The following is a 222979-nucleotide window of genomic DNA, read 5'->3' on the forward strand; positions in this document are numbered from 1 at the left end:
AAATCGGTCCCAACCGCCTCGCGCGTGCGGCGCACCACTTCCAGAGGCAGGCGCATCCGGTTCTCATAGGACCCGCCCCAGCGGTCGGTGCGCTTGTTGGTGTGGGTCACCAGGAACTGGTTCAGGAAATACCCCTCGGACCCCATGATCTCGACCCCGTCATAGCCGGCCTTCTGCGCCAGCACGGCGGCGTTCACGATGTCACTGATCTGCTTCTCGATGCCTTCCTCGCCCAGCTCGTTGGGCGGGAAGGGCGAGATCGGAGACTTGATCGGGCTGGGCGCCACGCATTTCGGGCCATAGGCATACCGTCCCGCATGCAGGATCTGCATTGCGATCTTGCCGCCCGCCTGATGCACCCGGTCGGTGACGACCGAGTGGTTCGCCACGTCCTTGTCGCTGGCCATCATCGCAGCGCCGGGCAGGACCGAGCCTTCGAGGTTCGGCCCGATGCCGCCTGTGACCATCAGCGCCACGCCACCGCGGGCGCGGGCGGCATAGAACTCGGCCACTCGGTTCCAGTCGCCGGTTTCTTCCAGCCCGGTATGCATCGAGCCCATCAGGACCCGGTTCTTCAAGGTGGTAAAGCCCAGATCCAGCGGGGCCAGCAGGTTCGGGTACGCAGTCATCTTGAAACTCTCCCTCAATTCGGGGCTGACAATCGCGCCGCACCGCGCCGGTGTCACGCGAAACCTGACGTCACCCCCTTTGCCGCCGCTTTGCCAGTTGCTACAGCTTGGCCAACCACATTACGAGGCCCGCCCATGACACCTGAACAGATCGCCAAACTGCCCTATCGCCCCTGCGTGGGCCTGATGCTGATGAACGATCAGGGTCAGATTTTCGTCGGCCAGCGCAATGATCGGTTCGAGGACGCCTGGCAGATGCCCCAAGGTGGCGTGGACGAAGGCGAGACCCCGCGCGCGGCGGCGCTACGCGAGTTGCAGGAGGAAATCGGCGTCACCCCCGATCTCGTGGAAATCGTGGCCGAGACCGACGACTGGCTGCCCTACGACCTGCCGCATGACATCGTACCCAAGATCTGGAAGGGCCGCTTCCGTGGGCAAGAGCAGAAATGGTTCCTGTTGCGGTTCCTGGGGGAAGACGACCAGATCAATATTCAGACAGACCACCCTGAATTCACCCGCTGGAAATGGCAGGACCCCGACCGTCTGATCGCCGAGATCGTGCCCTTCAAGCGCGAGGTCTATGAGCGGGTGATGGAGGCGTTTCGGGGGTATTTGGGGTGAACTAGAACTCGGTCAAGCGGGTTCCGGGTTGCGGACAAGGTGCCTAGTCCATGGAACTCTGTTATGGATTTCGCGAACCTGTGCTAGCCCTTGTTCATGGCAAAGACCTCAACACAAACCGGACCGGCTATTCCCTATGCGCTTGCGGTTGCAGGCGTTCTTTTCGCGTCGATCTGCTTTGGGCTGGTGCCCTATTTCAGCAGAGGGCTGACGCAGCAGGGCGTCGCACCCTATGCCGTCGCATTCTACCGCTACATCGTCGCGGCAATTCTGCTGCTGCCCGTTCTCGTCATGCACCGCAAAGCTTGGCGCGAGATTTGTTGGGGCCTTTCGGCAGGAGCCGTGATGGGACTTGGGTGGATTGGATACGTAACGGCTTTGGAGGCCTTGTCCGCGTCAACCGTGGGCGTGCTCTACATGACCTATCCGGTTTTTACATTGGTCATTGCCTGGGCGCTTTTCTCTGATCCAGCCACGCGGCGCGCCTTGCTCGCTTCTGGCCTTATCGTTCTGGCGGCAATCATTGCTGGTTCGCCCGCATCCGTGTCCCCACAACACATACCTACTCTTTTTGTGGCACTGGCGGCCCCGTTCGGCTTTGGTTTCGGTATTTGTGTTTTGGTCCACAGGCTGTCCCGCATCGCGCCGCTTGCGCGCATAGCCTCGGTTTCCTTGGGATCGGTTCTTGGGCTCCTGCCGCTGATGCTGAGTGCCGATGTGCAACAGTTGCTCCCGGAGGGGCAATCCGACTGGATCTTGATCGTCGGGATCGGCCTGGTCACGGCGCTTGTGCCGCAGCTCATCTACACGATCTGCTCGCCGTTGATCGGCGCCTCTAAAACCGCGGTCGTCGGAAGCATAGAATTGCCAACGATGTTCGTGGTCGGATTTGTTGCTTTTGGCGAAGCAATCACGGCGCCCCAAGCCATAGCCTGCGCTTTGGTTCTTGGAGCGATCGCAATCACCCGAAGCCGAACGACACGCACCTTGACCACCGTGATCGCGAACGAACCTAAAAAGTAGGTTTGACCTCAGACCAACCCTTCTTTCTGCAACATCTCCAGCACGTTGGTATCCGGCCGCGACGATCAGGCCGACATCGAAACGGCCGCGAGTTCAACCGCTGGACATGGCAGGACCCCAACCGCCTGATCGCCGAGATCGTGCCCTTCAAGCGCGCGGTCTACGAGCGGGTGAGGGAGGCGTTTTGGCGGTACTGGGGGTGAAAAGTCTTGTTTTGCTCAGTGCCGGGAAACCATTGACGTAGGATTTTAGCCTGCGTTCTTTTCCGAAATTAAGTCACCATAGAGAAAAGACACTGGCCAGCATTTGGTGCCTCTTCCCGGCTCATATTCAAATAGAAGGAAAGCGTTGGCAATATTCCGGTGCGGTCGAATAGAAATCGTATCGAGCCATTCTTTCGCCGTATCGAAACGCAGCCAAGTTTCTGCGGTGTGAATCAACAAAACGTCAATTTGAATTCCACGTTGTTGGTATTTTTCCCCCTTGTTGCGGATGAGTTCGTTAAGTTCGGAGATAAGTCGACACTTCGTCCACTGCATGTCCTCAAACAATGGCCGCATGTATGGTGACTCACCGTTTGAGGCGCGCCGCTTATGATTGGGGTTAATAAGCTGGACCAGTTCAACACTCAGGCGACGGCCCGAAAATTGAACGAAGCAATCGGGCGGGTCATGTGGATTTTGCTCTGGCTCGCCAACAGCTAATCCAAATTCGGAGGCGACCGCTCGTCGCCATTCGTTTGCAGTACTCACTTCCACTATGGCTTTGTCTTCAGGCGTTTCATGATTAAAAACTCCGCCATAGCCATGTGATTTGTTCATGATCCGCGCCCAGCGGCAGAGCTCCTCAGAGTCGTCTGGGTTGGTCAACTTAGATTCTCACTTCTTTAGCTAAGACTTGTGAATGGCTCGTGGCAACTTATTGCTTACATAGCAATCACACCAACCCTTCTTCCCGCAACAACTCCAGCACGTTGGTATCCGGCCGCGGGCCGATATGGCTGATCACTTCTCGGGCGCAGACGTTGCCTATTCTGGCGCAGGTTCCATAGTCGCGGCCCGTCGCCATGCCGAAAAGGAACCCTGCGGCGAACTGGTCGCCCGCGCCGGTGGCGTCCACCGGCACCACTTTCTCGACCGGTACATCGATGCGCGTGCCGTCGTGCAGAACCGTCACCCCGTCGCCCGAGCGGGTGCAGACCACCAGCGGGCAGATCGCGGCGGTCTTGGCCAGCGCCTCTTCCAGGTCGTCGGTCTCGAACAGCGATTTGATCTCGGCTTCGTTGCCGATCACGAAATCCAGTTCGTGTTCGATCAGCAGCAGGAAATCGGTGCGGTGACGCTCGACGCAGAACGGGTCGGAGATGGCGATGCCGGTCTTGCCGCCGCCGTTGCGACAGTCGCGCGCGGCCTCGAGAAAGGCGGTCTTGCCCTTCTCCTTGTCGAACAGATACCCCTCGAGGAACATGATCTGGCTGTTGCCCGCCACCTCGGCCGGCACGTCCGTCGAGGACAGTTCGGACGAGATGCCCAGATAGGTGTTCATCGACCGTTCGCCATCGGGTGAGACGAAGATCATTGAACGCGAGGTCGGCAGTTCGCCCCCCGGCACCGGCGGGTTCACGAAATCCACGCCGTCCTCGTTCATCGCATCGGCGTAGAACCGGCCCAGCGCATCATCGTGCACTCGCCCGATGAAGGCCGCGTCCAGTCCCAGAGCACCCGCGCCCGCGATGGTGTTGGCCACCGAACCGCCCGGGGTCTGCACCCGGTTTTCCATGGCCGCATACAGCACCTCGCCGCGTTCCCGCTCGATCAGCTGCATGATGCCCTTCTCGATCCCCATCATCTCGAGAAAGCTGTCGTCGGCCTGAGAGATGACGTCCACAACGGCGTTGCCGATGCCGGTCAGGTGATAGGTTTTCATAGGGTCTTGTCCTCGAATTGGCACAGGTCGCGGATCAGGCAGGTGCCGCATTGCGGTTTGCGCGCCTTGCAGTGGTAGCGGCCGTGCAGGATCAGCCAGTGATGGGCGTGAAGCTGAAAGTCCACGGGGATATTGTCTTCGATGGCGCGTTCCACGGCGTCCACGTCCTTGCCGGGGCAGATGCCGGTGCGGTTGCCGACGCGAAAGATATGCGTGTCGACCGCCTGCGCCGGGTATCGCCACCACATGTTCAGCACCACGTTCGCGGTCTTGCGCCCGACGCCCGGCAGCGACTGCAGCGCGGCGCGCGAGTTGGGGACCTCGCCGCCGTATTCCTCGACCAGAATGCGGGACATTTTTATGACGTTCTTGGCCTTCTGGCGGAACAGGCCGATGGTCTTGATGTGCTCGATCAGCCCCTCTTCGCCGAGGTCGAGCATCTTTTGCGGGGTATCGGCGATCTTGAAGAGCGCGCGGGTAGCCTTGTTGACGCCTGCATCGGTTGCCTGCGCCGACAGCGCCACGGCGACGACCAACGTATACACGTTCACATGCTCAAGCTCGCCCTTGGGTTCGGGGTCGGCCTGCTGGAACCGGGTAAAGATCTCGCGGATCGTGTGATAATCAAGCTGCTTTGCCATCCGGGCCTTAATGCCGCCCGCGGTGCCGGGTGACAAGCCCAAAGCCCGCCGCACCGGCAATGCGCAAGTTTCGGGTCGCACCGTCGGGCCCGGCCCGGCTAGGATGGGGCAAGCCACAACAAGGTGAATGCCATGAACGTCCAGACATCCGAATCCGGTTACCACTACAACGTGATGCGGCGCGCGATCGAGCTGATCGACCAAGGCGGCGAGTCGCTGTCGTTGGAAGAATTGGCCCGCCAGATGGACATGAGCCCCACTCATTTCCAGCGCCTGTTCTCGCGCTGGACAGGCGTGTCGCCGAAACGCTACCAGCAATATCTGACGCTGGGCCATGCCAAGGCGCTGCTGCGCGAGCGCTTCACCATGCTGGAGACCGCGCACAGCGTCGGTCTGTCCGGCAGCGGCCGCCTGTACGACCTGTTTCTGAAATGGGAGGCGATGAGCCCCGGCGAATACGCCCGCAAGGGCGCGGGGCTGACCATCTATTGGGGCTGGTTCGAAAGCCCTTTTGGCCCGGCGCTGGTGATGGGCACGGCCAAGGGCATCTGCGGCATGGCCTTTTCCGCCGAGACCGGCGAAGAGGCCGCGATGCAGGACATGCTGTCGCGCTGGCCCCTGGCCGACTATGTCGAGGATCCGATGCGCCTGCGCCCGTGGGTCCTGTCGGCCTTTGGCGCGGCCAGCGACCGCCTGGAGCCGACGCCGCTGTACCTGATCGGCTCACCCTTGCAGATCAAGGTGTGGGAGGCGCTGATGCAGATCCCTTCGGGCCAGGTGACGACCTATTCCCAGATCGCGCAGGCCGTGGGCACGCCGCAGGCGGTGCGGGCGGTGGGCACGGCGGTGGGCCGCAACCCGGTCAGCTGGCTGATCCCCTGCCACCGTGCGCTGCGCAAATCGGGGGGGCTGGGCGGCTATCACTGGGGGTTGCCCGTCAAACGCGCCATGCTGGCCTATGAGGCGGCGCAGGCCGATGCCTGATTGACTTGGGGTTCCGCGCCTGCCACAAGGCACGCAGGTTCGGGTCTCCTGCCGCTCGCGGCCTTATGGCTTTGGTGAAACCCGGTTCAAACCACATCTGTTGCCCTTTCCCGGCGCGCGGATGGCAAGGCGAGCCCCGTCCAATACTCGCGCCCGTTCATGGAAACGAGGCAAGACATGACACAGACCCAAAACATCGCCCCAGTAGGCGAGCTGAAAGTGCAGGCCAAACGCCTGCGCGAGAAACTGCGTGGCGCGGGCGTGGCCCTGAGCCATGCGCAATCGCTTGAGATGATCGCCCATCAGCACGGCGCGCGCGACTGGAACACGTTGCACGCGATGGCCGGAAACCGGCTGCACCTGAAGGTCGGAGACCGCGTGCGGGGCACCTATCTGGGCCAGCCCTTCACCGGGGAAATCCGGGGCCTGACGATGCTGGGCGACGGTGCGCAGCGGCGGATCACGCTGCAGTTCGACACCCCGGTCGACGTGGTGACCTTTGACAGCTTCTCGGCCTTTCGCCAGCGCGTCAGCGGCCAGATCGGCTGGGACGGACGGTCGGCCCGTCACACGTCGAACGGCGAACCACAACTGGTGGTGCGCCCGGCCTGACGCAAACGGGGCAAGGTGCCTGTCCGCGCCTTGCCCCGCATTTTGAACGTTTCCGTGCCGGGGTTATTCCGGCGTCCAGCCGCTGACGGCCTTGACCTCCAAAAAGTCCTCCAGCCCCCAGACACCGCCTTCACGCCCGTTGCCGGACTGTTTCATGCCGCCAAAGGGCGAACCGGCAGCGCGCGATTGGCCGTTCATCTCGACCATGCCCGAGCGCAGGTGCTGCGCCATGCGGTTGGCGCGGGCGCCGTCCTGCGTCTGGACATAGTTGGTCAGGCCATAGGGTGTGTCATTGGCGATCTCGATGGCCTCTTCCTCGGTGTCAAAGGGGATCATCGTCAGGACCGGGCCAAAGATTTCCTCGCGCGCGATGGTCATCTGGTTGTTTGCGTCCGCAAATACGGTGGGGCGCACGAAATAGCCTTTGTTGAACCCTTCGGGTCGACCGGGACCGCCGGCGACCAGGCGCGCACCCTCGTCGATGCCTTTCTGGATCAGGGCTTGAATCTTGGTCCATTGCAGCTCGTTCACGACGGGGCCGATATGGCGGCCTTCCTGCATGGCCGGGCCCACGGTGACCTTGTTGGCTACCTCGGCCGCGGTTTCCACCGCTTGGTCATAGATCGGACGCTGCACCAGCATCCGGCTGGGCGCGTTGCAGCTCTGACCGGTGTTGTTCATCATGTGCAGCACGCCGCGCTTGACCGCCTTGTCATCGGCATCGGCAAAGATCACGTTGGCGCCTTTGCCGCCCAGTTCCAGATGCACCTTCTTCAGCGTGTCGGCGGCGTTCTTGGAGATCGCCGTGCCCGCACGGGTCGAGCCGGTGAAGCTGACCATGTCCACGTCCGGGTGGCCCGAAAGCTGAGTGCCCACGCCGGCCCCGTCCCCGTTCACAAGGTTGAAGACACCGGCGGGGAAGCCCGCCTCGTGCATCATCTCGGCAAAGATCATCGCGTTCAGAGGGCTTTGCTCGGACGGTTTCAGAACCATGGTGCAGCCCGCGATGGCCGCCGCGCCCACCTTGAGCGTGATCTGGTTCATCGGCCAGTTCCAAGGGGTGATCAGCGCGGCGACGCCGACCGCCTCATAGATGATCCGGTCATTGGGGGCATGGTCGCCCAAGGGGCGTTCGAACTGGAAATCCTTGGCCGCTCGCACGAAATTCTTCAGATGCCATATCCCGGCGCCCACCTGCTGGGTGCGCGACATGTCGATCGGCGCGCCCATCTCCATCGACATCGCCTGCGCGAGGTCTTCGGCACGGGTGGGATAGATCTCGATCAGCTTTTCCACCAGCGCGATGCGCTCTTCGACCGGCGTGGCCATCCAGCCCGGCAGCGCCGCCTTGGCGGCCGCCACGGCCGCGTCGGTATCGGCCTGACCGCCCAGCGAGATCACCGTGCAGGGCTCCTCGGTCGAGGGGTCGATCACTTGGAAATCATTGGGCTGGCTGGGGGCGACCCACTGGCCGTTGATGTAAAAATCGCGTTTCTCGATCATGGCGTGTCCTCTTGATCCGCATTCATTCGACCGCGCGGTCGGTTTTCCCGGGCACTCTGTCACTGCGGCCCCCTTGGGGCAAGGCAATTCTGGAAATTTGATCAAATTATTGATCGCACGTTTTTTGCCCCTGTGCCACATCAATGGTTTAACCTGAGGGCAAAGTGATTAGGTTTGCACCAACCGACTCGGGTTTTCACAGGAAAGGAGATGCATCATGGGTTTGCGCATCAACGATACCGTCCCCAATTTCACCGCTGAAACGGACCAGGGCACCATCCAGTTCCACGACTGGATCGGCGACAGCTGGGCGATCCTGTTCTCGCACCCCAAGGACTTCACTCCGGTCTGCACCACCGAGTTTTCGGCCGTGGCGCAGTTGAACGACGAATGGGCCAAGCGCAACACCAAAGTGATCGGTGTTTCGGTCGATGGGGTCGAGGACCACAAGAAGTGGAAGAAAGACATCGAGGCCTATGGCAAGGCCAACCCCGGCTTTCCGATCATCGCCGATGACGGACTGGCAGTGTCCAAAGCCTTCGACATGCTGCCCGCCGAGGCATATCTGCCCGACGGCCGCACGCCGGCAGACAGCGCAACGGTGCGCTCGGTCTTCATCATCGGGCCGGACAAGCAGCTGAAACTGTCGATGACCTATCCGATGACCGTGGGCCGAAACTTTGCCGAGATCCTGCGCGCGCTGGACGGCCTGCAGATGAGCGCCAAGGGCGTGGCTACCCCGGCCAACTGGGTGCCGGGCGAAGATGTAATCATCCCGCCGTCGGTTTCGAATGACGAAGCCAAGGAGAAGTTCGGCGAGTTCGAGACGATCTTCCCCTATCTGCGCAAGACCAAAGCGCCGAGCTGACGCAAGGAAGGGGCGGGGCGCATCACGCCCCGCCCTGTTCCGCATTGAACGTCCTCAGGCCTCAAACGCCTCAAGCACTTTCCTCGCAACCGCAGCGGACGAAGCCGGGTTCTGCCCGGTGATCAGTTTGCCGTCCTGCACCGCGTGAGGTTGGAACGGCTCCACCTTGCTGAACTGTGCGCCCCGGTCCTTCATCGTATCCTCGACCAGCAAAGGCACGATATTCGTCAGGCCGACGGCGTCTTCTTCTTCATTCGTGAAGCCGGTGACGGTACGACCCTTGACCAGCGGCGACCCGTCCGCGGCCTTGGTGTGCGCAAGAACGATCGGGGCGTGACACACGGCGCTGACCGGTTTCCCGGCCGACCAGAACGCCTCGATCAGATCAATCGATTTCTCATCCGACACCAGGTCCCACAGCGGCCCATGCCCACCGGGATAGAAGATCGCGTCATAGTCCTGGGCGTTCACCTCGGACAGTTTGACCGTGTTGGCCAATGCTGCCGTCGCTTCGGGGTCGGCCTCGAACCGGCGGGTATCGTCGGTCTGGCTGTCGGGTGCGCTGCTTTTGGGGTCCAGCGGCGGCTGCCCGCCTTTGGGCGAGGCCAGCGTCAGTTCGGCACCGGCATCCTTGAACACGTAATACGGAGCGGCCAGCTCCTCGAGCCAGAACCCGGTCTTTTCTCCGGTGTCGCCCAGCTGGTCATGCGATGTCAGGACGATCAGAATTTTCTTTGCAGTCGAAGCCATGTGTTTTCTCCTAGTTCGGCCGGTTCACCCGGCCCGTGTCTTGTGTGATCGGGATATATGTCTGTTGCCGCTTGTTGATTAGTGCCGGATTTGGCAAAGCATTATTGCTGACATGCAATAATGAGGCTGCGAGATGGCGCTGTGGGATGGGCTGGAAGAATTCCTGATGGTGGTCGAGACGGGGGGCTTCACCGCTGCGGCCCGGCGGCTTGGGGTTTCGGTCAGTCATGTTTCGCGTCAGGTCGCCCGGCTTGAGGATCGTTTGGGCGTCAAGCTTTTGGCGCGCTCGACCCGCGTGGTGCGCCTGACCGACGCCGGACGCGACTATCACGCGCGGGTGGCCGGGCTTGTGGCGGGTCTGGAAGAGGCGAACCAGTCAGCGGCAGGGGATCGGGCCCAGATCGCGGGGCGCATTCGCGTGTCGGCCGCCGGTCCGTTTGCGGAACAGTTCGTGGCACCGGCATTGGCTCGGTTTGCAAGCCTGCACCCCAAGCTCTCGGTTACGATCGACTTCAATTCGCGCCTTCTGAACCTGACCGAAGAAGGCTTCGACTTTGCCATCCGCTATGGCCAATTGACGGAGAGCGGGCTGATCGCGCGGCGGCTGGCGACCCGACGGATGGTCTGCGTTGCCGCGCGCGGCTATCTCGACCGGCACGGAAGGCCAACCCATCCGGCCGACCTGCGGCATCATCAGTGCCTGATCACCAACAATGACCGGTGGGTATTCCGCGACCCCGGCTCGGGCGACCCGATCGAGGTTCGGGTGCATGGCCGGTGGCAGGCCAACAACCCGCACGCCGTTCTTTCTGCCGCGCGGCAAGGTCTGGGGGTCATGTACGCGCCCGAGATTTTTTTGGGCGCGAAACGCCCCCCTGAGCTAGAGCCGATACTGCAGGGGTACGAAGACCCAAGCCGTGCGAGTTGGATCGTCTATCCTGAGCGTCGTCATCTGCCGCTGCGGGTGCGCCGAGCGATGGATTTCCTGGTCGAGGAACTGGGCGACGCGGTGCCCGACTAGCCAGGGCGCTGCGGATGCAGGCGCAGTTGCGCGCGATAGGCGGCGCGCTTGAATTCGCGGGTCAGCTTGTCGGTCAAAGGCGGTTTCGTCTGGATCGTCGAGCCGCCGATTTCACGGGCCACTTCCTGGTTGCCGCTGCCCAACAGCGCGTGGACGGGCTGGCCCGTGATCCAGTGCATCTGCAGGAACGTGTCCACCGGGCGGTCAATGTGGTCGGTGGCCGCCAGCAGTCGTTCCGCCGCCTTCCGGCCCACCACCTGACAGACGCATTGCAACCCTATGACCTTGGGCAGGATCAGATGAAGGCCGTCGCGCTCAGCTAGGGTCTGGGCTGCGGTTTCGCGCTGCTTGACCGGGATGCGGATGTAGTGATCAGGGGTCGCGATCGGGCGCAATAGATCCAGTGCAGCGTTCATCCGGTCGGGATCGATGCGCAGATCATCTTCGGCGGTGATGGCCAGATCGATCCCCTCGTCGACCATCTTGCGCCAGATCCGACGGTGGCTTTCGAAGACGCCGATCTCGGCCGGGCGCAGCGCGAAGGGGTAGTGCGGGCGGTGCAGGTTGCCCGGATGCAGCGTGACCCCGGCAATCTGCGCCGGATCGCGCCCATTGACCGCTTCGATCAGCTCGGCACTGGGCAGGTCGGCGCAGAGCTGCTCGGCATTGGGGCGGCGCGCGGTACTGGAGGACATATGGATGATGAAGGATCGCATGGTGTCGTGCATAGAACAGGGCTGCGGCCCGGGAAAGGCCCAGGGAAAACAAAAAGACCCCGGCCGGAACCGGGGTCTTGGATTTCGCAAAGGGTAGGGCGGGTTATTCCGCGCCTTCCTCTTTCTTTTCTTTCTTCTCGGGCACGATCTCTTCGCCGGTTTCCTGATCGACGCATTTCATCGACAGGCGGACCTTGCCGCGATCGTCGAAGCCCAAGAGCTTGACCTTCACTTCCTGGCCTTCCTTCAAAACGTCCGAAGGGTGGTTCAGGCGACGGTTTTCGATCTGGGACACGTGGACCAGACCGTCACGTTTGCCGAAGAAGTTCACGAAGGCGCCGAAATCGACGATCTTCACGACTTTGCCGGTGTAGACCTGACCTTCTTCCGGCTCGGCCACGATCGAGTGGATCATCTCGTAGGCTTTCTTGATCGACTCACCATCGGGCGATGCGATCTTGATGATGCCGTCATCGTTGATGTCGACCTTGGCGCCGCTGGTTTCCACGATCTCGCGGATCACCTTGCCGCCCGAGCCGATCACTTCGCGGATCTTGTCGGTCGGGATCTGCATGGTCTCGATGCGCGGGGCGTGGACCGAGAACTCGGCGGTCTCGCTCAGCGCCTTGCTCATCTCGTTCAGGATGTGCAGACGGCCGTCCTTGGCCTGAGCCAGGGCTTTCTCCATGATCTCGGGCGTGATGCCGGCGACCTTGATGTCCATCTGCAGCGAGGTGATACCGTTTTCGGTACCCGCAACCTTGAAGTCCATGTCGCCCAGGTGGTCTTCGTCACCCAGGATGTCGGTCAGAACGGCATAGTCCCCGTCGTCTTCCAGGATCAGACCCATGGCCACACCGGCCACCGGAGCCTTGAGCGGAACGCCCGCATCCATCATCGACAGCGAACCGCCGCAGACCGATGCCATCGAGGACGAGCCGTTCGACTCGGTGATCTCGGACACCACACGAATGGTGTAGGGGAAGTCGGTCGGAGCCGGCAGAACCGCTTGCAGGGCGCGCCATGCCAGTTTGCCGTGGCCGATTTCGCGGCGACCGGGCGAACCGACGCGGCCCACTTCGCCGACCGAGTAGGGCGGGAAGTTGTAGTGCAGCAGGAAGTTCGATTTGAAGTTTCCGTGCAGCGCGTCGATGAACTGCTCATCGTCACCGGTGCCCAGCGTGGTCACGGCCAGCGCCTGGGTTTCACCACGGGTGAACAGGGCCGAACCATGGGTCCGCGGCAGCAGGCCGGTTTCGGCCACGATCGGGCGCACGTCGGTGGTCGAACGACCGTCGATCCGCTTGCCGCCCTTCACCACGTCGCCGCGCAGGATGCCGGCTTCGAGCTTTTTCATCGCCGAACCCAGGTTCGAGTCCTCAAGCTGTTCTTCGGTCAGAGCGGCCTTGATGGCCTCGCGCGCAGCGGCGACCGCTGCGGTGCGCTCTTGCTTGTCGGTGATTGCGAATGCGGCACGCATCTGCTCTTCACCGGCAGCTTTCACGGCAGCGTACAGCTCCGAGTAGTCGGGGGCTTCAAACGCAAAGGGCTCTTTCGCGGCGTCTTCGGCCAGCGAGATGATCAGGTCGATCACCGGCTGGATCTGTTCGTGCGCGAAGGTCACGGCACCCAGCATCTCGGCTTCGGTCAACTCGTAGGCTTCCGACTCCACCATCATCACGGCGTCTTTGGTACCGGCCACAACCAGATCCAGACGCTGTTCAGGGTTCAGGCGCAGGTCCTGCATGTCGTCGACGGTCGGGTTCAGGACGTACTCGCCATCCACGAAACCAACGCGGGCACCGGCGATCGGTCCGCGGAAGGGCGCGCCCGAGATGGTCAGGGCCGCCGATGCGGCGATCATCGCCACGATGTCGGGGTCGTTGACCAGATCGTGGCTCAGCACGGTGCACATCACCAGAACTTCGTTCTTGAACCCGTCAACGAACAGCGGACGGATCGGGCGGTCGATCAGGCGCGCGGTCAGCGTCTCTTTCTCGGTCGGACGGGCCTCGCGCTTGAAGAAGCCACCCGGCACCTTGCCGGCGGCATAGTATTTTTCCTGATAGTGCACGGTCAGCGGGAAAAAGTCCTGACCGGGCTTCTGCTCCCGGGCAAAGGTCACGTTGGCCATTACGCTGGTTTCGCCCAGCGTGGCAATCACGCTGCCGTCGGCCTGACGGGCAACCTTGCCGGTTTCCAGTGTCAGCGTCTCTTCGCCCCACTGAATTGATTTTTTCGTTACATCAAACATAAGCGTATCCTAGATGGGAGCACTCCCGCCCCTGCGGGTCTCCCGTTTTGCGTGGCGGCCCCATTGCCGCCGACCCCAATTTATCTTCCATTCGAGTGCCGGGGTCAGGGCACAACGTCTCAGATACCGCGCGCATACATGAGATTGCGCCGGATTGAAAGGGATAAGCCCGCAGAAGGCACACGGTCCTGCATCTGTCGTGGTTCGCCTTTGCGTCAGCCGACACCGCGAACGTTCCGCTGCGTAAGCCCGCATAACATCTGGCGTGCACCCGCTCGCAAACACGACGATCGCTCACCATCGTGGTTAGGCAGATCGGAAATCGATGCAGCCGAGGCTGGTGAGAGATTTCGGGCCGCAACGGCGGTAGAAAGCCGCGGAACATGTGCGAACCCGTCCGCTCGACCTCGGTCAGGATATGGCTGGCGATGCGCAGACATATTCCCGTAGGCGAATGCATTTTGTGAAAAAGTGATTGCAGTGTAGCCTCTTACCACGGAACCCGCGGTCCAGACGACGAAAAGGCGCCAAGGGGGTAACACTACTCACTGTCGTCCGAAGGCCGAATACCTTGGCGTTTGCAATTCGCGCGAACGAAAGGGACGGCCACATGTCTCAGACCAAGAAAATGCTGGATCCGGATCCGCGGATCTATGATTTCGAAACGGAATACGAGCTGGGGCAGGACAATGTTCGCCCATTCGGGCTGGATATTCACAACCCGGTTTTTCTCATCTCAAGCATCCTGATCTTTGCCTTCGTGCTGATCGCCCTCGCCAATCAAGAGGCCGCAGCGACGTTCTTCGGTTGGCTGCGGCCGTGGCTGACCAGCACCTTCGACTGGTTCCTCGTCCTTTCGGTGGATGCAATCACGCTGTTCTGCCTGGCCCTGATCGTTCTCCCGGTGGGCAAAGTGCGCATCGGCGGCAAAGACGCCAAGCCCGATTACTCCTACGCCGGTTGGATTGCGATGATGTTCGCGGCCGGGATCGGCATCGGATTGCTGTTCTTCGGCGTGTTAGAGCCGGTTTACTACAATTTCGCCGAGGATGGCGGTGCCCGTCCTTTGGGCATCGACATCGCGGTGCCGGGCAATGAATACATTGGTGTTGTAGGTACCATCCACCACTGGGGGCTGGAGGGCTGGGCGGTCTACGCCGCTGTGGGCCTGAGCCTCGCGATCTTCAGCTACAATCTCGGTCTGCCGCTGACCCTGCGTTCGGCCTTCTATCCGCTGCTGGGCGAGCGTGTCTGGGGTTGGTGGGGCCATGCGATCGACACGCTGGCGGTGTTTGCCACCCTGTTCGGCCTGACCACATCGCTGGGGCTGGGCGCGCAACAGGTTGCCGCCGGTCTCTACGAGGTGTTCGGCATTGAACCCAGCTCCACCGTCGTCGTCTTGCTGATCATCGGTATCACGATGATCGCGCTGGGTTCGGTGCTGATGGGCATGGACGCGGGCGTGAAGCGGCTCAGCGAGATCAACATGGTCATGGCCGTGGGCCTGTTCCTGTTCGTGATCGCTGTGACCGGGATCGGCACGGCGATCTCGCGCTATTTCAGCGTGATGACCGATTACGTCAGGTTGCTGCCGGCTTTGTCGAACCCGTTCGGGCGCGAAGACACTAGTTTTTTCCACGGTTGGACAACCTTCTACTGGGCCTGGTGGATCGCGTGGTCGCCTTTCGTGGGCATGTTCATTGCCCGCATCTCCAAGGGGCGCACGGTGCGTGAATTCGTGATTTGTGCGCTGCTGGCGCCGACGGCGGTCTGTGCGCTGTGGATGTCCACCTTTGGTGGCGCGGCCATAGACATGCTGAACGTAGGCGGCGCCGAGGGCGTCAAAGCCACGGTGATCGACAGCTATGCCCCCGAAGGCGCGCTGTTCGGCTTCCTGAAAGAGCTTCCGCTCTACGGCATCGTGGCCCCGATCGCGCTGATTTTGATCGTGGTCTTCTTTGTCACCTCGTCCGACTCGGGGTCTCTGGTGATCGATACGATCACCGCAGGCGGCAAGATGGACGCCCCGGTGGTGCAGCGTGTGTTCTGGTGCACGCTGGAAGGTCTGGTCGCGATCGCGCTGCTGCTGGGTGGCGGACTTGCCGCGCTGCAAGGGGCGGCGGTGTCAACCGGCATCCCGTTCACGCTTGTGGTGCTGATCATGTGCTACTGCCTGTGGCTGGCGCTGAAGTCTGAACGCGCCAAGATCTGAACTGACTTCATCGACCAATGAACGCCCGCCAAATGGCGGGCGTTCTTTCGGTTAAACCGGGCCCGGTTATAGTTCCAAGGGTTTGATCTGGTTCGGAATTGTTTATTCAGGATCTCGCAACAAAGCCTTCGCAAATTGAATGAACATTGCGATGAACACGCCGACCCCAACGAAAATGTAGATCACGGTGAAGACCTTGCCGATCTTGGTCGCCGGGGACAGATCGCCGAACCCGACCGTCGACAATGTGGTCGCGCTAAAATACAGCGCGTCCACCCAATGCCAGCCCTCGACGCTGCTGTAGAACAACGTGCCGGACAGAAGAATAAGCACACACAGCAGCAAACCACCCCGAAAATGGGGGTCATCCCAGGATCGGACGATCGCCTTGAGCAGACGGTAGGCATTTAGGATCAGAGCTATCATTCTGTACGCCTTTGGGCAGTTTCGAGGATACGTTCAGGATGCATGTTCTCGAGTGAAATTCCGCATATACAAATCGGATTATTCGCTAAGTTGGCGGTGTTTGACAGGAGATACTTCATGCGTATTCATCTTTTGGCCGCGCTGCTTGCCGCCACCTCGGTTTCCGCGCAGCAAGACCCGGCTCAGACCATGATTACCAATGTGGATGTATTTGATGGCGTCAACGACGGGGGCATCGAAAACGCGAATGTTCTGATCGAGAGCAACCTGATTGCGGCTGTTTCGACAGACCCGATCTCGGCGGAAGGTGCAACGGTGATCGACGGTGGTGGGCGCACCCTGATCCCAGGCCTGATCGATGTGCACTGGCACACCCTTTATTGTTGCAGCCCGCAAAGCTCGGTTGTAACCGATGATACTTTGGGTGTGGCGATCCGTGGCGCTTTGGGGTCCGAAGGCACTCTGATGCGGGGTTTTACCAGCGTCCGTGATGTTGGCGGCAATTCCTTTGCCATCAAGAAGATGATCGACGCAGGCGAAATCCCCGGTCCGCGAATCCTGCCGTCCGGCCCGCCAATCACGCAGACGGGCGGGCATTTTGATTACCGCCCTTATCAGGCGGTGCCGACAAACGAAGGCGATGCTTTGTGGTATTGGTACAGCGTTGGTCTGATGATGCAGGCAGATGGCGTCCCAGAAGTGACCAAGCGGGCCCGAGAAGTCATGCGTATGGGGGCCACGCAGCTAAAGATTGCGGGCGGGGGCGGTGTGTCGTCCACATACGACCCGCTGGACGTTCGCCAATACACAAAGGATGAAATCGCAGCCTTTGTCGAAGTGGCCGACACCTACAACACCTATGTTGCCTCTCATCTTTTCACCGACGATGCTGCGCGCATCGCGATTGAGGCCGGTGTGAAATCCATCGAACATGGCTTCCTCATGAGCCGTGAGACGATGGAAATGATGCGTGACAATGACGTGTGGCTGTCCGTGCAACCGCTGCTGGATGACGAAGACGGGTTTTCCTTTGATGACCCCGTCAGCCAACAGAAGTGGATCGACGTGACCAACGGCACCGATTTCACCTACAAGACCGCAAAGGAAGTGGGGGTCAAAACCGCCTTCGGGACCGACATTCTTTTCGACCCGAAATTGGCCGAGCGGCAGGGTGCGTTTCTTGCCAAGCTGCAGCGGTGGTATTCTCCTTACGAGGTTTTGCAGATGGCCACTTCGACCAATGCCGAACTGCTGGAATTGTCCGGCCCCCGTCATCCCTATCAGCTAGGACCGCTGGGCCAGATTACAGAAGGCGCTTATGCCGATTTGATCCTTGTGGATGGCAACCCGCTGGAAGACATCGATCTGGTTGCAAACCCACACGAAAACTTCGACCTGATCATGAAAGACGGTGTGGTCTACAAGAACACGCTGGACTGAACATCACGCTCCTCTGACAAAAAACGCCCGCCATACGGCGGGCGTCTCGAACTTGAAAGCGGTGTATTCCACGCTTAGCGGCGGATGCCCAGCTTTTTGATCAGGTCCTGGTAGCGCGCTTCTTCCTTGCCCTTCAGGTAGTCCAGCAGCTTGCGGCGCTGGGCAACCATCTTCAACAGACCACGGCGGCCGTGGTTGTCTTTCTTGTGGGTCTTGAAGTGCTCGGTCAGGGTGTTGATGCGCGAGGTCAGGATGGCAACCTGGACTTCCGGCGAACCGGTGTCGCCGTCCTTGGTCGCGAATTCTTTCATGACGCGTGCTTTTTCTTCAGCAGTGATCGACATCGGGGTCTCCTTCGAAGGTTAGAGTTGATGGCGCAGGCCGGGATGTCGTCCAGCGCAGGCCCATGGAGAAAACCGCACCGATTCCGATGCGGATGGGCGCGTATAGGCGCAATCGGAATAAATGGCAAAGGGATTCTGGTCCGTCAGCCGGTGGGGCTGGTCAGGGTCGGGTCCAGACCCGGGGTCAGTTGGATATCCTCGGGCCCAAGACCTTGGGCGCCAAACAGATGGGCCACCTCACGCCCGTTGACCAGAACGCCCGTCAGATCGGCGTTGTCCGCATCCTGTTCGATCCCGATTTCGGGCGCGTCAGGGCCGTTCCATTCGATCAGCAGCTTGTCTTCTCCGGGGGTGAAATCCACGACGCTGACTTCCTTCCCTGTGGCCGTTCCGTCGATGGCGATCTGGTCCGCTCCCTGACCGCCGGTGACGACATCTCCGGCGCCTGCCAGGATCGTGTCGTCCCCTGCGCCGCCGTTCAGAAAATCGCTGGCGGGCGTGTCGCCATCGTCCTGTCCGGACAGAGTGTCGTCGCCATCACCGCCGAACAGCGTGTCTTCCCCTGCGCCGCCGGCGAGCATGTCTTCGCCGTCGCCGCCTTGCAGCGCGTCTTCGCCCTCACCACCGGCAAGGTTATCGTTGCCCTGACCGCCGTACAGATCGTCATCGCCTTCGCCACCAACCAACTGGTCGTCGCCAGCATGGCCGTACAATATGTCGTCACCGGCATTCCCCGAGAGGTCATCGTGACCGTTGCCACCGTGCAGAATATCATCGCCAGTGTTTCCGTTTAGCGTGTCATCCCAGTCCGCGCCGAACAACGTATCATCTCCGGCGCCACCGTCGATAATGTCACCGCCGTCATAGCCGTTGATCTGATCGTTGCCTTCGGCCCCGCTCAGATTGTCCACACCCGGTCCGCCAGCGATGACCAGGTTTCCGTCCACGTCCGAGAGTATGGTTTCGTGGGACGCATCCTCGGCCTCGGCCGGGTCTTCGAAAGAATCGTCAATCTCAAGCAGATTTCCTTCGGGAATGTCTTCGACGGCATCTTCCTCGATGACATCGTCGTTGTCCTCGTCTTCATCCCCCGATAATACGTCGCTGATCGCGTATGCTGCGCCGCCCATTGCGGCCAGACCGAACAATCCGAGCAGAAACATGGGAACCCTCCGAAAGCGTGCCGCCCCGAGTGTGAAATATCCCATGCCGCCAAAGGGTTGGTCAAAGTCAACCTGAGTCTGTGGTTAACCCTTTGTCACCGGTTCCACGGTTCGGGTTGCTGGGTATACGCGATGTAGAGCGGATGCTTGGGGTGGCCTGCCTTGCTGAGCCCCAGGTGGAACAGCGGCTGGCCGGTGCCGCGCAGCAGACGCTCGACCGCCGGGCCGCGATCCAGATGCGCGCCATGGGTGCCCCAGGCGGCGATCACCTGATCGGCCCAGTCCACGCCGGCAAGGATGGCGGCATCGTTCTCCGGCCCCACCGGATCGGCCGCCGCGCGCATCTTGCGCGGGTCGGTGTCGCGCCAGGCAAAGATGTTGGTCACCTGGAACGCCCCGAATCCCAAAGCCCGCGCGCGCCGCTCGCAGCGCTCGACGGTCGGGTCATTCTGAACCTCGGTCGCGGTCGAGGGGTTCAGCATCACGAACAGCGCCCGGCGCCCGGCCGGATCCCAGATGCGGGTCAGGCTGTAGCGATAGCGTTCGCAGTCGGAATAGACGGCTGTCGAGGGCGCGTCGCCCTTGGTGTGGGACCGGGTGATCATGCGCCTTCGCATAGCATGGGGCCTAGCCGGCGAACACCCGGCTGGGGTGCAACTCACCGGATTTGTAGACCCCCACCGCCACGGCCTTGCCGTCGAACGAAGCCCAGGCCTCGTCGCCGTATTCCACATCGCTGGCCAGAACCATGCCGGGGTTGCCGTTGCGCAAGCGGGTCGCGCCTTCGGGGGTGCATTTCAGCTCGTGCAGGTCGGCCAGCCCTTCTTCCAGCGGGCGCAGGTAGTCATCCAGCGCCGGGGTTTTCGCCATCGCGTCGATCTGCTCGATGCTCAGCCCGTCCTCGGCCTCGAACGGGCCGGACCAGATCCGGCGCAGCTCCTTGACGTGGCCATGGCAGCCCAACGCCTCACCCAGGTCGCGGGCGATCGAGCGGACATAGCCACCCTTGCCGCAGGTCATTTCCAGCACGGCATGGTCGGGGTCGGGCCGGTCGACCAGCACCAGTTCCTCGACCCACAGGGGGCGGGCGGCCAGTTCGACATCCTCGCCGTCGCGGGCCAGCTTGTAGGCGCGCTGGCCGTCGATCTTGACCGCCGAGAACTTGGGCGGCACCTGCATGATCTCGCCCACGAAGGGCAGCAGGGCCTGCTTGATCTCGTCATCGGTGGGGCGCAGGTCGCTTTCCGCGATCACTTCGCCCTCGGCATCGTCGGTATTGGTGGCCTGGCCCAGACGCACGGTAAAGGTATAGGCCTTGAGCGCATCGGTGATGTAGGGAACGGTCTTGGTGGCCTCGCCCAAAGCGACGGCCAGAACGCCGGTGGCCTCGGGGTCGAGCGTGCCGGCATGGCCCGCCTTCCTGGCATCCAGTGCCCAGCGGACCTTGTTGACCACGGCGGTCGAGGTCATGCCCGCGGGCTTGTCGACCACCAGCCAACCGGAAATGTCACGACCCTTGCGTTTGCGTCCCATGATGCACCTTGCCGTCTGTTAAGGCGCGCGACCTAGCGGATCGGTCCGGCGCTGTCAATTTGCCGGAATGTCCTCGACCACGCCGACGATCGGCCCCAGCGAGAATCCCACGTCGGACCGGTTCGCCGGCCGGTCATACATGCGCGAGATGTTGCCGTCGAAAAACAGCGCGTTGGGCGTTTTCAGCACGTCGCGGAACAGGCGGCCGAATTCATGGAAGGTGACGTAATCTTCGGAGATCACGAACACCGCGCGGCTGCCATCGGCGCTGGTGCCCACCCCGTTGCGCACATAGCGCGAGGTCGAATCCTCGATAAACCGTGGATGCAATTCGCCGTCGATCACCAGCATCGGGCCGGATTGGGTGGCAAAGCGGCAATCGGGTTTGCGATCAAGATAGTCCAGCGTCTCGAACACGTCGGCGCGGCCTTCGCGGATGCAGAACACCCCGTTGGGCAGCAGGCCGAAATTGCCGGGGCCGGCGTTGGGAATCACGCGCATGAGTTCCTGCCCGTCTTGGACATAGTGGCCCACGGGCGAGCGGTCCTCGTGATACATGCCCGCATTCATCGCAAAACTCAGGCGCTGGCCCGAACCGGCCAGTTCCTCGTTCACCGACGAGAAATGGCCCAGCACCTGACCTGCGTCGTCATACAGGAACAGGCGCAGGTCCTCGGCGGTGGCGTCCACCTCGCACACGGTATAGCGCCGGTCTTCGTGGGCCACACGCTCGCACGTCACCGCGCCGGCCTGTCCGGCCCAGAGCAGCGCGAGCAGAGCGGCCGCCCTGCGGATCACTCGTCCAGATCCCGGCGCACGGCGTCCTGTTCGAACATCCGGCGCGTGTCGTCCATGCGGTCGAACGTTTCGTCCAGCCGGAAGCGCAGGTCGGGGGCGAACTTCAGGCCGACCTTCTTGCCGACCATGCGGCGCAGCTCGCCCTTGTTGCGGGCCAGCAGCTCGATCACGGTGTCCTGCCCCTTGCCGCCCAGCGGCAGCACATAGGCCGTGGCGATCTTGAGGTCGGGCGAGGTACGCACTTCGCCCACGGTGATCGACAGGCGGTTCAGGTCGGGGTCGTGCACGTCGCCGCGCGCCAGCACCTCGGACAGGGTGCGGCGGATCAGTTCGCCGACGCGAAGCTGCCGTTGCGAGGGGCCGGGGCCGTCGTGGAATTTGTTCTTAGCCATGTCCCCGATCTAAGCGCAAAGCGGGGCTTTGCCAAGCGGCCCCGAACCGGGTAGGAGGCTTTGAGCCGAATTTCAGAAGAAGGACCAGCGCAATGACGCATATTCCGGGAATCGTCGTGACGGGGGCTTCGGGCCGGATGGGGCAGATGCTAATCAAGACCATCACCGACAGCGATAAGGCGCGGCTGGTCGGCGCGGTCGAGCGCACAGGTCATGACTGGATCGGTCAGGACGTGGGCACCGCGATGGGCAGCCAGTCGCTGGGCGTGACCGTCACCGACGATCCGCTCGAGGCCTTTGCCCAGGCCCAGGCGGTGATCGACTTCACCGCGCCCGAGGCGACGCTGGAGTTCGCCGCGCTGGCGGCGCAGGCGCGCTGCGTGCATGTGATCGGCACCACCGGCATGAGCGACGAACAGATCGCCGCGCTGGAACCCGCCGCGCGTCATGCGGTGATCGTGCGGGCGGGAAACATGAGCCTGGGCGTGAACCTGCTGGTGCAACTTACCAAAAAGGTCGCCGCCGCGCTGGACGAGGATTTCGACATCGAGGTGATCGAGGCCCATCACCATCACAAGGTCGATGCGCCCTCGGGGACGGCACTGATGCTGGGCGAGGCCGCGGCCGAGGGGCGGGGCGTGAACCTTGCCGAGGTCTCCGACCGGGGCCGCGACGGGATCACCGGCGCGCGCGAACGCGGCCATATCGGCTTCCACGCCATCCGCGGTGGCGACATCGTCGGCGAACATGACGTGCTGTTCGCCGCGCCGGGCGAGCGGATCGTGCTGCGCCACGTGGCGACCGACCGGGCGATCTTTGCCCGAGGCGCGCTGAAGGCGGCGCTGTGGGGGCAGGGCAAGGCCCCCGGTCAATATGACATGGTGGATGTGCTGGGGCTCTAACCCTCGCCCAGATGCCGGTCGACCATGCGCTGAACTATCGGCGCGAAATGGTCGAAGCCGGGGGTGTCCATGTCGGGCCGTTTACCGGCCTCGTCCAGATACCGGACCTGGATAATTTCCTTCAGGTTCGGGTTGGCCTCGAATGCGGCGACTTCCTCGGCGCTCATCGGGCCGCCCTGCAATTCCAGCGTATGGACCGAGGCCGCCGACAGGCGGTTGAAATATTCGGGCCTGGTTGCACACAGATATCGCTTGGCCGCGACGTGATAGCGGCAGCAATCGGTGATGACCGACGGAAAGAACCGCTCCAGCACCTCGGCGCCGGCATCCTCGTGGTGGCGGTCCTCGGTGTCGTCGGGGTGGTAGGTGCCGAATTCCGAGGTGAAATGCCCGATATCGTGCAGCAGAGCGCCCACGATGATCTCTTCGGGCATGCCGTTCTGCTCGGCGATGGTGGCGCCCTGCAGCATGTGCTGGGCCATGGTGACCGGCTCGCCCAGATATTCCTCGCCCCCGCGCCGGTCGAAGATATCGGCGATGAAGGCCACGATGTTGTCGCGGGTCAGGGTCTGGAAATCGGATTTCATTCCGCCGCCTCCGGTTGCGCCACCCGCATCGCGGCGAGGGTCGACAGCAGCCCGTCCTTGTCGGCATAGCATCCCTGCAGCCAGCGCGACCCGGCACCTGAATATCCCAGACGCGCGTGTAGCACGCGGGTGTTGTCGACGATGAAGCTCTCGCCCGGTTCCAGCTTGAACGCGACGCCCATTGCCGGGTCGTCGATGATCTCGCCCAAACGGCGGTAGGCGGTGTAATAGGCCTCCATCCGGTCGAAGGGCACATCCACGAACGGGGCCGAGGACCGGTTGTTGAAGCGGATGCCGATCAATTCGCCATCGGGCGACAGCTCGATCATCGGGCGGCGCGCGCGCAGGCAGACCCCGTCTGAACCTCGGTATTCGAACCGCGCGGGATAGCCGGCCAGCAGGGCAAAGCCTTCGGGGTTTTCATTGCGCAGGCGCTGGGCCGCGCGAAAGCCGTCGACCACGATCGACTCCCCGCCCTCGGCGCTGTTTTCCAGGCAATAGAGGATCTGCAGCGTGGGCACCGGGTCGCGATAGGGATTGTCGGTATGCGCCTGCAGGCCAAGGCCGGTATAGGCCAGGTTGGTCGGGTTCACCTCGGTCCGCACCTCGAAATAGGGGCCATAGTTGGTCTCGCGCACATAGCCGAACAGATCGGCGACCTTCAGCAGCGAACCGGGCTCGGTCGGGCCGTCGGTCAGCTTGGCAAAGCCGTATTCGGCGACCGCCGCCAGCCAGTCGCGCTTGGCGGCAGGGCTTTCATGCACCTGCGTCCAATCGCCGGCCGGAGCCGCGAACCCGCCGTCCCAGGTGGTGGTTCCGGGCGACAGCCAGCCCATCGGGCGGGTCTGGACCCGGTCATAGACATGCGCGGCCAGCCAGCTTGCGGGGAAGGTGACCGTCTTGTCTTCGGGGGCGAAGGTTACCTGCAGGTCACCGCCCGCCACCTCGGCCGCTTGAATCGCGATCTCTGCCGGAATGTCGCCGATCGTGATCAGGCGCTGGCCGTTGCCGGGGTCGCGCGTCTGGGGGTCCAGCGCATTGTCGCGCAGCCAGATGGCGTGGAAACGGGCGCGGGTGCCGTCTTCGAACTCAACCGAAACGACCGCCGGGTCATGGGTGGCGTGGCGCAGCATGGGGCTCTCCTGTTCAGCGCGGGCTTTGATTGAGGAGATACGCGGGATATGGCATTACGACAATTAAGGCTTGTTTCCTCTGAGGGTTGGAAAATCTAATGAGCAAGAAAAAGGTCGGCCTGCCCCCGCTGGACTGGCTGCGCGTGTTCGAGGCGGCCGGGAGGCTGGGCGGATTCTCGGCCGCGGCGCGCGAGTTCGGCCTGACCCAGGCGGCGGTCAGCCAGCGCATCGCCAATCTGGAATCCTGGCTGGGTCGGTCCCTGTTCGTGCGCGAGGCGCGCGGCGTGTCGCTGACGGTCGAGGGCGAAAGCTATCTGCCGCTGGTGCAGGACAGTCTGCGGGCGTTGGAACGCAACACCGAGGATCTGTTCGGCACCGCCCCGCGCGCGTTGCGGGTGGCCGGGCTGTCCTCGCATATCCAGGCGCTGGTGCTGCCCAGCCTAGGGGGCTTTCGCGCCCTGCGGCCCGAGGTGCAGGTCACCACGGATTCGGTGGCCCGGCGGTCCTCGCTGGAGGACGAGCGGACTTGGCTTCAGATCCGCTATGGGCGCGGCAACTGGCCGGGGCGCGCCGCCGACCTGATCGCGCCCGAGGTCCTGACCCCGATGGCGGCACCGGGCGTCGACTGGGGCGCGCCGGTGATCGAGCTGCGCGGCGAACGGCCCGGCTGGCAGGACTGGATGCAGAAGACGGGCGACACGGATCTGCCTCGCGCCGGTCTGAGCTTTGATTCGATGGAACATGCCCTGGGCGCGGCGCGGCAGGGGCTGGGGGTTGCTTTGGGGTCGGTCGCCCTGGCCTCGGCGGATCTAGCCTCCGGCCGCCTGATCCGGCTGGGGCGTCCCGATTTGAAAACCCGCGACGGTTACTGGCTGACCTGGCCGCGGGACCGGGCGCAGTCGAAAAAGCAGCAGGGGTTGATCGGCGATTTCCTGCAGGCCCTGCGCGCGGCGGTCTGAGCGGTCAGAAGTCGATCGCGATGCCCTTCTTCTCCCAATCGCCATAGCGCGCGGGATCGGGGCCGTCGCGTCCCCCCAGTTCCTTGGGCAGGGGTTTGGCCTCGGCTTCGGCCTTGCGCCGGCGCTCTTCGGCCTCGGCCAGGGCGCGCTGGGCGGCGGGCGGCAGGTCTGTGCGGTCGTCGCTCATGACATCGGGTTCCTTTCCGTGCATGGCCTTGATATACGCCCTCGTCCGCTGATGGCAATGCGGGCGAAAACCTTGCAAAGGCGGTTTCATGACCAACACCCCGACGGCGGCGCGGCGCAGCGCCATCTATCTGCTGGATCAGATCTTGGGCGAGGGGCGCCTGCTGTCCGAATGCCTGGCGGCCGGGGCGCTGGATCGCCTAGCCCCCGAAGACCGCGCGCGGGCGCAGCGCTTGACGCTGGAGACCTTGCGCGGGCTTGAACGCGCCGACCGCCTGCTGGAGGGACATCTGCGGCGCACACCGGCGCTGACCGTTCAGAACGCGCTGCGTCTGGGAACGGTCGAACTGTGCCAGGGCGAGGCTGCGCATGGCGTCGTGAACGCGATGGTCGAGATCATCGGCCGCTCGCGCAAGCACGGGCGGCTCAAGGGGCTGGTCAACGCGGTTCTGCGTAAGATCGCCGCCGAAGGCCCCGAGGCCTGGCCGAAGATGCGGGTGCCGCGCCTGCCGGACTGGCTGCGCGAGCCGCTGATCGCGGCCTGGGGCACGGATGCGGTCAAGGGCATGGAGCAGGCCCATTTCGCCGGCGCGCCGCTGGACCTGACGCCAAAGCCCGGCGCAACGATCCCCATGGGGACCGAACTGCCGACCGGCTCGGTGCGGGTTACTGACGCGGGTCAGGTCTCGGCCCTGCCGGGCTATGCCAGCGGAGACTGGTGGGTGCAGGATGCCGCCGCCGCCCTGCCGGCGCGGATTCTGGCGCCCCGGCCCGGCGAGCGGGTTCTGGACATGTGCGCCGCGCCCGGCGGCAAGACGCTGCAACTGGCGGCGGCGGGGGCCGAGGTCACCGCGCTGGATATTTCTGAAGGCCGGCTGGCGCGGGTGCGGGAAAACCTCGAACGGACCGGGCTGTCGGCCCACGTGGTCGCCGGCGATGCGCTGGACCATCAGGGCCAGTACGATGCGATCCTGCTGGACGCGCCCTGTTCGGCGACCGGCACCATCCGGCGTCACCCGGACCTGCCCTTTGCCAAGGATGGCTCCGAATTCGGCGGCCTGATCGCGTTGCAGGGCCGGATGCTGGCCCATGCCTGGACCTTGCTGAAACCCGGCGGGCGGCTGGTCTATTGCACCTGTTCGCTGTTGCCCGACGAGGGCGAGGTGCAGATCGAAGAGGCTTTGCCGCACCATCCCGACATGCAGGTGGACCGCGCCGCGCTGCAGGTGCCCGGCGTTCAGCCCGACTGGCTGACCGAGGAAGGCGGGCTGCGCCTGCGTCCCGATTGTTGGCCCGATCTGGGCGGCATGGATGGGTTCTACATCGCCTGCCTGAACAAATCGGCCTGACCGGTCGCTTTTCGATGACTTGACGAACCGGCCCGGCTATCGTTGGTTCAAACGCCAGCAGAGCGGCAGGGGCAGAGCAACACACGTCATGTCGAATTCGGACACCATGGCCAACCGATGGGTGCGGTTTCAGAACCGTCTCTACGCGCGCCTCAGCCAGCGCCGCAAGCCCGTCAGCGGCTTTGTCGGTCAGCCCGAGCCGCGCACCGTTGGTTCATTTGCGCGCGGGCGGCAACTGGTGGCGGGAAATCTTTTGTTTGCGGGTTATCTGGTCGAAGCTCCGGACACGGGCTTATGGGAGGTCGTGGCCCCCAACGCGGCATTCGACGATGAACGGCATGGATTTGCCTGGCTGGACGATCTGGCCGCGGTGGGTGATGCCGCGGCACGGGAAAAGGCGCAACGCTGGGTCTGGGGCTGGATCGAGACCCACGGCAAGGGGCAGGGTCCGGGCTGGGCCCCAGACCTGACCGGACGCCGCCTGATCCGCTGGATCAATCACGCGCTGTTCCTGCTGCGCGGTATGGACGAGGTCCATAGCCGCCTGTTTTTCCGGTCTCTGTCGCAGCAGACCTGGTTCCTGTCCAAACGCTGGCACGCCGCGACACCGGGGCTGCCCCGTTTCGAGGCGTTGGCCGGCTTGGTTCAGGCTGGTTTGGCGCTGGAAGGGATGGAAGACATCTCGGACCCGGCCGTTCGGGCCCTGGCGCGGGAATGCGAGGCCCAGATCGACGCCCAAGGTGGCATTCCAACGCGGAATCCGGAAGAATTGCTCGAGGTCTTTACCCTGCTGGCCTGGACATCCGCCGCGCTCAGCGAAGTGGGGCGCGGCACGCCCGCCGCCCAGACGGCAGCTATCAAACGGATTGCCCCGACCCTGCGCAGCCTGCGTCATGCAGACGGTGGGCTGGCCCGGTTTCACGGCGGTGGCCGCGGCGTAGAAGGCCGGTTGGAGCAGGCGCTGGCTCAAAGCGGGGTCAAACCCAAACCCGTCAAAGGCCTGACCATGGGCTATGCCCGTCTGGCTGCCGCCCGCACCACGGTGATCATCGACGCAGCACCCCCGGCCAAAGGGGCGGCCTCGTACATGGCGCACGCTTCGACATTGGCTTTCGAGCTGACCTCGGGGCGGCGGCCATTGATCGTCAATTGCGGTTCAGGCGAAAGCTTCGGGTTGGAGTGGCGCCGGGCAGGGCGGGCCACGCCTTCGCATTCGACCCTTTGCCTGGATGGATACTCCAGCGCCCGGTTGGCTGCTCCGGCCAAGGGAACCGCGAACGAAGCAATGGTGGACGCCCCGAGCGAGGTGCCGGTGGAGTTCGAGGATTCGTTCGAAGGCGCGCGCGTGATGGCGGGCCATGATGGGTACGCCAAGGTGTTCGGACTTACCCATGCCCGTACGATCGAGCTGCGTTTTGACGGGCGCGAGGTAACTGGTGAAGACATCCTTTTGACGGCCACCGACAAGGCAAAACGCCAATTTGACCGGGCGGTTGACGCATCCAAGCTGTCAGGGATCGGTTTTGACATCCGGTTTCACCTGCATCCGGACGTGGACGCCGCGCTGGATCTGGGGGGGTCTGCGGTTTCGATGGCGCTTAAAAGCGGCGAGATCTGGGTTTTTCGCCATGACGGCGCCGGAAAATTGTCTCTTGAGCCAAGCGTTTACTTGGAAAAAGGCCGTCTGAAGCCCCGCGCGACAAAACAGATCGTTCTATCCGGCCGCGCAATCGAGTATGCGACGCGCATCCGGTGGACGCTGAGCAAGGCGCAGGATACAGCCTATGCCGTGCGCGACGTGCACCGAGACGAGCCCGATTTCGACTGAGCCAAAAGGACCTTTGGACCCATGACCGACCTTCACCCCGTGCGCCGCGCGTTGCTTTCCGTTTCCGACAAGACCGGATTGATCGATCTGGGCAAGGCCCTGGCCGACCGTGGGGTCGAGCTGCTGTCGACCGGCGGCACCGCCAAGGCGCTGCGTGATGCGGGGCTTGCGGTCAAGGATGTCAGCGAGGTCACGGGATTCCCCGAGATGATGGATGGCCGGGTCAAGACGCTGCACCCGATGGTGCATGGTGGCCTACTGGCGCTGCGCGACAATGACGCCCATGTGGCAGCGATGCAGGAGCATGGCATCGGCCCGATCGACCTGCTGGTGGTCAATCTCTACCCGTTCGAGGAAACGGTGGCCAAGGGCGCGGGCTATGACGAATGCATCGAAAACATCGACATCGGCGGCCCCGCGATGATCCGCGCCGCGGCCAAGAACCAGGCCTTTGTCAACGTGGTGGTCGATGTTGAGGATTACTCGGCCCTGCTGGATCAGCTCGAGGAAAACTACGGCAAGACGTCGCTGGGCTTCCGCCAGTGGCTGGCGCAGAAGGCCTATGCCCGCACCGGAGCCTATGACGCGGCCGTGTCCAGCTGGCTGGCAGATGCACTGCAAATCGACACCCCCAAGCGCCGCGTGTTCGCCGGCGAGTTGAAACAGCCCCTGCGGTATGGCGAGAACAGCCACCAGCAGGCGGCGTTCTATGTCGATGGCTCGGGCCGCCCCGGTGTCGCTACCGCCGTGCAGCATCAGGGCAAAGAACTGAGCTACAACAACATCAACGACACCGACGCCGCCTTTGAACTGGTGGCCGAGTTCGACCCGCGCGACAGCGCCGCATGTGCCATCATCAAACATGCCAATCCTTGCGGCGTTGCAACGGGCGCCACGTTGCTCGAGGCATACAAAGCCGCGTTCGACTGCGACCGGACCTCGGCCTTCGGCGGGATCGTGGCGCTGAACCGGCCGCTGGACGCGGAAACCGCGCGCGAAATCACCGGCATCTTCACCGAGGTCGTGATCGCCCCCGGCGCCACTGACGAGGCCAAGGCGATCTTTGCCGCCAAGAAGAACCTGCGCCTGCTGACCACCGAGGCTCTGCCCGACGTGCGCGCCGGCGGCAAGACCGTGCGCCAGGTGGCCGGCGGGCTGCTGGTGCAGGACAAGGACAACGGGCATATCGAGATGGATGACCTGAAGGTCGTGACCAAGCTGGCCCCCACGCCCGAGCAGATGCGCGATCTGCTGTTTGCCTGGAAAGTGGCCAAGCACGTCAAGTCGAACGCCATCGTCTACGTCAAGAACGAGGCCACGGTGGGCGTCGGCGCCGGTCAGATGAGCCGGGTGGATTCGGCCCTGATCGCCGCGAAGAAGGCCGAGCGCATGGCCGAAACCCTGGGCCTGCCCGAACCGCTGACAATCGGCTCGGCCGTAGCCTCGGACGCATTCTTTCCCTTCCCCGACGGGCTGATGGAGGCCGCCGCCGCAGGCGCGACCTGCGTGATCCAGCCGGGCGGATCGATGCGCGATGACGAGGTGATCGCTGCCGCCGACGAGGCCGGTCTGGCCATGGTGTTCACCGGCATGCGACACTTCCGTCACTGATGCGGGTCCGGGTTCTGCTCTGGGCCGGGCTGGCCGCATTTGTGATCGACCAGCTCAGCAAGTACCTGGTGGTCCACGTGTTGCGCGTGGCCGACCGGCCCGGCGGCATCGACGTACTGCCGCCGCTGCTGACCTTTCGCTACGGCGAGAACCGCGGCATCAATTTTGGCCTGTTCCAGGGCAATTCCGAAGCTGCGCGCTGGTTTCTCATCGCTATTTCGCTGGCCATCAGCATCGGCGTTTTCGTCTGGCTCTGGCGCACGGCCGCATCGCGGCGGATGCTGGTTTTCGGCGGATTGCTGATTGGCGGAGCGTTGGGGAACGTGGTTGACCGGGTGCTGTATGGATACGTTCTGGATTTCCTGAACATGTCCTGCTGCGGCATCAACAACCCGTTCGTCTTCAACCTTGCCGACGTGTTCATTTTCGCGGGTGCCCTCGGGTTGGTACTGTTCGAAGGCAAAAAGCCCTCGTGACGCGCCGGATGTTATGCGATAAAAGCGCCTGAAACAGGCTGGAGACCAAGATGCGGATGCCGCGCGCCATTATTGCTCTGACACTTGCTGCTGCGGTCGCAGGATGTTCCGATATCGGCCTGCGCCATCTCGAAGCGCCAGGACCCGGGCCGGACGAGTTTTCGGTCATGCCGGTCAAGCCGCTGACCCAGCCCAAAGATTATGCGTTCCTGCCCGCGCCGACGCCGGGTGGCGCGAACCTGACCGACCCGAACCCGAATGCTGACGCCGTGGCTGCCTTGGGTGGCAATCCCGGCGCGCTGAACCCCGGCACCGGTATTCCGTCGTCGGACGGGGCGCTGGTGACGGCTTCCAGCCGCTATGGCGTTTCCCCCAACACCCGCCAGGTTCTGGCACAGGAAGATGCGGATTTCCGCAAGCGTCAAAGCCGCTGGACGCGGTTGCGCCTGTTCAAGGTGGACCGCTATTCGCAGGTCTACAAGCGCAATGCCATCGATCCACAGGTGCAAACCGAAGCTTTGCGCAGACAGGGCTTGGAAACACCCTCTTCGCCGCCGGATGAATAATTCTTAACTTTCCGTCATCGCTCTTGAACCCGTTCGGCGTCACCGTAGTTTGAACACCGTAACGAAACGGAGGATGCCCCATGGCTCGGGCCTTGGCGTTTTGCGCCGCTTTGATGATCGCAACCCCGGTTTTGGCTGAAACCGGGCACGAGGCCGTCACCACCTTTACTCTGGATAACGGCATGGATGTCGTCGTGGTCGAAGATCACCGCGCGCCCGTGGTTCAGCATATGGTTTGGTATCGGGCCGGATCAGCGGACGAACCGATCGGATCGTCAGGTGTGGCGCATTTCCTCGAACATCTTCTGTTCAAGGCCACCGATACGATGGAAGCGGGCGAGCTTTCGGCCACCGTTGCGGCCAATGGGGGCAACGACAACGCCTTCACCTCGTATGACTACACGGCCTATTTCCAGCGCGTGGCCGCCGACCGGCTGGAGTTGATGATGAAGATGGAGGCCGACCGGATGCGCAACATCCGGCTGACCGACAGCGACATCGCAACCGAGCGCGACGTGATCCTGGAGGAACGCAACCAGCGTACCGAGAACAACCCCCGCGCCCTGTTCGGCGAACAGATGAGCGCGGCGCAGTATCTCAACCACCGCTACGGCGTTCCGGTGATCGGCTGGAAGCACGAGATGGAGACATTGGACATGGAGGACGCCCTGTCCTTCTACCAGACCTATTACGCGCCCAACAATGCAATCCTCGTGGTGACCGGCGATGTGGACCCGGACGAGGTCAAAGCCTTGGCCGACACCTATTATGGCGTGATCCCCGCCAATCAGGACCTGCCTGAACGGGTCCGATCGCAGGAACCGCCTCAGACCGCCGAGCGGCGCCTGACCTTCAAGGATGCGCGGGTGTCGCAACCATATGTTCAGCGCAGCTACCTCGCGCCCGAGCGTGATGCCGGTGCGCAGGAAAAGGCTGCGGCGTTGTTCCTGCTGGCCGAACTGCTGGGCGGCAGCACCACGTCCTACCTGAACGAGAAACTCCAGCTTGAGCAGCAGCTGGCTGTTTATGCCGGGGCGTTTTACCGTGGGGTGTCGCTGGATGACACGACCTTTGATCTGATCGTTGTTCCGGCTGAAGGCGTGTCGCTGCAAGAGGCCGAGGATGCGATGGATCAGGCGGTGGCCGATTTCATCGCCGAAGGCGTCAACCCGGAGGATCTGGACCGGATCAAGATGCAGCTGCGCGCCGCACAGGTCTATGCCCGAGACAATGTCGATGGAATCGGCAACCGCTATGGCCGGGCGCTGACCAGCGGACTGACGGTCGAGGACGTGCAGGCCTGGCCCGACATCCTCCAGGCCGTCACCGGCGACGAAATCATTGCCGCCGCGCGCGAGGTGCTTCAGCCCGAAGCGTCGGTCACCGGTTGGCTGATGCGTGATGACGAGGTGACCCAATGATCCGTTTCCTTGCCCCTTTGATCGCCCTGCTGATCGCGCTGCCTGCCTGGGCCGAGATCAAGATTCAGGAGGTCACCTCGCCCGGCGGCATCCGGGCCTGGCTGGTCGAGGACCACTCGATCCCCTTCACTGCGCTGGAGCTGCGGTTCCGCGGGGGCACGTCACTGGACGATCCCGACAAACGCGGCGCGGTCTATCTGATGAGCGGCCTCCTCGAAGAAGGCGCGGGCGACATGGATTCCCGCACCTATGCGCGAGCGCTGGAATCTCTGGCCGCGTCGATCGGATACAGGGCCACCGATGACAGTGTTGCGATCTCGGCCCAGTTCCTGACTGAAAACCGGGACGACGCCGTTGACCTGCTGCGCACCACCATCCAGCAGCCGCGCTTTGATCAGGACGCGATCGACAGGGTTCGGGCGCAGGTCCTGTCCGGGCTGCGCTCGGAACAGACTGACCCCAATGACATCGCGGGTGAGACATTCGCCAAAATGGCCTATGGCGATCATGCGTATGGATCCAACGGCAAAGGCTCGATCGACAGCGTATCGGCCCTGACCCGTGACGACATCATCGACGCATACAAAGGCGTCTTCGCCAAGGACCGTCTGTATGTGGGCGCGGTGGGCGACATCACACCCGAAGAGTTGGGCGCGTTGCTGGACAATCTGTTGTCGGACCTGCCCGAAACGGGCAAACCGATTCCCGGGAATGCCGAGGTAACGATCCCCGGCGGCGTCACCGTGGTCGAGTTCGACACGCCGCAATCGGTGGCACTGTTCGGCCAGAAGGGCATCGACCGCGACGATCCGGATTTCTTTGCAGCCTACATCCTGAACCACATCATCGGCGGCGGCGGCTTTGAAAGCCGCCTGATGCAGGAAGTGCGCGAAAAACGCGGCCTGACCTATGGCGTCGGGACCTATCTGGTGCCCAAGGATCTGGCCTCGGTCTATCTGGGGTCGGTATCCTCGGCCAATGACCGGATCGGGCAGGCTATCGAGGTAATTGGCGACGAATGGCGGCGCGCCGCGACCGAAGGTGTAACCCAGAAAGAGCTGGACGATGCCAAGACCTATCTGACCGGTGCCTATCCGTTGCGCTTTGACGGCAATGCCCAGGTCGCGGGCATCATGGTGGGCATGCAGATGGAAGATCTGCCGATCGACTACATCGCGACCCGAAACGACAAGGTGAACGCGGTGACGCTGGACGAGGTGAACCGCGTCGCGGCCGAGCTGCTGGACCCGGACGGGCTGCATTTCGTGGTTGTAGGCAAACCCGAGGGGCTTGAGACCACGAACTGACGCGAAGGGCCGGCAGTCGGCAGGCCTTTTGCAAAACTCCCGACGAGCGGTCATTCAGCGCCGCTCGCCCCGGGACCCCGTGATCCGGAAGCGTGTGCAACCTCTGGATCGTCCGCGTATCCGGCACCCGTTCCGTAAAACCGGTACGGTGTTCACGATCATGCGGATCCACCGACGGGCTTGTTTCACTTGATGGACAGATGTCATCATGAAGCGGAACTATTTTCGCGGGTAAGGAAGAAGGGATCCTTGATGCCCTATAAGTTCTGGCATTCGAAGTTGACCGACCCTCCCATCCACGTCCCAGCGATCGGACTGCAGTTGTTTGTCCGGATACCGCACGACACCACCGACGAGAGTATATCGGTCATAGAGACCATAAATGAACCGGGGTTTGGCCCGCCCCTGCACCGTCACCCACAAACTGAAATCTTTCGCGTTTTGGACGGGCAGTATCTCTATGAGTGCGATGGAAAGCGCTTTGTTGCAGAGACAGGGGACGTCGTAACGATCCCCGGGGGCGCCGCGCATGCGTTTCGGAACCTTTCCGACGGGCCGGCGCGGCAACTGGTCATGATACTGCCATCCTTAGACACGGTCGCCTTTTTCAACGGGCTGGGAGACATTATGGCAGACGGAGTTCCCGACCGGGACGTGCTGAACGCATTCTCCGAGAAATGGCAGATCGAGTTTCTGGGGCCGCCCCTGCAGCTTTGACGTCAGTCCAATTTGCCGCGGCCGCCAAAGTTGGCGGTTGCGTCAAGCATTCACCGGGTTTTCGCGTTTCTTTTCCGGCCAGAACTCATCCACGACCACGTAGGCTATGATGACGAACAGGGCCGCGCTGGCGACTTGCAGAACGCGAGTGATGCTTTTGACATCGGCCTCGTCCGAAAACGGTGAAATCGACCCGCCGTAGACAATCAGGACTGTCGTCAGGGCCGATCCGGCGGCGGCGGCCAGCGGGATCTGGGATTTGCCGAGCGCGCCCAGCGTCACGCAGGCGAAAAAGCACAGAAGGATCGGCGTGAGAATGACCGGCGCGATGACGTTGACTTCGTAGCAGATGATGGACGCAGCTGCTCCGAGCAGGTTTGCCGTCAGCATCGCCTTGGCCACGGCTTTACCGGCAGCAGGCATCGCAGCGAGTTGCTGGCTGAGAAGGGCCACAAAGAACAGAACCAACAGGGCAGACGCACCAGACACAAAAAATGCCAGGGCGAAAGGAACCGTGACAAGCGACATTCTGACGATACGCCGATGCTTGTCAAAGTCAGCGGCGGATGCGGCTTTGGCCTGCGTGGCGTTCTGGGGGGCGGCCGGAATCAGCGTGAACATCAGCGTCGATACGAAACCGGCAAACAACAGATTCAGCGGGATCCAGAATACAAGCACCAGCGCCAGATCCTGAGATTGCAGAACAAGGTTGGGGATCATCAGCGCCCCCATCAGGGCGATGACGCCCGGCAGGACACCGGCACCAGACACGGACCATATGAAGGACAGGATTATCCCGATCGCCACCAATATCAGAAACACGACCGGATAGGGCGCGAAAACCGATGAAAGCAGGAAAGAAACGAACATCAACGCAATCGAGAAGATGAACAGTTTCGCAAACGCGGCCAGCGGTAACGCGGTAGGTGCCTGAAGGAAGAGCGCGGTGAACACCGCGCCAACAACCGCCAATGGCCACCCAAGGAAAAGCCCCAGAGAAAAGACGGCGGTCACACCCAGTGCAAGTCTGTAAACGGCGTTTCTGTCCTCAGTACGCATAAGAAAAGATCGAAACCAAACGAATGTATGTCCGACCGACCGCGTTCAGTATCCCGTTGTCGCTGAGGTACATGATGACATCCGCCTGACCGTTCAACTGAAACCTGAGATCGTCCTCTGCGCTTCCGGCCTCGTAGCCCGGCAGTATGATGCGCACGGGAAACCGTTCAGGTTCACGCAGAAAGCCTTTGGTGCTCGGCGGGCTTGCCAATTGTCCGGGTGTGTCGCCGCCACTCAGCGAGACGGCAGCGCTGAAGCTTTCGATTTTGCCCGGGATGATCTGACCGGGGTGCATATCCAGCACGACATCCACCGGAGACCCGACGGTGGCGCGCCCCAGATTGTTCTCGGTGAAATACGCCTCGATCCACACGTCCGTCGCATCAAGAAAGGTCAGCAGATCCTGGCCGGACCGGGCGTATGTGCCGGGCGCAATCAACAAGTTGGATATGACGCCCGTAGCCGGCGCGCGCAGTTCGGTCCATTCCAGATTGAGCTCTGCATCGGCCAAAGCCGCCAAGGCACGTTGGATTTTGGGATTCTCATTCCCTTCGTCCCCAAGCCTTTGCTTGGCCTTCTCCAGATCCGCTTTGGCGTTTTCATAGTTCGCCTCGGACTCGGCCAGCTGGCCTCGGGCATCGTCGGCTTTCGAGATGGAAATCAGCCCTTTCTTCTCGAGCGCGAAGACTCGTTCTGTCTGAATGCGCATCGTATCCAGATCGCTCTGCGCGCGGGCCAACTTGGCTTGCGCCGCACTTACCTCGGCCGAGGATGCGCCGACCTCCTGAGTGGCCGCCTCAAGGTCGGCCTGGGCTCTGTCGCGATCAATCTCGTAGGGTCTCGGGTCGATCCGAACCAGCAGATCGCCGGCCGAAACGATCTGTCCGTTTTCCACCAATACTTCGATCACGGTTCCCGTGACCTGCGGAACGATTTGGGTCGCCACGGCCTTTACCCGCGCATTCCCGGTGAACGGTGTCTTTCGATCAGCAACCAGATACCAGGTGAGGAAGATGAGAATGACGGCCAGTGTCGTCCAGATCGTCTTCCTCATTTTGCGGCTCCCTCGGCGGTGTCATCCGTCGCTGGTGAGGCGTCGATCCAGACCTTGAACAACTCGTAGAAGACGGCGAACAAGACCGGCCCCATGAAGATGCCGATCAGGCCATAGGCCATCATCCCGCCCAGAACCCCGATGAGGATCACGAGCATCGGTGTCTCCAGGCCTTTTGAGATGAAAACCGGCCGCAGGAAGCTGTCCATTATGCTGACGGGAATGGCCAGAACGGTGAAGATCAGCGCCGCTCCGCCGGACATGGAGCTCCATGCATAGATGACCAGCGGCAGAAGAACGAGGCCGGGGCCGATCTGGATGATCGAGAGGATCAGGCAGATGAACGCCAGCGTCGCGGCCGAGGATATCCCGAACAGCGCCAACAAGACCCAGACAACAACGGCCTGAATAGCAGCAACGCCGATTACACCCTTGGTCACGTTCCGGATCGTGGCCCCTGCGAGAGTGACGAATTCGCCGCCGCGTGGCGCAAATACGCGGTTGGCAAAGCGCTGAAGGCCCTGCACCAGATCCGGTCCGGGGCTGAACAGGGCGCCCATGATCACCACCGACAGCGCAAGGCCGAGAAGCCCGATTCCGATCCCCAGAACTTTGCCAAAGAGCGATTTGGTGATCTCGAGGATTTGCGCGCCGTATTTTGCAAGCGCACCATCCAGGTTCCGTTCGAACATGCCCCAGGCATCGGCAAGCTTGGCGCCGACCAGAGGCAGATCCTTCAGGCCTTCCGGCGCCGGCGGTATTTTCAACTCGCCCTTGTCAGCTTGCTCGGCAAACTCGGACCCCAGTTCCGCGGCCCCAGATACCGCCGTTGCGACCGGCCCCAGTGTGAGAAGCAGACCCAGCAAAACCAGGATCGTCGTTGCCAGCTTCTTCCGTCCCCCCAGCTTGGACTGAAGCCAATCGAAGGCCGGATAAAGCGCAACGCAAAGAATTGTGGCCCAGATGACCACGCTTGCAAGCGGGGCGACCATGACCAAGGCGCTGTAGAGAAACAGCCCGAGAAACAGCAACCTTATCGCAAGGTCGACAATCTTTGCGTCCTGAGTCTTTTCCATTCCATCCCCCTGGTATGTTTTTCCGTATGTTACACTCAAAAAAGTAAATATGTATATTTTTGAGCTTTTAGGGGATGCCCGGCAGTGCGGTGGTTTACTCAGCCCCCAATTTGCAAGCGGATCGTGGGGCGCAAAACACGCCGTGGCACACTTTGGTCAGACCCTATTTTTGCGGGGTCTCGTCGTCTTGGGACAGGATCGTGTCGGCCACGGTCGTGGCGGCGGTGACGAAGATACCCAGACCCACGATTATGTACGCCATCGTAAAGATCTTGCCTGCAGCGGTTTCGGGAGAAAAGTCGCCAAAACCCACTGTCGAGATCGTCACTACGGAAAAATAGACGGAGTCCAACCAGCTCCACCCCTCGACAAAATGGTAGAACACTGACGCCCAAAGGATCATTCCGACGGTGAAGGCGAGTATGCCTTTCACTCTGCCGTCCTTGAAAGCGACGCCTATCCCACGCGTTATTCTGGTCAGTGAATTCATCATGCCCTCATTCGCAAAAGAATTCACGTATAGCAGTAATTGGATGATTGTGTGAATCCAAAGGGTGAGTTGGCCAGGGCAATGGCGATTTCGTGGCCTGAGAAGGCGTGCGAAACATGTATTCCATTAACATGATGGATAAATGCTCTAGGGTAATCACATGCTGAATCGGGACGCTGAGGGATAACGTGCGAATAATTGTCAAAGGTGTCTTGATCTGTTGCGCGGTCGCGCTTGTGGTTTTTGCCGCGGCTTGGCTGTTTCTGTCGTCCGCTTTGTTTTCGTCGGTGCGGACCAGTTTCGTTGAGAACCTGATCTCAAAGAAGCTGGGCCAGCAGGTCTTGATTGAGGATGAGGTGCGTTTGGGCCTTGGCCGTCAGTTGCAGGTATCAGCAGCTGGACTGGTTCTGCCCGCAACGCAGAAGGCCGAGGCGGATCTGGCAGCGATTGATCAGATCGAGTTCGAAGTATCTGCACGGGACCTGTGGAACAGCCAGCTGTCGGTGAGCAATCTTTCAGTGTCGGGAGTTCATCTGAACCTGATCACAGACGAAGAAGGCGTGACCAACTGGCAGTCCTTTTCGCGCGCCGGGGCCGAAACCGACAAGACTTCGGAACGCCCGCCCCAGCCTTTGGCCGGAATTCTGACGGATCGCACGATCGACCTGAAGGATGTCACTGTACTTTATCAAAACGACCTGAACGGCATAGGACTGGATTTGCAGCTTCCAGAACTGGTTTTGCAGCGCGATGCCGAAACCGATGTTGCCTCGGCGGTCGGAGCGGGGTCGCTCAACGGTCAGAGTTTTGACCTGAAGGGCATGTTCCCGCCCCAGGACCCGTTCCAAGTGGCATTGAACTTTGATCAGATTTCGGTCGAAGCCCAACAGATTCCTGTGGAGACCGGCCTTCAGGTCAAGACGACCCTCGAGGTCGATCAGTTGGGTCAACTGCTCGATGTCCTGCAACTCAACCGCGTGTTGGAGGGTTCGGGCAGTGTTGGTGCAACATTCAAGCTGGCAGATGGCGTCGCACGGATTGATGACCTGTCTGTTCTGGCCGAGCTGGATGGTGGCCAAAGCCTTTCCGTCACCGGACAAATTGGGGAATTAGGCAATCCGGAAGATGTTTCTCTGACGACCCGCATTCGCCTGTATGCAGAGGATGCCGAGCCGGCTCCGGCTGCCTCGCGGTATGACCTCAAGCTTATCGCTGTGGATATGGTCATCGACAGTGTCCCGGGACAGGTCCCGCAACGGCAGATGGTCATCAAGACGAACGGTTTCACCTTGGACACCTCTGGTGAGGGCCCGCCGCCGATCAAATTCTCCGAGCTTGCCAGAACGCCCGAAGGCGCCCTGAGCGTGGGCAACATCAATTTGAGGATCGGAAACCCCGCCGATCCGTTTATCATTCTGACCGGTTCGGTCGAGGATGCGTTGCAGTTGCAGGGCGTATCCGCCGAAGGTTTGATTGATATTCCGGCAAGCAGTCTGATCTCGCCCGAACTGCTGGGCCCCGATGACCAGCTTGGCAGGTTTTCGGGAAACTTTCATTTGGACGGAAACATCGAACAGCTTGCTTTGACCAATCTGGATGGTCAGACAAGCGAAACCGAGGTCTGGAACCTGGAGGTGCACGGGTCCGTAGAAAATGTCCTCAAGTTCGAGAATCTGGATCTGGCGATCGATGTGGATGTTCCGTCGGGCGCGGACCTTCTGAAGGCCTTGTCGCTGGAGCCGGTGGACACCGGGCGGGCCCATCTTGAAATCGACCTAGTAAGTGAAGGCACCGATTGGAATGCCAATGCCAATGTCGAGGTTTCCGAGTCGGTCTTGAAAATCGCGGCGGATCTTGATGATGCAACAAGCGATCCCGTGCTGCAGGGGACGATCGAGAGCGATCTGATAAAAATCGATCAAATCAGGACCATCGTTCAGGCGGCCGCCCAACTGCGCAAGATAGGTGGTTCACCGCCGGAGCAGGAAGATGCCGAGAAAGGCGACGGTGACACAGGTCCGTTGAGGGATGTGACCCTCAAACCCATCGGGCGGGCCATTTTGCTGTCGGGTGTGAATGTAGATGTCGACATAGACCTGCGTCACATTGAGGGCGCCAAGGGCATCAGCAGCCTGCAGAGCGAACTGACCCTGGACGAAAACGAGCTACGGGCCGGACCTCTGAAGTTTGAATACGGAGGTGGTCATTTTGACGTAAGCGGGCAAATGGATCTTTCGAATGAGGCGCATTTGCTGACCCTGACCGGAAAGGCGGGCGGATGGCAGTTGGATGACCTTCTGCAAAACCTGAACTTCAAGAAAGGCGCCAGCGGTACGGTGTATGCAGATTTCTCGGTTACGGGGGGCACGGACACCGTCAAGCAATTCGTCGGCACCATGAGTGGCAATGCCACGGTTTCAATGCGCGACGGTTCGATCGAAACCCAGCTTCTGGATCTGGCCGGGCTGGGTATTCTTCCCTGGGTATTTACCAAGGAAAAACAGAAAGTGGCGCCAATCGTGTGCCTGCGCGCGCCGATCAGTATTTCGAATGGAAAAATCGAGACGAAACAGACGACGTTGGAAACAGATCATGTTCAGGTCGTCGTCTTTGGCGCTGTCGACCTGACGGACAAAGTGTTGGATCTGAACATCCAGCCAAGAAAAATCGGCGACCCACTTGCGCGCAGCCCGTGGCCGGTGACCCTGAGGGGCGCGCTCGCTGAGCCCAAGGTCAAAGTCAAGGATGGTCCGAAAAGGCTGAAGCGGTCGGATGGTGCAGACCAGATGCCGGCACAAAGAAAACTCTGCATCCCGGATATCTTGCAGTTGCAGTAGGGGCGGTTTGCCAAGCGGCCACGGCCCTGCCTGTGTTCGGCAAGGCCGGCCGAGCCTGTCGGACGCGGATCACCCCTTTTTCATGCTGCGCAGCATCTGCCCCATCATCTGGCCGAACTGACCCGAACCGCGCTGATACAGCGCCCCGTCCACGGCGAGAACCGTACCGCTGATATAGCTGGCCATGTCCGAGGCCAGAAACAGACAGGCGTTGGCCACGTCTTGCGGGGTGCCCCAGCGGCCCAGCGGCACGTCTCGGCGCAGCTGCTCGCCCGCGTCGGGGGTGGGGGCCAGACGCTTGGCGCCTTCGGTGCCTTCGATGAAACCCGGCACGACCGAGTTCACCCGTATGCCTTCCACGCCCCATTCCATCGACAGGGTGCGGGTGATCTGATCGACCCCCGCCTTGGCCGCGCAGACATGGGCCTGGCCCTCGTAGGGCAGATAGGATTGCGGGGCCGAGATGTTGATGATGTTGCCGCCGGGCCGTTTCAGATAGGGATAGGCGCCTTTCAGAACATGCACGGTGCCCATCAGGTCAATCTCGACCACGGTGCGGAAGGCGTTGACCGACATTTCCGCCATCAGCGCGGGAAAGTTGCCCGCCGCCCCCGAAACCAGCACGTCGAAATCACCGAGCGCAGCGTGGAATTGTTGCAGCCCTGCCGCGACCGCCTCGGCATCACGCACGTCGAAGGCCGCGCCGATGACCTCGGCCGCGCCGGCTGCCTTCAGCGCGGCGATGGTGTCGTCCACCTTCTCCTGCGAGCGGCTGGCCACGGCCAGTTTCGCGTCCGAGGCCGCAAAGGCCTCGGCGATGCCCCGATTGATACCGCTGGTCCCGCCGATGACGACGACCGTCTTTCCTGCAAAGTCCATGTAGAGCCTCCCACTTTGGAAGGGGCCCTACTCGCCGTAGGGCACCCAGATGTTCTTGATCTCGGTCGCAGCCTGCAGGAAGCGGCGGGTGTGGTCCATGCCCCAATCGAATGCCGTCGCGTTATTGACCCAGGTCCGTTTCAGGTTCCCGGCCGAGACGACCTCGATCTGCGCTGACAGGTCCGATGACGAGAAGGACCAGACCGCATCCACGTTCAGATGCGAGGCCAGCGGTTTGGCCAACTCCTCATGGCTGCCCGTCAGGATATTGACCACGCCTGCGGGCACGTCCGAGGTGTCCAGCACCTGGTAGAAATCGGTCGCCGCCAGCGGATAGGGCTCGGACGCCACCAGAACCACCCGGTTGCCCATCGCGATCGCCGGGGCCATGGCCGAGACCAGACCCAGCAGCGGCGCCTCGTCAGCGCAAAGCGCGCCGATCACGCCCACCGGTTCCTTCATCGCAATCGCCACGCCCCGGATCGGAACGCCATGCACCTGGCCGTCATACTTGTCGGCCCAGGCGGCGGCGGTGAACAGGCGCTGGATCGCGGCGTCGACCTCTTTCGTGCCGTCCTTGCGGCCGGTCATCGCGTCGATGCGATGCGCGAACTCGTCGGCGCGGGCCGAGAGGTTCTCGCCGATGTAATACAGAATCTGCGCCCGCAGATGGCCGGTGGTCTTGGACCAGCCCGCCGCGCCTGCCGCGGCCTCGACCGCGTTGCGCACGTCCTTGCGGTTGGCCAGACCCACATGGCCCAGCAACCCCGCCTTGCCCCAGACCGCACGGGAATAGCCGCCATCGGGCCGCGCCTGCTTGCCGCCGATATACAGCTTGGCCGTGCGGTCGACCGGATCGACCGGGCCGCCTTCGCCCGCGACGGGTTCGATCTTGGCCAGCGGCTTGGCTTTGCCCTTGGGCTTGGTATAGGCGCTCAGCCCTTCCCAGCCACCTTCGCGGCCAAAGCCGCTTTCGCGCACGCCGCCAAAGCCCGCGGCCGCGTCGAACAGGTTGGTGGCATTGACCCAGACCACGCCCGCGACCAGCTTGGGCGCGATGTCCAGCGCAAGGTTGACGTTCTCGGTCCAGACCGTTGCGGCCAGCCCGTAGCGGGTGTTGTTGGCCAGCTCGACCGCCTCGGCCGGGGTGCGGAAGGTCGACGAGACCAGAACCGGGCCAAATATCTCTTCCTGCATCAGCGGGTCCGAGGTCTCGAGACCGGTGATCAGCGTCGGCGGATAGTAGCAGCCGTTGGCGGGCAACTCACAGGCTGGCTGGTAAACCTGGCCCACCGCGTTGCCCTCGACCATCGACTTGATCGTCTGCAGCTGTGCCGGGTCCACCACGGCACCCACGTCGATACATTTGTCCAGCGGGTTGCCGATGCGCAGCGTGTCCATGCGGGCGCGCAGCTTGGCATAGAAGCGCTCGGCGATGCCCTCCTGCACCAGCAGGCGCGAACCGGCGCAGCAGACCTGGCCCTGGTTGAACCAGATCGCATCGACCAGACCTTCGATGGCACTGTCAATATCGGCATCGTCAAAGACGATATAGGGCGACTTGCCCCCCAGCTCGAGCGTCAGGGACTTGCCAGACCCGGCGGTGGCCTCGCGGATGCGGCGCCCCACGATCGTCGAGCCGGTAAAGGCGATCTTGTCCACGTCCGCGGCCACGATCATCTCGCCCACCGCGCCGTCGCCGGTGACGATGTTGACCACGCCCTTGGGCAGACCGGCCTGCATGCAGATATCGGCAAACAGCAGCGCGGTCAGCGAGGTGTATTCGGCCGGCTTCAGAACCACCGTGTTGCCCATGGCCAGCGCCGGGGCCACCTTCCACGCCAGCATCAGCAGCGGGAAGTTCCACGGGATGATCTGGCCGCAGACCCCCAGCGCCTGCGCGTCGGGCAGCTCGGCTTCCATCAGCTGGGCCATGCCTGCGTGATAGTAGAAATGCCGCTGCACCAGAGGAACGTCGATGTCGCGCGATTCCCGGATCGGCTTGCCGTTGTCCAGCGTTTCCAGCACTGCGAACAGGCGGGCATGCTTCTGGATCAGCCGCGCGATGGCATAGAGGTAACGGGCGCGGGCCGGGCCGCCCAGCTTTTCCCATTTGGGTTGCGCCTTGCGGGCGGCGGCCACGGCGGCGTCCACATCGGCTTGGGTGGCCTGAGTCAGCTTGGCCAGAACCTCGCCCGTGGCCGGGTTGCGGCTTTCAAACCCTTGGCCGGGCTTGGTGAAGGCGCCGTCGATGAAATGGCCGAACTTGTCGCCCTGATCGACCAGCCATGCCAGGGCCTCGGCGGCACTTTCCGGGGCGGGTCCGTATTCCATGGTCTCGAAAATCTCTTTGACTGTCATTGTTCCTGTCCTCAGCCCATCGGGTGCCGGTATCCGGCCGAGTATGCCCCGGTGACGAAATGTTCCAACTGCCGCTCGATATCGCCCAGCAACGACGACGCGCCGAACCGGAACAGGTCGGGTTGCAGCCAGCGGTCGCCCAGCTCGTCCTTGATCAGCGACAGGTAGACCAGCGCATCCTTGGCCTTGGAAATCCCGCCCGCGGGCTTGTAGCCCACGCGATAGCCGGTGCGGTCGAAATAGTCACGGATCGCCCGGATCATCACCAGCGACACGGGCAGGGTGGCGTTGACGCTTTCCTTGCCGGTCGAGGTCTTGATGAAATCCGCCCCCGCCATCATGCAGACCAGCGAGGCGCGCGCCACATTGCGCAGGCTGCCCAGCTCGCCGGTGGCGAGGATGGCCTTTACATGCGCATCGCCGCAGGCGGCGCGAAACGCCTTCATCTCGTCATAGAGCGCCTGCCAGTCGCCCTTCAGCACATGGCGGCGCGAGATCACGATGTCGATCTCCTCGGCCCCGGCCTTTACGCTTTCCTCGATCTCGGCCACGCGCAGGTGAAAGGGTGACAGACCCGCCGGAAAGCCGGTGGACACGGCCGCGACCGGAATGCCGGTGCCTGTCAGCGCATCCACCGCCGTTTCGATCATGTCGTGATAGACACAGACCGCGCCGGTGGTGATCGGCGGCATGTCCAGCGCCTTGAGCAGCGCAGGTGACACGGGCTGGCGGGCCTTGGCGCACAGGCGGCGCACGCGGCCCTCGGTATCATCGCCCGAAAGGGTGGTCAGGTCGATCATGGTGATCGCCTTCAGCAGCCACGCGGCCTGATGCTCTTTCTTGACCGACCGGCGCCCGGGCAGGGTCGCGGCGCGGCGTTCAATGGCCGAGGTGTTGGCCTGCACGGCGCGCACCCAGTCCAGGTCCAGATCCATGCCGGGATTTCGGGGCTCGGTCACTTGCGGCAGATGCGCGGTGCGCACGGGGCTTTCTGAGCTCTGCGTATCCATTGTCACGTCCTTTGGGAGGTTTGCGCCAAAATCGCACGGGAAACAGCCAAAGGAAAGGCAAACCGGACGCCTTTGGCCACTTTTTTGACCAATTGGACAAATCCGGCTTTTTCTTGCGAGTAATTCGCAGCATGGTTGACTTAGTTGCGAATGGTTCGCATATTCATTCTCAACTGGTACTCGGAACGAGGTCACATATGATTCGCCGCAGTTTTCTTCTTGCCCTTGCTCTCGGTGCCTCGCTGCCCTTGGCGGCGTGGGCCGAGGCGCCGTTGAAGGTCGTGGCGACGACCGGAATGATTGCGGACGCCGTGCAGCAGGTTGGCGGTGATCAGGTCGAAGTCAAAGGGCTGATGGGGCCCGGAGTCGACCCGCACGGCTATCGCCAGACCCGCAGCGATATCGTTGCCGCGACAAGGGCCGACCTGGTCTTGTGGCACGGCTTGTATCTTGAGGCGCAGATGGAAGACTTCTTCCACGACCTTGGGCGCAAACGCAAAGTCGTTGCCGTGGCGGATGCCATCGACAAGTCGAAACTGCGTGCGCATGCCGACTATGCCGACAAATACGATCCGCATGTGTGGATGAGCCCGGTTTTGTGGAAAGACGTCGTGGTCGAGGTGCAGAAAGCGCTGACCGACGTGCGGCCAGACTCCGCCGCTTATTTCGCCGCCAACGCCCAGCGTTTTCTGGCTGAAATCGATCAGTTGAACGCTTATGGGAAAAAGGTGCTGGCCCAGGTGCCCAAAGACAACCGGGTGCTGGTCACCGCCCATGACGCCTTTGCCTATTTCGGCGAGGAATTCGGGTTCGAAGTGTTGGGGATCCAGGGTATCTCGACCCAGTCCGAGGCGGGGCTGAACCGGATCGGAGAATTGGTCAACACTTTGGTCGCGCGCAACCTGACCGCCGTCTTTGTGGAAAGTTCGGTTTCGGATCGGTCGATGCGGGCGTTGATCGAGGGTGCGGCGGCGAAGGGTCATACCGTCTCGGTCGGGGGTGAGTTGTATTCGGACGCCATGGGCGAGCCGGGTACCTATGAGGGCACCTATATCGGGATGCTGGATCACAACATCACGGTCATTGCACGGGGCCTGGGTGCGGATGTGCCCGAACGCGGCATGTCCGGCAAACTGTCGGCGGGGCTCTGACCATGTTGGAGCTTGCGGCTGGAAAATCGGCATCAAACGGGGACCTGACGGTGCAGGACAGCCCGCTTGTGATCCGGGGGATGACGGTATCCTACGGCCAGAAACCGGCCATTTTCTCGGTAGATATGACGGTGCAGCCCGGGGCCATGACGGCCATCATCGGACCGAACGGCGCTGGCAAATCGACGCTGCTCAAGGCGGCGCTGGGTATCGTCAAGCCGCTGTCAGGCCAGGTGCTGGTGTTCGGCAAGGCGTTGGACCGGCAGCGGGCCCGTATCGCCTATGTGCCGCAGCGCGCCAGCGTCGATTGGGATTTCCCGACGCGGGTCATCGATGTGGTCCTGATGGGCCTGTCGCGGGAACTGGGCTTGCTGGGCCGGGTCCGGATGCGACACATGGCCCACGCGATGGAGTGTCTGCATCGGGTCGGGATGCATGAGTTTGCGGACCGCCAGATCGGCCAGCTTTCGGGTGGTCAGCAGCAACGGGTGTTCCTGGCGCGCGCACTGGCTCAGGATGCCGATCTGTACCTGCTGGATGAACCGTTTGCCGGGGTCGATGCCGCCACCGAAAAAGCCATCATCTCGGTCCTCAAGTCCCTTAGGGAAGCCGGCAAGACGGTGGTCGTGGTCCACCATGACCTTGCCACGGTCACGGATTATTTCGACCACGTGTTCCTGATCAATACCCGCAAGGTCGCCGAGGGCCCGGTGGAGCAGGCCTTTACCGCCGAGACTCTTCAAGCCGCGTATGGAGGCCGGCTGGCCACCGCCCAGATCGACCAGATCTCGGGCGCTGCGGGCTGACACATGCTGTGGGACGCACTGACCCTGCAATTGGGGTACAACGCCACCTTGGTTGCCATCGGGGCCACGCTGCTTGGTTTTTCGGCTGGCGTGACAGGCACCTTCCTGTTTCTGCGCAAGCGGGCGCTGGTCAGTGACGCCATCAGCCACGCGACCCTTCCGGGCGTCTGCATCGCCTTTATGGTTTTGGTGGCGCTGGGCGGAACCGGGCGAAACCTGATCGGACTGCTGAGCGGCTCGGCGATTTCGGCCGCCGTGGGTCTGTTGTGCATGAACTGGCTGATCCGCCGCACCCGTCTGGCCGAGGACGCGGCGATCGGGGCGGTCCTGTCGGTCTTCTTCGGCTTCGGTATCGTTCTGCTGACAATCATCCAGACCATGGGGGTGGGCCGACAGGCCGGGCTTGAGGGGTTCTTGCTGGGCTCGACGGCCGGGATGCTGTGGTCTGACGCTCTGATCATCGCGATCGGCGGCGCTGCAACGCTGCTGCTCGTCATGATCATCCGCCGCCCCATGATGATGGTGGCGTTCGATTCCGAATATGCGGCCGCCTTGGGGCTGCCCGTGCATCGCATCGACCTTGCGATGATGGGGCTTGTCATGGCGGTCACGGTTGTCGGGCTGAAGATCGTCGGATTGATCCTGATCGTGGCTTTGCTGATCATACCCGCGGTCACGGCGCGGTTCTGGTCGGACCGGTCCGACCATGTGGTGCTGTTGTCTGGGGTCATCGGCGGGTTGTCGGGCTATCTGGGTGCGGCGGTGTCCGCCTCGGCGCCCAACTTGCCGACCGGACCGATCATCGTCCTGTTCAGCTTTGGCTTTTTTGTCGTATCTCTGTTTCTTGCTCCGGTGCGCGGCGTGTTGGCCGCGATCGTGCGGCATCTGCGGTTCCAGCGGCGGGTTCACATCCGTCAGGGGTTGCTGGCGCTTGCGCAAGGCCAGAACATCTATGAGCCCTACACTTTGCGCCTGCTGCGTCAGGCTGGACTGGCCCGGCCCGACGGGGTGGCTACGGATGCGGGCAGAGCGCAGGCGGCCAAGGCGCTGCGCGACGAGAAACGCTGGGAAATCGTACGCGCCGACAATGCGCACGAGGCAGCCGCTGCCCTGTATGACGGGTTACGCGACATCGAAACCGTTCTGACCCGGGACCAGATCGGCGACATTGACCGCCGCATCGGCGGACCACGGGAGGTTCGCCCATGAGCGGTGAAGAGTTCGTTCCCCTGTCCTTGACGCCTCTGCTGATCGGGACTTTCGCGGCCATCGCCTGCGCATTGCCCGGGAACTTCCTTGTACTCCGCAAACAGGCACTGATCGGCGACGCCATCAGCCATGTGGTTCTGCCCGGAATCGTCGTGGCCTTTCTCGTCACCGGCGCGATCTCGACTTGGCCGATGATGCTGGGCGCCGCCGGTGCGGCGGTTGTCGCCGTTGTGCTGATCGAGACCATCCGGAGGTTGGGCCAGATAGAACCGGGCGCCGCAATGGGCGTCGTATTCACCACCATGTTCGCCGGAGGGGTGCTGCTGTTGGAGCAGACCGATACCTCGAGCGTTCATTTGGATGTCGAGCACGCACTCTATGGCAGCCTGGAAAGCCTGATCTGGCTCGACGCGACCGGCTGGTCCTCGCTGCTGGATCCGGTTGCGCTGGCCGGCCTGCCACCCGAGCTTGCTCGGATCGCCCTAACATTGGTGGGTGTCAGCCTGTTCGTCTGGCTATTCTGGCGGCCGCTCAAGATCTCGACATTCGACGAAGGCTTTGCCCGGACGATCGGAATTCGAACCGGGGCGCTGGGAATGGCGCTGGTGATTGCGGCGGCGATTGCAGCCGTGGCCGCGTTTGATGCCGTCGGCTCGATCATCGTGATCGCAATGTTCATCTGCCCGCCGGCCGCCGCCCGGATGATGACCGACCGGCTTGAGACCCAGATTGCCTGGAGTGTTGTCTTCGCCATCCTGTCCGCCGTGTCCGGGTATATCCTGGCTGGATATGGCCCGTTGTGGTTGGGCGGATCGGACGCCGTCAGTGCGGCCGGGATGATTGCCACCATGTCCGGCCTGATTCTGGCTATCGCGGCCGTGTTTGGCCCCTGCCGGATGCGCGCAGCGGCGCCGGGTCCGGGCTGATCCGGCCTGTTCCCGCCACCCGCTCCGGTCGGTGATCGGCCAAACTTTGCCCACGATACGGGGCAAGCGAACCTTAAGCAGATTTGTCCAACGCACCGTGTTAGACACCGCGCCATTACACAGTTAATGACCACCACTCACCACGGATCGCCCGGGCAATCGTGAAACTTTTGGCAACCAATTCGGGTTGCGCATCTCGATTGGCCGGGCGATCCGACCCCCTATACCAAAGCAGCGTAAACCGGTGGCAGAATCGTGTGCGATTGTGCTAGGTCTAGCGGTATGGCGCAGGCAAACCCCAATATCAGCGAAAATCGCCCGGTAATCCGGCAACTCGACGAGGCCGCGATCAACCGCATCGCCGCCGGCGAAGTGGTCGAACGCCCGGCCTCGGCCGTCAAGGAACTGGTGGAGAACGCCATCGACGCCGGAGCGACCCGGATCGCCATAGACATCGCCGATGGCGGCAAGACCTTGATTCGCGTCACCGACGACGGGTGCGGCATCGCGCCCGAGGATCTGCCGCTGGCCTTGTCGCGCCACGCGACCTCCAAGATCGACGGGTCTGACCTGCTCAACATCCACACCTTCGGGTTCCGCGGCGAGGCGCTGCCCTCGTTGGGCGCGGTTGGGCGTCTGACCATCACCAGCCGCGCGCCGGGGGCCGAGGCAGCCCAGATCCGCGTGGCCGGCGGCAAGATGGAGGGCGTCAAGCCCGCCGCCCTGCGGGCGGGCACCGTGGTCGAGCTGCGCGACCTGTTCTATGCCACGCCCGCGCGGCTGAAATTCATGCGCACCGACCGGGCCGAGGCGCAGGCGATCTCGGACACGGTCAAGCGGCTGGCCATGGCGGAACCGTCCATCACCTTCACCCTGCTCGATGTCTCGGGCGGGGGCGAGGGGCGCGTGGTGTTCCGCGCCGACCGCGAAAACGGAGACCTGTTCGACGCGCTGCACGCCCGGCTGGCCCGCGTTATGGGGCGCGAGTTTGCCGAGAATGCCTTACAAATCGACGCCACCCGCGAGGGGATCCGGCTCTATGGTTACGCGGCCCTGCCCACCTATTCGCGCGGGGCAGCAGTGGCGCAGTTCCTGTTCGTCAACGGCCGCCCGGTGCGCGACAAGATGCTGACCGGGGCCTTGCGCGCCGCCTATTTCGATTTCCTCAGCCGCGACCGCCACCCGGCGGCGGCGCTGTTCATCGACTGCGAGCCAACGCTGGTGGACGTGAACGTGCACCCCGCGAAATCCGAGGTGCGGTTCCGCGATCCCGGCGTGGCGCGGGGGCTGATCGTCTCGAGCCTGCGGCACGCGCTGGCCGAAGCGGGGCACCGCGCCTCGACCACCGTGGCCAACGCGACGCTGGGTGCGATGCGGCCCGAACCGGCCCCGGTGGCACCCGCGCGGGTCTATCAGATGGACCGGCCCTCGCCCGCGACACGGGCCATGGCCTATCAGGCGCAGGCACCTGGCTTTGCCGATCTTGCCAAGGCCTACAGCGGCAGCGTGGTCGAGCCCGTGGCCGAGCCCGCGCAGCCCGACCAGACGCCGCCCGAGCATCTGCCCCTGGGGGCGGCGCGCGGTCAGGTGCATGAAAACTACATCATCGCCCAGACCGCCGACGGCATGGTGATCGTGGACCAGCACGCCGCGCATGAACGGCTGGTCTATGAGAAACTCAAGACACAGATGGCCGAGAACGGTGTGGCCGCGCAGGCGCTGCTGATCCCCGAGATCGTCGAACTGTCCGAGGGCGACTGCGCCCGCCTGATCGCGGTGGCCGATGACCTGTCGCGCCTGGGCCTGACCATCGAGCCCTTCGGCGGCGGCGCGGTGGCGGTGCGGGAAACCCCGGCCATTCTGGGCGAGGTCAACGCGCGGGCGATGATCCTGGATATCCTGGACGAGCTGGCCGATCACGGCGAAAGCCAGACGGTGCAGGCGCGGATCGAGGCGATCCTCAGCCGCGTGGCCTGCCATGGCTCGGTCCGCTCGGGCCGCCGGATGCGCGCCGAAGAGATGAACGCCCTGCTGCGCGAGATGGAGGCCACGCCCCATTCGGGCCAGTGCAACCACGGGCGGCCGACTTACGTGGAACTGAAGCTGAGCGATATCGAGCGCTTGTTCGGCCGCAGTTGATCCGGCCGCCGGTCGGCGGTAGAAAAGAAGAAACAAAACAAGAACGCGCAGGTTGAGATGATAGAAATCGCAGGCACCCAATATTCACTGAACGATCCCATGGTGATGGCCGCCCTGATCGGGGCGGGGGTGGTTCTGCTGATCCTCGTTCTGCTGTTCCTGGCCCTGCGCGCGGCCAACCGCTCGGCCCGGATGGCCGAGCCGCTGACGCAGCAGCTGGCCTATCTGGGCCAGCATGTGCAGCAGTTGGGGCAGGGGCAGGAGCAATTGCGCGGCGGGTTGCAGCATGTCTCGGACACGCAGGCCAATGCGCAGGTGCAGGTGATCCAGACGGTCGAGGCGCGGCTGTCGGCGGTGCAGCAGCAGATGAACGACCGGCTGGCCGACAACGCCATGAAATCCGCCCGCGCGCTGGCCGAGATGCAGGAGCGGATGAAGGAAACCCTGCATGGGTCGTCGAAGCAGACAGCGACCTCGCTGACCCAGCTGCAAGAGCGTCTGGCCGCCATCGACAAGGCGCAGGACAACATCACCAAGCTGTCGGGCGACGTGCTGTCGCTGCAGGACATCCTGTCGAACAAGCAGACCCGCGGTGCCTTCGGCGAGATCCAGTTGAACGACATCGTGTCCAAGGCGCTGCCCTCGGACAGCTATGTGCTGCAGGCGACCCTGTCGAACGGCAAACGCGCCGACTGCCTGATCCGCCTGCCCAACCCGCCGGGCCCCATCGTGATCGACAGCAAGTTCCCGCTGGAGGCCTACGAGGCGCTGGTGGGCGCGGGCAATGACATGGAGTTGAAGGCGGCGGTGCAGATGTTCCGCAGCACGGTGCGCAAGCACATCACAGACATCTCGACCAAGTACATCCTGGATGGTGAAACCGCCGACGGGGCGCTGATGTTCCTGCCCTCCGAGGCTGTCTATGCCGAGTTGCACGCCAAGTTCCCCGAACTGGTGCAGGAGAGTTTCTCGAAACGGGTCTGGATCGTCTCGCCGACCACCTGCATGGCCACGCTGAACACGATGCGGGCCATCCTCAAGGACGCGCGGATGCGCGAACAGGCGGGCGCGATCCGCAAGGAGCTTGGCCTGCTGCACAAGGATGTGGAACGCCTCGGAGAACGGGTCGGCAACTTGGATCGTCACTTTGGACAGGCGGCCAAGGATATCTCGGAAATCAAGATCAGCGCCGAAAAGGCCGGTCGCCGCGCGCAGCGGCTGGACAATTTCGATTTCGAGGAATTGGCCCCCGAGGACCACGCCAACGTGGTGCCGCTGGGCAAGTCCGAGGGCTGAGGCCTACTGGATCGACAGGTCCAGATTGTAGCCGACGGTCTTGCCGGTATCCCGGTCGTTGCCCATCAGGTAGACGCGGATAGTATAATTCCCATCCTCGGGCAGGTTGATGCGGGCGGTGGTGCCCTCGATCGAGCCGTTGTAGATCGCTACCCCGTCGCTGCCCGGCGGCAAGATGTTGAAATAGACTACGCCGCTGCCGTTGGTATCACTGACCTGAAGTTCGGCAAACAATTCCTGCCCGCCTTTCGCACCCAGCACGTAGTCGAAATATTCATCACCCGTAATGGTGCCGTTGACCATTGTGCCGAAGTTTCCGGGCTGGAATTTCACCTCGGCCGTCCTTTGGGCCGAGGCCGGCAGGGCCACAACGGCAATGAACAGGGCTGCCAGAGCTTGTTTCAACATTCTGCATATCCTCCCGGTGATTCCCGGCTCCAAGCCTAGCACAACTGAGGGGCCGTTCAGATTCGCAGGAAGGGCTGCACCAATCGTGGGATCAGGCTGTTGAACTTCAGCGGAGCGTCGGTCACGGCCAGGCAGATGCAGTCCTCGGACATGTCGGCCACGGGTGTGTGTTCCAGATCCTCGTCTGCAATCTCGACATCGCCGCGGGCGAAATGATCCACCTCGTCGGAAAACGCGCCTTGCAGAACCATGGTCAGTTCCATGCCCTTGTGGCCGTGGTCCGGTACCGCCGCACCGGCCGGGATGAACAACAGGCGCGCCGTAGCGTCGCGCGATGTTGGCAGAATGGCCTGCTTGACGCCCATGCCAATCGGCTTCCAGCGAATGCTGTGCACATCGCCGCCGACGTAATCCTGCAACGGTGCCGGCAGCACGTCGCATTTCGCGCGCGCGGGCTTGGGGGTCGGAGCACCCTGCGCGATCAGAGCCATTGTCGATGACAGGGCATCCGCGGACAAAGGTGCGGCTTCGACCTGGTCCTCAAGCATGTGTCCGCCCACCGCGTCATAACTCTCAGCGCGGGCGCGACAATGGTCGCACAGGGACAGGTGGGTCGCGACCATCAGGTCGAACGCTTCGGGCAGTGTGCCCGAGGCGTAGGCCATCAGCAGGTCGTCCGTCAGGTGATGTTTGATCTCTTTGCTCATCTCTATCATCTCAGTTCATCGCGTGGCGCAAGCGGTCCAGCGCCAGCCTAATTCTCGATTTGATGGTGCCCAACGGAAGCCCGGTCTGCGAAGCGATCTCGCGATGGCTCAGGTCACCAAAATACGCCTTCTCGATCAGTTCCCGCTGTGCCTCGGGCAATTGCAGCAGGGCCGTTTTCAGTTGCGCCGTTTCCTGTTGCAGCGCGATTACGTCTTCCTGTTCGGGTTCCGCTTCGGGACCCCATGTCAGTTCTTCCGGTTCAGGACGCCGCTGTTTGCGAATGGCGTCGATGCGTTTGTTCCGCGCGATAGTAAAGACCCATGTAGCCACGGTAGCCCGTGACGGATCAAACAGATGCGCCTTGTGCCACAAGGTGGCCATGACTTCCTGCGCGCACTCCTCGGCCAACGTCGCGTCCGAACCCGACCGGATCAGGAACGCTTTGACCCGAGGGGCAAAGTGTTGGAACAGCTCGGCAAACGCCGCCTGATCCTGCGACTGCCGGATGCGTTGGACGTGGGACACCCACTCGCATCTTGCCGCGCCATTATTCTTCGTGCCGTTCACCGACGATCCCTTGGTTCGTTTCGTGCCGCGCCCAGCCGGCCGCGCCGCCGGGGCGGTCGCGACATCGTCCGGAACAACGGTGTCCATCTCGGTAAACATAACTGTATTACGGTGCCGCACCCAAGTCGGATCACGCCTGCCCGAGATTTTTGATCCGGTCGCGCGTTTTTTTCGTATCATGATCATGGATGTTCGCTGAAAAACGCAGCCGATCCAGAATGTTGACCGCTAGAAAAGATCAGTCCGACCATGCCAGAAATCGACTTCGTTCCGGCCCATACCTTTCACGGAAGGAAAGGTGCCATCGAGAACGCCTTTCGCTACTCGGTCGACTACATCCTGCTGGATCCCGAACAGGCGGCGGAAACGCCCGCATTGTTTTCGGTAGATAGACCCAACCTCACCGGCTGGCGGACCCGCGATCATGGAGGTGTGCCTGGCGATGGTCGGGGTGCCCCGTGGCTCCGCGACAGTCTGCGGGCGATGCAAATCCCCCAACCCGCGCAGGTTCTGTTGCTGACCCAACCCCGGGTGCTGGGCCACGTATTCAACCCGGTCAGTTTCTGGTTTTGCCTGAATGACGCAGGCGCACTGTTTGCCGTGGTGGCCGAGGTCACCAACACTCACGGAACGCGGCACAGCTATGTCTGCCACAAGCCGGGGTTTGACGTGATCGCTCCTTCTGACCGGATTTGCGCGACCAAGGTCATGCATGTCTCGCCCTTTCAAAAGATCGAGGGCACCTACACTTTCCGGTTCGACCTGCGCCCGGATCGGGTCGGGGTTTGGATCGACTACGGCCGCGACGGGGGCGGTTTGATTGCCACGCTCACGGGCATCCGGCAACCTCTCACCAATGGCGCGATCCTTCGTTCGCTGCTGCGACGCCCGTTTGGCGCGCGGCGGGCGGTTGCATTGATCCACTGGCAGGCACTGAAACTGTGGGTCAAGAAGGCCACCTTCCGACCGTTCCGCACCGCACCGGTGCCATCTCACCCCGTCTCGCGCCCGCACGAGTGACGATCTGCAGTTTGCGCAAGATCAAGGACGCAGGCGCTGTGCAATGGTTGAGATGGACTCCAATTGCGGACAGAGGAGTTGAAACCAATGCTGGAAATCTCGCCAACCAAAGTCGCCCAGGTCGCCATGATGGGCCGCGAACTGGATCGCGCCGAGGGCGAGCTGCGGGCTTTTATCGATCGCATGGACGAGGACGAGCAAGCCGAGTTGGTCGCGATCATGTGGATTGGACGTGAAAGCTTTTTCCCGGACGACCTCAGCGAGGCGATCGCTACGGCCAAGGCCGAGGCATCGACGCCATGTGCGGATTACCTGATCGGCACGCCGCATCTGTCGGACCACCTTGAGAACGGGTTGGACGCGTTGGGCATCTCGGCCGAAGATGTCGAGAACGACCTGATGTAGACTTGGTCGCCCGCACGGTGTTTCTGCGCTATGCTCCGGGGCAGAGGGCGCCGTGTATGGCACAGCGCCCGGTCCACAGCAGGGGCGCCAGATGCCGCGGATGTTGAAGACGATATTGGTGTTGGCCCTTATGGCCGTTCCGGCGTGGCCGCAGCGTCCGGCGCTGGCCTGCACTGTTTGTCTGGCACTTCCCGAAAACTCTCTGGCCGACCGGTTGTTGTCTGCTTCGGTCATCGTTCTGGCCGCGCCAGCGCCCGACGACCCGTTCCGCTATGCACCCGTCGGGTTGCTGAAAGGCAGTTGGGACGAGGTTTCGGACCTCCCCCAGATACCGTTTCTGGTGGACAGCAGCACTCGAAATGCTCTGCGGGCTGATCCTGACCGGGTGGTCCTGATGATCTATGGCCCCGGCAGCCGGGACAAGGCCGGGCGCGCCTTTGATCAATCCTGGACCAAAGGGTTTCTGATGACGCCGCAGCGGTCCGGTTTTGTTGTCGAGGTACAGGCGCAAGGCCAAGGCTGGCGGTTGGACGGATCCCGATCCGCCGAGCGCGCCGCGTTTTTCGCCGCCTATCTGAGTTCCGGTGACCGGTTGTTGCGGAACACCGCTCTCATCGAACTCCACCGGGCACCCTATGCGGCTGTGCGCGACCTGCGCGATGCTGCTGCAACCCCGGATCTTCTGCGCGATTTGCGGAGCCTGAATCGCGTAGCCTATGCCCCGGCAACGATCCGGCTGCTGGGCCTGCAATCTGATCCGGCCGCGGCAAAGGCGGTGCGCGCGGTCTATCCAAAGGCGGTCGCCACCGGAGGGTTCAACCTGCGCGAATGGGCGCTTGCCGGTATCGAAATCGACGGCGACCAAGCCCTGAGTACGATCGAGGAGGCTCTGACCGCCAGCCCGCTTTCCCCAAAGGATCGCCGGGCGATCATCGCGGCGCTGATCGACGGCGGCGAAGCGATGCCGGAACACCGCGGGAAAATCCTGGATATCTTTGTCGACGAGATGGCGCACGACAAAAGCACGGCCGGGCAGATCGCCCTGGCCACGCGCGATTGGGGGGATGATACGCTTGCCCCTGCGCTGCGGGCGCTTCTTGCTGACCCGCAGATCGACCCCGCCACCGCCTTCGCCATCCGGGTGGCCCTGCCATCCGGTCAGTGACTCTGCCCATCCTGACGTCAGGTTAACAAAGCTTAATCCGTTGGTACGGAACCGTTAACGCGGCGTCCTTTTATCTGATGACAGTACTGCAATGCAGTTCGGTTTTCAGGAGGACAAACCAATGGCAACCGCACAAACCACACAGTCGAACCACAGCCTGTTTCATGACCTTTTTGCAAAATACGCCGAGGCCAAGACCGAACGGTTTCGGAAGCAGATCTTTGCGAAGACGGTCCGTGACCTCGAACGCCTGAGCGACCAGCAGCTCCACGATATCGGCATCACCCGCTCAGACATCCCCCAAACGGCCTATCAGAGCGTCTATCAGCGCGCCGCGTTTACGCAGTAACCAGGGCCGCGCCCCAAAAGGACACCGGCCAAACCGGGAGGAAACAGCCGATGCTCGACACAATGCAACCGACTCAACAACCCTGCCCATCCGCCAGCGCGCTGCTACTGTTCGATCGCGCCATGCGCATCCGGGCGGTCAAGGATGACATCGTACGCGCGGCGCAACATCTGAGTGGTCTGGATGACCGGCAGCTGTCCGAGCTTGGCATCAACCGCAGCGATCTTGAGGAAACGATCGAGCGCTACATCTGAACCACAGGCGCCGATCGAACGGTCGGTCACAATACCAGAAAAAAGCCATTCCGGTGCGTCCGGAATGGCTTTTTTGGTTGGTTCAGGCCAGGTGGTCGACCACCTGCAGGTGCTGTGCCAGCTTGTCGATCTCGGCCATCCAGGCCTGAACCAGTTTCGGATCGCTGGGCGCGGCATGGACACCGGCGGGAATGGCGCGGTCCTGCACCGCCTCGACCGCCAGCGAAACCGGGATCGACACCAGACGCGCCATCGCGCTGCCGCGCGCGTCGCCCCAGGCGTCCATCACGTAGGTCTTGTGCCAGACGGCCTTGCCATCCTTCTCGGCCTTCAGCCCGACACAGAGCACGACGCGGTCCGGCTCACCCTCTTCATAGGCGTTCTCGGTCCAGAACTGGTCGGACATTTCCTTGAGCCTGGCATCGCCGTCTGGGCCTTCCAGCGTTTCGATCTCGCGGAATACGTCCAACCAGGCATCCGACCAGCCGTTCAGCCGCAGGGTGCCGCGGACGAATTCCTTGACCGGCCAGTGCTCCTCGAAATGGTACTGCTGCATGAAGGGGATTGAATCGCGGTTCGGATAGACCTCGAAGCTTTCGGGCGCGGGCAGCGGCGCGACATAGGTGCTGATCGCGTCCCAGGGCCGGGCCACGTCCAGTGGGGCATAGTCGCGGATCGACCGCGAGGGTGAACGCAGCGCCTTGAGCACACCCAAGGGCGACCAGCTGAACTTGTAGCGGAACGAGTTGGGGTTCTTGGGGATGCCGCCGCAATAGGAAATGAAGCTGAGGTGGTTTTCCGGGTCGAAGGCGTCGGAGGCGCGGTAGTCATCGACCAGCGCATGGGCCATCAGGTGGTCGATGCCCGGGTCCAGCCCGACTTCGTTGACCAGCGCGACGCCGGCTTCGCGAGCCTTGTCGTTCAGCGCACGCATCTCGGGCGCGATGTAGGAGGACGAGACGAAATGCGCGCCCTTCTCGATCGCCAGTTCCGCCAGCGGCACGTGCCAGTCGCCCGGCAGCATCGAGACGATCACGTCGCCTTTTTCCAGCACCGCGCCCAGCGCATCAATGTCGAAGGTCCGGATGTCGTCGGTCAGGTCACCGACCTCGGCGCGGGCCTTGTCGACGGTCCGGTTCCAGACAGTGACCTTGTGGCCGGCCTCGATCAGGCGGCGCAGGCCGGGGATGGCCGACAGGCCGGTGCCACACCAGTGAATCGTCATGGCTCAGATCCTTTCGATATGGGATTTGAAGGTGTCCTCGGCCCGCGCCCAAACGCCCGAGGTCAGGTCGGTCAGGGTCAGCAACGAGGGCAGAAGCTGCGCGGCGTAGTCTTCCGAGCTTTCGACCGGCAGCATCGAGGGCAGGTTGTCGATGGCCATGACGTCGAGAACCGGGTCGGTGGCCACGCGTAGGGCGGGTTCTTCCCATGTGGTGGCGCGGTCATAGACTGGCACCGGGTTGTAGTCGCTGTCGGGGTCGCAGGCCACGTCGCCGATGGCGGTCAGCTTGCGCGGGGCATTCAACGCCTCGCGCGGGACAAAGACCGGTGTTCCCGGCCGCGCGAAGATGCAGTTGAGGAAGATGTCGTTTTCGAGGATCTCCGGGAACGGCCCGCCATCGGCGGTTTCGGCCATGTCCCATTTGGTCACCTCGACCCCCATCGCCTCGCACAGATCGGACGCGCCGGTGCCGACCCTTCCAAGCGCGCCGATGACGATGGCGCGGGGGCGGGGAGCGCCGGTGGCGTCCAACTCGGCCAGAAGTTCGGCGTTCAACGCGTCCTTGCCGGGATAGACGCCGACGGGGCCGCAGATCTCGCCGCGCTGCTGCGCCGCCCAGGTCTTGAGCGTGACCGCCGCGCCGGCATACCCGGCCCAATAGCCGAAGGCCGCGACCCGCCGCCCGGTCTCGTCCACCAGGTATTCCAGGTCATACAGCGTGCCACCACCGGCCTTGAACCGCTCCAGCAGCTTGCGGCCCGAATGCTGGCCCTTGAAGGCATGGCCGAACATGATGTGGCGGTGCGGCAAGGGCGTGCCCTCCTCGGGCAGTTCCTTCAGGCCGAAGATGATCGCATCCAGCGGCGCCTCCGGCCAGGAGTTTTCCGGCGCAATCTCGCAGCCCGCCGCGCGGTAGCCGTCGATCGGGATGGCGCGGACATGGCTTTCCTCGACCGTCACGCGGATGCCGGCGGCGATCAGTTGCCCCGCGCCCTCGGGCGTCAGCCCCACCCGTTCCTCGTTCGGGCGTTGTTCAGCCCGGACCCAAAGATGTGTCATGCGATGTCCTTTTGTCAGAGCATTCCGGCGGCCCGTACCGCCTGAACCGAGGGTCGGGCCTCCATCGCCGCGCGGAAGGCCTGGATCTTGTGAAAGGCTGTGACATCGACTCCGTCACCTTCCAACCAGCTGCAAACCACGTAGAGATAGGCGTCGGCCAGCGAGAATGCCTCGCCCAAAACAAGCGGGCCGCGCAGCCCGTTTGACGAGATGTAAGCGCAGGACTCGGTCATTGTTTGGGCCACCTTGTCCTTCATGTCCTGCCAGCTGGACTCCTGATCCGCCCAGCGGTGACCGCGCATCTTGTGCGCATGGTTCACATGCATGGTCGAGGCCAGGTAATACATCACCTCGCGCATCCGCGCGGCCAGGACCGGATCGTCCGGAACAAGCCCGGCCTTCCGGGCCTTGGCTGCGATGTATTCAAGCAGAGCGCCGGTTTCCGTCAGAATGCCACCATCGACCACCAGAGCGGGAACGCGGCCCTTGGGGTTGATCTGCTTGTAGGCCGCCGCCGTCTGCTCGCCCGCTGCGAAGTCGAGCTTGATCGCCTCATAGTCCAGACCGGCTTCCTCAAGCGCGATGACGACGGCGATCGAGATAGTGCGGGGTGCGTAGTAGATCTGCATCTGGGACCTCCGATCCGGTTACAGGTGGGTCTGGGCGAAATGCCGGTCCGGCGCTTCCAGATGCGGAACCGCGTTGAACAGAACCGGGCTCAGGTCCGCTCCGATCGGGTGCAGACGATGCAATGAGGTGTTCATGATGGCAAGGGCCACGCGCGCCATCGCCGGAATGTCCAGCCCCATCGCCTGCCGCACCACCATCGAGATCAACCCGCCGGAGGTCACCACGATGGCCGGCCCGTCGCCGTCATGGATTTCACGCAGAGCGTCCGAGACGCGGGTTTCAAACTGCTCGAAGGTTTCGGGCGCGTTCCGGATGTCGCCGTTGGCCCAGGCCTTGAAGGTCAGCGGCAGATGCTGAACGAAACCTTCGCGGTCCGTTGGGATCGTCACGCCGTGCTGTTCCTCGAACAATTGCGCAAGAGTGAAATACTCGATTTCATTCAGACGTGCATCGCGGATGGGTTCCGGCAGCCCCATGCTTGCGGCCGTTTCCACATGCCGGGTCAGGGTGCCGCAAAACACCCGTGGATAATGGGCTTTGGTCTCGCGCAGATGGGCCCCAAGCCAGCGCGCCTGCTGATGTCCAAGCTCGCTGAGCTTGTCATAGCTGTCTTCGTCCCGTGCGGTGGTGTTGGCCTGCCCGTGGCGTACCAATGTGATGTATGACATGTCGGTCCCTCTTGGCCCGGAGTCTTAGGGCAGCTTGCCCGCAGGGGCCAGAGGTGTTCGGCCGGTTGCCGTCAAAAAACCGGGACAGCCTGCAACCGGGCTTGCGGGCGGACCGCCGGGCGATAGAGTTGCGGCAAGCGACAAGAAAGGACAGCGCAATGGCCGTGAATGCGCAGAGGTTTCTGGATGATCTGCACAAGCTGCGGGAATTCGGAGCTGCGGGGGTGGGTAAGGGCGTCGTGCGCCCGGCATTTTCAGACGCGGACATTGCGGCGCGGCGATGGTTGGCCGACCGGTTTCAGGAGGCCGGGCTGCAACCGCATTTTGATCCGGTCGGAAACCTGTTCGGTCTGGCGTCCGCGCCGTCGCTTTTGATGGGATCGCATTCAGACAGCCAGCCCGAGGGCGGTTGGCTGGATGGCGCGCTGGGCGTGATCGCCGCGTTGGAGCTGGCTCGCTCCAGCCCGCGCCCGATCTCGGTGGTCAGCTTTCAGGATGAGGAGGGCCGGTTCGGCGTCACGACCGGATCAGCCATCTGGTCCGGCAAGTTGCCCTTTGCGCAGGCCGACGACCTGACCGACCACGCGGGCATACGGTTCGGTGACGCGCGCGCTCGGATGCAAAGTCTGACGCAGGATCTTGTGAACCCCGCCCAATTCACCGGGTTCATCGAAATGCATATCGAGCAGGGTCCGATTCTGGATGCCAACGCCGAGGCCATCGGTGTGGTCTCGGACATCGTGGGTATTCGCGACATGGTCATCGAGTTTTCCGGCCAGCAGAACCACGCCGGCACGACACCGATGCACCTGCGCCGAGACGCGTTCCAGGCTCTGACGATCTTCAATGGCCTGATCAACGAGCGGTTCCGCAACGTGGTGACCCCGCAGACGGTCTGGACGATCGGACACGTCGAATTGTCTCCGAATGCCTCTTCGATCGTTCCTGGCCGGGTCCGTTTCTCGATGCAGTGGCGCGATCAGGACACGGATCGTCTGGCCCGAATGGAAAGCATCGTTCGTACGACCGCCCAAGAGGTCAGTGAATCCATCGGGGGCGATGCGCAGTTCGGGCCAATGCTGGGCATCGAGCCGGTTGAAATGGATCCGACCCTCCGGCGGTCGCTGGAACACGGAGCCCAGACCGTCGCGCCCGCCAACTGGCGGGTCATGCCATCCGGGGCCTTGCACGATGCTTCGAACGTGGCAGCGTTGATGCCGGTCGGAATGCTGTTCGTGCCATCCATCAACGGTATCAGTCATGACTTCGCGGAGGATACCGCCGAGGCCGATCTGGTGACGGGGTTGAAGGCCTTGGAGGCGGCACTTGCCGATCGCTGAGGTACGGGGCCGCCGACCGTGAATATTGCAATTTCAGCTGTTGCGTAACGGAAAAAAGTTTCCTATACGACACAAAGCTGCAGCATGCAGATGTATACTCCTTGTCCATGAGCGATTTAGGCCGTGATGAATACCTGCGATCTGAAGTCGGACGGAACACCGCCAGCCGCGAAGTTGCCGGTACCGGAAAATGCATGTCGCCCAGCCAGAATTCCACTGACTCGATCCGGAAAGGCTGCCGTGGCATGCTATTCCCAGCCATGCGCTTTTGGATCCGGTCCATCGCGCCACTTTTGCCAAAAGAAAGAACACTGACATGCCTGGAATGAAGCGCACGCCGTTGTATGACCTTCATGTTGAGTTGGGAGGCAAGCTGGTTGATTTTGCGGGCTGGGAGATGCCCGTACAGTATCCTTTGGGAATCATGGGCGAGCACAAGCAGTGCCGCGAGAAGGCGGCGCTGTTTGATGTGAGCCACATGGGTCAGGTGATCCTGCGGGGTGAGAATGTGGGCGAGAAGCTCGAGGCGCTGTGCCCGCAGGCTTTTGCGACATTGCCCAAGGGCAAGGCGCGCTACGGGTTCTTCACCAACGAGGACGGCGGGATCATGGATGATCTGATCGTGTCGAACGCGGGCGATCATTTCTTCGTGGTGGTGAACGCGGCGCTGCGCGATCAGGACATTCCGCACATGCGCGCGCATCTGGACGGGGTCGAGGTGACCGAGATCTTCGACCGCACGCTGGTGGCGGTTCAGGGCCCGAAAGCCGAGGACGTGGTGGGCGCACTGTGCCCCGCGGCGCGCGATCTGAAGTTCATGGAAACCACCGTGGCCCCGATCAACGGAGTTGAGTGCCGGATCTCGCGTCTGGGCTACACCGGAGAGGACGGCTACGAGATCTCGATCCCCGAGGACAAGGCGATCGAGGTCACCCGCGCCCTGCTGGCGCACGAGGATTGCGAGCCGGCGGGTTTGGGCGCGCGCGACAGCCTGCGGCTGGAGGCGGGTCTGTGCCTGTACGGCAATGACATCGACCAAAGCACTTCGCCGATCGAGGCCAACCTGGCCTGGGCGATCCAGAAGCGGCGCAAGGAAGAGGGTGGCTTTCCCGGCGCGACCCGCATCCAGCGCGAACTGGCCGAGGGCCCGGCGCGCAAGCTGGTGGGGATCAAGCCCGATGGCCGCGCCCCGGCGCGACAGGGTGTGGAAATCCAGTGCGCCGAGGGCAACACGATCGGTCAGATCACCTCGGGCGGGTTCGGCCCGACGGTCGGCGGCCCGGTTGCGATGGGCTATGTCGCTGCCGGCCACACCGAGCCGGGCGAACAGGTGAATCTGATCATCCGGGGCAAGGCGCAGCCGGCGCGGATCGTGGCGCTGCCCTTCGTCAAACAGAATTACAAGCGTTGAAGTCAGGAGAGAGACAGCATGGCAACCTATTATTCCGAAGAACATGAATGGCTGACGGTCGAGGGCGACACGGCCACGCTGGGCATCACCAAGCACGCGGCCGAGCAGCTGGGCGAGGTGGTGTTCGTCGAGCAGCAGGACGTAGGTGAGGAGTTCGCGAAGGACGGCGAGATCGGGGTGATCGAATCCGTCAAGGCAGCTTCCGAGATCTATGCCCCGGTAGATGGCGAAATTCTCGAGGTGAACGAGACGCTGGCCGACAACCCGGGCGCGTTGAACGAGGATCCCGAGGGCGAGGCGTGGATCTACAAGATCAAGATCACCGATGCCGCGCAGTTGGAAGATCTGATGGACGAGGCCGCCTACAAGGCGTTCATCGGGTAAACCTGAACGGAGTCCCGGCCTGGGGCTCCATCGTTTTGACAAATGCCGCCGAATTTGGGCTCCGCCCGTTCGGGCCTGAAACTGTCCACCGGACAGTTTCCGGGACGGCCCTTACTCCCCGCCGGAGGCTTCCGCAGTCTCCGTCGGGCCTGACCTATTCATGGGAGCGCTGCAATGGCCTTCAAACTGACCGACTACGAAGCCTATGACTTTGCCAACCGCCGCCATATCGGTCCCAGCCCGACCGAGATGCGCGACATGCTCAAGGTGATCGGCTTCAAGACGCTGGACGATCTGATCGACGCTACCGTCCCCCCGGCGATCCGGCAGAAAGAGCCGCTGGACTGGGGCCCGGCGATGACGGAACGCGACGCGCTCTATCACATGAAGAAGGTGGCGGGTAAGAACAAGGTTCTGACCTCGCTGATCGGTCAGGGCTATTACGGCACCACCACCCCGGCGCCGATCCTGCGCAACATCCTGGAAAACCCGGCTTGGTACACCGCCTACACGCCCTATCAGCCCGAGATCAGCCAGGGCCGCCTCGAGGCGCTGTTGAACTTCCAGACCATGGTCAGCGACCTGACCGGGCTGGACGTGGCCAACGCCTCACTGTTGGACGAGGCGACCGCAGCGGCCGAAGCGATGGCGATGGCCAAGCGCGGCGGCCGGTCCAAGGCCAACAACGCCGCCTTCTTCGTGGACAAGAACTGTCACCCGCAGACCATCGCGGTGATCAAGACCCGGGCCGAACCCCTTGGCATCGACGTCAAGGTCGCCGACCCTGGCGAGCTGGACGCGGGCGCGGTCTTTGGCGCGATCTTCCAGTATCCGGGCACCTATGGCCATGTGCGCGACTTCACCAAGGAAATCGCGGCGCTGCATGAACACAACGCCATCGCCATCGTCGCCGCCGACATCCTGTCGCTGGCGCTGCTGAAATCTCCGGGCGAGATGGGCGCCGACATCGCCGTGGGCTCGACCCAGCGCTTCGGCGTGCCGATGGGCTATGGCGGCCCGCACGCCGCCTACATGGCCACCACCGACAAGCTGAAACGGGCGATGCCGGGCCGGATCATCGGCGTCAGCATCGACAGCCGCGGCAACAAGGCCTACCGCCTGGCGCTGCAGACCCGCGAACAGCACATCCGCCGCGAGAAGGCCAACTCGAACGTCTGCACCGCGCAGGCGCTGCTGGCGGTGATCGCCTCGATGTATGCCGTGTACCATGGCCCTGACGGTATCAAGGCGATCGCGCAGTCGGTGCACCGCAAGACCTCGCGCCTGGCGGCCGGGCTGGAAGAGCACGGCTTCAAGGTCGAACCCGAGGTGTTCTTCGACACCATCACGGTTGAGGTCGGCCCGCTGCAGAAGACCGTCATGGAGGCGGCGGTGGCGCGTGGCGTCAACCTGCGCAAGGTCGGCGAGACCCGCGTCGGCATCAGCCTTGATGAACAGACCCGCGCCGAGACGATCGAGGCAGTCTGGGGTGCCTTTGGCATCGACAAGAAGGACGACAGCTCGAATAAACAGTACCGCCTGCCGGACTATGCGCTGCGCGAGACGCCCTATCTGACCCACCCGATCTTCCACAAGAACCGGGCCGAGGCCGAGATGACCCGCTACATGCGCCGCCTGGCCGACCGCGACCTGGCGCTGGACCGGGCGATGATCCCGCTGGGCAGCTGCACCATGAAGCTGAACGCGACGATCGAGATGATCCCGGTCACCTGGCCCGAGTTCGCCAACATGCACCCGTTCGTGCCGGAAGATCAGGCGCAGGGCTATCACGAGATGATCGCCGATCTGAACGACAAGCTGTGCCAGATCACCGGCTATGACGCGATCAGCCAGCAGCCCAACTCGGGCGCGCAGGGCGAATATGCGGGCCTGCTGACGATCCGCAACTATCACATCGCCAACGGGCAGGGGCATCGCAATGTCTGCCTGATCCCGACCTCGGCGCATGGCACCAACCCGGCTTCGGCGCAGATGGTCGGCTGGCAGGTGGTGCCGGTGAAGGCGGACGCGAAGGGCAACATCGATCTGACCGACTTCCGCGAGAAGGCCGAGAAGCACTCGGACAACCTGGCCGGCTGCATGATCACTTACCCCTCGACCCACGGCGTGTTCGAGGAAACGGTGCAGGAGGTCTGCCAGATCACCCATGACCATGGCGGTCAGGTCTATATCGACGGGGCCAACATGAACGCCATGGTGGGCCTGTCGCGCCCCGGCGACATCGGCGGCGACGTCAGCCACCTGAACCTGCACAAGACCTTCTGCATTCCGCATGGCGGCGGCGGCCCCGGCATGGGCCCGATCGGGGTCAAGGCGCACCTGGCCGAGCACCTGCCGGGCCATCCGGAATACGGCACCGCCGTGGGTCCGGTCTCGGCGGCGCCCTTCGGCTCGCCCTCGATCCTTCCGGTCAGCTGGGCCTATGTGCTGCTGATGGGCGGCGCGGGCCTGACCCAGGCGACCAAGGTGGCGATCCTGAACGCCAACTACATCGCCGCGCGCCTGCAGGAGGCCTATCCGATCCTCTACACCTCCGAGACCGGCCGGGTGGCGCATGAATGCATCCTCGACACCCGCCCACTGGCCGAGGCCGGCAACATCACCGTCGACGACGTGGCCAAGCGGCTGATCGACAGCGGCTTCCACGCGCCGACCATGTCATGGCCGGTGGCCGGCACGCTGATGGTCGAGCCGACGGAATCCGAGCCCAAGGACGAGCTGGACCGGTTCTGCGACGCCATGCTGTCGATCCGCGCCGAGGCGCAGGATGTAATCGACGGCAAGATCGACCCCGAGAACAACCCGCTGAAGAACGCCCCCCACACGGTGCGCGACCTGGTGGGCGAGTGGGACCGACCCTACACCCGTGAACAGGCCTGCTTCCCGCCGGGTTCCATGGGCGTCGACAAATACTGGTCGCCCGTCAACCGCGTCGACAACGCGTACGGAGACCGGAACCTCGTCTGCACATGCCCGCCCATGGACGCATACGAGGAAGCCGCCGAATAAAAACACCGAAACCCCCGCCCGATCCGGCGGGGGTTTTCTCAGGGCTTGAAGTCCGCGGGCACGCCAAAGGGCGGCGTCTCCACGCTCGTCCCGGTCAGGGCGTGCAGGAACGCCACCAGCTGCGCGATTTCACCGTCGCTCAGGTCAACTGGCATGATGTCGACCTTGGCGCGTTGGCGCGCCATCTCGAACCGGTCCTGCCAGACGATGAAATCGGCCTGTTCCAGCCACGGCACCTTGGGCAGCGCGGCAAGATTGGGCGTCCAGCGTGACAGGCTGGTTGCCGGGTCCAGGTGGTGGCGGATGATCCCTTCGAGGTCGGGAAAGGCGCCGTTGTGGCCGTAGGGCGCGGTCAGCGCCACGTTGCGCAGCATGGGCGTGCGGAACCGGTAGGCGTCCTCCAGCCGGTCGCTTTCGCCCATGCGGCCCACGTCGCGGGCATAGGCGTCCCATTGCCGGGTGCGGCCCGGGCCGAATGGCGGCAGGGCCAGTGCGTGGAATTTCTGATCCGACAGCAGCGGCCCCGAATGGCAGGTGGCGCACCGCGCCTTGCCGTAGAACAGCTGCATCCCGGCCTTCTGATCGGGGGTCAGGGCGGTCTCGTGCCCGGCGAGGTATTGGTCGAACGGGCTGTCGGTGCTGCGCCATTCGATGGCCATGAAAGCGGCCAGAGCGTTGGCGACATGGGTGATGGTGATGTCCTCGGTGCTGTCCACGTCGTCAAAGGCGGCCACCATCGCCGGGCCGTATTTCGGGTCGGTCCGCACCCGTTTGGCGATGATCGGCCAGCCCTTGTCGATCCGGTCATGCACGGCGCCGGTGACCTCGTTCTCGGCCACGTTCCCGGCCATTTCGAACTGAGCGGTCAGCGGAAACAGCGCCTGCGCGGCCAGCAGCGAGTTCAGCCCTTCGGGCAGCCATTCCTGCGCGGGCGAGTTGAACCCGTTGCCATAGACGTCCGACAGGCTGAGCCGCCCGTCATGGAACATCGTGTGGATGTCGCGCGCGCCCAGGTTCCACAGGCCCGGCGCGTTGCGCGGGATGCGCTTGCGGATGCGGTCCGCCCCGGTGCCGGGCGTGCGGTCGGGGCCAAGGCCCTGGCCGCCCTCGCCGATGCCCAGCGACAGGCCGTCGGAGGTGCCGAAATCGGGGTGGTGGCAATGGGCGCAGCTGATGTTGCGGTTGCCCGACAGGATCGGGTCATAAAATAGCTGGTGACCGATCGCGGCCTGTTCCCTATCAAAGAACTGAAAGTCGTCATCGGTCAGCGGCGCGGGCAGGTCCTGCGCCCATGCCGCCCCGCAGAACAGGAGACCCGCCGCCCCATGCGCCAGCTTGTGCTTGCCCTTTGTCTTGCCGCCACGCCCGTATGGGCCGAACTGGAACAGGCCCGCGACCTGATGGAGGCGGGCGAGTTTGCCGCCGCGCGCGAACAGCTTCTGCCCGCGGCCCGGTCGGGCAACGCCGAGGCCGAGGAGCTGATCGGCGTGATGTACGGCCTTGGCCTTGGGGTCGAGCAGGATTACGAACGGGCGTTCGAATGGTATCTGCGTGCCTCGATGAAGGGGCACCCGGGCGCGCAATCGGGTGTGGGATGGTATTACGAGCTGGGCCTGGGCCTGCCTGCGCCCGATCTGGTGCGGGCCTACATGTGGTACACACTCAGCGCCATCGGCGGCGACCCCGATGCGGCGATCAGCCTGGAAGAGGTGGTCAAGAAGATGACGCCCGAACAGATCGAAAAAGCCCATGTGCTGGTCTATGACTACAAGGGGTGGATGTACCCCTTTCGGTAAGGGCGGGCCGGGATGACGCGACACCCCGGCCCGAACCGCATCAGTTCAGGTCGGCGGCGCGTTCCGCGTTGATCTCGGCCTCGGCCTCGGCCACGGCCGCGGTCAGAGCGCCATAGATCTCGTCCCCGCGTGCGACGTTCTGCTGGAACCAGTCATAGACCGGGGTCGCGGCCTGCTTGAACGCCTCTTTTTCTTCGGGGGTCGGCACGTACAGGTCGCCGCCACCGGCCACGAAATCCTCGTATGCCTGGATCGACTTGCGCTTGGGCGAGGCAAAGGTGGCCTGCTGCAGCGCATAGAACCCATCGACGACGACACGGCGCAGATCTTCGGGCATTTCCTGGAACTTGGCGTTGTTCATCCACCAAAGCGCGCCCATATAGGCGTGCCCGTCCAGCGTGACATATTGCAGGCCGGCATCGGGGAATTTCATGCCCATGATGTCGGTGATGCCGTTCTTCGAGCCGTCAACCACGCCGGTCTGGAAGCTGGTGAACAGTTCCGGCCACGGGATCGGAGTGGGCGAGGCGCCCAGGGCCTTGACCAGTTCCTGGGGCAGGTCTGCGACCACGGTGCGGATCTTCAGCCCGTCCATGTCGGACGGCTGGGTCACGCGGCGCTTGGTGTTGGCGAAGTTGCGCCAGCCGCCGGTGTTGCCGATGGTCATCAGGCGGATCGCGCCGCCCGAATCCTCCAGCGCCATTTCGCGCATCTTGCGGGTGAAATCACCCGACAGAACCCGCTCGGCGATGCGGTCGTCGGCCATCAGATAGGGCAGGTCCAGTACCTGCACGTAAGGGAAGATGCCCGAGGCCCCGCCCGAGGTCGAGATGTAGATGTCGATGGTGCCGTCGGCCACGCCCTGCAGGCATTCGGCCCCGTTCGAGCACAGCTGCGTGCCGATGAACAGCTCGACCTCGATCGCGCCGTTCGAGGCGTTCTCGACGAAGTTCTTGAACACGACCAGGCCGTCATAGTCCTCGTCGTTTTCGTTCGAGTTGGCGGTGGCGCGCAGCGTATAGTCGGCCGCCGAGGCCGCCAGCGCCGAGGCCGCCACCAGCGACGTGGCCAGTGCTGCGGTTTTGAAGAATGTTCTGAGCATGCGTTTCCTCCCTGTGGTACTCAGTCTAGTTTGCAAATCCCGTCAAACGCGGGATCGTCATGGATATTGCGGGGACATAGGTGATCAGGAAGATCACTGCGATTTCGACGGCCAGGAACGGCAGGATCGCCTTGGCGATGGTTTCCACCCGTTCGCGTGACACGGCGGCGGCCACGAACAGCACCAGCCCCATGGGCGGCGTGGCCAGCCCAACGGTCAGGTTGACGCTCATAATGATGGCGAAATGGATCGGGTCGACGCCCAGGCTGGTGAAGATCGGGCCCAGGATCGGCCCCAGGATGATGATCGCCGGGCCTGCATCCAGGAACATGCCCACGACGAACAGCAGCAGGTTGATCAGGAACAACAGGATCAGCGGGTTTTCCGACAGTCCGAGGATCAGCGCGGCCAGTTGCTCGGGCGCATGGCTGAGGCTGACCACGGTCTTGAACGCCATCGCTGCCCCCACCAGCAGCAGCACCACCGCCGAGGTCATGCCCGCATTGCTGAGGACTTCGGGCACCTCTTTCAAGGTCAGCGTGCGCAGCACGAAAAACCCGATGATGAAGGCATAACCCACGGCGACGGCGGCGGCCTCGGTCGGGGTGAAGATGCCGCCCAGAATGCCGCCCAGAATGATCACCGGCGTCATCAGCGGGAAAAAGGCCTTGAGGCTGGCCTGACCGCGCTCGGGCCAGGTGTATTTGCGGCTGGCCACCGGGAAATCATACCGGTCGGCCATGACCTTGATCATCAGCATCAGACCGATGCCCACCATGACGCCCGGCACGATACCGGCCAGGAACAGGGCCGCGACGCTTTCTCCCATGACATAGGCATAGATGATCATGATCCCCGAGGGCGGGATGATCGGTCCGATGACCGAGCTGGCGGCGGTGATCGCAGCCGCGAACTTGCGGGTATAGCCCTGCTTCTCCATCGCCGGGATCAGCATCGAGCCCAGCGCCGAGGTATCGGCCACCGCCGAGCCCGACAGCCCCGCGAACAGGATCGAGCTGAGCACATTCACATGCGCCAACCCGCCGCGCAGATGCCCCATCAGCGCCTGGCTGAACTCGACCAGACGGATGGTGATGCCGCCTCGGTTCATCAGCTCTCCGGCCAGCATGAAGAAGGGGATTGCCATCAGCGGAAAGCTGTCCATCCCGTTGTAGACATTGCGGTACAGCAGCGTGATGTCGTTGGTCTGGCCATTCAGCCACAGCAGCAGGCCGGGCGCGGCCAGCAGTGCAAAAAAGACCGGCAGGCCGATCAGCAGAAACACCAGAAAGACGGGCAGGAACCAGACCAGCATCTATTCGGCCCCCACGGCGGCTTCGGGGATCTCGGGCAGCAGGTCACCGCCGCCCAGCATGGTGATGATCGAGCGCAGGATCAGTTCGATGTTGACCGACAGCAGCAGGATCACACCCACCAGCAGGGAAGCCATCATCCAGCTGCGCGGGATCCGGTACCATTCATCAAAGTCCAGCGAGGTAGGCAGGTACAGCGCGGCGGTGGCGAAACGCCCGCCAAAGCCCGTGACCTCGGACCAGCCGATGCGCACGGCGACCACCAGAACCGTCAGGCTGAGCAGCAGCAGAAACAGGTACAGCAACTGGCCGGGTACGCGCGGCAGAAAGCGGACCAGCATGTCGATGGCCACGAACCCGCCGCGCCGGAAGGCGGTGGGTGCCATCAGGCCGGTCATCCACAACATGCAGAACCGCGCGGCCTCGTCGGGCCAGGGCAGGGCGTTGCCCAGTACGTATCGGAAGAACACCTGAATCAGGATCGCGATCACCATGAGGGCGATCGCAACGACACCAACCGCGCGGCCCAGACGCAGCGCGGTTTCATTCACGAATGCAATCGGCGCAAGCACCGATGTCAATCCGCCCATGCGGATCCTCCCTGTTCAGGCCGCGGGTTTTGCCCGCGACCGTGTCCCGCGCTTATTGGTGCGCGAATTGGCCGAGCTTGCCGGCGTAAAAGGTCAGCGCGTCTCCGTCCGCCATGCTGGCCCGCAAGACCTTGCCCACCACGATAACGTGATCGCCCGCATCGTGATACGCATGTTGTTCACATTCGAACCGCGCCAGGCATCCGCGCAGCAGCGGCGTGCCGTTTTCGCAGCGGTCGTGGTCGATGTCGCGCAGGGCAAAGGCGTCTTTCGAGCAGCCAAAGCACAGCTCGGCCTGGTCGGCCGACAGAACATGAACACTGAAATGCCGCGCCGCGCGGAAATAGGGGAACCGGCGCGAATTCCGGTCGCCGGCCCACATCACCAAGGGCGGGTCCAGCGACAGCGAGGAAAAGCTGTTGGCCGTGATGCAGACCGGCCCGACGGGGCTGTCGCAGGTCACGACCGTGACGCCGGTGGCGAACCGGCCGAAAGCGTCCCGCAGGGTGCGGGTGTCGTCCTTGTGCGGAATGAAGGTGCGCGCCATGTCGTTCGAGAATGCGTTCATCATGGTACCTCATGCCCCAGCGCCGCCTCGTAGAGGCGGAACCAGGCTTCACGATCCAGATTGACTTTCAGGGCGTCCGAAATGCGCTTGATGCGGTTCAGGCTGTTGGTGCCCAGAACCGGCAGGATGCCGGCCGGATGGGCCAGCAGGAAGGCCACGGCCACCGCGGCACGGTCGACGCCGAACTGCGCGCCGATCTCGTCCGCGACCACGCCCACCGGAGGATTGCCCGCCATCAGCGCCCCGCCGCCCAGCGGCGACCACGCCATCACCGGGTGGCCGTGCCGCTGGTGAAAGGACAGATCGCCATTGGTGAACGGGGCGATCGCGCCCAGAGAAATCTCGATCTGGTTGGTCACCAGCGGGGTCTTCATGGCCGATTGCAGCAGCTGCCAGTCCCAAGGGCGGAAATTCGACACGCCCACCGCGCGGACCTTGCCGCTGGCCACGACATCGTCCAGCGCGGCGCCGGTTTCATGGTGATCCATGAACGGGTCGGGGCGGTGGATCAGCAGCAGGTCGATATGGTCGATCGCCATTTCCTGCAGCGAGGTTTCGACCGATTTCAGGATATGCGCGCGCGAGGTGTCATAGTATTTCACCTTGGCATCAGCATAGCGCCCGCAGGGGGCGACGATGTCGCATTTGGTAACGATCTCCATCCGGTCGCGCAGGCCGGGATTGGCGCGCAGGGCGTTGCCCAGAATCGCCTCGGCGCCATAGTCGCCATAGATGTCGGCCTGATCGAAGCTGGTGATGCCCTGATCCAGACAGGCGTGGATCTTGGCTGCCACATGCGCGGCCGAGGTATCGCTGTCATCGCCCAGCCGCCACATGCCATAGACAAGGCGGCTCAGTTCCAGGGTGTCAGAAAGCTTGATACGTTGCATCAACGACGAACTCCGTTGCCCAGCGGCGTCGCCGGGGTGTCAGCTGGGACCCTTCCATAGGCTTCGGGAAGGGAGCAGGTTTTCAGATGTGGCATCACACGGGTGCCGAAATGGCGGGCCTCGTCCATGTGGGGGTAGCCCGAGAAGATGAAGGCGCGGATGCCCATCTTCTGATACTCTTCGATCTTCGACAGCACCTGGTCGGTCGACCCCACCAGCGCCGCGCCGCAGCCTGACCGCGCCCGGCCGACGCCTGTCCACAGGCCCGGTTCGACATAGCCGTATTTGTCGGCCAACTCGCGGTTCCTGGCCTGATGCGAAACCCCGAGCGAGGTGGCGTCCAGCGCCCGTTCGCGGATCGCGCGGCCATATTCGTCATCCAGTTTCGATACGATGTAGTCGGCGTATTCCTTGGCCTCGGCCTCGGTGTCGCGCACGATCATGTGCACCCGCAGGCCATAATCCAGCGTGCGGCCGTATTCGTCGGCCACCGCGTGCACGGCCTTCATCCGCTCGGCCAGCTGGTCCCTGGTTTCGGGCCACATCAGGTAGACATCGCAATGCTGGCCGCACAGTTTCAGCGCATCCGGCGAATAGCCCCCGAAATACAGCAGCGGCCCGCCGGTCTGATAGGGTTTGGCCGGATCGGTCGTCAGACCCGAGAAATTGTAGACCTGACCCTGGTAATTGATCTCATCCTGCGTCCAGGCCTGTTTCAAAATCTCGACCACCTCGCGCGAACGCTGGTAGCGATAGCTGCTCTCGGCTTTTTCCCCGGGAAAATCCGACGAGATGATGTTGACCGTCAGCCGCCCCTTCAGCATGTGATCCAGCGTCGCGATCGTGCGCGCCAGCATGATCGGCTGCATCTCGCCACAGCGCACGGCGGCCAGCAGGTTGATCTTTTCTGTGATCGGGGCGCAGCCGGCCACGAAACTCAGCGTGTCCTGCCCCACCTGATACGAGGACGGGCACAGGATGTTGCGGAAGCCCTGCGCCTCGGCCTCTTTCACGATGCCCGAACAATGTTCCCAACTGGAGCGCAGATCGCCGTCGGGCACGCCGAGAAACTGATAATCGTCCGAGCACAGCGCCGCGAACCACGAAACCTCGGCCGCATCCAGATCGGGGGATGTGATGGGGACGATCGTCATCTGATTCTCTCTCCTGCCGGGCTCAACTTTTCTCTTGCGTAGCAACCACATTGATGTAGATCAATAGTGTATCAATTTTTTCTGCGACCAAGTGAAGCGCCCGCGTGCCCCCATCCACCAGAAACCCCAACGCCCTGCCGATGTATGTGCAGATCGCCGAGCTGCTGATCCGCGACATCGCCGCCGGCCGGCTGATCGACGGCGAGCGTCTGCCGCCCGAGCGGGACATGGCGGCGCAGCTGAACGTCTCGGTCGGAACGCTGCGAAAATCGCTCGCCGAGCTGGAAAAAAAAGGGATGCTCGAGCGGATCCAGGGCTCGGGCAACTATGTGCGCGAAACCGGGACCCAGAACAGCGTCTATGCCATGTTCCGGCTGGAACTGCCCGAGGGCGGCGGCCTGCCGCGCGCCGACATCCTGTCGGTCGATCACCTGGACAAGCCCGCCGACCTGCCCGATTTCGGCACCTCGCGGCGCGGGTCGCGCGTGCGGCGGATGCGCTATCTGAATGACACAATCATCGCGGTCGAAGAGATCTGGCTGGACGAATCAGCCGGTCTGATCGACCGGCGGCTACTGTCGGACTCGCTCTATCGCTATTACCAGCAGCAGCTTGGGTTCTGGATCACCCGCGCCGAGGATCGGGTTTCGGTCGGGCGGCTGCCCGACTGGACCCCCGCGAACTTCACCCGGCCGGCGGGCGAGACCGTCGGTTACATCGAGCGGTTCAGCTGGTCGGAACGGCCTGAACCCGTCGAGTTTTCGAAAACCTGGTTCGACCCGGACCGGGCAACTTACGTCCAACGACTGAAATGACGAGGAAACGCGCATGATCCGGACCATCAATTACGGGCTGATCGGATGTGGCATGATGGGGCAGGAACACCTGCACAACATCGCCCTGCTGGAGGGCACTCAAGTGGCCGCCATTTTCGAGCCCGACCCCGAGATGGCGCGCGCAGCGCAGGCGATTGCGCCGGGGGCCAGGATGGAGCCGTCGCTGCAGGATCTGCTGGCGGTCGAGGGCCTGGACTGCCTGGTCATCGCCAGCCCCAACCATCTGCATGTGGATCAGATCGCCCAGATCGCCGAAACGCGTCCCTTGCCGCTGTTGGTGGAGAAGCCGCTGTTCACCAACCCCGACGATGCGGCCCGTCTGGCCGAGATCGAGCGCAGCTATCCCTGTCCGATCTGGGTGGCGATGGAGTACCGCTATATGCCGCCCATCGCCGCCCTGATCGCCGAGGCGAAGGACACCAGCGGCGGGGTCAAGATGCTGAGCATCCGCGAACACCGCTTTCCGTTCCTCGAAAAGGTCGGCAACTGGAACCGGTTCAACCGCAACACGGGCGGCACGTTCGTCGAGAAATGCTGTCATTTCTTCGACCTGATGCGCCTGATCCTGCAATCCGACCCGGTGCGCATCAGCGCCAGCGGCGGGCAGGCCGTGAACCATCTGGACGAAACCTATGACGGCGAGACGCCTGACATCCTCGACCACGGCTATGTCATCATCGATTTCGCCTCGGGCGCGCGGGCGATGCTGGAACTGTGCATGTTCGCCGAGGGCGCGCGGTATCAGGAGGAAATCTCGGTCGTCGGCCCCAAGGCCAAGATCGAGGCGCTGGTCCCCGGGCCGGGCCGGTTCTGGCCCGAATATCTGGGCGAGCCGCCGGTGCCGCAGCTGATCGTCAGCCCGCGCGACCCCAAGGGCCCTATCGCCCGCGACATTCCCGTCGATCCGCGCCTGCTGGCGGCGGGTGACCACAACGGCTCGACCTTCTATCAGCATCAGGGCTTTCTGGCGCTGGTGCGCGGCGGGCGCGACGCCCCGGAGGTCAGCCTGACCGACGGCATGTGGGCGGTGCGCATGGGGCTGGCGGCGCAGCAATCGCTGGCCACGGGTGAAACCGTCCGGCTGGATCGCTGAGGTCTTTCTGCGGGTGCAAAATGCGCCGATCGGAAACCTGTGTTCCGATTTGGCGTCACCGCCCGTGTCGTTTTTGATATTCAAAGCGTCTTTTCCGCTTGCCCGTCCAACCGCGGCCCCCTAGGTCTGGCCGCGGGACACCCCTCCCCAACGAGGGGCGTATATCTGGAAGGGTAACACCAATGACCATCGAACGACCGGCAGCGCGGCCGGCCAATCCGCGTTTCTCCTCGGGCCCCTGCGCCAAACCCCCCACATTCGAGCTGAACAAGCTGGCCGGTGCCGCGCTGGGTCGGTCGCACCGCGCCGCCGTCGGCAAGGACAAGCTGAAGGCCGCCATCGAAGGCACGCGCGAGCTGCTGGGCATTCCGGCCGACTATCGCATCGGCATCGTTCCGGCCTCGGATACAGGCGCGGTGGAAATGGCGCTGTGGTCGCTGCTGGGCGAACGCAAGGTCGAGATGCTGGCCTGGGAAAGCTTTGGCGCGGGCTGGGTCACCGACGTGGTCAAACAGCTGAAGATCGACGCCGAGGTGAAAACCGCCGACTACGGGCAGATCGTCGATCTGGCGTCCATCGATTTCAACAATGACGTGGTCTTTACCTGGAACGGGACCACCTCGGGCGTGCGGGTTCCGAATGGCGACTGGATCGCCGATGACCGCGCTGGCCTGACCATCTGCGACGCCACCAGCGCCGCTTTCGCGATGGACCTGCCCTGGGACAAGCTGGATGTCACCACCTTCAGCTGGCAAAAGGTTCTGGGTGGCGAGGCGGCGCATGGCATGCTGATCCTCAGCCCCCGCGCGGTTGAGCGGCTGGAAAGCTATACCCCCGCATGGCCGCTGCCGAAGATCTTCCGCCTGACCAAGGGTGGCAAGCTGATCGAGGGCATCTTTACCGGCGCAACCATCAACACGCCGTCGATGCTGGCGGTCGAGGATTACCTGTTCGCGCTGGACTGGGCGCGCTCGGTCGGCGGGCTGCAGGGCCTGATCGCCCGCGCCGATGCCAATGCGCAGGCGATTTTCGAGTTCTGCGACCAGAACGACTGGATCGACAACTTGGCCGAGGACCCGGCCACCCGGTCGAACACCAGCGTCTGCCTGAAATTCACCGATCCGCGCATTCGCGACGGCGCAAGCTTTGCCAAGGCGGTCGCCAAGCGGCTGGAGGCCGAAAACGTGGCGCTGGACATCGGCGCGTACCGCGATGCGCCGGCCGGGCTGCGCATCTGGTGCGGCGGCACGGTCGAGACGTCCGACATCCAGGCGATGCTGCCCTGGCTGAAATGGGCATTCGAGGCCGAGATCGCGGCCCAGGCCGAAGCCGCCTGACCCCTTTCCCTTAGAAGATCCGGGCCGTGTCCGGCCCGGAGTTATCATCCCATTCAAGGACCACGCACATGGCCCCCAAAGTACTCGTATCCGACAAGCTCAGCGAAACCGCGGTTCAGATCTTCCGCGACCGCGGCATCGACGTGGATTTCATGCCCGACGTGGGCAAGGACAAGGAAAAGCTGGCCGAGATCATCGGCAACTATGACGGCCTGGCCATCCGCTCGGCCACCAAGGTCACCGAGAAGATCCTGGAAAAGGCCGACAAGCTGAAGGTGATCGGCCGCGCCGGTATCGGCACTGACAATATCGACAAGGACGCGGCCTCGAAAAAGGGCGTGATCGTGATGAACACGCCGTTCGGCAACATGATCACCACCGCCGAGCACGCCATTGCGATGATGTTCGCCGTGGCGCGCCAGATCCCCGAGGCCAATGCCAGCACCCATGCGGGCAAGTGGGAAAAGTCCAAGTTCATGGGGGTCGAGCTGACCAACAAGACGCTGGGCGTGATCGGTGCCGGCAATATCGGCGGCATCGTCTGCGACCGGGCGCATGGCCTCAAGATGAAGGTCATCGCCTACGACCCCTATCTGGGCCAGGAGAAGGCCGACAAGATGGGCGTGGAAAAGGTCGAGCTGGACGAGCTGCTGGCACGGGCCGATTTCATCACCCTGCACGTGCCGCTGACCGACCAGACCCACAACATTCTCAGCCGCGAGAATCTGGCCAAGACCAAGAAGGGCGTGCGTATCATCAACTGCGCCCGCGGCGGTCTGGTCGACGAAGAGGCGCTGGCCGAACTGATCAAATCCGGCCATGTCGCCGGCGCGGGGTTCGACGTGTTCAGCGAGGAACCGGCCAAGGAAAACCCGCTGTTCGGCCTGCCCAACGTGGTCTGCACCCCGCATCTGGGCGCGGCGACCACCGAAGCGCAGGAAAACGTGGCGCTGCAGGTGGCCGAGCAGATCTCGAACTATCTGCTGACCGGCGCGGTCGAGAATGCGCTGAACATGCCCAGCGTCACCGCCGAAGAGGCCAAGGTCATGGGCCCGTGGATCAAGCTGGCCGGCCATCTGGGCAGCTTCATCGGCCAGATGACCGACGAGCCGATCAAGGCGATCAACATCCTGTATGATGGCGTGGCGGCGCAGATGAACTTGGCCGCGCTGAACTGCGCGGTGGTGGCGGGGATCATGAAACGCTCGAACCCCGAGGTGAACATGGTCTCGGCCCCGGTCGTGGCCAAAGAGCGCGGCGTCAAGATCTCGACCACCAACCAGGATAAGTCGGGCGCCTTCGAGGGCTATATCAAGGTGACCGTGGTGACCGACAAGCGCGAACGCTCGATCGGGGGTACCGTGTTCAGCGACGGCAAGCCGCGCTTCATCCAGATCAAGGGCATCAACATCGATGCCGAGGTCGGCGCGCACATGCTGTACACCACCAACGAGGACGTGCCGGGCATCATCGGCACCTTGGGAAAGACCATGGGCGAGCATGGCGTGAACATTGCCAACTTTACCCTGGGCCGCGCAGAAGCAGGCGGCGAGGCGATCGCGCTGCTGTATGTTGACGAGCCTGTTCCGGCCGAAGCCCGCGCCAAGCTGGCCGAAACCGGGCTGTTCACCCAGATCAAGCCGCTGGAGTTCGACGTGGCCTGATCCGGCAAGACCCGGATGAAAGCGATTGACGCCTGCACCCGCGCGGTGCAGGCGTTGTCGTTGCAAAGGCCCGCAAATCCAACCCGGCCCGGAACGGAGACATGGACATGACCGCGCCCATCTACGCCATCGGTGATCTGCACGGCCAGACGGCCGAGTTCGACCGCGCCCTGTCGCTGATCGAACAGGATGGCGGACGCGATGCACGGATCGTGTTTCTGGGCGACTACGTCGATCGCGGCCCCGACAGCAAGGGTCTGCTGGACCGGCTGATTGCCGGGCGCGACGCCGGGCGGAACTGGGTCACGCTGCTGGGCAACCATGACCGGATGTTCGCGTGGTTCCTGCAGGATGAGCCGCGCCATGATCCGCATCTTCTGCTCGGCTACCACTGGCTGCACGAGCGGCTGGGCGGAGCCGAAACCCTGCGCAGCTATGGTGTCGAATTCGAAGACCGCACACGCCTTCAGGATGTGCATCGTGCGGCCCTTGCGGCGGTGCCAACCGCGCACAAGGCATTTCTGCGCGACCTAGTGCGGATGCACCAGACCTCCGAGCTTGCCTTTGTCCATGCGGGCATCCGGCCGGGCGTGCCGCTGAGCGCGCAGGCCGAGGACGATCTGGTCTGGATCCGTCAGAGCTTTCACGCCTGCGAGACCCCGCACCCCAAGCTGATCGTGCATGGCCACACGGTGGTGAACCGCCCCACCCATTACGGGAACCGTATCAATCTGGACAGCGGCGCGGGCTATGGCCGCCAACCCGGGGTCGCCGTGTTCGAGGGGCGCGACTGCTGGCTGCTGACCGAAGCCGGACGCGTTCCCCTGCGCCCCTGATCAGCCGCCCGCGAACATGTCCTTGTAGGTCTCGCGCAGAACGTTTTTCTGCACCTTGCCCATTGTATTGCGCGGCAGTTCGTCCAGCAGGATCAGCCTGCGGGGATGTTTGAAACGGGCAAGGCTTTTGCTCACCGCCTCCATGATCGCATCCAGAACCGGTGCCGCGCCGGCCTCGGGCACCAGGATGCCCAGCACGGTTTCCCCGAAATCCGGGTGCGGCACGCCGATCACCGCGCTTTCCAGCACGCCGGGCTGGTCATCCAGAACCAGCTCGATTTCCTTGGGATAGATGTTGTAACCGCCCGAAATGATCAGGTCTTTGCCGCGTCCCACTATATGCACATAGCCATCCGCGTCGATGCGGCCCAGATCGCCGGTGATGAAGAACCCGTCCTCGCGCAGCTCGGCGGCGGTTTTCTCGGGCATCTGCCAATAGCCCTTGAACACGTTCGGCCCGCGCACCTCGATCATGCCGATCTCGCCCTGTGGCAGCGGATCGCCCGTTTCGGGGTCGGTGATCTTCAACTCGACCCCCGGCAGCGGAAAGCCCACCGTCCCGGCGCGGCGCTCGCCTTCATAGGGGTTCGAGGTGTTCATATTGGTCTCGGTCATGCCATAGCGTTCCAGGATCCGGTGGCCGGTGCGGTCCTCGAACCGCGTGTGGGTTTCGGCCAGCAGCGGCGCCGAACCGGATATGAACAGCCGCATGTGCCGGGCCAGATCCCCGGTGAACCTGTCGTCGTCCAGAAGCCGGGTGTAGAAGGTCGGCACCCCCATCATCGAGGTGGCCTTGGGCATCAGGCGCAGGATGTCGTCCAGATCGAAGCCCGGCAGAAAGATCATCGACCCACCGGCCGACAGCATGACATTGGTGGCCACGAACAGGCCATGGGTGTGAAAGATCGGCAGCGCGTGCAGCAATACGTCTTCCGCGGTGAAGCGCCACTCCTGCACCAGCGTTTCGGCGTTCGACAGCAGGTTCGCCTGCGTCAGCATGGCGCCCTTGGACCGCCCGGTGGTGCCCGAAGTATAAAGGAAGGCCGCAAGGTCATCCTCGGTCCTGTGCGCGGGTTCGAAGGCTGGCAACATCCCAAGCGCGCGCCGCATCAGGCTGCCGGAACCGTCCGCGTTCAGGGTATCGAGCCTCGCATTCTGCGCTTGGGCAATCGGCTCGATATCGGCCTGTGATTTGGCATCCGCGACAACCATCCGAGCACCGCTGTTTTCGATGAAATACCGCAGCTCGTCTGTCGTGTAGGCGGTGTTCAGCGGCAGAAAGATCAGCCCGGCCTGAACGCAGGCTGCGTAAAGCGCCAGCGCCTCGGGCGATTTCGCGACCTGCACCGCAACGCGGTCATCAGGTTCCAGTCCGCAGGCCGTCAAAGCGTTGGCGATCCGGGCCGCCATGTCCAGGAAATCGGCATGTGAGAGAACGCGTCCGTCCGGCAGATGCAGGAACGGCGTTGTCTTGCCCGCGTGAATGCCGAAAAGTCGATCGTATAGCGGGTTGCTCATCCCGTTCTCCGTGTTGCCGTTGTTCGGTCAAGGCGAACCTGTACCGGATTCGGGCCGCGGTAAAGGCCCGGACAGCCTCAGAACCGGGTGGTCATTCGGTAGCCGGCCGCGAAATACATCTTGGCGAAGGTAACCGGGCTGCCTTGCAACCAGGTGATACGTTCCGCGGTAAAGACCGGCTCGCCAACCGTTACGTCCAGAAAGCCGGCCAGTTCGGTATCGGCGCGGCTTGCCAGAAAAGACAGCTCGACATTGGTGAAGGGGACCGTCTGGATCAGCCATTCATTGGGCCCCAGCGTCGAGAAATCAGCCTGTTCGACAGGCGGGACGCTGGCTGTAACGATCCAGCGATCTTCGAACTGAAACGGGGTGTTGTTCGAAAAATGCATGCACCGCACATGCATCACCCGCCGATCCGAACCCAGCGCCAGCCGAGCAGCCAGCCAGTCGGGCGCCTGTTCGGCTTGGGCCGAGACAAGTGCATAGCGGTAGGTGCCGCCCAGAGCCTCGACCTCTTCCCGGACCAGCGGGATGGTGAACCGGGCCTGTCTTTGGGGCGCGCTCAGCACCCGGGTACCGGCCTTGCGGCGGCGTTCCAGAAATCCTTCTTCGGCCAGTTCGCGCAGTGCCCGATTGACCGTGGTACGCGTGCAGGAAAACTCGACCGCAAGGTCCTGCTCGTTGGGCAGCAGCATGTCCGGCGACCACTGGCCCGAGCGGATGCGGTCAAGCACAGTCTGCTTGATTTCCTTGTAGCCGGTCGTGTCAGCGGTCTGGGTCATCGTGATCTCAACTCAGTTCTTTGTCGGTTCAGACGTCGGTCAACAGGTCTGCAATCGCGGCTTTGTAGTCTCTGATTATCGTCTCGCGCGCAATATGCCTGCCATCCCGCACCATATGACGGCCCGCCGACCACAGATCCGTTACCAGACCATCGGGTGCGGCAAAGCACAAGCCGTCCAGAAGTTGATGATCCGCCAGCGCGCAAAGCGTCGGGTGCGACCGGTCAAGCGCCATCAGGTCGGCCAGTTTGCCCATTGCGATCTCTCCGGCATTGCGGCCCAGAGCCTGCGCCCCGCCTTGTGCCGCGCCGGTGTACAACGCATGTCCCACGTAACCGCTGGCTGCCGCCAGAACCGCGCGGGATCGGTCGCGAAGGCGCTGGGAGTATTCCAGACTGCGCAACTCCTCTGGCAGAGAAATCCGAACGTTAGAGTCTGATCCGACACCGAACCGTCCTTGATTTTCAAGGTAGGGCACTCCGTTGAAGATCCCGTCGCCCAGGTTGGCTTCTGTGATCGGACACAGGCCGGCCACGGCCCCCGAACGCGCCAGAGCGCGTGTTTCGGCGTCGCCCATCTGGGTAGCATGGATCAGACACCAGCGTGTGTCGACCTGGGCATTGTCCAGAAGCCAGGCGACCGGGCGCTGGCCCAAAGCGGATTGCACGTCCTCGACCTCTTTCACCTGTTCGGCGATATGGATGTGAACCGGACCCTTCGGAATCTGCGCCAGCAGCAGGGCCAAGTCCTTGGGTGAGGTGGCGCGCAAGGAATGCGGCGCGATGCCGACCACCGTGTCCGCGGCAAGATCTGCGGCAGCCGACCGGCACTCGTGATACAGGTCCATGAACCGGTCCACGTCATTGCCGAACCGCAACTGGCCGCCAGACAGGGGCTCTTGCCGGACGCCGCCGTAGGAATAGAGAACCGGCAAATGGGTCAGACCGATTCCCGTCCGCAAAGCTGCTGCGAAGATACGCTGGCTCAGCTCGGAAAGCTGGTCGTAGGGCGCGCCGCCGGGCTGGTGATGCACATAGTGGAATTCCCCGACCGCGGCATATCCGGCCTCCTGCATCTCAAGGAACACCAGCGCGGCGATGGCCTCCATCTGCTCGGGCGTCAACCTGTCCAGAAAGCGGTACATCAGATTTCGCCAGGACCAGAAGCTTTCCCGCCCGGCTGCGCGAAACTCGGTCATACCGGCCATGGCGCGCTGAAACGCGTGGCTGTGCAGGTTCGACAAGGCTGGCAGCAGGACATCAACGCTGGTGTCGGCCGACTGCGGACGCGCGCCGATGTCCAATCCGGTGATGACGCAATTCGCAGTTTCGACCCTCAGGTTCGAAACCCAGTCAGAGCCTAACAAGGCAGTTTTGGCATGGATCGGCATCAGTGTTTCTTTTTGTGTAGATTTTAATTTTTTACACGTATACGAAAAATTGAAACCCGAGGGGAGTCCAAAAGAATCGCGATGACCAGAAATTCGGTGATTTGTTGTCGGCGGATCGCAACCATGGCGGATGGGGTTGCGTCCTATGGCTTGGTCGAAGACGCGGCGATTGCTGTTTCGTCGGGCCGGATCCAATGGATCGGGCCGCACCGAGATCTGCCGCCGGATCACGCCGACTGGCCGATCATCGATTTTGCAGATCGGTTGATCACTCCGGGCCTGATCGATCCGCACACGCATGCTGTTTTCGGGGGCAACCGGGCGGTTGAGTTCGAAATGCGGCTGAACGGGGCAACCTACGAGGAGATCGCGCGCGCCGGAGGGGGGATTCTGTCGACGGTCACAGCCACACGCGCCGCCAGTATGCAGGACCTGATCCAAGAGGCACTGCCTCGCATAGACGCGCTGTTGGCCGAGGGTGTGACCTGCATTGAAATCAAGTCCGGCTATGGACTGGATCAGGACACCGAGCTGCGCATGTTGCGCGCGGCCCGGGAAATTGCAAAGCAGCGCCCGGTGCGGGTCCGGACCAGCTTTCTGGGCGCTCATGCAGTGCCGCCCGAATTCACAGGGCGTGCAGACGCCTATATCGATACGGTCTGCATCCCGACCCTGCGCGCGGCCCATGCTGAGGGGCTGGTCGACGCGGTCGACGGGTTCTGCGAGGGCATCGCCTTCGATACGACTCAGATCGCGCGGGTGTTCGACGCCGCACGTGACCTGGGGCTGCCGGTCAAGCTGCATGCCGAGCAATTGTCAAATCTGGGCGGGGCCCGGCTGGCGGCATCCTACGGCGCCCTGTCAGCCGATCACGTCGAATATGTGGACGCTGCCGGGGTGGCTGCCATGGCCGAGGTCGGTACGACCCCGGTTCTGCTGCCCGGCGCGTTCTACACGTTGCGGGAAACGCAGGTCCCGCCGATCGACCTGTTCCGCAAGGCCGGGGTGCCGATGGCCCTGGCCACCGATTGCAACCCGGGGTCCTCGCCGCTGACGTCGCTGCTGCTGGCGATGAACATGGGCTGCACCCTGTTTGGCATGACCCCGGCCGAGGCGCTGGCCGGGGTTACCCGCAATGCCGCCCGCGCGCTTGGGCTGGCCGATGCCGGCTCGATCGCGCCGGGCCAACGGGCGGATCTGGCCGTGTGGGACGTCTCTCACCCGGCCGAGCTGGTCTATCGGATCGGGTTCAACCCGCTGCACGCACGCATTTTCGGAGGGGAGGTATGAGCGCTCTGACCTTGGTTCCGGGGCAGGTCTCGCTGGCCCAACTGGCGGAGATCTACTGGAACGAAACGCCGGTGGTTCTGGAGCAGGGCTGTCGCCCCGCTGTCGAGGCTGCCGCCGCCCGCATCGCCGAGGCCGCCGCCGGTGACCAGCCTGTCTATGGGGTGAATACCGGGTTCGGCAAGCTGGCAAGCCTCAAGATCGCGGCCAAGGACACCTCGGCGCTGCAGCGCAACCTGATCCTCAGCCATTGCTGCGGGGTCGGCCCGGCGGTGCCGCGGCGGTTGGCGCGCCTGATGATGGCGCTCAAGCTGTTGTCCTTCGGGCGCGGCGCATCCGGTGTGCGGTGGGCGCTGGTGGACCTGCTGCAGCAGATGCTGGCCCGTGGCGTGACCCCGGTGATCCCGGCGCAGGGCTCGGTGGGGGCGTCGGGGGATCTGGCGCCGCTGGCGCATATGACGGCGGTGGTCATCGGCCAAGGCGAAGCCGAACTGGACGGTACGGTCATGCCGGGCGCCCAAGCCTTGAAGAAAGCTGGGTTAGAGCCTGTTCAGCTGGGGCCGAAAGAGGGCCTGGCCTTCATCAACGGCACCCAGTTTTCGACAGCCTACGCCTTGGCGGGCCTGTTCGAAGGCTGGCGCGCGGCGCAGAACGCGCTGGTCGTTTCGGCCGTTTCGACCGATGCCATCATGGGCTCAACCGCGCCGCTGCAGCCCGAGATCCATGCCCTGCGTGGCCATCGCGGACAGATCGAGGCCGCCAGCGCCATGCGCGCTGTGTTGCAGGGGTCGGAAATCCGCGAAAGCCATCGCGAGGGCGACAGCCGCGTGCAGGACCCGTATTGCATCCGCTGCCAGCCGCAGGTCACCGGTGCCGCGATGGACGTGATCCGGCAGGCCGCCGCGACCTTGCAGACCGAGGCCAACGCGGCAACCGACAACCCGCTGGTGCTGTCCGATCCCGACATGATCGTCTCGGGCGGCAATTTTCACGCCGAACCGGTGGGGTTTGCCGCCGACATGATCGCGCTGGCCCTGTCCGAGATCGGCGCCATCGCGCAACGCCGGATCGCGCTGATGGTGGATCCCACGCTCAGCTTCGATCTGCCGCCATTCCTGACCCCCGATCCGGGCCTGAATTCCGGCTTCATGATCGCCGAGGTCACCACCGCCGCTCTGATGAGCGAGAATAAGCATCTGGCCAATCCGTGCGTCACCGACAGCACGCCCACCTCGGCCAACCAGGAAGATCACGTCTCGATGGCCGCCCACGGGGCGCGGCGTTTGACGCGCATGGTGGAAAACCTGAACCACATTCTGGGGATCGAACTGCTCTGTGCCGCCCAAGGCGTCGAGTTCCGCGCCCCGCTGGTCACCAGCGCGCCCTTGCAGCGGGTGATTGCGCGGCTGCGCGCCGATATCCCGCCTTTGGCCGAGGACCGGTACCTGGCCCCGGAACTGGAGCAGGCCAAGGATCTTGTGGCCAGTGGCGCGATCCTGGAGGCGCTGGGCGTACCGCTCCCGGAGGTGACGGCATGATCGTGGTCGAGGTGCAGCAAGGGCAGAGCCCGATCGTGCTGGGCCAACCGCATGGCGGAACCTTCGTGCCCGAGGAGATCCATGCGCGCCTGAACCAGACCGGCCGGGCGTTGGCCGACACGGATTGGCACATAGACAGGCTCTATAAGGGGCTTTTGGGCGATGCGACGGTGGTTCAGTCCCGCGTGCACCGCTATGTGATCGACGCCAATCGCGATCCGGCGGGCGTGTCGCTCTATCCGGGGCAGAACACGACGACCCTGGTGCCGCTGACCGATTTCGACGGGCAACCCATATGGCTGGAAGGGCAGGAGCCGTCGGAAGATGAAATCGAGGAGAGGCGCGAAAAGTTCCACGCTCCCTACCACGCCGCGTTGCAAAAAGAATTGGAGCGGGTGCGGGCCAGGCATGGCGTGGTGATCCTGTTCGACTGCCACTCGATCCGGTCCCTGATCCCCTTCCTGTTCGACGGAGAGTTGCCGGTGTTCAACACGGGCACCAATGACGGCACCACCTGCGCACCCGAGGTCGCGCAGGCGGTGGATACCGTGGCCCAGGCATCGGACTGTACCGCGGTGCTGAACGGCCGGTTCAAGGGCGGCTGGACCACCCGGCACTATGGCCGCCCGGACAAGGGCATACATGCGATCCAGATGGAGATCGCTCAACGCGCCTATATGGACGAGACCCCGCCCTGGACATGGCGCGCGGACCGGGCCGAACGTCTGCGCCCGCACCTGCAAGAGATGCTTGACCGCCTGCGCGCCTTGGCCCTGTCGGGCGCGCTGGCCGAAAAAGGAGCCCCGAAATGAGTGACCCGCGCAAGAACACCCGTGACGTCTTTCCGCCGACCGGGCCGGACCTGAACGCCAAAAGCTGGCTGACCGAGGCTCCGTTGCGGATGCTGATGAACAACCTGCACCCCGATGTGGCCGAAAACCCGCACGAATTGGTGGTCTATGGCGGTATCGGCCGCGCGGCGCGAACGTGGAAGGACTTTGACACTATTGTGGCCAGTTTGAAGGATCTCGAGTCCGATGAGACCCTGATCGTGCAGTCCGGCAAGCCGGTGGCGATCATCCGCACGCACAAGGACGCGCCGCGGGTGCTGATCGCCAATTCCAACCTTGTGCCGCATTGGGCGACCTGGGATCATTTCAACGAATTGGATCGGAAGGGCCTGATGATGTACGGCCAGATGACGGCTGGGTCGTGGATCTATATCGGCACGCAGGGCATCGTTCAGGGCACTTATGAAACCTTCGCCGAGGCCGGACGCCAACACTATGGCGGCGACCTGACCGGGCGATGGATCCTGACCGGGGGGCTGGGTGGCATGGGCGGGGCGCAGCCCCTGGCGGCAGTCTTCGCCGGGGCCTGCTGTCTGGCAGTGGAATGCAACCCCGACAGCATCGATTTCCGCCTGCGCACCAAATACCTGGATGAAAAGGCCGAAACGCTGGACGAGGCGTTGGCCATGATCGACCGCTGGACCAAGGCGGGCGAGGCGAAATCGGTGGGTCTGCTGGGCAATGCGGCCGAGATCTTTCCCGAGATCTACCGCCGCATGGCCGCCGGTGGGATGCGCCCCGACATCGTGACCGACCAGACCAGCGCCCATGACCCGATCAACGGGTATCTGCCCTTGGGCTGGACCATGGCGCAGTGGCGCGAAAAGCGGGAAACAGACCCTAAAGCGGTGGAAAAGGCCGCGCGGGCCTCGATGAAACAGCACGTCGCGGCGATGGTCGATTTCTGGAACGCGGGCGTGCCGACGTTGGACTATGGCAACAACATCCGTCAGGTCGCGCAGGACGAGGGGCTTGAGAACGCCTTTGCCTTTCCCGGCTTCGTCCCGGCCTATATCCGCCCGCTGTTCTGCCGTGGCATCGGCCCGTTCCGCTGGTGCGCGCTGTCGGGTGACCCCGAGGATATCTACAAGACCGACGCCAAGATGAAAGAGCTGTTCCCCGAGAATGAGCATCTGCATCGTTGGCTGGACATGGCGCAGGAGCGGATCGCGTTTCAGGGCTTGCCCGCGCGGATCTGCTGGATCGGGCTGGGCGACCGGCACCGTGCGGGTCTGGCCTTCAACGAGATGGTCGCCAATGGAGAACTGAGCGCACCGGTCGTCATCGGACGGGATCATCTGGACAGCGGCTCGGTCGCCAGCCCAAACCGCGAGACCGAGGCGATGCTGGACGGGTCCGACGCCGTGTCGGACTGGCCGCTGCTGAACGCGTTGATCAACACCGCCAGCGGTGCGACCTGGGTGTCCCTGCATCATGGCGGCGGGGTCGGCATGGGCTTCAGCCAACACGCGGGCGTGGTGATCTGCGCCGACGGCACCGAGGACGCCGCGCGGCGGCTGGAGCGGGTGTTGTGGAACGACCCGGCCTCGGGCGTGTGGCGCCATGCGGATGCGGGGTATGACATCGCCAAGGACTGCGCCCGCGAACATGGGCTGCGCCTGCCGGGCATTCTGGGGTAGCGGCGCGGAATTGGCCTCTGGCGGAAATGCTGCGCCTGCGATATGCGCAGGTCAGGCTGCCGGAGGATCAAGATGTACGTTGCCACCCTGTTGACCAACCCCAAGACGCCGTCGCTGGACGGGGCGCTGATCGACTCGTTGCGCAATGCTTGGGGCGGGGGCGACATCCAGTGGCTGAGCCCCGACGAAGCAGCCGAATTTGCCCTGCCGGCGGTTCCGGCCAACCGCTGGGATGTCTGGGCCGACCTGCAGAAACTGGGCGTCGATCTGGTGGTGCAACCGGCCGAGGGCCGCCGCAAGAAGATGCTGCTGGCCGACATGGACAGCACGATGATCCAGCAGGAATGCATCGACGAACTGGCTGACGAGGCCGGGGTCGGCGAGCGGGTCAAGGACATCACCGCTCGCGCCATGAATGGCGAGCTGGATTTCGAAGGCGCGTTGACCGAGCGGGTGGGCCTGCTGAAGGGGCTGGACGTATCGGTGATCGACCGGGTGCTGAACCAGCGCATCACCTTGATGCCGGGCGGCCGCGAACTGGTCGCGACGATGCGGGCCAATGGCGGGTATGCCGCGCTGGTCTCGGGCGGGTTCACCGCGTTCACGGCCCGCGTGGCCGAGCTGCTGGGTTTTGACGAGAACCGCGCCAACACGCTGCTGGCGGAGGACGGCAAACTGACCGGTGACGTGCAGCGCCCGATCCTGGGGCGTCAGGCCAAGGTCGAGGCGCTGGAGCAGATCTCGGCTCGGCTGGGCATTTCCGAGGCCGAGGTGATAGCCGTGGGCGACGGTGCGAACGATTTGGGCATGCTGGACCGCGCCGGGACGGGGGTGGCCCTGCACGCCAAACCCTCGGTCGCCGCGCAATGCGACGTGCGCATCAACCATGGCGACCTGACCGCGCTGCTGTATCTGCAGGGATATGCCCGATCGGATTTTGCGCAGGGCTGATCCGACGATTTCAGGTTTCCATTGCTTAACATTCATGTTAATTAATGGGCATGAACACGCTGCTCGATGCCTTTTCGGCTCTGTCCGACCCGACCCGATTCACGATCGTTGAACAACTGATGGATCAGGGCGAACTGCCCGCAGGCGACCTTGCCCAAGGCAAGGGGATGTCCGGCGCGGCCATATCCCGGCACCTGAAGGTGCTGCGGCAGGCCGGGCTGGTGAACCAGCGCGTCAACGGCACCCAGCGCATCTATTCGATCCGCCCCGAGGGGCTGCGGGCGATTGCCGAATGGACCATCTCGAAACGACAGTTCTGGGAGGCCAGCCTGGACCGCCTGGGCGACATTCTGCAGGAGGACCCCTCATGGCCGACCTGAAGCTGGCGCGCGACTTCCCGGTCAGCGCCGAAACCCTGTTCGCCTGGATCAGCGAGGGCACCAGACTGTTGCAGTGGTGGGGGCCCGAAGGGGTCGAGGTGCCGGAACACGATCTGGATTTCTCGCGCCTTGGTCCGTGGTATTCGGTCATGGTCAATGGCGAAGGGCAGCGGTTCAAGGTGTCCGGGCATGTGACCCATGTGGACCCGCCGAACTCGGTCGGGTTTACCTGGGGCTGGCATGACGACCAGGACCAGCGCGGCGCCGAGAGCCATGTGACGCTGGCGGTCGAGCCAACCGACACCGGAGCGCGCCTGATCCTCGACCACCGCGATCTGGGCGATGACGACGTCTCGGCCAATCATGAAAGCGGCTGGACTTCGTCGCTGCGCAAGCTGGAAGCACGGCTTGCCAACCCCGTCTGACCAAAAGGGAGACCAGAAAATGCCTCAGTACCTGTTTGTTTATCACGGCGGCACCACGCCGACCGACCCGGCCGAGATCGAAGCCACCATGGCCGCCTGGGGCGCGTGGTTCCAGAACATGGGGCCGGCGCTGGAAATCCCCGGCAACCCGGTGGGCCAGTCCCATACTGTCAGCGCCGATGGCGTGGCCGACAATGGCGGACCGAACCCGGCCTCAGGCTTTACGGTCGTCAAGGCCGACAGCATCGAAGCCGCCACCGAGATGGCCAAGGGCTGCCCCATGGTGGTCAACGGCTCGGGCTCGGTCGAGGTGGCCGAGATCCACGAGATCGAGATGTGACCCTCAGCCGGGGAAACCCGGCGCGGGGCGGATCACGCCGCATTCCAGCCCGCGGCGGCTGTATTGCGTGGCGTTCATGAATTTGCGCGTGGCCGGGTGATCGGCCTCGAGCACGCCGAGGCTGACGAGAATGGCGGCGATGGCACACTCGCTGGCGCGGGTGGTGCCATCGGTGATCTTCAGCGCCACACCCATCTTCTTTTCCGGGATGATCGCGACAAACACGGCCTCGGCCCCGGTTTTGATCGCGACACGGCCGTTCATCGCGCGCATCAGTTCGGTGCAGGCGCGGGTTTCGCCGGCCACCAGTTCGGGGTGGGCGACCATCGCCCGGGTCAATTGCAGCGCCGCGTCGCTGGCCCGGTCCGACCGGTCGCCGGCCGAGGCAAACCACGCCATCGACCGCGCCAGCCCCACCAGCGAAGTGGCGAAATTGGGCGCCGAGCAACCGTCGATCCCGTAACAGAGGCTGTCCTCGCCCGTGGTCTCTTCGAAGGCAGACAGGCAGGCCTGCTGCACGGGGTGGTCGATCTCGATATACTCCGGGCCTGCGCCCATGTGCCGGGCCAGGGTCAGGAACCCGCAATGCTTGCCCGAGCAGTTGTTGTGGATCTGGCAGGGCGTGTCATCGGCCAGGATCAGGCCGTCGCGTGCGGCCATGTCGGCCGGCTCCTGCGGGCCGCAGCGCAGATCGGGCTCGGACAGGCCCAGGTGATCCAGCCAGGCGGTCACGCGCTCGGTATGGATGGCCGCGCCGTTGTGCGAGGCGCAGGCCAGCGCCAGATCCTCGGAAGCCAGCCCGTATTTGGCCGCCGCGCCCGAGGTGATCAGCGGCAGTGCCTGGATCATCTTGGCCGACGACCGCGGATAGATCACCGCGTTCGGATCGCCCCAGCTGCGCACGATCTTACCGCTGTCGTCGCAGATCACCGCATGGCCCAGATGAAGGCTCTCCAACAGCGGTCCGCGCCACAGTTCGGTCATCGGTACTGGCTGCGTCATGTCGTCCCTCCGGAATGTGCGCAAAATTCTGCCAATCGCCCTTTCGCCTGTGGCGAAACCTGCGTTAGTGTGTGTATGTCGGCAATCATCCGGATGCGCAACTGCAACAGACGGACCGTCAGGGTTCGCGGCCTTCCGGGATGGAGTTGAGGTGTGGGTCGAGCCAGGAGGCTGAACGAATGAAAACAATGCTCGCCCGCGTATGCGCGGGCCTTTGTGTGGCAGGGATGGCCACGACAGCGATCGCCCAGCAGGCGACCAGTACGAACCGTGTGTCCGCTCAGACTGATTGGAGCGTTTTCGTCGAAGACGATCCGACCGAGTGCTGGAGCGTATCCGCCCCCAAGGAGACCGTGAATACCCGCGGTGGCCGTGTGGTGTCGGTGCGTCGCAGCGACATTCTGCTGTTCGTGTTCTATCGCCCCAACGCCGAGGTCAAAGGTCAGGTGACATTCACCGGAGGCTATCCATTCGCGCCCGGGTCCACGGTGAATCTGGAAATCGACGGATCCGAGTTCGAACTGTTCACCGAGGGCGAGTGGGCGTGGCCCGCCAGCGCTGCGGATGATGCCAAGATCGTCACGGCGATGAAGCGCGGGACCGAGGCCGTGCTGACTGCGCGATCCGAACGCGGCACCCAGACCAAGGACACGTTCTCGTTGCTGGGCTTTACCGCAGCCATCGAAGACGCCGAGAAGCGCTGCACCAAGTAACTGCCCAACCAGTCCAGATCTCATGCCCCGCCAAAATGGCGGGGTTTTGCGTTTTTGTGCCGCCCGTTTACGCAACGTCCGCACCAAAACTTGATCCGCATCAAGGCTGACGGGCTCGATTTCTGAACCAATCGGTTCAGACAACGAAGAAGGAGTCCAGACATGTCGACCAAATCCCTTGTTGCGGTTCTGATTGTTGCAGCAGCAACTCTGAGCGCGTGCGAGAAATCCACCGAAACCTATCCGGTCACGGGCGAGCAATGCGGCCCGAATGATCCGGTCAAGACACTGGATGCCGAGGACTGTTACATCCCGCCGGCCGGGGTGTGATCGCCCGCTGAACCTAAATCGTGCCCAAGCCTGGCCGCTGTGCTAAGCTCTGTCTGAAACCGTGGGTAGACAGGCGAGGAGACGGACATGCGTTGGGTTTGGGTAGCAATTCTTCTTCCGGTATCGGCATTTGCAGACCCTGCGCTGGAATGTGCCGATGCCGGATCTCAGGTCGAGATCGGGACATGCGTCGGTCGGGCCGAAACCAATGTCGAGGCCGCGTTGGTCGCGGCCTTTGGGTTCGCGGTCGATGCGGCGAAGGAACTGGACGAAGTGACGGGTCGGGCTGTCGCCTTGCCGGCGCTTGAGACTTCTCAAGAAGCCTGGAAGACCTACCGCGATGCGCAGTGCGAAGCAGTTGGCGCGTCTTTTGGTGGTGGATCCGGAACTGGCATTGCAATCACCTCGTGCCGAGTCGAGTTGGGGCGGGCCCGTGTCACCGAGCTGTTGCGGTTCCTCGACTGACATTCGGACAGGTTCGCACGAATCCTTTTGATCTTTGGCGGCGTTCCTATATAGAGGCGCATCCCAAGCCAGAACGCCCGAGAACCACAATGTCCGCCAAAGCGCCGATCACCCAGGATGTCATGACCATTCCCCGCAAATTGCCCGAGGGAAAGATCAACCTTGTTGGCCTGACCCGCGACCGGCTGCGCGAGGTTCTGATCGAACATGGGACGCCTGAAAAGCAGGCCAAGATGCGGGTGAACCAGATCTGGCAGTGGATCTATCAATGGGGCGTGCGCGATTTTGCCGAGATGACCAATCTGGCCAAGGCCTATCGCGCGCAGCTGGCCGAGCATTTCGTGATCGAAATCCCGGAGGTGGTGACCCGCCAGGTCTCGGAGGACGGTACCCGCAAGTACCTGGTGCGCATCGCCGGTGGGCACGAGGTCGAGGTCGTCTACATCCCCGAAGAGGATCGCGGCACGCTGTGCATCTCGTCGCAGGTGGGCTGCACGCTGACTTGTTCGTTCTGCCACACCGGAACGCAGAAGCTGGTGCGCAACCTGACCGCCGCTGAGATCATCGGTCAGGTGATGATGGCGCGTGACGATCTGGACGAATGGCCGACCCCGGGCGCGCCCAAGAACGAAACGCGCCTGCTGTCCAACATCGTGCTGATGGGCATGGGCGAGCCACTGTACAATTTCGAGAACGTCCGCGACGCGATGAAGATCGCGATGGATCCCGAGGGCATTTCCCTGTCGCGCCGGCGGATCACCCTGTCGACCTCGGGCGTGGTACCCGAAATCGCACGCACGGCGGAAGAGATCGGCTGCCTGCTGGCGATCTCGTTCCACGCCACCACGGACGAGGTGCGCGACGTTCTGGTCCCGATCAACAAGCGTTGGAACATCGAGGAACTGCTGCAGGCGCTGGCCAGCTATCCCAACGCGTCGAATTCGGAGCGGATCACCTTTGAATACGTGATGCTGGACGGCGTGAACGACAGCGACGAGGACGCACATCGCCTGATCGACCACATCAAGCGCCATAACATTCCGGCCAAGATCAACCTGATCCCGTTCAACGAATGGCCCGGTGCGCCATACAAGCGCAGCTCGAACAACCGGATCCGGGCCTTTGCCAACATCATCTATCAGGCCGGGTATGCCTCGCCCATCCGCAAGACGCGGGGCGAGGACATCATGGCCGCCTGCGGCCAGTTGAAATCGGCCACCGAGCGCGCCCGCAAATCGCGCCGCCAGATCGAGGCCGAGGCCGGGCTGAAAGGTTGATCTGACGCCCGCGGGTTCGCGGGCAAATGGTGTGTGATTCTACGGCCGGATTTGGTAGTCTTGATCCATGAGAGGTGCGCGGTTGCGCGCACGTAAAATCTGCGCACAAGACGGTGAGTTGGACAGTCCGGTTCTGGTGCGTTTCGTCCAGTCCGCTCATATTTGTCGGGGAAATCTGCGGAATTCAGGCAAGCCTTGAACAGGGTGGGCCAAAACATGAACGCACTGACGAACCTGTCCACGATCTGCATGACCGCAGCATTGGTAGCCTCGTGCGTCGCCATTGCATGGGCGCAATCCAACGAGTTCGAGGCGCATCTGGCGATCGAGAACCCGGCGGACCTGAGCAAAGAAGACGCGCGGCAGCACTATCGCGGCCTCAAGAAACAGATGGATCGCGGCTATGCCACCGCGCATCTGGATCAACTGATGAACTATCAAAACTGGCCGCTTTTCAACGACGCACCGTACCTGTCGGCCACGCATGGGCAGCGCTACGTCAACAGCTATGCCAACCGGATGGCCCACAATTATAGCACGTTGCAACCGGGGGAAGATTTGCCCGTGGGCTCGGTCTTGGCCAAGGACAGCATGACCGTCACGGATGAGGGCAGGGTGCATCCCGGCGCCCTGTTCGTGATGGAGAAACTGCCCGAAGGCACCAGCCCCGACACCGCCGACTGGCGCTATGTCATGGTGATGCCCGACGGGTCGCTGTTCGGCGACACGATGGGGGATCGCGCGGGGGCGGTTGCCTATTGCCATGTCTGCCACGAAGCGGTCGCCGACCGCGACTATACGTTCTTCGTGCCCGAGGATTACCGCGTCGGCAACTGATCGCGGGCCGCGTCACCGGGTAGTTTCAGGGCGGTGGCCTCGCGCCGGCTGAGCTGTTCACCCTGCTTGCGTTTCGACAGAACCTCGCGCGCCAGGGCGTATTTGTCATCCTGCCAGAAGATCAGACAGCCGTTGCACCCCTTGCCGCAACAGCCCTCGGTGCCCACGCGGTTGGTTTTGAACCGGCGCGCGGTTCCGTCCTGGCCGATCTTCTCTACCAGCTCGTCCCGGCGGCGGGCATAGGCGGCGGGATTGTCGCGTCCCGAGGTTTCCAACCCCTGCACCAGCTTGTCAAAACGGATGCGGCTCCAATGTTCGTCGGTCAGGGCGCGTTCTTTGCGCAAGACCGAATATACCGGGAAACGGGCGCGCAGGTCGTCTGGGTCTTCGTGATCGAACAGGGCAAATGGCAGGCGGATCACGGTTTTCGTGCTGCCATGCACCACGTCCAGCTTGGCGCGGTCACTGGCGCGTTCGAATTCGTAGACGCGCAGCAGGACCGTCTCGCGCGAGATGGGCGAGACGAAATCCAGCACGTCGCCGGGTTCAAGCTTGTTCTTCACCTCGACCAGGAAGGCATCCTCGGTCACGTCGGTCACCAGCCCGGCATATTCCCATTGGGCGATGGTCGCGGTGTGTTCGTAATCATGCGCGTAATTGGTCAGCCGCCCTTCGTGAAAAGCCAGCGTGTAGCCGCGGTTTCCCACGGTCTCCAACTCGCGCATATAGGGTTTCGGGTCCCAGTTCTCGGGGTCGGCATAGTAATCGTCGATGGCCATGCGATAGGCGCGCGCGACGATGGCGGCATAATATTCCGACTTGCCGCGCCCTTCGACCTTGAGGCTGTCGACACCGATCTTCAAGTATTCGTCCAGCTTGGGCATGATGCACAGATCGCGCGAGTTGAGGATGTACGAGCCGCGATCATCCTCCTCGATCGGCATCAGTTCACCCGGGCGGCAGCCTTCTTCCAGCAGAAATTCGAACAGGTCGGCATTTTCCTCGGTGATCCGCAGTTCCTGATGGGTGCCGTCCTTGAGGCGCAGCTTCAGCGCATAGTTCCAGCGGCAGGAGTTGGCGCAGTTGCCCTGGTTGGCGCCGCGTTCCGCCATGAAGTTCGACAGCAGGCAGCGGCCCGAATAGGTCATGCACATGGCGCCGTGCACGAAGGCCTCAAGCCGGATGTCGGGGCATTTCTCGCGGATCTCGACCAGTTCGGGGTACGAGACCTCGCGCGCCAGCACCACCAGTTCGGCCCCCTGATCCTGCCAGAACTTCACCGACAGCCACGAACAGATATTGGCCTGGGTCGAGATATGCAGCGGCAGTTCGGGCGCGCGGTCGCGCACATACTGGAACACGCCGGGGTCGGCGATGATCAACCCGTCGGGCCGCACCTTGCGGACCGTGTCGATGTATTCATCCAGCTTGGGGATGTCCTTGTTGTGCGAGAACAGGTTCAGCGTCAGATAGGCGCGCCGGCCATGCGCGTGGCAGAACTCGACCCCTTCGATCACCTCGTCCAGCGAAAACTCGGACTTGGTGCGCAGTGACATGTCGGGCGTACCCAGATACACCGCGTCTGCCCCGTACAGGATGGCCAGTTTCAGCTTGCGCAGATTGCCCGCAGGCATCAGCAATTCCGATTTGGTCCGTGTCATCGCAGCACCCGGTTCTGAATCGATGGCGCCTTCTAAGGCAAAACCACCGACTCCAGAAGGGCTAACTTGCCTTGCACGCAGGCCCTAGCTGCGGCGGAACCGCGCTGTTCCGATCCGTTCGACCAGCTGGCTGCGCACCGGGTCGGGTTGGGCGTCGATGGCGCGCAGCACCTCGCGCAGCTCCGCCCGCAGACCGTGCATCTGGTCGATCAGCGACAGCACCATCGACAGGGCGTCGGGCTCCATCTCGTACTGGTCGTCCAACTCGCAGGCCAGTTGCAGGCGGGCCATGTCCAGCCGCTCATAGACCAGCCCCTGGTCCGACTGGCGCGGGATCACGATCCGGGCGGACAGGAATCGGGACAACCGCTCTGATGTCAGGTTCTGGACGGCTTCGATCAGTTCGGCTTCGGTCAGAGAACGGGTCATGCTGGCATTCCTTTCCGCGGGTCATAGCTGTGCGACTTGCGCCAGTTCTGCATGAACTGCTTCAGTTCGTCGTCGATCTTGTCGGGCATCACCACGCTCAGCTCGATCAACTGGTCGCCGCGTTTGTCCGAGCCGCGTTTCCTGACGCCCTTGCCCCGCAGGCGCAGGGTCTTGCCGCTGCTGGTGCCCTCGGGCACGGTCACGTTCACGCGGCCGTCGATCGTGGGCGCAGGGACCTTTCCGCCCAGAACGGCCTCGTCGATGGTGATCGGCAGGGTGATGCGGATGTCGTCGCCCTCGCGCCTGAACACCGGGTGTTCGGCCACGCGGATCGTGACCAGCGCGTCGCCTGGCGGCCCCTCGCCATAGCCCGGGGCGCCCTTGCCGCGCAGGCGGATGGTCTGGCCGTCGGTGATGCCGGCGGGGATCTTCACCTCGATCCGGTCGCCATTGGGCAGGGTCAGCTTCTGCGTGGCACCGAAGACCGCGTCCAGGAAGCTGATCTGCAGGCTGTAGTTCACGTTGTGACCGGGCGCATGAAACTCGCGCGCACGCCCCCCGTTGAAGCCACCGTTGCCACGGTTGCCGAAGAACTGGGCAAAGATGTCGGACATGTCGTCGTCCTCGACCCCGCCGCCCGCGCGATAGGGGTTGCCCGCGGTTTCCGCATATTCGCGGTAGTATTGCTGTTGCGGGCGCTCTTGGCCCGAGGCGTCGATCTCGCCCCGGTCGAATTTTGCCCGGGTTTCGGGGTCCTTCAGCAGGTCATAGGCTGCGGCGGCGGCCTTGAACTTGGCCTCGGCCTTGGCGTCCCCGGGCTTGAGGTCCGGGTGGCAGTCCTTGGCGATGCGCCGGTAGGCTTTCTTGATTTCGGCGGCACTGGCGTCTTTCGAGACGCCCAACACCGAATATGGATTGTCGCTCATATATCTCTCGTTTCAGATGGGTTTCGCCAGTGGATGTTGTTGGCAGTTAACCTTTCAGATTGTGTCATGTCATGGAATTTCAACAGGACCGAATACCGAGGAGATTGAATTTTCTCGAAAAATTCCGGCATCCTGATAATATCGGCATGTTTCGAACTGTTGCGGATGGAGTCAAACGCATGTCACGCAGAATCAAGTCGGCCCTGGCCCTGTTGGCGGGCAATGCCATCGGTCTGTTGCTGGCCAGCCTGTTGCTGACCGGCTTTTCGATCAAACCGGTGTCCTTCATCGTGGTGGTGATCGTGTTCACCCTGGTTCAGGTCGTGGCCGAGCCATTGATCCTAAAGATCGGGGAAAAGAACGTGCCGGCGCTGAAGGGCGGCATCGCGCTGGTGGTCACCTTCGTGGGCCTGCTGATCACCGATCTGGTCGCCGCAGGGCTGACCGTGGGCGGTATCTCGAACCTGCTGGCGGCGACGCTGCTGGTGTGGCTGGGCGCCTTGATCGCGGGGGTTCTGCTGCCGATCTATGTGTTCACCGAACTGCGCGAGCCCAAGAAATAGGGCTCAGGCCAGCGCATTCAGGCTGTCGTTCAGAGCCTGCCACAGCTCGTCCACCGGCTCGCACCCGACTGAAAGTCGCACGAATCCGGGATCGACCTGATCCCCCCAACGCGCGCGCCGCTCGGCCGAACTGTGCACGCCGCCAAAGGACGTGGCCGGGCGCAGCAGCGGGCAATTGTTGATGAACCCTTCGGCCTGGTCTTCGGAGGCCAGCGTAATCGTCAGCAGAAAGCCGAACCGCGTGCTTTGTTTGCAGGCCAGATCATGGGACGGGTCTGAGGGCAGGCCGGGATAGCGGATCTGTGTGACCGCCGGATGATCGGCCAGCCGTTCGGCCAGAAGCTGCGCCGAGCTGCACATGCGGTCGAACCGGACATCCAGCGTCTCCAGCCCGCGATGCAGCAGCCAGGCCTCATGCGGTCCGGGAATCGCGCCCGAAACACGGCGCCATTCCTCGACCCGTTCCATGATCTGGGCATCGCGGCTGGCCACGTGGCCCATCAGCAGGTCGGAATGCCCGCCCATCGCCTTGGTGTCCGAGGCGACGACGATGTCGATGCCCAGGTCCAGCGGGCGTTGTCCCAGTGGGGTCAGCGTCGTGTTGTCGGCGATGGTGATGCCACCCGCGGCGCGCACGTCGCGGGCAACCTGCGCCAGGTCGATCATGTCGAGCCCTGGGTTGGACGGGCTTTCGACGAAAACTACATCGAATCCGTCGAACCCGCCCTGCGCGAATGCGGTCGTGGGGCGCTCTTCGACCGACACGCCCAGCGGGGCGAGGAACCGGTCGGCCAGCAGACGGGTGACATAATACCCATCCGACGGGATCAGGATGCGCGACCCCGCCCGCACGGTGGCGAACAGCGCGGCCGATATCGCGCCCATGCCGGACGGAAAGATCAGGCAGGGTGCGTCTTCGAGATGCGCCAGCACATGCTCGACCTGCGTCCAGGTCGGGTTGTCCACACGGCCATAGGTCGGGTGCCCGTCCGGCGCGCCGGGCAGGTGGAACATGCTGCTTTGGGTCAGCGGCAGCGCCACCGGTTCGCCTTTGCTCAGGGCATTGCCGCGCAGATGCAGCATCTCACCGGTCTTGGAGGTGCGCGCCATCGCTCAACGCCCCGGTATGTCGTCGCGCGGCGGGACGGGCTCCCAGCGCTCGATAATGTCGACCGCCTCCTGCGCGGTATCGACAAAGCGGAACAGGTCCAGATCCTCTTCGGAAATGGTCCCGGCATCGGCCAGCGCTTCCCAATTGATCACCCGCTCCCAGAACTCGCGCCCGAACAGCAGGAACGGCACGCGCTCCATCCGGCCGGTCTGGATCAGGGTGAGGGATTCGAACAACTCATCCATCGTGCCGAACCCGCCGGGGAAGATGGTGATCGCGCGGGCGCGCATCAGGAAATGCATCTTGCGTATGGCGAAATAGTGGAAATTGAAGCTAAGCTCAGGGGTGACATAGGCATTGGGCGCCTGCTCGTGTGGCAGCACGATGTTCAGCCCGATCGAGCAGCCTCCGGCATCTTTTGCACCGCGATTTCCAGCCTCCATCACGCCGGGGCCACCGCCGGTGACGATGACGTTCTCACGGCAACCGCTCTGCTTGGATTTCTCGGTCATCAGCCGGGCGAATTCGCGCGCCTCGTCGTAGTATTGCGACAGACCGGCCAGCGTGGCCGTCCGGGCGCTGTCCTTTTTGGCCGGTTCCGGGATTCGCGCGCCGCCGAACATCACGATGGTCGACGTGATCTGGCGTTCGGCCATGATCATTTCGGGCTTCAGCAGTTCCAGTTGCAGACGCACGGGCCGCAGTTCCTCGCGGCACAGGAAATCGTCATCGGCAAAGGCCAGCCGGTACGAGGGCGAGCGTGTCTGCGGCGTGTCGGGGACTTCGCTTGCGGTCGAGCGGTCGGTATGCGCATCGCGGAAAGGGCTGAGGCGGTCTTCTCTCATTGCTGGGGGTTCCCTGCTTGCGTGTTTTTCAAACAGCTATAGGGTTCGCGGGCAGAGTGCCAGTCACGGAAAGACGAGAATGGATTGGAAGACTGAAATTTCGGCCGCAGCCGAACGCATCAATGGCCACGCGCAGGTGACACCGGTCATGACAAGCGACGCGCTGGGACTGGCGCAGCCGGTCGAGATGAAGCTGGAGCATTTTCAGCACACCGGTAGTTTTAAGGCGCGCGGCGCCTTCAATACCCTGCTGAGCACGGATGTGCCCGCGGCCGGAGTGGTGGCGGCATCGGGCGGGAATCACGGTGCGGCCGCGGCCTATGCGGCGCGAGCGCTGGGCCATCCGGCCAAGATCTTCGTGCCCGAGATGGCCGGCCCGTCCAAAATCGCCCTGATCGAACGGATCGGTGCCGATCTGAGCGTTGTGCCGGGCGAATATGCCAATGCCCTGACAATGGCGCGCGGCCACGAGGCCCGCACGGGTGCGATGCAGATCCATGCCTATGACGCGCCAGCAACGGTGGCCGGGCAGGGCACCTGTTTCGCCGAATGGGACAGCCAGGGTTTGCAGGCCGATACCGTATTGGTGGCAGTGGGCGGCGGCGGGCTGATCGCGGGCGCGTTGGCCTGGTTTCAGGGCGCGCGCAAGGTCGTTGCGGTCGAGCCGGAAACCTCATGTGCCTTGAACGCGGCGTTGCAGGCCGGAGCGCCCGTGGATGTGTCCGTTTCCGGCATTGCCGCCAACGCGTTGGGTGCGCGGCGGATCGGCGACATCTGTTTCGGGCTGGCGCAGGGGATGACGTCGGTGCTGGTCAGCGATGACGCCATCGCCGAAGCGCAGCAGCGCCTGTGGCAGGCGCACCGCATTCTGGTCGAACCAGCGGGCGCGACGGCCCTGGCGGCTCTGACCTCGGGCGTCTACACGCCGGAACCGGGCGAACGGGTCGCGGTTCTGGTCTGCGGGGGCAATATCGCACCTGACCCTCTGACCGTCTGAATTTGCGCCTTGAGGGCCGGGCCTTGGGATTATAGATAAAATTCCATGACCGCCACGATTGCAGATTCCATCTATGACCGGCTCAGCCAGCGCATCATCACGGGCGAGCTGCCTGCGGGTGAGAAACTGCGGCAGGACCACATCGCGCGGGCGTTCGACACCAGCCATGTCCCGGTGCGCGAGGCGCTGTTGCGGCTCCAGGCGCATGGTCTGGCTCACAGCGAACCACGGCGCGGCATGCGCGTCACCGCGTTGGACCCGGCCGAGGTGCGCGAGGTAATCGAGATGCGCGTGGCCCTGGAATCGCTGGCCTTGCAACATGCGATCCAGAATTTGACACCAGCGGATCTCAAGGCGGCCGACAAGGCCCGCATCGCCTGCGACGAGGCGCAGGACATGCCCACATGGGAAACCCGAAACCGCGCCTTTCATCGGGCGATCCTGACACCCTGCGCGCGGCCGCGCCTGTTGCATACGATCGACGATCTGCATATCGCCAGCGCCCGCCATCTATTCGCCCATTGGCGTCACCGCTGGGTCCAGCGGAAAGACACCGACCACGCCGCCATCGTGCAGGCGATGAAGCGCCGCGATACCGCCACGGCCACAGCGATTCTGGTGCGCCATATCCGCCGCGCCAGCTGAGACCGACGGGTTTTGGCACCGGGTGGCCGCAAATGGCCCCGCCAACGTCGCATTGCGCATTGGCCCCGGCTTTCATATAGGCAACACCAACCAAACGAGAGTCAGCACGGAGTTACCCCATGTCCAACGCCCAACTGGAAACCGCCATCGAGGCCGCATGGGAGGCCCGCGACACGATCACGCCCGCCACCACCGGCGAACAGCGCGAAGCGATCGAGGACACGCTGAACGCGCTGGACAGCGGCGCTCTGCGAGTCGCGGAGAAGCAGGCCGATGGCAGCTGGCATGTGAACCAGTGGGCCAAGAAGGCGGTCTTGCTGGGCTTTCGCATCAAAGACATGGAAATCCAGTCCGGCGGCCCGCAGGACGGCGGCTGGTGGGACAAGGTCGACAGCAAGTTCGTCGGCTGGGGTGAGAACCAGTGGCGCGCGGCCGGTTTCCGTGCGGTGCCCAACTGCGTGGTGCGCAAGTCGGCCTATATCGCGCCGGGCGTGGTACTGATGCCGTCTTTCGTGAACCTCGGCGCCTATGTGGACGAAGGCACCATGGTCGATACCTGGGCCACGGTCGGGTCCTGCGCGCAGATCGGCAAGAACGTGCACCTGTCGGGCGGCGTCGGCATCGGCGGCGTGCTGGAACCCATGCAGGCCGGTCCGACCATCATCGAAGACAACTGCTTCATCGGTGCCCGCTCCGAGGTGGTCGAGGGCTGCATCATCCGGGAAGGCTCGGTTCTGGGTATGGGCGTCTACATCGGCCAGTCCACCAAGATCGTCGACCGCGAGTCGGGCGAGGTCTTCTATGGCGAGGTGCCGCCTTATTCGGTGGTGGTCTCCGGTTCGATGCCGTCGAAGAACGGGATCAACCTGTACTGCGCGGTGATCGTGAAGCGGGTGGATGAAAAGACCCGCTCGAAGACCGGGATCAACGAGCTGCTGCGCGATTGATCGCAGACATCATTCAACGTCTCAAAGGTCGCGGCTCTGGTCCGCGGCCTTTTTCGTTGGGCAGTGTCCGACCTATCCCGTCTTGTAGTCGGCGAGATCCTCGGGCGCGTGCAGCAGGGTGCCTTCGTATTTCGGCAAGTCATCGCGCAGATCCAGCCAGGGCAGCTTGCTTTGATAGTTGACGTGAAAGGTTGGCGCAAAGTCGGAAGGGTCTTCCAGCGAGGCCGCGTACAGGTGCATCCCGCCCTCATAGTGGCCGGCCTCGAACCCCATCGGAGAGCCACACGTGGCGCAGAAATGCCGCTGGACGCCTTTCGAACTGGCGTAAGTACGCGGTGTTGCACCGGTCCATCGGAAATTGCGCAAGGGTACGCCCAACCACGCGACCACGGGCGCGGCGCAATTGCGGCGGCAATCGTCACAATGGCAATAGCAGCTCCAGGTTTCGGCGCCCTCAAACTCCCAGCGGGTTTCACCGCACAGGCAGCGGCCGCGTTTGGTCATGATGTCCTCCGTCGTTTTTCGGGACCAGTCTGACCGGACGGTGGGCTTGAGCGCGTCAAAAAACGACACGGCATCCGGGAACCGCGTCCAGCTGCAATGCTTGACCATCTACCGCCCCCCGGCTAAGGCCCACGGCATGGAAAAGCAAAAGAAACCCTCGCGCCAGCAGGTCTATACTCTGTTGGTCCAGATTGGCCGCAAGGATGGCGACGGCCTGCCCGAAGGCGCCACCGGCGCGGCGCTGATGTGCTATGCCAGCGGCGTGGACGAGGCCGAGGCCGTGCGCGAAACCGTGGCCATTCTCAAGCAGGCCGATACGGCTCCGCTGGACGTGACCGGCTATGGCACCCTGGCCGAACGCGAGGCGCAGGGGCATGAGATCGACCCCGACGAACGCGCTCTGATGCAGAGGGCGCTTGAGGAAAACGCGGTTATTGTTGCGCAGATGACGCCCTTCTTCGGCGACAAGCCCGAAGGCGCCTAGCGGCGCGTGCCGAACCACTTGCGATAGATCTGGTCATAGGTGCCATCTTCCCGGAGGCCCAGAAGCGCCTGGTTCACATCCTCGACCAGAGGTGACCCGGTCGGGAAGACCATGCCATAGTTTTCGCGCAGGAAGACGCCGCCGGTCATCGCTGCAATCTTGCGGCCTTCATGTGCAGCGAAATACGACAGGATCGGTGCGTCGAACACGACGGCATCCAGGTCCCCATCCCTGAACGCAGTCAACATGCTATCCAGGTCTTCGTACCCGGTGAATTCGACCTCGCGCCGGTTCAGGAAACTGGCTGCGGTCGAACCCGAGATTGTCCCGACCTGTTTGCCGTACAGATCGTTGACCGAGTTGATGTTGCTGGTGATCGCATCCACCGTCATGACAGAGGTGATCCGCGCGGTGAAAACCGACACGATGAACAGCGAGGATACGACCAAGATCACACCCAGAACTCGCCCGAACGGGGTCCGGGGCATCCGCTCTTCAAATCCGCCATTGACCACCAGATTCAATGCCCACCAGAAGGATGGGAACCAGGCCTCGTTCAGGTCGCGGTCGAAATATGGTTGGGACCGGCGTTCGAATCCCCACATCAGCATGCCGCCACCCAGCAGGATGGCAAAGGCCAGCCCGATGGCGATGAACAGTTCGCGCGACAGCAGCGCCTGCATCAGGGACGGACTGCGCGCCGCGTCTGATGGTACCATGATCTGAAGGCCAGCCTCGAAAATCGGCTGGCTGAAATCCATCCGGGCTTCACGGCCTGCGGTGATCGAAATGTTCGCGATGGCCATGTCGGCGTCGCGGTTTTCGACCGCTGACAGCATGTCCCCGAATGCGTCGACACGAACGACCGTGTATTCCCAGCCCAGTTCTTCAGCCAGCGCGGCCAGCAGGTCCATAGAGAAGCCGGTGTCCTCGCCCTCGTCCACATACGAGAACGGAGGACGCTCCACCGTCGTGACCGTCAGGGTTTCGGCTTGACTGTGTTGTGCAAAGACCGCGTAGGTCAGGCAGATCAATGCGAAAAGGGCGCGCGTCATGGCTGGTTCACCTGTTTCGCGGCGCTCTAGCGCAATTTGCCATGGCGCGGCAAGGTCGTCGCGAGGTCATCGACCGGGATTTCTTTTGGCCGTTTTTTCAGGCTGGGCGACCGGAAAACCGCCGATCGGGGTTGGCATTGCGGCCAATTCGTTGAATCTGTGCGTGAACCCACATCCTGCCGACCCTGCGAGGCCCCTGAATGACTGACCCTGTCCAGTTGACCGCAGACCTGATCCGTTGCCCCTCGGTCACACCCGAGGAGGGCGGGGCGCTGGTTCTGCTGGAAGATATCCTGACGCGGGCCGGTTTCACCTGCACGAGGGTGGACCGCGGCGGCGTCTGCAACCTGTTTGCCCGGTGGGGCGACAAGGGGCATGCGCGCAGCTTCGGGTTCAACGGCCATACCGACGTGGTGCCGGTGGGCGACGAGGCCGCATGGACCCGCCCGCCTTTCGGCGCGGAAATCCATGATGGCATTCTGTACGGCCGGGGCGCGACCGACATGAAATCGGGGGTGGCGGCCTTTGTCGCGGCCGCGGTGGATTTCGTGCGCGACACCCCGCCCGACGGGGCGATCATCCTGACCGTCACGGGGGACGAGGAAGGCGATGCGGTGGACGGCACCACCGCGCTGCTGGACTACATGCAGGCGCGGGACGAGCGGATGTCGGTCTGTCTGGTGGGCGAGCCGACCTGCCCCAACGAGATGGGCGAGATGATGAAGATCGGCCGGCGCGGGTCGATGACCGCGTGGTTCGAAGTGACGGGCGTGCAGGGCCATTCGGCCTATCCGCATCGCGCCAGGAACCCGCTGCCCGCGCTGGCGCGCCTGATGGACCGGCTGGCCAGTCACGAGCTGGATCGGGGGACGGATCATTTCGACGCTTCGACCCTGGCCGTGGTCACGATGGACACCGGCAACGCGGCCACCAACGTCATTCCGGCCCAGTGCCGTGGGGCGGTGAACATCCGGTTCAACGACCTGCATTCGGGCGCCAGCCTCAGCGACTGGCTGAAGGCGCAGGCGGCCGACGTGGCGGCCGAGTTCGGCGTGCAGATCGATACGCGGATCAAAGTTTCGGGCGAAAGCTTTCTGACCCCTCCGGGGCCGCTGTCGGATCTGGTCGCCCGGGCCGTCGAGGCCGAGACCGGCCGTCGGCCCGAGCTGTCCACCACCGGGGGCACCTCGGACGCGCGGTTCATCAAGGACCACTGCCCCGTGGTCGAGTTCGGCCTGGTCGGACGCACCATGCACCAGGTGGACGAATCTGTCCCGGTCGAGCAGATCCGCCAGCTCAAGGCGATCTATGCCCGGATCCTGGCCGACTATTTCGCCTGAGTGATTGATGCGCCCGGCCACTTTTTGGTCATGACGCGGTCGTATCGGCGTGCTAGGCGGAAATCATGAAACGCATACCGACCAAGCAGGAGATCCTCGACTGGATCTCGGCGAACCCCACGCTCACCTCGAAACGCGACATTGCCAAGGCCTTTGGCATCAAGGGCGCGGACCGGATCGACCTGAAACGGATCCTCAAAGAGCTTGAGGCCGAGGGCCATCTGGAAAAGCGCAAGCGCAGCTATCGCGACCCGGACCGCCTGCCGCCGGTCAGCGTGCTGCAGGTCAAGGCCCCGAACGCCGATGGCGACCTGTTCGCGCGGCCGCTGGAATGGCATGGCGAAGGCGTCGAGCCGATCGTGCTGATCATTCCGCGTGCCAGCGACCCGGCGCTGGGTGAAGGTGACCGCATCCTTGCCCGCCTGACCCAGGTGCATGAAGAAGACCACAATTACGAGGCCCGCCTGATCCGCCGCATTGGCGCCAATCCACGCCGGGTCGTGGGGATTTTCCGCAAGGGCGCCGAGGGCGGGCGGATCGTGCCCATCGACAAGGCCGGATCGACCGAATGGCTGGTGGCCGAAGACGCGGCATTGGGCGCCAAGGATGGCGAATTGGTCGAGGCCGAGCAGGCGGGGCCGAAAAATCGTATGGGGCTGCCGCGTGCGCGTATCGTGGAACGGTTGGGCGATCCGTCCGCGCCCAAGGCGGTGTCGCTGATCGCGATCCACCAGCACGGCATCCCGGATGGTTTTCCCGATGACGTGATCGCCGAGGCCGACCGGGCCAAGCCCGTCGGGCTGAAAGGGCGGGAGGATCTGCGGGACATCCCTCTGCTGACCATCGACCCATCGGACGCGCGCGACCATGACGACGCCTGTTATGCCCATGCCGATGACGACCCGAAAAACCCGGGCGGTCATGTGATCTGGGTCGCCATTGCCGATGTGGCCGCCTATGTGCGCCCCGGCAGCGCGCTGGACCGCGAGGCGCGCAAGCGGGGCAATTCAACCTATTTCCCTGACCGCGTGGTGCCGATGCTGCCCGACCGTCTGTCGGGCGATCTGTGTTCGCTGCACGAAGGCGTGCCGCGCGCCTGTATCGCGGTGCGGATGCGGATCGATGCAAACGGCAACAAGATCGACCACCGCTTTGTGCGGGGGCTGATGCGCTCGGCCGCGTCTCTGCATTATGCCGAGGTGCAGGAGGCTATCGACGGCACCCCCAATGACCGGACCGGCCCGCTGCTGGAGAGCGTTCTGAAGCCGCTCTATGCCGCATATGGCGCGCTGAAGACGGCCCGCAACGAACGCCAGCCGCTGGACCTGGACCTGCCTGAACGCAAGATCGTGCTGAACGACAAGGGCGAGGTCGAAAGCGTGGCCTTCCGCGAACGGCTGGATGCGCACCGGCTGATCGAGGAATTCATGATTCTGGCCAACGTGGCCGCGGCCGAGACGCTGATCGCCAAGCGCAGCCCGCTTCTGTTCCGGGTGCACGAGGAACCCGCGCCCGAAAAGCTGGAAAGCCTGCGCGAGACGGCGCAGGCCGCCGGACTGAATCTGGCCAAGGGGCAGGTGCTGCAGACCCGTCACCTGAACGCGCTGTTGAATGCCGCCGCCGGCACCGAGGATGCCGAGCTGATCAATCTCAGCACCTTGCGGTCGATGGCGCAGGCCTATTACAGCCCGGAAAATTTCGGGCATTTCGGGCTGGCGCTGCGCAACTACGCGCATTTCACCTCGCCCATCCGTCGCTATGCCGACCTGATCGTGCACCGGGCGCTGATCTCGGCCCATGGCTGGGGCAAGGACGGGCTAACCGCCGACGAGATCGAGCGTCTGGAGGAGACCGCCACCCACATCTCGGACACCGAGCGCCGCTCGATGATGGCCGAGCGCGACACGACCGACCGCTATCTGGCGGCCTATCTGAGCGAGCGCGTCGGCAACGAGTTCACCGGCCGCATCAGCGGCATCGCCCGGTTCGGGGCCTTTGTCAAACTGGACGAAACCGGGGCCGACGGGCTGGTGCCGGTGCGGTCACTGGGGCGCGAGTTTTTCCACTTCGACGCCGAGGCTGGCACCCTGATGGGAGCCGATACCGGCCTGACCATCGCCATCGGCCAGCGCGTCACCGTGCGCCTGACCGAGGCCACGCCGGTAACTGGCGGGCTGGAGTTGGAGCTGCTGTCGATCGAAGATCAGGCCATGCCGCGCGGCGGCGGTCGTGGCAAGTCGGGTCGTCCGACACGGCGCAAGGCGGTCAGCACCAAGCGCAAGAAGGACAAGATCAAGCGCAAGGTCGAGCGCAAGCGCCGTCAGCGGTGATAGGTCAACGCCCGGGCGATCAGCCATCCATGCCGGACGGGGTCGATCTGTCCGACCTCGTCGAACAGGATGGCGCGATTGCCGTCAATCCTGTCAGCGCCGGGAAAGGCCGAGGTAAACTCACCGATAAGCCGGGTCTGGCAGTGGACAAACAGGGCAAACCGGGCGGACGTGTGTCCACCCAGCCTGATGGTTGTACCCTTGGGGCTCAGATAGGCCGGCTGGCCCCATCGCAGAGCCTCGGTCACCGAAACCGCCGGCTGAAGTTCCTGCGCGGTGGCGAAGACCAGATCGCGCAAATCCAGGGCGCCGCTTCTGGTGTCCGCGGCGAATGCTTCGTAGGCAGACGCCACGTTTGGGTCATCGAAAGGTCTCATGGCAGGGGGATCGCCTGTTCCATCCGGTCAACATAACTGTTCAGCAGGGTATCCTGTTTGATGCGCCGGGTCAGCCGGGTATCGGCCGGAGTGGCCCGCATCGCAGCCAGCATCGGGCCGACGCTGAGGTCGGCCGAAGTGGGGTGATCCCCCAAAAGATACGGGGCCTGCCACAGATAGGCTGAGATCGCCTCGAGGTCGCGTTCGACCCGTGCCATCCGTTCGGCCTCGGAGAAGCGTCCGATCCCTTGCGACCGAAGGCCTTTCAAGACCGATTTACGGACCGAGTTCGAGATCGGGCGTCGGACGATTCGGGGAATCTCATAGAAGAAGGTGTCGCGCAGAACTGGCCAAACCTCGTCGTTGGCCCAGCGGTCCATGACAATCTGGAAATACAGATGTTCCTCGGCCATGCGGATCAACGCGCGGGACTGGCCCTTTTGCACATCGCTCAAGCCACGGTCGAATTCGGCGCCCTGCGCTTCCAGCCAGTCGCGAATCTGGTCGCTGTCCGGCACCAGGCGTTCGGGTGTGCGCAAAACCGGCAACTTGCTGTGCGGCATCTGACGCGGATCAACCATGTCCGAGCGGCGCCAATGCAGCCCGGCCAGCTGCAGCATATAGGCGGTTTTGACGCAAAAGGGGCTGGCGCTGAAAAGTCCGAAAGCGGAAGGGTAGGTAAGAAGGGTCAACATAATTGGGCTCCGAAATTGGGGTGCCGCCGGTCTAACGCGGGCTAATGACAGTTTCTGTCATTAGGTTTAGATTGAATGACATCATGTCCCGAACCGCCCGACTGTTCCAATTGATGCAGGCCCTGCGGTCTGGCCCGTCGCCCAAGACCTCGGCGCAGTTGGCGCAGGATCTGGGGGTTTCGGCCCGCACGGTGCATCGCGACATCGACGCCCTGCGTGGTCTCGGTGCAGTCATTGATGGCGAGGCCGGGTTCGGGTTTACCCTGATCGAAGACGCGACACTGCCGCCACTGGGATTCACCGATGACGAGTTGGAGGCGCTGGTTCTTGGCCTGCGCGAGGTACAACTGATCGGAGACCCGGCTCTGTCGGACGCCGCCGGCGCGGCACTACGCAAATTGCAGGGCCGGTTGCCCCACCGCCAATCCCACCGCCTAAGCCACGCAGTCCTGACCGCCACCCGGTTCGACCGTCCCGCCGCACCCAGCATAGAAGTTGCCGACCTGCGGCAGGCGACGTGGGACGAGCGTGTGGTCGAGTTCGACTATACCGATGCGAAAGGTGACGACACGCAGCGCCGCGTGAGCCCACTGAGCATCGTGTACATGGATCATGCCAGCGTACTGCTCAGCTGGTGCCATCTGAGGCGGGATTTTCGCGTGTTTCGGTTGGACCGGATGCGCGCAATGTCCGTCACCCAGGACAGTTTCCGCCCCAACCGTGTGCCATTGCTGCGCGACGCGCTGGCCAAGATCCGGGCCGAGCGCGAAGCAAAAGATCAAGAGAGCCAGTCCTGAGCGCTTTGTGATTTGCGCAATCTGGGGTACCCTGTCTGCGAGCAGTAATCAGGAAAACCTGAATCATGAAATATGTGTGTGGCTTTGTGGCCGCCGCATTTTGGGCATCCATCTTGCAGGCGGAGACTTCGAATACAACCAAACGACCACAGATCAGACCGGCGCTGGATTCGATCCAGTTGGCGTCGGCCGATCTGACGGTTTCGATCCGGCCGGTGCCAAGGCCGACCACCGGCATGCACCGGGTGGTCGTCGAAGGCAACACCAGCTTCGAGACCTGGTTGAACGCCTTCCGGCACCGGGCCGTTGCGGCAGGTATCCGGCCACAGGTCCTGGACCAGTCATTGTCCGGCCTGACCTATGACACTGACGCCATCAAGCGTGATCGCAGTCAGGCCGAGTTCTCGAAACCGATCTGGGAGTATCTGGATTCGGCCGTGTCAGACCTGCGCATCGCGAATGGGCGCAAGGCGCTGGTGCAGTACAAGGATACGCTGGACCGGATCGAAGCCCGGTACGGGGTCGAAAAAGAGGTGGTGGTTGCGGTCTGGGGGCTGGAAACGTCCTACGGCACGTATCGGGGCAGCAGCCAGACGATCCGGTCGCTTGCAACGCTGGCCCATGACGGGCGACGTGCGCAGTTTTTCGAATCGCAGTTGCTGGCGGCATTGCAAATCGTGCAGGCCGGCGACATCACTTCGGACCGAATGACGGGCAGTTGGGCGGGCGCCATGGGGCACACGCAATTCATGCCAACCTCATACCTCGAGCATGCGGTTGACTTCGACGGCGACGGACGCCGCGATATCTGGTCGGACGATCCTACGGATGCGCTTGCGTCTGCTGCCGCCTACCTTGCCAAGTTCGGGTGGACCAAAGGTCAGCCCTGGGCGGTCGAGGTGCGTTTGCCGAAAGGTTTCGACTATGCCAGCGCCAGTCGGGACGTTAGTCTGCTGCCCTCGGAATGGGCCGCACGCGGCGTCCGCGCTGCAAACGGCGGTGGCATCGCAGATTTTGGACCCGCCTCGATCCTGCTGCCGGCCGGCAGCGGTGGCGTGGCCTTGATGATCTTTGACAATTTCAGCGTGATTGAGCGCTACAACGGCGCCGATGCCTATGTGATCGGCATCGGCCACCTGTCAGACCGGCTGGCCGGGCAAGGCCCGTTCCGCGCAAGCTGGCCGCGCGGCGAACGGGTGCTGAGCTTTGCCGAACGCAAGGAACTGCAACTGCGCCTGACCCTGGCCGGGTTCGACACGCAGGCCATCGACGGGCGGATCGGTCCGAACACCATCAATGCGCTGCGGGCCTATCAGATGGCGCGTGGTCTTTTGCCGGATGGGTACGCAACCGTGCAATTGCTGGAACGGATGCGTTGAACGAAAAAGGGCGGCCCTGCCGGACCGCCCATTTCCGATATTTTCCTGAATTCACGAGGCCGCTTTCATCAAGCCTTGGGCGATGATCTCGGCCTGCGCCTCGTCCAGCGACTTGTAGATGCGCACGAACATCTCGTCGATATCGGCCGGGGTCAGGATCAGCGGCGGCGAGATGATCATCCGGTCGCCCACATGGCGCATGATCAGGTTGTTGGCAAAGCAGCGATCGCGGCAGATGTACCCGACCGTGCCCGGATCGGAGGCGAACTTGGCCCGGCTGGCCTTGTCCGGCGTCAGCGCGATCGAGGCCATCATGCCCACGATCTTGGCTTCGCCGACCAGAGGGTGCTCGACCAGCGCCTCCCATTTCTGTTTCAGATAGGGGGCGGCGACATCGCGCACATGCTCGACGATCTTTTCCTCTTCCAGAATGCGCAGGTTTTCCAGCGCAACGGCCGCCGCGACCGGGTGACCCGAATAGGTATAGCCGTGGTTGAACTCGGTCCCGCCGATCACCTCGGCGATCTCGTCATTGACGATCGAGCCACCGATGGGCGTATAACCCGAGCTGAGCCCCTTGGCGATGGTCATAATGTGCGGGCGGATGTTCATGGTCTGCGAGCCGAACCAGTTGCCGGTGCGACCAAAGCCGCAGATCACCTCGTCGGCGATCAGCAGGATGTCGTACTTGTCGCAGATTCGCTGGATTTCCGGCCAGTAGGTGTCGGGCGCGACGATTACGCCGCCCGCCCCCTGGACCGGCTCGGCGATGAAGGCCGCGACGCGGTCTTCGCCCAGTTCCAAGATCGCCTCTTCCAGCTCGCGTGCACGGGCCAGGCCGAACTCCTCGGGGGTCATGTCGCCGCCCTCGGCCCACCAGTTGGGCTGGTTGATGTGGTGGATGTTCGGGATCGGGATGCCGCCCTGCGCGTGCATGCCGGCCATGCCGCCCAGCGAGGCCGACCCCACACTTGACCCGTGATAGGCGTTGTGGCGGCTGATGATGATGTTCTTGTTCGGATGGCCCTTTTCCGCCCAATAGGTGCGGACCAGACGGATGTTGGTGTCATTGGCCTCGGACCCGCCGGCGGCGAAGAAGACATGGTTCAGGTCACCCGGCGCCAACTCGGCCAGTTTCGCCGCCAGCGCGATGGCAGGGACATGGGTCGTTTTGAAGAAGGTGTTGTAGTAGGGCAGTTCGCGCATCTGACGCGCCGCCACTTCGGCCAGTTCGTCGCGGCCATAGCCGACGTTCACGCACCACAGACCGGCCATGGCATCCAGGATCTCTTCGCCCTCGCTGTCGGTCAGATAAACGCCTTTGGCACGGGTGATGACGCGTGCGCCCTCCTTGCCCAGTGCGCCGTTGGCCGAAAATGGGTGAAGGTGATGCGCCGCGTCCAGAGCCTGCAATTCGGCGGTCGGCATGTGGTTGGTGATGGTCGACATCGGTCTCTACTCCTGAAACAGCGGTTGCCGTCACAATATGATCAAATTTTTTCCTGTCAATCGAATCGCGCTGACCTATTCGGTCGCCAGCGCCTCGGCCATCAGTTCCATGCCCTGTTCGATATCCTGGGTCGTTGCTTTTGCGACTTTTTCAGCGTCGCTGGCGCGCAGGGCATCGATGATGTCCTTGTGCCGGTCCGGAAGGCTCTGGGTGCCGAAGCGCCCGCAGACGACGCGCAAGGACGGGCCGAATCGCAGCCACAGGCGCTCGGCCAGATCCTTTAGAATCGGCGCGCCGGCGTGGTCATAGAGTTTTTCGTGGAATGCGTGGTTCAGGCGAAGATAGCCGCCAACGTCCCCGTCGGCGATCGTGCGATCCAGCTGTTCGTCGATCTTTTCAAGCTGGTCGATATCTGCCGTGGTCATGTTGACTGCCGCGCGCCGGGAAAGCTCTGATTCTACGGCATTTCTGGCGAAAATCATCTGTTCTACGTCAGTTGCAGTCAGCAGGGGAACGCTGACCCGCCGGTTGCCCTGAAAGATCAGCGCACCGTCCGAGATCAGGCGCCGGATGGCCTCGCGCACCGGGGTCATGCCCACGCCCAGCGAATCGGTCAGGCCTTGGATCGTGACCGGTTGTCCCGGCACCAGATCGCCGAACATGATCTGCGACTTCAGTGTTTGGTACACCTGTTCATGTGCCGGTCGTTTTTCGGTCTGGGTCACTGCAGCAGATGCCTTATTTTTGATCAAATCCAATTGGTTCACCCCGATCCCAATGCTCCCGGCTTGTCAGGTTTCTTGCCCCGTGAAACCATACGACGTATCGAGGAAAAACGCAAAACTTGATCAAATCCAAAAAAACGGGAAAATGCCCGTACACTTGCAGGGAGAAGAAAATGAAAATCAAAACGCTGACGATGACGGCAATTGTCGCATTGGGGACGTCGGCCGCTGTTGCGGAAGAGGTGCGTGTATACAACTGGTCGGACTACATCGACGAGGAGTTGCTGAGCAAATTCCAGGAAGAGACGGGTCTGACCCTGATTTACGATGTGTTCGACAGCAACGAGGTTTTGGAAACCAAGATGCTGGCCGGGGGTTCCGGTTACGATGTGGTGGTGCCGTCGGGCACCTTCCTTCAGCGCCAGATCCAGGCTGGAGCCTTCCAGAAACTGGACATGTCCAAGCTGCCCAATGCAGTTAACCTCTGGGACGTGATCCAAGAGCGTACGGCAGGATATGACCCGGACAACGCCTATTCGATCAACTACATGTGGGGCACCACGGGGCTGGGCGTGAATGTCGACAAGGTCAAGGAAGTGCTGGGCGACGATGCGCCCTTGAACAGCATGGACCTGGTGCTGAAGCCCGAGAACATGGAAAAGCTGGCCGCATGCGGCGTCCATTTTCTGGATGCGCCGTCTGAGATTATTCCCATGGTACTCCAGTACATTGGCGAAGACCCGGACAGCCATGACACCGATGTGATCGCCAAGACCGAAGAAGTGCTGACGGGCGTGCGTCCCTACATCCAGAAGTTCCACAGCTCGGAATACATCAATGCGCTGGCCAATGGGGACATCTGCGTGGCCGTGGGCTGGTCGGGCGACATTCTGCAGGCCCGCGATCGGGCGGATGAGGCCGACAACGGTGTGACCATCGAATACCATCCGTTTGCCGAAGGCTCGCTGATGTGGTTCGACCAGATGGCCATTCCGGTGGATGCACCCAACCCGGACGGCGCGCATAAATTCCTGAACTTCATCCTGGATGCCAACAACATGGCGGCGGCGTCGAACTACGTCTACTACGCCAACGGCAACAAGGCGTCGCAGGAGTTTCTGGAAGAAGACGTGATCGGCGATCCGGCGATCTACCCGGATGATGCTACGATGCAGAACCTCTACATCACCACGCCTTACCCGGCCAAAACGCAGCGGGTCGTGACCCGTCTGTGGACCAAGATCAAATCGGGCACCTGATCCGAAATGATTGCGCAAGGCAGAATGGTTCTGCCTTGCGCACTACCTGTACAGGCTGACTTACGGGGGCCGATTTGAACTCTACCGTCTTTGCGCCGTGGGAAGATCCGCAGGCGAAACCCTTGATCCAGTTCAAAAATGTGACCAAGCGATTCGGGGACTTTACTGCCATCGACAATCTGTCGCTGGACATCTTCGAGCGGGAATTCTTTGCTTTGCTGGGGCCGTCGGGTTGCGGCAAGACGACGATGATGCGGATGCTGGCGGGGTTCGAGAAACCCACCGAAGGCCACATCATGCTGAGCGGTCAGGACATCGACCCGGTTCCGCCGAACAAGCGGGCGGTCAACATGATGTTCCAGTCCTACGCGCTGTTTCCCCATCTGAACGTCTGGGACAACATCGCCTTTGGCCTGCGCCGGGACAACATGCCCAAGCATGATCTGGAAGACCGGGTCGAGGAAATGCTGCGCCTGACCCGTCTTGAGAAATTTGCCCGCCGCAAACCGCACCAGATTTCCGGTGGTCAACGTCAGCGCGTGGCGTTGGCCCGGTCGCTGGCCAAGGCGCCCAAACTGCTGCTGCTGGACGAACCGTTGGGCGCGCTGGACAAGAAGCTGCGCCAGGACACCCAGTTCGAGCTGATGGACATTCAGGAAAAGACCGGCACCACCTTCGTGATCGTGACCCACGACCAGGAAGAGGCGATGACGGTCGCCAGCCGCGTTGCGGTGATGGATCAGGGTCAGTTGATGCAGGTCGCCACGCCGGACCGGATCTACGAAAACCCGAACTCGGTCTATGTCGCCGATTTCATTGGGGACGTGAACATCATCGAAGGTCGTGCAACCGCCGCCGGTGAGGGCTCGTACAGTATCGAATGGGCCGAGGGCCAGCCGCCACTGACGGCGACATCGGCGGCAAGCTTTGGAAACGGGCAGGCCTGTCACCTGGCCATCCGGCCGGAAAAGGTAACGATCTCGGCCGAGCGTCCTGCCGATGCCGTCAACGCAGTGCAGGGCAAGGTGCATGACATTGCCTATTTGGGCAACCTGTCGACCTACCATGTCGAATTGCCAAACGGGACGATCATCAAGGCGCAAACGGCCAACACACGGCGGATTTCCCGCCGGTCCTTTACTTGGGAAGACCCTGTCTGGCTGTCCTGGACAGCCACGGCGGCGGTTCTGCTGGCAGACTGATGCGCCGCGCGGTCCTGATCGCCATTCCCTATGTCTGGCTGCTGGCCCTGTTCCTGGTGCCGTTCTTCATCGTGTTGAAGATCTCGCTGTCGGACATCGCGCTTGCGATCCCGCCCTACACCCCGACCCTTGATCTGTCGCAGGGCTGGGCCGGGATCAAGGAATTCTTCAGCCAACTGGATTTTGAGAACTTCGTCTGGCTGACCGAGGATGACCTGTACTGGAAAGCCTACCTGTCCAGCGTCAAGATCGCGCTGATCGCGACCGCGCTGACCTTGGTGGTGGGCTATCCCATCGCCTATGGCATGGCCCGCGCGCCCGAGGAATGGCGTCCGACGCTGATGATGCTGGTGATCCTGCCGTTCTGGACCTCGTTCCTGATCCGCGTCTATGCGTGGATGGGGATCCTGTCGAACGAAGGCTACCTGAACCAGTTCCTACTGTGGACGGGCATCATCTCGACCCCGCTGACCATCCTGAACACGCAGACGGCCGTCTATATCGGCATCGTCTACACCTATCTGCCCTTCATGATCCTGCCGATCTATGCGGCGCTCGATCGGTTGGACGGCTCGCTGATCGAGGCGGCCGAGGATCTGGGCTGTTCGCGCACGCAGGCCTTTTGGCTGGTGACCATCCCACTGTCGCGCCCGGGCATCATTGCGGGATGTTTCCTGGTGATGATCCCCGTGATCGGTGAATTCGTGATCCCCTCGCTGCTGGGTGGATCGGGCACGCTGATGATCGGCAAGGTCTTGTGGGAGGAGTTCTTCTCGAACCGCGACTGGCCGGTGGCCAGCGCCGTGGCGGTGATCCTGCTGCTGATCCTGGTGATCCCGATCGTGCTGTTCCAGCGCAACCAGCAGAAACAGGCGGAGGCAGAGCAATGAACAGGCTGAGCTGGTTCAATACGGTCTCGCTGACGCTGGGCTTTGCGTTTCTGTACATCCCGATGGTGATCCTGATCATCTTCAGTTTCAACGAAAGCAAGCTGGTCACGGTCTGGGCGGGGTTCTCGACCAAATGGTATGGCGAGTTGATGCAGAACCAGGCGTTTCTGGATGCGGCCTGGGTCACCGTTCGCGTTGCCGTGTTCTCGTCGACGCTGGCGACCATTCTGGGCACCATGGCGGCCTATGTCATGGTGCGCGGCGGGCGGTTCTTCGGCCGCACGCTGTTTTCCGGGATGATCTACGCGCCGCTGGTGATGCCCGAGGTAATCACCGGCCTGTCGCTGCTGCTGTTGTTCATCGGCATCGGGCTGGACCGAGGCATTTTGACCATCGTGCTGGCACATACGACCTTTTCGATGTGCTACGTCTCGGTCGTGGTGTCCTCGCGGCTGGTGACGTTCGACCGGTCGCTGGAAGAGGCGGCGCTGGATCTGGGCTGCTCACCGGCGCAGGCCTTCAGGTTGGTGACGCTGCCGATCATCGCGCCGGCGGTGATCTCGGGGTGGTTGCTGGCCTTCACCCTGTCGCTGGATGACCTGGTGATCGCGTCCTTCACGTCCGGCCCCTCGGCCACGACCCTTCCGATCAAGATCTTCTCGGCCGTACGTCTGGGGGTCAGCCCGGAAATCAACGCGTTGTCGACCATCATGATCGCCGTGGTCACCGTGGGCGTGATCACCGCTTCGCTGGTGTCGAAACGCGCGATGGTCCGGCAGCGGCAAGAGGAACAAGCTGCCGCGCGTACCGAATGAAACGGATCTTTCCGGCCTACACCTATGGCCCCGGCCCGCGCGCGGGGTGTTGGTGGGATGAAACCGTGCCAGCGCCTGACTGGCCCGTTCATTCAGGTGACTTGTCGACCGACGTTGCGATTGTCGGCGGCGGGTTCACCGGATTGTCTGCGGCCCTGCACCTCGCCGAACGCGGTGTGTCTGTCGCCGTGTTCGAGGCCGAAGCTCCGGGCTGGGGCGCTTCGGGGCGCAATGGTGGGTTTTGCTGCCAAGGAGGGTCCAAGCTTGGTTCGGCGACACTGGCGCGGCGCTATGGGATTTCGGCAGCACAGGATTACGCGCAGGCCGAAACCGACGCGGTCACCTTGGTTGCGGATCTTTTGCAGCGCCTTCGGATCGATGCCGACGTTCACTCAGAAGGAGAGACGCAGCTTGCGCACAGCCCGCGCGCGATGGAGCGGCTGCGGCGTCGCGCGGAAAGCGGTGGGGTTCTGCATGAGCCGTCGGATTTGGAACGCCTCGGTATGGGGGGCCGTTTCTTTGGCGGATATACCGACCCGGTCGGTTTTGGGCTGAACCCGCAGAAATACCTGTTCGGGTTGGCCCGGGCCGCGCAGGCGCAAGGTGCCGCAGTATTCTCAAAAAGCCCGGTTCAGGGCATCAGAAAAGCCGGGTCCGGGTACAAGATGACCACCCCCACGGGCCGTATTCAGGCCAAGACGGTGTTGATCTGCACCAACGGCTATTCCAGCGACGATCTGCCCGACTGGTTGGCCGCCCGTTACATGCCCGCCCAGTCCACGGTCATGGTGACACGTCCGATGACCGAAGCTGAATTGCAGGTACAGGGTTGGACTTCGCGCCAGATGGCGTACGACACGCGCAACCTTCTGCACTATTTCCGTCTGATGCCGGACAACCGGTTCCTGTTCGGAATGCGGGGTGGCCTCATGTCCTCGCCGCGCGCCGAAGCTGCGATCCGTCGCAAAGTACGCCGTGACTTTGATCGCATGTTCCCGGGTTGGGCCGAGGTTGAGGCAACTCATATGTGGTCAGGTATGGTTTGCCTGACCCGCGACCTGCTGCCCTTCGTCGGGGAGGTTCCGGGCCACCCGGGCTTGTTTGCCGGTCTGGCCTATCACGGGAACGGCGTGGCGATGGGCAGCTATTGCGGGCGGGCATTGGCCCGCTTGGTCTTGGGTGAGCCCGCGAATATTCCGGACGTCATCGCCAAACCGCCGTCAAAGTTCCCCTTCGGGCGCTGGCGGCGACTTCTGATGCCACCGGCTTATGCGGCCATGGCTCTTGCCGATTTGTGATACGGCCCACAGTCAGAGGGCCGCAACCTCAAGGTCAAAGCCGGCCCTATAGGCTGGCGCGCCATTCTCGGCCCGCCACAGGCAGTAGGCAGCCATACGCCAATTGTACCAGGGCTTCAGCGCGAGGTATCGGCGCACCGTCTGCGGGCTGTCATAGGCCGACAGAAACGTAGCCTCTTCCTCGGGGCTCAGCGCCTTGCCGCGATAGAGGTGCTGCATAGCGGGTGACAGGAACAGGGCAAGATCCTCGCATGGGTCACCCATCGCCGGGCATTGCCAGTCGATCAGTGTCAGCCCCGCAGAGGAGACGAGGATGTTGCCGGCCACCGGGTCGCCATGGATCAGGCATACTCGGGGGGTTGGCGGCACCTGGGTCCCGGGTTTGCAGTCGGCCAGAACGGCGCTGAGTTCCGAGCGGCAACCCTTCAAGATACGGGTGCCGTGATGATCTAGATCAACGCTTCCATTGCATCCCTTAGGGACCTCAAGCACGACTTCTTGGGTGTGCAGATCATGCAGCAGTTCCGCCACCTGCGCGGTGCCTTCTCGCCAAGGTGTCCCAGCCGCATGGTCATAAAAAACCCAGCGATCCGGGCCAAAGCGGCCCGAGGCGCGAAGCCGCGGAACAAACCCCGTCTCTGCAAGCGCGTGCAGACAGGCTGCTTCAAGTTGGGCGTCGTTGCGAAACAGCGGGTTTTGTAGCGAAGACCGGTAGAACTTCAAAACCCGGTCCGGCTCGGCGTCAAATACCTTCCACACCTGGTTCGTGCGTCCGCCATACAACGTCTCGAACTGGGCGTCTTTTGCGATCAACCCGCTTTCGACAAGTTGGTCTGAAAGGCCAGGTGGAGGAGCGGTTGGAACGGACAGTTGGGACACCGGAGCGTTGCGAATCTGGATGGTCAATCCTTGGCCCGCAGCGCTCCCGAGTTCAAGCGCCGGTACGAACGGCAACGACGTCGGTCGCCGGAATCACAACGCCGCTGTCCAAGGTCAACATGACGACTCCGGCCCCGACTTGTGCTTCGACGACGCGGCTGTAGGTGGCCGCGGGCCGCGCCGAGAGCAGTTCATCACCCAAATAGCTTTCCAGTGTTGCGGAATAGGTACCGTTGGGCAGCGGATTGCCCGATGCATCCACTCCAGCCCAAAGAAACTCGGTTTCAGATACCGGAACAGAGACCCGGTCGATTTCGGTTTCGTCAGAATCCTTGATGACCAGCACAGACGCATCCGCGCCCAGGTCGGGCTGAGTGAATATGGTCTGCGGCTGGCCATCAAACCGGAAGGAGGCTGCCCCCTGCACATCGACCCCAATCCAGTTGGACAGCTCATCCAGGTTGACGCTGCTCAGGGCGGCGGTGAGGTTTGCCAGAAGGTCGTTGGTCTGAACCTGCTGCTCGACCATCGAAAACTGGGCGAGCTGCGATGCATATTCCGACGAATCCAGTGGCTCCAGAGGGTCTTGGTTGCGCGCCTGCGCCGTCAACATCATTAGAAACGTCTCGAAGTCCGAGGTCAGGCCTGTTGCCGCCGACGGTCCTGTTGGTTGCGCTGTTGAGGGCGTTTGTGTCGCGGATGCCGCTGTGGTGATCATGGGTCAAAGCCTCAGGTCCAACGCCCGGTCCACCTGGGTTGGGCGGGCCCGAGCGGGTGTTTCCGTTGCAGGGTCAAGGTCCCCCGCGGTGATGAATGTGCTGCGTTCAGGTGGCTCAGCATTCTGATCTGGGTTCGCCGAGGTGCCCAGATCAAAGGAGAGATCGCCCAGCCCCATCTCTTTGAATTCGGCTGACAGGATCGAGATATGCCGGCGCATGAGGTCCATGGTTTCGGGCCGGTCAGCGACGATCATCATGTGCAACCCGTCTTCGCGCCCGGTCACCTTGATCGAAACTTTGCCCAGCTCTTCCGGAGTCAGTGCGATCTCCACGCTACCGCTTCCCGGCTTTGCGACGATGGTGGCCGCCATTTGCCCGGCGACCGCCCGAGCAATTTCCGCCCGGCCCGAGAACGGGGCGCCGTTGGTCGGGCCTGTATCCCTTTGCGCTGGGGTCGTACCAAAGTCCTGTGTTGGCATCCGGTCGTGCAGACTGTCTTCAGGCGTCGGGTCCTTTAACGCCGCGCGTTCCGGTGTTCCTACGATCTGTGCCCGGATGATGGCTTCGGTTCCCTGGCCGGCAGGTTTGGCCGGCCGCTGAACCACCACCCCCGATCCGGTGGCCTGCTCGTCTCGTCTGGCTTCTTTTCCGGCTGCAGTGCGCAATTCGTCCTTACGGTTCTGCAGGCCCCCACTCATTCCGGTTTCGGTGGCGTTCAACTGCTCTTTTGCAGCTGGCGTAGGTTGCGACGGTGTGTTCCCGGCACGCTCGGACGCTTCGGTTCCCTTGCCCAAGTCGCCAGCGAGTGATCGGCGATCGGGATCATAGGTTTCTGCGTGCATGGCCGCGGCGGCAGTTGACTGGCGTCCCTCCGCCGGGGGACTGGCCCCGAGAGTGGCGTGCGCCGTCGTTTGGTGCTTTGGCAATTCCCCGTGCGTTGCAGCGAGCAGAGGGGTGTCTTTCTGTCGCGCGTCCTGTTGTGATCCCTGCAATTCCAGCGGTTCAGCCAAATCAGGTTCGGCCTGCGGGACGTCCAGGTCGGTGTTTTCATCGCCATCCACGATTTCTGGATCCGTGCGGCTGTCCGGATGAGGTTTCGCCTCGGCCTCGAGGTTCGGCATCTCTTCTTCGGCCATGAGTTCGGCGAAATCAGAGTCGCCTTTTGCTGCGGGCTCGGACTTTGCGGCCCAATCCTGCTTTCCGCCGGAAATCACATTGGTCATCATGGTCAGGGCGTTGGGCATTTTGCTCCGGCTCCGGTTGTTTGGCCCAAACCTGCCCTCAAGGTAGTTACGTTTATTTTAACCGCTCTTCGCTTTGATCGACAAAGATCGAAACAATTTTCGGAGAGGGCGATGGAAATCCCAAACTTCGCGCCGGTACCGCGCAGCAATATGACCGAACAAAGACTCAAGGCCGCGGCGGTCGAGCTTGAGGCAACTTTTCTAGCCGAAATGCTGAAAGCCGCAGGCTTGGACAAGGCGCGGCAGGCTTTCGGAGGTGGCGCGGGCGAAGACCAGTTCTCGTCTTTCCTGTTGCAGGAGCAGGCCAGGCAATTGGCCCGATCCGGCGGGATCGGACTGTCGGAAACCCTACTCAATGCAATGATGGAGAAGACCGATGCCGACTGAGCACAAGCAGGGACTGATTAAGGCTCTAGAGGAGGTTCTCGATCTCGAGCGCGGGGCCTTGGTCGAGGGGGACCTGGATCGACTGGGCAAGATGATGCCGCAGAAGGAAAAACTGATCGGCGCAATCAACGAGATGCAGGTGCACGACAGTGACGACTTGATTCGGTTGCACCAGAAGGTCGAGCGCAATCAGGGCCTGCTGAACAGCGCGGCCGAAGGGATTCGGGCGGTCATGAACCGGATGGCTGAACTCAGAAAAATCCGGCAGGAATTCACGACCTATGACGCGTCCGGGCAACGCAATGGTTTCGCCGTCCGTCAGGATCCCAAGCTGGAAAAACGTGCCTAGCGGCCGGTTTGAATCAAATCCGTTCTTTTCCGTCGGACCGCCTTAGCACTCCGTTAGGAGGTCAGGCCCAAAAGTGGTCCCGCACCTCGAAAGAAGGTGGCGCGAGCACCGGCCGGTAGCTCGCACAGGTCAGAACGACAACACGTCCGCCAATGATGGTCGGGCGTCACTGGGCGAAGAAGGCCCGAATGGAAAAGGATGAAAAACATGTCCAGCATTCTGACAAACAACGGCGCGATGGTGGCGCTGCAGACTCTGAAATCGGTCAACAAGAACCTTGCAGCAACCCAGAACGCGATTTCGACGGGTAAAGATGTCGCTACCGCCAAGGACAACTCGGCCGTATGGGCGATTTCCAAGGTGATGGAATCCGACGTCAACGGTTTCAACGCGATCAAGGATAGTCTGGCACTGGGTGAATCGACTGTCGCCGTGGCGCGGAACGCTTCGGAAACCGTGACTGACCTGCTGACCCAGATGAAGAACAAGATCGTCGCCGCACAGGAGGACAACGTCGACCGCGGCAAGATCAATGATGACGTAACCGCCCTGCGGGACCAGATCGCATCGGTTGTCGGTGCCGCACAGTTCAACGGCCTCAATCTTGTGGACGGGTCAGCGGGCACCGCATCGATCCTGTCGTCGCTGGATCGCGACAGCGCAGGCAACGTGACCTCGTCGTCGATTTCGGTGGCCAGCCAGGATCTGTCGACCGGTGGGTATGCCAGCAAGGGTGTTCTGGCCGGCTCGGACAACGCGACCACTGACAATGACGCCGCCGGGTTCACAATGGACAAGTCGGGCGGGTCTGGTGACATCGTGATCGATAGTTCGACCGACAACTTCGCCGTCGGTGACAAAGTGTCGATCACGATCGGGGACAAAGTTGCTTCGTACACCGTACAGGCCAGCGATCTGGACCCTTCGGGAACCTATGACTCTGCCTACACAGATGCCATCGTGGCAGTGGGGCTGAAGAACCAGATCGACGCGCTTGGGATCACCGGTGTTGCGATCGATTATGACTCCAGCGCGCCGGGTACGCTGTCCTTCGTGACCGGCACCGCAGCCGCTGGTGCTGACGCAGATCGCGACGTAACCGTTTCGGCCCAGTTCACCAATGCCGGTTCTGGCGGTCTTGGTGCGTTGTCGTCGATTGACGTTTCGACCAGTGCCGGCGCTGTCGCAGCACTGGGCACGATCGAAACCTTGATCGACACGGCGATTGACGCGTCGGCCGCGTTCGGTTCGGCCCAAGGGCGGATCGAGACCCAGAAGGAGTTCATCTCGAACCTGACTGACTCTTTCAAATCCGGCATCGGCTCGCTGGTGGACGCCGATATGGAAGAGACCTCGGCCCGTCTGCAGGCCCTGCAGGTCCAGCAGCAATTGGCGACACAATCGCTGTCGATCGCCAACCAGGCGCCGCAGTCGATCCTCTCGCTGTTCCGCTAAGGCGGAAACTTGGCCGGGGCGTGATCTACGCGCCCCGGCTGTGACTGCAAATACGACGGCCTTTTGAAAGGATTTCAAGTGACCCCGCAAACGCTTGCACAACGGGCATATGCTCAGTCCGCCGCTCCGACGCGAACCCCGCGTGATACCGAGTATGAGGCGATTTCAAAGATCACGCATCGGCTCAAGGCAGCGGCCGCGCGCAAAGCTTCGGATTTCGCGGGCTTTGTTCAGGCCCTGCATGAAAACCGCCGCTTGTGGTCCGTTCTGGCCAATGGCGTCGTGGACTCGGACAATGCACTGCCGAATGAGCTGCGCGCGCGGATCTTCTATCTGGCCGAGTTCACCGAGCAGCATACGGGCCAGGTTCTGGCCAGCAAGGCCGGGGTCGAGCCGCTGCTTGAAATCAATCTGGCGGTTTTGCGCGGGCTGCGTCAGCGGGGGACCGCGTAATGGGCGGGCTGGTTCTGAAGCTGGCTCCGAAAGAGCGGGTTTTAATCAATGGCGTAGTGATCGAGAACGGCGATCGGCGGACCCGCTTTTCAATCATGACGCCCGAGGCAAATGTCCTTCGGTTGCGCGACGCGATACATCCCGACGAAGTGACAACCCCGGTCCGGCGCGTGTGTTACGCGGCCCAGCTGGTCCTGTCCGGAGATCTGGAAGCCGGAGACGCAAAACAACAGCTGCTGCGACGGATCGAGGAACTGAGCCAGGTCTTCACGGATGTCGACAGTCGCCGGGTCCTGGCACAGGCGACCGAAGCCCTGGTGGCCGAGCAGTACTACAAATGCCTGAAGGCGCTTCGATCGTTGCTGCCGCGCGAAGAGCGTCTGATGGCCTATCGGCAATGACATTCCTGCCGGTCATTCCAACTGCGGGAATCGTGGGGTGGCGTTTTTTGCAGCGCACCTATGACGCCCAGTTGCAGGCCTTTTCCACCTCGGCGGTCAATGACCGGGACACGCAGTATTTTGTGGAAAACATCCGAAACGTCCGGTCGGCAGAAGATCTGGTCTCTGACCGGCGACTGCTGCAGGTCGCGTTGGGCGCGTTCGGATTGGAAGGTGACCTGGACAATCGGTACTTCATTCAAAAGGTCTTGTCAGACGGTACGAGTTCGGATGACGCCCTTGCGAACCGGCTTGCTGACAGCAGATATCGGGAGTTTTCCGAAGCATTCGGCTTGGGTCCGGGCGAAGTCCGGAAAACCGCACTGATCACTGACATGGAGAAGATCGCTCAGAAAAATGTCGTCGCCCGGTTCGAAAGCTCGATCGGAGAAGCCGACGACTCCATGCGGATCGCGCTTTTTGCCCAGCACGCTTTGAAAGACCTTGCCGGGCAGTCCGGAAGCGAGACCAAGAAGTGGTACGATCTGATGAGCCTGCCACCATTACGTAGCATGATGGAAACAGCGCTGGGCCTGCCGTCAAGCTTTGGACAGCTGGATATCGACAAGCAGCTGGACGTATTTCGGGACAAGCTGAGCAGAGTGACTGGTTCACCGAACCTTTCGCAGTTCGTCGATGCCGATGCCATTTCCGAGCTGACGGATACTTATCTCGCCCGGACTCAGATCGCACAGATGCAAAGTTCGATTTCTCCCGCGCAAACTGCTTTGATTTTGCTGGGTGCCGCAAGTTGAACCGCTCGGGCTAAGGTCAGCACCTCGCGCCAGGATCAAAAGATGCACCAGTGCTGTGCGCAGCTATGAGTGGCTATTTGGGATCGGGGGGCAAGGGTGCCGGATGCTCAGGCATCCAGAACCGTGTCAGCCGATGTCTGCAAGGCAAAAGACATCACCGGATGCGAAACGTTGTGCAGGTCGACCGGCCCCAATGGGACGGCCCGGGAACAGGCCGGCTCGATATCTTCGGACACGACGATCCGATGGCCATTGAGCTTGCCGAACTCGCCCAACCGCGCCGCGACATTGGCTGCATGTCCGATCACCGTGAAATCAAGCCGCTCGCGCGAACCGACATTTCCGTACGTGACACGCCCGAACGATACGCCGATCGAACAATCGCATTGCCGGTTCTTGTCGGAGCGACGCAGCTCGCCCAATTTCTCGACGATTTCAACGGCACTGCGCTGAGCGTCTGACCGTGCTTTGCCGGGGTCCTCACCTGCCGGGAAAACCGCAAGAACGGCGTCGCCGATGAATTTCAGAACCTCACCGTCGTTGTCGTGGACGATGCCGGACACCGTTTCGAAGAATTCGTTCAACAGGTTGATGTATTCCGTGCGGCCCAGATCCTCTTCCAGACTGGTCGAGTTGCGCAGGTCACAGAACATGATGGCCGCGTCGATGTCGTCTCCGTCGCCGCGACGAATGTCGCCGCCCAAAACGCGGGCCCCGGTTCGTTTGCCCACATAGGTCTCGAGAAGGGCCTGGGCATTCTCGCGCTGCATGAACACCTCATAGTAGCGGGCGATGACGGCCGAGCACTCAAAGACAAGCCCCAGGTTTTCCGTGGTAAAGCCGTTGGGGCGGTCGCAGGTCAACGTCAGGACGTTGATACGCCCGTCGGAAAACGGCAGAGGCATTGCCACGTAATCGGTGCCCCCCTTGGCGCGCAGGTCCTCCATGATGGGGAAACTGTTGTGGGGGTTGTCGACGTTCAGCCGTTGCCGAACGCCGCCCAACCCGTTCGAGACATGCCGCAAGGGGCTGTTGATGAAAGCGGGGTGATCGTGAATCTCGTAGGTTGGAATATTGGTCGAAATCTCCTCGGCACCCTTTTCCCAGATGTAGTGCTTACCTGCGATCAGGGGATGCAGCGACCAGACAAGGATGCTGAGACGTTGAATCGCGATGCCGTGTTCCAGCATTTTTTCGGCTAGGGTCTTGGTGAAATCTTCGGGTGTTGCGATCGACCCCGCGCCACGCATCAGCCAATCGATCAACGGGCCGCTGATGTTGCCGTCTCGCGGTTGGCGCAATTGATTGTCGCCCAGATCGATATGAGTGTACGCCGCCGGCATGAAGCCGATGTGACCCTGGATGGCTTTGCTTTCAGGCAGGGAATCCTCGTAGGCCCAAACCGAGTTTGCCAACCGTTCGTCGCCAATCAGGACATCGTGATAGGTTGCCGTGCCCTTGAACGGGCAGAAGGTCTGCAACTCGGTCTCACCGCTCAGATCAACGCGCACGTCTTCGCGCGGAACATAAATCGCAGGCGGCAGCCGGGTTTCATACATGACCTTGGCATTCGTGCTTTCAGCCAGAAGGATGTCATCGCGGTAGATGGCAACCCTGCCGTCAAGCGTTTCGATCGAAATTCCGTAGCCGTTCGTATTCCGTGTGGCGTGGACATTCATCGGCCGTCTCCCTTGCCCGGGTCCCTAGAGGATGGGCTTTTGCAGCCCGATTTCCAAGGGGCGCAACACAGAATTTACCGATCGCGATCCACGGTCGAGGCGGTCAGACCATCTGGATCACGTCTTTTTCGATCGCCAGCATATAGCCCTTTTTGGCGATGTTTTTGACCAACAGCTCGCTGACCATCTGATTGCCCAGCGCGTCCCGCAGCCGTTTGATGCGCGTGGCCCCGGCGGCTTCGTCACAGTCCGATATGTCTCGGCCAGAGATCATGGCTTCGATCTGAACCCCCGACAGCACTTCGTCGTCGAGACGGGACTCGGCCAGGACGGCCAGCGTTTCCATCGCTGCGGGCGTCAGCTTGAAATCCATGTTGTTCAGGTAGACGGTGTTCTCTTCGCGACTGATCAGCAGCGACGTGACCTGGATTCCCGTGCGCTCGATCTGGGCCATTCGACGGTTTAACGTCACCAGCATCACCAGAAAGACCAAGGCGGCCAACAGCATGGCCGTGGCAAAGATCAGCAGCACGAAGATCACCATCCGGTAGCTGGCCAGCGTGTCGGCAAATGCGGTTCCGGATTGCGCGAGGATCTCCAGCAATCGGATTTCAGTCTGGGTGGTCAGATCACTTTCGACGAACAGCCGCTCGACCCGAGCGTTGAAAGCATTGGCATCGGGCAGGGTCCAGAACAAGAAGGCTGCGGCCGTGATCAGGATCACGACAATTGCGGCGATGCCTGCTCCAACCAGCCGGGTGCCAGACCGCCGCGCCTCAGAAACGGAGATAGAATTTTCCGGCATTGGCCTTCCTTTGATCCAACCCTTCCGGTCCGAAAACGCTGATCACGTTGAGCAACGTCCACCCCGAGGATTTCAGCCTTTTGGCCACCTCTTGCTTGGCTTGCCCCTTTTTGCAGGCGGACACTTGCATCACGCCATAGTGCAGGCGCAGCGGGTTGTCCTGTTTGGCCTTGTAATCGGCATAACATTCGGCCGCCGAGACGGTGGTGCTCAGCGATATCAACGTCGCAACGACCAGGAAAGAGAGGATCTGTTTCATAGGCTGCATCCTGCGCATGGCTTGGCACGATATTCAATATCTCAAAGGGTTTGCGGCGATGATATCGGATAACAGCGGGCCGTTATTGCTTGTCTGTCGGCGGGTGGCCGAAAGCTGTTGCATCAGTTTCGCGGTCAGCCAGTGGCGCCGCGTCCAGTTTTGAAAGGACACTTGTCATGCACCGGAAGTTCATCGCCCTCGTCGTCGCCACCGCAGTCGCCATCACCGGCGTTTCCGCATCCCAGGCCAAGGCGGCCGACGCCCATGACATTCTGGGCGGGTTGGCGGCCATTGCCATCATCGGCGCGGCCGTCAATCACTATAACAAGGAAAAGCGCAAAGAGCGTGTCACCCGGCAGAACAACTATGTCCACCAGCCGCAAAACGTTCGGCCCGATCATATCCGCCCGCTGCCCCGGCGTGTCGCCCGCTATGACCTGCCGCAGCGTTGCCTGAAGACCTACAACGGCTATTCGAAGAAACGTCCTTTGCTGGGACCGAATTGCCTCGAGAAACACTACAAACATGCCAATAGCCTGCCACAACAGTGCAAAGTGGGGTTCTGGGACGGCAAGAAGGTGAAGCGGGCCTACGAACCCGCCTGCCTGCGCCAGAAAGGATACCGCGTGGTTTACCAGTAATCGGTTTCGAGCAGGAGCAGCGCCGCAGAAGCGCTGTGCGGGAAGGGGGCGACCTGGGTCGCCTCCTTCTTTTTTGTTGCGGTTCGGGCCAAAAAACGGTTTGCCGAGGGGATGACGACTCCGACGTTTGAATTGGAACAGGCGCTGATTGCGCAAGGCTGCCCCAGAATAGCCGGCGTAGATGAGGTGGGCCGCGGCCCGTTGGCCGGTCCGGTCGTGGCGGCTGCGGTCATTCTGAATCCGCAAGACATTCCCGACGGTTTGAATGACTCCAAGAAGCTGACGGCGCGCAGGCGGCTCGCCCTTGAAGAAGATCTGCGTGCCCGGGCCGAGTTTGCCATTGCCGAGGCGTCGGTTGAGGAAATTGATGACCTCAATATCTTGTATGCTTCTCATCTTGCGATGGAGCGCGCCGTCGCCGCCCTGCATCCTGCGCCGGACTATCTGTTGATCGATGGCAATCTGATCCCCAAAGGGCTGACCTTGCCGGCGCAGGCTGTGGTCAAAGGGGATGCAAAGTCAGTCTCGATTGCGGCGGCGTCGATCCTTGCAAAGAATTGGCGCGATCAACTGATGGTGGATTTGGCGCAACAGCATCCGGGCTACGGCTGGGAAACCAATGCGGGCTATCCGTCCAAACAACACCGCGAGGCGCTGCAAAATCTTGGGGTAACCCCACACCATAGACGTTCATTCAAGCCCGTCCACAATATCTTGTATCAAGAGTAAATCGTAACCCTCTGATTCAAAAAAGAATTTGACGGCGAATCCAGTTTGACTCATCCTAGTCTCAACCAAATGAGCGCAAAAGCGCCGTGGAACTTGAGGCAGAGACATGACAACTACCAAGACAAAGGGCGCATCCGCGCTCCCTTTAAACACGATTCTATCTGGCGACTGCATCGAGGTGATGAACAGTCTGCCCGAGGCGTCAGTCGACCTGATTTTTGCGGATCCGCCGTATAATTTGCAGCTGAAAGGACAGTTGCATCGCCCGGACAACAGCCAGGTGGATGCGGTCGATGATCATTGGGACCAGTTCTCGAGCTTTGCCGCCTATGACCAGTTTACCCGCGCGTGGCTGAAGGCCGCGCATCGCCTGCTCAAGCCCAATGGGGCGATCTGGGTGATCGGCTCGTATCACAACATCTTCCGCGTGGGCTCGGCCCTGCAGGATGCGGGCTATTGGATTCTCAACGACGTGATCTGGCGCAAATCGAACCCGATGCCGAATTTCCGGGGCAAGCGGTTCACCAACGCGCATGAAACGATGATCTGGGCCAGCAAGCGGGAAGGCGCGAAATACACCTTCAACTATGAGGCGCTGAAGGCCTTGAATGAAGGCGTGCAGATGCGCAGCGACTGGGTGCTGCCGATCTGCACGGGCCACGAGCGTCTAAAGGACGAAAATGGTGACAAGGCGCACCCAACGCAAAAGCCCGAGTCGCTGTTGCACAGGGTTCTGGTTGGTTCGACCAACCCGGGTGACGTGGTGCTTGACCCGTTCTTCGGCACCGGAACCACCGGCGCGGTGGCCAAGATGCTGGGCCGCGAGTTCATCGGGATCGAGCGTGAGGACAGCTATCGCAAGGTGGCCGAAAAGCGCATCGCCAAGGTGCGCAAGTTCGACCGTGACGCGCTCGAGGTCAGCGCCAGCAAACGCGCCGAGCCGCGCGTGCCTTTCGGCCAGCTGGTCGAACGCGGCATGTTGCGCCCGGGCGAAGAGCTGTATTCGATGAACCAGCGGCACAAGGCCAAGGTACGGGCCGACGGCACGCTGGTGGGCGACAATATCAAGGGCTCGATCCATCAGGTGGGCGCGCATCTGGAAAACGCGCCGTCCTGCAATGGCTGGACATACTGGTGCTTCAAGCGCGACGGAAAAACCGTTCCGATCGACGTGCTGCGCCAGCAGATCCGGGCCGAACTGCACAACTGATCACACCAATACCGCCGGTGCCTGTGGCCTGACACATGGTACCAAGCCTTGCCCCGCCGAACCCGGCGGGGTCTTTTGTTTTTGGCCCCGTGATGTTTGGATGGTGCGACCCCATATCCCGCTACATAGCGAGGGAGCATCAGAAATGTCTGATACCACGGCCAGCCAATCCCGGCTTCAGCGGTTTTTCGTGACCACGCCGGACAAATTCAATTTGGACAACAAATACACCGAAGCCGCGCTGGAACGGCACAAGCGCGAAGGGCTGGAACTGGCCGTCCGCGCCCGCTGGATCGCCATGGCGTTGACCGGTGTCCTGCTGGTGTTTCTGAACCCGAACTGGGATGTGATGTGGTACCATTTCATCCTGCTGCTGATCTGTGCCAACGGCTGGCTGATCCGTCGCGCGGGCCGGGTGGGCCAATCTCGGATCGAGCTTCTGCTGATATTCGCCGATCTGCTGATCATGACGCTGGGCATGGTCGTTCCCAACCCGTTCAGTGACGATGTGCGCCCGCTGGCGATGCAGTACCGGTTCGACAATTTCCAGTATTTCTTCATCATCTTGGCCGCGGGTACGCTGGCCTATTCCTGGCGGACGGTGATCGCCATGGGCAGTTGGACGGCCTTGATGTGGACGGTGGGCTGGATCTTTGCCTGGTGGGTGGCCACGCCCATCCCCGGGCTCAGCGAAAAGGTTGCGGCCGCGTTGCAGGGCTATCCGGCCGTGGCCGAACTGCTGGACCCCAACAGCTTTATGGTTCCGATGCGCGTGCAAGAGGTGATCGTGTTCATGATGGTCGCGGTCACGCTGGGCGTGTCGATGCGGCGGCTCAATCGCCTGTTGATCTCAAACGCCGGGCTGGAACGGGAACGCGCCAACCTGTCGCGATACTTCTCGCCCAACGTGGTCGAGGAACTGAGCCAGAACGACGAACCGCTCAAGCAGGTGCGCAAGGAAAACATCGCCGTTCTGTTCATCGACATCGTGGGCTTCACGAAATTCGCTGCCGGCCGCGACCCGTATGAGGTGATCGAGGTGCTGCGGGGCTTCCATGCGCGAATGGAGGCCGAGGTTTTCCATCACCACGGCACCTTGGACAAGTATCTGGGCGACGGGCTGATGGCCACGTTCGGCACGCCAGTTCCAACCCCGCTGGACGCGGTCAATGCCCTGTCCTGCGCACGTTCAATGGCAGACATCATCGACCGTTGGAATCTGGAACGCCGACGGGCGGGCGAGCAGGAGATTCAGGTTGGCATCGGTGTTCACTACGGTCCGGTCGTTCTGGGTGATATCGGGGCCAACCGGCTGGAATTCGCGGTGATCGGAGACGCGGTCAATCTGGCTGCCAAGCTTGAAGCAATGACGCGAAAGATGGGTGCGCGGATCGTCATCAGCGACGCGCTGCGCGAAAAGGCCCTAAGCGAAGCGTCAACGGCTGCCGATCTGATGGATGGGTTCCAGCGCCACGATGCACAGGCGGTTGGCGGCGTGGAGCGGCCGGTTGATATCTGGGCGCTGCGTTGACCGCTCTCAGGACCGTGGCATCGGAAGCATTGCTTTGTTGTACGGCTTCCAGTCCGTAATCTCGGGGTAGTACTGTCGCCGCCAAGTCCGCACCCGTGGGTTCATCACACGCCGCCACAGCGGCGGGACCATCGCCGCGATTGTCATCACCGGATAGCCATAGGGCAGTTGCGGAGCCGCCTCGGCAGGGTGGTTCTGCAGCAGCGGAAACCTCCGGTTGGGTTTGTAATGATGGTCCGAGTGGCGTTGCAGATTGATCAGCAACCAGTTCGAGGCCTTGTGTGCGGCGTTCCACGAATGGCGCGGCCGGACATGTTCGTATTTACCGTCGCCTAGGTATTTGCGCGTCAGCCCGTAATGTTCGACATAGTTGACCAGTTCCAGCTGCCAGATCGCGGTGCCGGCCTGAACCAGGAACAGCCCCAGCCCCGCCCATCCGCCGAGCAGCAGCGCCAGCGCCAGCATCAGCCCCTGCAGCGCCCAGTACCGCCAGAACGGGTTCGCCCGGTCCGTCCAGCTCAGCCCCTTGCGCGCCAGCTTGGCCTTCTCGGCCTGAAACGCGGACACCAGGCACTGGCGCAGGACGCGCGGGTAGAAGCGGTGGAACCCTTCGTTGTAGCGCGCGGTCACCGGGTCGCGTGGGGTGCCGACATAGCGGTGATGCACCAGCAGGTGTTCGGACCGGAAATGGGAATACAGAACCATCGCCAGCAGGATGTCGCCCAGCCACCGTTCCAGCCGGCCCTTCTGGTGCATCAGCTCGTGGCTGTAGTTGATGCCGATCGTACCCGAGATCACGCCCATCCCGAAGAACAGCCCGATCTTTTCCAGCGATGACAGGTGTTCGGCGCGGGTGGCGTACCAGATCAGGCCATAGAGCGTAAGAAACTGGACGGGAACCCAGGCCTTGGTCAGCAGGACGTACCAACGCAGCGCGTCCTCGGGCGTTTCGGGGTCGGCGTTTTCAAGGTTCAGGCCGGTCAGGCCGTCCAGCGCTGCAAACAACCACCAGGTGGACAGCGGCACCAGCAATACCCACCAGCCGCCGGCGAAAGCGGTGAACCAAAGGATCGGGATCAATAGGAACGAAACCCAGAAAGGAAGGGCTGTCTGCCAGCGCGACAGGGTATCAGTCGAGATCATGGTTCAGGCTCCGAAAATCTGCCGTCAGGATAATCCTGCCCGATCCATTTTCCCAGATGCAGAACTGCCGCGCCACAGATCATGCGCCTTGCGCATCACGGTCGGAAGGTCGCCGGGGCGAAAGGCATGTTTGGGCATCACCACCAACCCCACAGGGTCCACCTCTGCGGGTACGGCGGCGGTCCAGACGCGCAGGATCAGGTGGAAATGGGTAAAGGTGTGTCGCACTTCGGCGGGGAGCAGGGCCCAATCGGCAGGAAAGGGCGGCGCCTCGGCCGCGTCCTCGGCCCAGTCCGAGCCCGGAAAGCCCAGCATCCCGCCCAACAGCCCAGTTTCCGGGCGGCGCTCCAACAGGATTGCGCCATCGGCGCGCTGTGCGATGTAGACGTGGCCAAGCCGGGTTGGCTTCGGCGCTTTGGGTGTTTTGCGCGGCAGGTCCGTCTGTGTTCCGGCAGCGCGGGCCTGGCATGGGTCTCGCAGCGGGCAGATGCCACAGGCCGGAGACTTCGGCGTACAGATCGTGGCCCCCAGATCCATCACCGCCTGGGCATAGTCGCCGGGGCGTTCGTCCGGGGTCAGCGCGGCGGCCTTCGCCTTCAGAAGAGGTTTCGATTTCGGCAGCGGGTCGTGGATGTCATGCAGCCGGGCCATGACCCGCTCGACATTCCCGTCCAGCACGGTTTCGGGCCGGTCAAAGGCGATGGCCGCGATGGCGGCGGCGGTGTAGGGGCCGATGCCGGGCAGCTTCAGCAGCGCATCATGGCTGTCTGGAAAGCGCCCGTCGTACTGGTCCACCACGGCGCGGGCGCATTTCAGCAGGTTGCGCGCGCGTGCGTAGTAGCCCAGCCCGGCCCATTCCGCCATCACCTGGTCATCGGGTGCGCCGGCCAGCGCGCGGACATTCGGCCAGCGCGAGGTGAAGCGCAGGAAATACTCCCGCACGGCGGCCACCGTGGTCTGCTGCAACATCACCTCGGACAGCCACACGCGATAGGGGTCGGGCTGCACGCCTGCCGCCCTGTCGGCGGGGTTGACCCGCCACGGCAGGTCGCGGGCATGACGGTCGTACCAGGCAAGCAGGCCGCGGCTCAGGTCGAAGGTGGCGGTGTCACGCAAGTTTTATCCATTTCTCTGTCGGGTTTCGCTGGCGCCCGGATGCACGCCCATTACAATAGCGGCGCAGGAGCTGGAAACCAGATGCAACCAAGACGGTCCACCACTCGCGGGTTCAAACGCACCGCGTCCTTGCTGAGCGATCGGATCCGTAAAGCCGGCGAAAGCCGCGGCTTTGCCGTGTCGCGCCTGTTGACCCATTGGGCCGATATCGTGGGCCCCGACATCGCCGCCATCGCCCGACCGGTCAAGGTGGGCTATGGCAAGGGTGGGTTCGGCGCCACATTGACCGTGCTGACCACCGGACCGCAGGCCCCGATGCTTGAGATGCAGAAGGACCGTCTGCGCGACAAGGTAAATGCCGTCTATGGCTACAGTGCCATCAGCCGCATCCGCATCACCCAGACCGCTCCGACCGGATTTGCCGAGGGGCAGGCCAGTTTCGAACACCGTCCGAAACAGGCGAAACTCACCATCGCACCGGAAGTCGTTGCCGAGGCGGACAAAGTGACGCGCGAGGTTCATGACCAAGACTTGCGTGCCGCCCTTGAACGACTGGGCCGGAACGTTCTATCCAAACAAAAATCGCTGAGAAAGGGCTGAATATGAGCCGTATCGCAACCGCAATTTGTGCGGTCATCGCCGTGGCCGCAGGCGGCTATTGGCTGACCCAATCGCCAAGCACCGTGCCTTTGCCACAACTGGTCGGCAGCGCCGAAGCGCAAAACGCCGATCTGGACACCTCGAGCATCGTCGAGATGGTTCAGGGGGCCGAGGATGCACCGGTCGAAATCATCGAATACGCGTCCTATACCTGCCCGCATTGCGCGAATTTCCATCAGGGGCCGTACAAGCAGCTCAAGAAGGATTACATCGACACCGGCAAGGTCAAGTTCATCTACCGCGAGGTCTATTTCGACCGCTACGGCATCTGGGCGTCGATGGTGGCGCGCTGCGGTGGCCCTGAGAAGTTCTTTGGCATCACCGACCTGATCTATCAGGGCCAGTCCGAATGGACTCGCGCCGGCGGCCCGGCCGAGATCGTGGAAGAACTGCGCAAAATCGGCCGTCTGGCCGGGCTGAGCAACGATCAGCTGGAAGCCTGCCTGCAGGACGGCACCAAGGCGCAGACCCTCGTCGCCTGGTACCAGAAAAACGCCGAGCAAGACGGTATCCAGGCCACCCCGTCCTTTGTCGTCAACGGCAAGAAGGTCGACAACCAGTCCTATGACGAGTTCAAGGCGCTGATCGAAAAGGAACTGGGCAACTGATGACCGGGCCTCTGGCCGGTCTCAAGGTTGTCGAACTGGCGCGCATTCTGGCTGGCCCCTGGGCCGGCCAGACCTTTGCCGATCTGGGCGCCGAGGTCATCAAGGTGGAATCCCCGGCCGGTGATGACACCCGCGCCTGGGGTCCGCCCTTCGTGACCCGCGATCAGGATGTCTCGGCGGCCTATTACCATTCGACCAATCGCGGCAAGGCGTCGGTGATCGCCGATTTCTCGACCCCCGAAGGGCAGGAGAAGGTGCGCGCGCTGGTAGCTGACGTCGATGTGGTGATCGAGAATTTCAAGGTCGGCGGGCTGAAGAAATACGGGCTGGACTATGACAGCCTCAGCCAGTTGAACCCGCGCCTCGTCTATTGCTCGATCACCGGGTTCGGGCAGACCGGGCCTTATGCGCATCGGGCTGGCTATGATTTCATCATCCAGGGCATGTCGGGTCTGATGTCCGTGACCGGAGAGCCCGACGGCCAGCCCCAGAAGGCAGGCGTGGCGATCACCGACGTATTCACCGGAATCTATGCGGTCGCCGGAGTTCTGGCCGCCTTGCACCAACGCCAGCGCACCGGGCGCGGGCAGCATGTGGACATGGCCCTGCTGGACGTGGCCGTGGCGGTCACGGCAAACCAGGCGCTGAACTATCTGACGACCGGCGAGGTGCCGCAGCGCATGGGCAATGCGCATGTGAACCTGGCGCCCTATCAGGTGTTCGATTGTGCCGACGGGCACATTATCATCGCCACCGGCAATGACCGGCAATATCAGCGCCTGTGCCAGGTGTTGAACCTGCCCGACATGGCCGAGGCGCCCGAATATCTGCATAACAAGGACCGGCTGGCCAATCGCCGAACCCTGATTGCACGGCTGAACGGCGCTACGGCGACATGGGCCAAAGCCGACCTGCTGGCCGCCTGCGAGGCACAAGGCATCCCCGCCGGGCCGATCAATACGCTGGACGAGGTCATGGCCGATCCGCAAGTGATCGCGCGCGGCATGCAGATCGCACTGGACGGGGTGCCGGGGATTCGCGCGCCGTTTGTCTTTTCGGATGCCGATCTGAACCTGTCGCGCCCCGCCCCGAAACTGGGCGAAGACGACTAGGGCGGCGGCGCGGCCGTCAGCAGACGTTGCCGCACGTCGTCGGCCTGATCCACCTGCAGGCGCACCGGTAGGGTGATGACCTTGCTGCGGAAGGCGGGCGGCAGGCGAACGGCGTCTTTCTCGGTGGTTACCATCTGCACTCCCAGCAGCCGCGCCTCGTTTTCCAGCCGGGTCATCAGGGCCGGCGTCAGCGGCTGGTGATCGTCCAGAGCCTCGGCCCGCAGCAGCCGCGCGCCCTGTTGGCGCAATGTCTGAAAGAACTTCTCGGGGTGGCCGATACCGGCAAAGGCCAGAACCGGAGTTTCGCTCCAGTCCATCCCGGTTTGCAGTGCCGTGACCTGACCGGTGGCGTGCGGAACGCCCAGCTTGTCGCTCCATTGCTGCGCGAACTGTTCCTGCGCGGCCAAGTCACCCAGCGACAGCGCCAGATCGGCCCGTTGCAGCCCCACATCGACCGGTTCGCGCAGCGGTCCGGCCGGCAGGCACAGGCCGTTGCCAAAGCCGCGGGCCGCGTCCACAACGACGATCGAGAATGTCTTGGCCACCGACGGGTTCTGGAACCCGTCGTCCAGCACGATCACGGTGGCGCCGGTCTCGGCGGCGGCGCGGGCGCCGGCGGCACGGTCCTTGGCGACCCAGACCTCGGCGAAGGCCGCCAGCAGCAAGGGCTCGTCACCAACCTGCGCCGCCGTGTGTCGGACCGGGTCCACCCGAACCGGCCCTTCGAGCGATCCGCCGTGGCCGCGGGTGACCACGTGCGGCGTGTGATACGCGTCACGCAACTGTTCCAGAACCCATATTGCCGTCGGCGTTTTGCCAGTGCCTCCGGCATTCAGGTTGCCGACGCAGATCACGGGTACACCCGGATCAACCCCGGGCCCCGACGCCACCCGCCGGGCCGTTGCCCGCGCATAGACGCGGCCCAGCGGCGCCAGCAGCCTTGCGCGCAGGCCGGGGTGATCCGGCGCGTTGTTCCAGAATTCAGGCGCCTTCATGTTCCGCTCCGTGCTGGTCCAGATGTTCCTGTACCATGTCGATCAGAGTATCCACCTGGGGCGCGCTCTCGGTCACCAGTTGCCAACCGGCAAGGGCCATGTTCGCGGCCAGGTCCGGTGCCAGCAGTTCAACGACAGCGTCGCCCAATTCGGTGGCGGTGCGAATTTCCCGAGCGGCTCCTACACCATCAAGCGCGTCATACAGGGCCTTGTGGCCGCTCACGTCCGGTCCATGGATCAAGGCCGAGCCCAGGGCTGCGGCCGCGATCGGGTCATGCCCGCCTATTCCCGGCTCGAGCGTGCTGCCCATGAACGTCACCGGAGAGACGCGATACCACAGGCCAAGGGCCTCGGGGTCCGACGCAAGGATGACCTGGGTCATGTCTTCGATCATGTCCCCATCTTCCCAGTTGGCGCAGCGCAGGTCCATCGTTTCCAGCCTTTTGCGCAGGGGCGCCGCCTCGGACATGTCCGCGACATGCAGGATCAGGGCCAGCCTCGGCAGCATCCGCATGGCCTGCCGATGTGCGCTGAGCACCGAGATGAATTCCTTGGCGTCGACCCACGCCGCCAGCCAGACCGGCCGCCCTGCAAACGCATGGTTTGTCTCGATCAGCTCGTCCTCGGGCCAGGGGCCAAGGGTGGGGCTGATACTGAGCGGCGGAAACAGTGCCACCTTCGAAGCCGGGACGCCCAGACGTCGGATTTGCCGGGCTGCATCCTCGGACGTGACGTGGATCGCGCGAAAGCAGTCAAAGGTATAGCGGTTGATGTCCGGCAGCCATTTCCCGACAAAGGCAACACGAACGTCGTTCTCGCCCTCAAGCAGGACCATGGGTATACCGCGTTCGGCCGCGCGGGTGATCACGTTGGGCATCAGGCCGCCGCCGACCCACAGCCCCATGTCAGGCTGCCAGTGCTCCAGGAATCCACGCGCCGCGCCGGTTTGTTCGTCAGGCAACGGAACCAGTTCCATGTCGCAATCCGCCCAGCGTGTCAGGTCAGCGTCAGGCGGGACGGTCAACAGAATCGACAGCCCTGGCCGGGACTGCTGCAGCCGCTTGCAAAAGTCGTTCACCGCGCGCAGGCGCTGTGCGTTTGCAACATGAATCCACAGCAGCTCACCCGCGGGGCGAGGCGGCGTGTTGTGTCCGGTGGGCTTGGGAACACCCCAGGACAACGCGCGATAGGCCGCCAGGCTGAGGGATCGCGGTTTGCTCATGCCCGATGCCCCTGCATTGTCTGATCCAGTCGCCCTATCAGAATCTCGTGCAATTCGGAGCCGGCGCCAACAACACCGTTCAGCCGTGGGTTGGGGTTGTTGAATCGCAACGGGCGCCCGGTACGGTCAGTACAGGTGCCGCCTGCTTCGCGCAGGATCAGGTCCCCGGCCGCGATGTCCCATTCCCAGCTTGGGCGCAAGGTCAGCATCCCGTCGAACCTGCCCTGCGCGACCAGCGCCATACGGTAGGCCAGCGACGGGCGATAGGCCCGACGGAAGATCGGCGCGACGCCGCCCTGCCAATGATCCGGTTTCAGGTTCGGCTTTGCGGCCAGAACCTCGGCTTCGGCCTCTGTGGCCGCCGCGGTCACCCGGATCGACTGACCGTTCAGTGTTGCCCCCTGTCCCCGCGCGGCAGCAAACAGCATGTCGCGCATCGGCAGGTAGATCACGCCGGCGATGACCTGTCCGCGATCGGCGACCGCCAAGGAATGCGCCCAGGTCCGCGACCCTTCGGCAAAGCTGCGGGTGCCGTCGATCGGGTCGATGATGAACACTCGGTCACGGGTCAATCGGTCCTGATTGTCCTCGGTCTCCTCGCTCAGCCAGCCATATCCGGGCCGCGCACTGGGCAGGCGTTGTTCCAGCATTGCGTTTACGGCCAGATCAGCCTCGGTCACAGGCCCGGCGCCCTTGGGTTTGTCCCAGCTCTGCATCTCGCGGCCTGCATAGGCGACGGCAATCCGGCCGGCCTCGCGTGCGGCGTCGATCAGCAGGGACAGGTCAGTTTCCGGCAAGTGTCATCCCTTCGATCAGAAGCGAAGGCACAACCCGGGACAGATAGGTGCGCGCGTCATTGGCCGGGATGATCCGCATCAGCATGTCCCGCAGGTTTCCGGCAATCGTGCATTCGTTGATCGGGTGCGAGATCTCTCCGTTTTCGACCCAGAAACCCGACGCACCGCGTGAGTAATCGCCGGTATTGGGGTTGATGGTGGACCCTATCATCGAGGTCACCAGCAATCCCGTTCCCATGTCGCGAAGCAGGTCGTCGCGGCTGGACTCACCCTGGGTCAGGCTCAGGTTCCAGTTGCTGGGAGATGGAGGGCCGGACACGCCACGGGCGGCGTTCCCGGTGGATTTCATGCCCAGTTTCCGCGCGCTTGAAAGATCCAGGGTCCATCCGGTCAGCACGCCGTTTTCGACGATCATCCGGCGCGCGGTCGGCAATCCTTCGGCATCAAACGGGCGCGATCCCGCAATTCTGGGGCGATGGGGGTCTTCGACCAGTGACAGATGTGCAGGCAGCACCTGCTGGCCCAGGCTGTCCTTGAGCCAGGAGGCACCGCGGGCCACCGCCGCGCCGTTGCTGGCCGCCAGAAGATGCCCGATCAAAGAGGACGAGATCCGCTCGTCGAACAATACCGGGAAGCGCCCTGTTTCCGGCTTCCGGGCACCCACTCGCTGCACGGCACGCTCGCCGGCGATCCGGCCGATCTCGTCGGGGCTACGCAGGTCGGACTGAAAGCTGCGGCTGTCTCCGTCATAGTCGCGTTCCATCCCGGTGCCTTCGCCCGAGATCGCCACGCATGAAACCGAGCGGCTGCTGCGCGCATAGCCACCGGAAAACCCATTTGTCGCGGACAGATGAACCCGGTGAGTACCGTAGGATGCCGCCGCATCAGACACCTGGGTAACGCCTTCCACCGCCAGTGCCGCAGCCTCGGCGGTCAGCGCGTCCTGCATCAGAGCGTCTGCCGAAGGTTCGGGCGTGGGGTCAAAAAGCTCCAAGGAGTCGACGGAAAAACCGCTGGCCAGTTGCTCCGGATCCGCCAGACCAGTGAACGGATCCTCGGGCGCTTCGCGCGCCATGGCCACGGCCCGTTCGGCCATGGCGGCAAGCGTTTCGGGTCGACTGTCCGAGCCTGACACGATGGCCTGCTGCTTGCCGATGAAAACACGCAACCCCACGTCGGTGCTTTCGGCGCGTTCGGCGTGCTCCAATGCGCCGCCACGCACCTCGACCGAGACCGAGGATCCGTCGATCACGATCGTGTCGGCCGCTTCGGCTCCGGCCTTGCGGGCCAGGTCCAGCATTTCGTGGCTGATTGCTTCGGGTGATCGGGTCATGCTGCCTCCAATTGATTGTATTGGACCTAGCCTTGGTCAACCCGCCTCGCAAGCCCTTGGGTGCATCCAATGCGTCACGGATGGCGACGGCACGTTCGGAAATCGAGGCCCACGGAAATGGTTACCGCTGGGAAGGGCCGCAGCTGCAGGGTAAGCTGGCTGCAGAGAATGACCGGTCGTCCGGCGGCAGTGATATTTGAGGTATGAGGTTTGGCGCGCTTCCTTGTGGTTGAGTTTGACGAGCCCGGAGTCCTTGCCAAGGGCAAAGGGTCCCGCAACATCATCGTGCGCCTGACTCGGGTGATGGGTAAGCTGGGCGTTCCCTCCGAGGTTTTGCCCTTCGCCGAATTGATGGCACGCGGTTCGATCGACGACCCGCAGAGTTACGTTCTGCTTCACTACAACGAGCTGTTTGTCGTTCAGAACGAAAAAGTTGACTGGCTGCGTGCGCGGGAATCTGAAATCGAGGCACTGGGCCACAGGATTTTGCACTCGGTCGAACATGGCCGCGTCGTCGGGCACAAGATCCGTCAGAACAAGGTTCTGACAGCGGCAGGGGTTCCAATGCCCCGGCTTATCGAGACTGGGTCTTCGTTTGAAACTGCGTTCTCGAACGAAGTTTCAAACGCTCATGTTCCGATTCAGCTTGTAGGGAATGCGGCGGAGTTGGACCCGGATCGTTACAACACCGAGTATGTCGATTGTCGTCACGAGTATGAAGGTGAGATGTGGCACGTCTGCATTCGTGCGCAAGCGGTGGGCGAACAGGTTCTGTTTTCGTGGGTTAGAGCGGGGCCGCAGCCAAACGTTCGAACTCGTGGAACACCCCTCGACGCCAAGCTCTTGAACCACTTCCATTCCAAGCTGGTTGTTCCGAACACTGATCAGATCGGGGAAATTGCGAGCGCGATAAAAAAGGCGCTCGGCGTCGGTTTCTTTGCGCACGATATCTTACCATGCGCAAAGACAGGCCGACTTTTTCTGTGCGAAACCAATTACAAATTCTACGAGGGCTTCTATCGTTTCTACATGAAGCCGATTGCAAAAGACCTGCCCAATCAGGCCTTTTTTGATGGGCGCAAAGTTACACGGCGGATGGCTCGGGCTTTGGTGCAGGAACTTGATTTGAAGACCTGAAAAGCCCGAGATTGCATCGGACCAAAGAAAAAGGGCGCGGAACACCGCGCCCTTGGTCGAAGGCCAGGCCAAGCGAGCTTACTTGATCCGTTGACCATTGGCCAAAATCTGGCCGTCCTTGGTGAACTCGATCTTGGAGTTCAGCGTATCGGGTTGGTCACCCGGAACGGCCATCATCCCCATCATCATGCGCGCGCCCATGGCGTCGTTCTCGGACATGAACCCCATTCCGATCAGCTTGTCGATCAGGGCATTGGCACCTACCAGTTGGAGGTTTGCCTCACCCGCCGGCGCCGGAACGCCGCCGAACTCTTCGGTGTTCGAGTTGTCGAAGGTGAAATCACCGGTGCCCGTCAGCTTGGCGCCGACCATCGAGACCAGCAGTTCATTGACTTTGAGCGAATGCAGTTCGGCCGGAACTTCGTCCGAGCTTTCCAAAGCTTCGGCAACTTCCGGGTCCAGGAAGTTCAGGAGAACCTTTGCGGTGCCCGTTGCATCCAACGCGATCGTGGCTGGATCGCGCGGCAAGGCGCCTGCGGGGTCGAACATGCTCCACAGAATGTCGGACATGGTGAAGTCTGTCAGATTCATCGCAAAGCCGAACGGCTCGACCTCTTCTGATGCCTGGATAGGTGCCTCGAGTTTCAGACCGGCCTTCGCCATTGCAATCTCGATGGGAAACGGCAGGTCTGCCGTGGTTACTTCGAGCTTTGCATTGTTCTGTTCGACATCATACGCCAGACGCTCGGCGTCGATACTGGCACCGAAGCGGCCACCGTCCGAACTGCTGGCCATCGAGAAGGCCTCGCCTTCGCTGGTGCCTGCGATGCTGGTTTGGCCAGCGCCGTAGGTGAAGATCCCGTCAAAGGCAAAACCAGCCTCATATGCGCCTTCCACGTCCGCCAGGCTGAAGCCTTCGGGGATTACGTTCCTGCCTTCGAACTCCAGCTGGTCGAGCTTGCCGTTGATGCGCGCATCTTCGCCCGTTTCCGGGTCTTGGAAATTCAGGTCGTAGGTCAGGTTTGCCGCGGTGAAATTCTGGTCGACCTTGCGGCCCTCTCCGATCTGCATCCGGGATGCACCGGCCAGGTTGATCATCTCAAAACCCAGATCCAGCGCGTCGTCGGGCATCGCTTCGCCATCGACCATGATGTTGTCGAGCGCCAGTGCCAGCTTGCTGGCAGAGTAGTCATAGGTCATGTCGTCGGGCGACCCCGAAACCAGCATTTTCAACCCTGTCTGCGAGTACAGGATATCCACCGAGAATTCTTCCTCCTCGGCCTGGCCGGATACCGTCATGGGAAAGCTTTCGGGGAATTCGATGCTGACCGTTCCGTCGCCGTTTTCCGTCAGGGTCATTTCCGGAACGACCATGTCGAACGAGCCTTCTCCCTCGGGAAAGTCCATCTTCATGGTCATGTTCGTGATGGTGGTGACCTCGCCAGAGGTGTTCTGCTCGCCGGTGATGGTGTACCCCATGCTGCCCATGTAGGCCTGCCAATCCGACCAGACATCGTTGGCGGACAGATCGGCAAAAGCGCCTTGGGTTGCAACGGCATAAGCCAGCGCGGCACCGCAGCTGCGGCGGAAGAAAACGGACATAAGGGAACCCTTCTCGGTAAAATTTGCGCGCATGGTCGTGGTTGTCGCGGCTGCCGTCAAGGGGCAAGGGCTGGACGATTTCCCCGTTTGCGCGGTACCACTTTACCCGATTTCAATCCAAAAGGATTACAGGATGCACATGAAGGGCAAAACAGTACTGATCACCGGAGCCAGCCGCGGCATCGGCGCCGAAGCAGGGCGCGTATTTGCCGCAGCCGGCGCCAATGTCGCGCTGGTAGCGCGCAGCCATGATCAGATCGACGCATTGGCCGCGGCGTTGGGTGAGAACGCCATCGCGCTGTCCTGCGATGTCAGCGATTTTGCGCAGGTGGAACAAGCGGTTGCGGATTGCGCCGACCGCTTTGGCCGCGTGGACGTGCTGATCGGCAATGCGGGTGTGATCGATCCGATTTTTCACCTGTCAAATGCCGATCCAGCAGCCTGGAGCAAGGCCATCGACATCAACCTCAAAGGTGTGTTCCACGGGATGCGCGCGGTTCTGCCGCTGATGCGGGCGGCGGGCGGCGGGACGGTTCTGACCGTTTCCTCCGGAGCCGCCTCGAATCCGGTCGAGGCTTGGAGCCACTACTGCGCGTCCAAGGCTGGGGCGAAAATGCTGACCGAATGTCTGCACCTCGAAGAGGCGCATCACGGCATTCGCGCCATGGGCCTGTCCCCGGGCACGGTGGCGACCGACATGCAGCGGGTCATCAAGGCCAGCGGCATCAACCCGGTCAGCCAGCTGGACTGGGACGATCACATCCCGGCCGACTGGCCGGCGCGGGCGCTGCTGTGGATGTGCTCGGAAGATGCGGACGAGTTTCTGGGAACCGAGATTTCGCTGCGCCGTGACGACATTCGCCAGAGGATCGGCCTGACGTGATCGACCTGACCCAGCAGGACGGTCTTTGGACGGTCACGATCAACAACCCCGGCAAGGCCAATGCCCTGACCGGGGCCATGTTGTCGGACCTGTTGCAGATCGCCGAAGCGGCCCAAGAGGCGCGCGCCCTTATCCTGACCGGAGCGGGCAAGGTGTTCAGTGCCGGTGCCGATCTGGACGAGGCGCGGGCAGGCCTTGCGACCTCGGACCTGTGGGAGCGTTTGTCCGGAGCCATCGCGGCGCTGCCCTGCCTGACCGTCGCTGCGTTGAACGGCACCATGGCGGGCGGGGCCAACGGTATGGCATTGGCCTGTGACCTGCGCATCGCGGTGCCCACGGCCAAGGTCTTCTACCCGGTCATGCGGTTGGGGTTCCTGCCGCAGCCATCGGACGTGAAACGCATGCGGGCGCTGATCGGCCCCGCCCGGACCAAGCTGATCCTGATGGCAGGCCAGAAGGTCACGGCGGACGAAGCGCTTGCCTTTGGCCTGGTGGACCGGGTGGTCGCCCCGGAAGATCTGATGCAGACCGCGCGGGACCTGGTTGCCGACAGCCTGGCCGCTGATCCGCAGAGGGCGGCCGGTATCGCCGGGATGTGCGGATGAGGATCGCTGCCCTTCGCCTGCGTGTGGCTGATCCCGCACGGCTGGCCGATTTCTACAGGGCAAACCTGGGCATGGTCGTTCGTGCCGAGGGAGATGCGCGACGAGTGGGCTATCCGGGACCCAGCGCCGACCTTCTGCTGTTGCCCGGAGGCTGCGGATACGCCCACGACCGGGGTCAGAGGTACTGGAAGATCGGCATCACCCTGCCGGATCTTGACCTTGCTGCGGAATGGCTTCGGCGCGCTGGCATCAACGTCAGCCGTCCGGCCCAGTTTCGAGATATCGGTTACATGTGCCACCTCTCCGACCCCGAAGGCTTCTCGATCGAGCTTCTTCAGCAGGATTTCGAGGGGAACCGACCCGAAAAGCAGCGGGATGAGAACCCGTTCGGACAGGCCGCCGTGGGCCAGATCACTCTGCGGACCGGCGACATTTCGGCAGAGGATGCGTTCTGCAGGGATTTGGGTATGCACCTGCTCTCTATGCAGGACGTGGCCTCGCACGGGTTTGATCTGCATTTCTATGCCTTCACGACCGAGGTGCCGCCGGACCCTGATCTCTGGGCGGTGGCCAATCGCGAATGGCTGTGGAAACGTCCCTATACCACCTTGGAATACCAGCATATTCCCGATGCGCGAATCGTTCCCGCGCCAGACTTTCTGGGCATCGAGGTCGAGGGCCTGGCTGCAACGGAAACAGACCCGATGGGTGACCCGTTCCCGCCAGCCTGATCAACGGCCGCGACGTCGGCCCGGGACTTTGGATTGAAATCCCGGCGGACGTTTGCGTACCCAGTCCAGAAACCGGTTCAGCCGGGGATGCGTGAGCAGGCTTTCTACAGTGTTGAAGTCTCGCGCAAGCTCGGCTTCGGTCAGGGTGGCGTGCACCTCCTTGTGGCAGATCTTGTGCAGCAGAACGGTGGGACCGCCCTTGCCACCTTTGAGTTTTGGGATCAGATGGTGCAGGCTGCCGGTCCCGTTCGGGATCGGGCGGTTGCAGAGCGGGCAGATCGTATCGCTGTTCGTCATCACCGGAACACAGTCGCGGCTGAACGCAAGTCAGGCAAGAGGGCAGATATGGCACAGGCAGTGGTGATCGGGGCGGGCCCCGCCGGGCTGATGGCTGCCGAAGAGCTTGCCGGGGCCGGACACAATGTGCTGGTTGCCGAGGCCAAACCCTCGGTGGCCCGCAAATTCCTGATGGCGGGGAAGTCCGGTCTGAACCTGACAAAGGACGAGCCGTTTGACCGCCTGATTTTGGCGTACGGCGATGCGGCGGACTGGTTGTACCCAATCATTGCCGCATTCGATGCGCAGAGCGTGCAAAGCTGGGCGCGGGACTTGGGCCAAGATCTGTTCACGGGGTCCACAGGGCGGGTATTTCCCAAATCAAAAAAAGCTTCGCCATTGCTGCGCGCCTGGCTGGCGCGGCTGGACGAGATGCGGGTCGAGATCCGCACCCGTTGGCGCTGGTTGGGTTGGGACGGCCCCGCGCTGGTCTTTGATACGCCGGAAGGTCGGCAGAAAGTGGTTGCTGACGTCACGGTTCTGGCGCTTGGCGGTTCCAGCTGGGCGCGTCTGGGATCGGATGGCGCCTGGGCGCCGGCTCTGGCCGAGGCTGGGGTTCCACTGGTCCCTTTTGCACCATCGAACGCCGCACTGTCCGTCGAATGGAGCCCCCATATGGCCGCGCATTTCGGCCAGGCGCTGAAATCTGTTCGGTGGCGCGCGGGCGACCTTGCCAACCGTGGCGAGGCGGTCATTTCAGATAAAGGCCTGGAAGGGGGCGGTCTTTACCCGCTGACACCCGCGCTTCGGCAGGGTGCTGATCTGTATGTGGACCTCGTGCCGGACCGCACGATCCACGATCTGTCCAGGCGTTTGTCGACAGCTGGCCCGAAAACCACATTGACGCGTTGGTTGAAGAACGGCCTGCGCCTGCCTCCGCCAAAGATCGCCCTGTTCCACGAAATGACCCACGGGCAGAATCTGCGCCGCGATGATTGGGTCAAGACTTTGAAGGCTTTGCCTGTTCGCAATGCAGGCTTGCGCCCGCTGGACGAAGCCATTTCGACTGCGGGTGGCGTTGCGAGAAGCGGGCTGGATTCGGGGCTGATGCTGAAAGCCAAGCCCGGCGTGTTCTGCGCAGGCGAGATGCTGGATTGGGAAGCCCCGACCGGCGGCTATCTATTGACCGCATGCCTGGCGACAGGTCGATGGGCAGGGCGCTCGGCCGCAGAATGGGCCGGGCCGTCCCAAGCGGATTAGGCGGATTTGGCCATTTCACCCAGTTTCTTGTAGGCCGGACGCTCGCGAACGCGCTTGCCGTAGGCTTTCAGGCTGTCTGAATTCATCGGGAAGCCAGCCGATTTTGCCCAGCTCATGCAGTGAATGCACAGGATGTCCGCGATCGTCATCTGCTCGCCCTGAAGAAATGGTCCTTTGAACCGTTGCCCCATGCGTTGAAAGCTGCGGTCAAACTCCCATTTGGCAGTTTCGACGACCTGTGGAACGCGTTTGTCCTTGGGCAGGATGAACATATGGCGGGCGGCCAGCCAAAGCGGAGCGTCGAATTCTTCCAACAGCGCGTGCAACAACGAATCCTGCTCGGCCCGTTCCGGGGTGCCGGCGGGGTAGGTGAAGGCCCCGTGCTTGTCCGCCAGATAGGTCATGATCGCCGCGCTGTCCGAAATGATTGCATCGCCATCCTGCAGGACAGGGATCTTGCCCGTTCCGTTCAGGTCCAGAACGCGCGGATCGTGCGGGCCGGCATCGATCCACTCATAGTCCTGCCCCAACTCTTCCAATAGCCAGATCACTCGAGAGGCACGACTCTGGATGCGCCCGTAGATCTTGTACATGTCATGCTCCTGCGTGGTTGCACTGGCGACAGGGTGGGGGACTGCGCCGCCGCGTCAAGTCGGACGCGCCGTCAGTTCAGTTCAGCGTGACCGCGCCAGCATGGCCAGCCGGATCAGAGCGCGCTCGACCAGGGCCATGGCCGGGGCAGTCTGCCCCGCCGAACGGAGAGACAGATCCGTGTCCGTCAGCACGGTCAAAGCGGTCTGCAGCTTGTGCGCGCCCCAATTCTGCGCCTGCCGAAGGATCCGGTCACGCCGTTTGCCATAGACCGGCGGCCGGAGTTTGCCGATCCCTTGCGCCGCGCCACCGGGGTCCGAGGCGCAGGCATAAAGCGTGCGAAAATGGCGGGTCGCGCCGATGCATAGGGACACCGCATTGGTTCCCTGCGCCTGCAACCGTCGGATCAGGGGCCCGATTTCACCGGATCGGCCTTCGGCAACGACGTTGAGAACGTCATCCAGGGCCGCCTCATTAGATTGCGGTGCGCAGGCCTCGATGTCTTCGACGGCAACGTCTGAGGCATCACCGCGTTTGTAAAGAGACAGCTTTTCAACGGTTTGCGCAAAGTCGCCCGGGCTGAGTTCGGTCGCCAGATCGCTGAGTACGGACATCGCGTCACGGGGAACGCCTGCAAGTCCGGCTTGGGCCAGAACACGCTCGATCTCAGCGCGCGACGGTGGGTCGTCATAGATCCCGACCGCATAGGCAGCCCGATGGCCTTCGAACGCTTTGCGCAGCTTCGAGCTGGCCTTGAGCTGCCCGGCGGTCACAATGATCTGAGCGTCGCCTTGCGCCCAATCCTCGAGCGCGGCGGCGATCGCCGGGGTTGCGGCGTCGGTTGCATCCTCGACGAATACGGCGCGCGCGCCGGGAAAGAACCCGACGGCCTTCACGGCATCCAGCAGAAGGGCAGGATCCGCCCGCAGATCCGAGGCCGGAAGACGGGTCAGGCGCATTTCCTCTTCGGCACCCGGGCCCAAGAGCGCGGCCAATACCTGCTGGCGCTTGAGCGCGACGCGCATGGCGTCGGCGCCGTAGATCAACAATCCCGTCTTGTCGGGGTCAGGTTTGGCGAAATACCCCTCGGCGTCGCGCGGGGACAGCTTCATGAAGCCAAGCCCGGTGCGGAATACAGGCGCGTGACGATCTGATCGGACAGGATGACCATCAGCCTCTCCTTGGCATCCCGTTCATCAGCGAGCGTGGAAACGGTGGACCCCGCGGCGGAGTAGCCTACGAAATCGGCCACAGTGCCGGAGACAAGAATCTGGCCCGTTTCATTGGATTTCAGCGTATAGCTGGCGCGCCCGTCGATCGAATACCGGTTGGTCTCGTTCGAGGTCGTGATGGCGGCCCCGCGGGTCACCGTAGAGACCTGCACATTCAGGCTGTAATCCTTGGCCGAACTGACGCTGCGCCCGAGGGACTGCTCCAGATTCTGCACCAGAAGGTAGCTTTCGACGGAATCTGGCGCTGACACGGCGACCTTGCCGTATAATTCGCTGCCGGCGCCGCCCGGGGCATAAACCGGCTGGAACCCGCAAGCGGGCGCCACGGTCAACACCGCCAACGAAAGCAGCAGGTTTCTGCGGTCAAACAACGACATTCACGATCCGGCCCGGAACAACGATCACCTTCTTCGGAGCAGCGCCATCCAGCGCCTTCTGCACAGCTTCGGTGCTGAGCGCGATTTTTTCAACCTGCGTCTTGTCCAGATCCTTGGCCACGCTGATTTCGGCGCGGCGTTTGCCGTTGATCTGGATGGGCAGGGTGACGGTGTCATCGACCAGCATCGACTCGTCCGCCACCGGCCAGGGCGCCAGCGCCACCAGCCCTTCGCCGCCCAGCATCTGCCACAGCTCTTCGGACAGGTGCGGCGTCATCGGCGACATCAGCTGCGCTAGCGTCTTGGCTGCCTGCCGCTTGGCCTGCGCGCCCGCCTTGGATTTGGCCAGCGTGTTGGTAAAGGCATAGAGCTTGGCGATCGAGGCGTTGAAGCCGAAGGATTCGACCCCGCCTGTCACGTCATGGATGGTCTTGTGCATCTCGCGCAGCAGCGCGTCGTCCTCGGCATTGGCCGGGGCGTCGGATGCGGCGATCTCGGACACGATGCGATGCACGCGGCTCAGGTGCTTGTGCGCGGCCTCGGCGCCGGCGGCGGTCCATTCCACGTCACGCTCGGGCGGCGAATCGGACAGCACGAACCAGCGCGCGGTATCCGCCCCGAAGGCCGAGATGATGCTGACCGGGTCCACCACGTTCTTCTTCGATTTCGACATCTTGGCCGAGGGAATGATCTCGACCGGCTCGCCCGTCGCCTTCAGCTTGCCGTCCTCGACCTCTTCGGGAAGATGATAGACCGGGCGGCCCTTGTCGTCGCGGGTCTGATAGATTTCATGGGTCACCATGCCCTGAGTGAACAGCGCGTCGAAAGGCTCGATCGCCTTTTTCGGCAGATGCCCCGTCAGATGCATGGCCCGGGCGAAGAACCGCGAATACAGCAGGTGCAGGATCGCGTGTTCGATGCCGCCGATATACTGGTCCACGTTCATCCAGTATTCGGCCTCGGCCAGATCGGTGGGCGTTTGAGCGCGCGGCGCGGTGAAACGGGCGAAATACCACGACGAATCGACAAACGTGTCCATCGTGTCGGTTTCGCGCTTGGCCGGTTTGCCGCAGGACGGGCAGGCACAGTCGCGCCAGGTCGGGTGACGGTCCAGCGGGTTGCCCGGTTTGTCGAAGGTGACATCGTCGGGCAGGCGAATCGGCAGGTTTTCCTTCTTTTCGGGCACCACGCCGCAATCTTCGCAATGCACCACCGGGATCGGACAGCCCCAGTAGCGCTGGCGCGACAGGCCCCAGTCGCGCAGGCGGTACTTGGTCACGCCCTTGCCCCATCCGGCCTGCTCGGCAAAGTCGATGGTGGCGTCGATCGCTTCTTGCCCGGTGGCCTCGGTCAGGCCGGCGAAATGGTTGACCCAGCGCACTTTCTGCTCTTTCGGCGGGACGAAAGCGATCTTGTCCACCGGCGTGTCGTCATCCAGCGCAAAGAAGGTGTCGATCACAGGCAGGTCGTATTTGCGGCTGAAATCCAGGTCGCGCTGGTCATGCGCGGGGCAGGCGAAGATCGCGCCGGTGCCGTAATCCATCAGGATGAAATTCGCGATCCAGACCGGCAGTTCCCAGTTCGGGTCCAGCGGGTGCTTGACGCGGATGCCGGTGTCGAAACCCAGCTTCTCGCCGGTCTCAATAGCCTCTTCCGTGGTGCCGCCCTTGCGGCATTCGGAAACGAATTCAGCGACTTCGGGGTTCTCGGCCTCAAGTTGCTTGGCGATCGGGTGATCGGGCGAGATGCCTACGAAAGACGCACCCAGCAGCGTATCGGGCCGCGTGGTGTAGACGGTGATGGGCGCATTGCCGTCGGTGCGCTCGAAGGAAAACTCCAGCCCTCGTGACTTGCCAATCCAGTTTTCCTGCATCAGCCGCACCTTGGCGGGCCAGTTCTCGAGCGTATCCAGCGCCTCGAGCAGCTCTTCCGAAAACTCGGAGATCTTGAAGAACCACTGTGTCAGCTCGCGCCGCTCGACCAATGCGCCCGAGCGCCAGCCGCGGCCGTTTTCCACCTGTTCGTTGGCCAGCACGGTCATGTCCACCGGGTCCCAGTTGACCACGGCGTTTTTGCGATAGACCAGCCCCGCATCCAGCATATCCAGGAACAGCGCCTGCTGCTGGCCGTAATATTCCGGGTCGCAGGTCGCGAATTCGCGCGACCAGTCGATCGACAGGCCCAGCGGCTTCATCTGCGCGCGCATGTCGGCGATGTTGCCATAGGTCCAGTCCTTGGGGTGGCCGCCGATGGCCATGGCCGCGTTTTCCGCCGGCATCCCGAAAGCGTCCCAGCCCATCGGGTGCAGAACGTTGTGCCCGGTGCTCAGCTTGTGGCGCGCGATCACGTCGCCCATGGTGTAGTTGCGCACATGCCCCATGTGGATGCGTCCCGAAGGATAGGGGAACATTTCCAGCACATAGTATTTCGGCTTGTCTGCCGTCCGTTTGGCGGTGAAGATCCCGGCCTTGTCCCAGGCCTCTTGCCATTTTGCTTCGATTTCGTTGGCCGAGTAACGCGACATCATGCGGTCCTTCGTGAATGAAAACGCCGGGCAGGGGCCCGGCGTGGTAATATTGCGATTTTCGGCGGGTTGCTAGAGCTTGTTGTCCGCGATCCGCAGCTGGCGCGCCCGCGAAAGAATCGCATCTTCGACTGCACGCGTGGTCGCCGCGCTGACCGGAGCGCCTCCGCTGGTCTGCAGCGCCACCGAAAGGGACCGCGCCGCTAGGGCCGGATCACTGATGTGCACCGTTGCCCGATAGGACCGCCCGCCGCCCGGTGGTTTGCCGTAACCCGTTATGATCACGCCGGTAAACGGATCCACCTCCTGCACCGGCAAAAAGCTGAGAACATCCAGCGACGCCGCCCACAGGTATCGGTTGACCTGTGTGACCTGTTCCGAGTTGTTGGGGCCGAACACATCCCAGATGGTCGAACGATTCGGATCGTTGAGCTCGCGGGCCTCGGACGAGCTGCCGTCGGCGGATAGAACATTGGGGTTGGGCGACGTGCTCCGATTCTGTCCGCACGCAGAAACGGAGGCAGTCAAAACGGTCAAACCCAAAATCGTCAGCAGGCGCATCGTCGGCAGGTCCTGTTTTCACATGTTTTGCTTTGCTAGGAGATACTCCTAGACAACGTACTGTGCTGCAACAACCCCATTCTTGGCTTACGTACCGGTGCCGCTGAAATATCGGGGTGAATTCGACTGTGGCATCCTTGCACCAATTTTGGGCCAAAGAACCGAAGCTGTCCAAGGCATGCTTGCGCAACAGGGGCAAAAAGAGCGAAACGGTCTGCGTGCTGAGACATATGCAGCAGGTATGTGTCGAGTAGAAATTATTGAAACCGAGGGAAACAAGATGAAAAAAGTTCTCTTCGCATCGACCGCACTGATCGCAACCGCATCGGTTGCCGCGGCCGAAGTTAAGTTCAGCGGTTATGGCCGCTTTGGTATCGGTTACCTGGAAGACCGTACCGGCGTTGTGACCAACTTCAACACCGGCGTGACCGTCACCAACACTGGCGTGACCACCACGACCACCAGCGGTGCGACCAACACTGGTCAGACCACCACGCTGACCGACCAGACCACCACAAACACCGCAACCGTTGCAACCGACGAAACCATCCTGGTCTCGCGCTTCCGCCTGAACATCGACGGCATCGCGGAAACCGACGGTGGCGTCCGCTTTGAAGCACGTGTTCGTCTGCAGGCTGACGAAAACGCCAACACCGGCGAAGCAAACGCAGCCGGCCTGAACGGCGCTCGCTTCTCGGTCATCTATGGTGGTCTGCGTGTTGACGCCGGCAACGTTGCTGGTTCGTTCGACAACTTGGCAAACTACTACGGTAACGAGCCGGGCCTGGAAAACTTCATCGGCCAGTACTCGGGCGTTGACTACAGCTTCCTGGGCTACTCGTCGACCGGTGCAGGTTCGAACGCTGTGTTCTTCCAGTACGCAGTTGGTGACTTCGCCTTCGGCGCATCGTACGACCAGGCAACCTTTGGCCTGAACGGTGTTGCAGACAGCGCAGACCGTTGGGACATCAGCTTCACCTACAGCTTCAACAACTTCACCGCAGCTGTTGCTTATGGTGAAACCAGCGCCATCGGCGACGCTGTTGAGAAGCAGAGCCTGGCAGTTCTGACCCTGGGTGCTGAATTCGGCGACTTCTCGGGCACCATCTTCGTCGCAGACGATGACGTTGCAGACGACGCCCTGAACGGCACTGCATACGGTCTGTCGGCAGCCTACAACGTTGGCGCTGCAACCACCCTGACCTTCGCTTACGGCGACGGTTCGGCTGACAACGACACCCAGCAGTACGGCATTGGTGCCATCTACGACCTGGGCGGCGGTGCATCGCTGCGCGGTGGTATCGGCCAGTCGAAAGTTGGCGACGGCGACGGCCGCCTGCGCGCTGACTTCGGTGCTCAGTTCAACTTCTAAGTTGATCTGAACCGCAAGGTTTGAGGGCGGGTCTTCGGACCCGCCCTTTTCTTTTGTCCCGACATGGTGTTTTTCTGCGGACAAATGGAAACAGAGGGAATCCATGTCGCTGCAAGAAATCACCGCCCGCATCGCCAAGGCCGAAGCCGCAGCCGGCCGCCCCAAGGGCTCGGTCCGGCTGATTGCCGTATCCAAGGTGCAGCCCAACGATCGGGTCGAGGCCGTGTTGAAGCAGGGTCACCGGTGTTTTGGTGAAAACCGGGTGCAGGAGGCCGCCGGCAAGTGGCCCGCCTTCCGTGAAAGCTATCCCGATATTGATCTGCATCTGATTGGTCCGCTGCAAACCAACAAGGCGCGGCAGGCGATGGAGCTGTGCAACGCGATCCACTCGGTCGACCGTCCCAAACTGGCCAAAACCCTTGCGCGGCTGGCGCAAGAGCTGGGGCAGTGTCCTGACCTGTTCATTCAGGTGAATACCGGCGAAGAAGCCCAGAAAGCCGGGGTCATGCCCGCCGAGGCCGATGATTTTGTCGCCGAATGCCGCTCACTCGACCTGCCGGTGCGTGGGTTGATGTGCATTCCGCCCGTCGACGAAGTGCCCGCGCTGCATTTTGCTCTGCTGGCCAAGATCGCGCGCCGAAACGGTTTGGAAGGCCTGTCCATGGGGATGAGCAGCGATTTTGAAACGGCGATTGCGCTGGGTGCAACTCATGTCCGGGTGGGGTCGGCCATTTTTGGTGACCGGGTCAAACCCGAGGAATGATGATCCGGGTTCCGGGTGCGACGCGCCGCGCGATCCAGTGCAGATGGTCGCGGCGGAACGCTACGCAGCCTTCGGTCGGATAACCCGGCCTGCGCCACTGATGCAGAAAGATCGCTGATCCGCCGCCCGGTGTGGCAACGGGCCAATTCCAATCGGTAATCAGCACCAGATCGTACAGCGGGTCAGCCCGACGCAGGTGTTCGTGGCTGCATGGATAGGGCGCCCGAACGTGTTGGTTGTAGTCCTGATCCCTATCGTCATCCGACCACAGATCGCCCGGCCCGATGGGCAAAGCCCACGGGGCGGGCGGCGCAATCCGATCCGGGCGGTACAGCATCCCGACAATGTGGTGGTGCCCTGTGGGGGTGGCCCCGTCGCCCTCGCGCTTGTGGTTGCTCAGGCCGCCTTTGCCGATGGTGCAGGGAAACCTGCGGCCGAAGAACCGCACTCCGGTCGGCGTCACCACCAGATCAAAAGGGCTCACAGCAGGTGGCCCGATTTCGAGGCCTTGGTTGCCAGATAGGCCCGGTTGTGGGCGGTTTCCCCGACCTTCAGCGGCACACGCTCGGTAACGGCAATCCCGGTCCGTTCCATCATTGCGATCTTGGCCGGGTTGTTGGTCAGCAACCGGACCGAACTGAACCCGAGCGATTTCAGGATGTCCGATCCAAGGCGGAAGTCGCGCTCGTCATCTTCAAACCCAAGCCGGTGGTTGGCTTCGACCGTGTCGAAGCCCTGATCCTGCAGGAAATAGGCGCGCATTTTGTTGGCCAGACCGATCCCGCGACCTTCCTGGTTGAGATACAGCAGAACCCCATGCCCCTCGGCCCCCATCTGGGCCAGGGCACCGCGCAGTTGCGGGCCGCAGTCGCATTTCAGGCTGCCCATCAGGTCACCGGTAAAACAGGCCGAATGCAACCGTGCCAGAACAGGTTTCGAGCGATCCGGCCGGCCGATTTCGATGGCGTAGTGCTCCTCGCCACCGTCCTCTGGGCGGAAGACGTGCAGACGACCGGCCTCGGACACCTCCATCGGCAGGCGCGCGGCCACAACTTCGTGCAAAGGGCTGCGATCGGCCAGATGCGGCGCGGCGCGTGTGTGGTCGATGCAGGTCAGACCGTGTGTCGCCGCAAAGGCCCGGCCGTTATCGACCGCAACCACCACCGCAGCGGGCAGCAGGCGGGCGGATTTTGTCAGTGCGATTGCGATGCGATGCAGGTGCGCATTGCCCTGGCGCTGAGTCATCAAGGGCCCCTTCATCGGGGCATTCAGGTCATCGGACGGGTCTGCAACCGCCTGCACCCACCCCAGATCAGCCTCGGCCGGGATCACGACCCGAGCAAGATCACCGTCATAGGCGCGGGCTTTCAGCGTTTCGGCCCGTCGTCCTGTGATGGCAACCACAGGCGTGTCACCCAGACTCCTCAGGTCCGCCAGACGCTGCGGGTTGAGTGTCTCTGCGGCGACGGCAACAACGCTGAAATCCCCGTCATCCGTCAGCACGACCGGAACGCCCATCCGAAGGTCGGCACGCGCCCGGGCCAGCAACTCGGTGATGTCTGGAATGAGACTCATTGATGTTATCCTGTAACGTTCGACCCTCGTCCTAGCCCGTTCGAAAGGAAATGTGAAACATTTCCGGCCCACCAGACACGAGGGCGTGAGAGCATTGCAGCAAAACTTGTTGATTGCATCTTCCAAGCTCAAGTGTTGCAAAAGGTTTAGGAGGACCGGGACATGGCGCAACTCAAGAAAATCCTGCTGGTCGATGACGATGAAGACCTGCGCGAGGCGCTCAGCGAGCAGTTGGTGATGACCGAGGACTTTGATGTATTCGAAGCCTCCGACGGCCAATCCGCGATGGAGCGGGCGCGCGAAGCCATCTATGACCTTGTGATCCTGGATGTGGGTTTGCCCGACACAGATGGGCGCGAGCTGTGCCGCCTGATGCGCAAGCAGGGGGTCAAAAGCCCGATCCTGATGCTGACCGGCCATGACAGCGATGCCGATACGATCCTGGGGTTGGATGCGGGCGCCAACGACTATGTTTCAAAGCCGTTCAAGTTCCCGGTGCTTCTTGCCCGGATCCGTGCGCAGCTGCGCCAGCACGAACAGTCTGAAGATGCCGTTTTTGTCCTGGGGCCCTATACCTTCAAACCCGCGATGAAGATGTTGATCACCGAGGACGACCGCAAGATTCGGCTGACCGAGAAGGAAACCAACATTCTCAAATTCCTGTATCGCTCGACCGATGGCGTGGTGGCGCGCGATGTGCTTCTGCATGAGGTCTGGGGCTACAACGCAGGTGTCACCACACATACGCTGGAAACGCACATCTACCGCCTGCGTCAGAAAATCGAGCCCGATCCCTCCAATGCGCGCCTTTTGGTCACAGAATCTGGTGGATATCGACTGGTGTCGTAACCATAGGTGGATTGATGTGGATCAAAGTGATACTCTGCAAGCATCTTTAGGATAATCCCATCCCGTGCATGTCCGGGTCATGACATGTACCTCCCTGTTGGACTGCCGGGCCTTTGGCCCGGCTTTTTTTCGGATGGCACCCCGGCACCTGCCGCGCTAGTTTGCCCGAGTCGCGACAAGGGAACCCGATCATGCCTTTCACTTTGGCCACCTGGAACATCAATTCCGTTCGCCTGCGCGAGCCGATCGTGCTGAAGCTGCTGCAGGACGAAGCGCCGGACGTGCTCTGCCTGCAGGAGTGCAAATCGCCGGTCGACAAGATCCCGACCGAGGGATTTGCGGAACTGGGCTACACCCACATGATCGCCCGCGGTCAGAAGGGCTACAACGGCGTGGCCATCCTGTCGCGCCTGCCGATCACGGATCTGGGCGATCAGGACTTTGCCGGGCTGGGCCATGCCCGGCATGTGGCGGGGCAACTGGAAAACGGGGTGATCATCCACAATTTCTACGTCCCGGCAGGCGGCGACGTTCCCGACCGCGAGGTGAACGAGAAATTTGGTCAGAAGCTGGATTACCTGACCGACATGCGCGACTGGTTCCACGCTGAAAAGCCGCAGAAATCCGTTCTGGTCGGTGACCTGAACATCGCCCCGCGCGAGGATGACGTGTGGTCGCACAAGCAACTGCTCAAGGTCGTGTCGCACACGCCGATTGAGGTCGAGCAACTGGCTGAAACCCAGGATGCGGGGGGCTGGGTCGATATCACCCGGCAGGACATCCCCGAGGGACAGCTCTACAGTTGGTGGTCCTATCGCGCCCGCGACTGGGATTCGGCTGACAAGGGGCGGCGCCTGGATCACGTCTGGGCGACGCCCGACATCTCGAACGCCGGCCATTCCAGCCGCATCCTGCGCGACGCGCGCGGCTGGGAGAAGCCCAGCGACCACGCGCCCGTCTTTGCCAGTTTCGATCTTTGATCGGTGCGGGATTCCGCAATTCGACCCTTGGTTTCCCGGTCGGCTGGTTGCATATAAGGCGCAAGACTGAATCCGGAGAGTGAATGCCATGGAACTTCTGAACGGCGCAGGCAGCCCCGCAGCCACCGATCTGATCAAAGACGGAACCGAGGCCACTTTCATGGCCGATGTCGTCGAGGCATCGCAGGAAATGCCCATCATCGTTGACTTCTGGGCACCTTGGTGCGGACCGTGTAAGACCTTGGGTCCGGCATTGGAAGAGGCCGTGACCGCGGCCAAGGGCGCGGTCAAGATGGTGAAAATCAACGTGGATGAGGCTCAGATGATCGCCTCGCAATTGCGCATCCAGTCGATTCCGACCGTCTATGCCTTTTTCAAGGGGCAGCCGGTTGACGGATTCCAAGGCGCGCTGCCAGGATCGGAGATCAAGGCCTTCATCGACCGCGTAATTGAGGCCGCCGGGGGTCAGAGCCCGGGCGGCCAGCTGGACGAGGCCGTGGAGGCCGCCGAAGAGATGCTGAACGAAGGCGCGGCAGTGGATGCGGCCCAGACCTTTGCCGCCATTCTTGGCGAAGACCCCAAACATGCCGCGGCCTATGGCGGCCTGGTGCGGGCGCATATCGCGATGGGTGACCTTGATCAGGCCGAGGCGATCCTGAACGGCGCTCCGGCCGAAATCTCGACGACGGCCGAGTTGGAGGCCGCCCATGCCCAGCTGGAACTGGCCAAGCAGACCGCGAACGCCGGGCCGGTGGCCGAGTTGACGGCAGCGGTCGAAGCTGACCCCGACAACCATCAGGCTCGGTTCGACCTGGCGCAGGCGCTCTATGCCAACGGCAAGGCCGCCGAGGCGGTTGACCAGCTTCTGGAGCTGTTCCGCCGCGATCGGGAATGGAATGATGGCGCAGCCAAGGCGCAGCTGTTCACCATCTTCGATGCGCTCAAGGCCAATGACCCGATCGTTTTGAACGGTCGGCGCAAACTCAGCTCGATGATATTTGCCTAACCGCGCATCAGAGCTAGAATCGGAAACATGATGCATCCCGCCGATCTGCCGGACACGGTGTCCGTGTTTCCTCTGCCCGGGGCGCTGTTGCTGCCCCGGTCACGCCTGCCGCTGCATATTTTCGAGCCTCGCTACCTGCAAATGCTGGATGACGCCTTGAAAACCAAAGAGCGGCTGATTGGCATGGTCCAGCCGAACCCTTGTCAGAACGACGACACCAAGTTGCATCGGATCGGATGCGCCGGACGTGTCACGCAGTTTTCCGAGACCGAAGACGGGCGCTATCTGATCACGTTGTCCGGCGTTTCCCGGTTTCGTATCCAATCCGAATTGGATGGTTTCACGCCGTATCGTCGCTGCGCCGTTACCTGGGACGGGTTCGACCGCGATCTGGGCAAAGGGGAAATCGACGATACGTTCGACCGGTCCGGTTTCCTGCGTCTGCTGGGGCGTTACTTTTCCGCCCGCCAGCTCTCGACCGATTGGGAGTCACTGAACGAGGCGGATGACGAATTGCTGGTCAACTCCCTGTCTATGCTTCTGGATTTCGACCCTGAGGACAAGCAGGCCCTGCTTGAGGCGCCCTGCCTGCGCACCCGGCGCGAAACATTGGTCACACTGATCGAATTCTCGCTGCGCGGGGGTTCAAACGAGGAACAACTGCAATGACTGAGACGGAACCGGGGTTCGACCGCCACATGCTCGAGGCCCTGATCTGCCCGCAGACCCATACCACGCTGGAATATGACGCCGAGCGGCAGGAGCTGGTCTCGAAAGCCGCTGGTCTGGCCTTTCCGATCCGCAACGGGATTCCGGTGATGCTGGTGGATGAGGCGCGCAAGCTCGACTAGATCGGGCGGCCCTGCAGCAGCCTGGGCAGGTCGCCTGTCAAACCGGCGGCCTCGCGCACGAAGCCGCGGCGCAGACCGGGCAGGGAGCCCACGATGCCCATGCCGATGTCGCGCCCCAACCGCAGGATCGGATTGTCGTTCGAAAACAGCTTGTTGAACACATCCGTCGCCATTGCCAGGGCGGCCGTGTCGAAGCGGCGCCACTCCTGGTAACGCTCCAGAACCAACACCGAGCCGATGTCCTCGCCACGTCGCCCGGCCAGCGTCAGCACCTCGGCCAGCGCGCCGACGTCGCGTAGCCCGGCGTTCAGCCCCTGACCGGCGATCGGGTGCATGCCATGGGCCGCATCGCCCACCAGCGCCAGCCGCTCCGCGATGAAGGAATTGGCGATGGTCAGGTTCAGCGGATAAGTGAACCGGTCGCCCTGCAGGCAGATGTCACCCAGAAAATCGCCGAATCGGGGCCGCAGGACCTGAAGGTACTCGGCCTCGTCCAGTGCGTTGATGCGCTGCGCGGTGTCAGAGCGTTCGCTCCAGACGATCGAGCTGCGGTTGCAGGTTAGCGGCAGGATCGCCAGCGGGCCGGGGGGCATGAAGAACTGATGTGCGATGCCGTGATGCGGCAGATCGTGTTCGATGGCGCAGACCAGCGCGGTCTGGCCGTAGTCCCATCCGGTCCGCTTGATCTCGGCGCGGGCGGCGGTGCCACTGCGGCGGCCGTCGCACCCCACCAGAAGCCGACCGGACAGCGCCGATCCGTCATCCAGCGTCACGGTCACGCCGCCTGGACCGGTTTCCTGCGCAACAACGGTTTTGCCACTGACCCGGGTGATCGCCGGTACCGCCTCCATCGCCGCAAGAAACGCGCGCCGCAGGTGACGGTCCTCGACCATATACCCCATCGGGCCTTCCTCGATCTCGGCATGGTCGAAATGCATGAAAAACGGCGACGGGCCTGCGCCCGCATGGCCATCGGTGACCTTGATCTCCAACATCGGCTGGGCGTGGTCCGCGACCCGCTCCCAGACGCCGATCGCGGCCAGCAACCGTTGCGAGGCCAGCGCCAGCGCATAGGCACGCCCGTCGAACGCCGCGGTCTTGCGCACCTTCTCGGCCAGTGCGTCGATCACGGTAACGCTGTGCCCGGTCTGCGCCAGCGCCAGCGCCAGGGCGGGGCCGTTCAGCCCGCCGCCCACGATCAAGATATCGGAAACCTGTGTCATGCGGTGCAATATGCGCGCCCTTTCGGGATTGTCCATGTGCAGTCCTGTCGCTACCGTCGCCGAAACACGAATTTTTCCGACAAGGGGGCAAAGATGCAGGACTGGCTGACCATGACGGCATGTGACCTGGGCCGCGGGATCGGCATGGGTCAGATCGATCCCGAGGAGCTGACCGAGGTCTATCTGACGGCCATCGACGCCCATCTGCACCGCGACCGCATCTATGCCCGCGTCACGCATGACCGCGCCCGCGCCGAAGCCCGCGCGGCCAAGGAGCGGGCGGCCCAAGGGCTGCGCCGGTCGTTGCTGGATGGGGTGCCGATCAGCTGGAAGGATCTGTTCGACACCGCCGGGATCGGAACCGAGGCCGGATCGGCCCTGCTGCGCGGCCGGGTGCCCGAGAACGACGCAACCGTCCTGCGCAACGCAACGTCCATGGGCGCGGTCTGTCTGGGCAAGACGCATATGAGCGAGCTGGCCTTCTCGGGGCTTGGTCTGAACCCCGTCACCGCGACGCCGCCCTGCGTGAATGACGAAAAGGCGGTTCCGGGCGGGTCGTCCTCGGGTGCGGCGGCGTCGGTGGCCTTTGGTCTGGCGGCCTGCGGAATCGGCTCGGACACGGGCGGATCGGTGCGCATTCCGGCCGCGTGGAACGATCTGGTGGGGCTGAAGACCACCTCGGGGCGGTTGAGCCTTGAGGGCGTGGTGCCCCTGTGCCTGCGGTTTGACACGGTTGGCCCGCTGGCGCGGTCCGTCGAGGATGCGGTGCAGATGTTGGCGCTGCTGGAGTGCGGAACGCCGGCCGATCTGCGGGGCGCCAGCCTGAAGGGGCGGCGGTTTGCCGATCTGCAGACAATCGCGCAGGACGATCTGCGCGACGCACCACGCCAGGCCTATGCCGAGGCGCTGGACCGCCTGCGAGATGCCGGTGCCGAGATCGTGCCGCTGGAGGTGCCGGAACTGGCCGAGGCGATGGGCCTGTCCGGTGTCCTTTACACCACCGAAGCCTATGGCCTGTGGCGCGACGTGATCGAGGCCAACCCTGAGGCGATGTATCCCGAAATCCTTGAACGGTTCCGCGCGGGCAAGGGGCATTCCGGCCCGGATTACGTGGCCGCATGGTCTCGGTTGAAGGCCTGCCGGTCGGTCTGGGACGCGGCCACCGCCGGCTTCGACGCGGTTTTGGCCCCCACTGCGCCGATCCTGCCGCCGGATCTGGACCGGCTGATGAACGACCATGACTACTACGTCACCGAGAACCTTCTGGCCCTGCGCAATACCCGGATCGGCAACCTGATGGGGCTGGCGGCGCTGTCGCTGCCCACTTCGACACCGTCCTGCGGGCTGATGATGCTGGGCTATCCGGGCTCGGAGGAGGCGCTTTTGCGGCTGGGTGCGGCGGCCGAGGTGGTTCTGACCTGAATGCCACAATCCCCTGATTCGGAACCTCTTTGTCTGGACGCGCGGGGGTTCGGCCTGTAATCTGCTGGAAAACCGGGGCGCCAATGATCCCGGTATCGAGGCAGCAGTCATGAATTTCCCCGAGCGGTTTTCGAACCTACCGGCTTATGCTTTTCCGCGTCTACGCGCCCTGCTCGACCATCACGCGCCGGGTGGCGATGTCGTGCACATGACGATTGGCGAGCCCAAGCATGACTTTCCGCCCTGGGTGACCGATGTCATCGTGGAAAACGCCGCCGGGTTCCAGACATACCCGCCGAACGAGGGGTCGGACGCGCTGCGCGGGGCCATCGCCGAATGGATCGACCGCCGCTATGGCGTGCGGATGGACCCCGAGACCAACATCATGGCGCTGAACGGCACGCGCGAGGGGTTGTACAACGCCGCCATGGCCCTGTGCCCCGAGCAGAAGAACGGCCGACAGCCGATCGTTTTGTGCCCCAACCCGTTCTACCAAGTCTACATGGTGGCCTCGATCTCGGTCGGGGCGCAGCCGTATTTCGTGCCGGCCACCGCGGCCACCGGGCACTTGCCGGACTATGCCAGCCTGCCAGAAGATGTGCTGAACCGCACCGCCGTGGCCTATATCTGTTCGCCCGCCAACCCGCAGGGTGCCGTCGCCTCGCGCGACTACTGGGCCGAGCTGATCCGGCTGGCCGAGCGGTACGATTTCCGCATCTTCGCCGATGAGTGCTATTCTGAGATATTCCGCGATACGCCGCCCACCGGCATCCTGACCGTCGCGCAGGAGCTGGGCGCCGACCCCGAGCGGATCACGCTGTTCAACTCGCTGTCGAAACGGTCGAACTTGGCAGGGCTGCGGTCGGGGCTGATAGCGGGCGGGCCGGAAAGCATCAAGCGGGTCAAGCAGTTGCGCGCCTATGCCGGGGCGCCCTTGCCGTCGCCGTTGCAGGCCGCCGCGGCCAGGGTCTGGGCCGATGAGGCGCATGTTCAGGAAAACCGTGCGCTGTATCAGGAAAAATACGCCATCGCCGATCAGGTGTTTGCGGGCGTTCAGAGTTATATGCCGCCCGAGGCGGGGTTCTTTCTTTGGCTGCCTGTCGAAGATGGCGAGCAGGCCGCATTGAAGCTGTGGCAGGAAACCGGGGTTCGGGTCCTGCCGGGCGCATATCTTTCACAAGGGGATCCAGGGCAGAACCCGGGCAAAGGCTTTATCAGGGTCGCGATGGTGGCCCCAAAAACAGAGATGCAGCGCGGGCTGATCACGCTCCGCGACTGTATCTATTCGTGAGGTACGAGGGCACATGGCATCTTACAACGCGCGCAACCGCGACCCATTGTTGGACAGCACCACCCAGGCCGCAATCGAGCGGCGCAGCAAGGAACTGATCGGGATCGCCTTGATCTTGGCCGGCCTGGCCGCCGCGGCGATGATCTGGTCCTACACGCCGGATGATCCGAACTGGATGGTCTCGACCGACGCGCCGGTGCAAAACTGGCTGGGCCGGTTCGGCGCCTCCATCGCCGCGCCGTTGTTCATGATCGTGGGCTGGGGCAGCTTTGGCATCGCGCTGGTGCTGGTCGGCTGGGGCGTGCGCTTTGCCGGCCATTTCGGCGAGGATCGCGCCGTGGCCCGCCTGATTTTCGCGCCGATCTGGATCGCCGTGCTCTCGGTCTATGCCGCGACGCTGGTGCCCGGTTCCGAATGGCGCGCGACGCACAGCTTTGGTCTGGGCGGTCTGTTCGGCGACACGGTGATGGGGGCGCTGCTGACGCTGTTGCCGATCTCGTCGCATTTCATGGTCAAGCTGATGTCGCTGGCCATGGCGGCCGGCATGCTCGCATTGGGCGTCTTTGTGCTGGGTTTCACCAAATCGGACGTCCGGCGCGGGTTCCGGGCTTTCCTGCTGGGTCTGGTGATGGCCTATGACATGCTGATGACCGCGCTGGGGCAGGGGGCTTCGGCCACGGCCCGTGCGGCGCAGGCGCGCCGGGAAAAGTGGCAAGAACGCAAGGCAACCCAGGCCGCCGGTGCCGAATTCGAAGATGAACTGGCCTATGCCGATCCGGTCTTTGAAGAGCCCGAGATCGCAGCCCCCGAGCCCGTCAAAACGGGCCTGCTTGCGCGCGTGCCCGGCCTGATCCGCCGCCCCGAGCCGATGCCCGAACCCGAACTGGTCGATCCGGAACCCGTTACCGGATATGACGAGATGCCGGGCGAGGACCGGATCCGCTCGAAGATCTCCGCGGTGATCCAGAACCGCAAGGTCGCCACCGGTGAAATCGCGCCCGAGCCCGATCCGAACCGCCCGCTGACCAAGGGGCGCGGCCGTGGCCCTGACCCGCTGATCCTGAATGCGCCGCGTGCGGGCAACCTTCCGCCCGAACCTCCGCTGACTGCTGCCGGGCTGCCGCCCGAGCCGCCGTTGACAGGGCTCCCGGCGCAGCCGTCTGCGGAAATGGAGACGTTCGCGGAAGACCCGGTCTCGGCCTATGCGCCTGAGGATATCGACGACGATCAGGTGTTCGAGGATGCAGAGGACCCAATCGCCGAGGCGCGCCCGGCCATGAAGATCCCGGTTGCCGAACCGCGCAAGCCGGTTGTGGCGCAGCCAGTCCGGCGCAACGTCCTGCCGTCGCGACGGGCTCAGGCCGAAGCGCAGCCCAGCCTGTCTTTCGAAGAGCGGCACACGGATTTCGAACTGCCGCCGCTCAGCCTGTTGACGAACCCGTCGGGCATTCAGCGTCATCACCTCAGTGACGAAGCGCTGGAGGAAAACGCGCGAATGCTGGAGAACGTGCTGGATGATTATGGGGTCAAAGGCGAGATCGTCAGTGTCCGCCCCGGCCCTGTCGTCACAATGTACGAGTTGGAACCCGCACCGGGCCTGAAAGCCAGCCGCGTGATCGGGCTGGCCGATGATATCGCCCGGTCTATGTCGGCCCTTTCAGCGCGGGTCTCGACCCTGCCCGGACGTTCGGTCATCGGTATCGAACTGCCCAACGAGAACCGCGAGATGGTGGTCCTGCGCGAAATCCTGGCAAGCCGCGATTTCGGCGACGGCACCCATGCGCTTCCGCTGGCGCTGGGCAAGGATATCGGCGGCGACTCGGTCGTGGCCAACCTGGCCAAGATGCCTCACCTGCTGATCGCCGGGACGACCGGTTCGGGCAAGTCGGTGGCGATCAACACGATGATCCTGTCGCTGCTCTACAAACTGACACCGGATGAGTGCCGCCTGATCATGATCGACCCCAAGATGCTGGAGCTTTCGGTCTATGACGGCATCCCGCATCTGCTGTCGCCGGTCGTGACCGACCCGAAAAAGGCGGTGGTTGCCCTGAAATGGGTTGTCGGTGAAATGGAGGACCGCTATCGCAAGATGTCCAAGATGGGCGTGCGCAACATCGCCGGCTACAACGGCCGGGTGAAGGACGCGCTGTCCAAGGGCGAATTGTTCAGCCGAACGGTCCAGACCGGATTCGATGACGAAACCGGAGAGCCGATCTTCGAGACCGAGGAATTCGAACCCAAGGCCATGCCCTATATCGTTGTCATCGTCGATGAGATGGCCGACCTGATGATGGTCGCGGGCAAGGAGATCGAGGCCTGTATCCAGCGTCTGGCGCAGATGGCACGGGCCTCGGGCATCCACCTGATCATGGCCACGCAGCGCCCATCGGTGGACGTTATCACCGGTACGATCAAGGCTAACTTCCCGACCCGGATCTCGTTCCAGGTAACGTCGAAAGTCGACAGCCGGACCATCCTGGGGGAAATGGGGGCCGAGCAGCTGCTGGGGCAGGGCGACATGCTGTATATGGCTGGCGGAGCCAAGATCACCCGCTGCCACGGGCCGTTCGTGTCCGATGAAGAGGTCGAGGAGGTGGTGAACCACCTCAAGCAGTATGGTCCGCCGGACTATGTCGGCAGCGTGCTGGATGGTCCGTCCGAGGACAAGGCCGACAATATCGACGCGGTTCTGGGTCTGAATACCGGCGGCAACACCAATGGTGAGGACGCCCTGTACGATCAGGCGGTTGCCATCGTGATCAAGGATCGCAAGTGTTCAACCTCGTACATCCAGCGGAAACTTGCCATCGGCTACAACAAGGCCGCGCGGCTGGTCGAGCAGATGGAGGACGAAGGCGTTGTTTCGGCAGCAAATCACGTGGGCAAACGCGAAATCCTCGTCCCGGAACAGTAGGATATTTAATAACAAGGGCAGAGCGCATATCTGTGTGTCATGAAACAGATTGCCTTTGCCCTTGCCCTTGCTTTGACTGCCCCGGCAGCCTGGGCCGCCGACAAGCTGCCCTTGTCGCAGATCTCGAACTATCTGAACGGATTGAAGGCCGTTCAGACGACGTTTACCCAAGTCAACGATGACGGATCGCTGAGTACCGGCAAGCTGTGGCTGCAGCGGCCCGGCAAGATGCGGTTCGAATACGATCCGCCCAACAGTGCGGTCGTGCTGGCCAATGCCGGCACCGTGATGGTGTTCGACCCCAAATCAAACCAGCCGCCCGAGCAGTACCCGTTGAAGCGCACGCCGCTGTCGCTGGTTCTGGCGCGCAACGTGAACCTGTCGCAGGCCAACATGGTAGTCGGCCACACATTTGATGGCACAGCCACAGTCGTCACCGCGCAGGACCCGAAAAACCCCGAGTCCGGACGAATCGAGCTGATGTTCACGGCAAATCCGATCGAGTTGAGGAAATGGGTCATCTACGACAACGCCGGGGGTCAAACCACGGTGCTGCTGGGCCCCCTCAACGAAGATGTCAGAATCGACAGCGACCTGTTTTCGAACAAGGCGCGGCGCGGGTCAGAAAACCGCTGACCCGCGGCTCTTTCAGTAGCGGCAGCTGGACAGCTGCGCCTGGTACATCTGCGCACGTGCATCCACGTCGTTGGCTACGTTCAACAGCCATGTTTTACCGTAGTGGCTGCCGCGTGCGTAACCCGCGCGACCTTCGTGATATGCCAGATACTGGTTCCGCGTGTCGCTGGTCGAGATGCCGATCTTCTGACTGCTTTTGTTCATGTACCAACCGACGAAATCTGACGCGTCACGAATGCGGTCACGCTTGGCGCGCCGCTTCCCGGTTTCGCGCTGATATTCTTCCCAGGTTCCGTCCAGGGCCTGGCTGAAGCCATAGGCGCTGCTCTGACGGCCCATCGGAATAACCCCCAGAACATATTTGTGGGGCGTCCGCGCGTCGTGACGATAGCGGCTTTCTTGGTAGATGGTTGCCATCTGGACATGAACCGGAACACCCCATTTGCGTTCGGTGCTCTTGAACGCCTTGATCATGTCCGGCCGCTCGCGCGCGATGGCGCAAGCGTCATTGAGGTTGCTGGGCGGACGCTGTGCGCCGCCCCCACAGGATGCCAAAAACAGCACCCCGAAGAGTACGAGAAGTTTTCTGCTCATGTGCCTCGTGCCTTTTTTCTCTATTCTAGCGCAGATTGCAGGCCGAGGAAATCACAATCGTATAGGATACCGTCCAGCAGGCCGTCGACTGTCAGGCATAGGTTCACAGACTGTTTCCGGGAATTTCAGATCAATGATTGGCAATTGCCGGCGGAAAGGTTTAGTAAGTGCCTTGGGGGCTGAAACAATGCTGAAGACACATGCAAAGTACCGCCTGGGCCAGGTGGTTCGTCACAAGAAACATCCCTTCCGAGGGGTGATTTTTGACGTGGATCCGGAATTTGCGAACACCGAGGAATGGTACGAGGCAATTCCCGAAGAAAGCCGCCCGATCAAGGATCAGCCGTTCTACCATTTGCTGGCCGAGAACGATCAATCCTTCTATGTGGCTTATGTATCAGAGCAAAATCTGATTGCCGACCAGTCAGGCGAACCTGTTGATCATCCTGACATTCCCAACATGTTCGGGCCGTTTCAGGACGGCAGCTATCCGCTGCACTTCCAACTGAACTGATGCGGTGCTGACGCCGTTGCGGCGTCAGTAACCCAAAGCGCAGCCGTCCTTTCGGGGGTCGCTAGCGCCTTCCAATACTCCGCTTTGATGGATTCGGATCGCCTGTGCACCGCCCAAAGGCGTTTCCGTCTCGACGACATTGTGGCCCAAGTCTGACAATTGTTGCGCGATCCTGCGGTTGTAGCCCGGTTCGATCTTCAAGATCGAACCGTCGGCAAAAACGCGGGGAGCGTCGACGGCGTGCTGCAGCCCCAAGTCGAAATCCAGAAGGTTGGAAACAAGGCGCGCGTGGCCCGTCGGCTGATAGGCCCCGCCCATCACGCCGAACGGCATGGCAATCTGGCCGTTTTGCTTCAGCATCGCGGGAATGATGGTGTGCATCGGGCGCTTGCCGCCGCCCAGCTCGTTCGGATGCCCCGGTTCAAGGTTGAAACCACATCCGCGGTTCTGCAGGAGAATGCCAAACTTTTCCGAGGCGATGCCCGATCCGAAGCTGTGGAAGATCGAATAGATCAGAGAAACAGCCATTCGATCCCGGTCGACGACCGTGACATAAACCGTGTCCTTGTGCACCGCTTCGGTCAGCGGGGCGGCGGCGGTCATGGCGCGCCGGGGATCAATCAGCTCGGCCAGCTTTGCCGCCGTTTCCGGCGCCAGAAAATGTTCCATGCGCGACGTATGATCCGGGTCGGCGATGAACCGGTTGCGTGCATCGTAGGCCAGCTTGGTCGCCTCGGCTTCGATATGCGCCCGTTCGGCGCCCCACGGGTCCATGCCGGCAATGTCGAAATGCTTAAGGATGTTAAGAAGCAGGATCGCAGTCGCGCCTTGTCCGTTCGGCGGATGTTCAAGCAGTTCAGCGTTGCGGTAGTCGCTTCCAACCGGTGAGGCTTCGATGAACTTTGTGTCGTGAAAATCCGTGGCCGAATGAATCCCGCCTCGGGAATTCAAAGCGGCCAGCATGTCATCGGCGATTTCGCCCTCATAAAAGGCGTCACGCCCATTTCGGGCCACGCGACGCAGGACTTCTGCCTGACCCGGAGCGCGAAACATCTGACCTGTCGTTGGGGCGCGGCCGTCGATCAGATAGTGATCCCGCGCTGCGCCCTGCAGCGTTTCGGCCCCGATCGACCAGTCATGCGCAACGCGGGGTGCAACTGGAACGCCCGTTTCGGCATAGTAAATTGCAGGTTGAAGAAGGGCCTCGATCCCCAATCGACCCTCGGCTTCTGACAGGTGGCAGAATGCGTCGACGGCGCCGGGGATTGTCACCGCTTCGGGGTCGTCAAGTGGCACCGTAGCCAACCCACGAGCCCGCAGATCTTCGGCCGAGGCTGCAGCGGGCGCCCGCCCAGAGCCGTTCAGCGCGCGAACCGTCGTTTCGCCCGCGCGATTGAAAAGAACGAAACAGTCGCCACCCAGACCTGTCATCTGCGGTTCGCAGATGCCCAGAAGCACGCCCGCGGCAATGGCGGCGTCCATCGCGTTTCCCCCGCGGCCCAGAATGTCCAGCGCCACCTTTGCAGCCAGCGGATGCGAGGTTGCGCACATCCCTTCGGTCGACAAAACCTCGGAACGGCCGGGGGCATGGAAATCGCGCATGGAATGGGTCTCCTCCTGAACGGGTCGACACTAGGGTGCCGATGGCTGATGTCCAGTCATTTCAAGGAGAAGGTCCTCGGCGCCGTTCACTGGGTGGGGGCTGTGACACATGGCGCCGAGGGAAGCTATCTGAGCTACCCCTTGTTTCTGCCGGTCGTTTGCGGCGCGACAATGGTCCGATCTGGGCGTTATTGTGGCCGATCCGCTTTTTTTGTGCGCACAAACCGCAAGAATAGCAGGTTTTGGCCGTTCTTGCGGTCATACCGCACCTCGTCGGCCAATGTGCGGATCAGGAACCAACCGAAACCACCTTCGGGCAGATTTGATGTATCGGTTTCCACGCTGGCAGGAATGCCATCAGGTATCTTCAGGCCGGGCAGGGGGCGCCCGGTGTCGGCGATCTGGACCTCGAGATGATCTTTGGAGTCCAGCACGGAAACCCGGACCATTCCGGGCGTGCACTCTGCGTAGGCGTGTTCGACAACATTGTTGATCGCCTCGGCCAACACGATCTTGATGTCCGCAGTCTTTTGCCCCGGCAAGCCGAAATTTGACAGCCCCGCGTGCAGCGAAGCGATGGCGCGGCTGGCCTCGGCTTCGACGGCAGGGAATGCCACTTCGAGTCGGCCGTCTTCGCAGTTGACTGTCACGCCATTTGCCCCCTGGCGCTTCACTCCAACTCGGAGGCCAGCGCGTCATCCAAGTTGGGATGCAGTTTGAAAACCGTATCCATCCGCGTCAGCCGAAAAACCTTTGCCACGACAGGCTGCAATCCCGCCAGTTCCAGCCTGCGCCCATTTCCAAGCTGCTTCATTGATGCCACGATCGCGCCCAATCCACTGGAGTCTATGAACTCGACCGCAGACAGGTCCAGGATGATCCGACCGGCGCTATTTGCGGTTTGGGTCCGCATGTCTTCCTTGAACTGTATCGCCATGGCGGCGTCGATGCGGGTGGCGTCGACTGTGATGATCTGCGTCTCGCCTGTCGTTTTGCTGCTCAGTGTCACGTGACTACCCTCGGATTCAGTCGATCGATCGTAGAAATACGCTAGACGGCATTTCTTACCATTCGGTATCCAAGCACTCGACAAAAGGAGGAGTCGTCACATGAAAGAGGTTGTGATCGCTGGTGCGGCCCGGACGCCGATGGGCGGGTTTCAAGGAATGTTCGACGGCGTGCCTGCGGCGGAACTGGGTGGCGTCGCCATTCGTGCGGCGCTTGAAAACGCCAAGACGCAGACGGTCGACGAGGTTTTGATGGGCTGCGTTCTGCCCGCCGGTCAGGGGCAGGCTCCGGCGCGGCAGGCAGGGTTCGCGGCAGGTCTGGGTGAAGAGGTACCTGCGACCACACTGAACAAGATGTGCGGGTCGGGCATGAAGGCGGCGATGATGGCGTTCGATCAGATCGCGCTTGGCCATGCAGACTCGATGGTTGCGGGTGGAATGGAAAGCATGACGAATGCGCCCTACTTGCTGCCCAAGATGCGCGGCGGGGCGCGTATCGGTCACGGCCAAGTGGTGGATCACATGTTCCTGGACGGGCTGGAGGATGCCTATGACAAGGGCCGCCTGATGGGCACTTTTGCTGAAGACTGCGCCGAGGCTTATCAATTCACCCGAGAGGCGCAGGACGAATACGCGTTGAAGTCGCTGTCGAATGCGCTCGAAGCGCAGGCCAGCGGGGCCTTCTCGGACGAGATCGCAGCCGTCACGGTCCGAAGCCGCAAAGGTGAAATCATTCAGGATTCGGATGAGCAGCCCAAATCGGCGCGGCCGGAAAAGATACCGACGCTGAAGCCGGCATTCCGCAAGGATGGCACGGTGACGGCGGCCAATTCCTCGTCAATCTCGGATGGCGCGGCGGCGCTGGTTCTTGCCGCGGCTGACACGGCTGAAGCGCGCGGCCTGAATGTCCGTGCCCGCATCCTAGGCCACGCGAGCCACGCCCAGGCGCCCGGCCTTTTCACGACGGCTCCGGTCCCGGCCGCGCAGAAACTGCTGGAACGGATCGGTTGGAGCAAGGACGACGTGGACCTGTGGGAAGTGAACGAGGCTTTTGCCGTTGTTCCGATGGCCTTCATGCATGAAATGGGCTTGCCGCGCGACAAGGTCAACGTCAACGGAGGCGCCTGCGCCCTAGGTCATCCGATCGGTGCCTCGGGCGCACGCATCATGGTGACGCTTCTAAATGCACTCGAGAAGCGTGGCCTGAAGCGCGGAGTTGCCGCGATCTGCATCGGAGGCGGCGAAGGCACCGCAATCGCGATCGAGCGGGTTTGACGCTTTGGCATTTTGCCATTAGCTGAACCGGGCTGCAGAGGTTGCGGCCCGGTTACACATTGGAAATGACCCCATGAAAGCTGACTACGCGCTCTTGTCCAAAACCATCGAAGCCCTGACGGAAGGTGAAACTGATCAGGTCGCTCTGATGGCCACCGTCGCCTGCGAGGTGCATCACAGCGACGACCGCTTTGACTGGACGGGGTTTTACCGTGTGACCGAGCCGGAGTTGTTGAAGATCGGACCCTATCAAGGCGGGCATGGGTGTTTGGTCATTCCGTTCTCCCGCGGGGTCTGCGGAGCAGCAGCGCGCACCGGAGAGGTTCAGCTGGTCCCGGATGTGGATGCGTTTGAGGGGCACATTGCCTGCGCCTCGTCGACCCGGTCCGAACTGGTTCTGCCGGTGCGGGATTCTGCGGGGCAGGTCATCGGGGTCTTTGATATCGACAGCGATCAGCCCGATGCGTTCGAGCAGGCCGATGCCGAAGGGCTGTCGCGTATCCTCGCGCAGGTTTTCGAGCGTCTGTAGAACCTTTATTCCGGTTCGATCCCCGAGGCTTTGAGCTGAGAGTCCGGCTCCACGTGAATGATGGTCCGAGCCTCAGGCAGCTTTTCGGCGATTGCATCTTCGATCGCGTCACAGATGTCGTGGGCGTCACCGACTGTCATGTTGCGATCGACGACCAGATGAAATTCGATGAACACGGCTTTGCCGGCCCGACGTGTGCGCAGATCGTGGATCTGCAAGGCTCCCTGAGACGAGTTCCGAACGGCGGCTTCGATGATGTCCGTGTCCTCGGTGTGGGCCGCGGAATCCATCAGATCTCCGGCCGAATGGAAAATGACCTTCCAGCCTTCGCGCAGAATATTTGCGGCCACCAGAATGGCCAGCAGCGGGTCAAGAACGGCCCAGCCTGTCAGCAATACGAGGATCAGTCCCAACAAGACCCCGGCCGAAGTCCAGACGTCGGTCATCAGGTGGCGTCCATTGGCCGTCATTGCCGGTGACCGCCGCTGCTCGCCCGCCGCGATCAGCACCCGTGCCCAGATCAGGTTCAACACCATGGCCGCGGCGTTCACGGCCAGTCCGATCGGCCCAAGCTGCTCCAGGTGAGGGGCGAACAGGGCGCCCAAGGCTTCCTGAATGATCAAGATTGCGGCGAGAACGATCAGGGTCCCCTCGGCGATGGCCGAGAAGTTTTCGGCCTTGTGATGTCCGAAAGGGTGATTGCTGTCGGCAGGACGCTCCGCCATCCGAATGGCAAACCACGCCAGCAGCGCGCCAACCACGTTGACCAAAGATTCCATTGCGTCGGAATACAGAGCGACCGACCCGGTCAAATGCCATGCCAGGACCTTGAGCAGCAGCACCAGCAGGGACACCGCCACTGACCCGATGGCCAGCGCCTGGGACGAAGTTCTGTCAATCATGTGCAACCATTGCCCGATCGCACTGCCAATTTCCAGTTTCAAACAGAACTGTAGGTGAGGAACAGGTAGATCGCGCCCGCCTGCAGAGCCGCAATGGCATACAGCAGAGTCGTCAGCCGCTTTTTCCGGGTCTTGTGTCCGAATATCCAGCGACCCAGCAAAGCTGCGGGGCTGCCGCCCAACAGCGCCAGTCGCAAAAGCCACTTCTCCGGGACACGCCGCCTGCGTCGGATCGCCCGCAGCTTGTCCCAGCCGAACACCAGCAAAGTCAACGCGTTGATGGCCCAGAAATACAGAATGACGATCCACATTCCGCAGCCATAACGTGGAAGGATCAGGACCGGTAGTGAAAAATATCTTGGAATTTTCACCGATTCGGGACATCGTGAAAAATGTGACGTAAATTTCATGACTCGGAGGGGAAAGCGTGAACGATCAGGCCAATATCGCTGCGACGCTGGGGGCGGACATTCGCGCGCTGCGCAAGGCGCGCGGGCTGACGCTGACCGATATCGCTTCGCGGTTGGACCGGTCGGTGGGCTGGCTCAGCCAGGTCGAGCGCGATTTGTCTGCTCCGTCGATCTCGGATCTGCGCCTGATCGCGGAATGCCTGGGCGTGCCGATGTCGATGCTGTTCGCCCACACCGGCGTTCTGGCCGAGGAACAGGGCTATGTGGTGCGCGCCGGTTCGCGCCGGCCGATGGGGTCGGGCGAGGAAGGGCTGATCGAGGAATTGCTGTCACCTGACCTGACCGATGATTTCGAGATGGTGCATTCCACCTTTGAGCCCCATTCCCGGATGCAGACCCCGGCCAACCGTCCGACGCAAGAGGTTGGATACATGATCTCGGGCCGTCTCGACCTGACGATCGGAGGCCGAAATTTCACCGTCGGCGTCGGGGACAGCTTTCGGATCAAGCACGAACCCTACCAATGGGCAAACCCTTACGACGAACCCGCCGTGGCCGTCTGGGTGATCGCTCCGCCGGTGTACTGATGAGCTTTGAGGCCTGGACCATATTCGCGCTGTTCTGGGTGGTGTTCGTGACCACGCCGGGTCCGAATGCGGTGAATTGCATCTCGAACGGGATGAGCCTGCCATTTCCCAAGGCAATGCTTGGGGTCCTGGCCATCCTGACCCAGGCCAGCGCCTTTCTGATCCTGTCGGCTCTGGGGGTGACAGCCCTGATCGCGGCCTCGCCGACCGGGTTTTTCGTGGCCAAGCTGATTGGGGCGGGATTCCTCATCTGGATGGGGCTCCGGGGGTGGATGAACGCCGCGCGTCCCGCGCCGGCCAGCCAGCGCCCGGCCCGCCATGTCTATCTCCATGCTTTGGCTGTCGCCACGATCAATCCAAAGAGCGTCGCAGGTTACCTGGCCGCGTTTTCCCAGTTCGTGCAGCCCGATGTGCCGATCTGGCAGCAAATGGCGATCATCATGCCGACGGCGCTGATCATCACCACGCTCAGCTACACCGGGTTCACACTGTTGGGTGCGGTGATGGGGCGGGCGGCGCTGGGCGCCGTGTTCAACGTCTGGGTGCGCCGCGTCATGGCCACCTGTTTCATCATCTATGGCGTCCTGCTGGGAACCAGCGCGGCACCTGCAGGAAAGGGATAGAGCCATGCAAAAAGGATCGTGCCTTTGCGGTTCGGTGGCATTCACGATCAACGGAGAGCTGTCACCGCCCTCGGCCTGCCACTGCGGGCAATGCCGTCGGCAGTCAGGGCATTATTGGGCCTCGACCGCGACCCACCAGGACAACCTGACCCTGAACAGCAGCGATACGCTGGGATGGTTTCAGGCTTCGGACACGGCCCGGCGTGGTTTCTGCAAGGCATGCGGAAGCTTTCTGTTCTGGCAGCACAAGGACGAAGACACGATTTCGGTTTCGATGGGGGCTCTGGACCAGCCCACTCAGTTGAAACTGGCTCGCCACATCTTCGTGGCGGACAAGGGCGACTACTACGACATCACGGATGAACTGCCCCAAAGGGCACAATGACAGGGATCTAGAAAAATGAGCGATTTTCCGACCAAGGCCCGCGTGGTCATCATTGGTGGCGGCGTCGTAGGGGCGTCCTCGCTGTACCATTTGGCCAAAAAGGGCTGGACCGACTGCGTTCTGCTGGAAAAGAACGAGCTGACCGCAGGTTCGACCTGGCACGCGGCCGGCAACGTGCCGACCTTCTCGACCTCTTGGGCGATCATGAACATGCAGCGCTATTCGACCGAGCTGTATTCACGTCTTGGCGAAGAGGTCGACTACCCGATGAACTACCACGTGTCGGGATCAATCCGTCTGGCGCACAGCAAAGAGCGGATGCAGGAGTTCCAGCGGGCCATGTCGATGGGGCGCTACCAGGGAATCCCGATGGAAATGTGGACGCCGGAGCAGGCCAAGGAACGCTACCCGTTCCTGGAAACTCATGATCTTGAGGGCGTTCTGTATGACCCGACCGATGGGGACATCGACCCGGCGCAGCTGACCCAGGCGCTGGCCAAGGGCGCACGCGACATGGGGCAGAAGATCATCCGGTTCTGCCCGGCCACCGGCGTGACCCAGCATGACGACGGCACCTGGACCGTCCACACCGAAAAGGGCGACATCGACTGCGACTATGTCGTCAACGCGGCCGGCTACTACGCGCAGCGTGTGGGCGAATGGTTCAAGCCTTATGGCGGCCGCACCGTGCCGGCGATGGTCATGAGCCACCAGTATTTGCTGACTGACGAGATCCCCGAGGTCGAAGCCTGGTCGAAGGAAAACGGTGGCAAGCTGCCGCTGCTGCGCGACGTGGATATCTCCTACTACCTGCGACAGGAAAAGCACGGCTTCAACCTTGGCCCATATGAGCCCAACTGCAAGGGCCACTGGATGACCGAGGACGACCCGATGCCCGAGGATTTCAGCTTCCAGCTGTGGAACGACGATCTGGACCGGATCGAGGACATCGTCACCGACGCGATGGAGCGGGTGCCGCTGATGGCGACCTCGGGCGTGGGCCGCGTGATCAACGGGCCGATCCCTTATGCGCCCGACGGCCTGCCGCTGATTGGCCCGATGCCCGGCGTCAAGAACGCCTTCGAGGCGCATACCTTCACCTTCGGCATCGCCCAAGGCGGCGGTGCAGGCAAAGTGCTGGCCGAATGGATCGTGGATGGCGCCACCGAATGGGACATGTGGGCCGTCGATCCCCGCCGCTATACCGACTACACCGATCAGGATTACTGCAATCAAAAGGGCATGGAGGTCTACGGCAACGAATACGCCATGCACTTCCCGCATCATGAATGGCCCGCCGCGCGCGACAAGAAGCTGTCGCCGGTTCACGCCAAGGTCAAGGAACTAGGCGGCGTCATGGGCGTCTACAACGGCTGGGAGCGCGCCAACTGGTTCGCGCAGCCGGGGGATGACACCTCCGAAGAAAGCACTCACACTTGGGGTCGCTCGGGCCCGTGGGAGCAGCGGATCAAGGAAGAATGCGAGGCCGTGCGCGACCATTGCGGCGTGCTTGACCTGCCGGGTTTCTCGCGGTTTGTCGTCAAGGGCGAAGGCGCGGCCGAGGCGCTGCGCGGGCTGGTCACCGGCGGCCTGCCCAAGGTAGGCCGGATCAACCTGGTCTACATCGCCGACGACCGCGGCCGCATCCTGACCGAGATGTCCTGCATGCGTCTGGGTGAGGATGACTTCGTGATGATCACCGCCGCCACCGCGCAATGGCACGACCGAGACATCCTGAGGAACGCGATGCCCGCGGGCGTCACGGTCGAGGACGTGACCACCACCCGCGACACGCTGATCGTGACCGGTCCGAAATCGCGTGAGATCCTGTCGGGTCTGACCGATGCCGACCTCTCTCTGGGTTGGCTGACCCATCAGGCCGCCACCGTGGCCGGACAGCCCGCCCACCTGATCCGCGTGTCCTTTGCCGGTGAACTGGGTTGGGAGGTGCATGCGCTCAACGAGCACGTGCCCGCGATCTATGATGCGATCCTTGCCGCCGGGGCCAAGCCGTTCGGCATGTATGCGCTGAACAGCCTGCGCATCGAAAAGGGATACCGCGCGTGGAAGGGCGATCTGAGCACCGACTACTCGTTGCTGGAAGGCGGGCTGGAACGCTTCGTCAAGTTCGACAAGCCGCAGGACTTCCCGGGCAAGGCCGCTTTGCTGGCGGAAAAGCAGCGTGGAGTGAAGAAGTCTTTCGTCACGCTGGTCGTCGAGGCCGGTGACTGCGATGCGCCTTACATGTCCTGCATCTGGCAGGGCGATCAGATCGTGGGCGAGACCACATCGGGCGCCTGGGGCTATCGTGTCGGCAAGTCCGTCGCGCTGGGCATGATCAAGGCCGATCTGGCCAACCCGGGCACCGAGCTCGAGGTGGAAATCTACGGCGAAAAGTGTCGCGCCGTGGTACAGGAGGATCAGCCGCTGTGGGATCCCGTAAACGAGCGGCTGCGCGCCTGACACAAGGAGGCCCATATGCGCCCGCGATATTCCAAGCAGGGACCCGGTGAGGGTCCCAACTATGACTGGGAGAACGACCATACCTTCGTGAAGGTTTCCGGTCAGGACACGGGCGGGGCGTACACCCTGATGGAAGACAACTTGAAGGCCAGCTTCGCGCTTGGCCTTCATCGCCACGACAGCCACGCCGAGACTTTCTATTTTCTCGAGGGCGCCGTGGATTTCTACGTCGACGGAGATTGGCACCTGTGCACGCCGGGCACCACCATGCATGTTCCGCCGGGTGTGCCGCATGCTTGCCGGGTGGCCGACAACAAACCGGCACGGATGCTCATGATCTTTCAACCCTCCGGGTTTGACGGCTTCCTTGCGGAACTGGCAACCATGACCCAGGCAGATTTTGAGGACGAGGCCAAGATGGCCGATCTGAATGCCCGCTACGACATCGTGCCGATGGGGCCGGTTCCACCCCATCCCGACGACCAGACCTGAGAAGCCAGCGAAATGAATGCTCCAAAGACGATGTGCGGTGTCTATTTGACGGGTCACGGTGGTCCCGAAGTTCTGGAATGGCGTAAGGATATTCCGGTTCCGGTGCCCGGGCCCGGGCAGGTTCTGGTCCGCGTGGTCGCGGCAGGCGTCAACAACACCGACATCAACACGCGGATCGGATGGTATTCCTCGGACGTCACCGGCGCGACGGACGCGGTTGACCAAGAGGTCGAAGCCGGCGGTTGGGGCGGCGCGCTGTCCTTTCCCCGCGTTCAAGGCGGAGATCTTTGCGGCATAGTCGAGCAGATCGGGCCGGGTGCCGGCTTCAAACCGGGGCAACGCGTGACCTGCCCGATCAACCTGCCGCGCCCGCGCCCGGGTAACCCGACAGGCTTCATCGCGCTTGGGTCCGAGATCGACGGGGCTTTTGCGCAATACTGCCTGCTCGAGGCGGATGACCTCTATGACGTGACCGCCTCACCGCTGTCGGATGTGGAAATCGCCGCCATCCCTTGTGCGTTCGGGACGGCCGAGAACCTGTTGACCCGCGCGGGCGTGACTGCCGGGCACAAGGTGCTGATCACCGGCGCCTCGGGCGGCGTCGGGCTGGCGGCCGTGCAATTGGCAGCCTTGCGGGGAGCAACCGTGTGGGGAGTGACCAGTGCGGCTAAGGCCGAAGTGGTGCGGGCGCAGGGTGCGGCTGGTACGTTCGACCGCGACGCGCCGCTGCCGCAGGACAGATTTGACGTGGTGATCGACGTGGTCGGCGGCCCGGCCTTTACCGGCCTGATCCTGGCACTGAAGCCGGGCGGCCAATATGCCGTGTCCGGGGCCATCGCCGGCCCGATCGTGCAGGCTGATCTGCGCGAAATCTACCTGCGTGACATCACGATCCACGGCTGCACTCACCAAGCCTTCGAAGTTTTTGGCCGGCTGGTCGAGTTGATGAACGCGGGTCGGATCAAGCCGTTGATTTCCAAGACTTACCCGCTGCGCGAGATCGTGCAGGCGCAGACGGACTTTCAATCAAAGACCATGCCCGGAAAGCTGGTTCTCATACCGTAAGGAGGCACCGAGATGGCAGACATCACGCTGTTGGATGGTTCGATCGGTCAAGAGCTCGTGAAACGTCGTGGCGAACAGCCAACCGCCTTGTGGTCAACCCGCGTAATGATCGACGAGCCCGGGTTGGTCGGAAAGATCCATCGGGATTATTTCGACCGCGGGGCAACCGTCGCGACGACAAACACCTATGCCGTCCACCGCTCTCGCCTCGTACGAGCGGGGATCGAGGATCAGCTGGAGCAACTCATCGATGCGGCTCTGACACAGGCCGAACTGGCGCGCGATGGGCGGGCGGGGCGTATCGCCGGCGCGCTGGGCCCCTTGCTGGCCACCTATCGCCCCGATCTGAACCCTGATCCCGACGAGGCCGCGCAGAAATTCGCGGAACTGGTGCGATTGATGCAGAACCGGGTGGACCTGTTCCTGATCGAAACCGTCTCGTCCGTGACCGAGGCCGAAGGCGCCCTGCGTGGAACCGAAGGCTGTGGCAAGCCGGTTTGGCTGGCCCTGTCGGTCATGGACGAGGACGGTACGCGGCTGAGGTCGGGCGAACCGCTGGGCGCGATCGCGCCACTGGTCGAACGCTTCGATCCTCAGGCGGTTCTGGTCAATTGCACCCGGCCCGAGGCGGTGCCCGCAGCGCTGGAGATCCTTGCGACACTTCAAAGACCTTACGGTGCCTACGCGAATGGTTTCACCCGGATTTCCGACGGCTTCCTGAAAGACGCTCCGACAGTCGACGCGCTGGAAGCGCGCCACGATCTCGACCCGTCGGCCTATGCCGCACATGCGATGAGTTGGGTTGACCAAGGGGCCACGATCATCGGTGGATGCTGCGAAGTGGACCCAGAGCACATCGAAGCTGTGGCTAACGCCCTGCGCTCGGCCGGGCACAGGATTGTGTGAGTGGCGAGGATGGCGGAGAAACTGGACCTTGGAAAACCCGACGGCGTCAAGGCGCAATGGCATTTTGACATCATCACCGCGCCGGGCTTCGTTCTGCTGGAACTGGCGTCGGTGGTGGATGTGCTGCGCCTCGCCAATCGGGTTTGTCCGCACCCGCCGTTCACTTATACTTACCGATCGCTGAAGGGAGGGACCATCGTCAGCAGCAGCGGCGCCAGCATTCCGACCCAGCCCGTTACGCGCCAACCGGACGCCGACTATCTGTTCGTGATCGGCAACACCGACCCGGACCAGCCCGAGCTGTCGCTGGGCCGGGTTGTGTCCGACTATACCTATCGCGGTGCGCAGGTCTTTTTGCTGGCCGAGGCCGCCAGCCGGTACATCGACGAACACGGAACGCCCGACATGGCAACACATTGGGAAAACGCGTCGATCTTCCGCGAACGCGGCGCACGGTTCGAGGCCAAGCTTTCGATAGCGACCGAGCAGGGCCCGGTCGTGACCTGCGCGGGAATGGGGGCCACGGCCGATATTGCACTGGCGGTGATCGGGCGCCACATCTCGGGCCCGGCCAAGATGACGGTGGCCGACATCATGCTGCATGAACATATCCGCGACTTTTCGTCGTTGCAGCCGTTTTCGGGCGCCAAGACGACAACGACCGGGGACGCCCGGCTGGATCAGTGCATCAAGTTGATGCAGGCCAATATCGAAGATCCGTTGCCCATCAATCAACTGGTCGAAGAGCTTGGAATGTCGAACCGCTCGCTGGAGCGCAAATTCAAGACATTCTTCGGCACCACGCCGAACGGGTTCTACCGGGAGATGCGGTTGGCCAAGGCCAACAACCTGCTTTTGAATACCACTATGAGCGTACGTGAAATCGGCCTCGCCTGCGGCTTTCCCAACGGGTTCTCATCCGTCTACAAAAGCTTTTTCGGGATCACGCCATTCGCTCTGCGCCGCCAGAAACGCCAATCGGCGCTGCGGTGATTTTTGTGCCGCAGTTGACGTTTTTGCTGCATTTCTTGTCGCCTGTTCGTGGCACTCTGACGCCGATTCGAGATTGGAGACTTCGGAATGGTTGATCTTCCCAGCAAGGCCCGCGTAGTGATCATCGGTGGCGGTGTGATCGGATGCTCGGTGGCCTATCACCTGACCAAGAAAGGCTGGAGCGACGTTGTTCTGCTGGAGCGCAAGCAGCTGACCAGCGGCACGACCTGGCACGCGGCGGGCCTAATCGCACAGCTGCGGGCCACCGCAAACATGACCAAACTGGCAAAGTACAGCCAGGAACTCTATGGCGCGCTCGAAGAGGAAACCGGTGTCGCTACTGGGTTCAAACGCTGCGGCTCGATCACCGTAGCGCTGACCGACGAGCGCAAGGAAGAAATCTATCGCCAGGTCGCCATGGCCCGCGCCTTCGGGGTCGAGGTCGAAGAGATCTCGAACGAACGCGTGGGCGAACTTTATCCGCATCTGAATCTGGATGGGGTCAAGGGCGCGGTCTATCTGCCGCTGGACGGACAGGGCGACCCAGCCAACATCGCGCTGGCGCTGGCCAAGGGTGCCCGTCAGCGCGGCGCCGTCGTCAAGGAACGGGTCAAGGTCACCGAGATCGCAAAGCAGGGCCGCAAAGTTACCGGCGTCGACTGGATGGCGGATGACGGCAGCGCCTCGGGCCATATCGAATGCGACATGGTGGTGAACTGCGCCGGGATGTGGGGCCATCAGGTGGGGCGCATGGCAGGTGTCAATGTACCACTGCATGCCTGCGAGCACTTCTACATCGTGACAGAGGGCATCGACGGGCTGACCCAGCTGCCGGTTCTGCGGGTGCCGGACGAATGCGCATATTTCAAGGAAGATGCCGGAAAGATCCTTCTGGGTGCGTTCGAGCCGAATGCCAAGCCCTGGGCCATGAACGGAATTCCCGATAGTTTCGAGTTCGACCAACTGCCCGAGGATTTCGACCATTTCGAACCGATCCTCGAGGCCGCCTGCAACCGGATGCCGATGCTGGCCGAGGCCGGGATTCATACCTTCTTCAACGGCCCTGAGTCCTTCACGCCCGACGACGCCTACCACCTTGGCCTTGCGCCCGAGATGGACAATGTCTGGGTCGCGGCCGGGTTCAACTCGATCGGGATCCAGTCTGCGGGCGGCGCGGGCATGGCGCTGGCAGAATGGATGGACAGCGGCGAAAAACCCTTTGACCTGGGCGACGTGGACATCAGCCGGATGCAGCCCTTCCAGGGCAACAAGCAGTATCTGTTCGAGCGGTCCAAGGAAACGCTGGGCCTGCTCTATGCCGACCACTACCCCTACCGGCAAAAGGCCACGGCGCGCGGCGTGCGCCGGACGCCGTTCCACCATCACCTGAAAGAAAACGGGGCCGTCTTTGGCGAGCTGGCCGGCTGGGAGCGCGCGAACTGGTTCGCCAACGAGGGGCAGGAGCGCGAATACCGCTACAGCTGGAAGCGCCAGAACTGGTTCGAGAACTCGGCCGCCGAACACCGCGCGGTGCGCGAGAACGTGGGCATGTACGACATGTCCTCGTTCGGAAAAATCCGGGTCGAAGGCCCAGATGCACAGGCTTTCATGAACTATATCGGCGGCGGCGACTACGCGGTTCCAAACGGCAAGATCGTCTACACCCAATTCTTGAACCGGCATGGCGGGATCGAGGCAGACGTGACCGTGACACGCCTTTCTGAGACCGCCTATCTGGTCGTGACCCCGGCGGCGACGCGACTGGCCGACCAGACGTGGATGATGCGTCATTCGGGCAATTTCAATGTGGTCATCACTGATGTTACGGCAGGCGAAGGCGTTCTGGCGGTGATGGGGCCCAACGCGCGGACGTTGCTTGAAAAAGTTTCGCCCAACGACTTCTCGAACGCGGCAAACCCATTCGGCACCGCGCAGGAAATCGAAATCGGAATGGGCTTGGCACGCGTTCACCGCGTGACCTATGTGGGCGAACTTGGGTGGGAGGTCTACGTGTCGTCGGATATGGCCGGGCACGTTTTCGAAACGCTGCACGAGGCCGGGCAAGACATGGGCCTGAAGCTGTGCGGTATGCACATGATGGACAGCTGCCGGATCGAAAAGGGCTTCCGTCACTTCGGTCATGACATTACCTGCGAAGATCACGTTGTGGACGCCGGTCTCGGCTTTGCCGTCAAGGTGGACAAGGGATGTGATTTCATTGGCCGAGATGCGGTGATTGCCCGCAAGGACAGCGGCCCGCACAGCCGGCTGGTGCAATTCAAGCTGACCGACCCTGAACCGCTGCTGTTCCACAACGAACCGATTGTCCGCGATGGCGAATATGTGGGTTACATCAGCTCAGGAAACTATGGCCACACTTTGGGTGGCGCGATCGGCATGGGTTATGTCCCCTGCAAGGGCGAAAGCGCAGCCGACGTGCTGTCCTCGACATACGAGATTGACGTCTGCGGTGTGAAGGTCCGGGCCGAGGCGTCGCTCAAACCGATGTACGATCCGAAATCCGAACGTGTGAAGGTCTGAAGGCGGGTTGGGGGCGTTGCTCCCACTCAGTTGCAGAGCGCCGGATGGAGGTTCTTGACGAGGCCTCCATCCGGCCACGACTTTAGCGAAAAACAAAGCAGAGCCGAACAAGGCCCTGCCGGCCGTACACCTAACGATGGGGTTGCCGACCCATCACAATTCGTTATGGGCGTCTTCAAGCTTTTCTGAGTTTCAATGGCAAAGCACTTTGCCTAAAGACGGGGGGTATCAGCTGGAGACCATTCATGGCCGAGCGCCCGACCCAAACCCAGAACACGGATTCGCCAAAAGGCCTTGCGCTGGCTGTTACGGCGTATGTCCTATGGGGTTTTCTGCCGCTCTACATGAAGGCAATGGCGCATATCGATCCCGTCGAAATCGTGGCGCATCGCATCATCTGGTCGGTGCCGGTGGCCGGGTTGTTGCTGGTCGCGCTGGGGCGAACCGGTGATCTGAAGGCGGCGCTGCGTGATCCGCGCATGTTGGGAATGGCATGCCTGACGGCGGCCCTGATTTCGGTGAACTGGGCTATCTACGTCTGGGCGATCGCCAGTGGCAACGCTTTGGACGCGGCGCTGGGGTATTACATCAACCCGCTGTTCAGCATAGCGCTGGGAGCGATCCTGCTGCGCGAGTCCCTGACCCGAACACAGTTGATTGCCGTGGGGCTTGCCGCCTTGGGCGTTCTGGTTCTGGTGGTCGAGGCCGGCCGTCTGCCATGGGCGGCGCTGGGGTTGATGGTCAGTTGGGGATTTTATGCGTTCTTCAAGCGCTCGTTGCCCATCGGACCAAACCAGGGTTTCCTGCTTGAGGTTTTGATTTTGCTGGTTCCCGCGCTGGCTTATGTGACCTGGTTGGGCGTGCAGGGCACCGGACATTTTGGAGGCGCCGCAACAGATACCATGCTGTTGGCCGGGGCGGGTATCGTGACCGCCGTTCCGCTGCTGGTCTATGCCAACGGGGCCAAGCTGGTGCGACTTTCGACCATGGGCATCCTGCAGTACATCGCGCCGACCATGATATTCATCACGGCGATCACGCTGTTTGGTGAGCAGATCGACCGCGGGCGCATGATTGCCTTTCCGCTGATTTGGGCCGCACTGGTTGTCTATTCAGTGCCCATGATCCGTCAGGTGCGCGCTCAGACCTGATCGAGGATCATTCGCGCGGCCTGCTCTGCCCAAAGGCGATAGGCTTTGGGGCTTGGGTGATAGCCGTCCACAGCGGCCAGGGCCGGATCGTCGGGCAGGTGCAACGGCAGATGCCGGGCCTGTGGAGAGCTCGCGATCACCTCTCTCAGCCCCTCGTCAAGGCGCGCGGATTGCCTTCCCAGAACCCATGCCAAGGGCTGTGGCAGCGCCGGGAACCGATCCATCTGCGGGACGCCCGTCACGATCACAGTCCGCACGCCCAGATCGACGTTGAGCAAGCGCATCAACTCGGCCTGTTGCCGTTTGAACCGGCTGCAGGACACGGCTCGAGTGACGTCGTTGACGCCCAAGGCCGTAACAGCCGTGTCAAACTGGCCTTCGATCCTGCGCAGGTCTTCGATCGTGTCACCGGTCGTGTGGCCGGTCGTCGCAACAAGGCGCCACTCAACGCTGAACTGGCGGCTGAGCAGTTTCACCAGCTGGCCCGACAGCGCCTGTTCCTGAGTGCCAGCCCCAACGCCTGCGGCTGAACTGTCGCCGGCGATCAGCAAGCGCAGTCTCGGCCCGCGGCCTTGCCGGCCCTCACGTGCACCAGAAGGTTCGGGCAGCTGCACGGCCCTTCGCCGCACCAACAGAGCCTGTGCCGCCAGCACCGGCAGCAGCGGAACTCTCAGAAGCTGATCGGCGGCAATGGGCACGGGTGGCTCAGCTCAAAGCGTTCCGAAATTCCAGGAACCGGGGGTCTTTCATGACGCGCGCCATCATGGCCTCGCGCAGGGCGCCAACGGTCTTGTAGGGACGCATGGCGACTTCGAATGTCTGAATCAGCCCGTCATCGTTGAGCGTGATCAGGTCAACGCCAACAGCGTCCAGTTCACCTACCTTGCATTGAAACTCCAATGCCCAGTCTTTGCCATCGCCCATGATCCGGCGGTAGCGAAACTCGGAAAAAACCTGCCCCACATGACCCAATACCGCCGCCACCGGGGCGCGTCCGGTCCAGGTGCTGTAGTAGGTCGGCGGAAGGAACTGCACGTCTTCGGCCAGCAATTCATGGATCAGGCTCTCGTCGCCCTTGGCCACCACTTCCTGAATTCGTTCGATCGTCGGGTGCATGTCATCTCCTCTGCCTGGCGCGAGAGTTGCCGAGAAGCCTTCTCATCGCAAGGACGACGTTGCGAGAGGCGGCGCCCTGCGATAGGCAGCCCGCATGAGCGATACCTATGATCCACCCAAAACGCCGCTGGACGTGCTGCACGAGGATGCGCAGGTTATCGTGGTGAACAAGCCGGCGGGCCTGCTTTCGGTTCCCGGCCGCGGAGAGCACCTGGCCGATTGTTTGCTGGTCCGGGTGCAGACCGCATTTCCGCAGGCCTTGCTGGTCCACCGGTTGGATCGGGACACTTCCGGCGTCATGATCTTTGCCCAGACGCCGCACGCCCAACGGTATCTGGGACAGCAATTCGAAAACCGGCAGACACGAAAAACCTACGTCGCCCGTGTATGGGGCCGGGTGGGACCAAAGACCGGCACGGTGGACTTGCCGTTGATCGTGGATTGGCCCAACAGGCCGCGCCAGATGGTGTGCCACGAAACCGGCAAGCCGGCAGTCACGGATTGGCGGGTCGTCCGGTACGACGGGGACACGACCCGCGTTCGCCTGTTTCCAAAAACCGGCCGCTCGCACCAGTTGCGGGTCCATATGCAGGCACTGGGCCATCCGATCCTGGGCGACCCTTTCTATGCCGAAGGACCGGCGCGCGACTTCCCCAGGCTGATGCTTCATTCCGAGGAGTTGCGCGTCAAACACCCCGAGGATGGCATATCTATGAAATTTCGCGCGTTGCCGGATTTCTGAGCGCCTTGGGGGCGGCGGGTATTCGCCGATCTCACGTTTTTGTCGCTTGAGCCTGTTTGTGTCAGACGTGCTATAATCACGTCAAACACGTAACCCGGAAAACCGGGTGCAGGAGCAGAAGGTGAACCCATGAAAATTTCCAGATTCTTGCTGCCGGTCGGGCTGAGCGCCGCATTTGTGCTGGGGGCCTGTACCGACCCCGGTACATTGCGGGTTCAGGACGACCCGAACCAGAGCGCCAAGCAGGGAGCGTTGCTGGGCGGTCTGATTGGCGCCGGTGTTGGCGCCATCGCCAATGACTCGAACCCTGGGCTGGGTGCCGTTGCCGGTGCGGCCATTGGTGCTGCCGGTGGCGGATTGATCGGCAACCAGTTGGACCGGCAGGCAGCCGAACTGCGTCAGCAACTGGCCAATGACGGTATCACGATCGTCAACGCCGGAGACCGGCTGATCGTCACGGTTCCGAATGACATCACCTTTGACACCGACAGCGCCACGGTCCGGCCGGCGCTGAGAGCGGATCTGGTCCGCGTGGGGCAGAACCTCGTGAACTATCCCAACTCGAACGTACAGATCATCGGGCATACCGACAGCGATGGTGAAGCCGGCTACAATCAGATCCTGTCCGAACGCCGCGCCAATGCGGTGGCGGATGTTCTGCAGGCCAATGGCGTCAGCTATGCGCGCATCGCCACGATCGGTCGTGGTGAAAACCAACCGATCGCCTCGAACCTGACGCCTGAGGGCAAGGCGCAGAACCGCCGGGTCGAGATCGTGATCGTGCCCAGCGGCAACGCCTGAGCCGATCAACTGCCAACCGCCGGGGGCCGCCGCAAGCGGCCCCTTTCTTTTTTGCACATTGACTGCGCGTCAGGCGGGCTATGGTTTGCGGTCGGGATGACTAAACTGCAGCCGAAACACATGACGGAGATATCCTGATGTCCGAACCGATCCTTCTGGGCCTGTCCGGCTCGTTGCGGCAGAACGCCACCAATCGACGCCTGATCCGTGAAGCGGCGCGCCTGTTCGGCGCGGGAACGTTCATCGAAGCTGATCTGAACCTGCCACTCTATGATGGAGATGCTGAGGAGGCCGACGGGATCCCGGCCGAAGTTCAGATCCTGGCGGACCAGATCGCCGGTGCCCATGCGGTGGTCATTTCCACTCCGGAGTACAACAAGGGGCCGTCAGGCGTTCTGAAAAACGCGCTGGACTGGGTCAGCCGGACCAAGGGCAATCCCTGGGCCGACAAACCGGTTGCGGTGATGTCCGCAGCGGCGGGCCGGGCCGGAGGCGAACGGGCGCAGATGATCCTGCGGTCTTTCATGGTGCCGTTTCAGCCGCGCATCCTGCAGGGCCCCGAAATTCATCTGGCCGACAGCTCAAACGAGTTCGACGATTCAGGTCGGTTGCGCAGCGACCGGTACGAACGGACGCTGGGCCAGTTGATGGAGAAGCTGCGGGCCGAAGCAGGTTTCTGAGCCTTGTCGGGCTGGCCGAGCCTGCTTAGGGTGCGGCCATGACGGATCAAGTTTCCTCGGAAATTCAGCACGACGTGATGGACCCTGCCCGGGCGGCGGCGTTTCAGGTGGCGTTGGGGCAGGCACCTTCGATCGGTATGGGCACGTCGCTGCCGCCGTTCTTTCACCAGCTGTATTTCTGGTCACCGCGCCCGCCCGAGGGCTTGGGGCGCGACGGTCATCCCGCGGTGGGCGGGGGGCTGGTCCCCGATCTCGGTCTTCCGCGTCGGATGTGGGCCGGTGGGCGACTGCGGTTCGCCGCTCCGCTGATCGCTGGCACACCAGCCGAACGCCGCTCGACCTTGAGCAATGTAAGCACCAAGACCGGACGGACTGGGCCCTTGGGGTTTGTGACCCTCAAGCACGAAGTCTGGCAGGACGACACGCTGTGCCTGACCGAATGGCAGGACCTTGTCTATCGCGAGGATCCGTCGGCCGATGCACCAAAACCAGCGGCCCCGGTTGCCCGGACGGACGAAACAGACCTGCGCCAGGTCGAGTTCGATACCACGCTGCTGTTTCGGTATTCGGCGCTGACTTTCAATGGCCACCGCATCCACTATGACCTTGACTATGCCCGCGATGTCGAAGGCTATGCCGGACTGGTGGTCCATGGACCGCTTCTGGCGCAGCATCTGATGCTGCTCGCCACCGATCTCATGGGGCCGCTGGCAGAGTTTTCCTTTCGCGCGCCGTCTCCGCTGATGCATTTCGAGCCTGCCACGCTGTGCCGAAACGGGAACGATTTATGGGTCCGCGGTCCGGACGGGCGGCAGTGCATGCAGGCCGTGGCCCTTCCACGGTCACAGTGACGCCTCGGGGCGGAAGCCTTCGGGGATCGTATCCTGTCCGTCCAGCACCAGGTCTGCCATGACCGCGGCCACCTTGGGGGCCATGCCGAACCCGATTTTGAAGCCGCCATTGGCAATGAACTGACCCTTGTGCAGCGGGTGTGCGCCCAGCATCGGCGCTCGGCTCTTGCTGCGGGGGCGGACTCCGGCCCAACGCTCGATCACTTCCGCGCCGTGTAGAACAGGAACCGCCTGAAATGCGCGCTGGATCACATCATCGAGGGCAGCATCCGTACCGGTCGGGTCGTCATAGTCCCGCTCGGATGTCGAGCCGATGGCCAGTGTCCCGTCGGCGTGGGGTACGAAATGGATCGACTCCGCGAACAGCTGCGGCACCTGGCCCGCGTCGAACCGCAGCAGTGCCGCCTGTCCCTTGACCCCGTTTCCGACCGCCTTGCCGAAAGCATCGGACAGCTCCAACAGGCCGGACACCCCGGTCGCATGAATGACTGCCCCGGTGTCCGGGGCCTCGGGCACGACCTCAACCCCCATCACGGCCAGCGCGGCCACCAGCGCGGCGCAGGCCCGGCGTGGATGCATGCGTGCACTCAACGTATCGCGGATGACGAAACCCGTTGCGCTGGGCGGGCACCATGATCCGACCGAGCGCGCCTCGACCACGGCCCATTCAGCCCGGCCCTGCCACAGGTCGCGGGCCGAGGTCGCACGCTGATGTGCAAGGTCGAGGCTCTTTTGGTCGTTGATGGGCTGGATCCTCCCCAGACGCGCATAGCCGGGCGAAACGCCGCCGGTGGCTTCAACCTGCCGCCAGAACGGTTCGGCCATCAGCAGGCTTTCGAATTGGAATGCTTTCTTGTCGTTCCAGTTTTCCGGAACGTGCGGGGCAAGCGCGCCCACCAGCCCGCCGCTGGACCCTGAACCCGCGCCGTAGGGATCGACGACCCGGACCCTGGCGCCACGTCGCGCACAGGTCCAGGCGATGGACAGGCCGAATATCCCAGCCCCGCGGATCGTCACATCGACCATTGCCAATCCCCTTTTCCTTGTTCAGTGTCGCGCCGCTTAGCTACAGGAATTCCCGATGGCAGACCAGCGCGCCAAATTGTCGTGGAGGGATGAGACAGTCCCTGTTTCTGATCGTTTCGACGACCCCTATTTCAGCCTTCAGAACGGACTGGAGGAGACCCGTCATGTCTTTTTGCAGGGCAACGATCTGCCCGCGCGCTTTGCCCCCGGCTTTCACATCGCCGAGCTGGGATTCGGAACCGGACTGAACATGCTGACCGCTTGGTCGGAATGGGAGAAGTCCGGACAATCGGGTCCGCTGACGTTCACCAGTTTCGAAGCCTTTCCAATGGCCCCTGCCGATATGAAACGCGCGCTTGCGGCCTTTCCCGAGCTGGCGCCTTGGGCCGACCGGTTCCTTGACCGATGGCAGGGTGGCGGCTGTGATTTGGACACGCTGCGTCTGACCGTGATCGAAGGTGATGCCCGCCAGACCCTGCCCCTTTGGGACGGGCTTGCCGATGCCTGGTTCCTGGATGGGTTCTCGCCCGCCAAGAACCCCGAGCTGTGGCAGCCGGAACTGATGCGGCAAGTGGCGGCCCATACCGCGCCCGAAGGGACGGCTGCCACCTATACCGCAGCCGGGTTCGTGCGGCGTGGGTTGCAGGATGCCGGGTTTTCGGTATCCCGCGCGCCGGGATACGGCCGCAAACGGCACATGACGCGGGCGACCAAGGCATGACCCAGACAAACAACGTGCGGGCGGGTATTGCGCTGATGATCGCGGCCACGATCGTGTTTGCGTTGCAGGACGGCATCTCGCGCCATCTGGCCGGCACGTACAACACCTACATGGTGGTCATGCTGCGATATTGGTTCTTTGCGGCTTTCGTGATTGCCTTGGCGGCGCGTACACCCGGTGGTCTGGCGGCCGCGGCCCGGACCCGGCAACCGGGCCTGCAGATCCTGCGCGGCCTGCTGCTTGCCGGCGAGATCTGCGTCGCCGTCTACGGCTTTACCATTCTCGGCCTGATCGAGAGCCAAGCGGTGTTCATCTGTTATCCGCTTCTGGTCGCCGCGCTCAGCGGGCCGGTGCTGGGCGAGAAGGTCGGCTGGCGGCGCTGGTCGGCCATCGGGGTCGGATGCGTTGGTGTGCTGATCATTCTGCAGCCCGGCATGGGCGTCTTCAATCCGTGGGCAGTGATCCCCCTGATCTCGGCGCTGATGTTTGCGTTCTACGGTCTGCTGACCCGCTATGCCGCACGTCAGGACAGCACCGCAACCAGCTTCTTCTGGACCGGGATCGTGGGAGCATTGGTCATGACCTGCATCGGCCTGTGGTTCTGGGAGCCGATGGTGCCGCGGGATTGGTTCTGGATGGGGCTGCTGTGCATCACCGGTGTTCTGGGGCATTGGCTGCTGATCAAGTGCTACGAGATGGCCGAGGCCAGCGCCGTACAGCCCTTTGCCTATTTCCACCTGATGTGGAGCGCAATTCTGGGCATCACGATCTTTGACGAGACCCTGCGCCCCGCGGTGGTCGCGGGGGCGGGGCTGGTGGTGGCGGCGGGTCTGTTCACCCTATGGCGCGAACGCAGACAGGGTTGATCCGACCAACTCCTGCGAGAAGGGGATCGGCAGCGCGGGTTTGCCCAGCCTTGCGCGGTAGACGGGCAGGCTTTCGGTCACCCGCATCACATAGTTGCGGGTCTCGTTGAATGGGATCGTCTCGATCCAGTCGACGATATCCACTGCGCCCGTTCGCGGGTCGCCGTAGCGGTCCATCCATGATTTCGGGCGATTGGGGCCGGCATTGTAACCTGCGGCCATCATCACGACGTTGCCGTTGAATTCGTCAGCCAGCCCGGCCAGATAATTTGCCCCCAGTTTGGCGTTGTATCGCCAATCCGAGGTCAAACGTCCCGTCTGATGGCCGCTGAGAATGCCCAGTTCCTGCGCGACCAGCTTGGCGGTCGCAGGCATCACCTGCATCAGGCCGCGCGCGCCGGCACCGCTGATTACAACCGGGTCGAATTCGCTTTCCCGACGGGCGATGGCCAGGGTCATTTCCTTGGCCATGGGCAATCCGATATCCGCAACGGGATGGACCGGGTAATACGCCGCAGGCAATACCACGCCATTCGTCGCGGCCCGTTTGGCGATCATCACCGCCAAGTGCGGCTCCTTCAACTCGACCGCCAGATCACCCAGCTGGCCGGCCTGCACCGGATCCAGGCTTTCGACCAGGTGCGTCAGGAACCGTTCGCCCAATTCCGGCTCACCAGCTCGTATCAGCAGCAGCCCCGCCTCAAGCACACTGGACTTGGCGAACTCGGCCTGTTTCCAATGGGGCGCCCGGCGCGGGTTGGCCAAGTCGCTGTCAAATGGCCGTCCGATCTGTTCTGCAGCTAACAGGCCATAGAACGAGGTCTGGTAGTCGGCGCCGATTGCATAAGCCTCATAGGCTTTCTCGGCGTTTCCGGTGGCAGCGTAGGCCCGGCCCAGCCAATACCCGCCCCGACCCATCGAGATCGGAGACTTCACGGCCCCCAGGAAGTTCTGGAAATGCCGAGCCGCTGTGGCCGGGTCGTTCAGCTTGCGCAACGCCAGGAAACCCGACAGCCACTCAAGGTCGGCATAACCATACCCCATCTCGGGTGTCATGTGGTGATTGGCGGCGATGGCATAGGCCCGGTTCGCATCACCCTGACGCATTTCCAGCCGAGCCAGCCTGCGCCGCCCTTCGGCCCACTTGTCGGGTTCGCCCAGCGCCTGTGGGCTGGTCGAGCGCGCCAGCATCAGGTCAATGGCGCTGTCGTCCAGCTCTTTGCGGTCCCGCCATACGAACCGGTCAAAGGCCAGCCCCGGATCATCGGCAAGCGCCTTCGGAACGGCGGCAACCTTGCCATCCACGCCGGGTTGGCGCTTTTGCAGGGCGATCCGCGCTTCGGCCAGTTTGCGGTAGTCTTCGCTGACCAGTGGCAGCATCTGGGTCGAGCTGATCAGATGGCCATCCCACAGCATCCGGTCCAGACGAGCCTCGTGATGCGGTTTCAGCAATGACCCGAAGTTCTGAACGTAGTCCTGCTGCAGGCCCGAACCCATCGGCATCGTCCGCCAGGCAGTGACGATATCCGCCTCGGCCTCACCGGTCCGGCCTTTGGCCTTCAGTGCCACGGCATAGTTCAGAGCTCCTTCGGCGGTCTGTGGCGGGTTGTCCTTGTAGAACTTCAGCACCCGGTCCGGGTCCGCGCCGGTAAAGGACGGCTCGCTTTTGCGGCGCAGCCAGGCAAGGCCCGGCCAATCGGGCCGCCGGTCCAGAAAGACCAGAACATCGCCCGAACTGCCAAACCCTTGGCGCAGCCAGTGCCACACGATGATGTCGCGCGAAACCGAGCCGCGCGCGCCTGCGACGCGCAGGGCTTCGTTCCAATCTCCGGCACGCATTTCCGCCAGTCCGGCCCGCAGGTCGGCCACGCTGTCGGCGCGCGCGTTTCCGATCTGCATCGTCATCGCCAGAATCGCCGTGGCAATCAGCGCCAGAATCCGTGTCATCCCTTGCATTTCCCGACCAACCGTGGATACAGCCATTCAGGATAAACCTTGCGCCGCCGGGATCAACTCAAGAAACCTAAATTCGTATCGGCCCGCGACGCACATCACACGATTGAACCTCAAGGAGCGTTCCATGTTCAAAGGCTCGATGCCAGCTCTTGTCACCCCGTTCCGCAACGGCGAGTTGGACCTGGATACGCTCAAACAATTGGTGGAATGGCAGATTGCCGAAGGGTCGACCGGTCTGGTGCCGGTGGGCACGACCGGCGAGAGCCCGACGCTGAGCCACGAGGAACACGAAACCGTGGTGGCCGAGGTGGTCAAGGCCGCCGCGGGGCGCGTGCCGGTAATTGCCGGGGCCGGGTCGAACAACACGGTCGAGGCCATCCGGTTCGTGCGATTCGCGCAGAAAGTGGGTGCGGATGCGGCATTGGTCGTCACGCCCTATTACAACAAGCCGACTCAGAAAGGCTTGTTGTCCCATTTTCGGGCGCTGCATGACTGTGCGGATATCCCGATCATCATCTACAACATTCCGGGTCGCTCGGTCATCGACATGAACCCGGATACCATGGGTGCGCTGGCGCAGCTGCCTCGGATCATCGGTGTCAAAGACGCCACGGGCGATCTTGCCCGCGTCAGCCAGCAGCGCGCTTCCTGCGGTAAAGACTTCTGCCAGCTTTCGGGTGAGGACGCGACGGCCCTGGGTTTCAACGCCCATGGTGGCGTCGGCTGTATCTCGGTCACCGCGAACGTGGCCCCCAAGCTATGTGCCGAGTTCCAGCAGGCGACCCTGTCCGGCGACTATGCGACGGCGCTGGAGTATCAGGATCGGTTGATGCCGCTGCACGAAGCCATATTCATCGAACCGGGCCTGGTGGGTGCGAAATACGCGCTCAGCAAACTGGGACGCTGCACCGAAGAAGTGCGGTCGCCGCTGACGACGCTGGAAAACAGCACAAAGGCCGCGATTGATGCGGCGATGGAGCATGCAGGCCTGATCTGATCAGAGGCGTTCCGAAAGAAAATGGGCGGTGTCTGGGAGAACCGGCATCGCCCTTTTCTTGTTTGCAGGGTGACTTAGCGCTTGCCGTAGTACAGCCCGACCACATGTTCGGCCTGGGCAAAGAACAGCCAGCGCGAAGTCGCGATACCCGCCATATGAGACAGCACCGCCAGCGCTCCGACCAGGTGGTTGAACGGTAGGATCAACAGACCGACGGGAACCACGAAGGCCAAGGCAAAGGAAATGGCTCGCAGCTTGTCTGCGTGTTTGCGTCCGACAACGTGAACAAATTCGCGCAGCAGATAGTTGGTTCCTGTATGCGGCGGTTCAAACGCGCGGACAGAACCCCTGTCGCCAAGACCAGTTGCCGTACCAAGATTGGTTCCCGAGTTGGCCAAGGCCTGATCGCCCGAACGCCAGTACAGAATCTGAACCAGCGCGGCGATCAACAGCAGCGGGATCGCAAATGCGGTCTGCCCCGCCAAAAGCGCGCCGCCAGCCACGCTGAAGCTCAGAAACATCACGGGCGTCAGCGTCAGGTTCCACCGCGGGATCGTCTTGAGTTGCGTGTAGATCATCGAGGTGGTGAAAACGGTCGCCAATGAGAGCAGCGAACCGATCAGACCCAGACCGGACCAGCGTTGGTCCAGAAAGATAACGCCGATCGCATAGAGCCCCATGACCAACAGGGCCAGAACTGCGCACCAGCCCTCGCGGCTGAGCCAGCTTGTCTTCCATTGGGTGAACGCCTTGAGCGCGCGCTCGGGGTGGCCGAGGTGAAAGGTCGAGGCCATGAGCCCACCCACGGACAGCGCATAGGCGATGGCGAAGAACACGAAGGCCACCCAGCCCGAGACATTCGGAAAGCCGAGGCCCAGGAAAAACAGCAGGCCGAAGCCCAGCCCCGACAGAGTGGTGAACAGGATGACGGAAGGTGCGGGATGCATGTCAGAGCTTCTCCAATGCCTTGTCCAGCCAGCCAAGGAAGCCCTTCGGCTCGTCGGCGACCGGCGCCAGCAGGGGCGCCAGGATGTCGATCTGCTCTTCGACCGTATCCTTGGGGCGGGGTGGCAGGTATTTGTTGACCGGTTTGGTGCCCATTTCGGGCATCAGATCCATTCCGCCGCGCTCGGCCACCAGTTGGCTGACCTCGCTGTCGGGGTCGCCCAAGTCACCGAAATGGCGGGCCCCCGCGGGGCAGGTCCGCACGCAGGCGGGAACGCGGTCTTCCTCGGGCAGGTTGTCGTTGTAGATGCGATCGACGCAAAGAGTGCATTTCTTCATGACGCCCTCTGCGGCGTCCAGTTCGCGCGCGCCATAGGGGCAGGCCCAGGCGCACAGGCCACAGCCGATGCAGTCGCTTTCGTTGACCAGCACGATCCCGTCCTCGACCCGCTTGTAACTGGCGCCGGTGGGGCAGACGGTGACGCAGGGGGCATCCTCGCAATGCAGGCAGGATTTGGGGAAATGGATCAGCTGGGCGGCACCTTCGGCCGGCTGAACCTCGTAGGAGTGCACCCGGTTCAGGAATGTGCCCGAGGGGTCGGCCCCATAGGCGTCCTGATCGGACAGAGGGGCGCCGTAGTTCTCGGTGTTCCAGCCCTTGCAGGAGATCACGCAGGCATGACAGCCGACGCAGGTATCCAGGTCAATGACCAGGCCCATTTTTCGCTCGGTGGATTGGGGAAGTTGGGTCATGGCGTCTGCTCTTTGTCGAGGGCCGGGGCCGACAGGGGGCCAGCCCCCTCCTGAGCCACTCGGCTCAATTCATCCCCGGAGTATTGCGGGCCAAATGGAGTGTTGCGCTGGGTCATTTGCCAACCTTCCATGCAAGATCCTTGGGGCCGGTGCCGACCGGAGACTTGATTGGCGGGAATTCCGGTTGGGTTTGGGCGTCTGCCGGTGCTTCGGCTTTTTCAATCTTGACCTTGAGGTCAAACCACGCGGCCTGTCCCGTGATCGGGTCGGAATTGGCCCAGCGCAGACCGTCGCCCTTGGGTGGCAGCAGTTCGTGGATCAGATGGTTGAGCAGAAAGCCCTTGGTCGCCTCGGGTGCGTCGGGCCGCAACGCCCATGCCCCTTTGCGTTTGCCGATGGCGTTCCATGTCCAGACGGTGTTGTCGTTCAACGCCGCCATTTCCATCACCGGAACAGTGATTTCTCCGTGCGGAGAACTGACTTTGGCCCAATCCCCGTTCTTCAGTCCGTGTTCGCGCATCAGCTTGGTGGGAACATAAAGCGGGTTGCGCCCGTGCAGTTGCCGCAACCAGGCATTCTGGGTGCCCCAGCTGTGATACATCGCCATGGGGCGCTGGGTCAGGGCGTTGACGGTAAAGCCCTCGTTTCCAGTCTGGTCGGTTTCGTACCAGATGGGCAGTGGATCCATTTTTTGTCTGATCTGGTCGCGCAGGTGGTCGGGAGGCTGGCGGTCACCATGACCTTCTGCAGCCAGCTGGAACTTGCGCATCGGTTCGGAATAGAGCTGGAACAGGTAGGGTTGCGGGCTGTCATACATGCCCATTCCCACTGCCCAGTCCTGATAGGCGGCGTTCCAGGGTTTGTAGAACAGGGCCTCGTCCGGAATGTGTTCCAGGTAGAAGCCGCCATTCTCGATATATCGGTCCAGTTGGTTCGGGTTCACGTCGCCCCGACCCACCTGCGAGCCATCTGCGCCGCGGAACCCAGCCAGCGGGCCGATTCCGGGCTTGCGCTGATGGTTGACCATGTAGTCGGCGTAGTCCGTGTATTTGGCCGAGCCGTCCTCATCCGTGAAACCCGGCAGACCCAGCTTGTTGGCCAGTTGGATCAGCACCGTCTGAAATCCGCGCACATCCCTATCGGGCTCGATCACCGGCCAGCGGATCGCATCTGCGGCTCCGTCAGCCTCGCAGATCGGGCGGTCGAGGAGCGAGATGCAGTCATGGCGCTCCAGATAGGTCGTGTCGGGCAGGATCAGGTCGGCATAGGCCACCATTTCCGAGGAATAGGCGTCGGAATAGATGATCCGCGGGATCACGTAGTCGCCGTTGTCATCCTTATCCGTCAGCATTTCGATCACGCCCTTGGTGTTCATGGTCGAGTTCCAGGACATGTTGGCCATGTACATGAACAGCGTGTCGATCTTGTAGGGATCGCCCGCGTGAGCGTTCGAGATCACCATGTGCATCAGCCCGTGGCTGGACATCGGGTTTTCCCAGGTAAAGGCCTTGTCGATGCGCGCCGGGCTGCCATCGGCCTTCAGGGCCAGATCTTCGGGGCCGCGCACGAAACCCAGATGCGGGCCGTCCAGGGGAGAGTTTGGCGTGACCTTGCAATGGGGGGTCGGGTGTGCTTCGACCGGCTTCGGATAGGGCGGCTTGAAGCGGAACCCACCCGGGACTTCGACCGTACCAAGCAGGATCTGCAGCACGTGCAACGCGCGGCAGGTCTGGAATCCGTTGGCATGGGCCGAAACGCCGCGCATGGCATGCATGGCCACCGGGCGGCCGATCATCTTGTTGTGCTTTTCGCCGCGGAAATCGGTCCATTCCTGGTCCAGCTCGAAGGCCTCGTCAAAGGCGACGCGCGCCAGTTCACCGGCGATGGCGCGGATCCGGCTGGCGGGTACGCCGCATTCCTCGGCCACCGCGTCGGGGGCGTATTCGTCGCTGAGGTATTTTTCCGCCATCAGGTGAAAGACCGGCCGGTGGGTGATGCCGTCCATTTCATAGGTGGCGGTCAGGTCCGGCCGGACGCCCGGTTTGTCAAAGGCCGTCGGTTGCCCGGTGACCCGGTCAATCACCAGCGGCTTGCCGTCCGCGTCCCGCAGAAACAGGCCGTTCTCGGGGCCTTCGGCGGCATTCACCAGGACAGGGGCGTTGGTATAGCGGCTCAGGTAATCCAGGTCGATCTTGCCGGCCTTCATCAACACATGGATCAGCGACAGGATGAACAGACCGTCGGTGCCGGGCGTGATGCCGACCCAGTCATCGGCCACTGCGTTGTAGCCGGTGCGGATCGGGTTCACCCCGATCACGCGGGCACCGCGCGCCTTGATCTTGCCGATGCCCATCTTGATCGGGTTGCTGTCATGGTCCTCGGCCACGCCGAACAGCATGAACAGCTTGGTGCGGTCCCAATCGGGCTGGCCGAATTCCCAGAACGCGCCGCCCATCGTGTAGATGCCGCCGGCCGCCATGTTGACCGAGCAGAAACCGCCATGGGCCGCATAGTTGCAGGTGCCGAAATTCTGGGCCCAGAAGCTGGTGAAGGACTGCGACTGGTCGCGGCCGGTGAAAAAGGCCAGTTTCTCGGGGTTGTCCTCGCGCAGCGGCTTGAGCCAGCCGACGGCGATGTCCAACGCTTCGTCCCAGCTGATTTCCTCGAACTCACCCGACCCGCGCGGACCCACCCGCTTGAGCGGAGCGCGCAGGCGTGACGGGGCGTTGACCTGCATGATGCCCGCACTGCCCTTGGCGCACAGAACACCCTTGTTCACCGGGTGGTCACGGTTGCCCTCGATATATGCGACCTTGCCATCCTTCATGTGGACGTTGATCCCGCACCGGCAGGCACACATGTAGCAGGTTGTCTTGCGAACCTCGTCCGAGACCTTGGGGGACGTGTCGAGGATTGGCTGCTGATGGGTCATTTGCGGATCCAGTCGTTTGCGTCGGGACGAACTTGTCACTTTCAGCCCGGATTTAGAATACTGTTCTGACGATGGCGCCAGATTTGATGGTCATGTTCCCAATGCCTGCAGCACGGTCACGGCGATCATCTGTTCTACATCCTCGGCGCTGCAGCCCCGGGACAGATCATTCGCCGGTCGGGCCAGACCCTGCAGCACCGGACCGATCGCCATGTATCCACCGATCCTCTGGGTGATTTTGTAGCTGATGTTTCCCGCGTCCAGATTGGGAAAGATCATGACGTTGGCCTTGCCGGCCACAGTCGATCCAGGAGCCTTTTTCTGGCCGACGGGGGGGTGGAAAGCCGCGTCGAATTGCAGCTCGCCGTCGACATGCAGCTCGGGATGCTGTTCGCGCAAAAGGCGCGTTGCCTCGGTAACCTTGTCGACACCGGGATGTCTTGCGCTGCCTTTGGTCGAAAAGCTCAGCATCGCCAGCGACGGCTGTTCCCGCAGGATGGCCCGGGCCGACTGGGCCGAGGCCGCCGCGATAAGGGCCAGTTCCGATGCGGTCGGATCAATCACGAGCCCGCAATCGGAAAACAGCATCGCGCGCGCATCAGGGCCGCCCGGATCCGGCGGGTACATCAGGAAAAACGAGGACACCAATCCGGCATCCGGGGCCAGGCCGATCACCTGAATCGCCGTACGGACCACCTCACCGGTCGTGTGGACAGCACCACCGACCGTTCCCGTGGCACGGCCCGTCCGGACCAGCATGGCCGCGTAGACCAAGGGCGTTTCGGCGGCGGACCGGGCCGACACCGCATCCACGCCCTTGTGCCGGCGCAGATCGTGGTAGACGGCCGCGAACTCCTCGGTCAGCGGCGACTCGGTCGGGTCATGGATGGAAAGGTCATCGCCCGATGCGGCGCCCTGCGCCAGCAACTCGGCTTCGATTTCTGTCCGCGGACCGACAAGGATGATGTCGGACAGCCCTGCGGACCGGGCGGCAAGCGCCCCCGCAACGATGCGGGGATCACTGCCTTCGCTCAGAGCAACGATAGGCCGGATTGCCGGAGCTTGCTGACGCAACAACTCGATGGGTGTCAGGGTCATCCGCTCCAGCTCCGTTTCCGCTCAGACCTGCTGCGGCACCATATCGTCGGCCGAAATACCGGCCACCGCCACAGGCTTTTTCATCGCGTCGCGGCGGAACGGCTCACCCAGTTCCTGGTTGATCAGGGCTTCGATCAGGGTGGTGATGCCGTTTTTCTGGTCTTCGATGGCCTGGTTCAGGGCGGCGGTCAGCTCGTCCATGGTGCGGGCGACGACACCCTTAAGGCCGCAGGCTTGGGCTATGCCGGCATAGGACACTTTGGTGTCCAGTTCGGTGCCCACGAAGTTGTCGTCGAACCACAGGGTCGAGTTGCGTTTTTCCGCGCCCCACTGGTAGTTGCGGAACACGATCTGCGTCACGGCGGGCCATTCCTCGCGGCCGATGGCGGTCAGCTCGTTTACCGCGATGCCGAAGGCGCCGTCACCGGCAAAACCCACAACGGGCACGTCCGGGCAGCCGATCTTGGCGCCGACGATGGCGGGCAGGCCATATCCGCATGGTCCGAACAGGCCGGGCGCCAGATACTTGCGACCTTCCTCAAAGGACGGGTAGGCGTTGCCGATGGCGCAGTTGTTGCCGATGTCCGAGCTGATGATGGCTTCTTTCGGCAGCGCGGCCTGAATGGCGCGCCAGGCCATGCGGGGGCTCATCCAGTCGGGCTTGGCCGCGCGTGCGCGCTCGTTCCAGCTGGTGCCTGGATCGTCGTCCTCGTGGTCCATACTGCTGAGCTGCTGGGCCCAACGCGATTTCTTTTCGGCAATCTTGGCCTTGCGTTCGGCGCGGCCCTCGTCTCCGGCCGTGTCGCTCAGCTGCGCCAGGATGCCATTCGCCACCTTGGCCGCGTCGCCGACGATACCGACCGAGACCTTCTTGGTCAGGCCGATCCGGTCGGGGTTGATGTCGACCTGGATGATCTTGGCGTCAGCCGGCCAGTATTCCATGCCATAGCCCGGCAGGGTCGAGAACGGGTTCAGGCGGGTGCCGAGGCACAGCACCACGTCGGCTTCCTTGATCAGCTCCATCGCTGCCTTGGACCCGTTGTAGCCCAGCGGGCCGGCAAACAGCGGATGGCTGCCGGGGAAGGCGTCGTTGTGCTGGTAGCCGACGCAAACCGGCGCATCCAGACGCTCGGCCAGGGCCTTCGAGGCCTCGATGCCGCCTTTGGCCAGCACCACGCCCGCTCCGTTCAGGATCACGGGGTTTTTGGCATTCGACAGCAGTTCGGCGGCCTTTGCGACAGCGGTTTCACCGCCTGCGGGACGCTCGAAATCGACAACCGCGGGCAGTTCGACGTCAATGACCTGAGTCCACATGTCACGCGGGATGTTGATCTGGGCCGGGGCGCTGGCGCGCTTGGCCTTCATGATCACGCGGTTCAGAACCTCGGTGACGCGGGATGGATCGCGGACCTCTTCCTGATACGCGACCATGTCTTCGAACAGTTTCATCTGCTCGACTTCCTGGAACCCACCCTGACCGATGGTCTTGTTTGCCGCCTGCGGGGTGACCAGCAGCAGCGGCGTATGGTTCCAATAGGCGGTTTTGACGGCAGTGACGAAGTTGGTGATGCCGGGGCCGTTCTGCGCGATCATCATCGACATCTTGCCGGTGGCGCGGGTGTAGCCGTCGGCCATCATGCCGGCGCTGCCTTCATGAGCGCAGTCCCAGAACATGATCCCGGCCTTGGGGAACAGGTCCGAGATCGGCATCATGGCCGAGCCGATGATCCCGAACGCGTGTTCGATGCCGTGCATCTGCAGAACCTTAACAAAGGCCTCTTCTGTCGTCATTTTCATTTGGACGCTCTCCAAGCAATGGTGGAAACGGTCAGGCGATACGCCTTGGCTTGCCATTGGTTTTGGCGCAACGGGGGCATCTGGGTTAGGGCCAGACACGGCGCCGGAGTAGGTCCAGTGTGGCCTCAGCAGGCCCGGATCGCGGCCGCAACCCGTTCGATTCCCGCGGGTATCCGGTCAGCCGAAATCGAGGAATACCCCAGGCGGTAATAGTTCCTGGGCCGATCCGGCCCCGAGAAGAACGCAGCGCCGGGCTCGATATGAACACTCTGATTCTGCAGCGTTTTCGCGAGTTCCGCCGTGTCGACATGGTCCGGTGCCTTCATCCACATCGACGATCCACCAAAGACGCCGCGCCCGGCCACGGTCAACCCGTTCGCCTCGATCGCGTCCTCGATCGTCTTGCGCCGCTGCATCAGAGCCTTGGACATACGCCGTATCTGGGCGTCATAGTGCCCGAGCGACAGGAAATAGGCCGCCGTTCGCTGGATATGGCCGGGTGGGTGTCGGAAAACGAGCGACCGCAGCGCACGAGCCTCGCGGATGAACGGTTCGGATCCGACCATGTACCCCAGCCGCAACCCCGGGAACAACGACTTGGAAAAGCTGCCCACGTAGATCACACGCCCGTCCTTGTCCAAAGACTTGAGCGCCGGGGACGGGGCACCCAGAAAGGCCATCTCGAACTCATAGTCATCTTCGACGATCATCGCGTCCAGTTCGCGGGCGCGTTTCAATAGGTCGTGACGCCGGGCGACGGGCATTGTCGCGGTTGTCGGACATTGGTGGCTGGGCGTGGTGTAGATCACGTCGGTGCCGTCCGGGATGGACTCGGGCGGCAACCCATCCTTGTCCACCCGCAATGGTGTCATCGAGGCATCCGAGCAGCGCATAAGTTCGTGCAGAGCGTAGTAGCTGGGATCCTCGATCGCAGCCACTCGCCCATGGCCCAGAAGAATGCGCGAGGTCAGCCACAGGGCGTTCTGAGCGCCCAGCGTGATCAGAATTTCCTCGGGCCGAGCGGCGATACCGCGGCGGGGCAACGTGTGGCGAGCGATGAACTCGATCAGCAATGGATCGTCCTGATCCACGTAGTCGCCGGTCAGCGAATCGAAATCCTTGTGGCCAAGGGCCCGAACGGCGCAGAGGCGCCAGTTCGCATGATCAAACAGGGTGCGGTCGGCCTGGCCGTAGATGAACGGATAGCTGTATTCCCGCCAATCCGGTGGCTTGGCCAGAAAATCACCGTCGGAAAAACGGCGGGCCAGTGCGGCGTCCCAGTTGACGGTTTCTTCGCTGCGCTGAACCGGTGTGTATTTCGGCGGCACTGGCGCGTTCTGCGACACGTAGTACCCGGACCGGCCTTTGGCCGTCAGATAGTCATTTGCCAGCAACTCGGTATAGGCCAGCGTCACGGTGATGCGGCTGACACCCAGATGCGCGGCCAATTTGCGCGACGACGGCAGTTTCTCACCGACATGAAAGCGGCCTGACAGGATGCCCTCGGCAATCATCTGCTGGATCTGCGCCTGCAGAGTGCCCTGACCGCCCGGTTTCAGAAAGAAGGTTTCGACCGAAATTCCCATGCCTCGTTATATGTTGGACTTAAATGCAGGGCAATCTGGACTTATGCAGGATCAACGGAAATTTACCCATACGGTTGACACGGGCATAGCTCATCACTAAAAAACTAGAAATCTAGTTTAATGGAGATAACCAAATGTGGGAAAAAGCTGCTGCAGGGTTTTCCGCGATGGGGTCCGAGGCGCGATTGCAGGTGCTCAAGACCCTTGTACGGGCCGGACAGGCGGGTCTGACGGTCGGGGAAATCCAAAGCCGGACTGGGATGGCACCGTCCACCCTGGCTCATCACCTGCGTTTCTTGGCGGCAGGCGGCGTGGTCGAGCAGAAGAAATCCGGGCGGACCACAATCAACCGTGCAAATTTCGATGAATTGAGATCACTGGCGCAGTTCATCCTCAGCGAATGCTGCGCGGATGAATCCAGAAAGGTTGCCAACGATGGCTGAATTGACCCAATCCCCGAAGGCCGTTGGTCAAACCTTGTCCGGTCTGCTGAAGACACCTTGGGCCCTGATCGTGGCGATCCTTGTGCTTGTGGCCAATCTGGACCCAGGCAATTGGGTGAACGTCACGACTTTTGCAGCCAAGGCTCTGGTGCACACCGGTCAGTACATCCTGTTTGCAGTGCTGTTGCTGTCCTACCTCAAGGCCAGCGGGGCCGAGACTATGGTTGCCCGGGCCTTCGAGGGCCGCGAAACCCGGATGATCCTGCTGGCCGCATTGTTTGGCGGGTTGGCTCCGTTCTGCTCTTGCGAGGTGATTCCGTTCATCGCGGGCCTGCTTGCGTTGGGTGCGCCCTTGTCGGCGGTCATGGCCTTCTGGCTGAGCTCGCCGTTGATTGACCCGCCTACGCTGTTGATCACGGCGGGCGCTTTGGGCTGGCCGTTTGCGATCGGCAAAGCCGTTGCAGCCGTGGCACTGGGATTGTTCGGCGGGTTCGCGGTGCGTTTTCTCATGCGTCAGGGTGCCTTTGCCCAACCTCTGCGCCACTATGAACCGGCCGGATGCTGTGGCTGCGGTCCGAAGAAAGACACGCTGCTTTGGCGCTTTTGGCAAGAGCCCGAACGCCGCGCCCGGTTCCGTCGGGAATTCGTGCAGAACGGCCTGTTCCTGCTGAAGTGGCTCGCTCTGGCCTATGTGCTCGAGGCGCTGCTGGTCAGCTATGTTCCGGCTGATCTGATCGCGCGGCTGGTCGGTGGCGACGGTGCCTTGCCGATCGTGATCGCCGCCTTTGTCGGGATGCCGGCCTACCTGAATTCGTATGTCGCGCCGCCGCTTTTGGCCGGCCTAATGGAGCAGGGGATGAGCGCGGGCGCCGCGATGTCGTTCATGATCGCCGGGGCCGTCAGTTCCATTCCGGCCATGGCGGCTGTCTGGTCTCTGGTCAAACCCCGTGTGTTCGCAGCCTACATCGGGCTTGGGATCAGCGGAGCTATTGCAGCCGGGATCCTGTTCCAGCTTTTGTAAGAAGAAAACCGCCCGGAGTATTCTCCGGACGGTTCTGCAAATCAGCTTGCGCCGCAGTTGCTTGGCAATTTGAACCGATAGCGCGGTTCGCCGCTGTCCACGTAAACCCGTTTTTCCACACAGGCCGTGGTTCCGACACTGCGCGCGATCGGCGCCTCGGTCGCGGTGATTGAAGTTGCCGATCCGTCCGGCAATCGAACCGACGCGATGACCCCGTTCTTGAGATCACCATTGATCGGTGTGGCCGACAGCACGGGAACGGTCAGAAACGCTTCGTGTTCGTGTTTCCCATCGCCGCTGAACAGCAGCAGACCGGCAGCTACGGCGATAACGGCCACGCCGCCCAGAATGGCCAGTCCCTTTGTTTTTGCGAAAGCGTAAATCGAAACCGCCCGGTGCGGCCCGAAGATAGACGATAGAATGTTCAGCATGGTCCAGTTCCAAAAAGGCCCCGGTCCATCGGACCGGGGCCAGCACAGTGTCAGTTGCGCAGGTCGTCCTCGTCGTCTTCTTCGGCGCCGCCCTTGGGCAGGTTGAAGAAGCTGTCGGCATCCACCACTGCTTCGTCTTCTTTTTCCTCGTCGCCGTCATCGGACAGCGAGAAGGTTTCCAGCCCCTCGATCGCCGTGGGGATCTTGGGAGCGGCATCCATTTCCAGCGACTGTTCGGTCGAGACCAGCTTGCGGCGCTCGTCATCGCTCATGACGCCACCTTCGGCGGCCTTCTTGGCAGCGGCTTTCTGGACGGCGGCATCCAGTTCCGACTGTTTGCACAGGCCCAGCGCGACCGGGTCGATCGGCTGCATATTGGCGATGTTCCAGTGGGTGCGCTCGCGGATCGACTGGATCGTGGGCTTGGTGGTTCCAACCAGTTTGGCGATCTGGCCATCGGTCAGCTCCGGGTGGAACTTGACCAGCCACAGGATCGAGTTCGGTCGGTCCTGACGCTTGGACAGCGGCGTGTAGCGCGGACCGCGGCGCTTTTCCTCGCCGGCGGCGGCCGGGTTGAACTTGAGCTTCAGCTTGTGCAGCGGATCTTTCTCGGCCTTGTCGATCTCTTCCTGAGTCAGCTGGTTGTTGGCGATCGGGTCGAATCCCTTGACGCCTGCCGCCACATCGCCATCAGCGATGCCTTGCACTTCCAACTCGTGCATGCCCACGAAATCCGCGATCTGCTTGAAGCTGATCGTGGTATTGTCCACCAGCCAAACGGCGGTTGCCTTGGCCATCAGGGGTTTTGCCATCAGCCCGTCTCCTTTGAATACATCTGTCCCGTCGCCGGAATTCGGCGGCCCCGTGGTCTTGGGGCAGGTTTCCGTTGTCGGGGAACTTGGCCCGTATATAGTCGTGCAGATGCAAGAAGGGAAGAGGCGAATGCGCTGGGCGTTATTGGGGCTGCTGGTGTGGACTTTGGGCGCGACGGCCGCGCTGGCCGATGGCGAGAAGTCGGGCGTGTTCGACTATTACGTCCTGTCGCTGAGCTGGTCGCCCAACTGGTGCGCCCGCGAAGGCGACGCGCGCGGATCCGACCAGTGCGATGCGCGCCACGATCACGGCTGGATCCTGCACGGATTGTGGCCGCAATATCACCAGGGCTGGCCGTCCTATTGCCCGACAGCCAAAGCACCTCCGTCCCGCGCGATGACCCGACAGATGGAAGATATTCAAGGCAGTTCGGGCCTGGCCTGGCACCAGTGGAAGAAACACGGCACCTGTTCGGGCCTGTCTGCGGTGGACTATTACGAGCTGTCCCGGCAGGCTTATGAGCGCATTACCCGACCGCCGGTGTTTCGCAAATTGGACAAAGCCGTGAAACTGCCGGCGCGCGTGGTCGAGGATGCCTTCCTCAGTGCCAATCCAGGGCTCGAGCCGGACATGATCACCGTCACTTGCAAGCACGGTTACATCGAAGAAGTGCGCATCTGTCTGTCACGTGATCTGGACCCGGTGCCCTGTGGGCGGGACGTGATCCGGGACTGCACCGCTTCGGATGCGTTGTTCAATCCAATTCGCTAGAGCTTCTTGTTCTGGCAGTCCCGCGCATAGTCCAATGCCTTGGCGGTGCCTTTCAGATCGATCGCCAAAACCCGCTCGCCCGCGGGGTTGTAGATCGTCATCGTCTTGTTCTGGGCGATGGCCGTAACAAAGTTCCGGTCGGTGAAGAACACGGTCGCACCGGGCACCCGATCCTGCTTGAACCCGATGGCTGTGGCGTCAAAGCTCTTGCCGTCCAGCTCGAACCGGATCGGATAGGATTTGCCGGGTTCGATATCGCCCCAGCCCTTGTGGAAAACTGTGAAATAGCCCCGATTGTCCAGCGCATCATAGCCCAGGCGCACCACGGACAGGTCCTGATACACCGTTTGGATCAGGCAGCCGTTGCCCAAATTGGGGTCCATCATGATGTTCCAGCCTTCGACGAACCCCTTGTCGACCAGTTGCTGTGACCAAGCGGAAGTGGCGGTGAAGGCGGCGAAGGTCAGGGCAAGAAGGCGATTCATGGCGGGTTCCGATATCAAATGGGTCAGGCTGGGGCATAGTACACGGTGCGGGGTCGACGGAAAGATCATTCTAGGCCTCGGCTGCAGTGCATGATGATCTATGTGCATGGAACAACACGGCTTTGCCTTGCGGGGCGGGCGCTTGAAACCAGGACGTCGCAAAATACGTCTTGCTCAACAGACCAAGGAGCAAGCCATGCCTCAACATCCAAGAACATTCTCTCACATCGGGTTGTCCGTCCCGAACGTGGACGAAGCTGTGAAATTCTATTCCGAGGTTTTGGGATTTTACGTGATCATGCCGCCAACCGACGTGGTTGAGGATGACACGGACATCGGCGTGATGTGCACGGACGTGTTTGGCCCGAATTGGAAAAAACTGCGTATCGCGCATTTGGCGACCGCCGATCGTATCGGGATCGAGCTTTTTGAGTTTGATGGGAACTACGCGCCGGAAAACAACATCGACTTTCGCAGGAATGGAACGTTCCATTTCTGCGTCCAGGATCCTGATGTCGAAGGCTTGGTGGAAAAAATCGTGGCGGCCGGCGGGAAGCAACGCATGCCTATCCGGTACTACTACCCCGGCGAGAAACCCTACCGCATGGTCTATGTCGAGGATCCGTTTGGCATCGTCTTCGAGATCTACAGCCATTCCTATGAATTGACCTACTCTTCGGGTGCCTACACCTGACCGATGGGTCAAGCCGTACCTTGCAATCGAGGCGGGGCGAGAGCGTGCTGCATGCAGGCAGCACGCGTCGGCTACAGTTCTTTACGCGCCCGCAGCGCCGCGGTGATCGTCCCGTCATCCAGATAGTCCAGCTCGCCCCCGATCGGCACGCCCTGCGCCAGCGAGGTCAGACGGACCCGACCTTCCAGCTGATCGGCAATGTAATGAGCCGTGGTCTGGCCGTCGACGGTGGCGTTCAGGGCCAAGATCACTTCGGTGATGTTTTCGGCGGTCACCCGGTCGCGCAGGCGGGGGATGCGCAGGTCATCCGGGCCGACGCCGTCCAAAGCCGAGAGCGTTCCGCCCAGCACGTGGTAACGGCCCTTGAACACGCCCGCGCGTTCCATCGCCCACAGGTCGGCCACGTCCTCGACCACGCACAGCTCTCCGGTGGCACGGTCTTCGGAATTGCAGATGTCGCAGATGTCGGTGGTGCCCACGTTGCCGCAGTTCAGGCATTCGCGCGCGGTGGCGGCGACCTGCTGCATAGCGTCCGACAAAGGCGTCAGCAGCAGGGCGCGTTTGCGGATCAGGTGCAGTACCGCCCGCCGGGCCGAGCGCGGGCCCAGCCCCGGCAGCTTGGCCATCAGGTCGATCAGGGCGTCGATTTCACTGTTCGAACTCATGGCCAGTCCTGCGTGGCTTTGGCAGCGGGGGGTTGAAGGGCGGAGATCAGAACGGCAGCTTGATGTCCGCCGGCAGACCCATGCTTTCGGTCAGCTTGGCCATTTCTTCCTGTGACCGCTCGGCCGCCTTGGTCTGCGCATCCTTGATGGCGGCCAGGATCAAGTCCTCGACCACTTCCTTGTCGTCGCTGTTGAAAATCGAGGGGTCGATGTCCAGACCTTTCAGCTCGCCCTTGGCCGAGGCCGTGGCCTTGACCAGGCCCGCGCCGGATTCGCCGACGACCATGATGGTGTTCAGCTCTTCCTGCATCTGCGCCATCTTGGTCTGCAGTTCCTGCGCGGATTTCATCATCTTGGCCATGTCGCCCAGACCACCGAGTCCTTTGAGCATCTGTATGTCTCCTGTCATTCGATTTGCGGCCTAAATACGGGCCGTCTGCGTCCTTCACAAGGGCAGCGCGCCTTCTGCGCGGATGATCAGTCTTCCTCGAACGGGTCCCATTCGTCTTCGACCTCGGGCAGGGCTTCGGTTTCGACCTTGGCCGCACGGTCCTCGGGGGTTTCGATCCGTGTGATGCGGGCCTTGGGGAACTGAGTCAGAACCGCCTGCACCAGAGGGTGTCCTTCGGCCTTGGCCTTCAGCGCCAGCTCGGCCGCGTCGCGCAGTTCGGCGATGGTGGGGGCGTCGCCGTCCGAGACGATCGAGACCGCCCAGCGATTGCTGGTCCAGCGCTGCAGCGCGGACCCGAGCCGCGCGGCCAGGTCGGTAGGGGCCTTTTCGGTGGGCGTGAATTCGATCCGGCCCGGCTGATACGAGACGAGGCGGACGCCGTTCTCGACCTCGACCAGCAGTTTCACGTCACGGTTGGCGCGGATCAGCTCGACCACATGCTCGAATGTTGGATAACGCGCCAGTGCGGTCTGCACGTCCTGGGCCAACGCCGCCGTGGGCGCGCCGCCCGCACCGCGCGGGGCCGGCGCATGGGCCGAGGCCGTCGCGGTCACGGGCGGGGCGCTGTTTCCGGCGACCGGAACGCCGCCCCCCGGCCCGCCGACGGGCGGCGGAGGGCTGTCCTGAAGGCGCTTGATCAACTCTTCCGGGCTGGGCAGATCTGCCACATGGGTCAGACGGATCACCGCCATTTCCGCGGCCATCATGGCGTTGGGGGCGGCCGAGACTTCCTCGAGTGCCTTCAGCAGCATCTGCCACATCCGGGTCAGCACCCGCATCGGCAGCGCCTCGGCCATCTGCTGGCCGCGGGTGCGCTCGTCTGGTGAGACGGTCGGGTCTTCGGCCGCGTCAGGGGTGATCTTCACCACCGAGACCCAATGCGTGATTTCTGCCAGATCGCGCAGCACCGCCAGCGGGTCGGCGCCCTCGGCATATTGCGCGCCCAGTTCGGTCAAGGCCCCGGCCGCATCGCCACGCAGGATCATGTCCATCAGGTCAAGAACGCGGCCCCGGTCGGCCAGTCCCAGCATCGCGCGCACCTGATCGGCAGTGGTTTCGCCGGCGCCATGGCTGATCGCCTGATCCAGCAGCGAGGTCGCATCCCGGGCCGAGCCTTCTGCGGCGCGGGTGATCAGGGCCAGCGCGTCATCCGAGATTTCCGCGCCTTCGGCGGTGGCAATCTTGCGCAGCAGGCCGATCATCACTTCGGGCTCGATCCGGCGCAGGTCGAACCGTTGGCAGCGCGACAGCACGGTGACCGGAACCTTGCGGATCTCGGTCGTGGCAAAGATGAACTTTACGTGTTCGGGCGGTTCCTCCAGCGTTTTCAGCAGCGCGTTGAAGGCGCTGGTCGACAGCATGTGGACTTCGTCGATGATGTAGATCTTGTAGCGCGCGCTGGCGGCGCGATAGCGCACGCTGTCGATGATCTCGCGGATGTCGCCCACGCCGGTGCGGCTGGCGGCGTCCATTTCCAGCACGTCCACATGGCGACCTTCCATGATGGCCACGCAATGCTCGCACTGGCCGCAGGGTTCGGTCGTTGGGCCGCCATTGCCGTCGGGGCCGATGCAGTTCATGCCCTTGGCGATGATCCGGGCCGTGGTCGTCTTGCCGGTGCCGCGGATGCCGGTCATGATGAAGGCCTGCGCGATCCGGTCCGCCTCGAACGCGTTTTTCAGCGTGCGCACCATGGCATCCTGACCGACCAGGTCGGCAAAGGTTTCCGGGCGGTATTTTCGGGCGAGAACCTGATAGGCGGGGCTGGACTGTGTGGTCATGTCTGCTCTGACGGATTCGTACTGACGATGCAGGGTAGAGTTCCCGGTGCCCCGCGTCCACAGCGCCGGTGCAGGTTTTTCGCTTTGGCGAGCGCGCGGTGTGAGGCATACTGCGCGGATCAAGTTCAATCAGCCAGTTTCGGGGGGAACGTCTGATGACAAATCTTGTGGTTCATGCATTGCAGGTGGGTGGCGGCACGCTGGCCCTGACCTCGGTTCCCGGCGGTGGCGGCGACTATGAAGGAGACCTGGACCTGATTTCAGCCTGGGCGCCGGGGCTGGTGATTTCGATGACAACCCTTGCCGAACTGGTTTCTGTGGGTGCAGGCGAATTGGGCTGTGACATTCATCGGCGCGCCTGTCGGTGGGCGCATCTGCCGGTCGCCGACTTCTCGGCGCCGTCGACCGAGATATCCGGCCGCTGGCCCGAAGTCAGTGCCGCCGCCCGCCATGCGCTGTCGGGCGGCGGGCGGGTACTGGTTCACTGCCGGGGCGGTTGTGGGCGGTCGGGCATGGTTGTTCTGCGCTTGATGATCGAAAGCGGCGAGCAGCCGGAACAGGCCCTGAAACGCCTGCGGGCCGTACGCCCCTGCGCGGTCGAAACCGATGCTCAGATGGACTGGGCCGTCGCCCCGGCGCGCGAGGCACTGGCGACCTGACCTTCAGGCGGTTGCGCGGAACTCGCGCTCGGCCCTGACCACGGGCATGATCGCCGTGGCCTGCAGCATCGCACAGGGTCGATCACCGATGACCTGTGCGGGCAGGGCGTCGCTCTGGTTGTCAAACAGCATGTCGGCATAGGTTTCAAGACAGTCGGACGGGGTATCGGCGGCCGCTCCGCAATACACGCGGATCCGTTCGGGACGTGCATCGAACCGCGCCGTGCAGCCATGTTCGCAATGGGCCAGTTCGCTGCTGCCTTCCACTTGGAAGTCGGGGGATGTAGCGGCCTGCGCCGTCGCCATTGCCTGCGCGATTGCCCGTGCCATGCGCGCCAATGCCGGGCAGGTCTTTCCGGTGCGCTGGCAGATGGTTGCCGCGAATTCATGGGTATCGGTCTTCCAAATCATGTTGCGCCCTCCGCGCGCTGGGCGGGGTGGATTTGGACAGACGCCGGTTTCAAGGCCAGACCCTGCCCGGACACCCCGTCCGAGTTTCGGTTTCACGTGTGATGGCAGGTCTCCTGACTTGCGGGTCTTTGCTTTGCCGACCTTCCCAACCTTTCGGTCAGTGGTATTTCGGCATCGCTCTCCGCCTACAGTTGCGGGGGCAGTCGCGGCCTTGGTCCGCTCCGGAGTTCCGGGTTGGACCGCACCGTGTTCCCTTTTCATCCCGGACCGAAACGGTACGGGAACCATCCCCTCATCGCTAGCGGTGTATCCGGGATCGAGTCAAGACGGTTTCAGCCCGGTTGCCGGAGTGTGTCCCAAGGGAACAGATCAGGCAGTCTGCGCAGCACATTCGAATCCCTGCGGGCACGCGCCAATTGCCAGCCGCCCTGCATTACGATGAACAGGGTGTCCGCAGCATTTTCAGGGTCGGAAACTCCGAACCGCGCGGCGTGGTTTCGAACTTCGATGATCCAGCTTTCATACAGACGGTCGGCATGTTCCCGAAACGCGCGGTTGTCGGGGCTTTCGAACAGGGTGGCGGCGATGGGGCAGGTCTCCCACTGGGCCGAGGTGTCGAATAGCTTCGCGATTTTGTGGCACAGGGTGGTGACCCCGTCGCGAAAACCCGCGGCGTCGTCGAATGCCGCAGCGATCATGTTCAACATCCCGTCCGAGGCCCAACTGGCCGCCGCCAGGGCCAGATCCGGCTTGCCCTTTGGAAAATGGTGATACAGCGAACCCTTGGGGGCCTGCGCTTCGGCCAGCAATTCCGCCAGACCGACACCGTTATAGCCCGAGCGCTGGAACAGTTTGGCGGCAGTCACGATCAGGCGATCTTTGGTGTTTGGTGGACGTTGGGTCATGCAGGCCGAATATTGACAGCCCTAGACCAAATGGTCCAGACACAAAGTATTAGACCGATCGGTCCAGAGTGTTTGGAGGCAAAGATGTTGGATTCGCAGCACGCGGTTGACGTGGAAGACTTTCAGTTTCCGTCGGGCCAGACCCAGCTGGCGGCGCGGCTTTACGCTCCGGCGGTCGAGCCGCAAACCGTTGTTGTGCTGAACGGCGCAACAGGAGTGCCACGTGACTACTATCAGCACTTTGCTCGCTGGCTGGCCGCCGAGCGCGGTATGGCTTGCCTGACATATGATTACCGGGATTTCGAGCATTCGCTGACAGGGCGGCTGAAAGACTCGAAGGCCACGATGGCGGACTGGGCGCTGATCGACATGCCCGCAGCGCGTGCCGAGATGCGCCGTCGATACCCGCAGGCAAAACTGTGGGTGATCGGGCATTCGGTCGGTGGAATGCTGGGTCCGCTGCAACCGGAAATCGAACAGATCGACCGGATGATCTGTGTGTGCGCAGGTTTGGTGACGGTGGCCGATCACCCGTGGCCCTACAAGGGCTTGGCGACTTTGTTCTGGTATGGCCATGTGCCACCTCTGGTGCATCTGCTGGGGTACCTGCCAGGGAAACTACTGGGATTCGGAGCCGACTTGCCGGCTGGCGTCTATTGGCAATGGCGCAAGTGGTGCACATCGCCCACCAGCTATCTGCCCGAATTGGGAGACACGCTTCCCCAAGCGGATTGGAGCCGGGCGAACGCCACGGTGGATATCATTGCGTTTGAGGATGACCAGACAGTGCCACCACCCGCCGTCTGGCGGCTGGCTGAACTCTATGGTCCGACCGCCCGTCGGCACTTGTTGGAGCCCAAGGATTTCGGACTGTCCGAAATCGGTCATATCGGCGCCTTCGCCCGCCGCAGCAGTGCCGTTTGGCCGCGATTGATCGCCTGACCCGCCCGTAAGCGCGGTTTTCAGGAACAACGACGAAATGCAGAGGTTGGATTGACCCGGCCGAATACGCGGCGCGGCGTCAAGTGAGAGGTTGGACATCGACCCAAGCGGGGCTCGTTGTGGCTGCTTCCTTCCGGACCTGACCAGGTTGGCGAGGCGCTTGCCCGCGCCAACCTCTCGACCGCCGATATAGGCATCACGCAGCCGCTTGGCAACCCGTCACAAAGACAGGCGTATCCGAAGAAACCCGCGCGCGTCCTGCCCGTCGGTGGTGGCTGCAAAGTGGTCCAGCTCGTGCAGGTAGTTCGCTGCGCTTGGCCCGGTCTTCAGAATCACGGACCGGCCCGCCTGCGGAACAAAGGAAAAGCTTTGGGCGGTGTTTTCCAACGGATCCGGACCCAATCGTCCCGCCAGGTAGTCGCGCAAGATACCCTGGAGGCTCAGCGGCGGCACCGGGATCAGGCGAGCCGGGTCTGGGACGGGAAAGTTGCCGCCGCCATTGGCTCGGTAGCTGTTTGATGCAACGACGAATTGTTCATCCGGATCGACGGGGCGGCCCTGAAAGGCAAGATCGCGCAGGCGGGAATGGGACGTGTCGATCAACTGGCCGCTTAATTCATATCGTGCGGGCTGGGTCAGATCGAACCTGTAGGTCACCCCATGCAGCACGTCGAAATTGTGCCCGGTGCCTTCGGGGTTGATCAGAACCTGCTCGTCGCTGTCGCCAAGTTGGGAAAACTGGGCAGCCGACATCTCCAGCCACTCGGCGATCTGGCGGCCATCCAGCAGCATGGCGGCCAGTTGGTTTGGGAACACATGCAAGTCCGAGACATGCCGTACGGTGACATCGCCAGCCGGAACTTCGGTGTAGTGCCGTGGTCCGGCCCGGCCTCCGAATTTCGAAGGTGCGGCTGCGGACAGAACTGGGAGGGTTTCAAAGGCCGTTCCGGCCAGAACCGGTCGCAGGGCTGCCGCCTGTGCTGCGGCGACCAAATTCAGCCCCTGATCCACCCCGCAAAAGGTGAAATAGCTGTGCAGGGTACGATTGATCCGGCCCACCGGCTGGGCAGCGGCTTTGCGGGTCGCCTTGTGGGCGGCGGCAAAAAGTTCGACCATCTCAGGGTCTTCAGGAACGACCCGAGCGCCGGTTTCAGCCCCGCCCGGGCAGATCGCGCGCAGATGCGCGCTGTGACCAACAATTTTCGCTTCTCCCGCGGCGTTCATAGCAAGCGTGAGGTCGATCACCCCCAAATGCGACCCCGCTGATCCGGGCATGACCACGGGTCTGGCCTGCTGCGGGTTACCATCGCTTGGGTCGGGCAGTGTCAGGTGCGTGTGTCCGGCCACGATTGCATCAATACCGTCCAGAGCAGAAAGCTGTGTGACCACATTTTCCGACATCGGCGCGGCGTCGGGCTCGCCTAGGCCGGAATGTGCAAGGGCCACAATCAGGTCACAGCCCTGACGACGCAAATTCTCCGCCATCCGGCGCGCCGTGGCGACGGCATCCTCGGCTGCAACCTGGCCTTCCAATTGTGGTGCTTCCCACTTCACCGTCTGCGGCGGCAGGATCGAGAAAACGCCAATTCGGACAGGAATGCTTTGGCCGTTGGCGTGGACATGACGGGTCAGGATGGCCTGTTTCTGCCAAGGCGCAACCCCGGTCAGACACCGCATGTTGCTGCACAAAACCGGGCAAGGTGCCCGAGAAACGATCCGGCCCAGAGCTGGCAGACCAAAGCCGAAATCGTGGTTCCCCAGCGCAATTGCGTCGTAGCCCAAGCGCCCAAAGGCTGACATCAACGGGTGGGTCGCGTCGGTCTGCGCGACCGCCCAGTCACCCAGAAGTGTCCCCTGAAGGGAATCGCCGTTGTCGAACAACAGGACAGTTGCATTCGCCTCTTCCGCCTCTTGACGTGCAGAGCGGATCAAACTGGCGGTTCGGGTGAAGCCCACACTTGGTTCCGGCCGGTCCGCATAATAGTCGAAACTGCTCAGATTCATGTGCAGATCGGTCGTTGCAAGAATCCGGATGTGCGCGGTTTTCAAGTGGGGATGTGCCTGAAGCAGGGAGGATTTCAGAGCCAATTTTCTTCTTTTAGGTGCTGTTGTGCATACGTTTTCACTTAAAGGTAGAATACAGGTAATCGTCAGGGCTTCCATGCGTCCTTTGCGACAACGATGCTTTTTGCGAGTGTGAATTCCCATTGCACCAGTGCCCAAGTCGTGGCAGCCCTTGTGCAAATTCCAAAGGGACAGGCATGAAACGGGCGGAAAGCGTGACATTTGGCGGCTCTGGACTGGACCGGGCGGCGCAGATCCGTACCGATGCCAGAGCTTTGGAGGCAGCACGGTCCGATACCACGGCGCGGTGCATCCTGATGTGGCGGGGCAAACCGCTGGTCATGGGCGAAGCGTTGGACCAGTTGGCCTTGGTTCCGATGGACCACGATCTGGTTACGAACGGACCCGGCGGGGCGATCGACCAACCGATCTTGCTGGGGCGCAGTGATGCGGGTGCGCCGCTGTTTGCAATGGACATTTCGAATTGGTCTGCCGACGGGTTGGACCTGTCGGGCGTTGGAGCGTTCGTGGACCGAACCGAACAACAGCATCCGGGGCTGCCCGTGGGCCACGTGTTCGCCGAGCTTCGTCGGATCATGACCCGGCTGTCGGCCCGGGACGCCGAATTGGCAGCCACCGCCAAGGCCGTGATCGGCTGGCACGAGACGCACAGGTTTTGCGCGCGCTGCGGCAACCCGACCAACATTTCACAGGCCGGGTGGCAACGGCTGTGCCCGGCCTGTGGCGGGCAGCACTTTCCACGCACCGATCCGGTGGTGATCATGTTGGTCACGCATGGTGATTCTGTCCTGATGGGCAGATCTCCGGGGTGGCCCGACGGTATGTATTCACTGCTGGCCGGTTTCGTCGAACCGGGCGAAACCCTTGAGGCCGCCGTGCGACGCGAGGTCATTGAGGAGGCCGGAGTTCCGGTCGGACCCGTCAGCTATCTGGCAAGTCAACCCTGGCCATTTCCGTCGTCGCTGATGTTCGGGTGTGCAGCGCAGGCGCTGTCCCGCGAGATCACGATCGACCCGGTCGAGATCGAGGACGCGATGTGGGTCACCAAATCCGAGATGATGCAGGCTTTTGCAGGCGAGCACCCCAAGCTTCTGCCGGCGCGGAAGGGGGCAATCGCGCATTTTCTTTTGCGTAACTGGCTTGCAGATACGCTGGACTGACGAAACACTAACACCCTGACCGAGCAGAAAAGGCCGACATGCAGGTTTCAGCACGCGAAGATATCCAGGCGCCGATCGATGCGGTGTTCGACATGGTCGCGGATTTCGAACGGTTCGAGCGCATGGCGATGCGCCGCGGTGTCGAGGTTCGACGCACCGTCGAGATGCCGGGTCACTGGGTCGGGTCGTGCTGGGAAGCCGATATCATGATCCGTGGCAAGCCTCGCCACGTCGCGGTCGAGGTGGCCGAGTTCGATCGCCCCACAGCCATGCGGTTTCGATCGACCAGCAAGGGGATGAACGGCCTGACCACGATTGATTTTCTGTCGCTGTCGCAAAAGCAGACGCGGCTGAGCATCGAGATGTCACTGGCGGCCAAGACCTTGCCTGCGCGTCTGCTTCTGCAGTCGTTGAAGCTGGGCAAGGCCAGATTCCGACGCCAGTTCCAGATGCGACTGAGCGACTTTGCGCGCGAAATGGAAGAACGCTATCTGCACGGGGCTTGAGAGCCGGCGTTTGACCGGCCTCAAGCAGTCCCAAGCCGATTGCGCGTAGGCGCAGACTAACCGCGTGGTCGAGCAGCGGGGTACACGCCGAGCACTTCGACATTCGTGGTGAAATGCTGCAGTTCATCCATCGCGAGCTGCACGTTGCGGTCTTCCGGGTGGCCGACGATGTCCGCGTAGAACTGAGTCGCCGTGAACGAGCCATCAACCATGTAGCTTTCCAGCTTGGTCATGTTGATGCCGTTGGTGGCAAAACCGCCCATGGCCTTGTACAGCGCCGCCGGAATGTTCCGGACCTGGAACACGAAGCTGGTGATCATCCCGTGCTCGCCACGGCGGCTGCGGTCGTCCTCGCGCGACATCACCAGAAAGCGGGTCGTGTTGTCGTCGCTGTCTTCGATGTGGCGCGCCAGCAGTTCAAGGCCGTATATTTCGCCAGCCAGTTCGCTGGCCAGGGCCGCCGAATGTTTCTCACCCGCTTCCGAGACCTCACGCGCCGCACGGGCGTTGTCAGGGCTGACCCGCCCGCGGATGCCATGGGCCTTCAGGAAGCTTGCGCATTGCGGCAACAGCACCAGATGCGAATGGGCTTCGGTGATATCTTCGAGTTTTGCGCCCGGCACGCCCAGCAAGTTGATGTGAACCCGCACGAAGGCCTCGTCCACAATGTGCAGCCCGCTGTGCGGGAGCAGGCGGTGGATATCGGCCACCCGTCCATAGGTGCTGTTCTCGACCGGCAGCATGGCCAGATCGGCCTCGCCCGAGCGCACCGATTCGATTACGTCCTCGAACGTTCGGCAGGGTAGGGCCTCCATATCCGGACGCGCATTGCGACAGGCTTCGTGACTGTAGGCGCCGGGTTCCCCCTGAAAGGCGATGCGTTTGGTCATTTGGTCGATTCCGTGCAACAAGTTCCAGAATTGGGCGTTTCGTCGCGGTGTCTATACCTTGCCTCTTGCAAGGGGAAGCCTTAGACACCCCGAAGACAGCTGAAATGGACTCGCGATCAATGTTCGACACGATGACAGTTACCAAGGCCGCAGCCGGCCTGTTCGGTGCCTTCCTTGTACTCCTCCTGGCAAAATGGGGGGGCGATGTTCTCTACCATGTCGGCGGGCACGGCGAAGCCGCCTATGTTATTGAAACCGAAAGCTCGGGCGAAAGCGCTGACGGCGAAGAGGTGGTCTTTGCCGATCTGCTGGCCGCAGCTGACCCGGAAAAG

General features: G+C 62.5%; 227 protein-coding genes, 1 other RNA gene and 1 riboswitch (2 of these 229 cut by a window edge). Of the genes, 125 read left to right on the forward strand and 103 right to left on the reverse strand.

Annotated elements, in window-relative coordinates:
• On the reverse strand, positions 1–629 hold the start of the coding sequence (locus AC2FNZ_RS16515) for an FAD-dependent oxidoreductase (RefSeq protein ID WP_496841284.1). 1399 nt of this gene lie to the left of the window's left edge; the window shows 629 of its 2028 coding nt (coding positions 1–629); the start codon lies at positions 627–629; its stop codon lies off the left edge, out of view.
• A gap of 135 nt (positions 630–764) precedes the next feature.
• Here AC2FNZ_RS16515 and AC2FNZ_RS16520 point away from each other — a divergent pair, with 135 nt between their 5' ends.
• A complete protein-coding gene (locus tag AC2FNZ_RS16520; protein WP_093964125.1) occupies positions 765–1250 on the forward strand; it encodes an RNA pyrophosphohydrolase in 486 nt (161 codons plus the stop codon).
• Between the two features lie 96 nt (positions 1251–1346).
• Positions 1347–2273 (forward strand): DMT family transporter, encoded by a 927-nt coding sequence (locus AC2FNZ_RS16525; protein WP_496841446.1) that lies wholly within the window; start codon positions 1347–1349, stop codon positions 2271–2273.
• 248 nt (positions 2274–2521) lie between these two features.
• Here the strand turns inward: AC2FNZ_RS16525 and AC2FNZ_RS16530 are convergent, their stop codons facing one another.
• The 3 genes from AC2FNZ_RS16530 to nth form a co-directional block, all read right to left on the reverse strand.
• The gene (locus tag AC2FNZ_RS16530; protein ID WP_496841285.1) at positions 2522–3142 is read right to left on the reverse strand and encodes a hypothetical protein; all 621 of its coding nucleotides are present in this window, start codon (positions 3140–3142) and stop codon (positions 2522–2524) included.
• 67 nt (positions 3143–3209) lie between these two features.
• A complete protein-coding gene (locus AC2FNZ_RS16535) occupies positions 3210–4199 on the reverse strand; it encodes an adenosine kinase (protein ID WP_496841286.1) in 990 nt (329 codons plus the stop codon).
• A complete protein-coding gene (gene nth / locus AC2FNZ_RS16540) occupies positions 4196–4840 on the reverse strand; it encodes an endonuclease III (protein ID WP_040633580.1) in 645 nt (214 codons plus the stop codon). Before nth ends, AC2FNZ_RS16535 begins: the two co-directional genes overlap by 4 nt.
• Positions 4841–4972: 132 nt before the next feature.
• Here nth and AC2FNZ_RS16545 point away from each other — a divergent pair, with 132 nt between their 5' ends.
• Both AC2FNZ_RS16545 and AC2FNZ_RS16550 read left to right on the forward strand, forming a co-directional pair.
• Positions 4973–5824 carry a methylated-DNA--[protein]-cysteine S-methyltransferase gene (locus tag AC2FNZ_RS16545; RefSeq protein ID WP_496841287.1) on the forward strand — a complete coding sequence of 284 codons (852 nt, stop codon included), beginning with the start codon at positions 4973–4975 and terminating at the stop codon, positions 5822–5824.
• 177 nt (positions 5825–6001) lie between these two features.
• Positions 6002–6436, forward strand: a complete 435-nt coding sequence (locus AC2FNZ_RS16550; protein ID WP_496841288.1) for a glyoxalase superfamily protein — start codon at positions 6002–6004, stop codon at positions 6434–6436.
• A 63-nt stretch (positions 6437–6499) separates the two neighbouring features.
• Here AC2FNZ_RS16550 and AC2FNZ_RS16555 read toward each other — a convergent pair whose 3' ends face one another.
• Complete coding sequence (locus AC2FNZ_RS16555; protein ID WP_496841289.1) at positions 6500–7939, reverse strand: aldehyde dehydrogenase family protein; 1440 nt, start codon at positions 7937–7939, stop codon at positions 6500–6502.
• 217 nt (positions 7940–8156) lie between these two features.
• Between AC2FNZ_RS16555 and AC2FNZ_RS16560 the strand changes: the two genes are divergently transcribed.
• Positions 8157–8807: a peroxiredoxin gene (locus AC2FNZ_RS16560; protein ID WP_093964131.1), complete on the forward strand. Its 651-nt coding sequence runs from the start codon at positions 8157–8159 to the stop codon at positions 8805–8807.
• Between the two features lie 54 nt (positions 8808–8861).
• Here AC2FNZ_RS16560 and AC2FNZ_RS16565 read toward each other — a convergent pair whose 3' ends face one another.
• Positions 8862–9557 carry a type 1 glutamine amidotransferase domain-containing protein gene (locus AC2FNZ_RS16565; RefSeq protein ID WP_496841290.1) on the reverse strand — a complete coding sequence of 232 codons (696 nt, stop codon included), beginning with the start codon at positions 9555–9557 and terminating at the stop codon, positions 8862–8864.
• 133 nt (positions 9558–9690) lie between these two features.
• On the opposite strand from AC2FNZ_RS16565, the gene AC2FNZ_RS16570 reads away from it, so the two are divergent.
• Positions 9691–10578, forward strand: a complete 888-nt coding sequence (locus AC2FNZ_RS16570; protein ID WP_496841291.1) for a LysR family transcriptional regulator — start codon at positions 9691–9693, stop codon at positions 10576–10578.
• On the opposite strand, the gene AC2FNZ_RS16575 is transcribed toward AC2FNZ_RS16570, so the two are convergent.
• Together AC2FNZ_RS16575 and pnp are read right to left on the reverse strand one after the other, a co-directional pair.
• Positions 10575–11306, reverse strand: a complete 732-nt coding sequence (locus AC2FNZ_RS16575; protein WP_496841292.1) for a glycosyltransferase family 25 protein — start codon at positions 11304–11306, stop codon at positions 10575–10577. The two genes, AC2FNZ_RS16570 and AC2FNZ_RS16575, sit on opposite strands and share 4 nt — an antisense overlap.
• Before the next feature lie 91 nt (positions 11307–11397).
• Positions 11398–13548, reverse strand: coding sequence for a polyribonucleotide nucleotidyltransferase (pnp, locus tag AC2FNZ_RS16580; RefSeq protein ID WP_496834508.1), 2151 nt, complete (start codon positions 13546–13548; stop codon positions 11398–11400).
• A gap of 610 nt (positions 13549–14158) precedes the next feature.
• Here pnp and AC2FNZ_RS16585 point away from each other — a divergent pair.
• Positions 14159–15760 (forward strand): BCCT family transporter, encoded by a 1602-nt coding sequence (locus tag AC2FNZ_RS16585; RefSeq protein ID WP_496841293.1) that lies wholly within the window; start codon positions 14159–14161, stop codon positions 15758–15760.
• Positions 15761–15862: 102 nt separating this feature from the next.
• Here AC2FNZ_RS16585 and AC2FNZ_RS16590 read toward each other — a convergent pair whose 3' ends face one another.
• On the reverse strand, positions 15863–16186 hold the full coding sequence (locus AC2FNZ_RS16590; RefSeq protein ID WP_093964136.1) for a potassium channel family protein: 324 nt from the start codon (positions 16184–16186) through the stop codon (positions 15863–15865).
• Positions 16187–16303: 117 nt separating this feature from the next.
• On the opposite strand from AC2FNZ_RS16590, the gene AC2FNZ_RS16595 reads away from it, so the two are divergent.
• The gene (locus AC2FNZ_RS16595) at positions 16304–17626 is read left to right on the forward strand and encodes a metal-dependent hydrolase family protein (protein WP_496841294.1); all 1323 of its coding nucleotides are present in this window, start codon (positions 16304–16306) and stop codon (positions 17624–17626) included.
• Between the two features lie 74 nt (positions 17627–17700).
• Here the strand turns inward: AC2FNZ_RS16595 and rpsO are convergent, their stop codons facing one another.
• The 6 genes from rpsO to rbfA form a co-directional block, all read right to left on the reverse strand.
• Positions 17701–17970, reverse strand: a complete 270-nt coding sequence (gene rpsO, locus AC2FNZ_RS16600) for a 30S ribosomal protein S15 (RefSeq protein ID WP_005980247.1) — start codon at positions 17968–17970, stop codon at positions 17701–17703.
• A 143-nt stretch (positions 17971–18113) separates the two neighbouring features.
• Positions 18114–19133 carry a calcium-binding protein gene (locus tag AC2FNZ_RS16605; RefSeq protein WP_496841295.1) on the reverse strand — a complete coding sequence of 340 codons (1020 nt, stop codon included), beginning with the start codon at positions 19131–19133 and terminating at the stop codon, positions 18114–18116.
• A 95-nt stretch (positions 19134–19228) separates the two neighbouring features.
• A complete protein-coding gene (locus tag AC2FNZ_RS16610; RefSeq protein ID WP_170341998.1) occupies positions 19229–19738 on the reverse strand; it encodes a DUF1643 domain-containing protein in 510 nt (169 codons plus the stop codon).
• Positions 19739–19760: 22 nt separating this feature from the next.
• Positions 19761–20666, reverse strand: coding sequence for a tRNA pseudouridine(55) synthase TruB (truB, locus tag AC2FNZ_RS16615; protein WP_496841296.1), 906 nt, complete (start codon positions 20664–20666; stop codon positions 19761–19763).
• A gap of 54 nt (positions 20667–20720) precedes the next feature.
• Positions 20721–21464: a phosphodiester glycosidase family protein gene (locus AC2FNZ_RS16620; RefSeq protein ID WP_496841297.1), complete on the reverse strand. Its 744-nt coding sequence runs from the start codon at positions 21462–21464 to the stop codon at positions 20721–20723.
• A complete protein-coding gene (rbfA, locus tag AC2FNZ_RS16625) occupies positions 21461–21856 on the reverse strand; it encodes a 30S ribosome-binding factor RbfA (RefSeq protein ID WP_093964142.1) in 396 nt (131 codons plus the stop codon). The genes AC2FNZ_RS16620 and rbfA overlap by 4 nt, the downstream gene beginning before the upstream one ends.
• A 92-nt stretch (positions 21857–21948) precedes the next feature.
• On the opposite strand from rbfA, the gene dapB reads away from it, so the two are divergent.
• Complete coding sequence (gene dapB, locus AC2FNZ_RS16630) at positions 21949–22758, forward strand: 4-hydroxy-tetrahydrodipicolinate reductase (RefSeq protein ID WP_496841298.1); 810 nt, start codon at positions 21949–21951, stop codon at positions 22756–22758.
• Here the strand turns inward: dapB and tmpB are convergent.
• Both tmpB and tmpA read right to left on the reverse strand, forming a co-directional pair.
• Entirely contained in the window at positions 22755–23345 is a 591-nt protein-coding gene (tmpB, locus tag AC2FNZ_RS16635; protein WP_496841299.1) for a (R)-1-hydroxy-2-trimethylaminoethylphosphonate oxygenase, read from the reverse strand. The genes dapB and tmpB overlap by 4 nt on opposite strands.
• Positions 23342–24478, reverse strand: coding sequence for a 2-trimethylaminoethylphosphonate dioxygenase (gene tmpA / locus AC2FNZ_RS16640; RefSeq protein ID WP_496841300.1), 1137 nt, complete (start codon positions 24476–24478; stop codon positions 23342–23344). The genes tmpB and tmpA overlap by 4 nt, the downstream gene beginning before the upstream one ends.
• A 98-nt stretch (positions 24479–24576) precedes the next feature.
• Here tmpA and AC2FNZ_RS16645 point away from each other — a divergent pair, with 98 nt between their 5' ends.
• Positions 24577–25437, forward strand: a complete 861-nt coding sequence (locus AC2FNZ_RS16645; protein ID WP_496834499.1) for a LysR family transcriptional regulator — start codon at positions 24577–24579, stop codon at positions 25435–25437.
• 4 nt (positions 25438–25441) lie between these two features.
• On the opposite strand, the gene AC2FNZ_RS16650 is transcribed toward AC2FNZ_RS16645, so the two are convergent.
• Complete coding sequence (locus AC2FNZ_RS16650) at positions 25442–25624, reverse strand: DUF1674 domain-containing protein (RefSeq protein ID WP_093964397.1); 183 nt, start codon at positions 25622–25624, stop codon at positions 25442–25444.
• A gap of 88 nt (positions 25625–25712) precedes the next feature.
• On the opposite strand from AC2FNZ_RS16650, the gene AC2FNZ_RS16655 reads away from it, so the two are divergent.
• From AC2FNZ_RS16655 to AC2FNZ_RS16690, 8 genes are all read left to right on the forward strand, one after another.
• The gene (locus tag AC2FNZ_RS16655) at positions 25713–26972 is read left to right on the forward strand and encodes an RsmB/NOP family class I SAM-dependent RNA methyltransferase (protein WP_496841301.1); all 1260 of its coding nucleotides are present in this window, start codon (positions 25713–25715) and stop codon (positions 26970–26972) included.
• A gap of 88 nt (positions 26973–27060) precedes the next feature.
• Entirely contained in the window at positions 27061–28800 is a 1740-nt protein-coding gene (locus AC2FNZ_RS16660) for a heparinase II/III family protein (protein WP_496841302.1), read from the forward strand.
• A 21-nt stretch (positions 28801–28821) separates the two neighbouring features.
• The gene (gene purH, locus AC2FNZ_RS16665) at positions 28822–30411 is read left to right on the forward strand and encodes a bifunctional phosphoribosylaminoimidazolecarboxamide formyltransferase/IMP cyclohydrolase (protein ID WP_496841303.1); all 1590 of its coding nucleotides are present in this window, start codon (positions 28822–28824) and stop codon (positions 30409–30411) included.
• Positions 30411–30887 carry a signal peptidase II gene (gene lspA, locus AC2FNZ_RS16670; RefSeq protein ID WP_170342020.1) on the forward strand — a complete coding sequence of 159 codons (477 nt, stop codon included), beginning with the start codon at positions 30411–30413 and terminating at the stop codon, positions 30885–30887. The genes purH and lspA overlap by 1 nt, the downstream gene beginning before the upstream one ends.
• A 50-nt stretch (positions 30888–30937) precedes the next feature.
• Positions 30938–31453, forward strand: a complete 516-nt coding sequence (locus AC2FNZ_RS16675) for a DUF3035 domain-containing protein (protein WP_496841304.1) — start codon at positions 30938–30940, stop codon at positions 31451–31453.
• Between the two features lie 80 nt (positions 31454–31533).
• The gene (locus tag AC2FNZ_RS16680) at positions 31534–32874 is read left to right on the forward strand and encodes a M16 family metallopeptidase (RefSeq protein ID WP_496841305.1); all 1341 of its coding nucleotides are present in this window, start codon (positions 31534–31536) and stop codon (positions 32872–32874) included.
• On the forward strand, positions 32871–34181 hold the full coding sequence (locus tag AC2FNZ_RS16685) for a M16 family metallopeptidase (RefSeq protein WP_496841306.1): 1311 nt from the start codon (positions 32871–32873) through the stop codon (positions 34179–34181). The genes AC2FNZ_RS16680 and AC2FNZ_RS16685 overlap by 4 nt, the downstream gene beginning before the upstream one ends.
• A 252-nt stretch (positions 34182–34433) precedes the next feature.
• Positions 34434–34898 carry a cupin domain-containing protein gene (locus AC2FNZ_RS16690; RefSeq protein WP_496841307.1) on the forward strand — a complete coding sequence of 155 codons (465 nt, stop codon included), beginning with the start codon at positions 34434–34436 and terminating at the stop codon, positions 34896–34898.
• Positions 34899–34940: 42 nt separating this feature from the next.
• Here the strand turns inward: AC2FNZ_RS16690 and AC2FNZ_RS16695 are convergent, their stop codons facing one another.
• The 4 genes from AC2FNZ_RS16695 to AC2FNZ_RS16710 form a co-directional block, all read right to left on the reverse strand.
• A complete protein-coding gene (locus tag AC2FNZ_RS16695; protein ID WP_496841308.1) occupies positions 34941–35957 on the reverse strand; it encodes a DUF2955 domain-containing protein in 1017 nt (338 codons plus the stop codon).
• A complete protein-coding gene (locus AC2FNZ_RS16700) occupies positions 35947–37011 on the reverse strand; it encodes an HlyD family secretion protein (protein ID WP_170406082.1) in 1065 nt (354 codons plus the stop codon). The genes AC2FNZ_RS16695 and AC2FNZ_RS16700 overlap by 11 nt, the downstream gene beginning before the upstream one ends.
• Entirely contained in the window at positions 37008–38087 is a 1080-nt protein-coding gene (locus tag AC2FNZ_RS16705) for an AI-2E family transporter (protein ID WP_496841309.1), read from the reverse strand. Before AC2FNZ_RS16705 ends, AC2FNZ_RS16700 begins: the two co-directional genes overlap by 4 nt.
• Positions 38088–38250: 163 nt before the next feature.
• Positions 38251–38520, reverse strand: coding sequence for a potassium channel family protein (locus AC2FNZ_RS16710; RefSeq protein WP_254920200.1), 270 nt, complete (start codon positions 38518–38520; stop codon positions 38251–38253).
• A gap of 245 nt (positions 38521–38765) precedes the next feature.
• Between AC2FNZ_RS16710 and AC2FNZ_RS16715 the strand changes: the two genes are divergently transcribed.
• Positions 38766–41414 carry an AsmA family protein gene (locus tag AC2FNZ_RS16715; protein WP_496841310.1) on the forward strand — a complete coding sequence of 883 codons (2649 nt, stop codon included), beginning with the start codon at positions 38766–38768 and terminating at the stop codon, positions 41412–41414.
• A gap of 69 nt (positions 41415–41483) precedes the next feature.
• On the opposite strand, the gene AC2FNZ_RS16720 is transcribed toward AC2FNZ_RS16715, so the two are convergent.
• From AC2FNZ_RS16720 to deoC, 3 genes are read right to left on the reverse strand one after another with little or no spacing between them, the layout of a single operon-like run.
• Positions 41484–42293, reverse strand: coding sequence for an SDR family oxidoreductase (locus AC2FNZ_RS16720; protein WP_496841311.1), 810 nt, complete (start codon positions 42291–42293; stop codon positions 41484–41486).
• Between the two features lie 27 nt (positions 42294–42320).
• Positions 42321–44654 carry an aldehyde dehydrogenase family protein gene (locus AC2FNZ_RS16725; RefSeq protein WP_496841312.1) on the reverse strand — a complete coding sequence of 778 codons (2334 nt, stop codon included), beginning with the start codon at positions 44652–44654 and terminating at the stop codon, positions 42321–42323.
• Between the two features lie 11 nt (positions 44655–44665).
• A complete protein-coding gene (gene deoC / locus AC2FNZ_RS16730; RefSeq protein ID WP_170439170.1) occupies positions 44666–45664 on the reverse strand; it encodes a deoxyribose-phosphate aldolase in 999 nt (332 codons plus the stop codon).
• 197 nt (positions 45665–45861) lie between these two features.
• Here deoC and AC2FNZ_RS16735 point away from each other — a divergent pair, with 197 nt between their 5' ends.
• The 6 genes from AC2FNZ_RS16735 (at position 45862) to AC2FNZ_RS16760 (ending at position 53191) form a co-directional block, all read left to right on the forward strand.
• Entirely contained in the window at positions 45862–46815 is a 954-nt protein-coding gene (locus AC2FNZ_RS16735; protein ID WP_496841313.1) for a metal ABC transporter solute-binding protein, Zn/Mn family, read from the forward strand.
• A gap of 2 nt (positions 46816–46817) precedes the next feature.
• Positions 46818–47621 carry a metal ABC transporter ATP-binding protein gene (locus AC2FNZ_RS16740; RefSeq protein WP_093964162.1) on the forward strand — a complete coding sequence of 268 codons (804 nt, stop codon included), beginning with the start codon at positions 46818–46820 and terminating at the stop codon, positions 47619–47621.
• A 3-nt stretch (positions 47622–47624) separates the two neighbouring features.
• Positions 47625–48830: a metal ABC transporter permease gene (locus AC2FNZ_RS16745; RefSeq protein WP_093964163.1), complete on the forward strand. Its 1206-nt coding sequence runs from the start codon at positions 47625–47627 to the stop codon at positions 48828–48830.
• Complete coding sequence (locus tag AC2FNZ_RS16750; protein WP_093964164.1) at positions 48827–49756, forward strand: metal ABC transporter permease; 930 nt, start codon at positions 48827–48829, stop codon at positions 49754–49756. Before AC2FNZ_RS16745 ends, AC2FNZ_RS16750 begins: the two co-directional genes overlap by 4 nt.
• A 282-nt stretch (positions 49757–50038) precedes the next feature.
• Entirely contained in the window at positions 50039–51895 is a 1857-nt protein-coding gene (gene mutL / locus AC2FNZ_RS16755; protein ID WP_496841314.1) for a DNA mismatch repair endonuclease MutL, read from the forward strand.
• A gap of 57 nt (positions 51896–51952) precedes the next feature.
• Positions 51953–53191 carry a DNA recombination protein RmuC gene (locus AC2FNZ_RS16760; RefSeq protein ID WP_496841315.1) on the forward strand — a complete coding sequence of 413 codons (1239 nt, stop codon included), beginning with the start codon at positions 51953–51955 and terminating at the stop codon, positions 53189–53191.
• 3 nt (positions 53192–53194) lie between these two features.
• Here AC2FNZ_RS16760 and AC2FNZ_RS16765 read toward each other — a convergent pair whose 3' ends face one another.
• Genes AC2FNZ_RS16765 through AC2FNZ_RS16775 form a run of 3 tightly spaced genes read right to left on the reverse strand, consistent with a single transcriptional unit; the run spans position 53195 to position 54973 of the window.
• On the reverse strand, positions 53195–53599 hold the full coding sequence (locus AC2FNZ_RS16765; protein ID WP_496841316.1) for a hypothetical protein: 405 nt from the start codon (positions 53597–53599) through the stop codon (positions 53195–53197).
• Between the two features lie 56 nt (positions 53600–53655).
• Entirely contained in the window at positions 53656–54306 is a 651-nt protein-coding gene (locus AC2FNZ_RS16770) for a ChrR family anti-sigma-E factor (RefSeq protein WP_260063665.1), read from the reverse strand.
• A gap of 10 nt (positions 54307–54316) precedes the next feature.
• Positions 54317–54973 carry a sigma-70 family RNA polymerase sigma factor gene (locus AC2FNZ_RS16775; protein WP_174825133.1) on the reverse strand — a complete coding sequence of 219 codons (657 nt, stop codon included), beginning with the start codon at positions 54971–54973 and terminating at the stop codon, positions 54317–54319.
• Positions 54974–55123: 150 nt separating this feature from the next.
• Between AC2FNZ_RS16775 and AC2FNZ_RS16780 the strand changes: the two genes are divergently transcribed.
• From AC2FNZ_RS16780 to AC2FNZ_RS16800, 5 genes are all read left to right on the forward strand, one after another.
• A complete protein-coding gene (locus AC2FNZ_RS16780) occupies positions 55124–55894 on the forward strand; it encodes a DUF1365 domain-containing protein (RefSeq protein ID WP_170341158.1) in 771 nt (256 codons plus the stop codon).
• A gap of 87 nt (positions 55895–55981) precedes the next feature.
• Positions 55982–56299: a DUF3775 domain-containing protein gene (locus AC2FNZ_RS16785; protein WP_093964170.1), complete on the forward strand. Its 318-nt coding sequence runs from the start codon at positions 55982–55984 to the stop codon at positions 56297–56299.
• A gap of 91 nt (positions 56300–56390) precedes the next feature.
• On the forward strand, positions 56391–57464 hold the full coding sequence (locus AC2FNZ_RS16790) for a hypothetical protein (protein ID WP_496841317.1): 1074 nt from the start codon (positions 56391–56393) through the stop codon (positions 57462–57464).
• A gap of 121 nt (positions 57465–57585) precedes the next feature.
• Entirely contained in the window at positions 57586–57813 is a 228-nt protein-coding gene (locus tag AC2FNZ_RS16795; protein WP_141138513.1) for a DUF1127 domain-containing protein, read from the forward strand.
• Between the two features lie 50 nt (positions 57814–57863).
• Positions 57864–58067 carry a DUF1127 domain-containing protein gene (locus tag AC2FNZ_RS16800; protein WP_093964173.1) on the forward strand — a complete coding sequence of 68 codons (204 nt, stop codon included), beginning with the start codon at positions 57864–57866 and terminating at the stop codon, positions 58065–58067.
• Positions 58068–58149: 82 nt separating this feature from the next.
• Here the strand turns inward: AC2FNZ_RS16800 and AC2FNZ_RS16805 are convergent, their stop codons facing one another.
• The 4 genes from AC2FNZ_RS16805 to AC2FNZ_RS16820 are packed head-to-tail and all read right to left on the reverse strand — an operon-like array spanning position 58150 to position 61649.
• Positions 58150–59292, reverse strand: a complete 1143-nt coding sequence (locus tag AC2FNZ_RS16805; RefSeq protein ID WP_496841318.1) for a saccharopine dehydrogenase family protein — start codon at positions 59290–59292, stop codon at positions 58150–58152.
• Between the two features lie 3 nt (positions 59293–59295).
• Positions 59296–60351: a saccharopine dehydrogenase gene (locus AC2FNZ_RS16810; RefSeq protein WP_496841319.1), complete on the reverse strand. Its 1056-nt coding sequence runs from the start codon at positions 60349–60351 to the stop codon at positions 59296–59298.
• A 14-nt stretch (positions 60352–60365) separates the two neighbouring features.
• Entirely contained in the window at positions 60366–60980 is a 615-nt protein-coding gene (locus tag AC2FNZ_RS16815) for a glutathione S-transferase family protein (protein WP_496841320.1), read from the reverse strand.
• A gap of 18 nt (positions 60981–60998) precedes the next feature.
• The gene (locus AC2FNZ_RS16820; protein ID WP_496841321.1) at positions 60999–61649 is read right to left on the reverse strand and encodes a histidine phosphatase family protein; all 651 of its coding nucleotides are present in this window, start codon (positions 61647–61649) and stop codon (positions 60999–61001) included.
• 158 nt (positions 61650–61807) lie between these two features.
• Here AC2FNZ_RS16820 and AC2FNZ_RS16825 point away from each other — a divergent pair, with 158 nt between their 5' ends.
• The 4 genes from AC2FNZ_RS16825 (at position 61808) to gcvP (ending at position 67814) form a co-directional block, all read left to right on the forward strand.
• Positions 61808–62989, forward strand: coding sequence for a hydantoinase/carbamoylase family amidase (locus AC2FNZ_RS16825; RefSeq protein ID WP_496841322.1), 1182 nt, complete (start codon positions 61808–61810; stop codon positions 62987–62989).
• A gap of 316 nt (positions 62990–63305) precedes the next feature.
• Positions 63306–64400 carry a glycine cleavage system aminomethyltransferase GcvT gene (gcvT, locus tag AC2FNZ_RS16830; RefSeq protein ID WP_496841323.1) on the forward strand — a complete coding sequence of 365 codons (1095 nt, stop codon included), beginning with the start codon at positions 63306–63308 and terminating at the stop codon, positions 64398–64400.
• Between the two features lie 18 nt (positions 64401–64418).
• Complete coding sequence (gene gcvH / locus AC2FNZ_RS16835; RefSeq protein ID WP_170406148.1) at positions 64419–64784, forward strand: glycine cleavage system protein GcvH; 366 nt, start codon at positions 64419–64421, stop codon at positions 64782–64784.
• A 174-nt stretch (positions 64785–64958) separates the two neighbouring features.
• On the forward strand, positions 64959–67814 hold the full coding sequence (gene gcvP / locus AC2FNZ_RS16840; protein ID WP_496841324.1) for an aminomethyl-transferring glycine dehydrogenase: 2856 nt from the start codon (positions 64959–64961) through the stop codon (positions 67812–67814).
• 38 nt (positions 67815–67852) lie between these two features.
• Here the strand turns inward: gcvP and AC2FNZ_RS16845 are convergent, their stop codons facing one another.
• Entirely contained in the window at positions 67853–69094 is a 1242-nt protein-coding gene (locus tag AC2FNZ_RS16845) for a cytochrome-c peroxidase (protein WP_496841448.1), read from the reverse strand.
• A 45-nt stretch (positions 69095–69139) separates the two neighbouring features.
• Here AC2FNZ_RS16845 and AC2FNZ_RS16850 point away from each other — a divergent pair, with 45 nt between their 5' ends.
• Positions 69140–69610, forward strand: a complete 471-nt coding sequence (locus tag AC2FNZ_RS16850) for a tetratricopeptide repeat protein (RefSeq protein ID WP_170369137.1) — start codon at positions 69140–69142, stop codon at positions 69608–69610.
• A gap of 40 nt (positions 69611–69650) precedes the next feature.
• Here AC2FNZ_RS16850 and AC2FNZ_RS16855 read toward each other — a convergent pair whose 3' ends face one another.
• From AC2FNZ_RS16855 to AC2FNZ_RS16880, 6 genes are read right to left on the reverse strand one after another with little or no spacing between them, the layout of a single operon-like run.
• The gene (locus AC2FNZ_RS16855) at positions 69651–70712 is read right to left on the reverse strand and encodes a TRAP transporter substrate-binding protein (protein WP_170341179.1); all 1062 of its coding nucleotides are present in this window, start codon (positions 70710–70712) and stop codon (positions 69651–69653) included.
• Positions 70713–70737: 25 nt separating this feature from the next.
• A complete protein-coding gene (locus AC2FNZ_RS16860) occupies positions 70738–72027 on the reverse strand; it encodes a TRAP transporter large permease (protein WP_170439859.1) in 1290 nt (429 codons plus the stop codon).
• The gene (locus AC2FNZ_RS16865; RefSeq protein ID WP_496841325.1) at positions 72028–72615 is read right to left on the reverse strand and encodes a TRAP transporter small permease; all 588 of its coding nucleotides are present in this window, start codon (positions 72613–72615) and stop codon (positions 72028–72030) included.
• Between the two features lie 52 nt (positions 72616–72667).
• Positions 72668–73186: a flavin reductase family protein gene (locus AC2FNZ_RS16870; protein ID WP_496841326.1), complete on the reverse strand. Its 519-nt coding sequence runs from the start codon at positions 73184–73186 to the stop codon at positions 72668–72670.
• Complete coding sequence (locus tag AC2FNZ_RS16875) at positions 73183–74073, reverse strand: aldo/keto reductase (protein WP_496841327.1); 891 nt, start codon at positions 74071–74073, stop codon at positions 73183–73185. The genes AC2FNZ_RS16870 and AC2FNZ_RS16875 overlap by 4 nt, the downstream gene beginning before the upstream one ends.
• The gene (locus tag AC2FNZ_RS16880) at positions 74073–75227 is read right to left on the reverse strand and encodes an LLM class flavin-dependent oxidoreductase (RefSeq protein ID WP_496841328.1); all 1155 of its coding nucleotides are present in this window, start codon (positions 75225–75227) and stop codon (positions 74073–74075) included. Before AC2FNZ_RS16880 ends, AC2FNZ_RS16875 begins: the two co-directional genes overlap by 1 nt.
• A 104-nt stretch (positions 75228–75331) precedes the next feature.
• On the opposite strand from AC2FNZ_RS16880, the gene AC2FNZ_RS16885 reads away from it, so the two are divergent.
• The 5 genes from AC2FNZ_RS16885 to AC2FNZ_RS16905 all read left to right on the forward strand — a co-directional run bounded on the left by AC2FNZ_RS16885 (position 75332) and on the right by AC2FNZ_RS16905 (position 80993).
• A complete protein-coding gene (locus tag AC2FNZ_RS16885; RefSeq protein WP_496841329.1) occupies positions 75332–76042 on the forward strand; it encodes a GntR family transcriptional regulator in 711 nt (236 codons plus the stop codon).
• 13 nt (positions 76043–76055) lie between these two features.
• Positions 76056–77156, forward strand: coding sequence for a Gfo/Idh/MocA family protein (locus AC2FNZ_RS16890; protein WP_496841330.1), 1101 nt, complete (start codon positions 76056–76058; stop codon positions 77154–77156).
• Positions 77157–77338: 182 nt separating this feature from the next.
• Positions 77339–78493, forward strand: a complete 1155-nt coding sequence (locus AC2FNZ_RS16895) for a phosphoserine transaminase (protein WP_496841331.1) — start codon at positions 77339–77341, stop codon at positions 78491–78493.
• A gap of 68 nt (positions 78494–78561) precedes the next feature.
• Entirely contained in the window at positions 78562–80157 is a 1596-nt protein-coding gene (serA, locus tag AC2FNZ_RS16900; protein ID WP_496841332.1) for a phosphoglycerate dehydrogenase, read from the forward strand.
• Positions 80158–80264: 107 nt separating this feature from the next.
• A complete protein-coding gene (locus tag AC2FNZ_RS16905) occupies positions 80265–80993 on the forward strand; it encodes a metallophosphoesterase family protein (protein ID WP_496841333.1) in 729 nt (242 codons plus the stop codon).
• Here AC2FNZ_RS16905 and AC2FNZ_RS16910 read toward each other — a convergent pair whose 3' ends face one another.
• From AC2FNZ_RS16910 to AC2FNZ_RS16920, 3 genes are all read right to left on the reverse strand, one after another.
• On the reverse strand, positions 80994–82511 hold the full coding sequence (locus AC2FNZ_RS16910) for a malonate--CoA ligase (RefSeq protein WP_496841334.1): 1518 nt from the start codon (positions 82509–82511) through the stop codon (positions 80994–80996).
• A 77-nt stretch (positions 82512–82588) separates the two neighbouring features.
• Entirely contained in the window at positions 82589–83293 is a 705-nt protein-coding gene (gene hutC, locus AC2FNZ_RS16915) for a histidine utilization transcriptional repressor HutC (RefSeq protein ID WP_496841335.1), read from the reverse strand.
• Positions 83294–83321: 28 nt separating this feature from the next.
• Entirely contained in the window at positions 83322–84683 is a 1362-nt protein-coding gene (locus AC2FNZ_RS16920; RefSeq protein WP_496841336.1) for a formimidoylglutamate deiminase, read from the reverse strand.
• An 81-nt stretch (positions 84684–84764) separates the two neighbouring features.
• On the opposite strand from AC2FNZ_RS16920, the gene hutI reads away from it, so the two are divergent.
• From hutI to AC2FNZ_RS16960, 8 genes are all read left to right on the forward strand, one after another.
• On the forward strand, positions 84765–85973 hold the full coding sequence (hutI, locus tag AC2FNZ_RS16925) for an imidazolonepropionase (protein WP_496841337.1): 1209 nt from the start codon (positions 84765–84767) through the stop codon (positions 85971–85973).
• Positions 85970–87508, forward strand: a complete 1539-nt coding sequence (gene hutH / locus AC2FNZ_RS16930) for a histidine ammonia-lyase (protein WP_496841338.1) — start codon at positions 85970–85972, stop codon at positions 87506–87508. The genes hutI and hutH overlap by 4 nt, the downstream gene beginning before the upstream one ends.
• Positions 87505–88320 (forward strand): N-formylglutamate deformylase, encoded by an 816-nt coding sequence (hutG, locus tag AC2FNZ_RS16935; RefSeq protein ID WP_496841339.1) that lies wholly within the window; start codon positions 87505–87507, stop codon positions 88318–88320. The genes hutH and hutG overlap by 4 nt, the downstream gene beginning before the upstream one ends.
• Positions 88317–89999, forward strand: coding sequence for a urocanate hydratase (gene hutU / locus AC2FNZ_RS16940; RefSeq protein WP_496841340.1), 1683 nt, complete (start codon positions 88317–88319; stop codon positions 89997–89999). Before hutG ends, hutU begins: the two co-directional genes overlap by 4 nt.
• A 72-nt stretch (positions 90000–90071) precedes the next feature.
• Positions 90072–90950: a phosphoserine phosphatase SerB gene (serB, locus tag AC2FNZ_RS16945; RefSeq protein ID WP_496841341.1), complete on the forward strand. Its 879-nt coding sequence runs from the start codon at positions 90072–90074 to the stop codon at positions 90948–90950.
• Positions 90951–91000: 50 nt separating this feature from the next.
• On the forward strand, positions 91001–91330 hold the full coding sequence (locus AC2FNZ_RS16950; RefSeq protein WP_093964404.1) for an ArsR/SmtB family transcription factor: 330 nt from the start codon (positions 91001–91003) through the stop codon (positions 91328–91330).
• Entirely contained in the window at positions 91318–91755 is a 438-nt protein-coding gene (locus AC2FNZ_RS16955) for an SRPBCC family protein (RefSeq protein WP_170588532.1), read from the forward strand. The genes AC2FNZ_RS16950 and AC2FNZ_RS16955 overlap by 13 nt, the downstream gene beginning before the upstream one ends.
• A gap of 19 nt (positions 91756–91774) precedes the next feature.
• Positions 91775–92095, forward strand: coding sequence for a YciI family protein (locus AC2FNZ_RS16960; RefSeq protein WP_170364196.1), 321 nt, complete (start codon positions 91775–91777; stop codon positions 92093–92095).
• 3 nt (positions 92096–92098) lie between these two features.
• Here AC2FNZ_RS16960 and AC2FNZ_RS16965 read toward each other — a convergent pair whose 3' ends face one another.
• Positions 92099–93097, reverse strand: coding sequence for an asparaginase (locus AC2FNZ_RS16965; protein ID WP_496841342.1), 999 nt, complete (start codon positions 93095–93097; stop codon positions 92099–92101).
• A gap of 179 nt (positions 93098–93276) precedes the next feature.
• Here AC2FNZ_RS16965 and AC2FNZ_RS16970 point away from each other — a divergent pair, with 179 nt between their 5' ends.
• The 5 genes from AC2FNZ_RS16970 (at position 93277) to AC2FNZ_RS16990 (ending at position 96719) form a co-directional block, all read left to right on the forward strand.
• Positions 93277–93810: an invasion associated locus B family protein gene (locus AC2FNZ_RS16970; RefSeq protein ID WP_170342134.1), complete on the forward strand. Its 534-nt coding sequence runs from the start codon at positions 93277–93279 to the stop codon at positions 93808–93810.
• Positions 93811–93972: 162 nt separating this feature from the next.
• Positions 93973–94140 carry a hypothetical protein gene (locus AC2FNZ_RS16975; RefSeq protein WP_496841343.1) on the forward strand — a complete coding sequence of 56 codons (168 nt, stop codon included), beginning with the start codon at positions 93973–93975 and terminating at the stop codon, positions 94138–94140.
• A gap of 87 nt (positions 94141–94227) precedes the next feature.
• Positions 94228–94605 (forward strand): lysozyme inhibitor LprI family protein, encoded by a 378-nt coding sequence (locus AC2FNZ_RS16980; RefSeq protein ID WP_170588535.1) that lies wholly within the window; start codon positions 94228–94230, stop codon positions 94603–94605.
• An 89-nt stretch (positions 94606–94694) separates the two neighbouring features.
• On the forward strand, positions 94695–95882 hold the full coding sequence (gene rlmN / locus AC2FNZ_RS16985; protein WP_496841344.1) for a dual-specificity RNA methyltransferase RlmN: 1188 nt from the start codon (positions 94695–94697) through the stop codon (positions 95880–95882).
• A 216-nt stretch (positions 95883–96098) separates the two neighbouring features.
• Positions 96099–96719: a cytochrome P460 family protein gene (locus AC2FNZ_RS16990; RefSeq protein ID WP_496841345.1), complete on the forward strand. Its 621-nt coding sequence runs from the start codon at positions 96099–96101 to the stop codon at positions 96717–96719.
• On the opposite strand, the gene AC2FNZ_RS16995 is transcribed toward AC2FNZ_RS16990, so the two are convergent.
• From AC2FNZ_RS16995 to AC2FNZ_RS17005, 3 genes are all read right to left on the reverse strand, one after another.
• Positions 96701–98380: a U32 family peptidase gene (locus AC2FNZ_RS16995; protein WP_496841346.1), complete on the reverse strand. Its 1680-nt coding sequence runs from the start codon at positions 98378–98380 to the stop codon at positions 96701–96703. The genes AC2FNZ_RS16990 and AC2FNZ_RS16995 overlap by 19 nt on opposite strands.
• Positions 98381–98464: 84 nt before the next feature.
• Positions 98465–98809 carry a hypothetical protein gene (locus AC2FNZ_RS17000; protein ID WP_093964205.1) on the reverse strand — a complete coding sequence of 115 codons (345 nt, stop codon included), beginning with the start codon at positions 98807–98809 and terminating at the stop codon, positions 98465–98467.
• A complete protein-coding gene (locus tag AC2FNZ_RS17005) occupies positions 98806–99735 on the reverse strand; it encodes a DnaJ C-terminal domain-containing protein (protein ID WP_496841347.1) in 930 nt (309 codons plus the stop codon). Before AC2FNZ_RS17005 ends, AC2FNZ_RS17000 begins: the two co-directional genes overlap by 4 nt.
• A gap of 179 nt (positions 99736–99914) precedes the next feature.
• On the opposite strand from AC2FNZ_RS17005, the gene AC2FNZ_RS17010 reads away from it, so the two are divergent.
• The gene (locus AC2FNZ_RS17010; RefSeq protein ID WP_093964407.1) at positions 99915–100298 is read left to right on the forward strand and encodes a hypothetical protein; all 384 of its coding nucleotides are present in this window, start codon (positions 99915–99917) and stop codon (positions 100296–100298) included.
• Positions 100299–100301: 3 nt separating this feature from the next.
• Here AC2FNZ_RS17010 and AC2FNZ_RS17015 read toward each other — a convergent pair whose 3' ends face one another.
• Complete coding sequence (locus AC2FNZ_RS17015) at positions 100302–101408, reverse strand: cystathionine gamma-lyase (protein WP_496841348.1); 1107 nt, start codon at positions 101406–101408, stop codon at positions 100302–100304.
• Between the two features lie 3 nt (positions 101409–101411).
• Positions 101412–102254, reverse strand: coding sequence for an LOG family protein (locus AC2FNZ_RS17020; protein ID WP_496841349.1), 843 nt, complete (start codon positions 102252–102254; stop codon positions 101412–101414).
• 79 nt (positions 102255–102333) lie between these two features.
• Between AC2FNZ_RS17020 and AC2FNZ_RS17025 the strand changes: the two genes are divergently transcribed.
• The 3 genes from AC2FNZ_RS17025 (at position 102334) to dapD (ending at position 104843) form a co-directional block, all read left to right on the forward strand.
• The gene (locus AC2FNZ_RS17025; RefSeq protein WP_496841350.1) at positions 102334–103251 is read left to right on the forward strand and encodes a threonine/serine dehydratase; all 918 of its coding nucleotides are present in this window, start codon (positions 102334–102336) and stop codon (positions 103249–103251) included.
• A 45-nt stretch (positions 103252–103296) separates the two neighbouring features.
• Positions 103297–103896: a GntR family transcriptional regulator gene (locus AC2FNZ_RS17030; RefSeq protein WP_093964210.1), complete on the forward strand. Its 600-nt coding sequence runs from the start codon at positions 103297–103299 to the stop codon at positions 103894–103896.
• A gap of 119 nt (positions 103897–104015) precedes the next feature.
• Positions 104016–104843: a 2,3,4,5-tetrahydropyridine-2,6-dicarboxylate N-succinyltransferase gene (dapD, locus tag AC2FNZ_RS17035; RefSeq protein ID WP_170341233.1), complete on the forward strand. Its 828-nt coding sequence runs from the start codon at positions 104016–104018 to the stop codon at positions 104841–104843.
• 72 nt (positions 104844–104915) lie between these two features.
• Here dapD and AC2FNZ_RS17040 read toward each other — a convergent pair whose 3' ends face one another.
• Complete coding sequence (locus tag AC2FNZ_RS17040; RefSeq protein ID WP_496841351.1) at positions 104916–105347, reverse strand: GFA family protein; 432 nt, start codon at positions 105345–105347, stop codon at positions 104916–104918.
• A 136-nt stretch (positions 105348–105483) separates the two neighbouring features.
• On the opposite strand from AC2FNZ_RS17040, the gene AC2FNZ_RS17045 reads away from it, so the two are divergent.
• Positions 105484–105831, forward strand: coding sequence for a DUF8846 family protein (locus tag AC2FNZ_RS17045; RefSeq protein ID WP_093964213.1), 348 nt, complete (start codon positions 105484–105486; stop codon positions 105829–105831).
• Here the strand turns inward: AC2FNZ_RS17045 and AC2FNZ_RS17050 are convergent.
• Positions 105828–106886 (reverse strand): transporter substrate-binding domain-containing protein, encoded by a 1059-nt coding sequence (locus AC2FNZ_RS17050; RefSeq protein WP_496841352.1) that lies wholly within the window; start codon positions 106884–106886, stop codon positions 105828–105830. The two genes, AC2FNZ_RS17045 and AC2FNZ_RS17050, sit on opposite strands and share 4 nt — an antisense overlap.
• Before the next feature lie 200 nt (positions 106887–107086).
• Here AC2FNZ_RS17050 and dapE point away from each other — a divergent pair, with 200 nt between their 5' ends.
• Both dapE and rnr read left to right on the forward strand, forming a co-directional pair.
• A complete protein-coding gene (gene dapE, locus AC2FNZ_RS17055) occupies positions 107087–108226 on the forward strand; it encodes a succinyl-diaminopimelate desuccinylase (RefSeq protein ID WP_496841353.1) in 1140 nt (379 codons plus the stop codon).
• Between the two features lie 65 nt (positions 108227–108291).
• Complete coding sequence (gene rnr / locus AC2FNZ_RS17060; protein WP_496841354.1) at positions 108292–110556, forward strand: ribonuclease R; 2265 nt, start codon at positions 108292–108294, stop codon at positions 110554–110556.
• Here the strand turns inward: rnr and AC2FNZ_RS17065 are convergent.
• Both AC2FNZ_RS17065 and AC2FNZ_RS17070 read right to left on the reverse strand, forming a co-directional pair.
• The gene (locus AC2FNZ_RS17065; protein WP_093964217.1) at positions 110547–110933 is read right to left on the reverse strand and encodes a DUF1801 domain-containing protein; all 387 of its coding nucleotides are present in this window, start codon (positions 110931–110933) and stop codon (positions 110547–110549) included. The genes rnr and AC2FNZ_RS17065 overlap by 10 nt on opposite strands.
• Complete coding sequence (locus AC2FNZ_RS17070; RefSeq protein WP_093964218.1) at positions 110930–111628, reverse strand: glutathione S-transferase family protein; 699 nt, start codon at positions 111626–111628, stop codon at positions 110930–110932. The genes AC2FNZ_RS17065 and AC2FNZ_RS17070 overlap by 4 nt, the downstream gene beginning before the upstream one ends.
• A gap of 83 nt (positions 111629–111711) precedes the next feature.
• On the opposite strand from AC2FNZ_RS17070, the gene AC2FNZ_RS17075 reads away from it, so the two are divergent.
• Together AC2FNZ_RS17075 and AC2FNZ_RS17080 are read left to right on the forward strand one after the other, a co-directional pair.
• Entirely contained in the window at positions 111712–112425 is a 714-nt protein-coding gene (locus AC2FNZ_RS17075; RefSeq protein WP_170588555.1) for a helix-turn-helix transcriptional regulator, read from the forward strand.
• Positions 112426–112490: 65 nt separating this feature from the next.
• On the forward strand, positions 112491–113804 hold the full coding sequence (locus AC2FNZ_RS17080; protein ID WP_496841355.1) for a lytic murein transglycosylase: 1314 nt from the start codon (positions 112491–112493) through the stop codon (positions 113802–113804).
• A gap of 51 nt (positions 113805–113855) precedes the next feature.
• Here the strand turns inward: AC2FNZ_RS17080 and AC2FNZ_RS17085 are convergent, their stop codons facing one another.
• The gene (locus AC2FNZ_RS17085; RefSeq protein ID WP_496841356.1) at positions 113856–115253 is read right to left on the reverse strand and encodes an aspartate aminotransferase family protein; all 1398 of its coding nucleotides are present in this window, start codon (positions 115251–115253) and stop codon (positions 113856–113858) included.
• A 75-nt stretch (positions 115254–115328) separates the two neighbouring features.
• Positions 115329–116012, reverse strand: a complete 684-nt coding sequence (locus AC2FNZ_RS17090; RefSeq protein WP_093964408.1) for a GntR family transcriptional regulator — start codon at positions 116010–116012, stop codon at positions 115329–115331.
• 140 nt (positions 116013–116152) lie between these two features.
• Between AC2FNZ_RS17090 and AC2FNZ_RS17095 the strand changes: the two genes are divergently transcribed.
• The 5 genes from AC2FNZ_RS17095 (at position 116153) to AC2FNZ_RS17115 (ending at position 121443) form a co-directional block, all read left to right on the forward strand.
• Positions 116153–117238, forward strand: a complete 1086-nt coding sequence (locus AC2FNZ_RS17095) for a polyamine ABC transporter substrate-binding protein (protein ID WP_170588561.1) — start codon at positions 116153–116155, stop codon at positions 117236–117238.
• Positions 117239–117312: 74 nt separating this feature from the next.
• The gene (locus tag AC2FNZ_RS17100) at positions 117313–118440 is read left to right on the forward strand and encodes an ABC transporter ATP-binding protein (RefSeq protein ID WP_170360745.1); all 1128 of its coding nucleotides are present in this window, start codon (positions 117313–117315) and stop codon (positions 118438–118440) included.
• On the forward strand, positions 118440–119330 hold the full coding sequence (locus AC2FNZ_RS17105) for an ABC transporter permease subunit (RefSeq protein ID WP_170364861.1): 891 nt from the start codon (positions 118440–118442) through the stop codon (positions 119328–119330). Before AC2FNZ_RS17100 ends, AC2FNZ_RS17105 begins: the two co-directional genes overlap by 1 nt.
• Positions 119327–120145 carry an ABC transporter permease gene (locus AC2FNZ_RS17110; protein ID WP_005980381.1) on the forward strand — a complete coding sequence of 273 codons (819 nt, stop codon included), beginning with the start codon at positions 119327–119329 and terminating at the stop codon, positions 120143–120145. Before AC2FNZ_RS17105 ends, AC2FNZ_RS17110 begins: the two co-directional genes overlap by 4 nt.
• Complete coding sequence (locus AC2FNZ_RS17115; RefSeq protein ID WP_496841357.1) at positions 120142–121443, forward strand: NAD(P)/FAD-dependent oxidoreductase; 1302 nt, start codon at positions 120142–120144, stop codon at positions 121441–121443. Before AC2FNZ_RS17110 ends, AC2FNZ_RS17115 begins: the two co-directional genes overlap by 4 nt.
• 12 nt (positions 121444–121455) lie before the next feature.
• On the opposite strand, the gene AC2FNZ_RS17120 is transcribed toward AC2FNZ_RS17115, so the two are convergent.
• The 3 genes from AC2FNZ_RS17120 to AC2FNZ_RS17130 are packed head-to-tail and all read right to left on the reverse strand — an operon-like array spanning position 121456 to position 124285.
• On the reverse strand, positions 121456–122349 hold the full coding sequence (locus AC2FNZ_RS17120; protein WP_496841358.1) for a phosphotransferase: 894 nt from the start codon (positions 122347–122349) through the stop codon (positions 121456–121458).
• Between the two features lie 25 nt (positions 122350–122374).
• Positions 122375–123040, reverse strand: coding sequence for a flagellar hook capping FlgD N-terminal domain-containing protein (locus AC2FNZ_RS17125; protein WP_496841359.1), 666 nt, complete (start codon positions 123038–123040; stop codon positions 122375–122377).
• Between the two features lie 3 nt (positions 123041–123043).
• Entirely contained in the window at positions 123044–124285 is a 1242-nt protein-coding gene (locus AC2FNZ_RS17130; RefSeq protein WP_496841360.1) for a flagellar hook-length control protein FliK, read from the reverse strand.
• Positions 124286–124396: 111 nt separating this feature from the next.
• Between AC2FNZ_RS17130 and AC2FNZ_RS17135 the strand changes: the two genes are divergently transcribed.
• The 6 genes from AC2FNZ_RS17135 (at position 124397) to AC2FNZ_RS17160 (ending at position 128124) form a co-directional block, all read left to right on the forward strand.
• Positions 124397–124672 carry a rod-binding protein gene (locus tag AC2FNZ_RS17135; RefSeq protein ID WP_496841361.1) on the forward strand — a complete coding sequence of 92 codons (276 nt, stop codon included), beginning with the start codon at positions 124397–124399 and terminating at the stop codon, positions 124670–124672.
• Positions 124662–125021, forward strand: a complete 360-nt coding sequence (locus AC2FNZ_RS17140; protein WP_496841362.1) for a flagellar biosynthesis protein FlgN — start codon at positions 124662–124664, stop codon at positions 125019–125021. The genes AC2FNZ_RS17135 and AC2FNZ_RS17140 overlap by 11 nt, the downstream gene beginning before the upstream one ends.
• Before the next feature lie 207 nt (positions 125022–125228).
• Positions 125229–126476: a flagellin N-terminal helical domain-containing protein gene (locus AC2FNZ_RS17145; protein ID WP_093964410.1), complete on the forward strand. Its 1248-nt coding sequence runs from the start codon at positions 125229–125231 to the stop codon at positions 126474–126476.
• 78 nt (positions 126477–126554) lie between these two features.
• Positions 126555–126929: a flagellar biosynthesis regulator FlaF gene (flaF, locus tag AC2FNZ_RS17150; RefSeq protein ID WP_170369173.1), complete on the forward strand. Its 375-nt coding sequence runs from the start codon at positions 126555–126557 to the stop codon at positions 126927–126929.
• Positions 126929–127330, forward strand: coding sequence for a flagellar biosynthesis repressor FlbT (flbT, locus tag AC2FNZ_RS17155; protein WP_170370105.1), 402 nt, complete (start codon positions 126929–126931; stop codon positions 127328–127330). The genes flaF and flbT overlap by 1 nt, the downstream gene beginning before the upstream one ends.
• Positions 127327–128124 carry a DUF1217 domain-containing protein gene (locus AC2FNZ_RS17160; protein WP_496841363.1) on the forward strand — a complete coding sequence of 266 codons (798 nt, stop codon included), beginning with the start codon at positions 127327–127329 and terminating at the stop codon, positions 128122–128124. Before flbT ends, AC2FNZ_RS17160 begins: the two co-directional genes overlap by 4 nt.
• Before the next feature lie 107 nt (positions 128125–128231).
• Here AC2FNZ_RS17160 and AC2FNZ_RS17165 read toward each other — a convergent pair whose 3' ends face one another.
• From AC2FNZ_RS17165 to AC2FNZ_RS17175, 3 genes are all read right to left on the reverse strand, one after another.
• Positions 128232–129803: a DUF427 domain-containing protein gene (locus AC2FNZ_RS17165; protein WP_496841364.1), complete on the reverse strand. Its 1572-nt coding sequence runs from the start codon at positions 129801–129803 to the stop codon at positions 128232–128234.
• 103 nt (positions 129804–129906) lie between these two features.
• Positions 129907–130608 (reverse strand): winged helix-turn-helix domain-containing protein, encoded by a 702-nt coding sequence (locus tag AC2FNZ_RS17170; RefSeq protein WP_496841365.1) that lies wholly within the window; start codon positions 130606–130608, stop codon positions 129907–129909.
• Positions 130580–130867: a hypothetical protein gene (locus AC2FNZ_RS17175; protein ID WP_093964235.1), complete on the reverse strand. Its 288-nt coding sequence runs from the start codon at positions 130865–130867 to the stop codon at positions 130580–130582. Before AC2FNZ_RS17175 ends, AC2FNZ_RS17170 begins: the two co-directional genes overlap by 29 nt.
• Before the next feature lie 176 nt (positions 130868–131043).
• On the opposite strand from AC2FNZ_RS17175, the gene AC2FNZ_RS17180 reads away from it, so the two are divergent.
• From AC2FNZ_RS17180 to AC2FNZ_RS17195, 4 genes are all read left to right on the forward strand, one after another.
• Positions 131044–131508 (forward strand): hypothetical protein, encoded by a 465-nt coding sequence (locus AC2FNZ_RS17180; RefSeq protein WP_093964236.1) that lies wholly within the window; start codon positions 131044–131046, stop codon positions 131506–131508.
• A 111-nt stretch (positions 131509–131619) separates the two neighbouring features.
• Complete coding sequence (rnhB, locus tag AC2FNZ_RS17185; RefSeq protein ID WP_170420001.1) at positions 131620–132237, forward strand: ribonuclease HII; 618 nt, start codon at positions 131620–131622, stop codon at positions 132235–132237.
• 106 nt (positions 132238–132343) lie between these two features.
• Complete coding sequence (locus AC2FNZ_RS17190) at positions 132344–133447, forward strand: site-specific DNA-methyltransferase (protein WP_496841366.1); 1104 nt, start codon at positions 132344–132346, stop codon at positions 133445–133447.
• Between the two features lie 145 nt (positions 133448–133592).
• Complete coding sequence (locus AC2FNZ_RS17195; protein WP_496841367.1) at positions 133593–134978, forward strand: adenylate/guanylate cyclase domain-containing protein; 1386 nt, start codon at positions 133593–133595, stop codon at positions 134976–134978.
• Positions 134979–134984: 6 nt separating this feature from the next.
• Here AC2FNZ_RS17195 and AC2FNZ_RS17200 read toward each other — a convergent pair whose 3' ends face one another.
• Positions 134985–136121: an alkane 1-monooxygenase gene (locus AC2FNZ_RS17200; protein WP_496841368.1), complete on the reverse strand. Its 1137-nt coding sequence runs from the start codon at positions 136119–136121 to the stop codon at positions 134985–134987.
• A 24-nt stretch (positions 136122–136145) separates the two neighbouring features.
• Positions 136146–137237, reverse strand: a complete 1092-nt coding sequence (gene mutY, locus AC2FNZ_RS17205) for an A/G-specific adenine glycosylase (protein ID WP_496841369.1) — start codon at positions 137235–137237, stop codon at positions 136146–136148.
• An 81-nt stretch (positions 137238–137318) separates the two neighbouring features.
• Here mutY and AC2FNZ_RS17210 point away from each other — a divergent pair, with 81 nt between their 5' ends.
• From AC2FNZ_RS17210 to AC2FNZ_RS17220, 3 genes are read left to right on the forward strand one after another with little or no spacing between them, the layout of a single operon-like run.
• Entirely contained in the window at positions 137319–137837 is a 519-nt protein-coding gene (locus AC2FNZ_RS17210) for a DUF721 domain-containing protein (RefSeq protein WP_170588588.1), read from the forward strand.
• Positions 137838–137839: 2 nt separating this feature from the next.
• Positions 137840–138505: a DsbA family protein gene (locus tag AC2FNZ_RS17215; protein WP_496841370.1), complete on the forward strand. Its 666-nt coding sequence runs from the start codon at positions 137840–137842 to the stop codon at positions 138503–138505.
• Positions 138505–139617 carry a CaiB/BaiF CoA transferase family protein gene (locus tag AC2FNZ_RS17220; protein ID WP_496841371.1) on the forward strand — a complete coding sequence of 371 codons (1113 nt, stop codon included), beginning with the start codon at positions 138505–138507 and terminating at the stop codon, positions 139615–139617. Before AC2FNZ_RS17215 ends, AC2FNZ_RS17220 begins: the two co-directional genes overlap by 1 nt.
• On the opposite strand, the gene lpxK is transcribed toward AC2FNZ_RS17220, so the two are convergent.
• From lpxK to AC2FNZ_RS17240, 4 genes are read right to left on the reverse strand one after another with little or no spacing between them, the layout of a single operon-like run.
• On the reverse strand, positions 139614–140612 hold the full coding sequence (lpxK, locus tag AC2FNZ_RS17225; RefSeq protein ID WP_496841372.1) for a tetraacyldisaccharide 4'-kinase: 999 nt from the start codon (positions 140610–140612) through the stop codon (positions 139614–139616). The two genes, AC2FNZ_RS17220 and lpxK, sit on opposite strands and share 4 nt — an antisense overlap.
• Complete coding sequence (locus AC2FNZ_RS17230; protein ID WP_496841373.1) at positions 140599–141834, reverse strand: 3-deoxy-D-manno-octulosonic acid transferase; 1236 nt, start codon at positions 141832–141834, stop codon at positions 140599–140601. Before AC2FNZ_RS17230 ends, lpxK begins: the two co-directional genes overlap by 14 nt.
• A complete protein-coding gene (locus AC2FNZ_RS17235) occupies positions 141831–142631 on the reverse strand; it encodes a 3'(2'),5'-bisphosphate nucleotidase CysQ (protein WP_496841374.1) in 801 nt (266 codons plus the stop codon). The genes AC2FNZ_RS17230 and AC2FNZ_RS17235 overlap by 4 nt, the downstream gene beginning before the upstream one ends.
• Positions 142618–143964: a TldD/PmbA family protein gene (locus AC2FNZ_RS17240; protein WP_496841375.1), complete on the reverse strand. Its 1347-nt coding sequence runs from the start codon at positions 143962–143964 to the stop codon at positions 142618–142620. The genes AC2FNZ_RS17235 and AC2FNZ_RS17240 overlap by 14 nt, the downstream gene beginning before the upstream one ends.
• A 303-nt stretch (positions 143965–144267) precedes the next feature.
• On the opposite strand from AC2FNZ_RS17240, the gene AC2FNZ_RS17245 reads away from it, so the two are divergent.
• Entirely contained in the window at positions 144268–145101 is an 834-nt protein-coding gene (locus AC2FNZ_RS17245; protein ID WP_496841376.1) for a hypothetical protein, read from the forward strand.
• Positions 145102–145179: 78 nt separating this feature from the next.
• Here AC2FNZ_RS17245 and AC2FNZ_RS17250 read toward each other — a convergent pair whose 3' ends face one another.
• Entirely contained in the window at positions 145180–146703 is a 1524-nt protein-coding gene (locus AC2FNZ_RS17250) for a DUF2125 domain-containing protein (protein ID WP_496841377.1), read from the reverse strand.
• 133 nt (positions 146704–146836) lie between these two features.
• On the opposite strand from AC2FNZ_RS17250, the gene AC2FNZ_RS17255 reads away from it, so the two are divergent.
• From AC2FNZ_RS17255 to AC2FNZ_RS17265, 3 genes are read left to right on the forward strand one after another with little or no spacing between them, the layout of a single operon-like run.
• On the forward strand, positions 146837–147586 hold the full coding sequence (locus AC2FNZ_RS17255; RefSeq protein ID WP_093964250.1) for an SDR family oxidoreductase: 750 nt from the start codon (positions 146837–146839) through the stop codon (positions 147584–147586).
• The gene (locus AC2FNZ_RS17260) at positions 147583–148191 is read left to right on the forward strand and encodes an enoyl-CoA hydratase/isomerase family protein (RefSeq protein WP_496834399.1); all 609 of its coding nucleotides are present in this window, start codon (positions 147583–147585) and stop codon (positions 148189–148191) included. The genes AC2FNZ_RS17255 and AC2FNZ_RS17260 overlap by 4 nt, the downstream gene beginning before the upstream one ends.
• The gene (locus AC2FNZ_RS17265) at positions 148188–148922 is read left to right on the forward strand and encodes a VOC family protein (RefSeq protein WP_496841378.1); all 735 of its coding nucleotides are present in this window, start codon (positions 148188–148190) and stop codon (positions 148920–148922) included. Before AC2FNZ_RS17260 ends, AC2FNZ_RS17265 begins: the two co-directional genes overlap by 4 nt.
• Here AC2FNZ_RS17265 and AC2FNZ_RS17270 read toward each other — a convergent pair whose 3' ends face one another.
• Positions 148923–149219 carry an HNH endonuclease gene (locus tag AC2FNZ_RS17270; protein ID WP_496841379.1) on the reverse strand — a complete coding sequence of 99 codons (297 nt, stop codon included), beginning with the start codon at positions 149217–149219 and terminating at the stop codon, positions 148923–148925. It abuts the gene before it with no gap.
• Between the two features lie 48 nt (positions 149220–149267).
• Here AC2FNZ_RS17270 and AC2FNZ_RS17275 point away from each other — a divergent pair, with 48 nt between their 5' ends.
• Positions 149268–150458 carry a TIGR03862 family flavoprotein gene (locus AC2FNZ_RS17275; RefSeq protein ID WP_496841380.1) on the forward strand — a complete coding sequence of 397 codons (1191 nt, stop codon included), beginning with the start codon at positions 149268–149270 and terminating at the stop codon, positions 150456–150458.
• Here AC2FNZ_RS17275 and AC2FNZ_RS17280 read toward each other — a convergent pair.
• The 5 genes from AC2FNZ_RS17280 to AC2FNZ_RS17300 form a co-directional block, all read right to left on the reverse strand.
• Positions 150455–151051 carry a glutathione S-transferase family protein gene (locus AC2FNZ_RS17280; protein ID WP_093964255.1) on the reverse strand — a complete coding sequence of 199 codons (597 nt, stop codon included), beginning with the start codon at positions 151049–151051 and terminating at the stop codon, positions 150455–150457. The two genes, AC2FNZ_RS17275 and AC2FNZ_RS17280, sit on opposite strands and share 4 nt — an antisense overlap.
• A gap of 81 nt (positions 151052–151132) precedes the next feature.
• Positions 151133–152161, reverse strand: a complete 1029-nt coding sequence (gene holA / locus AC2FNZ_RS17285; protein ID WP_093964256.1) for a DNA polymerase III subunit delta — start codon at positions 152159–152161, stop codon at positions 151133–151135.
• Positions 152158–152658: an LPS assembly lipoprotein LptE gene (lptE, locus tag AC2FNZ_RS17290; protein WP_496834395.1), complete on the reverse strand. Its 501-nt coding sequence runs from the start codon at positions 152656–152658 to the stop codon at positions 152158–152160. Before lptE ends, holA begins: the two co-directional genes overlap by 4 nt.
• Complete coding sequence (leuS, locus tag AC2FNZ_RS17295; protein WP_496841381.1) at positions 152645–155182, reverse strand: leucine--tRNA ligase; 2538 nt, start codon at positions 155180–155182, stop codon at positions 152645–152647. Before leuS ends, lptE begins: the two co-directional genes overlap by 14 nt.
• A gap of 72 nt (positions 155183–155254) precedes the next feature.
• Positions 155255–155743 carry a DUF3576 domain-containing protein gene (locus AC2FNZ_RS17300; protein ID WP_170341302.1) on the reverse strand — a complete coding sequence of 163 codons (489 nt, stop codon included), beginning with the start codon at positions 155741–155743 and terminating at the stop codon, positions 155255–155257.
• Positions 155744–156023: 280 nt separating this feature from the next.
• Between AC2FNZ_RS17300 and AC2FNZ_RS17305 the strand changes: the two genes are divergently transcribed.
• Both AC2FNZ_RS17305 and AC2FNZ_RS17310 read left to right on the forward strand, forming a co-directional pair.
• The gene (locus tag AC2FNZ_RS17305; protein ID WP_496841449.1) at positions 156024–157115 is read left to right on the forward strand and encodes a porin; all 1092 of its coding nucleotides are present in this window, start codon (positions 156024–156026) and stop codon (positions 157113–157115) included.
• Positions 157116–157218: 103 nt separating this feature from the next.
• Positions 157219–157878 (forward strand): YggS family pyridoxal phosphate-dependent enzyme, encoded by a 660-nt coding sequence (locus AC2FNZ_RS17310; protein ID WP_496841382.1) that lies wholly within the window; start codon positions 157219–157221, stop codon positions 157876–157878.
• On the opposite strand, the gene AC2FNZ_RS17315 is transcribed toward AC2FNZ_RS17310, so the two are convergent.
• Both AC2FNZ_RS17315 and ribA read right to left on the reverse strand, forming a co-directional pair.
• The gene (locus AC2FNZ_RS17315) at positions 157862–158362 is read right to left on the reverse strand and encodes a L,D-transpeptidase family protein (RefSeq protein WP_496841383.1); all 501 of its coding nucleotides are present in this window, start codon (positions 158360–158362) and stop codon (positions 157862–157864) included. The genes AC2FNZ_RS17310 and AC2FNZ_RS17315 overlap by 17 nt on opposite strands.
• The gene (ribA, locus tag AC2FNZ_RS17320; protein WP_496841384.1) at positions 158359–159453 is read right to left on the reverse strand and encodes a GTP cyclohydrolase II; all 1095 of its coding nucleotides are present in this window, start codon (positions 159451–159453) and stop codon (positions 158359–158361) included. The genes AC2FNZ_RS17315 and ribA overlap by 4 nt, the downstream gene beginning before the upstream one ends.
• 162 nt (positions 159454–159615) lie before the next feature.
• On the opposite strand from ribA, the gene AC2FNZ_RS17325 reads away from it, so the two are divergent.
• The 5 genes from AC2FNZ_RS17325 (at position 159616) to AC2FNZ_RS17345 (ending at position 163139) form a co-directional block, all read left to right on the forward strand.
• Positions 159616–160302, forward strand: a complete 687-nt coding sequence (locus AC2FNZ_RS17325) for a response regulator transcription factor (RefSeq protein ID WP_093964262.1) — start codon at positions 159616–159618, stop codon at positions 160300–160302.
• 191 nt (positions 160303–160493) lie between these two features.
• Positions 160494–161282, forward strand: coding sequence for an exodeoxyribonuclease III (locus tag AC2FNZ_RS17330; RefSeq protein WP_496841385.1), 789 nt, complete (start codon positions 160494–160496; stop codon positions 161280–161282).
• Between the two features lie 88 nt (positions 161283–161370).
• Positions 161371–162288 carry a thioredoxin gene (gene trxA, locus AC2FNZ_RS17335; protein ID WP_496841386.1) on the forward strand — a complete coding sequence of 306 codons (918 nt, stop codon included), beginning with the start codon at positions 161371–161373 and terminating at the stop codon, positions 162286–162288.
• Between the two features lie 27 nt (positions 162289–162315).
• A complete protein-coding gene (locus AC2FNZ_RS17340) occupies positions 162316–162957 on the forward strand; it encodes an LON peptidase substrate-binding domain-containing protein (RefSeq protein ID WP_093964265.1) in 642 nt (213 codons plus the stop codon).
• The gene (locus AC2FNZ_RS17345) at positions 162954–163139 is read left to right on the forward strand and encodes a Trm112 family protein (protein ID WP_093964266.1); all 186 of its coding nucleotides are present in this window, start codon (positions 162954–162956) and stop codon (positions 163137–163139) included. Before AC2FNZ_RS17340 ends, AC2FNZ_RS17345 begins: the two co-directional genes overlap by 4 nt.
• Here AC2FNZ_RS17345 and AC2FNZ_RS17350 read toward each other — a convergent pair.
• Complete coding sequence (locus AC2FNZ_RS17350) at positions 163136–164398, reverse strand: FAD-dependent monooxygenase (protein WP_496841387.1); 1263 nt, start codon at positions 164396–164398, stop codon at positions 163136–163138. The genes AC2FNZ_RS17345 and AC2FNZ_RS17350 overlap by 4 nt on opposite strands.
• Positions 164399–164455: 57 nt before the next feature.
• On the opposite strand from AC2FNZ_RS17350, the gene AC2FNZ_RS17355 reads away from it, so the two are divergent.
• From AC2FNZ_RS17355 to AC2FNZ_RS17370, 4 genes are all read left to right on the forward strand, one after another.
• Positions 164456–165784 carry an amidase gene (locus AC2FNZ_RS17355; RefSeq protein ID WP_496841388.1) on the forward strand — a complete coding sequence of 443 codons (1329 nt, stop codon included), beginning with the start codon at positions 164456–164458 and terminating at the stop codon, positions 165782–165784.
• Between the two features lie 109 nt (positions 165785–165893).
• Entirely contained in the window at positions 165894–167075 is a 1182-nt protein-coding gene (locus AC2FNZ_RS17360; RefSeq protein WP_496841389.1) for an aminotransferase class I/II-fold pyridoxal phosphate-dependent enzyme, read from the forward strand.
• 13 nt (positions 167076–167088) lie between these two features.
• Positions 167089–169992, forward strand: coding sequence for a DNA translocase FtsK (locus AC2FNZ_RS17365; RefSeq protein WP_496841390.1), 2904 nt, complete (start codon positions 167089–167091; stop codon positions 169990–169992).
• Positions 169993–170031: 39 nt separating this feature from the next.
• The gene (locus AC2FNZ_RS17370) at positions 170032–170628 is read left to right on the forward strand and encodes a LolA family protein (protein WP_170341318.1); all 597 of its coding nucleotides are present in this window, start codon (positions 170032–170034) and stop codon (positions 170626–170628) included.
• A gap of 12 nt (positions 170629–170640) precedes the next feature.
• On the opposite strand, the gene AC2FNZ_RS17375 is transcribed toward AC2FNZ_RS17370, so the two are convergent.
• On the reverse strand, positions 170641–171222 hold the full coding sequence (locus AC2FNZ_RS17375; protein ID WP_093964271.1) for a transglycosylase SLT domain-containing protein: 582 nt from the start codon (positions 171220–171222) through the stop codon (positions 170641–170643).
• A gap of 187 nt (positions 171223–171409) precedes the next feature.
• Between AC2FNZ_RS17375 and hspQ the strand changes: the two genes are divergently transcribed.
• Positions 171410–171736 carry a heat shock protein HspQ gene (gene hspQ / locus AC2FNZ_RS17380; protein ID WP_496841391.1) on the forward strand — a complete coding sequence of 109 codons (327 nt, stop codon included), beginning with the start codon at positions 171410–171412 and terminating at the stop codon, positions 171734–171736.
• A gap of 24 nt (positions 171737–171760) precedes the next feature.
• Here hspQ and AC2FNZ_RS17385 read toward each other — a convergent pair whose 3' ends face one another.
• The 3 genes from AC2FNZ_RS17385 to AC2FNZ_RS17395 form a co-directional block, all read right to left on the reverse strand.
• Entirely contained in the window at positions 171761–173338 is a 1578-nt protein-coding gene (locus AC2FNZ_RS17385) for a gamma-glutamyltransferase family protein (RefSeq protein WP_496841392.1), read from the reverse strand.
• A 188-nt stretch (positions 173339–173526) separates the two neighbouring features.
• Positions 173527–173988 carry an ATP-binding protein gene (locus AC2FNZ_RS17390; protein WP_496841393.1) on the reverse strand — a complete coding sequence of 154 codons (462 nt, stop codon included), beginning with the start codon at positions 173986–173988 and terminating at the stop codon, positions 173527–173529.
• A 20-nt stretch (positions 173989–174008) separates the two neighbouring features.
• Positions 174009–174347, reverse strand: coding sequence for an STAS domain-containing protein (locus AC2FNZ_RS17395; protein WP_496841394.1), 339 nt, complete (start codon positions 174345–174347; stop codon positions 174009–174011).
• Between the two features lie 100 nt (positions 174348–174447).
• Here AC2FNZ_RS17395 and AC2FNZ_RS17400 point away from each other — a divergent pair, with 100 nt between their 5' ends.
• Both AC2FNZ_RS17400 and AC2FNZ_RS17405 read left to right on the forward strand, forming a co-directional pair.
• Complete coding sequence (locus tag AC2FNZ_RS17400; protein ID WP_170341327.1) at positions 174448–175620, forward strand: acetyl-CoA C-acyltransferase; 1173 nt, start codon at positions 174448–174450, stop codon at positions 175618–175620.
• 73 nt (positions 175621–175693) lie between these two features.
• Positions 175694–176149 (forward strand): GAF domain-containing protein, encoded by a 456-nt coding sequence (locus tag AC2FNZ_RS17405; RefSeq protein WP_496841395.1) that lies wholly within the window; start codon positions 175694–175696, stop codon positions 176147–176149.
• Between the two features lie 5 nt (positions 176150–176154).
• Here AC2FNZ_RS17405 and AC2FNZ_RS17410 read toward each other — a convergent pair whose 3' ends face one another.
• Entirely contained in the window at positions 176155–177051 is an 897-nt protein-coding gene (locus AC2FNZ_RS17410; protein WP_093964416.1) for a cation diffusion facilitator family transporter, read from the reverse strand.
• A 38-nt stretch (positions 177052–177089) separates the two neighbouring features.
• Positions 177090–177362: a DUF1294 domain-containing protein gene (locus tag AC2FNZ_RS17415; RefSeq protein ID WP_093964277.1), complete on the reverse strand. Its 273-nt coding sequence runs from the start codon at positions 177360–177362 to the stop codon at positions 177090–177092.
• Between the two features lie 116 nt (positions 177363–177478).
• Here AC2FNZ_RS17415 and AC2FNZ_RS17420 point away from each other — a divergent pair, with 116 nt between their 5' ends.
• From AC2FNZ_RS17420 to rarD, 10 genes are all read left to right on the forward strand, one after another.
• The gene (locus AC2FNZ_RS17420) at positions 177479–178048 is read left to right on the forward strand and encodes a helix-turn-helix domain-containing protein (protein WP_496841396.1); all 570 of its coding nucleotides are present in this window, start codon (positions 177479–177481) and stop codon (positions 178046–178048) included.
• Entirely contained in the window at positions 178048–178671 is a 624-nt protein-coding gene (locus tag AC2FNZ_RS17425; protein WP_093964279.1) for a LysE family translocator, read from the forward strand. The genes AC2FNZ_RS17420 and AC2FNZ_RS17425 overlap by 1 nt, the downstream gene beginning before the upstream one ends.
• A gap of 4 nt (positions 178672–178675) precedes the next feature.
• Positions 178676–179056, forward strand: a complete 381-nt coding sequence (locus AC2FNZ_RS17430) for a GFA family protein (protein WP_170342302.1) — start codon at positions 178676–178678, stop codon at positions 179054–179056.
• Between the two features lie 15 nt (positions 179057–179071).
• Positions 179072–181519 carry a GcvT family protein gene (locus AC2FNZ_RS17435; protein ID WP_496841397.1) on the forward strand — a complete coding sequence of 816 codons (2448 nt, stop codon included), beginning with the start codon at positions 179072–179074 and terminating at the stop codon, positions 181517–181519.
• A gap of 15 nt (positions 181520–181534) precedes the next feature.
• The gene (locus tag AC2FNZ_RS17440; RefSeq protein ID WP_093964282.1) at positions 181535–182011 is read left to right on the forward strand and encodes a cupin domain-containing protein; all 477 of its coding nucleotides are present in this window, start codon (positions 181535–181537) and stop codon (positions 182009–182011) included.
• Between the two features lie 12 nt (positions 182012–182023).
• Positions 182024–183076, forward strand: coding sequence for an alcohol dehydrogenase family protein (locus AC2FNZ_RS17445; RefSeq protein ID WP_496841398.1), 1053 nt, complete (start codon positions 182024–182026; stop codon positions 183074–183076).
• 12 nt (positions 183077–183088) lie between these two features.
• A complete protein-coding gene (locus AC2FNZ_RS17450) occupies positions 183089–183982 on the forward strand; it encodes a homocysteine S-methyltransferase family protein (protein WP_496841399.1) in 894 nt (297 codons plus the stop codon).
• 9 nt (positions 183983–183991) lie between these two features.
• Positions 183992–184975: a GlxA family transcriptional regulator gene (locus tag AC2FNZ_RS17455; RefSeq protein ID WP_496841400.1), complete on the forward strand. Its 984-nt coding sequence runs from the start codon at positions 183992–183994 to the stop codon at positions 184973–184975.
• A gap of 87 nt (positions 184976–185062) precedes the next feature.
• Positions 185063–187516, forward strand: a complete 2454-nt coding sequence (locus AC2FNZ_RS17460) for a GcvT family protein (protein ID WP_496841401.1) — start codon at positions 185063–185065, stop codon at positions 187514–187516.
• A 245-nt stretch (positions 187517–187761) separates the two neighbouring features.
• Positions 187762–188667, forward strand: a complete 906-nt coding sequence (rarD, locus tag AC2FNZ_RS17465; protein WP_496841402.1) for an EamA family transporter RarD — start codon at positions 187762–187764, stop codon at positions 188665–188667.
• On the opposite strand, the gene AC2FNZ_RS17470 is transcribed toward rarD, so the two are convergent.
• Positions 188658–189365: an SGNH/GDSL hydrolase family protein gene (locus AC2FNZ_RS17470; protein ID WP_496841403.1), complete on the reverse strand. Its 708-nt coding sequence runs from the start codon at positions 189363–189365 to the stop codon at positions 188658–188660. The two genes, rarD and AC2FNZ_RS17470, sit on opposite strands and share 10 nt — an antisense overlap.
• A 7-nt stretch (positions 189366–189372) precedes the next feature.
• Positions 189373–189783 carry a nuclear transport factor 2 family protein gene (locus tag AC2FNZ_RS17475; protein WP_496841404.1) on the reverse strand — a complete coding sequence of 137 codons (411 nt, stop codon included), beginning with the start codon at positions 189781–189783 and terminating at the stop codon, positions 189373–189375.
• Between the two features lie 94 nt (positions 189784–189877).
• Here AC2FNZ_RS17475 and AC2FNZ_RS17480 point away from each other — a divergent pair, with 94 nt between their 5' ends.
• The 4 genes from AC2FNZ_RS17480 to AC2FNZ_RS17495 all read left to right on the forward strand — a co-directional run bounded on the left by AC2FNZ_RS17480 (position 189878) and on the right by AC2FNZ_RS17495 (position 192857).
• A complete protein-coding gene (locus tag AC2FNZ_RS17480) occupies positions 189878–190525 on the forward strand; it encodes an RluA family pseudouridine synthase (protein ID WP_496841405.1) in 648 nt (215 codons plus the stop codon).
• 129 nt (positions 190526–190654) lie between these two features.
• A complete protein-coding gene (locus AC2FNZ_RS17485; RefSeq protein ID WP_093964290.1) occupies positions 190655–191326 on the forward strand; it encodes a YiaD family glycine zipper/OmpA-like lipoprotein in 672 nt (223 codons plus the stop codon).
• Between the two features lie 137 nt (positions 191327–191463).
• Entirely contained in the window at positions 191464–192006 is a 543-nt protein-coding gene (locus AC2FNZ_RS17490; RefSeq protein WP_170370032.1) for an NADPH-dependent FMN reductase, read from the forward strand.
• A 38-nt stretch (positions 192007–192044) separates the two neighbouring features.
• Positions 192045–192857, forward strand: coding sequence for an HTD2 family dehydratase (locus AC2FNZ_RS17495; RefSeq protein WP_496841406.1), 813 nt, complete (start codon positions 192045–192047; stop codon positions 192855–192857).
• Here AC2FNZ_RS17495 and AC2FNZ_RS17500 read toward each other — a convergent pair.
• Positions 192849–193883: an NAD(P)/FAD-dependent oxidoreductase gene (locus AC2FNZ_RS17500; protein WP_496841407.1), complete on the reverse strand. Its 1035-nt coding sequence runs from the start codon at positions 193881–193883 to the stop codon at positions 192849–192851. The two genes, AC2FNZ_RS17495 and AC2FNZ_RS17500, sit on opposite strands and share 9 nt — an antisense overlap.
• Positions 193884–193938: 55 nt before the next feature.
• On the opposite strand from AC2FNZ_RS17500, the gene mnmC2 reads away from it, so the two are divergent.
• On the forward strand, positions 193939–194604 hold the full coding sequence (gene mnmC2, locus AC2FNZ_RS17505) for a tRNA (5-methylaminomethyl-2-thiouridine)(34)-methyltransferase MnmC2 (RefSeq protein WP_260063588.1): 666 nt from the start codon (positions 193939–193941) through the stop codon (positions 194602–194604).
• On the forward strand, positions 194601–195470 hold the full coding sequence (locus AC2FNZ_RS17510) for a DMT family transporter (RefSeq protein ID WP_496841408.1): 870 nt from the start codon (positions 194601–194603) through the stop codon (positions 195468–195470). The genes mnmC2 and AC2FNZ_RS17510 overlap by 4 nt, the downstream gene beginning before the upstream one ends.
• Here AC2FNZ_RS17510 and AC2FNZ_RS17515 read toward each other — a convergent pair.
• Positions 195444–197417 carry a lytic transglycosylase domain-containing protein gene (locus tag AC2FNZ_RS17515; RefSeq protein WP_496841409.1) on the reverse strand — a complete coding sequence of 658 codons (1974 nt, stop codon included), beginning with the start codon at positions 197415–197417 and terminating at the stop codon, positions 195444–195446. The two genes, AC2FNZ_RS17510 and AC2FNZ_RS17515, sit on opposite strands and share 27 nt — an antisense overlap.
• A 133-nt stretch (positions 197418–197550) precedes the next feature.
• Here AC2FNZ_RS17515 and dapA point away from each other — a divergent pair, with 133 nt between their 5' ends.
• Positions 197551–198423, forward strand: coding sequence for a 4-hydroxy-tetrahydrodipicolinate synthase (dapA, locus tag AC2FNZ_RS17520; protein WP_093964297.1), 873 nt, complete (start codon positions 197551–197553; stop codon positions 198421–198423).
• A 74-nt stretch (positions 198424–198497) separates the two neighbouring features.
• Here dapA and AC2FNZ_RS17525 read toward each other — a convergent pair whose 3' ends face one another.
• The 6 genes from AC2FNZ_RS17525 to pdxR all read right to left on the reverse strand — a co-directional run bounded on the left by AC2FNZ_RS17525 (position 198498) and on the right by pdxR (position 207534).
• Positions 198498–199370, reverse strand: a complete 873-nt coding sequence (locus tag AC2FNZ_RS17525; protein WP_170364299.1) for a dimethyl sulfoxide reductase anchor subunit family protein — start codon at positions 199368–199370, stop codon at positions 198498–198500.
• A 1-nt stretch (position 199371) separates the two neighbouring features.
• Positions 199372–200121, reverse strand: a complete 750-nt coding sequence (locus AC2FNZ_RS17530; RefSeq protein ID WP_093964299.1) for a 4Fe-4S dicluster domain-containing protein — start codon at positions 200119–200121, stop codon at positions 199372–199374.
• 112 nt (positions 200122–200233) lie between these two features.
• A complete protein-coding gene (locus AC2FNZ_RS17535) occupies positions 200234–203053 on the reverse strand; it encodes a molybdopterin oxidoreductase family protein (protein WP_496841410.1) in 2820 nt (939 codons plus the stop codon).
• A 90-nt stretch (positions 203054–203143) separates the two neighbouring features.
• A complete protein-coding gene (gene pta, locus AC2FNZ_RS17540) occupies positions 203144–204151 on the reverse strand; it encodes a phosphate acetyltransferase (RefSeq protein WP_496841411.1) in 1008 nt (335 codons plus the stop codon).
• A gap of 21 nt (positions 204152–204172) precedes the next feature.
• Positions 204173–205948: a sulfoacetaldehyde acetyltransferase gene (xsc, locus tag AC2FNZ_RS17545; RefSeq protein ID WP_093964302.1), complete on the reverse strand. Its 1776-nt coding sequence runs from the start codon at positions 205946–205948 to the stop codon at positions 204173–204175.
• A gap of 125 nt (positions 205949–206073) precedes the next feature.
• Positions 206074–207534: a MocR-like pyridoxine biosynthesis transcription factor PdxR gene (gene pdxR / locus AC2FNZ_RS17550; RefSeq protein ID WP_496841412.1), complete on the reverse strand. Its 1461-nt coding sequence runs from the start codon at positions 207532–207534 to the stop codon at positions 206074–206076.
• A 134-nt stretch (positions 207535–207668) separates the two neighbouring features.
• Here pdxR and AC2FNZ_RS17555 point away from each other — a divergent pair, with 134 nt between their 5' ends.
• Positions 207669–207977, forward strand: a complete 309-nt coding sequence (locus AC2FNZ_RS17555; protein ID WP_496841413.1) for an ArsR/SmtB family transcription factor — start codon at positions 207669–207671, stop codon at positions 207975–207977.
• The gene (locus tag AC2FNZ_RS17560; RefSeq protein ID WP_496841414.1) at positions 207970–208998 is read left to right on the forward strand and encodes a permease; all 1029 of its coding nucleotides are present in this window, start codon (positions 207970–207972) and stop codon (positions 208996–208998) included. Before AC2FNZ_RS17555 ends, AC2FNZ_RS17560 begins: the two co-directional genes overlap by 8 nt.
• 41 nt (positions 208999–209039) lie before the next feature.
• Here the strand turns inward: AC2FNZ_RS17560 and AC2FNZ_RS17565 are convergent, their stop codons facing one another.
• Complete coding sequence (locus AC2FNZ_RS17565) at positions 209040–209429, reverse strand: hypothetical protein (protein ID WP_093964306.1); 390 nt, start codon at positions 209427–209429, stop codon at positions 209040–209042.
• A 50-nt stretch (positions 209430–209479) separates the two neighbouring features.
• Positions 209480–210241 (reverse strand): DUF1013 domain-containing protein, encoded by a 762-nt coding sequence (locus AC2FNZ_RS17570; RefSeq protein WP_093964307.1) that lies wholly within the window; start codon positions 210239–210241, stop codon positions 209480–209482.
• A 130-nt stretch (positions 210242–210371) separates the two neighbouring features.
• On the opposite strand from AC2FNZ_RS17570, the gene AC2FNZ_RS17575 reads away from it, so the two are divergent.
• Complete coding sequence (locus tag AC2FNZ_RS17575; protein WP_496841415.1) at positions 210372–211013, forward strand: ribonuclease T2 family protein; 642 nt, start codon at positions 210372–210374, stop codon at positions 211011–211013.
• Here AC2FNZ_RS17575 and AC2FNZ_RS17580 read toward each other — a convergent pair.
• Positions 211010–211498, reverse strand: coding sequence for a hypothetical protein (locus AC2FNZ_RS17580; protein ID WP_496841416.1), 489 nt, complete (start codon positions 211496–211498; stop codon positions 211010–211012). The two genes, AC2FNZ_RS17575 and AC2FNZ_RS17580, sit on opposite strands and share 4 nt — an antisense overlap.
• Before the next feature lie 196 nt (positions 211499–211694).
• Here AC2FNZ_RS17580 and AC2FNZ_RS17585 point away from each other — a divergent pair, with 196 nt between their 5' ends.
• Positions 211695–212192, forward strand: a complete 498-nt coding sequence (locus AC2FNZ_RS17585; protein ID WP_093964418.1) for a lactoylglutathione lyase family protein — start codon at positions 211695–211697, stop codon at positions 212190–212192.
• A 71-nt stretch (positions 212193–212263) separates the two neighbouring features.
• Here AC2FNZ_RS17585 and recR read toward each other — a convergent pair whose 3' ends face one another.
• The 3 genes from recR to AC2FNZ_RS17600 all read right to left on the reverse strand — a co-directional run bounded on the left by recR (position 212264) and on the right by AC2FNZ_RS17600 (position 215089).
• The gene (gene recR / locus AC2FNZ_RS17590) at positions 212264–212857 is read right to left on the reverse strand and encodes a recombination mediator RecR (protein ID WP_496841417.1); all 594 of its coding nucleotides are present in this window, start codon (positions 212855–212857) and stop codon (positions 212264–212266) included.
• A gap of 46 nt (positions 212858–212903) precedes the next feature.
• A complete protein-coding gene (locus AC2FNZ_RS17595; RefSeq protein ID WP_005980576.1) occupies positions 212904–213248 on the reverse strand; it encodes a YbaB/EbfC family nucleoid-associated protein in 345 nt (114 codons plus the stop codon).
• Between the two features lie 86 nt (positions 213249–213334).
• Positions 213335–215089 carry a DNA polymerase III subunit gamma/tau gene (locus tag AC2FNZ_RS17600; protein ID WP_496841418.1) on the reverse strand — a complete coding sequence of 585 codons (1755 nt, stop codon included), beginning with the start codon at positions 215087–215089 and terminating at the stop codon, positions 213335–213337.
• 155 nt (positions 215090–215244) lie between these two features.
• On the opposite strand from AC2FNZ_RS17600, the gene AC2FNZ_RS17605 reads away from it, so the two are divergent.
• Entirely contained in the window at positions 215245–215748 is a 504-nt protein-coding gene (locus AC2FNZ_RS17605; RefSeq protein WP_093964312.1) for a protein-tyrosine phosphatase family protein, read from the forward strand.
• A gap of 3 nt (positions 215749–215751) precedes the next feature.
• Here the strand turns inward: AC2FNZ_RS17605 and AC2FNZ_RS17610 are convergent, their stop codons facing one another.
• Positions 215752–216159, reverse strand: coding sequence for a hypothetical protein (locus tag AC2FNZ_RS17610; RefSeq protein WP_496841419.1), 408 nt, complete (start codon positions 216157–216159; stop codon positions 215752–215754).
• Positions 216160–216245: 86 nt separating this feature from the next.
• Positions 216246–216463, reverse strand: a riboswitch (cobalamin riboswitch).
• Between the two features lie 28 nt (positions 216464–216491).
• Positions 216492–217025, reverse strand: coding sequence for a TetR/AcrR family transcriptional regulator (locus AC2FNZ_RS17615; RefSeq protein ID WP_496841420.1), 534 nt, complete (start codon positions 217023–217025; stop codon positions 216492–216494).
• Positions 217026–217148: 123 nt separating this feature from the next.
• On the opposite strand from AC2FNZ_RS17615, the gene AC2FNZ_RS17620 reads away from it, so the two are divergent.
• Positions 217149–218006 carry an alpha/beta hydrolase family protein gene (locus AC2FNZ_RS17620; protein WP_496841421.1) on the forward strand — a complete coding sequence of 286 codons (858 nt, stop codon included), beginning with the start codon at positions 217149–217151 and terminating at the stop codon, positions 218004–218006.
• Positions 218007–218087: 81 nt separating this feature from the next.
• Here AC2FNZ_RS17620 and ffs read toward each other — a convergent pair.
• Positions 218088–218186, reverse strand: an RNA gene (ffs, locus tag AC2FNZ_RS17625) — signal recognition particle sRNA small type.
• Positions 218187–218225: 39 nt separating this feature from the next.
• Positions 218226–220094: a bifunctional 2',3'-cyclic-nucleotide 2'-phosphodiesterase/3'-nucleotidase gene (locus AC2FNZ_RS17630; RefSeq protein WP_496841422.1), complete on the reverse strand. Its 1869-nt coding sequence runs from the start codon at positions 220092–220094 to the stop codon at positions 218226–218228.
• A 173-nt stretch (positions 220095–220267) separates the two neighbouring features.
• On the opposite strand from AC2FNZ_RS17630, the gene nudC reads away from it, so the two are divergent.
• The gene (gene nudC / locus AC2FNZ_RS17635; RefSeq protein WP_496834340.1) at positions 220268–221251 is read left to right on the forward strand and encodes an NAD(+) diphosphatase; all 984 of its coding nucleotides are present in this window, start codon (positions 220268–220270) and stop codon (positions 221249–221251) included.
• Positions 221252–221289: 38 nt separating this feature from the next.
• A complete protein-coding gene (locus AC2FNZ_RS17640) occupies positions 221290–221757 on the forward strand; it encodes an SRPBCC family protein (RefSeq protein ID WP_093964318.1) in 468 nt (155 codons plus the stop codon).
• A gap of 56 nt (positions 221758–221813) precedes the next feature.
• Here AC2FNZ_RS17640 and AC2FNZ_RS17645 read toward each other — a convergent pair whose 3' ends face one another.
• Positions 221814–222647 carry a prephenate dehydratase gene (locus AC2FNZ_RS17645; RefSeq protein ID WP_093964319.1) on the reverse strand — a complete coding sequence of 278 codons (834 nt, stop codon included), beginning with the start codon at positions 222645–222647 and terminating at the stop codon, positions 221814–221816.
• A 119-nt stretch (positions 222648–222766) separates the two neighbouring features.
• On the opposite strand from AC2FNZ_RS17645, the gene AC2FNZ_RS17650 reads away from it, so the two are divergent.
• Positions 222767–222979, forward strand: partial view of a c-type cytochrome gene (locus tag AC2FNZ_RS17650; RefSeq protein WP_170341467.1) — the beginning only. 291 nt of this gene lie beyond the right edge of the window; only the first 213 of its 504 coding nucleotides appear in the window; its start codon is at positions 222767–222769; its stop codon lies off the right edge, out of view.

Source organism: Ruegeria sp. SAZA006, from assembly GCF_059613465.1.

Coding starts and splice junctions, on each gene's coding strand:
- dapA (WP_093964297.1), top strand. CDS start 197,551: ATGTTCAAAGGCTCGATGCCAGCTCTTGTCACCCCGTTCCGCAACGGC.
- AC2FNZ_RS17480 (WP_496841405.1), top strand. CDS start 189,878: ATGAGCGATACCTATGATCCACCCAAAACGCCGCTGGACGTGCTGCAC.
- AC2FNZ_RS16780 (WP_170341158.1), top strand. CDS start 55,124: ATGCCAGAAATCGACTTCGTTCCGGCCCATACCTTTCACGGAAGGAAA.
- AC2FNZ_RS17240 (WP_496841375.1), bottom strand. CDS start 143,964: ATGACCCGATCACCCGAAGCAATCAGCCACGAAATGCTGGACCTGGCC.
- AC2FNZ_RS17330 (WP_496841385.1), top strand. CDS start 160,494: ATGCCTTTCACTTTGGCCACCTGGAACATCAATTCCGTTCGCCTGCGC.
- AC2FNZ_RS17095 (WP_170588561.1), top strand. CDS start 116,153: ATGAAAATCAAAACGCTGACGATGACGGCAATTGTCGCATTGGGGACG.
- AC2FNZ_RS17210 (WP_170588588.1), top strand. CDS start 137,319: ATGCAACCAAGACGGTCCACCACTCGCGGGTTCAAACGCACCGCGTCC.
- AC2FNZ_RS17130 (WP_496841360.1), bottom strand. CDS start 124,285: ATGCCCAACGCCCTGACCATGATGACCAATGTGATTTCCGGCGGAAAG.
- AC2FNZ_RS16695 (WP_496841308.1), bottom strand. CDS start 35,957: ATGCGTACTGAGGACAGAAACGCCGTTTACAGACTTGCACTGGGTGTG.
- AC2FNZ_RS17405 (WP_496841395.1), top strand. CDS start 175,694: ATGAAAGCTGACTACGCGCTCTTGTCCAAAACCATCGAAGCCCTGACG.
- AC2FNZ_RS17190 (WP_496841366.1), top strand. CDS start 132,344: ATGACAACTACCAAGACAAAGGGCGCATCCGCGCTCCCTTTAAACACG.
- AC2FNZ_RS16890 (WP_496841330.1), top strand. CDS start 76,056: ATGATCCGGACCATCAATTACGGGCTGATCGGATGTGGCATGATGGGG.
- AC2FNZ_RS17215 (WP_496841370.1), top strand. CDS start 137,840: ATGAGCCGTATCGCAACCGCAATTTGTGCGGTCATCGCCGTGGCCGCA.
- AC2FNZ_RS16705 (WP_496841309.1), bottom strand. CDS start 38,087: ATGGAAAAGACTCAGGACGCAAAGATTGTCGACCTTGCGATAAGGTTG.
- rpsO (WP_005980247.1), bottom strand. CDS start 17,970: ATGTCGATCACTGCTGAAGAAAAAGCACGCGTCATGAAAGAATTCGCG.
- AC2FNZ_RS16720 (WP_496841311.1), bottom strand. CDS start 42,293: ATGGACTTTGCAGGAAAGACGGTCGTCGTCATCGGCGGGACCAGCGGT.
- lpxK (WP_496841372.1), bottom strand. CDS start 140,612: ATGAAGGCGCCTGAATTCTGGAACAACGCGCCGGATCACCCCGGCCTG.
- AC2FNZ_RS17515 (WP_496841409.1), bottom strand. CDS start 197,417: ATGACACGGATTCTGGCGCTGATTGCCACGGCGATTCTGGCGATGACG.
- AC2FNZ_RS16820 (WP_496841321.1), bottom strand. CDS start 61,649: ATGTCATACATCACATTGGTACGCCACGGGCAGGCCAACACCACCGCA.
- AC2FNZ_RS16865 (WP_496841325.1), bottom strand. CDS start 72,615: ATGGGCGGATTGACATCGGTGCTTGCGCCGATTGCATTCGTGAATGAA.
- nudC (WP_496834340.1), top strand. CDS start 220,268: ATGAAACGGGCGGAAAGCGTGACATTTGGCGGCTCTGGACTGGACCGG.
- AC2FNZ_RS17640 (WP_093964318.1), top strand. CDS start 221,290: ATGCAGGTTTCAGCACGCGAAGATATCCAGGCGCCGATCGATGCGGTG.
- AC2FNZ_RS17305 (WP_496841449.1), top strand. CDS start 156,024: ATGAAAAAAGTTCTCTTCGCATCGACCGCACTGATCGCAACCGCATCG.
- AC2FNZ_RS17410 (WP_093964416.1), bottom strand. CDS start 177,051: ATGATTGACAGAACTTCGTCCCAGGCGCTGGCCATCGGGTCAGTGGCG.
- gcvP (WP_496841324.1), top strand. CDS start 64,959: ATGGCCTTCAAACTGACCGACTACGAAGCCTATGACTTTGCCAACCGC.
- AC2FNZ_RS16910 (WP_496841334.1), bottom strand. CDS start 82,511: ATGAGCAACCCGCTATACGATCGACTTTTCGGCATTCACGCGGGCAAG.
- AC2FNZ_RS17360 (WP_496841389.1), top strand. CDS start 165,894: ATGAATTTCCCCGAGCGGTTTTCGAACCTACCGGCTTATGCTTTTCCG.
- AC2FNZ_RS17580 (WP_496841416.1), bottom strand. CDS start 211,498: ATGAATCGCCTTCTTGCCCTGACCTTCGCCGCCTTCACCGCCACTTCC.
- AC2FNZ_RS17140 (WP_496841362.1), top strand. CDS start 124,662: ATGCCGACTGAGCACAAGCAGGGACTGATTAAGGCTCTAGAGGAGGTT.
- AC2FNZ_RS17200 (WP_496841368.1), bottom strand. CDS start 136,121: ATGATCTCGACTGATACCCTGTCGCGCTGGCAGACAGCCCTTCCTTTC.
- AC2FNZ_RS16815 (WP_496841320.1), bottom strand. CDS start 60,980: ATGCAGATCTACTACGCACCCCGCACTATCTCGATCGCCGTCGTCATC.
- AC2FNZ_RS17435 (WP_496841397.1), top strand. CDS start 179,072: ATGAGCGATTTTCCGACCAAGGCCCGCGTGGTCATCATTGGTGGCGGC.
- AC2FNZ_RS17045 (WP_093964213.1), top strand. CDS start 105,484: ATGGAAAAGCAAAAGAAACCCTCGCGCCAGCAGGTCTATACTCTGTTG.
- AC2FNZ_RS16660 (WP_496841302.1), top strand. CDS start 27,061: ATGTCGAATTCGGACACCATGGCCAACCGATGGGTGCGGTTTCAGAAC.
- AC2FNZ_RS16645 (WP_496834499.1), top strand. CDS start 24,577: ATGAGCAAGAAAAAGGTCGGCCTGCCCCCGCTGGACTGGCTGCGCGTG.
- AC2FNZ_RS17325 (WP_093964262.1), top strand. CDS start 159,616: ATGGCGCAACTCAAGAAAATCCTGCTGGTCGATGACGATGAAGACCTG.
- AC2FNZ_RS16690 (WP_496841307.1), top strand. CDS start 34,434: ATGCCCTATAAGTTCTGGCATTCGAAGTTGACCGACCCTCCCATCCAC.
- AC2FNZ_RS17415 (WP_093964277.1), bottom strand. CDS start 177,362: ATGTGGATCGTCATTCTGTATTTCTGGGCCATCAACGCGTTGACTTTG.
- recR (WP_496841417.1), bottom strand. CDS start 212,857: ATGAGTTCGAACAGTGAAATCGACGCCCTGATCGACCTGATGGCCAAG.
- gcvH (WP_170406148.1), top strand. CDS start 64,419: ATGGCAACCTATTATTCCGAAGAACATGAATGGCTGACGGTCGAGGGC.
- AC2FNZ_RS17110 (WP_005980381.1), top strand. CDS start 119,327: ATGAACAGGCTGAGCTGGTTCAATACGGTCTCGCTGACGCTGGGCTTT.
- AC2FNZ_RS17445 (WP_496841398.1), top strand. CDS start 182,024: ATGAATGCTCCAAAGACGATGTGCGGTGTCTATTTGACGGGTCACGGT.
- AC2FNZ_RS17020 (WP_496841349.1), bottom strand. CDS start 102,254: ATGAGAGAAGACCGCCTCAGCCCTTTCCGCGATGCGCATACCGACCGC.
- AC2FNZ_RS16855 (WP_170341179.1), bottom strand. CDS start 70,712: ATGCTCAGAACATTCTTCAAAACCGCAGCACTGGCCACGTCGCTGGTG.
- AC2FNZ_RS17605 (WP_093964312.1), top strand. CDS start 215,245: ATGACAAATCTTGTGGTTCATGCATTGCAGGTGGGTGGCGGCACGCTG.
- AC2FNZ_RS17040 (WP_496841351.1), bottom strand. CDS start 105,347: ATGACCAAACGCGGCCGCTGCCTGTGCGGTGAAACCCGCTGGGAGTTT.
- hutI (WP_496841337.1), top strand. CDS start 84,765: ATGACCAGAAATTCGGTGATTTGTTGTCGGCGGATCGCAACCATGGCG.
- AC2FNZ_RS17050 (WP_496841352.1), bottom strand. CDS start 106,886: ATGACGCGCGCCCTTTTCGCATTGATCTGCCTGACCTACGCGGTCTTT.
- AC2FNZ_RS16920 (WP_496841336.1), bottom strand. CDS start 84,683: ATGCCGATCCATGCCAAAACTGCCTTGTTAGGCTCTGACTGGGTTTCG.
- AC2FNZ_RS17195 (WP_496841367.1), top strand. CDS start 133,593: ATGTCTGATACCACGGCCAGCCAATCCCGGCTTCAGCGGTTTTTCGTG.
- AC2FNZ_RS17075 (WP_170588555.1), top strand. CDS start 111,712: ATGTCCCGAACCGCCCGACTGTTCCAATTGATGCAGGCCCTGCGGTCT.
- AC2FNZ_RS17475 (WP_496841404.1), bottom strand. CDS start 189,783: ATGCACCCGACGATCGAACGAATTCAGGAAGTGGTGGCCAAGGGCGAC.
- AC2FNZ_RS17085 (WP_496841356.1), bottom strand. CDS start 115,253: ATGTCGACCATCACCAACCACATGCCGACCGCCGAATTGCAGGCTCTG.
- AC2FNZ_RS16550 (WP_496841288.1), top strand. CDS start 6,002: ATGACACAGACCCAAAACATCGCCCCAGTAGGCGAGCTGAAAGTGCAG.
- AC2FNZ_RS16565 (WP_496841290.1), bottom strand. CDS start 9,557: ATGGCTTCGACTGCAAAGAAAATTCTGATCGTCCTGACATCGCATGAC.
- AC2FNZ_RS16745 (WP_093964163.1), top strand. CDS start 47,625: ATGCTGTGGGACGCACTGACCCTGCAATTGGGGTACAACGCCACCTTG.
- AC2FNZ_RS17400 (WP_170341327.1), top strand. CDS start 174,448: ATGAAAGAGGTTGTGATCGCTGGTGCGGCCCGGACGCCGATGGGCGGG.
- pdxR (WP_496841412.1), bottom strand. CDS start 207,534: ATGGGAATTTCGGTCGAAACCTTCTTTCTGAAACCGGGCGGTCAGGGC.
- AC2FNZ_RS17600 (WP_496841418.1), bottom strand. CDS start 215,089: ATGACCACACAGTCCAGCCCCGCCTATCAGGTTCTCGCCCGAAAATAC.
- AC2FNZ_RS16700 (WP_170406082.1), bottom strand. CDS start 37,011: ATGAGGAAGACGATCTGGACGACACTGGCCGTCATTCTCATCTTCCTC.
- AC2FNZ_RS16805 (WP_496841318.1), bottom strand. CDS start 59,292: ATGACGATTCACTGGTGTGGCACCGGCCTGTCGGCCATCCCCGGCCTG.
- AC2FNZ_RS17355 (WP_496841388.1), top strand. CDS start 164,456: ATGCAGGACTGGCTGACCATGACGGCATGTGACCTGGGCCGCGGGATC.
- AC2FNZ_RS16535 (WP_496841286.1), bottom strand. CDS start 4,199: ATGAAAACCTATCACCTGACCGGCATCGGCAACGCCGTTGTGGACGTC.
- AC2FNZ_RS17165 (WP_496841364.1), bottom strand. CDS start 129,803: ATGAATGTCCACGCCACACGGAATACGAACGGCTACGGAATTTCGATC.
- AC2FNZ_RS16520 (WP_093964125.1), top strand. CDS start 765: ATGACACCTGAACAGATCGCCAAACTGCCCTATCGCCCCTGCGTGGGC.
- AC2FNZ_RS17345 (WP_093964266.1), top strand. CDS start 162,954: ATGACTGAGACGGAACCGGGGTTCGACCGCCACATGCTCGAGGCCCTG.
- AC2FNZ_RS17175 (WP_093964235.1), bottom strand. CDS start 130,867: ATGAAACAGATCCTCTCTTTCCTGGTCGTTGCGACGTTGATATCGCTG.
- AC2FNZ_RS16895 (WP_496841331.1), top strand. CDS start 77,339: ATGACCATCGAACGACCGGCAGCGCGGCCGGCCAATCCGCGTTTCTCC.
- dapB (WP_496841298.1), top strand. CDS start 21,949: ATGACGCATATTCCGGGAATCGTCGTGACGGGGGCTTCGGGCCGGATG.
- AC2FNZ_RS17220 (WP_496841371.1), top strand. CDS start 138,505: ATGACCGGGCCTCTGGCCGGTCTCAAGGTTGTCGAACTGGCGCGCATT.
- AC2FNZ_RS16975 (WP_496841343.1), top strand. CDS start 93,973: ATGTCGACCAAATCCCTTGTTGCGGTTCTGATTGTTGCAGCAGCAACT.
- AC2FNZ_RS17310 (WP_496841382.1), top strand. CDS start 157,219: ATGTCGCTGCAAGAAATCACCGCCCGCATCGCCAAGGCCGAAGCCGCA.
- AC2FNZ_RS17585 (WP_093964418.1), top strand. CDS start 211,695: ATGCCTCAACATCCAAGAACATTCTCTCACATCGGGTTGTCCGTCCCG.
- serA (WP_496841332.1), top strand. CDS start 78,562: ATGGCCCCCAAAGTACTCGTATCCGACAAGCTCAGCGAAACCGCGGTT.
- AC2FNZ_RS16995 (WP_496841346.1), bottom strand. CDS start 98,380: ATGACACGGACCAAATCGGAATTGCTGATGCCTGCGGGCAATCTGCGC.
- AC2FNZ_RS17115 (WP_496841357.1), top strand. CDS start 120,142: ATGAAACGGATCTTTCCGGCCTACACCTATGGCCCCGGCCCGCGCGCG.
- AC2FNZ_RS16860 (WP_170439859.1), bottom strand. CDS start 72,027: ATGCTGGTCTGGTTCCTGCCCGTCTTTCTGGTGTTTCTGCTGATCGGC.
- AC2FNZ_RS17000 (WP_093964205.1), bottom strand. CDS start 98,809: ATGACCCGTTCTCTGACCGAAGCCGAACTGATCGAAGCCGTCCAGAAC.
- AC2FNZ_RS16905 (WP_496841333.1), top strand. CDS start 80,265: ATGACCGCGCCCATCTACGCCATCGGTGATCTGCACGGCCAGACGGCC.
- pta (WP_496841411.1), bottom strand. CDS start 204,151: ATGACCCTGACACCCATCGAGTTGTTGCGTCAGCAAGCTCCGGCAATC.
- AC2FNZ_RS16795 (WP_141138513.1), top strand. CDS start 57,586: ATGGCAACCGCACAAACCACACAGTCGAACCACAGCCTGTTTCATGAC.
- AC2FNZ_RS16775 (WP_174825133.1), bottom strand. CDS start 54,973: ATGTTTACCGAGATGGACACCGTTGTTCCGGACGATGTCGCGACCGCC.
- AC2FNZ_RS17565 (WP_093964306.1), bottom strand. CDS start 209,429: ATGCTGAACATTCTATCGTCTATCTTCGGGCCGCACCGGGCGGTTTCG.
- AC2FNZ_RS17430 (WP_170342302.1), top strand. CDS start 178,676: ATGCAAAAAGGATCGTGCCTTTGCGGTTCGGTGGCATTCACGATCAAC.
- AC2FNZ_RS16610 (WP_170341998.1), bottom strand. CDS start 19,738: ATGATCACCCGGTCCCACACCAAGGGCGACGCGCCCTCGACAGCCGTC.
- AC2FNZ_RS17300 (WP_170341302.1), bottom strand. CDS start 155,743: ATGCGCCTGCTGACGATTTTGGGTTTGACCGTTTTGACTGCCTCCGTT.
- AC2FNZ_RS17030 (WP_093964210.1), top strand. CDS start 103,297: ATGACCGCCACGATTGCAGATTCCATCTATGACCGGCTCAGCCAGCGC.
- AC2FNZ_RS17535 (WP_496841410.1), bottom strand. CDS start 203,053: ATGACCCATCAGCAGCCAATCCTCGACACGTCCCCCAAGGTCTCGGAC.
- AC2FNZ_RS16680 (WP_496841305.1), top strand. CDS start 31,534: ATGGCTCGGGCCTTGGCGTTTTGCGCCGCTTTGATGATCGCAACCCCG.
- AC2FNZ_RS17370 (WP_170341318.1), top strand. CDS start 170,032: ATGAAACAGATTGCCTTTGCCCTTGCCCTTGCTTTGACTGCCCCGGCA.
- AC2FNZ_RS16650 (WP_093964397.1), bottom strand. CDS start 25,624: ATGAGCGACGACCGCACAGACCTGCCGCCCGCCGCCCAGCGCGCCCTG.
- AC2FNZ_RS17010 (WP_093964407.1), top strand. CDS start 99,915: ATGTCACGCAGAATCAAGTCGGCCCTGGCCCTGTTGGCGGGCAATGCC.
- AC2FNZ_RS17250 (WP_496841377.1), bottom strand. CDS start 146,703: ATGTCCGTTTTCTTCCGCCGCAGCTGCGGTGCCGCGCTGGCTTATGCC.
- AC2FNZ_RS16750 (WP_093964164.1), top strand. CDS start 48,827: ATGAGCGGTGAAGAGTTCGTTCCCCTGTCCTTGACGCCTCTGCTGATC.
- AC2FNZ_RS17375 (WP_093964271.1), bottom strand. CDS start 171,222: ATGAGCAGAAAACTTCTCGTACTCTTCGGGGTGCTGTTTTTGGCATCC.
- AC2FNZ_RS17160 (WP_496841363.1), top strand. CDS start 127,327: ATGACATTCCTGCCGGTCATTCCAACTGCGGGAATCGTGGGGTGGCGT.
- AC2FNZ_RS17275 (WP_496841380.1), top strand. CDS start 149,268: ATGGCACAGGCAGTGGTGATCGGGGCGGGCCCCGCCGGGCTGATGGCT.
- AC2FNZ_RS17270 (WP_496841379.1), bottom strand. CDS start 149,219: ATGACGAACAGCGATACGATCTGCCCGCTCTGCAACCGCCCGATCCCG.
- AC2FNZ_RS16735 (WP_496841313.1), top strand. CDS start 45,862: ATGATTCGCCGCAGTTTTCTTCTTGCCCTTGCTCTCGGTGCCTCGCTG.
- AC2FNZ_RS16545 (WP_496841287.1), top strand. CDS start 4,973: ATGAACGTCCAGACATCCGAATCCGGTTACCACTACAACGTGATGCGG.
- gcvT (WP_496841323.1), top strand. CDS start 63,306: ATGCCTGGAATGAAGCGCACGCCGTTGTATGACCTTCATGTTGAGTTG.
- hspQ (WP_496841391.1), top strand. CDS start 171,410: ATGCTGAAGACACATGCAAAGTACCGCCTGGGCCAGGTGGTTCGTCAC.
- AC2FNZ_RS16655 (WP_496841301.1), top strand. CDS start 25,713: ATGACCAACACCCCGACGGCGGCGCGGCGCAGCGCCATCTATCTGCTG.
- rbfA (WP_093964142.1), bottom strand. CDS start 21,856: ATGGCTAAGAACAAATTCCACGACGGCCCCGGCCCCTCGCAACGGCAG.
- dapD (WP_170341233.1), top strand. CDS start 104,016: ATGTCCAACGCCCAACTGGAAACCGCCATCGAGGCCGCATGGGAGGCC.
- lptE (WP_496834395.1), bottom strand. CDS start 152,658: ATGTCGTTGTTTGACCGCAGAAACCTGCTGCTTTCGTTGGCGGTGTTG.
- AC2FNZ_RS17025 (WP_496841350.1), top strand. CDS start 102,334: ATGGATTGGAAGACTGAAATTTCGGCCGCAGCCGAACGCATCAATGGC.
- AC2FNZ_RS17485 (WP_093964290.1), top strand. CDS start 190,655: ATGAAAATTTCCAGATTCTTGCTGCCGGTCGGGCTGAGCGCCGCATTT.
- AC2FNZ_RS16525 (WP_496841446.1), top strand. CDS start 1,347: ATGGCAAAGACCTCAACACAAACCGGACCGGCTATTCCCTATGCGCTT.
- deoC (WP_170439170.1), bottom strand. CDS start 45,664: ATGGATACGCAGAGCTCAGAAAGCCCCGTGCGCACCGCGCATCTGCCG.
- ribA (WP_496841384.1), bottom strand. CDS start 159,453: ATGAGTCTCATTCCAGACATCACCGAGTTGCTGGCCCGGGCGCGTGCC.
- AC2FNZ_RS17125 (WP_496841359.1), bottom strand. CDS start 123,040: ATGATCACCACAGCGGCATCCGCGACACAAACGCCCTCAACAGCGCAA.
- AC2FNZ_RS16790 (WP_496841317.1), top strand. CDS start 56,391: ATGCCGCGGATGTTGAAGACGATATTGGTGTTGGCCCTTATGGCCGTT.
- AC2FNZ_RS16980 (WP_170588535.1), top strand. CDS start 94,228: ATGCGTTGGGTTTGGGTAGCAATTCTTCTTCCGGTATCGGCATTTGCA.
- hutH (WP_496841338.1), top strand. CDS start 85,970: ATGAGCGCTCTGACCTTGGTTCCGGGGCAGGTCTCGCTGGCCCAACTG.
- rarD (WP_496841402.1), top strand. CDS start 187,762: ATGGCCGAGCGCCCGACCCAAACCCAGAACACGGATTCGCCAAAAGGC.
- AC2FNZ_RS17500 (WP_496841407.1), bottom strand. CDS start 193,883: ATGGTCGATGTGACGATCCGCGGGGCTGGGATATTCGGCCTGTCCATC.
- AC2FNZ_RS17170 (WP_496841365.1), bottom strand. CDS start 130,608: ATGCCGGAAAATTCTATCTCCGTTTCTGAGGCGCGGCGGTCTGGCACC.
- AC2FNZ_RS17440 (WP_093964282.1), top strand. CDS start 181,535: ATGCGCCCGCGATATTCCAAGCAGGGACCCGGTGAGGGTCCCAACTAT.
- AC2FNZ_RS16785 (WP_093964170.1), top strand. CDS start 55,982: ATGCTGGAAATCTCGCCAACCAAAGTCGCCCAGGTCGCCATGATGGGC.
- AC2FNZ_RS17340 (WP_093964265.1), top strand. CDS start 162,316: ATGATGCATCCCGCCGATCTGCCGGACACGGTGTCCGTGTTTCCTCTG.
- mnmC2 (WP_260063588.1), top strand. CDS start 193,939: ATGGCAGACCAGCGCGCCAAATTGTCGTGGAGGGATGAGACAGTCCCT.
- AC2FNZ_RS16990 (WP_496841345.1), top strand. CDS start 96,099: ATGAACGCACTGACGAACCTGTCCACGATCTGCATGACCGCAGCATTG.
- AC2FNZ_RS16770 (WP_260063665.1), bottom strand. CDS start 54,306: ATGAGCAAAGAGATCAAACATCACCTGACGGACGACCTGCTGATGGCC.
- AC2FNZ_RS17105 (WP_170364861.1), top strand. CDS start 118,440: ATGCGCCGCGCGGTCCTGATCGCCATTCCCTATGTCTGGCTGCTGGCC.
- AC2FNZ_RS16740 (WP_093964162.1), top strand. CDS start 46,818: ATGTTGGAGCTTGCGGCTGGAAAATCGGCATCAAACGGGGACCTGACG.
- AC2FNZ_RS17015 (WP_496841348.1), bottom strand. CDS start 101,408: ATGGCGCGCACCTCCAAGACCGGTGAGATGCTGCATCTGCGCGGCAAT.
- AC2FNZ_RS16675 (WP_496841304.1), top strand. CDS start 30,938: ATGCGGATGCCGCGCGCCATTATTGCTCTGACACTTGCTGCTGCGGTC.
- holA (WP_093964256.1), bottom strand. CDS start 152,161: ATGAAGCTGTCCCCGCGCGACGCCGAGGGGTATTTCGCCAAACCTGAC.
- AC2FNZ_RS16800 (WP_093964173.1), top strand. CDS start 57,864: ATGCTCGACACAATGCAACCGACTCAACAACCCTGCCCATCCGCCAGC.
- purH (WP_496841303.1), top strand. CDS start 28,822: ATGACCGACCTTCACCCCGTGCGCCGCGCGTTGCTTTCCGTTTCCGAC.
- truB (WP_496841296.1), bottom strand. CDS start 20,666: ATGGGACGCAAACGCAAGGGTCGTGACATTTCCGGTTGGCTGGTGGTC.
- AC2FNZ_RS16960 (WP_170364196.1), top strand. CDS start 91,775: ATGCCTCAGTACCTGTTTGTTTATCACGGCGGCACCACGCCGACCGAC.
- hutC (WP_496841335.1), bottom strand. CDS start 83,293: ATGACCCAGACCGCTGACACGACCGGCTACAAGGAAATCAAGCAGACT.
- AC2FNZ_RS16595 (WP_496841294.1), top strand. CDS start 16,304: ATGCGTATTCATCTTTTGGCCGCGCTGCTTGCCGCCACCTCGGTTTCC.
- tmpB (WP_496841299.1), bottom strand. CDS start 23,345: ATGAAATCCGATTTCCAGACCCTGACCCGCGACAACATCGTGGCCTTC.
- AC2FNZ_RS17645 (WP_093964319.1), bottom strand. CDS start 222,647: ATGACCAAACGCATCGCCTTTCAGGGGGAACCCGGCGCCTACAGTCAC.
- AC2FNZ_RS16725 (WP_496841312.1), bottom strand. CDS start 44,654: ATGACAGTCAAAGAGATTTTCGAGACCATGGAATACGGACCCGCCCCG.
- AC2FNZ_RS16955 (WP_170588532.1), top strand. CDS start 91,318: ATGGCCGACCTGAAGCTGGCGCGCGACTTCCCGGTCAGCGCCGAAACC.
- AC2FNZ_RS17180 (WP_093964236.1), top strand. CDS start 131,044: ATGCACCGGAAGTTCATCGCCCTCGTCGTCGCCACCGCAGTCGCCATC.
- AC2FNZ_RS17575 (WP_496841415.1), top strand. CDS start 210,372: ATGCGCTGGGCGTTATTGGGGCTGCTGGTGTGGACTTTGGGCGCGACG.
- AC2FNZ_RS16555 (WP_496841289.1), bottom strand. CDS start 7,939: ATGATCGAGAAACGCGATTTTTACATCAACGGCCAGTGGGTCGCCCCC.
- AC2FNZ_RS17280 (WP_093964255.1), bottom strand. CDS start 151,051: ATGTACAAGATCTACGGGCGCATCCAGAGTCGTGCCTCTCGAGTGATC.
- rnhB (WP_170420001.1), top strand. CDS start 131,620: ATGACGACTCCGACGTTTGAATTGGAACAGGCGCTGATTGCGCAAGGC.
- AC2FNZ_RS17135 (WP_496841361.1), top strand. CDS start 124,397: ATGGAAATCCCAAACTTCGCGCCGGTACCGCGCAGCAATATGACCGAA.
- AC2FNZ_RS16875 (WP_496841327.1), bottom strand. CDS start 74,073: ATGCAACGTATCAAGCTTTCTGACACCCTGGAACTGAGCCGCCTTGTC.
- AC2FNZ_RS16570 (WP_496841291.1), top strand. CDS start 9,691: ATGGCGCTGTGGGATGGGCTGGAAGAATTCCTGATGGTGGTCGAGACG.
- AC2FNZ_RS17365 (WP_496841390.1), top strand. CDS start 167,089: ATGGCATCTTACAACGCGCGCAACCGCGACCCATTGTTGGACAGCACC.
- tmpA (WP_496841300.1), bottom strand. CDS start 24,478: ATGCTGCGCCACGCCACCCATGACCCGGCGGTCGTTTCGGTTGAGTTC.
- AC2FNZ_RS17490 (WP_170370032.1), top strand. CDS start 191,464: ATGTCCGAACCGATCCTTCTGGGCCTGTCCGGCTCGTTGCGGCAGAAC.
- AC2FNZ_RS17620 (WP_496841421.1), top strand. CDS start 217,149: ATGTTGGATTCGCAGCACGCGGTTGACGTGGAAGACTTTCAGTTTCCG.
- mutL (WP_496841314.1), top strand. CDS start 50,039: ATGGCGCAGGCAAACCCCAATATCAGCGAAAATCGCCCGGTAATCCGG.
- AC2FNZ_RS17230 (WP_496841373.1), bottom strand. CDS start 141,834: ATGAGCAAACCGCGATCCCTCAGCCTGGCGGCCTATCGCGCGTTGTCC.
- AC2FNZ_RS17525 (WP_170364299.1), bottom strand. CDS start 199,370: ATGCATCCCGCACCTTCCGTCATCCTGTTCACCACTCTGTCGGGGCTG.
- AC2FNZ_RS17560 (WP_496841414.1), top strand. CDS start 207,970: ATGGCTGAATTGACCCAATCCCCGAAGGCCGTTGGTCAAACCTTGTCC.
- AC2FNZ_RS16760 (WP_496841315.1), top strand. CDS start 51,953: ATGATAGAAATCGCAGGCACCCAATATTCACTGAACGATCCCATGGTG.
- AC2FNZ_RS16870 (WP_496841326.1), bottom strand. CDS start 73,186: ATGATGAACGCATTCTCGAACGACATGGCGCGCACCTTCATTCCGCAC.
- AC2FNZ_RS16685 (WP_496841306.1), top strand. CDS start 32,871: ATGATCCGTTTCCTTGCCCCTTTGATCGCCCTGCTGATCGCGCTGCCT.
- AC2FNZ_RS17510 (WP_496841408.1), top strand. CDS start 194,601: ATGACCCAGACAAACAACGTGCGGGCGGGTATTGCGCTGATGATCGCG.
- leuS (WP_496841381.1), bottom strand. CDS start 155,182: ATGTCGCGTTACTCGGCCAACGAAATCGAAGCAAAATGGCAAGAGGCC.
- AC2FNZ_RS16850 (WP_170369137.1), top strand. CDS start 69,140: ATGCGCCAGCTTGTGCTTGCCCTTTGTCTTGCCGCCACGCCCGTATGG.
- AC2FNZ_RS17065 (WP_093964217.1), bottom strand. CDS start 110,933: ATGAGACCTTTCGATGACCCAAACGTGGCGTCTGCCTACGAAGCATTC.
- AC2FNZ_RS16965 (WP_496841342.1), bottom strand. CDS start 93,097: ATGACGCAGCCAGTACCGATGACCGAACTGTGGCGCGGACCGCTGTTG.
- AC2FNZ_RS17495 (WP_496841406.1), top strand. CDS start 192,045: ATGACGGATCAAGTTTCCTCGGAAATTCAGCACGACGTGATGGACCCT.
- AC2FNZ_RS16585 (WP_496841293.1), top strand. CDS start 14,159: ATGTCTCAGACCAAGAAAATGCTGGATCCGGATCCGCGGATCTATGAT.
- AC2FNZ_RS17455 (WP_496841400.1), top strand. CDS start 183,992: ATGGCGGAGAAACTGGACCTTGGAAAACCCGACGGCGTCAAGGCGCAA.
- AC2FNZ_RS17610 (WP_496841419.1), bottom strand. CDS start 216,159: ATGATTTGGAAGACCGATACCCATGAATTCGCGGCAACCATCTGCCAG.
- AC2FNZ_RS16970 (WP_170342134.1), top strand. CDS start 93,277: ATGAAAACAATGCTCGCCCGCGTATGCGCGGGCCTTTGTGTGGCAGGG.
- AC2FNZ_RS17425 (WP_093964279.1), top strand. CDS start 178,048: ATGAGCTTTGAGGCCTGGACCATATTCGCGCTGTTCTGGGTGGTGTTC.
- trxA (WP_496841386.1), top strand. CDS start 161,371: ATGGAACTTCTGAACGGCGCAGGCAGCCCCGCAGCCACCGATCTGATC.
- AC2FNZ_RS17350 (WP_496841387.1), bottom strand. CDS start 164,398: ATGGACAATCCCGAAAGGGCGCGCATATTGCACCGCATGACACAGGTT.
- hutU (WP_496841340.1), top strand. CDS start 88,317: ATGAGTGACCCGCGCAAGAACACCCGTGACGTCTTTCCGCCGACCGGG.
- nth (WP_040633580.1), bottom strand. CDS start 4,840: ATGGCAAAGCAGCTTGATTATCACACGATCCGCGAGATCTTTACCCGG.
- hutG (WP_496841339.1), top strand. CDS start 87,505: ATGATCGTGGTCGAGGTGCAGCAAGGGCAGAGCCCGATCGTGCTGGGC.
- AC2FNZ_RS16605 (WP_496841295.1), bottom strand. CDS start 19,133: ATGTTTCTGCTCGGATTGTTCGGTCTGGCCGCAATGGGCGGCGCAGCA.
- AC2FNZ_RS16560 (WP_093964131.1), top strand. CDS start 8,157: ATGGGTTTGCGCATCAACGATACCGTCCCCAATTTCACCGCTGAAACG.
- flbT (WP_170370105.1), top strand. CDS start 126,929: ATGGGCGGGCTGGTTCTGAAGCTGGCTCCGAAAGAGCGGGTTTTAATC.
- xsc (WP_093964302.1), bottom strand. CDS start 205,948: ATGAAAATGACGACAGAAGAGGCCTTTGTTAAGGTTCTGCAGATGCAC.
- AC2FNZ_RS17385 (WP_496841392.1), bottom strand. CDS start 173,338: ATGCGCGATTTCCATGCCCCCGGCCGTTCCGAGGTTTTGTCGACCGAA.
- AC2FNZ_RS17265 (WP_496841378.1), top strand. CDS start 148,188: ATGAGGATCGCTGCCCTTCGCCTGCGTGTGGCTGATCCCGCACGGCTG.
- AC2FNZ_RS16950 (WP_093964404.1), top strand. CDS start 91,001: ATGAACACGCTGCTCGATGCCTTTTCGGCTCTGTCCGACCCGACCCGA.
- pnp (WP_496834508.1), bottom strand. CDS start 13,548: ATGTTTGATGTAACGAAAAAATCAATTCAGTGGGGCGAAGAGACGCTG.
- AC2FNZ_RS17555 (WP_496841413.1), top strand. CDS start 207,669: ATGTGGGAAAAAGCTGCTGCAGGGTTTTCCGCGATGGGGTCCGAGGCG.
- AC2FNZ_RS17080 (WP_496841355.1), top strand. CDS start 112,491: ATGAAATATGTGTGTGGCTTTGTGGCCGCCGCATTTTGGGCATCCATC.
- AC2FNZ_RS17530 (WP_093964299.1), bottom strand. CDS start 200,121: ATGACCCAACTTCCCCAATCCACCGAGCGAAAAATGGGCCTGGTCATT.
- AC2FNZ_RS17005 (WP_496841347.1), bottom strand. CDS start 99,735: ATGAGCGACAATCCATATTCGGTGTTGGGCGTCTCGAAAGACGCCAGT.
- AC2FNZ_RS16810 (WP_496841319.1), bottom strand. CDS start 60,351: ATGACACATCTTTGGGTCCGGGCTGAACAACGCCCGAACGAGGAACGG.
- AC2FNZ_RS17460 (WP_496841401.1), top strand. CDS start 185,063: ATGGTTGATCTTCCCAGCAAGGCCCGCGTAGTGATCATCGGTGGCGGT.
- AC2FNZ_RS16590 (WP_093964136.1), bottom strand. CDS start 16,186: ATGATAGCTCTGATCCTAAATGCCTACCGTCTGCTCAAGGCGATCGTC.
- AC2FNZ_RS16575 (WP_496841292.1), bottom strand. CDS start 11,306: ATGCACGACACCATGCGATCCTTCATCATCCATATGTCCTCCAGTACC.
- AC2FNZ_RS17450 (WP_496841399.1), top strand. CDS start 183,089: ATGGCAGACATCACGCTGTTGGATGGTTCGATCGGTCAAGAGCTCGTG.
- rlmN (WP_496841344.1), top strand. CDS start 94,695: ATGTCCGCCAAAGCGCCGATCACCCAGGATGTCATGACCATTCCCCGC.
- AC2FNZ_RS16825 (WP_496841322.1), top strand. CDS start 61,808: ATGGCCGTGAATGCGCAGAGGTTTCTGGATGATCTGCACAAGCTGCGG.
- AC2FNZ_RS16765 (WP_496841316.1), bottom strand. CDS start 53,599: ATGTTGAAACAAGCTCTGGCAGCCCTGTTCATTGCCGTTGTGGCCCTG.
- serB (WP_496841341.1), top strand. CDS start 90,072: ATGTACGTTGCCACCCTGTTGACCAACCCCAAGACGCCGTCGCTGGAC.
- AC2FNZ_RS17145 (WP_093964410.1), top strand. CDS start 125,229: ATGTCCAGCATTCTGACAAACAACGGCGCGATGGTGGCGCTGCAGACT.
- AC2FNZ_RS17570 (WP_093964307.1), bottom strand. CDS start 210,241: ATGGCAAAACCCCTGATGGCCAAGGCAACCGCCGTTTGGCTGGTGGAC.
- lspA (WP_170342020.1), top strand. CDS start 30,411: ATGCGGGTCCGGGTTCTGCTCTGGGCCGGGCTGGCCGCATTTGTGATC.
- AC2FNZ_RS17245 (WP_496841376.1), top strand. CDS start 144,268: ATGGGTAAGCTGGGCGTTCCCTCCGAGGTTTTGCCCTTCGCCGAATTG.
- dapE (WP_496841353.1), top strand. CDS start 107,087: ATGACTGACCCTGTCCAGTTGACCGCAGACCTGATCCGTTGCCCCTCG.
- AC2FNZ_RS17595 (WP_005980576.1), bottom strand. CDS start 213,248: ATGCTCAAAGGACTCGGTGGTCTGGGCGACATGGCCAAGATGATGAAA.
- AC2FNZ_RS16880 (WP_496841328.1), bottom strand. CDS start 75,227: ATGACGATCGTCCCCATCACATCCCCCGATCTGGATGCGGCCGAGGTT.
- AC2FNZ_RS17255 (WP_093964250.1), top strand. CDS start 146,837: ATGCACATGAAGGGCAAAACAGTACTGATCACCGGAGCCAGCCGCGGC.
- AC2FNZ_RS17070 (WP_093964218.1), bottom strand. CDS start 111,628: ATGTTGACCCTTCTTACCTACCCTTCCGCTTTCGGACTTTTCAGCGCC.
- rnr (WP_496841354.1), top strand. CDS start 108,292: ATGAAACGCATACCGACCAAGCAGGAGATCCTCGACTGGATCTCGGCG.